The organism is Stenotrophomonas nitritireducens (genome assembly GCF_001431425.1).
Lineage (GTDB): Bacteria > Pseudomonadota > Gammaproteobacteria > Xanthomonadales > Xanthomonadaceae > Stenotrophomonas > Stenotrophomonas nitritireducens.
On the sequence record NZ_LDJG01000018.1, the window covers coordinates 1 to 197,444 of the forward strand.

The following is a 197,444-nucleotide window of genomic DNA, read 5'->3' on the forward strand; positions in this document are numbered from 1 at the left end:
CGAGGCCGGCGTGGTGATCGGCACGCTGCCGACCGGGCCGCGCAATGCCATCACCGACGTGGCCGGGGTCGGCGTCGGCCATGCGACCTTGAACGAGGGCACGCGCCTGCATACCGGCGTCACCGCGATCCTGCCGCATGCCGGCAACCTGTACCGGCAGCGGGTGCCGGCGGCGATCGTCGTCGGCAACGGCTACGGCAAGCTGGCCGGCATCACCCAGGTGCAGGAGCTGGGCGAACTGGAGACGCCGATCCTGCTGACCGGGACGTTGAGCACCTGGAAGGTCGCCGACGCGACGGTGGACTGGCTGCTGCGCCAGCCGGGCATGGAACAGGTGCGTTCGATCAATCCCGTTGTCGGTGAGACCAACGACGGCTACCTCAGCGACATCCGCGCCCGGCCGGTGACGCCGGCGCTGGTGGAGCGCGCCCTGGCCTCGCCGTCCTATGCCGACGTGGAGGAAGGCGATGTCGGTGCCGGCGCCGGCACGGTCGCCTTCGGCTGGAAGGGCGGCATCGGCACCAGTTCGCGGCACCTGTCCGCAGCCGATGGCGGCTACACGGTCGGGGTGCTGGTGCAGAGCAATTTCGGCGGCGAACTCACCATCGCCGGCGTGCCGGTCTGGAAGGCGCTGCCGGACCCGGCGGCGTACGCGCGCAGCCTGGCAGTGCCGCCGCCGAGCACCGGCGACGGCAGCATCATGATGGTGGTCGCCACCGATGCGCCGCTGGACGCGGCGCAGCTGCAGCGGCTGGCGAAGCGGGCGCTGGTCGGGTTGGCGCGTACCGGCTCGGTGATGTCCAACGGTTCGGGCGACTACGTCATCGCCTTCTCCACGGCGAAGGAGAACCGGCGCGATCCGGAGGTGGCGGTGCAGCCGGCGCGCAGTGTCGCCGGCGAGGCCATGTCGCCGCTGTTCCAGGCCGCCGCCGAGGCGACCGAGGAAGCCATCGTCAATTCGCTGTTCCGCGCCCATACCGTGCAGGGTCATCGCGGCACCGCGGCCGCGCTGCCGCTGGAGCCGGTGCTGGAAGCGGTACGGCGGGCGAAGGCGGCGGTGCCGGCTTCGCACTGACGGCACGCTTTCCAGCGCGCAGCGGCACCCCATGCCGCATGGCCGCGACGGTGCCGCTGTCGTCGCGCTCACCCCGAACGATGGAGAACCCATGCACGCACTGATCGCCGCCTTGCCGCACTGGCGCCGGCTCCCGTTTGCGGCCGCGCTGGTGGCCTTCGTCCTCGCCTTGCCCTGCGTGGCGCCGGCCGTCGCCGCGCCCGCGCCGCCGTCGGCCGATGGCCTGCAACGGGAGCTCGACCGGCTCATCGCCCCATTCGACGGCAAGGTCGGCGCCTATGTGCTGGACCTGCGCAGCGGCCGCAGCGCGCAGGTGAACGGTGGAAGCGGTTTTCCGATGGCCAGCACGGTCAAGGTGCCGGTCGCCGTACACATCCTCGCCCTGGTCGACGAGGGCCGGCTCGACCTGCGGCAGCAGGTCCTGCTGCAGGCGGCGGACATCTACCCGGCGATGGGCGGGCCGATGGACATCCATCTGAGCGCGGGTTCGGCCATCACCGTGCGCGACCTGCTGCACATGATGTTGACCGTCAGCGACAACAATGCAACCGACATCCTGATCCGCCTCGGCGGCGGTCCGGCCGCGGTGGACGCGCGCATGCGCGCGCTGGGCATCGGCGGCATCCGCGTGGACCGCTACATCTGGGAGATGCTCGCGCACTACATGGGCGAGCTCGAGGTGTCGGCCGACCGGCCGATCAGCCATGAGGCCTATGCGGTTCTCGACGCGACCGTGCGGAGCGTCGAGGAACAACGGCGCTTCACCCGCCTGTACAACCAGGACCCGCGCGATACCAGCACGCCGGCGGGCATGGCCGAACTGTTGCGGCGCATCTGGGAGGGCAGGGCATTGCGCCCCGATACCACCGCCGTGCTCAAGGCGATCCTGCTGGACTGCCGCACCGGGCAGGGGCGGCTGAAGGGCATGCTGCCCGAGGCCACGCCGGTCGCGCACAAGACCGGCACGGTGGACGAGGTGATCAACGACGTGGGCGTGATCACGCTGCCGGGCGGCAGGGGCGAGATGGTGGTGGCGGTGTATCTCGTCTCCGGCGCCGGCGACCAGACCAGGGACCGGATGATCGCGCAGGTCGCGCGCGCCGCCCACGATTACTTCGTGTTCGTTCCGTAAGGGCCGGAGCGCGGCCGCGACGGTTCAGTTCAGCAGCCGCGCCAGCTGCGTGCGGTTGGCGACGTTCAACTTGCGGAAGATGGAGCTGATCTGGGACTCGATGGTCTTGCGCGAGCGGCACAGGCGCTCGGCGATGGCTTCGTTGCGCAGTCCCGAGGCGACCAGGCCGGCAACCTTGCGCTCGCTGGGCGAGAGGCACTGCAGCACGGGCAGGGCGCGTGCGGAGGGCGCTTCGGCCGCTTCATCGGCGTCGCCGTCGGGCGCGAGGATCAGCAGGTGCTGCGCATGGCGGAAGGAATTGCCGGGCGCCGAACTGATCTCCACCCGCAGGGCCTCCCCCGCGCGCTGCGGGTGCGCGATGGCGAAGCTGGTCCGTTGCCCGGGCGCGGTGGCCACGCCGGTGGCGTCTTCCATCCAGCGGCGCAGCGGCGCTTCGATCGCGCGCGGCAGGCGCCCGCTGCGTTCCGTATCGGTACTCCAGCGCCGGCAGATGCGCTTGGCTTCGCGCGACATGTAGGACGGCGCCAGCGCCTGGTCCACCAGCACCGCGGCCAGCGGCAGTTCGTACAGCAGGTCCTCCACCGCCTTGTGCCGCAGGCGGTCGGATTCGAGCATGCGCACGCGCTGCAGGCTGGCGTCCAGCAAGGGATACAGTTCGGCCAGGAAGGCCAGTTCGGCGTCGGCCAGTTCGGTGTGCGCGGTGAGGATGCGGATGCTCAGCACCGCTTCCAGCCGCGTGCCGTCCCAGAATGCCAGGTGGATGAACTCGCGCCAGGCCGGCGCGGGGTTCTGCGCCCGGAGCCGTTCCGGCGCAAGCGCATCCTGCGAGGCGATCTGCGAGAACGTGTACCAGCGGATCCGCGGGTTCGCGTCCAGATAGGGCGCGGCCACTTCCAGGCTGGTGACCAGGCGGGTCCCGTCGTCGCCGGTGCCGGCCAGGTGATGGCGGCCCTGCAGCGGCTGGTAGCCGTCGATGTCGAACAGCAGGCTGCAGGAATGGCAGGGCAGCGCCTTGTTGATCAGCGCCGCACAGGCCTGCCACAGCGAGGCCATGTCGAGCGCTTTCACCAACGCCGCGCGTTCGACGGCCAGTCCGTCCGCATGGGCGGATGCGCGGGTGGCATCGAACATCAACATGGCATCTCCCGGGAACTGCGGACATCGCGGCGGCGGCATCGCGCGCAGGCATGCGGCGAACGGCGTTCATGGCTATGTAACAGCGGCCCACCGCGCTGGCAAGTGGCGGAGGAGGTGGACGCCGGCGCGATGGATGGCGGTCGGACGCGGCGGGGAATATCCGGGTTTTTCCCGATTCGCGGCGGCGCGCGATATGGTCGAATGGCAAGGGTCATATCGAGCTCGGGCAAAGGTGGCAGCCATGCGATACACGAATGAACGGCGGCACGCAGGAAGGGAGGCGAAGCCATGAGCGCAGCGCCCGGCAGGGTGGTCCTGCACATGCCTTACCTGTTGTTCCTGGGCGAGGAGACCAATCCGCTGAAGGCCAAGACCGCCTTCGGCCTGCGCGACTGGAGCGCGCCGGACTGCATCGGCCAGACACGATTGCCCGGCGGTGGCATCGACCTCGGCCTGCCGGAGATGGACCCCGCCGCCGCGGCTGCGGCCGGCGCGCGTTCGCTGGTGATCGGCGTCACCCCGGTCGGCGGACGCATTCCCGCACATTGGGGGCCATTGCTGATCGCCGCGGTCGAAGCGGGCCTGGACATCGTCAGCGGGCTGCACACGCCGCTGGAATTGGTGCCTGGCCTCGCGTCGGCGGCTGCGCATTCGGGCGCGCGGCTGGTGGACGTGCGCCGTCCGCCGGACAACCTGCCGCGCGCCACCGGCAAGCGGCGCAGCGGCAAGCGCGTGGCCATGGTCGGCACCGACTGCGCGCTGGGCAAGAAATACACCGCGCTGGCGCTGGCGCGGGCGATGCGCGGGCAGGGCGTGGACGCCGATTTCCGCGCCACCGGCCAGACCGGGATCATGATCGCCGGCGCCGGCATCGCGGTGGATGCGGTGATCGCCGATTTCATCGCCGGCGCCGCCGAATGCATCTCGCCGGAAGCCGCTCCCGAGCACTGGGATCTCATCGAAGGGCAGGGGTCGTTGTTCCATCCGGCCTATGCCGGCGTCACCCTCGGCCTGCTGCACGGCTCGCAGGCCGATGGCCTGATCCTGTGCCACGACCCGCTGCGCACGCATCTGGTCAGCTGGCCGGATTACCCGGTGCCGGGCCTGGCGGTGGCGCGCGACCTGTACCTGCAGGCGGCGCGGCTGACCAATCCCGGCGCGCGCCTGGTCGGAGTGAGCCTGAACACCTCGGCGATGGACGATGCCGCCGCGCAGGAAGCGCTGGAACGCGCCGGGCGCGAGCTCGGCGTGCCTGCCTTCGACCCGATGCGCAGCCGCCTGGACCAGGTGGTCGCCTCGATCATGGGATGAGGCGACGACGATGCGTACGCTGCACGCCAGGCCGCATGCCTGGAAACTGAGGGAACCGTTCGCCATCGCCCGCGGCGTGCGGAGCGAGGCGCGCGTGGTCATCGTCGAACTGCACGAGGATGGCCTGGTCGGCCGCGGCGAGGCCGGCGGCATCGCCTACCAGGGCGAGACACCGGAAAGCATGCTCGCGCAGATCGAGCAGGTGCGCGCGGAAATGGAGCGGGGCTGCGACCGCCACGACCTGCTGCGGCTGCTGCCTGCCGGCGGCGCGCGACATGCGCTGGACGCGGCGCTGTGGGATCTGGAAGCCCGGCGCAGCGGCGTGCCGGCGTGGACACGCGCGGGCATCGGCCAATGGCAGCCGGTCGACAGCGCGGTGACCATCGGCATCCGCGACGTCGCCGCCTACGAAGCCACCGCGCGCGCGCATGCCGACTACCCGTGGCTCAAGGTGAAGGTTGGCAAGGGCTCGCCGCTGGACGCGGTGGCCGCGGTGCGCCGCGGCGCGCCGCGGGCGCGGTTGATCGTCGATGCCAACCAGTCGTGGAGCGTGGACGAACTGCGGGCTTACGTACCTGCCCTGCAGCCGTTCGGCGTGGACCTGCTCGAGCAGCCGGTAGCGGTGGCGCACAGCGACGGACTGCGCGGCTACGACGGCGCGATTCCGGTCTGCGCCGACGAAGCGCTGTCCACGCTGGACGATCTCCCGGGACTGGTCGGCCGCTACCAGTTCGTCAACATCAAGCTGGACAAGACCGGCGGCCTGACCGCCGCGCTGGAGCTGGCCGCGGCGGCACGCGCGGCGGGTTTCCGGCTCATGGTGGGCTGCATGCTGGGCGGTTCGGTGTCGGTCGCACCGGGCATGGTGCTGGCGCAGCTGTGCGAAGTCTGCGACCTGGACGGCCCCTGGCTGCAGGCCGAGGACTGGCCGGGCGGAATCGTCTACCAGCGCGGGCGCATGTCGATGCCGGAACCGGCGCTCTGGGGTTGAGCGCGCGTTGAGCGCAACCACCAGGCCGGTCGCGGCATGACCGCGGCCGGCCTTCCGCATGCGGCTTCAGTCCTGCGCGCTTGACCAGTCGACGGCCGGGTAGTCGCCCGGCCCCATGAACGCGCGCAGTACCTGCTTGTAGGCGGCCGGCCCGTTCTCGCTGTTGGTGAACAGCACCAGGCTCTCGCCGCTGGCCGGGTCGAGCATGAACAGCGCCTTGAAGCCGGGGTTGTCGCCCCAGTGCCAGACCAGTTGCCTGCCGTCGGCGTCCTGCAGGCCGACGCCGAGTCCCCAGGCGATGAACGGGTCGGCCGGGCTGGGCGAGGCCGGATCGTCGGCATCGCTGGAGGGCGCGAACATCAGCGCGTGCGTGGCCGGCTTCAGTCCTTCGCCGCGATACAACGCCTTCTGGATGAAATTGTCGTAGTCGTGGGCATTGGTGACCAGCGTCCACGCCGTGTTCTCCCAGGCGAACACACGGTCCGGTTCGGGCGTGCCGTCCTTGTCGTGGCCGGACGCGTTGCGCGCGTCGAAGGCGTGGTCGGTGAGGTAACTGCTGCTGGGCATGTCGAACCGCGAGAACACCTCGCGCGCGGCAAGCGCGTTCCAGCTCGACCCGGTGATGTGTTCGAGGGTGCGCTGCAGCAGGTAGAAGCCCTCGCCGGAATAGGCGTAGTGCTCGCCGGGCGCGAATCTGCTTTCCAGCGGCGTGCGGTCGATCGCCGGATCCGACGGCGATATCTGCCAGTTGCGCAGTCCGCTGGTGTGGTTGAGCACCATGCGCGCGGTGATCCTGCGCGCCAGCGGGTTGTCCCGGGTTCTTGCCGAATGCCAGTAATCCCACAGCGGTGTGTCCAGGTCGAGTTTCCCTTCATCGACCAGGTGCAGCGCGATGTAGGCGCCGACGACCTTGGACAGCGAGGCTGCCTGGAAAACCGTATCGCCGCCTACCTTCGCCGCCGCGCCGCTTTTCAGTACGCCATGGCAATACGCCTCGGAGATTCCCCCGCGCGTATGGATCAACTGCGCGCCGGGAATGGCGTGGGCGCGCATCGCCGCATCGAATGCTTCGCGCCTGGCCAGCGCATCGCCGGTTCCGGCCGATGCGGCCATGCCGCAGCCGCGACTGGCGGCGGGCGCCGGAGCAGAGGGCTGCGCGTGTGCGTCTGCGATGGAGAACAGCGCGAGCGCCAGAACGGTCGCGCGAGGTACCTGGATCTTCATCTTTTCCCCGGTCTGTTCGAAAAGGTGGTGACTGCCGTGCATCGCGGCGCCTGCGGGCGCGGAGCGATCGGAAAGCGCGGTACGCAGGGCGCCATGGACGGATTCCGCAATGCTGTCATGCATGCCGGCCGCGGCAACCATACCGCATCCGCGAGCGCATCAAGGCGGTTTGAAGATGCTTTTTTCAAGCTGTTTTTCATTGTTTCCGATGCGACCGGCCGATGCCTGCGAAAGTCGCTTCCGCGTGCGAAGAATCGGGGTTTCTCCCGATGCGCGGCCGGCCGGGCAGCGCCTAGGATCGATGGCACGTTCCGGGAAAACGCGGCCCGCAGGCTCGCCGCGACGGCTGCCGCCGTGCGACCGGAACCTTCCGGGTCGGGCATGGCATCCGGCGTTGCCAGGTGCAGCGCCGACAACCGCGTCCGTGCCCGGAAGCAGGACAGGAGCGTCCTGCGCCACATATCGCCATCGCCGCAACGCCACCCAGCCGATCCACGCCGAGCAACCGGGGAGACGAACCATGATGTCCAGCCGCCACCAACAACCGCAGCGCCGTCGCCTGGGAGTGGCGATCCTCATGGTCCTGGCGATGCCCGCCGCGGCATTGGCCGCCGGCACCGCGCATGCCCAGGAGGCGACGCCGGCCGCGACCCGCGAGGGCGGCGAAAGCACCGATGCCGCCCGCACTCTGGACAAGGTCGAGGTCACCGGCTCGCGCATCAAGCGCGCCGAAGTCGAAGGCCCGTCGCCGGTGGTGGTGATCACCGGCGAGGACATCAAGAAGCAGGGCTACAGCACGGTGGCCGAAGCGTTGCAGACCCTGACCCAGTTCAACGGCGATGTCGTCGGCGGCGAGTTCAACGCCAGCTCTACCCAACCCGATGCCTCGTTCCTCAACCTGCGCGGACTGGGCGTCGGCTACCAGCTGATCCTGCTCAACGGCAAGCGCATGACCGAGTACGCGGCCAGTTCGGGCGCCGCATCCACCGGCGTGAGCGTGGGCAGCATTCCGGCGGTGGTGGTCGAGCGCATCGAGGTGCTCAACGGCGGCGCGTCGGCCATCTATGGTTCCGACGCCGTCGCCGGCGTGGTCAACATCGTCACCCGCGACAACTGGGAGGGGAACCACCTGCGCGTGCGCGGCGGGACCACGACGCGCGGCGGCGGCGATACCGGCCAGTTCCAGTTCAGCGGCGGCAAGGCGTGGGACCGCGGCAGCGTCACCTATGCGTTCGAACAGCTCAACCGCGAGCCGATCTTCTCCTGGCAGCGCGGCAACATCATCCGCACCGGCATGAACGCGCCGGGCAATGCCGGTACCGATCGCCCCACCTTCGGGCTGGACACCGCGTTGATGGATGCCGGCTACAACGACTATTACTGGCTGGGCAAGGACGGCCGCCTGCTCTACGCCGGCGACGTCGATCCGGCGACCGCCGCGACGGCGCTGGAACATACCTGCCGCAACATGGGGCGCAACTATTTCCCGATGTACGGCTCATCCAGCGCCGCGCTGCCCAATGCCTGCGGCAACGCCAACTATTACGACGGCGATACGCTGGCCAACAAGCACGACAAGACGTCGGCCTACGTGTCGGGCCACTTCCGTTTCAGCGACGACGTGGAGGGGTACGGGCAACTGCTGGTGCAGCGCTCCCGCAGCGAGGCCGCGCACCGCACCAGCATGTACCTGTACAACGCCGGCAGCGCCTACGACGTGGAGATCGGCCAGTTCGAGTACTGGCGCGCGCTCGATCCCAACGACATCGGCGGCGCGCCGATGCGGGTATGGGAGGAGACCACGATCAGCGCCAACGCCGGCGTGCGCGGCACGATCGGCGACCGCTTCGACTGGGATGCCAGCGTGAGCCTGTCGCGCGACGAGATGAAGAGCAGCTGGAAGCAGCTGATCACCGACCGCGTCCATCGCTACCTGTTCGGCGAGGCGTTGGGCGAGGTCGACGGCGCACCGCTGTACCGGATCGATCCGGCGGTGCTGTTCGGGCGGGTAAGTCCCGAGCAGTACGCATCGATGGTGGACACCATCCACAACCGCAACCTGTCGCAGACCGCGCAGGCGCAGTTCGTCCTGAGTGGTTCGCTGTTCGCGCTGCCGGCCGGCGACGTGGAGATGGCCTCGGTGTTCGAAGCCTCCCATTCCAAATACGAGCTGCGGCCGGACCGGCGCAGCCTGAGCACGTACGCGGGCGCCGACAAGACCTTCAACCACACCGGCGTATCCGGCGGCGGGCCGCGCGACCGCTATGGCGCCGGTGTCGAGTTCCGCATCCCGCTGCTGCAGCGCCTGGTCGCGAACGTGGCCGGGCGCTGGGACAAATACGACGACATCTCCGACGTGGGCGACGCGACCACCTGGCAGGCCAGCCTGGAATGGCGGCCGTTCGACAGCCTGCTGCTGCGCGCCAGCCGCCAGACCAGCTTCATGGCGCCGAACATCATGTGGCTGTACGGCGAACCGGTGACCAACTATGACGACTACATCACCAACTACTACCTGTGCCGCCTCGACGGCCTGGACCTGACCACGACGGCGGGGCTGGCCCAGTGCGCCACCGATCACCACGAAAGCGCCTGGTACGTGGAAGGCGGCAACAACAGCCGCCTGCATGAAGAGACCGCGACCTCCAACGGCCTGGGCATCGTCTGGGACGTCACCGACAAACTGTCGCTCAGCGCCGATTACTGGGAAATCAAGCTCAAGGGCAAGAGCCAGTACCTGGATACCGCGACCCTGATGAGCGAGAACGCCAGCTGCCTGCTGGGGCGGCGCGTGGACGGCACCGCGGTCGATCCGAATTCGGGCGCGTGCGCGATCTACCTGGCTTATGTGCAGCGCGACGCGGCCGGTGGCGTCACCGAGTACTTCCTCGATGCGATCAACCAGGCCGGCGTGCGCACCAAGGGCGTGGATGCGAGCCTGAGGTATGCCTGGAGCTGGGGCGCGTACGGCGATTTCAGCCTCAACGCCGGCTACAGCCGGACCCTGGCCTACGACGTGCAGGTCGCGGCCGGCGACCCCTGGCAGGACTACATGGGGTGCTCCTATTCGGCGACCTACAGCTGCGGCGACCAGCCGCTGGCCTTCCGTTCCCGCACCAACTGGACCGTGGGCTGGAACCGGGACGACTGGACGGCCAGTGTCTATGGCTACCGCAACGGGGCGCGGGTGAACTACCAGGCCAGCGCCAAGCTGCCATCCTATGTGCAGTGGAATGCGGGCCTGTCGAAGAAGATCACCGACAACGTGCGCCTGGGCGTGGACGTGACCAACCTGTTCGACCGCTATGGACCGAAGGACGCGAGCATGACCTGGTACCCGTTCTACCAGAACATCTACGGCATCCAGGGCCGCGCGGTCTACGTGAATCTGGACATCGATTTCTGATCCGGCGGCGCCGGCCCCGATAGTGCGTTGGCGGGCGGCATCCATGACGCCCGCCGGGGCCGGGTCCGGCATGCCTGCCGGTGCCGCGCTGGATCGTTCCGGCAGCCGCCACTGCACCGAGCAAGAGGCGGCGTTCCCTGTGACGCCACTGCGCCGCGTGGCTAGAATCGGGCCCACGAAGGGCCGGATGCCCGGGCGGAGAGCGAGATGAAAGCAGGCAGGTGGGGAGTTCTGCTGGTCCTGGCGATGTGGGCGGCGCACGCCGGGGCTGCGGTGGATATCGGGCAGTTCATCCGCAAGGACGAATTCAACGAAATCAAGATATCGCCGACCGGCGAGTACTACGCGGCGACCGTGCCGCTGGAGGACAGGACCGCGCTGGTGATCTTCACGCGCGATGGTCTCAAGTCGACCGGCATGTTCAAGCCGATGGCCAATGCGCACGTGAATGGTTTCGAGTGGGTGAACGACCAGCGCGTGCTCATCAGCATTGCCCAGAAATTCGGCATGCTCGACCAGCCGCAGCCGACGGGAGAGATCTATGCGATCAATGCCGACGGCGGCCAGGTCGATCTGCTGGTCGGTTTCCGCGTGCAGGGCAATGGTGCCGGTACCCGCATCCAGCCGAAGAAGGTCGAGGATGTTGCGGCCTTCCTGATCGATGTACTGCCCGGCGATGACCGCAACGCGGTGATCGCGGTGTGGCCGCTGATGGGGGACGATCCCTTCACCAGGGCCGAAAGGCTGGATGTGCGCAGTGGCCGTCGGATCACGCTGGCGCGCGCGCCGGTGCGGCGCGCGAGTTTCGTCACCGATGCCGATGGCGAGGTCAGGCTGGCGTATGGCGCCAATGTGGACAACGTCGAAAAGCTCTATTACCGGGATGCGACGGGTGCCGACTGGCGCCTGGTGAATGATCCGGCCAGCAGCGGCAGGGTCGAGATTCCCCTGGGGTTCTCGCAGGACAACCGGCTCGCCTACCTGCGGGTCCGGGGCGAGGACTCGGGCACCGACCGCATCGTCGCCTGGGACCCGGCAAGCAACGCGCGTACGACCATGCTGCACCACGCCGGTGCCGATCCATTGACGATCATCCATCGCAACGGCACGTCGATTCCGGTGGGCGCGCAGGTAATGGATGGCCGGCATCGCAACCTGTTCTTCGATGACGATTCGCCGGAAGCCCGCCAATACCGCAGTCTGGAGGCGGCCTTCCCCGACCAGTCCGTCCGCATCACGTCCAGCACCCGTGACGGGAAACTGCTGCTGATCCGGGTGTGGTCGGGCAACAGCCCGGGAGATTTCTACCTGTTCGACACGGAACAGAAGAAAGTGGCCCATGTGGTGAGCAGCGGCAGCTGGATAGACCCGGACAAGGCGGCCAATGTCGAACCGTTCACCTTCAAGGCCCGTGACGGACTGGCCGTCCATGGCTATCTGACCCGGCCGCGTGGCGTGGCCGGAGCGCTGCCGATGGTGGTGATGCCGCACGGCGGGCCTTTCGGCATCTTCGATGCGTGGCAATACGACAGCGATGCGCAGATGCTGGCGGCCGCCGGCTATGCCGTCATGCAGGTCAACTACCGCGGGTCGGGCAACTACGGCCTGGCATTCCAGAAGGCGGGCGCCCGGCAGTGGGGCGGCACCATGCAGGACGACCTGACCGATGCCACGCGATGGGCGATCGAGCAGGGTCACGCGGACCGGGCGAAGATCTGCATCTATGGCGCCAGTTATGGGGCTTATGCGGCGCTGATGGGGGTGGCGAAGGAGCCGTCGCTGTATCGCTGCGCGGCCGGCTATGTCGGTGTCTACGACCTGCCGATGATGCAGCGCGAGACGGGCCGCAAGCGCCGCAGCCTCGGGAACTGGTCCAGGGACTGGGTGGGCGATGACATGGCGGCCCTGGCGGCCGTTTCACCCAACCGCATGGCGGAACGGATCAAGGTCCCGGTGTTCCTCGCGGCGGGCGGGGAGGACGAGGTCGCGCCTGTCGAACATACCCGGATGATGGAGGCGGCCTTGAAAAAGGCCGGCGTCCCGGTCGAGTCGCTTTACTACGACACCGAGGGCCACGGCTTCTATACCGAGCCACACCAGCGCGAGTACTACGGCAAGTTGTTGACGTTCCTTTCCCGGCACCTGGGCGGCGACACCGCGAAGTAGGCCCGATACACCGGCTGCAGGAAAAACAACGGCGCCTCGCGGCGCCGTTGTCGTCTCCGCCATGGCGCGCGCTCAACGCACCCCGTGCATCATCCGCTTGAGCAGTGGCGAGGCGAGCAGGGCGAGCACGGCGCAGCCCAGGCCGATCCACATCAGCAGCCAGAACAGGTGCTCGTAGCGGGCCGCGGCCTGGGCGATGTCCATCACCTCGCCTTCGGGCACGTCGATGGCGGCGAGCTTGCCGAACAGGGCGGCCAGGGTCTCGGAGAAGGCGGTGGCCAGGAACCAGGTGCCCATCATCAGGCTGACCACGCGCGGCGCGGCGAGCTGGGTGACCGCCGACAGGCCCACCGGCGACAGGCACATCTCGCCGATCTCCAGGACCAGGTAGGCCAGTACCAGCCACCACACGCTGGCCATCTGCCCGGTGGCGCCGACGTGCTGCGCGGCCAGCGCCAGCGGTACGAACGACAGCGCGCCGAACACCAGCCCGAACGAGGACTTCAGCGGCTTGGACGGATCCAGCCCGCGCTTGTCCAGCCATGCCCACAGCGCGGCGAACAACGGCGCCAGCAGTACCAGGAACAACGCGCCGAGGTAGGTCAGCGAACCGGCGGTCTGCGGCAGCACCAGGCAGTCGCGCACCAGCATCGCCAGCATCGCCGCGACGATGACGGCGAACAGCACGCGCGGCGCATTGGAGGCAGGGTCGCGTTCGGACAGGCGCGCGGCGACCACGAAACCCAGCGGCGCCAGCAGCAGCGAGGCGATCGACCACGGCAGCGGCGTGCCGTCGCGGATCACCAGCGACGGCACCAGGTCCTTGGTCAGCAGGCGGTCGGTGAAGGTGACCCACGAACCATAGGTCTGCTCGTACAGGGTGAAGAACACCAGCGCCATGAAGATCAGCGCCATCAGCGCGATCATCTGCTGGCGCTGCACCGGCGTGCAGCGGGTGCCGGTGAACCAGGCGAACCACAGCAGCACCCCGCCCAGCACCACGACCATCAGCATCAGCGCCAGGCTGATTTCGCCGCCCAGGGCGAAGGCGCCGTTGGCCGCGGCCCACATCAGCGCCGCCACCGGCAGCACGCAGGCGATGGCGATGGCATAGATCAGCCATTCGCGCGGCAGCCCGGCCACGCGCTCGCGCAGCGTCGCCGGCTGCGGCGGTTCGGCGTGGCCCTGCAGGTATTTCTGGCCCCACAGGAACATCGCCAGCCCGACCAGCATGCCGATGCCGGCGGCGCCGAAGCCGTACTTCCAGCCATAGGCTTCGCCGAGGAAACCGCAGACCAGCGAGGCGAACAGCGCGCCGAGGTTGATGCCGGCGTAAAACAGCGAGAAGCCCGAGTCGCGGCGTGGGTCGTTCTCCGGATAGAGCTTGCCGACGATGGTGGAGATGTTGGGCTTGAGGAAGCCCACGCCCATGATGATCAGCGCCAGCGACAGGTAGGTCGCGCCCAGCGCGGTGTCGTCGCGCACCACCTCGCCGCCGGCATGGTGCGCGGCGTGGCCCTCGAAAGCCATGCCCAGATGGCCCAGCACCAGCAGGATGCCGCCGAACACCACGGCCTTGCGCATGCCCAGCCAGCGGTCGGCGAGCAGGCCGCCGAACACCGGTACGCAATACACCAGCCCGCCATAGGCACCCAGCAGGTCCAGACCGGCCTTGTCGCCGAACAGGTGGTACTTGGTCAGGTACAACAGCAGCAGCGCCTTCATCCCGTAGAAGGAAAAACGCTCCCACATCTCGGTGAAGAAGCAGACATAGACGCCCTTGGGGTGGCCGAGGAAGTCGCTGGACGGGGAGGCGGGAGTGGCGTGCATCGGGGAGCCGGCGGCGGAATCGGTGGGAAGTATAGGAGCCGGGTGCGGCGCGGGGCGCCGATCCGCGGCCATCCACCCGCCGAAGCGCATTCCAGTGCGCGAACCGGCATTACCGGCAAAGCCCCACTGCGCATCGCGGTGCGCTCCTGCGGTTTGGCGCGCTGCCCGCCGCCGGCCGCATGCTGCGGCACGACTGGACTTGCCGTTAAGCGGACGTTAGCGTGACAGCGTTTTTTGCCAGCGGGAAACCTTCCATGAACAATGCTGCACCTCCGCAGCTCACCTTCCGCGCGGTGGTCCTCGCCATCGTGCTGGCGGTCGTGCTGTCCGCCGCCAACGCCTATCTGGGCCTGTTCGCCGGCCTGACGGTGGCCACGGCCATTCCCGCCGCCGTCGTCTCGATGGGCGTGCTGCGCCTGCTCGGCGGCGGCACCATCCTGGAGAACAACATCGTCCAGACCGGCGCCTCGGCCGGCTCGTCGATCGCCGCGGGCGTGATCTTCACCATCCCGGCGCTGATCCTGATGGGCTACTGGCCGGACTTCAAATACTGGTGGGTGCTGGGCATCGCCGGCCTCGGCGGCCTGCTGGGCGTGCTGTTCTCGGTGCCGCTGCGGCGCTCGATGATCGTCGAGGACCCGCTGCCGTTCCCCGAGGGCAAGGCCGCGGCCGAAGTGCTCAAGGCCGGCGAGAACCCCGGTCCGGGGCTGAAGATCCTCGGCGTTTCCGCCGCCATCGGCGGCATGGTCAAGCTGGCGGCCGCCAACGGCCTCAAGGTCATTCCCGACAGCTGGGCGATCGCCGGCTATTTCGCCAACAACAAGGTGATCGGCTACCTCGGTACCGGCCTGTCGCCGGCGCTGCTGGGCGTGGGCTACATCGTCGGCCTGAACGTCGGCATCGTGGTGCTGTCCGGTGCGATCCTGTCCTGGCACATCGCCATCCCGCTTTACAACGCCCTGTTCCTGGGCAGCGACCCGCAGCTGGCCGCCGGCATCGCCGGCGCGCCGGCAGCCGACGCGGCCTTCGCCATCTGGTCGTCCAAGATCCGCTTCCTCGGCGTCGGCGCGATGCTGGTGGGCGGGGTATGGACCCTGTTTTCGCTGCGCAAGTCGCTGCTGGCCGGCATCAAGAGCGGCTTCGCGGCCGCGCGCAAGAGCGCCGGCGCCACGCAGCTGGCCGAGACCGAGCGCGACCTGCCGATGAAGTGGATGCTGGTGGCGCTGGTGCTGTTCGTGCTGCCGCTGCTGGCCCTGTACCAGGCCATCGTCGGCCAGTGGCACGTCAGCGTGCCGATGACGATCATCATGATCGTGGCCGGCTTCCTGTTCGTTTCGGTGTCCGGCTACCTGGCCGGCCTGGTCGGCTCGTCCAACAACCCGGTCTCGGGCATCACCATCGCCACCATCCTGTTCGCCTCGGTGGTGCTGCTGATGCTGCTGGGCGAGGGCGGCAAGGTGCAGGTCGGCGGCGCGCCGCTGGGCGCGGTGGCGGCGATCATGATCGGCGCGGTGGTGTGCTGCGCGGCCGCGGTCGGCGGCGACAACCTGCAGGATCTCAAGACCGGCTACCTGGTCGGCGCCACGCCGTGGAAGCAGCAGCTGATGCTGGGCATCGGCGCGTTCTCCTGCGCCCTGATCATGGCGCCGGTGCTGAACCTGCTGCAGGAGGCCTATGGCATCGGTTCCAAGACCCTGCCGGCGCCGCAGGCCAACCTGATGGCCTCGGTGGCCAAGGGCCTGTTCGGCGGCGAACTGCCCTGGACCATGATCATCATCGGCGGCGTCATCGGCGCGGTGGTGATCGCCATCGACGGCTGGCTGAAGAAGACCGGCAAGCGCTTCCGCGTGCCGGTGCTGGCCGCGGCCATCGGCATCTACCTGCCGCTGGAGCTGATGGTGCCGATCTTCCTCGGCGGCCTGCTGGCGCATCTGGTCGCGCGCTTCCACAAGGTGCGCGCCGACGACGAGGCCGCGCTGGACCGCGTGCATCGCCCCGGCGTACTGTTCTCGGCCGGCCTGATCACCGGCGAGGCGCTGATGGGCATCGCCATCGCCCTGCCCATCGTCATCACCCAGAACCCGGACGCGCTGGCGCTGCCGCTCAGCCTGGGCGCCTCGGCGCAGTGGGTGGGCCTGGCGGTGCTGTTCCTGGTCGGCTGGCTGCTGTACCGGGTCGGCAAGAAGGGCGAACAGGCCGCTCCGGCCCAGGGCTGATCCCGGCCCGGCCCGCGTTTCCACGCGCAAAGCCCCGCTCCGGCGGGGCTTTGCTTTTGCAGGCGGCAGGCGCGGGCATGACTTCAAGCCTTTGCACGACGGCGCCGGCCCCGCCTACCATCCATGGTTTGCCTTGTTCCGGGAGAATCCCATGAAGCTCCGTCACGCCCTGCTGCCGTTGTGCCTGCTCGCCGCGCTGCCCTCGCTGGCCAGCGCCCGCGGCTTCGAAGTCCGCGACATGGTGAAGCTGGACCGCGTGTCCGCGCCGCTGCTCACCGCCGATGGCGCGCAGGTGATCTTCGCCAAGCGCGTGGTCGATGCCGACCTGAAGGCCAGCAGCAGCCTGTGGATCCGCGACCTGCGCACCCGCGACATTGCCCCGCCGAAGCAGCTGTCGCCGGAAGGCTGGAACGTCAACTCGGCCGCGATCGAAGGCCAGAACGTCTACTTCCTCAGCGCCCGGAACGGCAGCCAGCAGCTGTACGTGATGCCGCTGGCCGGCGGCCAGCCGCGCCAGCTCACCGATTTCGCCCTGGACGTGGACAGCTACCGCATCTCGCCGCAGGGCGACCGCGTGCTGTTCAGCGCAGACGTGTTCCAGGACTGCGGCTCGGACCTGGAATGCACCAGCAAGCGGTTGGATACGGGCAAGGCGCTGAAGAGCAGCGGCAAGGTGTTCGACGGCATGTTCGTGCGCCATTGGGACACCTGGGCGGACGGCCGCCGCAACACGCTGTTCGTGGCGCCGCTGCCGGCAGCCGGCGCAGCCGCGGTGAAGGGGGCTTCGGCGATCAGCGCGACGCTGGCTGGCGATGCGCCGTCCAAGCCGTTCGGCGGCAATGACGACTTCGTCTGGTCGCCCGACGGCAAATCGGTGGTGGCCAGCATCCGCGTGCAGGGCAGCCAGGAGCCGTGGTCGACCAACTTCGACCTGTACCAGCTCGACGCCGCCGGCAAGAAGGCGCCGGTCAACCTGACCGCCGCCAACCCGGCCTGGGACGCCGGTCCGGTGTTCAGCGCCGACGGCAAGACCCTGTACTACCGCGCGATGAAGCGCCCGGGCTTCGAGGCCGACCGCTTCGGCCTGATGGCACTGGACCTGGCCAGCGGCAAGGTGCGCGAGATCGCGCCGCAGTGGGACCGGTCTGCCGATGGCATCACGCTGGCCTACGATGGCACCACCATCCTTACAACCGCGCAGGACATGGGCGAACACCCGCTGTTCGGCATCAATATTGAGCGTGGCACGGTGGTGAAGGCTGTCGGCGATGGTTCGATCAGCGGCTTCGACGTTGCTGGCCGCACCTTGGCGTTTACCCGCAATACCCTGCAGAGCGGCGACCAGGTGTATGCCGTCACCAGCAGCGCACCGGGTTCGCCGGTGCGCGCGATTACCCCGAGCGCCGGCGAGATGCTGCCGGACGTGAAATTCGGCGAGTTCGAGCAGTTCTCGTTCAAGGGTTGGAACGACGAGACCGTGCACGGTTACGTGGTCAAGCCGCACGACTACCAGGAAGGCAAGAAGTACCCGGTCGCGTTCCTGATCCACGGTGGCCCGCAGGGCAGCTTCGGCAACGGCTGGAGCTACCGCTGGAACCCGCAGACCTATGCCGGCCAGGGCTATGCGGTGGTGATGATCGATTTCCACGGCTCCACCGGCTACGGCCAGGCCTTCACCGACGCGATCAGCCAGCACTGGGGCGACCGTCCGCTGGAAGACCTGCAGAAGGGCTGGGCCGCGGCGCAGCAGAAGTACGGCTTCCTCAATGGCGACAAGGCCTGCGCGCTGGGCGCAAGCTACGGCGGCTTCATGGTCAACTGGATCGCCGGCAACTGGAACGAGCCGTGGAAGTGCCTGGTCAACCACGACGGTGTGTTCGACCAGCGCGCCATGGGCTATGCCACCGAAGAACTGTGGTTCACCGAGTGGGAGCAGGGCGGCACGCCGTACGACGTCCCGCAGAACTACGAGAAGTTCAACCCGGTCAACCACGTCGCCAACTGGAGCAAGCCGATGCTGGTGGTGCAGGGCCAGCAGGACTTCCGCATCCCGGTCGAGCAGGGCCTGGCCACGTTCACCGCGCTGCAGCGCAAGGGCATCGAATCCAAGCTGCTGTACTTCCCGGACGAAAACCACTGGGTGCTCAAGCCGAACAACAGCATCCAGTGGCACGACACCGTGAATGCGTGGCTGATGCAGCATATCGGCCAGTGAGCGGTTTCCGGTTTTAAGCCGTAATCAAGGGCACGCCGGTTGCGGCGTGCCCTTTCCATTGGCGCTGTCCGCAACAGGTCGGCGCTTCCACGGATTTGAAGGGGAGAAGAGCGGATGGCGATCGCAGCGGCCGGCGCAATCATCAACAACGACATCATCGTCTTCGGGCTGATCGCAGCCACGCTGGGTGCCATTTTCTGGACCTCCAGCAGCAACCTGCCATGGCTGAAGAAGTTCTACAGCTTCGTGCCGGCGCTGCTGCTGTGCTATTTCATCCCCGGGGTCTACAACACCTTCGGCCTGATCGACGGCGAGAACACCCGCCTGTACAACCCGATCGCGCGCGACGTGTTCCTGCCGGCGGCGCTGGTGCTGCTGACCCTGTCCATCGACCTGAAGGGCATTCTCGGCCTGGGCTGGAAGATGCTGGCCATGTACGTGGCGGCGGTGGTGAGCATCATGTTCGGCGCGGTGGTGGCGTTCTGGCTGATGGGTTTCATCCATCCGGAGACGGTGGCCGGCGGCACCTGGGGCGGCATGGCCGCGCTGGCCGGCAGCTGGATCGGCGGCGGCGCCAACATGCTGGCGATGAAGGAGATCTTCGAGGTCGATGCGACCACTTTCGGCCAGTTCGCGGTGGTGGACGTCGGCGTCGGCTACGTGTGGATGGCGGTGCTGATCTTCTTCGCCTCGCGCGCCCCGGCGATGGACAAGCGCAGCGGTGCGGATACGACCGCCCTGGACGACCTGCGCGACCGCGTCGCCAGCTACCAGGCGCAGCATGCGCGCATCCCGGCGCTGGGCGACCTGATGGTGATGATCGGCGTGGCGTTCGGCGCGGTGGCGATCTCGCACGCGGTGGCCGCACCGCTGGCCGACTGGTTCGCCGCCCATGTCGGCTGGTCCTCGTCGGTGAGCCTGGACAAGCCGTTCGTGTGGGTGGTGCTGCTGGCGACCTTCATCGGCCTGGGGCTGAGCTTCACCCGCGCGCGCGAACTGGAGGGCGTGGGCGCCTCGAAGTGGGGCTCGATGTTCCTGTACTTCCTGATCGCCTGCATCGGCATGCAGATGGACCTGCTGGCGCTGCTGGAGAAGCCGTGGCTGTTCGGGCTGGGCGTGCTGTGGATCGGCGTGCACATCGTGCTGCTGTGGCTGGCCGGCAAGCTGCTGCGGGTGCCGTTCTTCTATTTCGCCATCGCCTCGCAGAGCAACATCGGCGGCCCGGCCTCGGCACCGGTGCTGGCCTCGGCCTTCCATCCGGCGCTGGCGCCGGTGGGCGTGCTGCTGGGCACGCTGGGCTACGCGGTGGGTACCGGCGCGGCCTATGTGGTCGGCATCACCCTGCGGGCGATGGCCGGCGGTTGAGGCGGCGGGTGTAGAGCTGGGCACCGCCCCGCTGGGGCCTTCCCGGGTAAGCCACGCCGGGCGTTGCCCGGCGCTACAGAACCCGGCGGCCTTGCAGAGCGGGGCACCGCCCCGCTGGTGCCTTCCCGGGCAAGCCATGCCGGGCGTTGCCCGGCGCCACAGAACCCAGCGGCCTTGTAGAGCGGGGCAACGCCCCGCTGGCGCCTTCCCGGAAACGTTCCCGCCGGGCGTTACCCGGCATTACAGGGACCATCGGCATCGCCTGCTGGAAACGAAGAAGGCCACCTCCCGGTGGCCTTCTTCGTTCCTGCATCGCGCCGGCGCTCAACAGCAGCGGAATCCCTTGCCGCCACCGAAGCGCGCCTCCTGGCGTTCGCGGAAGAAGGTCTTGTAGTCCATGACCTCGCGCTCGGGGTGCTTCTCGCGCATGTGCCGCACGTAGTTGTCGTAGTCCGGCACGCCGCAGCACAGGCGCGCGGTCTGCACCAGGCGCCGCCAGGTGCGGCGGAACGCCTGGTGCTGCCCGGCCGGGACCAGGGCGGTGCCCATTACAGGTCCACCTCGTGCGGCTTGAGCGCCACGTACGGCGTTTCGTGGTCGGTGCGCACCGGCGAGCGGCGGGCAGCGACTATCGTCTTGACCGAATACACCAGCACCGCGAACACCACGAACAGGAACAGCGCGGTGAGCCCGGCGTTGATGTAGTTGTTGACCATCACCTGCTGCATCTGCCCGAAGTCCTTGGACGGCGGCAGCAGGTTGCCGGCGGCGATGGCGTCGCGGTACTTGTGCGCCTGGGCGATGAAGCCCACCGCCGGTTCGCTGGAGAAGATCTTGATGAAGCCGGCGGCGGTGGTGCACACCAGCAGCCAGATCGCCGGGATGATCGGCACCCAGACGTACTTCTCCTTCTTGGCCTTGAACAGCACCACCGTGCACAGCAGCAGGGCGACGCCGGCCAGCATCTGGTTGGCGATGCCGAACAGCGGCCACAGCATGTTGATGCCGCCCAGCGGATCGGTGACGCCCTGGTACAGGAAATAGCCCCACAGCGCGACGCAGCCGCCGGTGGCGATGAAACTGGCCACCCACGAATCGGTGCGGCGCAGCGCCGGTACGAAGTTTCCGAGCAGGTCCTGCAGCATGAAGCGGCCGGAGCGGGTGCCGGCATCCACCGCGGTGAGGATGAACAGCGCCTCGAACAGGATGGCGAAGTGGTACCAGAACGCCATCATGTTCTCGCCCGGCAGCACCGCGTGCAGGATCTGCGCGATGCCCACCGCCAGCGTCGGCGCGCCGCCGGCGCGCGAGAGGATGGAGTGCTCGCCGATCTCGGCGGCGGTGGCGGTCAACTGCTCGGGCGAGATGGTGAAGCCCCAGTTGCTGACCACCTGCGCGGCGTTGGCCACGTCGGTGCCGATCACTGCCGCCGGGCTGTTCATGGCGAAGTAGATGCCCGGCTCGATGATCGAGGCCGCGACCATCGCCATGATCGCCACGAACGATTCCATCAGCATGCCGCCATAGCCGATGTAGGCGGCATGGCCTTCATTGGCCAGCAGCTTGGGCGTAGTGCCGGAGGAAATCAGCGCATGGAAGCCGGACACCGCGCCGCAGGCGATGGTGATGAACAGGAACGGGAACATGCCGCCCTTCCACACCGGGCCGCTGCCGTCGGTGAACTGGGTCAGCGCCGGCATCTTCAGTTCCGGCATCACGATCAGGATGCCGATCGCCAGGCCGACGATCGTGCCGATCTTGAGGAAGGTGGACAGGTAGTCGCGCGGCGCCAGCAGCAGCCACACCGGCAGCACCGCGGCGACGAAACCGTAGCCGATCAGCATCCAGGTGATCTGCACGCCGGTGAAGGTGAACATCGGTCCCAGCACCGGGTCGGCGGCAACCTTGCCGCCGTACCAGATCGCCGCCAGCAGCAGGACCAGGCCGACGATGGAGATCTCGCCGATCTTCCCGGGGCGGATGTAGCGCATGTACAGGCCCATCAGAATGGCGATGGGCATCGTCGCGATCACGGTGAACATGCCCCAGGGGCTGCCTTCCAGTGCCTTCACCACGATCATCGCCAGCACCGCGAGGATGATGATCATGATCATGAACACGCCGAACAGGGCGATGGTGCCGGGCACCGGGCCCATTTCCTCGCGCACCAGGTCGCCGAGCGAGCGGCCGTTGCGGCGGCTGGAGATGAACAGGATCATGAAATCCTGCACCGCGCCGGCCAGCACCACGCCGGCGATCAGCCACAGCGTGCCGGGCAGGTAGCCCATCTGCGCGGCCAGCACCGGGCCCACCAGCGGGCCGGCGCCGGCGATCGCCGCGAAGTGGTGGCCGAACAGCACGTGCTTGTTGGTCGGCACGTAGTCCAGGCCGTCGTTGTGGATCACCGCCGGGGTGGCGCGGGTCGGGTCCACGCCCAGCACCTTGTTGGCGATGAACAGCCCGTAGTAGCGGAACGCGACCAGGTACAGCGAGACCGCCGCGGCCACGATCCACAATGCGTTGATGTGTTCGCCGCGGCGCAGCGCCACGACACCCAGGCAGAGCGCGCCGATCAGGGACAGCAGCGCCCATCCGGCCTTGGAGAAACCTTTCATCGAGTCACCTCGCGGGAAGACCGTTGCAAGAGTCCTCCCGCGGCGGCCGGGGGTCAACGCTCCGGCGGCCTGGAAGCGTGCGACTTTGGTCTTAGGCCGGTGCCGCGACGGCGCATGGCCGGGCGCGACGACGCGCCGCTGACGCCGGAGCTGGAACGATCGGTTGCGGCGGTGGCGATTGGCGCGGCGGCGCGCGGCGCCCATTGTCCGGACATTGCAAGGGAGGCTTGACCATGAGCGACCAGAACCTCGCGCGCGTGCTGCGTACCATCCGCGGCATGCCCACTTCCGATGGCGCCGGCGTGCGCCTGACCCGGGTGATCGGCACGCCGGCGCTGCCGGACCTCGACCCGTTCCTTATGCTCGACGAATTCGGCACCGACCGCGCCGAGGACTATATCGCCGGTTTTCCGGAGCATCCGCATCGCGGTTTCGAGACCGTCACCTACATGCTCGACGGGCGCATGCGCCACCGCGACAACCATGGCAACGAAGGCCTGCTCACGCCGGGCAGCGTGCAATGGATGACCGCCGGCCGCGGTCTGGTGCATTCGGAGATGCCCGAGCAGGAATCCGGGCGCATGCGCGGTTTCCAGTTGTGGGTGAACCTGCCGGCGCGCGACAAGATGACCGAGCCGAAGTACCAGGAATTCGCCCCGGACCACATCCCGCAGGTGGCACCGGCCGAAGGCGTCACCGTCAAGGTGATCGCAGGTCAGGTGGGCGAGGTCCACGGCCCGATCGTGCAGCCGGCCACCGACCCGCTGTACCTGGACGTGGCGCTGGCGCCGGGGCGCGTGTGGTCGTACGAGCTGCCGGATGGGCACAACGCCTTCGCCTACGTGTTCGAGGGCGGGCTGACGCTGGGCGACGGCGAGTCCGCGCGCGCAGTGGCGCGGCATGAACTGGCGGTGCTGGGCGGCGGCCGCGGGCTGCGCCTGCAGGCCGGCGCGGAAGGCGCGCGCCTGATCGTGGTGGCGGGGCGTCCGCTGCGCGAGCCGGTGGCGCGCCACGGGCCGTTCGTGATGAATACCCGCGAGCAATTGATGCAGGCCTTCGTCGACTACCAGGAAGGGCGCTTCTGATTCGCTCGGCGCAGGTCGCGGCGCGGGCTCCATGGAGCGGGACAATGCCACGCCGGGCATGGCCCGGCGCTGCAGGGCGGCGCGCCGGCCATCCTGGCCTGCGCCTTGGCGGAAGCGACGGCAGGTCTTACTTGCCGGCGAAGTTGGCCGTGGCGTCGTCCAGGTTGCCGGTCAACTGCTGCAGCGCGGCCAGTTCGTTGACGTCGTCGGCGTCGATCCAGATCTGCGCGTAGCGGTTCCTGGCCAGCTTGACGGTGGTGATGCGCCGCGCGTCCAGCCCGGGCAGTTCGCGTCCGCCCATGTCCGGCTTGTACCAGTACAGGCTCTCGCCGGCGAAGCTGCCTTTCTCGGCGCGCAGGGCGCGGCTCAGGGTCAGGGCCGGGTCGCGCGCGGTCAGCATCACGTTCAGGACGGTACGGCCGTCGCCGGTGGTGGCCTTGCAGACGATGAAGTCGCTCTGCGCCTGCTCCTGCCACTGCAGGCCGCTGCTGGACGGCAGCAGCGGGCATTGCGTGGCCTGCTGCGCGGATGCGCCGGCACTGCCGGCCAGCAGCAGCGCGCAGGCGATGATACGGATGTGTTTCAGCATGCATTCCCCCGGAACGCCGGCCACGTTGGGCGCGACGGCTGTCGTGATGTCTGTCTGTAACCAACCCACCTGCGGGCGTTGTTGCCCCTGCCCGATGCACGCGTCCCCGTTGCGCGCCAGCTGTGTTTCCACGGTATTACAAAAACGCCGGTGGCGGCAAACCGCCGGCGGCGCAGACGCGACGGCCCCCGGGTGGGGGCCGTCGCGGGTGCATGCTGCGGGGGAGCGTCAGCGCTGGTCGCTGCCGATCCACTTGTAGGCCAGGCCGCCGATCAGCGCGCCCAGGAACGGCGCCACCCAGAACAGCCACAGCTGGCCCATCGCACCGGGGCCGGCGAACAGCGCCACCGCGGTGGAGCGCGCCGGGTTCACCGAGGTGTTGGTGACCGGGATGCTGATCAGGTGGATCAGGGTCAGCGCCAGGCCGATCGCGATCGGAGCGAAGCCGGCCGGTGCCTTGCCGTGGGTGGAGCCCATGATCACCACCAGGAACATCGCGGTCATCACCACTTCGCACAGGAAGGCGGCGGCCACGCTGTAGCCGCCCGGCGACAGCGCGCCGTAGCCGTTGCTGGCGAAGGCGCCGGCCTGGCTGCCGTCGATGGCGAAACCGGGCTGGCCCTGCGCGATATGCAGCAGGATGAAGGCGGCGAGGGTGCCGCCCAGCACCTGGGCGACGATGTAAGGCACCAGGTCCTTGCCGGCGAAGCGGCCGCCGGCCCACAGGCCGAGGCTGACCGCCGGGTTGAAGTGCGCACCGGAGACGTGCCCGAACGCATAGGCGCCGGTCAGCACGGTCAGGCCGAACGCCAGCGCGACACCGACGAAGCCGATGCCCAGTGGATTGCCGTCACCGCCGAACTTGGCCGCCAGCACGGCGCTGCCGCAGCCGCCCAACACCAGCCAGAAGGTGCCGAGGAACTCGGCCGCCAGTCGCTTCCCCATGCTCATCGTCTATTCCCCGCAGTGGCCCGGAGTGGGCGCAGGAAAAATAACCAAGAACCGTGATGGCGGCGTATCGAAAACGTTAACCGGCGCCTCAGCCCGGCAGCGGGATGAATTCCTTGTCGTCGCCGGGGATGGTGCCGAAGCGGCCGTCGCGCCAGTCGTCCTTGGCCTGCTCGATGCGCTCCTTCGAACTGGAGACGAAGTTCCACCACAGGTGGCGCGGGCCGTCGAGCGGCTCGCCGCCCATCAGCATCGCCTTGAGCGGGGTCTTGGCGCGCAGGCGCCCGCGCGCGCCCGGCTCCGGAATCACCAGGTGCTGCACCGGGATGTCCACGCCGTCGAGCTGCGCATCGCCTTCCAGCACGTAGAGCGCGCGCTCTACGTGCGAGGTATCCAGGTCGATCTCGGCGCCTGGCTCCAGGTCGATGGCGACGTTGAGCGTGTCGGCGAATACCCGTACCGGCGATTCCTCGCCATAGGCGCGGCCGGCGATCACCCGCAGCCAGGCGCCGTCGCGACGCTGCTGCGGCAGCTGGGCCGCGCCGAAGTGATGGAATTCCGGCGCGGTTTCCTCGTATTCCTTCGGCAGCGCCACCCAGGTCTGCATGCCGTGCAGCGGATGATCGTGCTCGCGCTCGGGCGGCGGCGTGCGTTCGGAATGGGCGATGCCGCGGCCGGCGGTCATCCAGTTGACGTCGCCGGGGCGGATGACCTGTTCCGAGCCGAGCGTGTCGCGGTGGCCGATGGCGCCGGACCACAGGAAGGTGACCGTCGCCAGGCCGATATGCGGATGCGGGCGCACGTCGATGCCCTGGCCGGGCGCGAACACCGCCGGGCCCATGTGGTCGACGAACACGAACGGCCCGACGCTGCGCGCCTGCAGCGTCGGCACGGCGCGGCGCACCTGGAAACCACCGAGGTCGTGGACGCGGGGGCTGATGATCGTGGTCATGGCGCGGGCTCCTTTGCGGGGATGGGCAGGATGGCATGCGCCGCACGCCCGTGCCGGCGGTCCGGCCGTAACGGACTGTTGCCGCGATGGATCAGGCGCCGCCGTCGCGGCGCGAGGCGATGCGGTCGGCCAGGCGCGTGGGTTCGGGCAGGCGGTAGTGGGTGAGGCAGGCCAGCACCAGCGGCAGGCAGGCCTGCACCGAGACGTGGTTGCCCGGCGAGATGAACAGTGGATTGCAGCGCGGCTTGCTGCGCAGCACCCAGCCGACCTGGCGGCCCTTGTGGAACAGCGGCGCGTGGTCGCCGCGCTCCGGTCCCGGTTCGGCGTAGTCGCCGACCAGGCGGCTCTTGCCCACGCCGATGCTGGGCAGCCCGGTCAGCACGCCCAGGTGTGCGGCGATGCCCAGCCCGCGCGGATGGGCGATGCCGTGGCCGTCGACCAGCACCAGCTGCGGCTCCTCCCGCAGTTGCCGCAGCGCCTGCAGCACCGCCGGCAGTTCGCGGAAACTGAGCAGGCCGGGGATGTAGGGCAGGGCGGTGGGCAGGCGCGCCAGGGTCGATTCGACCGGCTGCAGGCTGAAGCCATCCACGCGCACCGCCACCGAGCGGGTGATGCGGCCCTCGTCCTCGAAGCCGCTGTCCACGCCGGCCACGCGTGCCGGCAGGGCGGCCAGGCGGTCGTCCAGTTCCACGCGCGCGGCCAGTTCGACCTGTTGGCGGCGCAGCCCGGCCAGGGTGGCGGGGGCGATGTCGGCGGGAGGCAGGAAGCGCATGCGTCCAAGCCTGCCACTTCCGCGGTGGCCGCGCAGTGCAGGCGGAGGCGCGAAGGGAAGCGGCTACAATCGACCGGTTCCCTTTCCCCCGACCCGGAGACTTTCGCAGTGACCCGCAAACTCGTGCTGTTGCGCCATGGCCAGAGCCAGTGGAACCTCGACAACCGCTTCACCGGCTGGGTGGACGTGGAGCTGACCGAGCAGGGCCGCCGCGAAGCCGCCGCCGCCGGCCGGCTGATGAAGGAAGAAGGGCTGCAGTTCGATGTCGCCCACACCTCGGTGCTCAAGCGCGCCATCCACACCCTGCAGGGCGCGCTGGCCGAACTGGGCCAGGACTGGCTGCCGGTGAACAAGTCCTGGCGGCTCAACGAGCGCCATTACGGCGGCCTGCAGGGCCTGGACAAGGCCGAGACCGCCGCCAAACACGGCGAGGAGCAGGTCAAGGTATGGCGCCGTTCCTACGACATCCCGCCGCCGCCGATGGACCTGGAAGACCCGGGCCACCCGATCCACGACCGCCGCTACGCCGGCCTGGACCGCAACGCGCTGCCGGGCACCGAGTCGCTGGCCACCACCCTGGACCGCGTGCTGCCGTACTGGCACGACGCGATCGCCCCGCAGCTGAAGGATGGCAGGACCGTGCTGGTCACCGCCCACGGCAACTCGCTGCGCGCGCTGTACAAGTACCTCAACCATGTCTCGCGCGAGGAAATCCTCGAGCTCAACATCCCCACCGGCATCCCGCTGCTGTTCGAATTGAACGATGACCTGAGCGTGCAGTCGTTCCGCTACCTCGGCGATCCGGAAGCGGCGAAGAAGGCGGCCGAGGCCGTGGCCAACCAGGGCAAGGCGAAGTAACGCCGGCCTGCCCGACGCATCGAAACACCCGGCTTGGGCCGGGTGTTTTCGTTTGTGGATCGACTGACAGGGCGGGGTCAGCGGCGGCAGCTGGCCGGTTCGGCCTTGCAGGCTTCGTTGATCCGGTTGTCGCGCAGGCCCGCGTTCTTGCCGAGGACGTAGCCTGCGACCAGCTGGAACATGATCACCGCCAGCACGATGCTCACGATCCACAGGGTGATCTTGATGCGGTCGGCCGCTCCGATGCCGGAAGCGGGCCGCGCCGGCGCGGCTTCGCGACCGGCCAGTTGCCCCGGTTCGATACCCAGCGCGGCGGCCACCGCCATCCGCGACTCATGCGAGGCCTTGCCTTCGGCCTCCAGCCGCTGCACGGTGCGCGGGCTGAGCCCGGCCACGTCCGCCAGGTGTTCCTGCGACCAGCCGCGCGCCTCGCGCAATGTCCTGATCCGGTTGGCGTCGATCTTCATCGTTTTCTCGTCCACTGTGACCGCTCCGCGATGGTAAGGGAGCCGGCACGCTGCCGCGACGGCCCGCCCCGGACCACGACAGCGACACGCCAGATTCACGACAGGCCTTGCCGATCAAGGTCTTGCCGGACGCTCGGCCGGCCGCCGCGCCGGTGCCCGCCGGCCGGGCTATGCTTCGGCCACGGCGGCGGCGCGGCCGGTTTTTCCATCCAACGCACAGGGAAACCGCATGAACACGTCCACGGAGCGACGCCATTTCTGGCGTGCCCCCTTCCATTCACCGGCCCGCCTGGTCCGCGCCGACGGCCGCGTCCATGCGGGGCAGGTACACGATGTGTCGCTGAAGGGCGCGCTGTTCGAGGTGGGCGCCGGCGACGACTGCCGGCTGGACGAGTGCTGCCAGCTGCAGGTCGATCTGTCCGAAGACCTGCCGATCCGCATGCAGGCCACCGTGGTGCATGTGGAAGGATGCAACGTCGGCCTGCGCTGCGATGAGATCGACCTGGACAGCATCACCGCGCTGCGCCGCGTGATCGAACTCAATGCCGCCGATCCGGCCCTGCTGGAACGCGAGCTCGGTGCGCTGGTGCGGCACGGCTGACCGGCCGGGCGCTCAGCGGAAGAAGCGGCTCGGCGTCAGTCCGAAGCGGCGCTTGAACATGGTGGCGAACGCGCTGGGGCTTTCGTAGCCCAGCGCCAGCGCCACGTCGATGACCTTCTCGCCGACCGCCAGCCGTTCCAGCGCGCGCAGCAGCCGCGCCTGCTGCCGCCACTGGCCGAAGGTCATGCCCAGTTCGCGCGCACACAGGCGCTGGATCGTCTTCACGTCCACCTGCAGGCGCGCGGCCCAGTCCTGCAGGGTGGAGGCGTCGTCCGGCTGCCGTTCCAGCCGCCGGCCGATCGCGCGCAGGCGCGGGTCGGCCGGTTCGGGCAGGTGCAGCGGCAGCGCCGGCAGGGTCTGCATTTCGTCCAGGACCAGGCGCATCAGGCGGCCGTCGCGCGAGTCCTCGACGTACGGTTGCGCGACGCCGGCGGCGGCGCGGATCAGCGCGGCCAGCAGCGGCGTGACCGATACCGCCGAGGCGCCGGCCGGCGCCTGCGGCATGGCGGCCGGCGCGACATAGAGGCTGCGCATGCGCACCAGGCCGATGCAGTGCACCACATGGCCGGTGCCGGCGGGAATCCAGATCGCGCGCGTGCTGGGCACCACCCAGCGGCCCATGCCGGCGCGCACGACCAGCGCGCCGCTCTCGGCATACACCAGCTGGTGGCGGTCGGGATGGTGGTGCAGCGGAATGAGCGTGCCGGGGGCGTAGTCGCGGGCCTTGCAGTACACCGCCGTCTCCGGGCCGACGGGCAACGGCAGGCGCTGCCCCCGGCGGTCGCCAATGTCCTTTTCGAGAGGGTACATGACCATATCGCGCAGGAAGGGCGTGGCTGGCGACTCTACCATGCGCGCCGCTCCCCACTGCCTGGTGCCGCCATGTCCGCAGCCGCCCCCGTTGCCGCCTCCCCCACGACCACGCGCCGCCCGGTAGCGGTGGGCGTGCTGGCTGCGATCAGCGGTTCGCACCTGGTCAACGACATGATGCAGTCGCTGATCCTGGCGCTGTATCCGATCTTCAAGGGCCAGTTCCACCTGAGCTTCGCCCAGGTCGGCCTGATCACCCTGACCTACCAGCTCACCGCCTCGCTGTTCCAGCCGCTGATCGGCCTGCGCACCGACCGCCGCCCGGCGCCGTATTCGCTGCCGATGGGCATGGCCTCGACCCTGTGCGGCCTGCTGCTGCTGGCCTACGCGCCGAACTTCGCCACGGTGCTGGCGGCGGCGATGCTGGTCGGCATCGGTTCGGCCATTTTCCATCCCGAATCCTCGCGCATCGCGCGCCTGGCCTCGGGCGGGCGCCACGGCCTGTCGCAGTCCATTTTCCAGCTGGGCGGCAACGCCGGCACCGCCATCGGCCCGCTGCTGGCGGCGGCGGTGATCGTGCCCAACGGCCAGCGCAGCGTGGCCTGGTTCGGCTGCGCGGCGCTGCTGGGCATCGGCCTGCTGTGTTACGTGGGGCGCTGGTACCAGCAGCATCTGCTGGCCGTCGCCGCCAGCCCGAAGCCGCGCGCGGCCGCCGGCGAGGCGCGGCTGCCGTCGCGCACCGTGGCCTGGGTGATCGCGGTGCTGCTGGTGCTGATCTTCAGCAAGTACTTCTACATCGCCGGCCTGAGCAGCTACTACACGTTCTACCTGATGCAGAAGTTCGGAGTGTCGGTGCAGAGCGCGCAGCTGCACCTGTTCGGCTTCCTGCTGGCCTCGGCGGCCGGCACCCTGATCGGCGGGCCGGTGGGCGACCGCATCGGCCGCAAGCCGGTGATCTGGGCCTCGATCCTGGGCGTGGCGCCGTTCGCGCTGGTCCTGCCCTACGCCAACCTGGAATGGACCACGGTGCTGACCCTGGTCATCGGCTTCGTCCTGTCCTCGGCGTTCTCGGCCATCCTGGTTTACGCGCAGGAACTGATGCCGCACCGCATCGGCACCGTGTCGGGCCTGTTCTTCGGCTTCGCCTTCGGCATGGGCGGGCTGGGCGCGGCGGTGCTGGGCGTGCTGGCCGACCACACCAGCATCGTGTGGGTCTACAAGGCGATCTCGTTCCTGCCCTTGCTGGGCATGGTGGCGGCACTGCTGCCGGGCCCGCGCGCGCTGCAACGCTGACTGCGCCACGCGGCCTTCCGTGGGCCGCGGCATGCACGCGGAGTGACGGTGGCGCGCGGACGCTGCGCTACGATCCCGCGTTCCGGCGCCATGGTGTGTCCGTCCGCGCCGGTTTTTCTTCCGTGAGCGAGGAAACCGCGATGATCCCCAAGAACACGATCTGCCTGTGGTACGACGGTGCCGCGCTGGAAGCGGCCACCTTCTATGCCGAGACGTTTTCCGACAGCAGGGTGGTGGCCGTCCACCGCGCGCCCGGCGACTATCCCGCGGGCAAGCAGGGCGATGTGCTGACAGTCGAATTCACGGTGCTCGGCATTCCGTGCCTGGGCCTGAATGGCGGCCCGGCGTTCAGGCACAGCGAGGCGTTCTCGTTCCAGGTCGCGACCGACGACCAGGCCGAGACCGACCGGCTGTGGGACGCGATCGTCGGCAACGGCGGCGAGGAAAGCGCCTGCGGCTGGTGCCGCGACAAGTGGGGATTGTCGTGGCAGATCACGCCGCGCGCGCTGACCGCGGCCATCGCCGACCCCGATCCGGCCGCGGCCAAGCGCGCGTTCGAGGCGATGATGGGAATGCGCAGGATCGACATCGCCGCGATCGAGGCGGCGCGCCGCGGCTGAAGCCGCGCGTCGCGCGGCGGCTTTCGCCGCGGGCATGACCTTCGGCCTATCCGCAGCGGAGCGCCATCGCCTACGCTCGGAGATTGGCCGCGCGCAGGCGCGGCATTCCCTGCAAGGCCGGAGATCCGCATGACCCTTTCCAAGCTCGTCCCGTTGTCCCTGACCGTCGCCATCGCCGCCTCGCTGGCCGCCTGCGGCAAGACCGAAGCCCCGGCCGCCGAAGCGGCGAAGCCGGCCTTCGACCTGTCGCGGATCAAGACGCCGTCGGTGACATTCAGTGCAGCCGACCTGGACCCGGCCGTGTCGGCCTGTACCGACCTCAACGGCTTCGTCAACGGCAAGTGGCTCAAGGCCAACCCGGTGCCGGGCGACCAGGTGACCTGGGGCAGCTTCGAGATCCTGCGCGAGCGCTCGCTGGAAGTGCAGCACGCGCTGGTCGAGCAGGCCGCCACAGCCAACGCCAAGGCCGGCTCGGTGGAAGCGCAGATCGGCGATATCTGGAAGACCGGCTCGGACGAGGCTGCGATCGAAGCGGCCGGCATCAAGCCGCTGCAGCCGGAACTGGACAGGATCGCCGCACTCAACGACGGCGCCGCCATCGCCGGCTACCTGCGCCAGGCCTATGCGCAGGGCCAGGGCTTCCTGTTCTCGCTGTATGCCAGCCCGGACTTCAAGGATTCGGCCAACGTCATCGCCTACGTCGGCCAGGGCGGCCTGGGCCTGCCGGAGAAGGGCTACTACTTCGACGAATCGCAGGCCAAGATCCGCGAGGCCTACGTGGCCTACATCGAGCAGATGCTGGCCCTGTCCGGGGTGGACGCCGCACAGGCCAAGGAGCAGGCCAAGGCGGTGATGGAATTCGAAACCCGCCTGGCCAAGGCCTCGCTGTCGCGCATCGAGCTGCGCGACCCCGCCAAGCGCTACAACCCGGTCAGCGCCGCCGATGCCGACAGGCAGACCCCGAATTTCAGCTGGACCGCGCTGTTCGACACGCTGCAGATCCCGGCCAAGGACAAGTTCTCGCTGGCGCAGCCGGGCTTCTTCGGCGAGCTGGACAAGATGCTGGCCGACGTGCCGGCCGCGACCTGGCAGGCCTACCTGCGCTTCCACACCGTGGACAACGCCGCGCCGTACCTGAGCATGGCCTTCGAACAGGCCAGCTTCGACTTCTTCAGCAAGACCCTGCGCGGCCAGCAGGAAATGCAGCCGCGCTGGAAGCGCGTGCTCGAGTCGGTGAACGGCGCGATGGGCGAAGCGCTGGGCCAGCTGTACGTGGACGCGGTGTTCCCGGCCGAGTCCAAGGTGGCCATGCAGCACCTGGTGGAAAACCTGTCGGTGGCGCTGAAGGCGCGCCTGGAAACCCTGCCGTGGATGGGCGAGGAAACCAAGAAGAAGGCGCTGGAGAAGTGGGCCAGCTTCACCCCGAAGATCGGCTACCCGGACAAGTGGCGCGACTGGTCGGGCCTGGCCACCAAGGGCGACAGCTACCTGGGCAACATGCAGGCCGCGCGCGCGTTCAATTACCGCTACATGCTCGACAAGATCGGCAAGCCGGTGGACAAGACCGAGTGGGGCATGACCCCGCAGACGGTCAACGCCTACTACAACGCGACCAAGAACGAGATCGTGTTCCCGGCGGCGATCCTGCAGCCGCCGTTCTTCGATGCCAAGGCCGACCCGGCGCTGAACTACGGCGGCATCGGCGCGGTGATCGGCCACGAGATGATGCACGGCTACGACGACTCGGGCAGCCAGTTCGCCGCCAACGGCAACTTCGACAACTGGTGGACCGACGCCGACCGCGGCGCCTTCAACAGCCGCACCGACCAGCTGGTCGCGCAGTTCGACGGCTATGAGGCGCTGCCGGGCGTGAACGTGAAGGGCAAGCTGACCCTGGGCGAGAACATCGGCGACCTCGGCGGCCTGACCGTGGCCTACGACGCGCTGCAGATGGCGCTCAAGGAAGACCCGTCGAAGAACGTGGCGGTGGATGGCTACAGCGAGGACCAGCGCTTCTTCATGAACTGGGCCACGGTGTGGCGCCGCAACTTCACCGAGGGCGAACTGCGCGTGCGCCTGAACACCGATCCGCACGCGCCGGCCAACTTCCGCGCCAACGGCACGCCGTCGAACATGCCGGCCTATGCCGCCGCGTTCCAGTGCAAGGCCGGCGACCCGATGGTGCGTGGCGACGACAAGCGCGTGGTCATCTGGTGACCGCCTCAACGTGATGCGGTAATGAAAGGCCCGGCATTGCCTAATGCCAGTCAGTTAAGCCTTGGGTAAGACCATTCGGTTCGCCAAGAACGCAAAAAGGAGCGCAAAATGCGCTCCTTTTTGCATGGTTTGCAAGGTTGCAAATCCTTCGATAAACGGGATATCCCCGCTCAATAGGTTAATCAGCAGTGTCAAGTGAGCCGGGTGTGATGGGGATTTCCAAGCTTTCACCCCGCGCTTTTTACCGGCCACCATTGCCCATCTTGCTGAGGTTCTACACACTCAAAAAGCTCGGTGTATCGGTCGGGTCGGAAGCTGTGAATCGGGACGACTTTGCCGGGATTGATTGCAGCAACGAAGCGTTTCAGGTCAACCGGACTTGCATGACCGGAGGTATGAATCGAAACCTTGGGGATGTCATGTCGCGCGAGGAATGCTGCAACTTGCGCATAACTGCCGCCATCCCAGTATCCCTCCCATTGCGAATATATGTAACGCGCACCACTCAGGCACTTGGCGCGCTCAAGATCCGGCTGATGCAGGGGGCGAAAGAGCAGAGTCGATTTCATGGGTATCTCGGCTAGATCCTCGATGAAAATCCGATGCTTCGAGTGCCGTTTGAGTAGCTCGAACAGGCTGCCTTGCTTGATCTGGAGTCTCTGTCGATGGGGTACATACAGCTTCACGTCCGACCAGTCTGATTGCGGGATGTTGAGGTTTCCCGTCGCTTCCAGAATTGTGGCAGCGTAGAGATCCATGACCACTTGCCGGCCGCAACGCCTCGACGCGCGGAAGATGGACACGATGCGATCAATGTTTTGTGCTGAAGTGTGTACGAGCGCCAGACCCTTGGTCTGCGCGATTTCGTCGGCCAGTTGTGCTTCGATTTCGGCTTCGGTAGGGAAAGTGGCATCAAGTGCCAGTCGTGTCAGTGAGCTGCCTTCGACCAACAGGGCGTTGATGTTGCTTGGAGGCGCCGCGATCAGCCGTTCGAACAAGGCCGCCTTGCGGCCATGTCCACGGAAGTCCCCGCTATAGAACAGCCGATCACCACCTCCTTCGATCAGCAGGGCATATGCATCGAATGCCGAGTGGTCAACAAGATACGGAGTCACGGTGAACGGCCCGATCTCGATGGGCTGCCCCGATTGGTATTCCCAACCGGCTGATGGCACGGGCCAAGTGCCCGGTAGAAACGGGATGGCGGCTGCCAGTATCCTTCGCGCAGCAGCTCCAAGGCCGACTGGGATGGAGCCATCAACGTGAGCGAGAAGCCCGTAATGGTCCAAGTGTGGATGCGATATCAGAATGCCAAGAAGGGACTGGTCGCTGCCGTCTAATTTCAAACCTGCAGGGATCAGTTCCGCCACGTTCTCTGTCGCGTCCAGTGGAAGGCCCAGGTCGATAAGCAGGCGAAGGCCATTCTGTTCCACTTCTATGCAACTACCACCAATCTGCTTGCTGCCGCGGCGGATGCAGGCTTTCATGCGTTAGGAATTTCCTTTGGAAAATAGAGAGTCTCGGGAATTCACCCGAGATTTATAGAGCAAGGGTTGCTCAATTGCTGATCAGCTTTTCCATGTATCCAACAGAAGACGTACCTGTTCTGTCGTCAACATGGTGCATTCATGCATCGCATAGCCGCACAGGCTTGCACTGGCAAAGCGCAGGTCAACTTGCAGGCCGGGAGTGTTGAACTCGGCGATGCGCTTGTCGCATTCATCCAGAATGGGCATTAGCTTTTCCGAATGTGGTACGTATTCGGCGAGAACGAGCACGATTTGTATGTGGTCAACCACGGTATGAAATTCTTCGGTCGATTTGCCGCGTTCATATTTGATAAGATCCAGCTGGCTGAGTTGAGAAAACTGTGCTTCGATATTTTTACGAAGCCCGGTCAGGAAAGCGGCATTGGTCAGGTGGTCCAGTGTTTTTTTCAGGTGGCCGATTACACCTGAAGTGCCGGCCAATGCATCAAGTCCATACTTCATTTCAAACAACACGGGAACTAGGCATTTGCGATCACGGTGCTCGAGATTGCGGCGCCAGCGAACGCCAAGCATGTCGTAGCGTGCATCATCGTATTTGTGCTCAATATCGGTAATGAAGTAATGCGACGAGTTGGATGACTTGCTGCGGCTGTTGATGCGGGCCGTTACCTGCTGGAACTCGCGTTCCAGGCCGGACTTCACCTGTGGGTGGCGATCCATCAGACGCTTGAGTTCACTCAAAATGCTCACCACTTGGGCCGTATCGTCAATAGAGCGAATGCGGCGCTTCAAAATGTCCTGACAGCCGTGGCGGGCAAGACGGCCATCCAGAACGCTGTTGGTGTCGTATTTTGAATCGAATGTCAGCGAATAGCCGTCGCTGTCGCGCGTGACCTTGAGGAGTTGGCCGCCCCGGTAGTAAACCGTGATGTAGGTGCCGCGCAGCCCCATCAGCAATGTATCGTCGTCACGTACTTCCTGCAGAAGGGGGCTGAGTATCCCGTTTTTCAGATCGTGCATGAACTCAGATGACAACTGATGCGTAGCTGGCATGACACTTCCTTCGAAAATGATGAGGATGCCTGCTTCTATCACATCACATGCTTTTCTCAGAAGCTGAGACTATCCCTCGGTACGTCCGGCGTTTGGTGAAGTGGTGTTTGCGCTACCACGGGAGATTGCACGTGTTTGGGTTGAGTGAGTTGTCTGCGCAACTGCAATGGGGCGCTACCGGGTTCTTTTTCGCGGCGCACCTGTTGGTCGCTGCGCGCGCGCTGACCCGCGCCAACCGCGCGCCGGCCTCGCGCGCGGCGTGGGTGGCGGTGGTGATGCTGGCGCCGGTGGTGGGCATGGTCGCCTACCTGCTGCTGGGCGAGACCAGCATCGGCCGCGCGCGCTTCCGCCGCGTGGAACAGGCCCTGGGACGGATGGGCATGGCGGCGGCCGCGATCACCCGGCTGCCGGCGGCCGCGCCGGTGGCCGGTACCGCCGCACCGCTGCTGGAGCTGGCGCGTTCGATCAACGGCCTGCCGGCGGTCGGCGGGAACCGCGTGACGCTGCTGGGCGACGCCGACAGTCCCGCGGGCGCGCCGGAAAGCGACTGCCGCCGCGCGCTGGACACGCTGGTGGCCGACATCGAACAGGCCCGCGAGAGCGTGCACATCGCCTTCTACATCTGGCTGGACGATGGCGCCGGCGGCCGCGTGGCCGATGCGGTGGCCGCCGCGGCGCGGCGCGGCGTGGCCTGCCGGGTGATGGTCGATGCGCTGGGCTCGCGCGCCTTCATCGACGGCCCGCGCTGGAAGCAGCTGGGCGAGGCCGGAGTGAAACGGCTGAAAACGCTGGACGACATCAAGCGCCTGCAGCACATGGCGTTCAGCCGCATGGACCTGCGCGACCACCGCAAGATCGTGGTGATCGACAACCGCATCGCCTATTGCGGCAGCCAGAACTGCGCCGATCCGGAGTTCCGGGTGAAGCCGTCCTGCGCGCCGTGGATCGACCTGCTGCTGCGCTGCGAGGGTCCGGTGGTGGCGCAGGTCCAGTTCCTGTTCCTCAGCGGCTGGATTCCGGAAGCGGGCGAGAGCGGGCTGGACGGCTATGCGGTCGCGACCGTGCCGCAGTGGCATGAAGGCGGCTGCATCGCCACCGCCTTCGAGACCGGGCCGATCACGCGGCCCAACGCCATGGCCGACATGTTCGTGGCCTGCATCCATGCCGCGCGGCGCGAACTGGTGATCACCACGCCATATTTCGTGCCGGACGAATCCATCCTGCGCGCGCTCTGCTCTGCGCCGCGGCGCGGCGTGTGCACGAAGCTGGTGCTCCCGCGCCGCAACGATTCGTGGCTGGTCGGGCAGGCCAGCCGCAGCGCCTATGCCGACCTGCTGCGCAGCGGCGTGGAAGTCCACGAGTACCCGCTGGGCCTGCTGCACGCCAAGTCGCTGACCGTCGATGGCGAGATCAGCCTGGTGGGCTCGGCCAACATCGACCGGCGCAGCCTGGAACTCAATTTCGAGAACAGCCTGCTGATCGCCGACGCGCAGGTGACCGCCGCGATCCGCCGGCGCCAGGAAAAATACCTGTCCGTGTCCATTGCGGTGACGCAGGAACAGGTCGATGGCTGGTCGTTCGCCACGCGGCTGGTGCAGAACGCGGTGGCGATGATGTCGCCGGTGCTGTAAGCGCGCCGGGCGTGCCGGGACTCAGGCGCCGATGGCGGCGCGTCCGCGCAGCAGGCCGCGGAATTCCCCGAACAGGCGCGGATCGACCAGCCGGTTCTTCTCGCGGTTGAGGATGGCCAGCGCATCGTCCGCGCACAGCGGGCCGCGGTAGGGGCGATGCGAGGTCAACGCGTCGTAGCCGTCGGCGATGGTCAGGATGCGCGCTTCCAGCGGGATGTCCTCGCCCTGCAGGCCGTGCGGGTAACCGCTGCCGTCCCAGGCTTCGTGGTGATGCAGGATCAGCCGCGCCACGGCGGCGGCATCGTCGCGGCCGGTGGCCGCGAACAGGCGCGCGCCGCGTTCGGGGTGGGTGCGCATCTTCTCCATCCGCGGCTCGTCCAGGCGGCCGGGATGCAGCAGCACGTCGTCGCGGATGCCGATCTTGCCGACATCGTGGAAGCGCGCGGCCAGCGCCAGCTGTTCCAGCTGCGCGCCGGACAGCCCGCAGCGCTCGCCCAGCCCATGCGCCAACAGCGAAACCCGGTCGCAGTGCTGGTCGGTGTAGCTGTCGCGCTCGTCCAGCGCGGCGGCGAGCACGGCGATGCCGCAGCTGTCGTTTTCAGGCGGGAGGGACAGGCCAGGGGGCGAGGGAATCGGGAACATGGAGCGCCGCACCGCGGGGAAGGCGGCCTGGCCGGGAGGAGGGCGGTTATTGTCCCCGCCGCCTCCGTTCCTGGCAAACCCTTCATCCACTCACGCCGGCCGCAGGGTGGTCAGCAGCGCGCGCGCGGCGTTGAAGCGGTCCGCGCTTTCCGGCAGCGGATGCCGGATGCGCAGCTTGTCGGGGCCGTCCATCTGGTACAGCTTGGGCTGCTTCTGGATCAGCTGGATCACTGCCATCGGGTCGATGTCGGGCTTGGCCTCGAACACGATGCGGCCGCCGTTCTCGCCCAGCTCCAGCTTGCGGATGCCCAGCGCGTTGGCCTGCAGCTTGAGTTCGGCGATGGCGAACAGGTGCTTGGCCGCATCCGGCAGCAGGCCGAAGCGGTCGATCATCTCCACCTGCAGCTCGCGCAATGCGACGCTGTCGCGCGCGCTGGAAATGCGCTTGTACAGGGTCAGGCGCGTATGCACGTCGGGCAGGTAGTCTTCCGGGATCAGCGCCGGTACGTGCAGTTCGACCTCGGCGCCGCGCACTTCCTCGCCGCTGTCCAGGTCGGGCAGCTTGCCGGCCTTGATCGAGCGCACCGCGCGTTCGAGCAGCTCGGTGTACAGGCTGAAGCCGACCTCGGCCATCTGCCCGCTCTGGTCCTCGCCGAGCAGTTCGCCGGCGCCGCGGATTTCCAGGTCGTGGGTGGCCAGGGTGAAGCCGGCGCCGAGTTCGTCCATCGAGGCGATGGCATCCAGCCGCTTCTGCGCGTCGGGCGTGATCGAGCGCTTGTCCGGCACCACCAGGTACGCATAGGCGCGATGGTGCGAGCGGCCGACGCGGCCGCGCAGCTGGTGCAGCTGGGCCAGGCCGAAGCGGTCGGCGCGGTTGATGATGATGGTGTTGGCGTTGGGGATGTCGATGCCCGATTCGATGATGGTGCTGGCCAGCAGCACGTTGAAGCGCTGCTTCTGGAAATCCAGCATCACCTTTTCCAGCTCGCGCTCGGGCATCTGCCCATGGGCCATGCCGATGCGCGCCTCGGGCACCAGCTCGGACAGCTCGCGCTGCATGCGGCCCATGCTCTCCACGTCGTTGTGCAGGAAATACAGCTGGCCGCCGCGCGAGAGCTCGCGCTGGAACGCCTCGCGCAGCTGCGCGTTGTCCCACTGGGTGACGAAGGTCTGCACCGCCAGCCGGTTCGGCGGCGGCGTGGCGATGATCGACAGGTCGCGCAGCCCGGCCATGGCCATGTTGAGCGTGCGCGGGATCGGCGTGGCGGTGAGCGTGAGCAGGTGCACGTTGGCGCGCATCGCCTTGAGCGCTTCCTTCTGGCGCACGCCGAAGCGCTGTTCCTCGTCGACGATGACCAGGCCCAGGTCCTTGAACTTCACGTCCGGCTGCAGCAGGCGGTGGGTGCCGACGATCACGTCGATGCCGCCCTCGGCGACCTTGTCCAGTTCGGCCTTGATTTCCTTGGTGGACTTGAAGCGTGACAGCACTTCGACCTTGAGCGGGTAATCGGCGAAGCGGTCGCGGAAGTTGCGGTAGTGCTGCTCGGCCAGCAGCGTGGTCGGCACCAGCACGGCGACCTGCTTGCCGCCGCTGGCGGCGGCGAAGGCGGCGCGCACGGCCACTTCGGTCTTGCCGAAGCCGACGTCGCCGCAGACCACGCGGTCCATCGGCTGGCTGGACTGCAGGTCGCGCAGGGTGGCTTCGATCGCGGCCAGCTGGTCCGGGGTTTCCTCGAACGGGAAGCCGGCGGCGAACGGTTCGTACATGGCGCGGTCGATGTCCAGCGCCAGGCCGGCGCGGGCCTGGCGCCGCGCCTGGATCTCCAGCAGCTCGGCGGCGACGTCGCGGACCTTCTCGGCGGCCTTGCGCTTGGCCTTGGCCCACTGCTCGCCGCCCAGCGAATGCAGCGGCGCGGTTTCCGGCGAGGCGCCGGAGTAGCGGCTGATCAGGTGCAGCTGCGCGACCGGCACGTACAGGCGGTCGCCCTTGGCGTATTCGATCTCGAGGAATTCGCCGGGCATGCCGCCGACGTCCATCGCGATCAACCCGCGGTAGCGGCCGACGCCATGGTCCTCGTGGACGATGGGCGCGCCCTCGGTCAGCTCGCCGAGGTCGCGGATGATCGCTTCCGGTTCGCGCCCGGCACGGCGGGTGCGGCGCGCCTGGCCGGCGCGCTCGGGGAACAGCTGGCGCTCGGTGAGCACCGCCAGCGCCGGTTCAGACAGGGCGAAGCCATCGTCCAGCGGCGCGACCGTGATGGCGAAGCGCGGCGCATCGTCGGCCAGGAAGGCCGGCAGGCCCGGCACCACCGGCGGCCGCAGGTCGGCGGCCTGCAGCACTTCCAGCAGCGCCTCGCGGCGGCCCGGCGAATCGGCGGCGACCAGCACCCGGCCGGGGTAGTGCTCGAGGAAGGATTTCAGCGCCTGCCCGGCGGGTGCGTCCTTGGCGGCCACCGGCAACGGTGGCAGCGGCTGGTCGCCCAGCGCCTGCGCCTCGGCGATGCGCGGGTGGTCGGCGGGCCACACCTCCACGCGTGGCTGCCGGTTGAACTGCTCGCGCAGCCCGTCCGGCGACTGGTAGATCTCCTCCGGCGGCAGCAGCGGCCGTTCGATGTCGTGGCGGCGCTGCTCGTAGCGGCTGCGGGTCTGCGTCCAGAACGCGTCGGCCGCTTCGCCCACGCCGGGCGCGAGCACGGTCAGGAAACCCTCGGGCAGGTAGTCGAACAGCGTCGCCGTTGTGTTGAAGAACAGCGGCAGGAAGTATTCGATGCCCGAGGGCGGGACGCCGGCCTTCAGGTCCTGGTAGAGCGGGCTGCGGCGGGTGTCCACGTCGAAGCGCTCGCGCAGCGTGGCCAGCACTTTGGCGAGGCTGGCCTCGTCCATCGGCACTTCGCGGCCTGGCAGCATCTTCACCGCGCCGACCTTGTCCAGCGAGCGCTGCGATTCGGGGTCAAATTCGCGGATCGAGTCGATGTCCTCGTCCAGCAGTTCGATGCGCAGCGGTGCGCCGGCACCCATCGGGTAGACGTCGAGCAGGCCGCCGCGCACGGCGAAGTCGCCCGGGTCCATCACCTGCGGCACGTTGCGGTAGCCGGCGCTTTCCAGGCGGCGCTTCTCCGCATCCATGTCCAGGCGCTGGCCGACCTCCAGGTCGAAGCTTCCGCCGACGATGTAGCTCAGCGGCGCCAGCCGCTGCAGCAGGGTCTGCACCGGCACCACCACGATGCCGCGCGCGAGCGCGGGCAGGCGGTGCAGCGCGGCCAGGCGCTGGGAAATGATGTCCGGGTGCGGGCTGAACTGGTCGTAGGGCAGGGTTTCCCAGTCGGGAAACGGCACCACCGGCAAGGCCGCATCGTCGCCCAGCAGGGTCTGCAGGTCGGCGACGGCCTGGTGCGCGCCGTGGTTGTCGCGGGTGACTAGCAGCAGCGGCCCGGCGTGTGCCTGCGCGGCACGGGCCACGTGCCAGGCCAGCGCGCTGGTCGATGCGGGGGCGCGCCACCAGGCGCGGAGCTGGCCCGCACGGGGCAGCGGCGGAACGGGGTAGGGGGGGGCTAGCATGGACCGTCAATCTTAACAGACCGCCGTCTACTGCTCGGACATTGGCGCCGATTAGGTCAGCCTATTGGGCTCACTGAAAAATTGGGAGTGCAATCGGGGAGCGAAATAGGTTGCAGCAGTCTTTTGTATATCGTTGGGTTGCATGACGATAAGGTACGCCTGCGTTATGCGTCCAGCCAACGCGTCCTAAACTAGGTGTCGCTGGATGATGCAGAAGTGAGCGGAATTTCTCCAATCTCTCCATGCTATCGCCCTTGGCTCTCAGTCAGCGAGTTCTAGTAATGACGAAATGGCAAGGAGTCTCTGATAGATTGGTCATCAGGGCTGACGATAAATTTATTCATTCGTGAGTTTTTCGTCCAGCCAAGTTTTATGTTTTTTATTCAAAACACTGAGTAAGAAGTGTTGAACGTTTACATGCAGGCCTTGGAAAATTGCGCGTTCCGAATAGATCGTCAAGGCCAGACAGGCTTTCAGGACGGCATGCATATCCTTTGAAACGGCATCAGACTGCGCATTGGCGAGTTTGATATCCTCGAGCGCATCACGCAGTACCAACGTCTTTGAAGACGTGCTGTGCACGGATGTTGAAAGATCTGCGTAGAGCTTTGACAAGCTCCCAAGCCAAGCTTCATTGCCTTGCTTAAAACAGTCAAGCCATAAGCAGTGCTCCCGGAGCGATTTCATCTCCACGTAGTATTTTTGCCGACTCGTCAGCCAGCCGTACTCGATAGGATGATCGCGGAAATAATGGTGGCGCCAGAAATTCTCAACGACACTTCGAAGATAGAAGCGGGCCCCCCTTGCGTCGCCATTAATGAGGGCGTGAACCAGGTGAAGCGTGTCTGATGAGAGCTCCTGGAAGAATATCCGCTGATGTTCCCCCAGTTGCGTCATGGCGCGACTTAATGAGCCGAAGCAGACGGCGTATTTGTAGGCGGAAACGAGTAGTGTGCGCTGTTTCGGCAAATCTTCAAGGCGTCCCTTCTCCGCTGTTCCCCAGTATGCAGAAAAATCCTTCTTTACTTGCGCGACTAAAGGGTTGGCGCCTTGTGTCGACATTACAGGTCCTTGATTAAGCTTTTCCAGTTGGATATGAACGACTTGTCATGGCCATAAGAATCTAACTTACGCATTACGCGATCGATAATTTCAGCTCGCTCTTTAGGGCTGAGAGTGGAGAGGTATTTGATCACTCGTTTGATGTACCTGCCTCTCGCCTCCTTATTGGCTGGGGGTAAATTCAAGCCAAGTGCCATGACTATATCTCCCAAGGTGGGGAATAGCTCTTTGTTAGAAAGCACCTCTTCGATGGAGGCCGCCGAGCGGTAAGACATGGCAACATTGTGAATAAGTGGTGCCTGTCTGTATTTTTCCGGCGTAGGGCGTGAATTGGCCTGCTCCGGTAATGTGGAGTACATGCTCGGAGATTCCGGGTGTAAATGGGTGAGTGCCTTGACTGCATCGCGCAATCCGCTTCTGTCATTTTTTGCCCAGGTGGCAATCATTTCATTGAGCTCGTCGACGTCGAACTCAGACGCAAGATCGTATAGGCGAGAAACTAGAGAGAGATAGCGCTGGCGCGTGGCGCCATTCTTCTTAAATGATGACTTATTCATAGGTCTGAGGCTCTCCGTACGAACTCCGCGCAAATGCCTTCCAACGCGGATTTTACCTCTGCCAACTTTCCTGCCTTTGGAGACAGCTGTAGAGGTAAGTTGCCGTCTACAGCCTCAGCCACACCAGTTGTCTGAGCGATCAAATGTTTGAATACTTCACCTGGGTACTCGATGCGTACTTGCTCCATTGTCGCGAGCATTGCTTCAGTTTGTCGTACCTGCGTGAAAACAAGTCCCAATCTTGGCAACTCTTGGCCTGAACGCTCTTCGTAGTCCTGCATTGCTCGTTCAAGAAGCGGGAGGCCAAGAACCGAAAGCGGGTCTGGCTTGACCGGAACGAGGTATGCATCCGAAGCAAGAAAGGCGCTGTAGCTAAAAAGAGAGGCCGTGGGTGGGCAATCAATCAATACGTAATCGTAGTCGCCGCGGACTTTTTCCAGAAATACCCGCAGGCGATTTTCTGTCCCTCGTGGCGCCGCATCGAGCTTCATCAGGTCAAGGATTGACGGCAAAATATCCAGCTGCCATCCCCCTTTCTTAACTTTGATGACGGCGCTTGAGGGGGTTGGTTTAATGGGCGCAAATGCAGGCGCCCCTCCGACATTAGAGATAGCACCGGTTGGCGGTTGAAATACGCTTAAAACAGTGTGCTTCGTTCGTACCCAGTTCAAGTACTCGTCAGGGGACACAACCCATTGAGTTGCATTGAATTGAGGGTCAATGTCAACCAACAGAACACGGTACTTCTTCGCAAGTTCCCAGGCTAATCCCACAGCCAGCGTCGTTTTTCCTACGCCACCTTTCATATTGATTAGCGACACAACTTTCGCGCGGCTCATAGCACCTCCAGGGGACTGAAGCAATCTTAGCTCATGAAGTGCCGCACGTCCCGAATCGCAGGCGTCTCGTGTCTCATGCCCCTGGTTGCCGGGCTTGTTCGAACAGATAGCTACCGCCGGATTCAACCTCAGGGTAGGAGTCTAGAAGACCGATCACGCATGCACCTTCCATATCAAGCTGTCTGACTGAATGATGCTCGTCAACCTGACTTCCTCTGCGTGGCGAGCGAGCCACTACGCATAAGTTCAAGTGACCTTCATGCCATCAGGCCTCAGCCCTGCTCACTTAAGACATGAACTTTGTGCCGCTCATGTACCTTCGGTAGAGAACATGCGGGAGAACATGCTGTGCTTTGAGGCTGGATCAAGCGGAAGGGCAGGTGCTGGCTGCCGCCACATACTCCTGTTCGAATGCGCCAGACGGCACAGACGGCGACGGCACCGCCACCGTGCTGCGAACCTTACCTGGGGTCAGTTGCCCAGTTCCAGCACCATGCGCACCAGGCCCGGCGTGCCGGACGGGTGCGGCACCTGCTTGAAGCCCAGCGAGGCGGCCAGCTGCAGCATCGGTTCGTTGTCCTGGGCGATGTCGCCGTACATGCGGTCCAGGTACTTGCCGCGCGCCCACTTGACCAGCTTGCGCATCAGCTGCCGGCCAAGGCCCTGGCCGGCGAGGAAGCGGCTGACCAGGATGGCGTACTCGGCGTCGCGGGTGCCGGGGATGATCGAGGCGCGCGCAACGGCGCCGACCACGGCTTCGCCCGGCGGCAGCGGTTCGGCCGCGACCAGCGAGATCTCGGTCTTCGGGTTCGGGTGGGTCAGGCGCTGCGCGGTTTCGTCCGACAGCACGTCCACGGCCTGCAGGAAGCGGTCGCGGACTTCCTCCGGCCCGAACAGCGCGAATGCGCCCTGCAGCGGCGCGCCGTCTTCGGGGCGGATGGGACGGATGAGCAGTTCCCGGCCGCTGGGAGCCTTGAAGTTTTCATGCCACGGGGGCATGCGGTTGCGTGTAGCCATGACTGCGGTTCCTCCAGAGTCCGCCGATTCTTGCACCTGCAGCGTGAGGTTCTGTGAACGCGATTCAACCATGGCGACCGGGCAGGTGGCAGCGGATTTTCGTTGCCGGACTGTTGTCGAGCGCGATTACCCCAGACCGGCATGGCCGCAGGCGCGGGCCGTGCCGTCTCCTGCCGCAGAACGCGGCCGCCAGGTTCAATCGCCGTTCTTGATCCACTCCAGCCGCGTCGATGCGCCGGCTTCGCCCAGTTCGCGCTGCAGCACCGGCAATGCCGGGGCCAAGGCCTGGTCGAACTGCCAGGGCGGATTGAGCAGCAGCATGCCACTGCCGTTCAGGCGCAGCGGCGAGTCGTCCGGGCGCACCATCAGCTCGGCCACCAGCGCCGACTTGACCGGCAGCGCGGCCGCCTTGCGGAAGAACGGCAGCAGGCTGCGGCGCTGCTTGACCGGGTACCACACCGCGCACTGGGCCTGCGGCATGCGCGCCAGGATCTCGCGCAGCGTGGCGATGATCTGCGGGTACTCGGCGTCCTGCGCCTCGTAGGGCGGGTCGATCAGCACCAGGGCGCGGCCGATCTTCGTCTCGCCGGCCCTGGGCGGCAGCAGGGCGCGGATGCTGTCGTAGCCATTGGCGGCCAGCACCTGCACGCGGCGGTCGTGGGCGAACAGTTCCTTCAGCGCCGCCGCTTCCTCGGGCTGCAGCTCGCAGGCGGCCATGCGGTCCTGCCCGCGCATGGCCTGGGCGGCCAGCAGCGGCGAGCCGGGGTAGGCGATCAGACCGCCGACGGGGTTGTTGGCCTGGATCGCGCGCAGGTAGCGCTCCACCACTTCCGGCAGGGTCGGCGAGGCCATCAGCTGCCCGATGCCCGCTTCGGCCTCGGCGGTCTTGCGGCTTTCCTCCGCCGCGAGCAGGTAGCGGCCGCGGCCGGCGTGGGTGTCGAGCACGAAGAACGGCGTGTCCTTGCGCTTGAGCGCATCGATCAGGGCGAGCAGGACGATGTGCTTGAGCACGTCGGCGTGGTTGCCGGCGTGGAAGGCGTGGCGGTAGTTCATCGGTGCAGTGTACGGGCGCCGCCCGGGGGCGGCTATGCTGGCGCAATGTCCGAACAGCCCGCCCGCGTGCTCGTCGTCGAAGACGAGGCCGCCATCGCCGATACCGTCCTGTACGCGCTGCGCAGCGAGGGCCACGCGGCAGAACACTGCGCGCTGGGGCGGCAGGCGCTGGAACGGCTGCGCGGGGGCGGCATCGACGTGGTGGTGCTGGACGTGGGCCTGCCCGACCTGGGCGGTTTCGAGGTCTGCCGCCAGCTGCGGACGTTCAGCCAGGTGCCGGTGATCTTCCTGACCGCGCGCAATGACGAGTTCGACCGGGTGCTGGGCCTGGAGCTGGGCGCGGACGATTACGTGGGCAAGCCGTTCTCGCCGCGCGAGCTGGTGGCGCGGGTGCGCGCGCGGCTGCGGCGGCCGGCGCAGCCGGCACCGGCCGAGGCGGGCTGGATGCGGCAGGGGGCGTTCGCGATCGACCGCGAGGGGCGGCGGGTGCGCTACCGCGACGTGCTGCTGGACCTGACCCGCTACGAGTACGCGCTGCTGGCGGCGCTGCTGCAGCGGCCGGGGGCGATCCTCAGCCGCGCGCAGCTGATGGAGCGTGGCTGGGACCACGCCAGCGACAGCGCCGACCGCACCGTGGATACGCATGTGAAGACCCTGCGCGCGAAGCTGCGCGCGGCGGGGGCGGAGGACGATCCGATCCGCACGCACCGGGGCGTGGGGTATGCACTGGATGTCTGAAGTTCCTGGAAATCCGGCGCGTGCGATGGGGCGACTTTTGAAGCCCCTTCTCCTTTGCGGGGAGAAGGCGTGCTCCATGCGCTACCGGCGTGCATGCGTTGGAGCGCGGGGCGGAGGCAAAGCCAAAGCCAAAGCTTCGCGGCTCCTGATCGAACGAAGTGAGGCTCTTTCCAGTTCGTGGTTGAAGGCAACTGCAAAGGCTTTCGCTCCCGCTTCGCGTGAGCGAGTTACTTTTCTTTGCTCGTGCAAAGAAAAGGTAACCAAAAGAAAGCACGCCCTGCCTCCGCGCCCGACGCGCTGTGCGCGCCGGGTCCACTCCGCCGCCGGGATTTTTCGACACGACATCCCTGTCGTGTCGAAAAACGACGTGCATCCATGCACATCGCCCTTCGGGTCTTGTCCGTCGGCTCCGTCGCTACGGAAGGGAACCCGGAAGATCAAAAGCCGAAGCAACAGCAAAGCCATGAGCGACGGCAGCGGCTTCGACCCTGTGAGGTGGGCGTGCGCCTCGGCCTGAAACTCTTCCTCGGCTTCTTCCTGATCGTCGGCATCGCCGCGTTCTTCGTGATGCGCGTGTTCGTCGACGAGGTCAAGCCGGGCGTGCGCCAGGCGATGGAATCCACCCTGGTCGACGCGGCCAACGTGCTGGCGGTGGTGGCCGGGCCGGACCTGGCGGCCGGGCATATCGCCGATGGCCGCTTCGCCGCGCAGGTGGCGACCGCGCAGCGGCGCGATCCGCGCGCGATGGTGTGGCGCTTCCCCAAGCGCAGCATCGACTACCGGGTCACCGTGACCGACGTGCGCGGCATCGTCGTCTACGACTCGCGCGGGCAGGACGTGGGCCGCGACAACTCGCGCTGGAACGATGTCTACCGCACCCTGCGCGGCCAGTACGGCGCGCGCTCCAGCCCGGGAACGCCCGGCGACGTGGACAGCACGGTCATGCACGTGGCCGCGCCGGTCTACGATCCGGCCGACGGGCGCACCCTGATCGGCGTGCTGACCCTGGCCCAGCCCAACGACAGCATCGAGCCGTTCATCGCCGCCAGCCAGCGCGCCATCGTCGCGCGCGGTGCGTGGCTGATCGGCTCGGCGGCGCTGATCGGGCTGCTGATGACCTGGTGGCTGGCACGCGGCATCGGCAGCCTGAGCCGCTATGCGAAGGCGGTCAGCGCCGGCGAGCCGGTGCCGCCGCCCAGGCCGCGCGGCGACGAGATCGGCGATCTCGGCCAGGCCCTGGAGACCATGCGCCGCAAGCTCGAGGGCAAGGCCTACGTCGAGCAGTACGTGCAGTCGCTCACGCACGAGATGAAGAGCCCGCTGGCGGCGATCCGCGGTGCCGCCGAACTGCTGCAGGAACCCCTGCCCGAGATCGACCGGCAGCGTTTCGCCGCGAACATCGCCCAGCAGGAGCGGCGCCTGACCGAGACCATCGACCAGCTGCTGCGGCTGGCCGAGGTGGAGCAGCATGGCTGGCTGCAGCGGCGCACGACGGTGGACCTGGCGGCGCTGTGCCGGCAGCTCGCCGAGGATGCGGGGCCGCGCCTGCAGGCCGCGCGCCTGTCGCTGCACTGCGGACTGCCGGATCACGCGCCGGTGCAGGGCGATGCGTTCCTGCTGCGGCAGGCCCTGGGCAACCTGCTGGACAACGCGATCGCGTTCTCGCCCGAAGGCGGCCGGATCGGGTTGCAGCTGGGCGCGCAGGACGGGGGCTGGGAAATGGTGTTGACCGACCAGGGGCCGGGTGTGCCGGACTACGCGCTGGAGCGGGTGTTCGAGCGCTTCTATTCGCTGGCCCGCCCCGGCAGCGGGCAGCGCAGCTCCGGGCTGGGCCTGCCGTTCGTGGCCGAGGTCGCGCGCCTGCATGGCGGATATGCGCGCCTGCGCAACCGCGTGGAGGGCGGTGCGGAGGCGAGCCTGTGGTTGCCAATGGCGTAGGTGCCGGGCCTGCCCGGCACGGGGCCGCACCGGGAAAGCTCCCTGCGGGGCGCACCGCGCCTCTACGCCGGCGCTGATGCGTCGTCGCGCGGTGGGGCAGGTTACGGCGCCGGGCCGTCGGCGAAGGCCGGATGGTCGGCGCGCGGCCTGTCCAGGTGGTAGCCCTGCACCATGTCCACCCCCATGCCGCGCAGCATCTGCAGGGTGGCTTCGTCCTCGACGAATTCGGCCACGGTCAGCTTGCCCATGCCATGCGCCACTTCGATGATGGCGCGCACGAACACCTGGTTGTCGTGCTCGCTGGGCAGGTCGCGGATGAACATGCCATCGATCTTGAGCACGTCGGCCCTCAGGTTCTTGAGGTAGGCGAACGACGAGAAGCCGGTGCCGAAGTCGTCCAGGCAGATCGGGCAGCCGGTGTCGCGCAGCGCAGCGATGAAGCGCGCCGCATCGCCCATGTCCGAGACGGCCGAGGTCTCGGTCAGTTCCACCAGCAGGCGCCGGGGCGCGACATGCTGGCGGCGCAGCTGGCCGCCGATCCAGGCCGGCAGCTCGGGATCGTCGAAGGAGCGCCCGGAGATGTTGACCGCGATGGCCGGCAGGCACGGGTGCGCGGCCAGCAGGCGGATGCTCTCGGCGATGACCCAGCGGTCGATCTCCAGGATCTTGCCGCTCTTCTCCGCCGGCTCGATGAACTGCGCGGGCATGATGAGCTGGCCGGGATTGGCCTCGTCCTCCATGCGGATCAGCGCTTCCAGGTGCGCCAGGCGGCCATCTCCAGCGTGGTGGACCCCCTGGAAATGCAGGCGCAGCAGGTCGTGTTCCAGGGCCCGCGCGATGCGGTCGTTCCAGGCCAGCCGGCTTGCCATTTCCCGCGAGCTGTCGCGGTCCGGACGGTACACGTTCCAGCGGTTCTTGCCGGTGTGCTTGGCCTGGTACATCGCCGCGTCGGCGTGGGCGACCAGGTCCTCGGCGTTGTCGGCGTGGGCGGGGAAGTGGGCGATGCCCAGGCTGGTGGTCAGGCGCACGGTCTGTTCGTGCAGGCACAGCGGCGTCTGCGAGATGCGCAGCACGATGCGTTCGGCCAGGTGCTGGGCGTCGTCCAGGCTGGCATGCGGCATGAGCACGGCGAATTCGTCGCCGCCCAGGCGGAACAGGGTCTCGCCGCTGCGCACCAGGGTGCGGATCTCGACCGCCATGCGGTTGAGGACCGAGTCGCCGGCGCGATGGCCGAAGGTGTCGTTGATGTACTTGAACTCGTCCAGGTCGAAGAACAGCAGCGCGGCCTGGCTCGGCGTGCGTTCGGCGGCATGGAAGAAATGCGCCAGGTCGTCCTCGAAACGGCGCCGGTTGTACAGGCTGGTCAGCGGATCGTGCTGGGCCAGCCGCACCAGCTGCTCGGCGGTCTGGCGTTCGTGGGTGATGTCTTCCTGCACCCACAGCCGGCCTATGAGGTGGTCCTGCGCGTCGCGTACCGGGTAGGCGTCGTGCATGACGATGCGCCCGTCGTGCAGGCGGATTTCCAGCCGCTTGTGCAGGTTGGGGGCGATGGCCGCCTCGTCCAGGTGCCGGCGGAACGCCGGCGGGTCGAGCATCAGCCGCTGCGAGCTTTCCAGCCACTGGTCGGTGGAGCTGCCGACGACGGTGTTGCCCTCCGGGAAATCCCACATGGCGAGGAAGGCGGCATTGCAGTAGGTCGCGCGGTTCTCGTCGCTGACGAACAGGATGCCCAGGTTCATCGCGCCGAGCAGGGCCAGCAGGCGCGCGCGCTCCTCCTCCAGCCGGGTCATGAACTGGCGGCGCTCGTCGATCTCGGTCTGCAGCGCCTGCGCATGCGCGAACTGCAGGGCGCGCTGCTGCACCAGTTCCTCGACCATGTCGTCGAACGCGCCGGCCAGGTGCCCGAGCTCGTCGTCGCCCTGCATCGCGATCGGCTTGGGCTCGCCGCCCTGGCTGAGTTCGTCCACCGCCTGGGTCAGGCGCTTCAGCGGTACCGCGAACAGCGAACCCACCCGGCGGCGCAGCAGCCACATCGCCGGCAGCAGGCCGAGGATGCCGAAGCTGGAGACGGCCAGCAGGCCCCACATCAGCACCTGGTCCACCCGCGCCTGCGGCAGCAGGAACACCTGGTACCAGCCCGGACCGTGGATCTTCGACCACGCCACCCAGTGGCTGCCGTCCGGCGAGCGGCCGATCCCGTTGTCGGCATGGCCGTAGGCGATCATGCCGTGCACCTGCGCCAGCAGCGGGTCGTCCAGGGCCGACAGTTCCAGCTGGCCATCGGCGGCGGCGATGCGCCGGCTGAGTTGCGGATGCGCGATCAGCGCACCGTCCGCGCCCATGACCAGCTGCACGCCGGCGCCATCGTTATCGGCGGTACGGTCGATCAGGCTCTGGACCGAGACGTCGTGGCCGAGCGTGCCGGCCCAGCGACCCCGCCAGTCCAGCGGCTTGATCACCGACACCATCCAGGTATTGGCCTGCCGGTCCAGATAGACCGGTGTCCAGAACACCTTGCGCTGCGGGTTGCGGCGCGGGTCCGAGCCCTGCATCGTCGGATAGCCGGCATTGGTGGCGCTGGCGTCGGCGTTGCTGCCCCAGTCCATGCCATGGGCATAGACCATCAGGCCGTCCTCGACGAAGTCCATGTAGACCGAGAAGAACGGCGGCACCAGCGCCGGGCCCTGTTCGCGCAGCAGGTCGTAGGCGACCACCGCTCGCAGGCGCGCCGACTCGTCCAGGCCCTGCGGCGGCTGGTGCAGGTACAGGGTGGGTGCGCGTACGGGATCCACCAGCCCGGGCTGCAGCCGCCACAGGCCGTCGGCACTGCGCGCGAACAGCGTGTCGAAGCGCGCCAGGGTGGTGTCGCGGTCGGCATGGTCCAGCCGCCACAGCAGCTCGTGCTGCAGGCGTAGCACGCTCTGTTCGGCCTGCAGGAACTGGCCCTCGTTGGCCCTAGCGCGCAGGTCGACGGTGCGCTGCGCCACCATCGGCACGACCCGGTCGGTCACCACGCGCATGGCCAGGTAGCCGAACGCGGAAAGCAGCAGGAGGAGGGCGAGGAAAAGACCCCATATGCTCAGGGACAGCCGGTGGATCAGCGAAGTACGCGACCTGGCATGCAGCACGTGGGGTTCCTTGGGGACAGTGGCGACGCTGCCGGTGAGTGCCGGGCGGTGGGGCAACGCGGATTCATACTATGCCGCGACGGGTATCCGCAACCCGCCGCAGGCCCCGTCCGGCAACCGCCGCCGCCGGCCGCTTCACCCCCGCTTCAAATCCACCACAAACCGCGCACATCCGGCGCCATCACCCTGTGCCCGTTTCCACACGAGGATGGGCCATGACTTCCCTGAAACTGCTGTTGCGCTTCGCCGTGGTCGGCGGGCTGGTGTTGCTGCTGCTGGTTCCCCTGCTGCTGATCCGCGGCACGATCGGCGAGCGCGAGCGTTACCGCGACCAGGCCATCGAGCGGGTGGCGCAGAGCCGTGCCGGCGCGCAGTCGCTGATCGGCCCGGTTCGGGTGCTGCCGTGGACGCAGCAGCGCGAGGTCGAGGTGGTCGAGTCGGGCGCGCGCAAGACCGAACTGCAGACCGAGCACGGCTACGACCTGCAGATGCCCCGGCAGTTGCGCGTGCAGGGCGAAATGCGCCCGGACGAGCGCCGCGTCGGCCTGTTCCGGGTGCCGGTGTACAGCTGGCATGCGCGCCTGCAGGCCGAGTTCGCCGACGCCGCTTATTCCGCCACGCCGGGCCGCGTCTACGGCCAGCCCTACCTGGCGCTGGGCATCGCCGACGTGCGCGGCCTGGTCGGTACGCCGAACCTGCGCGTGGACGGGCGCGCGCTGCCGCTGCAGGCCGGTTCGCGGGCGCTGGAACCGACCTCCAAGGGGCTGCATGCCACGCTGCCGCCGTTGCCCGATCCGCGCCAGGGCACCCTGGCCGACGGGCGCAAGGTCGAGCTGGAGTTCGTGCTGGACGGCACCCGTTCGCTGGCGGTGGTGCCGGTGGGCGACGACACCCGCGTGGCGCTGTCCTCGCCGTGGCCGCACCCGCTGTTCGGCGGCAGTTTCCTGCCCAACGAGCGCAGCATCGACGATGCCGGCTTCAAGGCCGACTGGGCGGTGTCCTCGCTGGCGTCCGCCGCGCAGGAACAGCTGCGCCGCAGCCTGCGCAGCGAGGGCGGCAGCGTCGAGGCGCTGGAGGTGGCGCTGGTCGATCCGGTGGACGTGTATACGCAGGCCGATCGCGCCAGCAAGTACGGCATCCTTTTCGTACTGCTGACCTTCGTCGGTTTCGTGCTGTTCGAACTGATCAAGCGGCTGAAGATCCATCCGCTGCAATACCTGCTGGTCGGCCTGGCGCTGGCGATCTTCTTCCTGCTGCTGCTGAGCCTGTCCGAGCACATCGCCTTCTGGCAGGCCTACCTGGTGTCGGCGGCGGCCTGCATCGGCCTGCAGGGTTTCTACCTGTCCGGCGCGCTGCACAGCTGGAAGCGCGGACTGGGATTTTCCACCCTGCTGACCCTACTGTACGGTGTCCTCTACGTGCTGCTGGCCTCGGAGAACAACGCGCTGCTGATGGGGTCGCTGCTGCTGTTCGGGATCCTGGTGGCGATCATGTGGATCACCCGCAAGGTGGACTGGTACGACGTCGGCACCGGCCTGCGGTGAACACGATGCGACTGCGCGCACGCTTGTTGCGGCGGCTGCGGCAACTGCTGCCGCCGGGATTGGCCGGGGCGGTGCTGCGGCTGGAGCAGGCGGATGGCTGGTCCGCTTCTCCGCTGGCCGCACTGGCATTGGGAACGGCCGCATGCCGTGGCTGCCTGCGCCTGGAACTGGATGCCGCACTGGCGGAGCGTATCCGCCGGCGCGGCGCCGCGGGCCTGCCCGCGCTGGACGGCGCAGGCCGCTGGCGGGCGCTGGGCCGCCGCGGCCTGCGCTTCAGGGCAGTGCTGGAAGACCGGCGGCAGGTGGTGGTGTGCGATGCCCTGCACGAACGCCTGTGGCTGCTGTGGCGCGAGCCGGGAGCGGCGCGATGCGCACGCCGATATTGAAGCTCCGGCAGGCAGGGGTGCGATGCGCTTTCATCATGCTCCGGCGATGCTCGCGTTGCTGCCGGCCGCTGGGCAGCAGCAACGCGCGGGTGGCTGCACGGTTCCGGCCATCGGCGTGGCGGTATCGGCGCCGGCGCTGGCTTTCGCCGTCGTCTTACCGGTCATGCAGTGGTGCCCGGCATCGTGGGATGCCGCCATGGCGATGCCGCGGCTGCTCGTTTCGGAAGAACGCGGAATTCCGCGGCGCACGATGCAGTCCACCGTTTCGAGCGCGACGACTGCCTCGTCGCGGACGGGTACGGCGGCGTCTTTGGTGGCTGCGGTTGCAGTGCAATGCAGGGCTAGAATTCCGCCATGGACGCTTCTCCCGCCGTTGCCGCCCTGCGCGGCCCCGAACTGCTGCCGGTACTGGACGACGTGGCGCGCCTGCGCATCCGCGTGTTCAACGACTGGCCCTATTTGTACCAGGGCAGCCTGGACTACGAGCGCGACTATCTTGCCGCCTATGCGGCCACGCCTGATGCGGTGTGCGTGGTTGCGCGCGCCGGCGGCGGGGTCGTCGGCGCTTCGACCGGCCTGCCGTTGCTGGACGACGGGCCTGCGTTCCGGCAGCCGTTCGTGGCGGCCGGCATCGATCCGGCGCAGGTGTTCTATTTCGGCGAGTCGGTACTGTTGCCGGAATGGCGCGGACGCGGCATCGGCCATGCCTTCTTCGATGCGCGCGAGGCGCATGCGCGTTCGCTCGGACGCTTCGCGATGACCGCCTTCTGCGCGGTGGACCGTGACAGCGACGACCCGCGCCGGCCCGCCGGCCATCGCGACAACGACGTGTTCTGGCGCAGGCGCGGCTATGCGCGGCGGCCGGGCATGACCATGCACCTGCGCTGGGAGGAAACCGGCCGCGGCGAGGTGTCGCATCCGCTCACGTTCTGGACCCGCGCCCTGGAGCCTGCCGCATGAAGATCGCCGTCGCCCGCTATGAGATAGGCGCTCCTGTCGATTTCGCCGCATTCGCCCGCCGTCAGCGCCAGGAACTGGCCGAGGCCGCGGCGGCCGGCGCGCGCATCGCGGTGCTGCCCGAATACCTGTCGCTGGAACTGGCGGCCACCTTCGCGCCGGACATCCAGCGCGAGCTGCCGGCCTCGCTGGCCGCCATCCAGCGTTACCGGCAGCCGTGGCTGGAACTGTTCTCCGGCCTGGCCCGCGAACTGGACATGCACGTGGTCGCCGGCAGCTTCCTGCTCGACACCGGCCGGGGCCGTTACCGCAACCGCAGCGACTGGCTGACGCCGCAGGGCGCGCATCTGTGGCAGGACAAGCTGCAGCTCACCGGCTTCGAGAAGGCCACCGGGCTGATCGACGGCGGCGATGCGCTGAAGGTGTTCGAGGTCGACGGCATCCGCGCCGGCGTGGCGGTCTGCTACGACAGCGAATTCCCGTTGCCGGTGCGCGCGCAGCAAGAGGCCGGCGCGCGCCTGCTGGTGGTGCCCAGCTGCACCGACACCGAGGCCGGCGCCACCCGCGTGCGCGTGGGCTGCCTGGCGCGGGCGCTGGAGAACCGCATGTTCGTGGCGCAGTCGGTGACGGCGGGGCGGGCCGACTGGAGCCCGGCGCTGGACGTCAATACCGGTGAGGCGGCGGTGTACGCGCCGATGGACCGCGGCTTTCCGGCCGATGGCGTGCTGGCGCGGACCGGCGACGCCCGGCGCTGGGCGGTCGCCGAGCTGGATTTCGCCGCGTTCGAAGCCAGCCGCGCGCAGGCGCAGGTGGCCAACGACCGCGACTGGCCGGGGCAGTGGCAGCCGGCGCTGCAACGCGCGGTGGTGGACCCGGCCGGCAGCGACCCCGCACCGTAGGAGCGGCTTCAGCCGCGAAGGGGACTTCGCAGGCAAAGCCCCATCGCGGCTGAAGCCGCTCCTGCCGGAAGCGGGGCGGGGTTCACCGCATCCATGACCATTGGCCGGCTCGGAGGCACCCCATGCTGGCTAGACTCGGGCCTTTGTCGTGAGTGGCCACGGGCCGGGGAAAGAGATGATCAAGCGGTGCTTGCTGGTGTTGGGCATGGGGCTGGCGTTCGCCGGCAATGCGGCCGCGGCCGAGCAGGTGGACCTGGACATGGTGGGCAGGATCCGCCAGGAAGCCTTCCACCGCTCGCAGGTGATGGATACGTTCTCCTACCTCACCGAAAGCATCGGCCCGCGCCTGACCAACTCGCCGGCCATGGCCCGGGCCAACGACTGGACCCGGCAGAAGTTCGGCGAATGGGGCCTGGTCGACGCGCATGACGAGGCCTTCGACGGCTTCGGCCGCGGCTGGGAATTCGATTCGGCCAGCGTGGAGATGCTGGAGCCGCGCGTGACCCAGCTGTACGCGCTGCCCAAGGCGTGGACGCCCGGCACCAAGGGCACCGTGGAAGGCGAGGTGATCAAGGTCGAGATCAAGAAGCTGGCCGACCTGGAGAAGTACAAGGGCAAGCTGCGCGGCAAGATCCTGCTGCTGGGCGATGCGCGCGAGTACAAGCGCGGCACCGAGCCGGATTCGCACCGCCACGACGCCACCTCGCTGGAAGGGCTGCAGGAATTCACCATTCCCAAGTCCATGGACAAGGACCGCGCCAAGCGGCTCAAGGAGTACGCCGAGCGCCAGGAACTGACCCGCGCCATCAACGCGTTCCTCGCCGAAGAGGGCGCGCTGGCGGCCATCAGCATCAGCGGCTGGGACAACGGCATCATCCGCGTCGGCGGCGGCGGTTCGCGCAAGGCCGGCGAGCCGGTGGGTATTCCCGAGCTGGCGATGATCGCCGAGCACTACAACCAGCTGGCGCGCGCGCTGGAGCGCAAGCAGCCGGTGAAGCTGCGGGTCAATGTCGATGCGCGCTTCACCGACGAGACCGACCAGCCGGGCCACAACACGGTCGCCGAGATCCGCGGCAGCAGCAAGGCCGACGAGATCGTGATGCTGGGCGCGCACATGGATTCCTGGCACACCGGCACCGGCGCGGCCGACAACGCCGCCGGCGTGGCGGTGATGATGGAGGCCATGCGCATCCTCAAGGCGGTGGGCGCCAAGCCCAGGCGGACCATCCGCGTGGCGCTGTGGAGCGGCGAGGAGCAGGGCCTGATCGGCTCGCAGGCGTACGTGGCAAAGCACTTCGCGCACTATCCCGAACCCACCGACCCGGCGCAGAAGGCGTTGCCGGCCTCGCTGCGCGAGCCGACCGGCCCGCTGCGGAAGCTGCGCGACTACGAGAAGTTCTCCGTGTACTTCAACATGGACAACGGCTCGGGCCGCTTCCGTGGCATCTACGCGCAGGAGAACATCGCCGCGATGCCGATCTTCGAGGCGTGGCTGAAGCCGTTCAACGACGTCGGCGCCACCAGCGTGGTCACCCGCAACACCGGCAGCACCGACCACATCAGCTTCGACCGCGTCGGCCTGCCGGGCTTCCAGTTCATCCAGGACCGGCTGGACTATTTCAGCAACGTCCACCACAGCAACCTGGACACCTGGGACCATGCCGAGGCGGAAGACCTGAAGCAGGCCGCGGCGATCGTCGCCTCGTTCGTCTACAACGCCGCGATGCGCGAGGAGAAGATGCCGCGCAAGCCGCTGCTGGAAGACTGAGCGCGCTGCAACAGGGAAACGACGAAGGGCCGCATTGCGGCCCTTCGTCGTTCTGTTCCGGAGTGGCGACCGGCTGCTGGCCGGACAGGGGTTTTACTGCGGTATGGAAGACGCTGCCGACCAGCGACCAGCGACATCCGTCACGGCCCGCATCTGCGCGCAGGAGCGGGTCGCGCCGGTGATCGTTGTTCTGTGCAGGGCATCCGTTGGCGGTGCCGGCTCTCCCGCTCGTACCGCAACCCGGTAGTACCGGCCGCTGGCCGGCAACCGCGATGGCAATGATCCCGAGGCTGCCGGCCAGCAGCCGGCACTACCCGGCTGTATTCCGCGCCGCGCGGTGGACGCCGGCCAGCTTGAACGCGAGCACGGTGCCGAGGTAGCCGCTGCCGGTCAGCAGCAGGTTCCACAGGACGCGGCCGAGCGGCCGGGTCGTGCCGTGGGCGAAGGCATCGACCACGGCGATGGCGGCGGGGTGCAGCACGCGCCGGGTGAAGAGCGCCGCGCATGGCGCGATCCGTTCCCGGTAGACGTCGAGCAGCTGCAGGCCCGCCAGGCCCAGCAGCAGTTCAAGGCCGAGCGCGTCGAGCAGCGGGACCAGCAGGCGCAGTTCCCGGTGGCTGACGAAGGCAAGGATCAGCACCCAGGTGAGGATCTGGAAGGCCCGCTTCCAGAGTTTCCGGTTCCTGAAGATCGCGCGCATGGCGGGCCCGGTGCGGTCGAATCAGGTGGACGCGGCGCGCACCGCATCCGGCAGCGGCGCGCTCCTGCCGGTCTGCGTATCCATCCACACCACCACCACGTTGCCGTCGGAGTACAGCTTGGCGGGGTCCTTCTGATCGACGATGCGGTGGCCGATGGTCACGCTGCTGTTGCCCAGGCGCTCGACGAACAGTTCGACGACGATGTCGTGGGGCCACTCGATCGGCAGGCGGTAGTTGATGTTGGTGTTGGCCACCACCGGCGCGATGCGGTCGGTCATCGATATGCCTTCCACGCCCAGCATCCAGCGCACGCGCGCCTCTTCCAGGTAGGAAACGTACTTGGCGTTGTTGACGTGGCCCATCGCGTCCATGTCGCGCCAGCGCACGCTGATCGGCACGCGGGCCAGGTGCTTGTGTTCGGTGCTCATCACGAAACCTTCTTCTTGCCGGCGGGAGCCTTCCTGGCGGCCGTCTTCTTCGCCGGTTTTTCCTTGCGCGGCGGGCGGGCGTCGGGTTTGTTGGCAGTGGCAGCCGGCCGTTCCGGGCGCGCACTGGTGGAGGGCAGCATCTTGGCCAGGAACTGGCCGGTGTACGACGCCGGATGCGACGCCACATCCTCCGGCGTGCCGGTGACCAGGACGGTGCCGCCGCGATGGCCGCCTTCCGGGCCGAGATCGACGATCCAGTCGGCGGTCTTGATCACGTCCAGGTTGTGCTCGATCACCACCACCGTGTTGCCCTCGTCGCGCAGCTTGTGCAGCACGCCGAGCAGCGCCTCGATGTCATGGAAGTGCAGGCCGGTGGTCGGTTCGTCGAGGATGTAGAGCGTGCGCCCGGTGTCGCGGCGCGACAGCTCCTTGGACAGCTTCACGCGCTGCGCCTCGCCGCCGGACAGGGTGGTCGCGCTCTGGCCCAGCTTGATGTAGCTCAGGCCCACGTCGACCAGGGTTTCCAGCTTGCGGGCGATGGCCGGCACCGGCTCGAACAGCTTCAGCGCATCCTCGACGGTCATCTCCAGCACGTCGTTGATGCTGTAGCCCTTGTACAGGATCTCCAGCGTCTCGCGGTTGTAGCGCTTGCCGTGGCAGACGTCGCAGGGCACGTACACGTCCGGCAGGAAGTGCATCTCGACCTTGATCAGGCCGTCGCCCTGGCAGGCCTCGCAGCGGCCGCCGCGCACGTTGAAGCTGAAACGGCCCGGGGCATAGCCGCGCGCGCGCGCTTCCGGCACCTGCGCGTACAGCTCGCGCAGCGGCGTGAACAGGCCGGTATAGGTGGCCGGGTTCGAGCGCGGGGTGCGGCCGATCGGCGACTGGTCGATGTCCACCACCTTGTCGAACAGGTCCAGGCCATCGACTTCCCGGTACGGCGCGATCGGGTGCGAGGCGCCGTTGATCTCGTTGGCGGCCAGGGTGAACAGGGTGTCGTTGATCAGCGTGGACTTGCCCGAGCCGGACACGCCGGTGATGCAGGTCAGCAGGCCGGCCGGGATGTCCAGGTCCACGTTCTTGAGGTTGTTGCCGCTGGCGCCGCGCAGGTGCAGCGTCATCTTCGGGTTCGGCTTGTGCCGGCGCGCCGGGATCTCGATGGCGCGCTTGCCCGACAGGTACTGGCCGGTCAGCGAACGCGGCGCGTCCAGGATGTCCTGCAGGGTGCCCTGGCCGACGATCTCGCCGCCATGCACGCCCGCGCCGGGGCCGATGTCCAGCACGTAGTCGGCAAGGCGGATCGCGTCCTCGTCGTGCTCGACCACGATCACCGTGTTGCCGAGATCGCGCAGGCGGGTGAGGGTGCCGAGCAGGCGCTCGTTGTCGCGCTGGTGCAGGCCGATGGACGGCTCGTCGAGCACGTACATCACCCCGACCAGGCCGGCGCCGATCTGCGAGGCCAGGCGGATGCGCTGCGCCTCGCCGCCGGACAGGGTGTCGGCCTTGCGCTCCAGGGTGAGGTAATCCAGGCCGACATCGACCAGGAAGCCGAGCCGCTCGCTGATCTCCTTGACGATCTTGGTGGCGATCTCGCCGCGCCAGCCCGGCAGGCTCAGTTCGCCGAAGAAGCGCTTGGCCTCGTCGATCGGCAGCACCGCCAGATCCGGCAGCGGCCGGTCGGCGACGAACACGTTGCGCGCGGCCTTGTTCAGGCGCGCGCCGTTGCACTGGGGGCAGGGCCGTTCGCTGATGAACTTGGCCAGTTCCTCGCGCACCGCCGGCGATTCGGTCTCGCGGTAGCGGCGTTCAAGGTTGGGGATGATGCCCTCGAAGCGGTGCTTGCGCTGGCTGCGCCCGCCGTTCTCGGTGAAATAGGTGAAGGTGATCTGTTCCTCGCCGCTGCCGTACAGCACGGCCTGGCGCACGTCCTCCGGCAGCGACTGCCAGGGGGCGTCCACGTCGAACTTGTAGTGCTTGGCCAGCGAGGCGATCAACTGGAAGTAATAGGCGTTGCGGCGGTCCCAGCCGCGCACCGCGCCGGCGGCCAGCGACAGCTCGGGGTGCACGACCACGCGGCCGGGATCGAAGAACTCGGCCATGCCCAGGCCGTCGCAGCCCGGGCAGGCGCCGACCGGCGAGTTGAACGAGAACAGGCGCGGCTCCAGTTCCGGCAGCGCGTAGTCGCAGACCGGGCAGGAGTACTTGGACGAGAACAGCTGCGGGGCGGCCTGGGCGTCGTCCAGCGACTGCACGGTGGCCATGCCGTCGCCCAGCTTGAGCGCGGTCTCGAAGCTCTCGGTAAGCCGCTGCTTGATGTCCTCGCGCGGGCGGAAGCGGTCGATCACCGCCTCGATGGTGTGCTTCTGGCGCAGCGCCAGCGGCGGCACCGCGTCGATCTCGTGCAGTTCGCCATCCACCCGCACGCGCACGAAGCCCTGCGCGCGCAGCTGGTCGAATACCTGCACGTGCTCGCCCTTGCGCTCGCGGATCACCGGCGCGAGCAGCATCCAGCGCTGCTCGCCATCCAGTGCCAGTACCTGGTCGACCATCTGGCTGACGGTCTGCGCCTCCAGCGGGTAGCCATGGTCGGGGCAGCGCGGGCTGCCGACGCGGGCGTAGAGCAGGCGCAGGTAGTCGTAGATCTCGGTGATGGTGCCCACGGTCGAGCGCGGGTTGTGGCTGGTGGACTTCTGCTCGATCGAGATCGCCGGCGACAGACCCTCGATGTGGTCCAGGTCCGGCTTCTCCATCACGCTCAGGAACTGCCGCGCGTAGGCCGACAGCGACTCGACGTAGCGGCGCTGGCCTTCGGCATAGATGGTGTCGAACGCCAGCGAGGACTTGCCCGAGCCGGACAGGCCGGTGATCACGATCAGCTTGTCGCGCGGCAGGTCGAGGTCGATGTTCTTGAGGTTGTGCGTCCGCGCGCCGCGGATGCGGATGAAATCCATCGCCATGGGAAGTCCGGTCTTGGCCGCGGCCGGCGGTGCCGGACGCGGAGGGGGCAGGGGAGTGCAGCTGACGGCAGTCGATCAGCCTAGCGAGCTTGCGATTTGGGGGCAATTGCCGGAATTGCCAGTGCGCATGCCGGTCCGCGGCCGCGGTGCGGGCCATTGTTCATGATGCACATCCGCATGCGCCCCGTCCGGGCGGCTTCGCCGTGGAAAACGGCCGTCCTGCCGCTCTCCAGGCCCGGTTTCCCGGTCCTGGGGCGACTTGACCCGGGGGATGGCCTGCCAGTAAAATCCCGCTTCTGTCCGCCCTCGATGGTGGGTAGATCCCAAGAATAACTACAGAAGAGACATCCCATGTATGCAGTCCTGGTAACTGGCGGCAAGCAGTACCGCGTCGCGCAGGGTGAAACCCTCCGCGTCGAGAAACTCGAAGCCGAAGCCGGCAGCGAAATCAAGTTCGACACCGTCCTGATGCTCGGCGACGCCGACGGCATCAAGATCGGCGATGCCCTGAAGGGCGCTTCGGTGACCGCCAAGGTCGTGGCCCACGGCCGCGCCGAGAAGGTGAAGATCATCAAGTTCCGCCGGCGCAAGCACCACATGAAGCGCCAGGGCCATCGCCAGTACTACACCGAAATCGAAATCACCGGCATCGCCGGCTAATCCCAAGGAGAATCCGTCATGGCACATAAAAAGGGCGTAGGCTCCTCGCGCAACGGCCGCGATTCCAACCCGAAATACCTGGGCGTCAAGATCTTCGGTGGCCAGGCCATCGAAGCCGGCAACATCATCGTGCGCCAGCGCGGCACCCAGTTCCATCCGGGCGCCGGCGTCGGCCTGGGTCGTGACCACACGCTGTTCGCGCTGGTCGACGGCAAGGTCGAGTTCTCGGTGAAGGGCGCCAACAAGCGCCGCACCGTCAGCGTCGTCGCGGAAGTCTGATCTCCCGCACGCGCAGGCGCCCATGCCGCGGTGTGGGCGCCGCCGACGAGAGCCCCGCTTCGGCGGGGCTTGTCGTTTCCAGGTGATCCGCGCGCCCGTTATGGGGCGCGGCTGGGCAGGAGTCAGGGATGGTGAAGCGTTGTTGGGGCGTGGCCCTGCTGTCCGGCCTGCTGGCCTGCACGGGATGCGCCGCCGATATTCCCAGCGACCGCGCCACCCTGACGGTGGCCGGGCCGTTGGCATCGTTGCAGGCCGATACCCTGACGCTTCCGCCGGGTTCGCCGCAGTTGCCTGCCCTGCTGGCAGATCCGGCGGGCTGGCAGCCGGAGCCTGCCGCCGAAGGCGTCGAGCGCAGCAGTGTCCGCGGCGATTTCGATGCCGATGGCTGGTTGCGCACCTCGGTTTTCAGCTGGGACGACAGCCGCGGCTGGGAAGTCCACATGGCATACGGTGAGGGCGGGCGCACGCCGCCGGCCACGGTGCGGATCTGGATGCAGGCGCCGCGAGGCAGCGGGCAGCCGGACTGGCCGATGGGCGAGGGCACGGTCCGCTATGCTGGCGCCACGCGCATCCTGAGCTATAAAGGCCGGCGTCCCGGCGCCGAAGGCCGCGAGGACTTTGAAAGAAGCTTGACCCTGGGTCCATCCCACTGGGTCGAGCTGGAAGAATCGACCAGCGTCGCGCCCGATGGCGCCGCCGTCCGCAAGCGCCGCCAGGTCATGGCGCGCGACGCGCAGGGGCGTCCAGTGGACGACGCGGAGTTGCTGGATGGCGCGGAATACCGCGTCTCCAACCAGTATTTCCTGCCCGACGGGCAGGGCAACCCCCGCCGCATCGTGCGCCTGTACCGCGCCGCCGGCGCGGCGCAGGATGCGCCGGTGCTGCGGGCCGAAGTGATTTTGAGAACCTTGCGATACCAAGATGAAACTCGTTGATGAAGCCGAAATCTCTGTAATCGCCGGCAATGGCGGCAATGGCTGCGTCGGCTTCCGCCGCGAGAAGTTCATTCCGCTCGGCGGTCCCGACGGCGGCGATGGCGGCGACGGTGGCAGCGTCTGGCTGCGCGCCGACGAAAACCTGAACACCCTGGTCGACTTCCGCCACGAGCGCATCTTCAAGGCGCAGCGCGGCGAGAACGGCATGGGCCGGCAGGCCTACGGCAAGGGCGGCGAGGACCTGACCATCACCGTGCCGGTCGGCACCGTGGTCATCAACGTCGACACCGACGAGGTGATCGGCGACCTGACCCGCCATGGCGACCGCCTGCTGGTAGCCAAGGGCGGCAAGGGCGGCCTGGGCAACATGCACTTCAAGAGCTCCACCAACCGCGCGCCGCGCCAGGCACTGCCGGGCGAGGAGGGCGAGGAGCGTCTGCTCAAGCTGGAGCTGAAGCTGCTGGCCGACGTCGGCCTGCTTGGCTTCCCCAATGCCGGCAAGAGCACCCTGATCCGCGCCGTCTCGGCGGCGACGCCGAAGGTGGCCGATTACCCGTTCACTACCCTGTACCCGAACCTGGGCGTGGTGAAGGTGGAGAACTACCGCAGCTTTGTGATCGCCGACATTCCCGGCCTGATCGAGGGTGCGGCCGACGGCGCCGGCCTGGGGGCGCAGTTCCTGCGTCACCTGCAGCGCACCCGCCTGCTGCTGCACCTGGTGGACATCTCGCCGATGGAGGGGGGCGTGGAAGGCGTTTCCCCGATCGAGCAGGTGCGCGCCATCGAGCGCGAGCTGGGCAAGCACGATCCGGAGCTGCTGGAAAAGCCGCGCTGGCTGGTGCTGAACAAGGCCGACCTGATGTTCGAGGACGAGGCGCGGGCCGCGGCCGAGCAGGTGGTCAAGGAGCTGGGCTGGACCGGCCCCTGGTACCTGGTCTCGGCGCTGGGTCGCGAGGGCACCTGGCCGATCATGAAGGACATCATGGCCTTCTTCGACCAGCAGAAGCTGCTCGAGGCCGAGGAGCGCGAGGCGCAGGGCTGAGGTCGCCTGCGGATCGGCCTGCATGAAAAACCCGGCCGAGGCCGGGTTTTTCGTTTCTGCCGGGGCTGGCGGCGTTCCCGGGTGCGGCTTTGGGCCGCGGCGAGGGGTTGGGTCTCTGTAGCGCCGGGCATCGTCCGGCGGGGCTTTGCCGGGAAGGCTTCAGCGGGGCGTTGCCCCGCTCTACAGGGTGCGGATTGCTGGGGTTCCGTGGCGCCGGGCATCGCCCGGCGGGGTTTTGCCGGCAAGGCTCCAGTGGGGCATTGCGCCGCCTTGCGGGTGAGTGGGCTGGTGCCGGAGGAGGCAACAAAAAAACCGCCGGGAGCGGTGCTTGACGTCGCTTGTCGATGGTCTGCGGGGGTGCTGCCGCCAGGGAGGCTGGCAACAAAAAACCCGGCGCGGGGCCGGGTTTTTCGGGTCGGCAGCCTGTGGCTGCCGATGATCGCCCGGATCAGGCGGCCTTGAGGGCCTTGATGCGGTCGTTCAGGCGGCTCTTGTGACGGGCAGCCTTGTTCTTGTGGATCAGGCCACGCGCGCTGAAGCGATCCAGAATCGGCTGAGCAACGGCGAAGGCGGCTTCTGCGCCAGCGGCATCGTTGGCGTCCAGCGCCTTGATCACTTTCTTGACAGCGGTGCGCAGCATCGAGCGCTGAGCCACGTTGCGCGCGTTGCGCACGACGGTCTGCTTGGCGCGCTTCTTGGCGGACTTGATATTGGCCACGGTGGTGGTTTCCTGAAAATCGGTATGGTGGGAACAGCAAGCACGCAAGTATGATGGTCGGACGAATGAACGTCAAGTCAAGTTGTCAAGGGGGCCGTGGGTGAGTTCACCGCGCATGTTGCGGGGGCTGCTGTCGTTCAGCAGCATGACGATGGTCTCGCGGGTGCTTGGACTGGTGCGGGACCAGGCGATCTCCATCACGTTCGGCGCCAACGCCACGACCGATGCGTTCTGGGTGGCGTTCCGCGTCCCCAATTTCCTGCGCCGCCTGTTCGCCGAGGGCTCGTTCGCCACCGCTTTCGTTCCGGTGTTCACCGAGGTGAAGGAGACCCGGCCGCATGCCGACCTGCGCGAACTGATGGCGCGGGTGTCCGGCACACTGGGCGGTGTCCTGCTGGTGCTGACTGCGCTGGGCCTGATCTTCACGCCGCAGATCGCCTGGCTGTTCGCCGATGCCGACGCGGCCGACCCGGCCAAGTACGGCCTGCTGGTGGACCTGCTGCGGCTGACCTTCCCGTTCCTGCTGTTCGTTTCGCTGACCGCGCTGGCGGGCGGGGCGCTGAACAGCTTCCAGCGTTTCGCGATGCCGGCGCTGACGCCGGTGATCCTCAACCTGTGCATGATCGCCGGCGCACTGTGGCTGGCGCCGCGGCTGGAGGTGCCGATCCTGGCGCTGGGCTGGGCGGTGTTGGCCGCCGGCGTGCTGCAGCTGCTGTTCCAGCTGCCATCGCTGAAGGGCATCGACCTGCTGACCCTGCCGCGCTGGGGCTGGAACCATCCCGACGTGCGCAGGGTGCTGACCCTGATGGTGCCGACCCTGTTCGGCTCGTCGGTGGCGCAGATCAACCTGATGCTGGATACGGTGATCGCGGCCCGGCTCAGCGACGGCTCGCAGTCCTGGCTGTCGCTGGCCGACCGCTTCCTGGAGCTGCCGTTGGGGGTGTTCGGCGTGGCGCTGGGCACGGTGATCCTGCCCGCGCTGGCCCGCCATCACGTCAAGACCGACGGCGAGGGCTTCTCCAACGCGCTGGACTGGGGGTTGCGCATGACCCTGCTGATCGCGGTGCCGGCCATGCTCGGCCTGCTGCTGCTGGCCCAGCCGCTGATCGCGACCCTGTTCCAGTACCGGGAATTCACGTCCTTCGACACCCGGATGACCGCCCTGTCGGTTTACGGCCTGAGCTTCGGCCTGCCGGCGTTCGCCCTGCTGAAAGTGGTGCTGCCGGCCTTCTATTCGCGCCAGGACACGAAGACGCCGGTGCGCGCGGGCCTGGTCGCGCTGGTCGCCAACATGGTGTTCAACTTCGCCCTGCTTGCGGTGCTGTACCAGGTGATGGTGCCCGAGGCGCTGAAGGCCGAGGGGGTGATGGCCGCCCTGTCCCGGCAGCCGGGCCTGCACCTGGCGCTGGGCATCGCCAGCGCGCTGTCCAGTTACCTGAACCTCGGACTGCTCTGGTACTGGCTGGGCAAGACCGGGGTCTACCGGCGTCGTCCCGGCTGGGGCGGCTATGTCCTGCGGCTGGTGGTGGCCTGCGTGGCCATGAGCGCGGTACTGCTGGCGCTGCTGCACTGGCTGCCGGGCTTCACCGGCCTGGACAAATGGCAGCGCATCGGCTGCCTGACCCTGCTGGTCGGCGGCGGCGGGCTGACTTACCTGCTGGCGATGGTGGCCATGGGCTTCCGCCCGCGCGACCTGCGCGGGCAGTGAGGCGGGCATGCCTGCGCCGCCGCTATACTTCCCGGCTACACATGACGAAGCACCGGCCTGCGAGGGCCGGATCCGGGTTGAATGAGCAGGCTGTTTAGAAACGTCGAAGGCGGGGTGCTGTTCCCGCAGGGAAGCGTGGTCTGCATCGGTGCTTTCGACGGCCTGCACAGGGGCCATCGGGCGCTGGTGCAGCACGCGGTCGAGCGCGCGCGCGCGCTCGGCGTGCCCGCGGTGGCGCTGGCGTTCGAGCCGCTGCCGCGCGAGTTCTTCGCCCGCGACACCCCGCCGCCGCGACTGATGCTGGCCCGCGACAAGGTGGCCGCGCTGCGCGGGCTTGGCGTCGACAGCGTCGGCCTGCTGCGCTTCGACGCGAAGATGGCGGCCATCACCGCCGAGGATTTCGTGCGCGACATGCTGGTGCGCCGGCTGGGCGCGCGCGAGGTGTGGATCGGCCCGAAGTTCCACTTCGGCAACCGCCGCGGCGGCGACCTGGCCCTGCTGCAGGCGATGGGCGCCGAACTGGGCTTCGCCGCCGGCGAGATCGCGCCGGTGCACCTGAACGGCGAGCGCATTTCCAGCACCCGCATCCGCGAGCTGCTGGTGGCCGGCGAATTCGGCCATGCCGCCGACCTGCTGGGCCGGCCATATGCGATCGGTGGGCGCGTGGTGCGCGGGCAGCAGCTCGGGCGCACGCTGGGCTTCCCCACCGCCAACTTGCGTTTCCCGCGGACGCCCGCACTTTCAGGTATCTATGCCACCTGGGTACATGGTGTCTTCGAGCGACCGTGGCCGTCGGTGTCGAGCTTCGGCACGCGTCCGACCGTACAGGGCGTGGAGCCGCTGCTGGAAGCGCACCTGTTCGATTTCCACGGCGACCTGTACGGGCGCCACATCGAAGTCGAATTCGTCGCCAAGCTGCGCGACGAAGAGAAGTTCAACGACCTGCCGGCGCTGACCGAGCAGATGCACCACGACGCGCGGCAAGCCCGTCATATCCTCAACGAACAACGACTGCGAGCCACCGCGTGAGCCAGGACTACAAAGCCACCCTTCATCTGCCGGCGACGGAATTCCCGATGCGCGGCGACCTGCCCAAGCGCGAGCCGGGCATCCTGGCGCGTTGGGAAGAGCAGGGCATCTACGCGCAGCTGCGCGAGAACGCGAAGGGCCGCCCGTTGTTCGTGCTGCACGACGGCCCGCCGTATGCCAACGGCCAGATCCACCTGGGCCATGCGGTCAACAAGATCCTCAAGGACATCATCGTCAAGTCGCGTTACCTCGACGGCTTCGATGCGCCCTACGTGCCGGGCTGGGATTGCCATGGCCTGCCGATCGAGATCGCGGTCGAGAAGAAGTGGGGCAAGGTCGGGGTCAAGCTCGATGCCGAGCAGTTCCGCCAGAAGTGCCGCGAGTACGCCGAGGAGCAGATCAACCTGCAGCGCGCCGACTTCAAGCGCCTGGGCGTGATCGGCGACTGGGAGAACCCGTACAAGACGCTGAGCTTCGACTTCGAGGCCAACGAAATCCGCGCGCTGGCCAAGATCGTCGCCAACGGCCACCTGGTGCGCGGCGCCAAGCCGGTGCACTGGTGCTTCGACTGTGGCTCGGCACTGGCCGAGGCCGAGATCGAATACCAGGACAAGACGTCGCCGGCCATCGACGTGGCCTACGCCGCGCGCGATTCCAGGGCGCTGGCCGCCAGCTTCGGCGTCGATCTGCCGGCTGGCGTGGAAGTGGCGGTGCCGATCTGGACCACCACGCCGTGGACGTTGCCGGCCTCGCTGGCGGTGTCGCTGGGCGCGGACATCGACTACGCGCTGGTCGAAGGCCCGGCCCACGACGGCCAGCCGCGTTGGCTGGTGCTGGCCTCGGCGCTGGCCGAGCGTTCGCTGGCCCGCTACGGCGTGGCCGAAATGATCGTGCACGGCCACGCCAAGGGTTCGGCGCTGGAGAACCAGCTGCTGGCGCATCCGTTCTACGCCAACCGCGACCTGCCGCTGCTCAATGGCGAGCACGTGTCCGATGCCGACGGTACCGGTGCGGTGCATACCGCGCCCGGTCACGGCCAGGAAGACTTCGCGGTCAGCCAGCAGTACGGGGTGATGGACAAGTACAACGCCGGCCAGATCAACCCGGTCGATGGCCGCGGCGTGTATCTGCCTTCGACGCCGCCGGCCGGCGATGTCGAGCTGGCAGGCCTGCACCTGTGGAAGGCGCAGCCGCTGATCGTCGAGGTGCTGCGCGGCAACGGCTCGCTGCTGGCCTTCGCCGAAATCCAGCACAGCTACCCGCATTGCTGGCGCCACAAGACGCCGGTGGTGTTCCGCGCCACCCCGCAGTGGTTCATTTCGATGGACAAGGCCGGCCTGCGCGCCGACGCAATGAGTGCCATCGACAACGTCGGCTGGTTCCCGGCGTGGGGCAAGGCGCGGATCGCCAGCATGGTCGATGGCCGCCCGGACTGGTGCATCAGCCGCCAGCGCACCTGGGGCGTGCCGATTGCCTTGTTCACCCATCGCGAAACCGGCGAGCCGCACCCGCGCAGCGTCGAACTGATGCAGCAGGTGGCCGACCGCGTGGAGCAGGGCGGTATCGATGTCTGGTATTCGCTGGACGCCAGCGAACTGCTCGGCGATGAAGCCGCGCAGTACGAAAAGGTCACCGACATCCTCGACGTCTGGTTCGACTCCGGCGTCACCCACGAGGGCGTGCTGCTGGCGCGCGGCTTCGGCAAGCCGGCCGACCTGTACCTGGAAGGCTCCGACCAGCACCGCGGCTGGTTCCAGTCCTCGCTGCTGACCGGCGTGGCGATCGACAAGGCCGCCCCGTACAAGCAGTGCCTGACCCACGGCTTCACCGTGGACGAGCACGGCCGCAAGATGTCCAAGTCGCTGGGCAACGGCATCGAGCCGCAGGAAATCATGCGCACGCTGGGCGCGGACATCCTGCGCCTGTGGATCGCCTCGGCCGACTACAGCAACGAGATGTCGCTGTCGCAGGAGATCCTCAAGCGCAACGCCGACGCCTACCGGCGCCTGCGCAACACCGCGCGCTTCCTGCTCGGCAACCTGGACGGTTTCGATCCCGACCGGCACCTGCGCCCGCTGGACGACATGGTCGCGCTGGATCGCTGGGTCGTGCACCGCGCCTTCGAGCTGCAGGAGAAGATCAAGGCCGCGTACGCCAGCTACAACATGGCCGAGATCGTGCAGCTGCTGCTGAATTTCTGCAGCGTCGACCTGGGCTCGCTGTACCTGGATGTGACCAAGGACCGCCTGTACACGATGCCGGAAGACTCGCGCGGCCGCCGCTCGGCGCAGAGCGCGATGTACCGCATCGCCGAGGCGTTCGTGCGCTGGGTCGCGCCGATCCTGACCTTCACCGCCGACGAACTGTGGGGCTACCTGCCGGGCGCGCGTGCCGACAACGTGCTGTTCGCCACCTGGTACGACGGCCTGGCGCCGCTGCCGGCGGATGCGCAGCTCGGCGCCGCCGATTTCGAGCAGCTGCTGGCCCTGCGCGAGCAGGTGGCGAAAGTGCTGGAACCGATGCGCGCCAACGGTGCCATCGGCGCCGCGCTGGAGGCGGAGATCACCGTGGCCGCGAACGAGGAGCAGGCGGCGCACTGGCAGCCGCTGGCCGATGAGCTGCGTTTCCTGTTCATCAGCGGCGACGTGAGCGTGCGCCCGGCGACCACCGACGAGGTGTTCGTCAGTGCGCAGCCCACCGGCAAGGCCAAATGCGTGCGCTGCTGGCACTACCGCGCCGACGTCGGCAGCGATGCCGGCCATCCGGAGCTGTGCGGCCGCTGCGTCAGCAACATCGAAGGTGTCGGCGAGGACCGTCGCTGGTTCTGAACCGGCGGCGGTTGGCTTTCCATACACGGGACCGGCGGCAACATGCCGCGTCCCATCGTCCGCAACCCACAAGCCCCGAGACATGCAGACAAACACGGTCAAACCCAATGCCCTGATCTGGCTGCTGCTCTCGGCCGCGGTGATCGGCCTGGACCAGTGGAGCAAGGCCTGGGTGCTGGCCAGCCTGCCCGAGTTCACGCCGGTGCCGGTGATCGACGGCTTCTGGAACTGGTACCGCACCTACAACACCGGCGCGGCGTTCAGCTTCCTCAGCGATGCCGGCGGCTGGCAGCTCTGGTTCTTCACCGCGCTGGCGGTGGCCATCAGCGGCTTGATGGCGTTCTGGCTGTCGCGCACCGCGCGCGGCAACTGGCGCAGCGCGCTGCCGTATGCGCTGGTGATCGGCGGCGCCATCGGCAACGTCATCGACCGGCAGCTCCATGGCCATGTCGTGGATTTCATCCAGTGGTACGTCGGCGACCATTACTGGCCGTCGTTCAACGTGGCCGATTCGGCGATCGTGGCCGGCGCCATCGGCATCGCCCTGTCGGGCCTGTTCGATGGAAACAAGCACGCGCCGGGAGCGGGGAAGGGGAAATGACGCAGCGCGGTTCCGCTTTCGTTCCGCTCTTTTCCCGTTTCCGCCTTTAGAATCCCCCGCATGGACGTACTGCTCGCCAATCCCCGTGGTTTCTGCGCCGGCGTCGATCGCGCCATCGAGATCGTCAAGCGCGCGATCGAGACGCTGGGCGCGCCGATCTACGTGCGCCACGAAGTCGTGCACAACCGTTTCGTGGTCGACGACCTGAAGCAGCGCGGCGCGATCTTCGTCGAGGAACTGGACGAAGTGCCCGATGGCAACACGGTGATCTTCAGCGCCCATGGCGTCTCGCAGGCGGTACGCGACGAGGCGGGGCGGCGCGGGCTCAAGGTGTTCGACGCGACCTGCCCGCTGGTGACCAAGGTGCATTTCGAGGTCGCGCGGCACTGCCGCGCGGGCCGCGACGTGGTGCTGATCGGCCATGAGGGCCATCCCGAGGTCGAGGGCACGATGGGGCAGTGGCGCAGCGAAGCCGGCGCCGGTGCGATCTATCTGGTCGAGGACGAGGACGATGTCGCCGCGCTGGTGGTCGGCCAGCCGGAAAACCTCGCCTACACCACCCAGACCACGCTGTCGGTGGACGACACCCGCAGCGTGATCGCCGCATTGAGGACGAAATTCCCCGCCATCCAGGGGCCGAAGAACGACGACATCTGCTATGCCACGCAGAACCGCCAGGATGCGGTGCGCGAACTGGCGCAGCAGTGCGACCTGGTGCTGGTGGTCGGTTCGCCTAACAGCTCCAACTCCAACCGCCTGGCCGAACTGGCCCGCCGCGAGGGCGTGGAGTCCTACCTGATCGACGGCGCGCACGAGATCGACCCGCAGTGGGTGGCGGGCAAGCGCCGCGTGGGTCTGACCGCGGGCGCTTCCGCGCCGCAGGTGCTGGTCGACGGCGTGATTGAGCGCCTGCGCGACCTCGGTGCCGGCAGCATCGCCGAACTGGCCGGCGAACCGGAGTCGATGGTGTTCGCGCTGCCCAAGGAATTGCGCCTGCGCCTGGTCGATTGACCACGGGGGCGGCGAACCTCTAGAATCCGCGGCTCCGCCGGAATAGCTCAGTTGGTAGAGCGGCGCATTCGTAATGCGTAGGTCGTAGGTTCGATTCCTATTTCCGGCACCAGCTTCGAAGAAAGGCCAGACGCCCGCGTCTGGCCTTTTCTTTTGCCGCATGCGCGCGTTTTCAGTGGAACTGCAGGGTGAGCTGGAAATAGCGTCCCAGCGGGTCGTCCTGCCCCGTGGAGAGGCCGCCGTTGCCCGGCAGGTAATTCACCGGTTTCGTATCCAGCAGGTTGAGGATGTCCAGCGCCGCGGTCATCCGCGCGCCGATCCGGCGATCCAGGTGCAGGTTCCAGCGCAGCTGCGTCGGATTGCCGCACTTGCCGTCGCCGCGTTGCGTGGAAGGGCAGGCGGCGCCCGGCTGCCAGGCGCGGGTACTGCCGGCGTAGCGCGCATGCAGCGCGCTTCCCCAGTGCGTTCCCTGCCATTGCAGCGCCGCGGTGCCTGCCATGCCGGGCGTGGCATGGCCGAGCAGGTCGATCCAGCGGCCGCTGGCGCGCTCCCGGCGGCGCAGCGCCTGCTGGTGGATGGCGTCGAGCGAGAATCGCCATTGGCCGGCGGGCACGGCGCGCACGTAGTCGCCGTGCAGTACCCAGTTGCGTGAGACCGTCTGGCCGATGTTGTCGAAGTACAGGCGCAGCGACTGCAGCCGGCCGTGTTCGTCCAGCAGCCAGGTATCCGCGTTCCAGCCGGCATCGGCCGGGCGCAGGGCCAGGATCTCGTTGCGCAGCTCGACGCGGTTATGGGTGAGCGAGAGGGTCAGGTCGGGGCGCGGATTCCAGATGGCGCCCAGGGATTGGTTGCGCGAAGTCTCGGCTTTCACCCCGGTGTTCTCGATGACCTGCACGTCCACCAGGCAGACATTGTCCGCCGTGTGCGCGCAGGCCGGGAGGCCGGGCGACCAGGGCAGGGCCTCGGTGGCAAAATAACCCGGCGGGCGCCGGCGTTCGAACAGGCTGGGCGCGCGGTAGCCGCGGCCGCCGGACAGCAGCAGCGACCAGGCGGGCGAAGGGTTCCAGCGCAGGCCGGCGCGGGGCGAAAACGACAGTTCGCCGGCGTCGTGGTCCAGGCGGGCGGCCAGGTCCAGGCGCAGCGGCGCGGCCAGTGGCAGGCCCAGTTCGGCGTAGGCGGCGCTGCTCTGGCGGGAAAGGCGGCGGCGCCCGGTGGGCAGGCCCAGCGCCAGTTCGCCGTCCTCCAGCAGGCGGTCGGGACGCGAAGTCCAGGTTTCGTGCCGCAGGTCGATGCCACCGGCCAGCTGCGCCGCGCCGCCGGGCAGCTGGCCGAGGTCGCGGCGCAGGCCCCACCATGCCAGCCACTGGTCGGTGCGGCCGCGGTTGCGGGTGCGGGGGAACAACTGCGCGCGCAGCGCCGGGTCCAGCGGCGTGAATCCCGGGAAATAGCCGTCGGCCACGGCGTCGAGCAGCCGCGAGGTACGCACGGCGCCTTCGGTCGACAGCGTGGTTTCGCTGCGTTGCCGGCTCAGCCCGGCGTCCCAGCCGCCGTCGCGGCTGAGGCCGGCCGCCAGGTCCAGTTCGAGGCTGCGGACCGTGGGGCGCACGATGCCGCCTTCCTGGAATACATGGTTGATCAGGTCGCCGCCCGCCAGGCGCAGGGCCGCCGCCGTCGGCCCCAGTTCGTAGCGCTGGCGGGCGTGGCTGGCGCGCAGTTCGGCATAGGCATGCAGGCCGTTGCCCGCATCGTGCCGCCAGTGCGTGTACATCGCGGCGGTGGCGGAGGCCGGTTGCAGCGAGCGCGGGCGCGAGCTGTCGTACCAGCAGCCGCTGTCCTCGCGCATGCCGGAGGGACACAGGTAGGCGGGCAGGTAATAACCATCGCGGGTCAGCAGTCCGATCGGATAGCGCTGCCGCTCCCGGTGCCAGTCGCGGCGATCGCCGGCGACATGGTCGGCCTGCTGCAGGTCGATGCCGAGGAACCAGTCGTCGCCTTCTCCGCTGTGGCCGGTAGCGGCCTGCATCCGGTACTGGGCGCCGTCGCCCTGGTTGCTGATGCCGGTCTGCAGCATGGCTTCGGGGCCGTCGGCCTGGTCGCGCAGCACGATGTTGACCACGCCGGCCATGGCATCGGCGCCGTAGATGGCCGAGGCGCCACCGCGCACCAGTTCGATGCGTTCGACGAAGCTCAGCGGGATGCCGCCCAGGTCGGTGAGGGCGCCCTGCTGCAGCGACACCATGGGATAGCGCGGCAGGCGCCGGCCATTGACCAGGAACAGGGTGGCGCGCGGGCCCATCCCGTCCAGGCTGGTGGCCGCGGCGGCGCCGCCGGGAAGATAGGGCGAATCGCCGTCGCGCGAGGCATCCACCGGTGGCCGCCCGTTCATGCCGGGCAGGTGGCGCAGCAGATCGAACAGCGAGCCGTAGCCGCTGCGCCGGATGTCCTCGCGTTCGATGACATCCACCACCATGGTGGTCTGCAGCGAGGTGCGGGGCAGGCGGCTGCCGGTGACATGCACCGGGGCCAGCTCGACCTCCGGCGCCGTCGCCGGTTGCGGCACGCGCGCAGGCGGGACGGCGGCAGGGGGCGCTGGAGGCCTGGGCGCTTCGATACGCCGCACCGTGAATATCCCGGCTGGCGAGCTTGCGAGTTTCACCGGCAGCCCGCGCAGCAGCTTTTCCAGCGCGGCCTGGGGCGGCAGCGTGCCGCGGAGCCCGGCGCTGTCCAGTCCGGCCAGTTCGCGCGCGTCGAACAGCAGCGGGGTGTCGCCTTGCCGCGACCACTCGCGCAGGGCCTGCACCAGCGGTCCGCGCGCGACCTGGTAGTCCACCGGGCCGCCCGCATCGGCGGCGGCCATCGCCGGCATCGCGGCCATCAACGCCAGGCACAGCGCGCTGCGGCGCAGGCGGCGGATCAACGCCTCCATCCCGGCGTTCAGCGCGTGCCGCGCAGTTCGAGCGTGCCGTCGGCCCGCGCATGGGCGGTGACCGACCAGCCCAGCTCCAGCGCGGACAGCAGCGCGGCCTGGTCGCCAGCGGCGAACGTGCCGCTCACGGCCAGCGGCGCCAGCGCGGGATCGCCGATGACCAGCGGCGTGGCGGTGTAACGGTTCATCCGTGCGATCGCGACCGGCAGCGGCGTGGCGTCGAACAGCAGCCGGCCCTGCAGCCAGGCCTCGGCCTGCGGCGGCGACAGCGGTTGTGCAGGCTCGATCCGGCCCGATGGCAGTACCCGCAGTCGTTGCCCGGGCTGCAGGGCGCGCCGCATGCCCTGCGTACCGCGGCTGTCGATTTCCAGCGCGCCGTCGAGCAGCGCGATGTCGACCTGCCCGTCTTCCAGCCGTTCGACCTGGAAGGTGGTGCCGATATCGCGCAGCGTGCTGTTGCCGGCCTCCACCCGCATCGCGCGCCGCGACGGCGCCACCTGCAGCTGCATGCGGCCATGCTGCAGTTCGATGCCGCGCCGGCGCCAGCCGAACCGCGCGGTCAGGGTGGTGCGGGCGTCGAGCACCGCGACGCTGCCGTCGTCGAGAACCTGGCGTTGCGGGGCGAAGCCACTGTTCACGTAGGTATGCGCAGCGGGATTGCCATCGGTGACCAGCGCCCATCCGGTTCCCACCGCCAGGCAGAGCGCCGCCGCCGCGGCCAGGCCGAACAACGGCCGCCGGTACAGCGGGCGCCGCACCACGCGGCGCGCGCCGGCGCGCAGCCATGGGTCGTCGCGCAGCGCCGCCGCGCGCGCGTGCAGTCGCTCGGCGTCGGCCCAGGCGCGCACGCGCGCCGGGTCGGCGGCGAGCCAGTCCTCGAAGGCCTCGCGCTCGGCGCGGGTGCAGTCGGCGGCGTCCAGCCGTGCCACCCAGGCCGAAGCCCGGGCGAACAGTGCGTCGCGGGTCGGCGCATCGCGCTCCATCACTCCTCCCCGCCCATGTTGAAGGCGTCCACGCCCAGTTCCTGGCGCAACCCCTGCAGGGCGCGCGCGACATGCTTTTCCACGGTCTTGGCGGTGATGCCGCGATGCCGGGCGATCTGGCTGTAACTCATGCCGGTGATGCGGTTGAGCAGATAGACCTCGCGGCAGCGCTCGGGCAGTTTCAGCAGCGCCTGGCGCAGGGCGTTGAGCATCTGTCCCGATTCGGCCTGGCGCAGCGGCCCGGGCGTGGAGAAGGGCGCCTCGCTCGGCAGGTCGTGCTCGGCCAGGGGCAGGTGCGGCGCGGCGTGCGCGGAACGGCCGCGATCGGCCAGGCGGTTGCGCGCGATCCGGTACAGCAGCAGCTTCAATTCCCCGTGCGGATGCTCCCGGTAGCGGATCAGCCGTTCCATGCAGTCCTGCACGATGTCCTCGGCGTCCTCCTCGCTGGCGCCGCGCGCGCGCAGGAAGGCGCGCAGCGGACCGCGCTGTTCGCGCAGGAACAGGACGAAGGCATCGTCGATGGTGGCGGGTGTCGCGCCATCGACCGGGGCAGGAAAGGCGGACAGTCGGGGAATCCGTGGCGAGGGGAGGGGTGCAGGAGAGTGTACGCAGCACGGCGTCGACGGGAAGCACCCTCCGGGCAGGTGGATGCGCGGATGAATCCATTCATTTCCAGAGGGCGGGTGGACTGGGGGGGATGGGCGCCCCGGGGCGTTCTGCCTTGGTCCCGCAGGCGCGGGATGGGCGGGATTCCCCGCTGCCACCATGGAGAGAGAAGTGCGAATGAAACGATCGGTATTGAGTATGGCGCTGTCCGGACTGCTGGCCACCGCCGCTTTCGGCATGGCCGGGGACGCGAGCGCGATGACGGTCCACGTCAACGGCGACCGCATCTTCCTGAGCGGCGACGTCACCCTGGCGGACATCGTGGCGTTGCCGGCGATGCTGGCCAAGGCCGAGGCTGAGGGCAGGCCGTTCCGCGAAGTGGTGCTGCGCACCTCCAACGGCGGCGCGCTGATCAGCGGCGAATGGCTGCAGGCGGTGATCCGCACGGCCGGCCTGAACACGATCGTTTCCGGCCACTGCATTTCCTCCTGCTCGATCATGCAGTCCGGCGGCGTCGAGCGTTACATGGCCGGCGACCTGCCGACCGAAGCCGACTCCGTGCAGATCCACGCCGCCAGCTCCGGCGGCCGCGTGACCTACGGGCCGTCGCCGCGCATGTTCGGCATCTACACCGGCAACTACGGCGGCGGGATGGACGAGGAACTTCTGTACAAGGCGCTGTTCCAGGTCACCCAGCCCAATGGCCTGCTGGTCTTCACCGACCCGTCGCGCACCAGCGGCGATTCGGTCAGCTTCGATCCGGACGGTACCGGCCGCAAGAGCCAGACCTTCCCGGGCCAGGACATGTTCAACAACAACATCATGACCTCGGCCGACTACAACAACCCGGGCGATACCCTGCGGGTGACGTCCAACGTGACCGGCGACATCAACCCCGGCTACCTGCGTACCGGCAGGCTGCTGCAGGCGCTGGTGGACGACGACTTCGCGCGCTGGAACGACGACGACTATGGCACCACCTACATCAACCTCGCCGTCACCATCTACAACCTGGCGCAGAACGGCCCCAACGGCATCGGCCAGTTCTCGATCCAGGACTACCTGAGCGACCCGGGCATCCAGGCGATGCTTCGGTCCAAGCTGCGCCTGGACGAGCTGGACGTCTCGGCCCTGGCCAACTCCGCCGGCGTCATCAGCATCGGCAACGGTGCGATCTGGCGGACCGCGGCGACCACCGGCGCCGACCTGATGCGCGTGGACAGCGGCGCCATCGCCCTGGAAGGCGGCGCCCTGCGCACCACCGAGCTGCGCGTCCAGCGCGACGGCGCGCTGATCGGCCATGGCGACATCGGCTCGGCGACGATGGATTCCGACGCGCTGCTCGACGCCACCGGCCCCTCGTGGCGCGAGGACGGCTTCAGCCGCGTGGTCATCAACGGCCTGCTGATGCCGCGCGGCGGCGATCTCACCACCCATGGCTACGTCAACATCCAGCCCGGCTCGCTGGTCGCCTTCGACGTGACCGAGGCCGGCGGCGCGGCGGCCGGCCGCCTGCGCATCGGCGATTTCTACGATGGCGGCATGAACGAGGGTGCGCTGGTCGTGGCCCCGGGCGCGCAGCTGGCGCTGAACGTCGCCGAAGGCTTCTACGGCGCCGACTACGTGCGCGAACTGATCGACGGGCCGATCTACATGGCCGGCGCCTACCAGGGCTTCCAGCAGGTCGCCCGCCTGGGCGATGCCGGCTACAGCGCCAGCATCGCCGACGGCGAGGTGTTCCGTCCGCGCAACAACTCCCTGCTCAGTTTCAACGTGCACCAGACCGCCGACGGCCTGTGGCTGACCGCCAACACCGGCTTCGAGCAGACCGGGCTGTTCGCCAACGCGCAGTCCGGCGATGGCCTGGGCCGCGCGCTGGCCGCTGCCGCCAATGGCGGGCGTGCCGGCATGAAACCGCTGCTGGGCGCGCTGCAGTTCGCCGATCGCGACGTGATCCGGCAGCAGGCCGGCGCGCTGCGCGGCGACGCGCACGCCACGCTGCAGCTGGCCGACGCCGCGCTGGTCGGCGGCATCGGCAGCGTCATCCAGCACCACCAGTTCGACCTGCGCAGCAACGGCGGCGACGCCGATGGCCTGGCCGCACAGGCGGCGCAGGCGGCCTCGGCGCAGCCGGGCATGGGCAATGGCAGCCTGTTCAGCCAGCTGGCCATGCACCTGGTCGAGCCGGCCGCCAATGGCGAAGGCGAGGGCGGCATGCAGGGCGGCGACAGCCGCCGCGGCGTCGGCATCTGGGGGCGCGGTTTCGGCAGCCAGGGACGGATCGATGCACAGGGCAGCGTCGCCGGGATGAGCCAGAACATCGGCGGCATCGTGGTCGGCGCCGACACCCGCGTGGCCGACGACAAGGTGGCGCTGGGCGTGAGCGTGGCCGCGGCCGACATGTCGGCCAGAGCGCGCGACGGCGTTGATTTCCACGGCGATGTCCGTGCGCTGGACATCGGTGGCTATCTGGAGGCGGCCCATGCGAAGGGCTACGTGGCCGCTTCGGTGCGCTACACCGACCTGCGCCACGACACCCGCCGCAGCATTGCCGGCATCGAAGGCCTGCAGGCCCCGCTGCGCGCCAAGTACGACAGCAACGCGGTGTCGGCACGGCTGGAGCACGGCTTCTCGTTCACCACTGCCGGTGGCGCGGTGCTGCAGCCGTTGTTGCCGGTGGTCGACTACGCCCGCCTGTCCAATGCCCGCTTCGACGAGGGCAAGGGCGCCGGCGCGCTGGCCGGCCGCAGCGGCAGCCTGGAGAGCCTGCGCGTGGGCGCCGGCCTGCAGCTGTTCAAGACCTTCGACGGCCGCAATGGCGAGCGCATCACCCCGCACGCGCGGGTGCTGTGGCAGAAGGAACTGCGCGACACCCAGGCGCGCTTCACCACGGCCTTCGCCGCGGCGCCGGACCTGACCTTCGGCACGGCCAGCCAGGAACTCGGCGAGCAGCTGCTGTCGTGGAACCTGGGCGTCAGCAGCCGCGCCAGCGAGCGCCTGTCGGTGATGCTCGACTACGTCGGCGAACGTCGCGACGGCCAGACCGTGAACGGCGTGATGCTGGGTCTGGGCTACCGTTTCTGATCCATGGAAAGCCCTCCCGGTGGCCGGCGCCGGTCACCGGGAGGCAGTGGAAACGCGGCGCTGCGCGCGGGTGCGACAACATGTCGCATGCTGAACCGGGCTCCAGCTGCGCTGGATCATTGTCAATGCCTTTCTAAAGTGATGGGCGAAGCCTAGAATTGCCGGGCTGAATCCGGCAGTCCCGTATACGTTTTCCCCCTTGGGCAATCCATCGGGTGGTCGTTTCGCGCAAGCGTGCAAGGGAGTGCCGGACAAGGCCCCCCCTCGCAATTGGATCGACCGATGATTCCGTTGAAATCACTTGGACGCAGCCTGCGTCCGGGCCTGCTGCTTGCCTTGTCCGCGCTGTTGGCGGGCTGCGACGCGGCCATCCTGAACCCCAAGGGCCAGATCGGCCACGACGAGAAGACCCTGCTGATCACCGCCACGGTGCTGATGCTGCTGGTCGTCGTCCCCGTGATCGTGATGACCCTGGTGTTCGCGTGGAAGTACCGCGCTTCCAACACCAAGGCCCGCTACGAGCCGAAGTGGTCGCACTCCACCGCCATCGAAGTGGTGGTGTGGTCGATCCCGTGCATGATCGTGCTGGTGCTGGCGGTGCTGACCTGGCGCTCGTCGCATGCGCTGGATCCCTATCGGCCGATCGAATCGGAGCACGCGCCGGTCGTGGTCGAGGCGATCTCGATGGACTGGAAGTGGCTGTTCGTCTATCCGGAAGAGAACGTGGCCGTGGTCAACGAGCTGACCTTCCCGGTCGATGCGCCGCTGAACCTGAAGATCACCTCCGACACGGTGATGAGCGCGTTCTTCATCCCGCGCCTGGGCAGCATGGTCTATTCGATGGCGGGCATGGAGACCAAGCTGCACCTGGTCGCCAACGAGGCCGGCGAGTTCGAGGGCATGGCTTCGCACTACAGCGGCGCCGGCTTCAACAAGATGCATTTCACCGCGCACGCGGTGAGCGATGAACAGTACCGCGCCTGGCTGGACAAGGTCCGCGCCGGCGACAAGGTGCTGGACAAGGCCGCGTTCACCGACCTGGGCGCCGAGAAGAACCACGACTGGTATCCGGTGACCTATTACGGGCGCACCGAAGCCGGGCTGTTCGACTGGATCCTTGCCCGCCACATGGGTGAGAACCACCACTTCGGCATGAAGAAGCACGACCATGCGGCCGCGCCGCAGGATGCCGCCGCGCACGAGGGCCATGAAGGCCACGATGCCGGCGACAGCCAGCCGGACGCTGCCGGCGATGCCGGACACAACGCTGACGAGCACGCCGCCCATGCCGGGCACGGCGCCTCGGGAGAATGACAATGCTGGGCAAACTGACTATCGAAGCGGTCCCGTACCACGAGCCGATCATCATGATCACGCTCGGCGCGGCCGGGCTGATCGGCCTGCTGGTCCTGGGCCTGATCACCCGGGCCAGGCTGTGGGGCTACCTGTGGAATGAATGGTTCACGTCGGTGGACCACAAGAAGATCGGCGCGATGTACCTGATCGTCGCCTTCGTGATGATGCTGCGCGGTTTCGCCGACGCGGTCATGATGCGTCTGCAGCAGGCCGTCGCCGCTGGCGGCGCCGAAGGCTACCTGCCACCCCATCACTACGACCAGATCTTCACCGCCCACGGCGTGATCATGATCTTCTTCGTGGCGATGCCGCTGATCACCGGCCTGATGAACCTGGTCGTGCCGCTGCAGATCGGCGCGCGCGACGTCGCCTTCCCGTTCCTGAACTCGCTCAGCTTCTGGCTGTTCGTGTCCGGCGCGGGTCTGGTGATGATCTCGCTGGGCGTGGGTGAATTCGCGCAGACCGGCTGGCTGGCGTTCCCGCCCCTGTCGGGCAAGGAATACAGTCCCGGCGTCGGCGTGGATTACTACATCTGGGGCCTGCAGGTCTCCGGCCTGGGCACCACGCTGAGCGGCATCAACTTCTTCATCACCATCCTCAAGATGCGCACCCCGGGCATGAAGCTGATGCACATGCCGGTGTTCAGCTGGACCGCGCTGGTGACCAACGTGCTGATCATCGCCGCCTTCCCGGTGCTGACCATCACCCTGGTGCTGCTGACCCTGGACCGCTACCTGGGCATGCACTTCTTCACCAACGACGCCGGCGGCAACGCCATGCTGTACATCAACCTGATCTGGATCTGGGGCCACCCGGAGGTCTACATCCTGGTGCTGCCGGCGTTCGGCGTGTTCTCCGAGGTCATCGCCACCTTCTCGCGCAAGACCCTGTTCGGCTACAAGGGCATGGTGTACGCGACGGCCTGCATCGGCGTGCTGTCCTTCCTGGTGTGGCTGCACCACTTCTTCACCATGGGCTCGGGCGCCAACGTCAATGCCTTCTTCGGCATCACGACGATGATCATCTCGATCCCGACCGGCGTGAAGATCTTCAACTGGCTGTTCACGATGTACCGCGGCCGCGTGCACTTCACCTCGCCGGTGCTGTGGACGATCGGCTTCATGATCACCTTCGTCATCGGCGGCATGACCGGCGTGATGCTGGCGATCCCGGCCATCGACTTCGTGCTGCACAACTCGCTGTTCCTGATCGCGCATTTCCACAACGTCATCATCGGCGGCGTGGTGTTCGGCATGTTCGCCGGCATCACCTACTGGTTCCCGAAGATGTTCGGCTTCAAGCTGGACGAGACCTGGGGCAAGCGTGCGTTCTGGTGCTGGTTCATCGGCTTCTACGTGGCCTTCATGCCGCTGTACGTGCTGGGCTTCATGGGCGTCACCCGCCGCCTGCAGAGCTACCCGAACGCTGACTACCAGCCGTACTTCGTCGTGGCCATGATCGGCGCCTTCATCATCGGCGCGGGCATCCTGTGCCAGATCGTCCAGATCATCGTGTCCATCCGCGACCGCAAGAAGAACGTGGACCTGACCGGCGACCCGTGGGATGCGCGCACGCTGGAGTGGGAAACCGCTTCGCCGGTGCAGTTCTACAACTTCGCCACCCTGCCCAAGGGCGAGGAGCTGGACGATTTCTGGGAGCGCAAGCAGCGCGGTGAGGCCTGGCCGAAGCCGGCCAGGTACAGCGACATCCACATGCCGCGCAACACCGGCACCGGCGTGGTGATCGGCGCCTTCAGCCTGGTGTTCGGCTTCGCGATGATCTGGCACATCTGGTGGCTGGCGATCATCGGCCTGGTCGGCATGATCGGCACCTTCATCTACCGCACCTTCGACACTGACGTGGACTACTGGGTGCCGGCCGCTGAAGTGGAACGCATCGAAAACGAACACCGCCGCCACCTGGAAGCCCAGGGGCTGGTGAAGACCGAGGTGAAGGCATGAGCACGACCGCCCACGCGTTGAACCATGGCCACGCCGCGCAGGCGGCGGACCATGACCACGAGCACCACCACGACGCCGGCGAGAGCACCGTCTTCGGCTTCTGGGTGTACCTGATGAGCGATCTGCTCATCTTCGCCACGCTGTTCGTCACCTACGTGGTGCTGTCCGGCGGCACCAACGGCGGTCCGGGGGCGAAGGAACTGTTCGACCTGAAGTTCGTGGCCGGCGAAACCGCGCTGCTGCTGGTGTCCTCGCTGACCTTCGGCCTGGGCATGATCGCCATGCACCAGAAGAAGGTCGGCCTGATGTTCGGCTGGCTGGCCGTCACCTGGCTGCTGGGCGCCGGCTTCATGGTCATGGAGATCTGGGAGTTCAACCACCTCGTGCACGAGGGCTTCGGCCCCGACCACAGCGCCTTCCTGTCGGCGTTCTTCGCCCTGGTCGGCACCCACGGCCTGCACGTGAGCGCCGGCCTGCTGTGGCTGCTGGTGATGTTCATCCAGCTCAAGCGCAACGGCCTGACCCAGACCAACAAGACCCGCATGGCGTGCCTGAGCCTGTTCTGGCACTTCCTGGATCTGGTCTGGATCGGCGTGTTCTCTGTCGTCTACCTGTCGGGAGCCCTCTGATGTCCGCCCATGACAACCACGCCCACGGTGCCGGCGGCGAGAGCCACGGCAGCGTCAAGTCCTACCTGATCGGCTTCGTGCTGGCGGCCATCCTGACCATCATCCCGTTCTGGGTGGTGATGAGCGGCGGCCTGTCCTCGACCTTCGCCACCGCGATGGTGATCCTGGTCGCCGGCCTGCTGCAGCTGCTGGTCCACCTGGTGTTCTTCCTGCACCTGGACCGTTCCTCGGCGGCACGCTGGAACGTCAATGCCGGCCTGTTCACCGTGGTGGTGATCGGCATCATCGTCGCCGGCACGCTGTGGGTCATGTGGAACATGAACTACCACATGATGCACTGACGTCGGACGACGCCGTTATCGAAAAAGCCGCCCTTCGGGGCGGTTTTTTTGTGGTGGCGATCCGTGGTTGGCCGGTGATGCCCCAGCGGGGCGCTGCCCCGCTCTACAGGTCGGCGGGGTTCTGTAGCGCCGGGCAGCGCCCGGCGGGGCTTTCCCGGGGGCGATGGGCTTCGGGGAAATCGCGCTGGTGAGCCGGGCCCGTGATGCCCCAGCGGGGCGTTGCCCCGCTCTACAGGTCGGCGGGTTTCTGTAGCGCCGGGCAACGCCCGGCGGGGCTTTCCCAGGGGCGATGGGTTTCGGGGAAATCGCGCTGATGAGCCGGACCCGTGATGCCCCAGCGGGGCGTTGCCCCGCTCTACAGGTCGGCGGGTTTCTGTAGCGCCGGGCAGCGCCCGGCGGGGCTTTCCGGGGGCGATGGGCTTCGGGGAAATCGCGCTGATGAGCCGGACCCGTGATGCCCCGGCGGGGCGTTGCGCCGCTCTACAGGTCGGCGGGGTTCTGTAGCGCCGGGCAACGCCCGGCGGAGCTCTCCCGGGGGGCGAAGAGCTGCGGGGAAATCGCGCTGGTGAGCCGGGCCGGTGATGCCCCGGCGGGGCGTTGCGCCGCTCTACGGGAGATGCGGCCGTGCGGCCGATTTTCCTGGCAGTGTGTGGAGAGGCTTCCTGCCGCGTCGATGGAACGGGGCAGGGCGCTTGAGGCGTGCGCCGGCGTCGATCACGTCGCCTGGCGCAGGAAGGCTTCCGGATCCATCGGCTTGCCGAGGTGGTAGCCCTGCAGGAGATCGCAGCCCAACTGGTCGAGGAAGTCGCGCTGGGCCTCGGTTTCCACGCCTTCGGCTACGACCTGCAACTGCAGCGAGCGGCCGAGCGCGACGATCGAGGAGACGATGGCCGCGTCCTCGGCGTTGTTCTCCAGGTCGCGGACGAAGGCGCGGTCGATCTTCAGTTCCGAGGCCGGCATGCGCTTGAGATAGAGCAGGCTGGAGTAGCCGGTGCCGAAATCGTCGATGGCGATCTTCACCCCCATTGCGGTCAGCGTGTTGAGCAGCTGCAGGCTGGCCTCGACGTTCTTCATCGCGGTGGTCTCGGTGACCTCGAGGGTCAGGTGACCCGGATCGAGCGCGTGGCGCTGGAGCGCGTCGCGCACCGTGTCCACCAGCGACGGCGAGGTGAACTGCAGCGGCGACAGGTTCACCGCCATCGACCAGCTGGTATGGCCGGCGTCGTGCCAGGCGCGCAGCTGGGCGCAGGCGCGGTCGAGCACCCAGTCGCCGATGGGCAGGATCAGGCCGCTGCGCTCGGCGATGGGGATGAAGGTATCCGGGCCGAGCAGTCCGAGTTCGGGGTGCTGCCAGCGCAGCAGCGCCTCGGCGCCGATCACCGGCTGGCCGCTGCCCGGGAACTTGGGCTGGTAGTGCAGGATCAGCTCGTCGCGGGCGAGCGCGCGGCGCAGGTCCTGCAGCAGGCGCAGGCGCCGGGCGGCGCTGGCCTGCATGGCCGGGGTGAAGAAGGTGTAGCCGTTCCGGCCCGATTGCTTGGTGTGGTACATCGCCGCGTCGGCGTGCGCCATCAGCTCGCGTTCGCTGGTGGCGTCGTCCGGGTACAGCGCGATGCCGAGGCTGGCGCTGAGCTGCAGCTCGGCGGCGTCGATCACGAACGGTTCCGCCACCGCCGCGGTGATGCGCTCGGCGACGACCACCGCATCGTCGGTCGATTCCACGCCCAGCACCACGACGAACTCGTCGCCGCCGAGGCGGGCGAGGGTGTCCTGCGGCCGCAGCAGCTCGCGCACCCGTTCGGCCATGCGCACCAGCAGGCGGTCGCCGAACTGGTGGCCGTAGGCGTCGTTGACCAGTTTGAAGCCGTCCAGGTCGCAGAACATCACCGCCACCGAGGCGCCGTGGCGCTTGGCCTTCTCGATGGCCTGTTCGATCCGGTCCTGCAGCAGCATGCGGTTGGGCAGGCGGGTGAGCGGATCGTGCAGCGCCGCTTCCACCAGTTCCTGGTTGGCGCGCGCCAGCGAGTCGGCCAGGCGCCCGGTACGGCTGTGCAGGCGCTTGTCGAACAGCGAGGCGATCAGGGTGATGCCGATGATGCCCAGCGTGGTGACGATCACCAGCACCGCCAGCCAGTGGCTCTGCAGGCCGCCGTCGACCGCGGCGCCGCAGATGCTGCCGGCGGGAAAACGCGCGGCGGCCATGCCGGTGTAATGCATGCCGACGATGGCCAGGCCCATCACCAGCGAGGCGGCCAGGCGCAGCAGCCGGATGTGCCGGCCCTCGCGGCGCAGGCGCAGGGCGATCCACAGCGCCGCGCCGGACGCGCCGATGGCGACCAGGATCGAGGCGCTGAACCAGAACGGGTCGTAGTCGATGCCCGGCTGCATGCGCATCGCGGCCATGCCCAGGTAGTGCATGGCCGCGATGCCGCCGCCCATCAGCACGGCGCCGGCCAGCAGCCGCGGCCACGGCAGCCGCTGCCGCGAGACCAGCCACAACGCATAGGCCGAGGCGCCTACCGAGGCGGCCAGCGAATACAGGGTGATGGCCAGGTCGTAACCGACCGGGATCGGCAGGTGGAAGGCCAGCATGGCGATGAAGTGCATCGACCATATGCCCAGGCCCATCGCCAGGGCGCCGCCGATCATCCAGCCGTACAGGCCGCGCCCCGTGGCTGTCGCCAGGCGTCCGGCCATGTCCAGGGCCGTGTACGAAGCGAGGATGGCGACCAGCAGGGAGAAAACGACCAGGGTCGGGTTGTAGGTGCCAACCATTTGGGGGGAATCCGACGTTTCGTGGATGAAATAGTGCATCAACTAGCGGCGTGCGGGCGTGCTTCTTTAGTCGGGACGGTCGCATCGGCTGCGACGGCCGGCGGGTATCCTGTGCGCGCCCCCACCGAAGGAATCCCGATGGCGAAGAACCGCACCGCCTATGTCTGCAGCGAATGCGGCGCCGAATACAGCAAATGGCAGGGCCAGTGCACCGAGTGCGGCGTCTGGAACGTGCTCGGCGAGGTCGTGCTGGAGAGCGCGGCGGCGGTGAAGGCGCCGGCCGCGCGGCGCGGCGGCTGGGCCGGCAAGGTCGAGGCGCCGAGGATCACCGCGCTCAAGGACGTGCGCCAGAGCGAGCATGCGCGCGTGTCCACCGGCATCGGCGAGTTCGACCGGGTACTGGGCGGCGGCCTGGTCGAGGGCGCGGTGGTGCTGGTCGGCGGCGATCCGGGCATCGGCAAATCGACCCTGCTGCTGCAGGCGCTGGCGCGGATGGCCGGCACGCTGCCGGTGCTCTACGTCACCGGCGAGGAATCGCTGGCGCAGGTGGCCGGGCGCGCGGTGCGCCTGGACCTGCCGCTGGACGGCCTGGACGCGCTGGCCGAGACCGGCATCGAACTGATCCTGCAGCATGCCGCCGCGGCGCGGCCGAAGCTGATCGTCGCCGACTCGGTGCAGACGCTGTGGACCGAGACCCTCACCGCCGCGCCCGGCTCGGTCAGCCAGGTGCGCGAGAGCGCGGCGCGGCTGGTGCGCTTCGCCAAGGAGACCGGCACCGCCGTGTTCCTGGTCGGCCACGTGACCAAGGAGGGCGGCATCGCCGGTCCGCGCGTGCTCGAGCACATGGTCGATGCGGTGCTGTATTTCGAGGGCGAGAGCGGCAGCCGCTTCCGCGTGCTGCGCGCGTTCAAGAACCGTTTCGGCGCGGTCAACGAACTGGGCGTGTTCGCGATGGGCGAGAAGGGCCTGAAGGAAGTGCCCAATCCCTCGGCGATCTTCCTGTCCGGCGGCAGCACGCGCCAGCCAGGCAGTTGCGTGATGGTCACCCGAGAAGGTACCCGGCCGCTGCTGGTGGAGGTGCAGGCGCTGGTCGATGCCTCGCCGCTGTCCAACCCGCGCCGGGTCGCGGTGGGGCTGGAGCAGAACCGGCTGGCGATGCTGCTGGCGGTGCTGCACCGCCACGGCGGGGTGATGGTCGGCGACCAGGACGTGTTCATCAACGTGGTCGGCGGCATCCGCGTGCAGGAAACCGCGGTCGACCTGCCGGTGCTGCTGGCGGTGCTGTCCTCGCTGCGCGACCAGCCGCTGGCGGAGAAGACCATCGCCTTCGGCGAGGTCGGCCTGTCCGGTGAGATCCGCCCGGTGCCCAATGGCGAGGAGCGCCTGCGCGAGGCGGCCACGCATGGTTTCAAGCGCGCCATCGTGCCCAAGGCCAACGCGCCCAAGGCCGGTTCGGTCAAGGGCATGGAAGTGATCGCGGTCGAGCGGCTGGCCGAAGCGATCGAGGCCGCCTGAGCCATGCGCCCGCGATTCACCGCCGAAGGGAGGCAGCCGATGCGCCGCGCATGGGCCGGAATCGGGGTGCTGGGGCTGCTGCTGGCGCCGGCGTCGCAGGCCGCGTCCCTCTGCGTGGACCCGCTGGCCGTGGCGCGCGCGTTGTTCGAGGCGGGGATTGCCGCGCGCTTTCTGGATGCGCCCGATGCCCTGCTGAGCGCGGAGTTTTCGCGGGCGATGGCGGGCGAACGCGACTGCCAGGAGCGCGAGCAGGGCGTCTGCCGGCTGGACTACGACCCCTGGCTGGATGGCCAGGACGGCGACATCGACGGCGATGCCAGCTACCAGTGGCATGCCGCGTCGCCGGACAGCGGCGTGGTGGAGGTGCGTTTCCCGGTATGGGGTCAGGGCCACCGGACGCGCCTGGCGATGCGCCGGCAGGGGGATCGCTGCTGGCGGGTCGACGACCTGGTCACCAATCGCGGGGAATCGGTCCGCGAAGTGCTGGCACGACCGGTTCCCTGAGAGCGCCGGCCGCGACCGGGGGCCGGGTTACCGGGAGTGCCCGAGTACCAGTTCGATCACGAACTGGCTGCCGAAGAAGGCCAGCAGCAGCAGCACCATCGCCGCCAGCGTCCAGTGCACCGCCTTCACCCCGCGCCAGCCGTTGCGGCGCCGGCCGATCATCAAGGTGCCGAACACCAGCCACGACAGCACGCTGAGCACGGTCTTGTGCACCAGCTTCTGCGCCAGCAGGTCGTCCACGAACAGCACGCCGGTGACCAGGGTCAGGGTCAGCAGGCAGAAGCCGACGGTGATGGTGCGGAACAGCAGGCTTTCCAGGTCGGTCAGTGGCGGCAGGGCGCGCAGCCAGGGGCGGAAATCGCGCCGGCGCAGGGCGCGCTCCTGCAGCCACAGCATGATCGCCAGCAGTGCGGCGATGCTCAGCGTGGCGTAGGCCAGCAGCGCCAGCCAGGCGTGGGTGGCCAGTTGCCAGCCCAGCACCCGGCTCGGTTCGTGCCCGTAGCCGTGGTAGGCCAGCAGCAGCAGCGCCGCCATCGGGAACACCAGCACGCCCAGCGCCGCCATGCGTCCGCGCGCGCCCACCACAGTGGTGAGCAGGGCCATGCCCAGCGCCACCAGCGACAGCGCGGCGAAGAAATGCATGTCCGGCCCGCCGCTGGTATGCATCGCCACCATCAGGTGGTAGCCGCCATGCAGCGCCACCGCCGCCGATGCCGGCCACAGCCAGATGCGCGACCCGGAGGCGCGCTCGGCCGCCAGGCCATGGACGAGCAGCCCGGTGGACAGCAGGTAGAGCGCGACGGCGATGAGAACGATTGTCATCGGCACAGTTTCGCATACGGGCCCGCCGCTGGCGATGCAGGCATGGCCGCGGCGCGCCCGGCCGCACCGCCGGGCATGATCCGGGCGGCGGAATTCCGTCCCGGCGATGGCAGACTCGCGGCCAGTGCGCCCAAACGCGACAGCGCGCGACCCGCTCACGCGCTTGCCGGCCCGTCCGGCGACCGATGATGAAGACAGACCATCCCGACATGAAGCCGCCTCGATGTCCACACTGCGCAAGCGCCTCCTCGCCCGTAAATCCTTCGAAGCAGTCCGCGCCGATGCCGAACGCCACGGACTGCAGCGCAAACTGGGGGCCTGGCACCTGGTCATGCTGGGCATCGGCTGCATCGTCGGTGCCGGGGTGTTCATCATGACCGGCACCGCGGCCGCGAACTATGCCGGCCCCGGTGTGGTGCTGTCGTTCGCGCTGGCTGGCCTGGCCTGTGCGTTCACCGGTCTGTGCTATGCCGAACTGGCGTCGACCCTGCCGGTCTCCGGCTCCTCCTACACCTATTCCTACGCCACGCTCGGCGAGGGATTCGCGTGGGGGCTGGGCTGGCTGCTGATGCTGGAATACGGGCTGGCCGGCGCGGCGCTGGCGGTCGGCGTCTCCGGCTACCTGTCGAGCCTGCTGGGCGATTTCGGCATCATCGTGCCGGCCGCGCTGAACACGCCGCTGGTGCAGGGCGTGATGACCGAAGTCGGGCTGGTGTTCCGCATCAGCGGCGGCGTGAATCTGCTGGCGGCACTGTGCGTGCTGGGATTCGCCTGGGTCCTGATCCGCGGGATCAGCCAATCGGCCGCCGTGAACACGGTGATGGTCGTGTTGAAACTGTCGGTGCTGCTGCTGTTCGTGATTGTCGGTGCGCAGTACGTCGACACCGCCAACTGGACGCCGCTGATACCGCCGAACGAAGGCGACTTCCGCTACGGAATGGCCGGTGTGCTGCGTGCCGCGTCGGTGCTGTTCTTCGCCTATCTCGGTTTCGAGACGGTCTCGACCGCGGCGCTGGAGGCGCGCAATCCGCAGCGCGACATGCCCATCGGCATCCTCGGCTCGCTGGTCATCTGCACCCTGCTGTACGTGGCCGTCGCACTGGTGCTGACCGGTCTGGTGCCCTACCGCATGCTCGGCGTCCCCGATCCGATCGCGCTGGCCATCGACCATATCGGCCAGCCTGCCATGGCGCTGTTGATCAAGGTCGGTGCGGTGGCGGGGCTGTCGTCGGTGTTGATGGTCAATACCTACGGCCATTCCCGGATCTGCTATGCGATGTCGCGCGACGGCCTGCTGCCGCCGCTGTTCGCCCAGGTGCATCCGCGCTTCCGCACGCCGCACAAGGGCACCCTGGTGGTGGCCGGCATGGCCGCGATCGCGGCGATGCTGCTGCCGATCTCGATCCTCGGCGATCTGGTCAGCCTGGGCGTGGCATTCGCGTTCTCGATCGTGGCCATCAGCGTGATGTGGCTGCGCACGCACCATGCGGAACTGCCGCGCCCGTTCCGGGTGCCGCTGGGCGGGGTGCGCATCCGCGGCATCTGGATCGGTACCGTGCCGGTCTGCGCGCTGCTGCTGTGCCTGTGCATGGCCGGGCCGGTGCTGTACGACATCGGCGCCAAGGCCGCCAATGGCGACGTGTTCCCGGCGACGATCCTGGTGCTGTACCTGCTGGCAGGGGTCTGGATCTATGCGCGCTACGGCTACCGCCATTCGCGCCTGGGCGCGGCTCAGCGCGAGACATAAGCGCTCGGCGGCTCGCCGAACGCACGGTGGAACATCGCGGTGAACGCGCTCGGGCTCTCATAGCCGACATCGAGCGCCACCGACGTGATCGAGCGCCCGGAGGCCAGCAGCGACACCGCCTGCATCAGCCGCACCTGCTGGCGCCACAGTGCGAAACCCATGCCCAGTTCCTGCTTGAAAGTGCGGGTGAAGGTGCGCCGGCTCATGCCGACCAGCACCGACCAGGCATCGATGTCGCGGCGGTCCGCCGGGTCGGCGATGATCGCCCGGCAGGCATGCACCAGCCGCGGATCGGAGGGCATCGGCACGTGGTAGGGCGCCCCCGGCATCCGCCGGATCTCGTCGAGCAGCAGCCATGCGATGCGGCCCTCGCGGCCGTCCAGATCATAGGCGGCCGGGAATTTCACCACTTCCAGCACCAGCGCCTTGAGGAAGTCGGAGACTTCCAGCACGCGGCAGCTGTCGGGGGCGTTGTCATGCACCGGGTCGATGTACAGCGTGCGCAGCGACACCGCGCCGCGGCACGAGACCTCGTGCATGGTGTTCGCCGGCAGCCACACCGCGCGCTGCGGAGGGATCACGAAACTGGTCTGCGGCGTGACCACCGACATCACCCCGGCGCTGGCATACAGGAACTGCGCCCGCTCGTGGCAATGCCAGGGGTCGACGAAGCCGGCCGGGTATTCGTCCTCCAGCCCGATCATCGGCCTGGCGTTGAGCGGATAGTCCTGGCTGTGTTTCATGGAACGGCGGTGCGGTTTGTGTGGCATGGGCCGATCACACCGTATTCGTTGCGGACACGCAACACCATTCATGGCGGCCGCGCGGCATCTGGCCCGACCGCGAGAATCTGCGACCTTTCCCGGTCAGTGGTGCGGGTGGTCGCGGGGCTAATGTGGACCGCCAAGGAGGAATCATGGAACGCAACGAGCAGTCATCCACCGCCGCCCGCCACGACGATGTCGATCCGGAGGTCCGCACGTTCCTGCAACGCATGAACGCCGGTTACGCGGCATTCCCGGGCCTGGCCCAGGCTTCGCTGCCGGAAGCGCGGCGCATCGCCGAAACGGTGCGCGCGCAGTGGGTGCAAGGCGGCCCGGCGATGGCCGCGACCACCGAGCTGCGCGTCGGCGCAACGCACACGCGCATCCGCATCCTGCGGCCGCAGCACGGCGACGCCAGCCTGCCCGCACTCGTATACCTGCATGGCGGCGGCTGGACGATGTTCAGCATCGATACCCACGACCGCCTGATGCGCGAGTACGCCGGCCGTGCCGGCGTGGCGGTGGTCGCGGTGGATTACAGCCTGTCGCCGGAGGTCAAGTTTCCGCGTGCGCTGGAGGAGACGACGGACGTCATCCAGTGGTTGCGCGCGCACGGCGCCGAGCATGGCATCGATGCTGCGCGGCTGGCCGTCGGCGGGGATTCGGCCGGCGCCAACCTGTCCGTGGCCAGCCAGTTGCGCCTGCGCGAATCGGGGCAGCCGGTGGTGTCGGCGATGCTGCTCAACTACGGCGCCTACAGCGACCGGCCGACGCCGTCATGTACGCGTTACGATGGCCCGGACTACATGCTCGAGGTCGAGGAGATGCACCGCTTCTGGCTCAATTACCTGCGGGACGACCGCGACCGCGGCGACCCGTTGGCGATGCCCCTGCATGCCGACCTGCAAGGCCTGCCGCCGGCATTCCTGGCGGTGGCCGAATGCGACATCCTCGCCGACGGCAACCAGGCGATGGCGCAGGCGCTGCGCGACGCGGGGTGTACCGTCCAGGCCCATACCTATGCCGGTGCCACCCACAGTTTCCTGGAGGCGATGTCGATCTCCACACTGGCCAACCGCGCGCTGGACGATGCGTCCGCGTGGCTGAAGGAGCGACTCGGCGCGTGATGAATACCCTGTTCGATCCACATTCTCCCGACGATGTCCTGGCGCTGGTGCAGGGCTTCCCGCTGGCCTGGGTCATAGCCCGCGAAGGCGAGGCGCCCGCCACGCCGTTGCCGCTGCTGGCCGAAACCGACGCCGACGGCCGCATCGTGTCGCTGTTCGGGCATTGCGCGCTGCGCAATCCCATGGTCGCCGCGCTGCGTGCCGCGCCGCGCGCGCTGCTGCTGTTCCAGGGGCCGCAGGGCTACATTCCGCCGCGGCTGGTTTCCAGGCCCGCCTGGGGGCCGACCTGGAACTACGCCGTGGCGCGCTTCGACACCCGCATCGAATTCGTGCCGGACGAGAACGACGCCGCTTTGCGCCGCCTTGCCGCGCACCTGGAGGCCGGCCGCGATGATCCATGGACGGTGGAGCGCATGGGCGAACGCTATGCCCAGCTCGGCCAGCACATCATCGCGTTCCGCGCGCATGTGCTGGCCACCCACGCCACGTTCAAGCTCGGGCAGGACGAAGGGCGCGGGACGTTCGACGAAATCGTCGCCGGCCACGACTCCGCCGGACTGTGTGCCTGGATGCGGCGCATGCGGAAAGGGGACTGACCGCATGGCACGGCGCGCCGCGATCCTGTCGGGCCTGCTGCTTGCGCTGGCCATCCCGCTCACGGCCGCCGCCGCGGACCGCGATCCCTATGCCAGCACCTATCGCGCCGCGGACGCGCCGGCCACGCTGATCGTCGGCGCGACCGTGCTCGACGGCCTGGGCGCGCGCCTGGAGGGCCACGACGTCCTGGTCGAACGGGGCAAGCTAGTCGCCATCGGCCGCGCGTTGCCACGGCCGCCGGGCGTGCGGGTCATCGATGCGCAGGGTGCCTGGCTCACGCCCGGCATCATCGACGTGCATACCCACCTGGGCACGTTCGCGCAGCCGTACGAGCACGGCGCGCATGCGTTCGCGGACGTGTCCGAAACCAGCCGGCCGGACAGCGCCGATGTCTGGATCGAACATGCGATACGCGCCAGCGACCCGGCGTTCCTGCATGCGCTTGCCGCCGGGGTCACCACCCTGCAGGTGCTGCCCGGCTCCTCGTCGGTGATCGGCGGGCGCGCCGTGGTGCTCAAGCCGATCCCGGCCACGACCGTGGCGGCGATGAAGTTCCCGGGCGCGCCGCAGGGGCTGAAGATGGCCTGCGGCAGCAATCCTTCGCTGTCCGCGGAGGGGCGCCCTGGATTCCCCGACAGCCGCATGGGCGTGGTCGCCCACCTGCGCGACCTGCTGGCGCAGGCCAGTGCGCGGATGCGCAGCGGCAAGCGCGCGGCGATGCCGGATCTTGCGCAGGACACGCTGGCGATGGCGCTGCGGGGCGAACTCCAGATCCACCTGCACTGCTACCGCGCCGACGACATCGCCACGATCCTGGCGGTCGCCGATGAGTTCGGCCTGCGCATCGCCGCGGTCCACCATGCCACCGAGGCCTACAAGATCCCCGACCGGCTGCGCGAGCACGGTGCCTGCGCGGCGGTGTGGCCGGACTGGTGGGGCTTCAAGCGCGAGGCCGAGGACGGCATCCGCGAGAACGCGGCCTTCGTCGATGCCGCCGGCGGATGCGCGATCCTGCATTCGGACATCCCGGTACTGGGCAACCTGCTGCATGTGGAGACCGCCAAGGCCGCCGCCGCGGGCCGCCGCGCCGGCCTGGACATTCCGTCCGAGCATGCGATCCGCTGGATCACCTCCAACCCGGCGCGGGCACTCGGCCTCGACGACCGCATCGGCCGCATCGCGCCCGGTTACAACGCCGACCTGGTGCTGTGGAGCGGCGACCCGCTGCTCGTACGCAGCCGGGTGCGGCTGGTGATGATGGACGGGGTCGTGCAGATCGAGGATGGGCAACGCCCGCAGGCCGATTTCGAACTGGGCCGCCGTGCAATGGAGCCGGGACCATGATCCGCGAACGCATATTCGTTCTTGCCTGCACGCTGCTGTCCGTCACCGCGCAGGCCAGCGACAGCATCGCCATCGTCCATGCGCGCGCCCATCCGGTGTCGGCGCCCGTGGTCGAGGACGCGACGGTGGTGCTGCGCGACGGCCGCATCGTGTCGGTGCAGGCCGGCGCACCGGCGCCGGCCGGCGCCCGCGTGGTGGATGCCGGTGGCCGCAATCTGACGCCGGCGCTGTTCCATCCGGCCACCCAGATCGGACTGTCCGAGGTCGGCAGTGGCCAGGAGGCCACGGCCGCCGGCAAGCCCCGTGCCGGCTACGCCCTGCACTACGGCATCGACGCCAACACCCAGAACATCGAGCAGGCGCGCGCCGACGGCGTCGCAAGGGCGCTGGTGGTGCCATCGGCCGCCGGCGACGATGTGTTTTCCGGCCGTGCGCTGCTGCTGCGGCTGCGAGCCGGCGCCGATATCGTCGAGCGCACGGGCGACGTGGTGCAGTTTGCTTCGATCGGTACCGATGGTTCGCGCGCGCATTCGCACGCGGCGGCATGGCAGCGGCTGCACGAGGAGCTCGGTCGCGCGCGCGCGGCACCCGCGGCCGATGGCGGCGACCCCGAGGCCAGCGCCGACGCCGTCGCGCTGCAGGCGGTGGCAAGCGGGGCGGCGCCACTGGCGATCGCCGCGCACCGCGAGGCGGACATCCGCCAGGCCATCGCCCTGGCGCAGCGCTGGAAGCTGCGCGTGGTGGTGGTCGGCGGTGCCGAAGCCTGGCGTGTCGCGCCGGAGTTGGCGGCCGCCGGCATCCCGGTCGTGCTCGATCCGCTGGATGCGCTGCCATCGGACTACGACCGGCTGGGCGCGCGCCACGACAACGCGGCGCGGCTGCACCGCGCGGGCGTGAGCATCGCGTTTGCGGCATCGGCGCAGGGCATCTACACCAGCTGGAACGCCGGCCCGTCGCTGCGCCAGGCCGCCGGACTGGCGGCCGCCTACGGCCTGCCGGACGACGTCGCGCTCGCCGCCATCACCCGCGCACCGGCGCGGATCTGGGGGCTGGATGAGCGCATCGGCACGCTCGCGGCCGGTGCCGATGCGGACCTCGTCCTGTGGGACGGCGACCCGCTGGAACCGGCCACGGCGCCGGCGGCGGTATTCATCGCCGGACAGGAGATTCCGCTGCGCACGCGCCAGACCCGGCTGCGCGACCGCTACCTCCCGGCGTCGCTGCGACGCGAGGCCGGCCGTTGAGCCCGCACCGGTGGTTGCTGCTGGCCGCTGCCCTGCTGCTGGTGCCGGCGGCACGGGGGCACGATGGCGAACATGGCGTGCCGCCACCGCCGTTCCTGCTGCAGGGGCCGACGTTCGAGCAGGCCGAGCTGTCGGCCGCGCCGGGACAGGTGCTGCCGATGCCGGCGACGCGCCGGCTGGCGTTCGAGACGGATTGCGGCACCTGGTTGTCGCCCGACCTTTCGCCCGACGGTCGCCGCATCGTGTTCGAACTGCTCGGCGACCTGTACCTGATGCCGGCGCAGGGCGGGCGCGCCCGTGCGCTCACCCAGGGCGCTGCATTCGATTCGCAACCAGTGTTCTCGCCGGACGGACGCCGCATCGCCTTCCTCAGCGACCGTTCCGGTGCGGAAAACCTGTGGCTGGCCGATGCCGACGGCGGTTCGCCGCGGCAACTGACCCTGCTGGACGGTGATCCGGTCTTCGCCTCGCCGGCCTGGAGTGCCGACGGCCGCGCGCTGTTCGTCTCGCGCTACCGCGCCGACCGCGAGGCCTGGGAACTCTGGCAGGTCGACGCGGCCAGCGGCCACGGCGAACTGCTGGTGCCGATCCGCGAAAACGCCGGGCAGCCGCGCAGCACCTGGCGCTCGACCCTTGGAGCGGCGCCGTCGCGCGACGGACGCTGGCTCTACTATGCGGTGCTCGTCGGCCCGCGCGACACCGGGCGGGTGCCGGAATGGACCATCCGCCGCCGCGACCTGCGCGACGGCAGCGAGGAAACCCTGGTATCCGCGCCGCGCAGCCCACGCCCCGACCTGGTGCTCGGCACCGCGATGCGGCCGGCGATCTCGCCCGACGGCCGCTGGCTGGTCTACGGTGCCCGCTACCAGGCCAACACCGGGCTGCGCGTGCTCGACCTGCACACCCGCGAGGACCGTTGGCTGGCTTTCCCGGTGCAGCAGGACGAACTCGGCGCTTCGCACTGGCGCGACCTGATGCCGCGGCATGCGTTCTCGCCCGACAGCAGCGCCCTGGTCGTGAACATCGACGGCGAACTGCGCCGCATCCTGCTCGCCGACGGAACGCAGCACGCGATCCCGTTCCAGGCGCGGGTCGAACTCGACATCGGGCCTGCAACCCGGCAGGCGGTCGCGCAGGAGACCGGGCCGGTGCGTGCGCGGCTGGTCCAGGCACCGGAACCCTCGCCCGACGGCCGCCAGCTGGCATTCTCCGCGCTCGGTACGCTGTACCTGATGCCGCTCGATGGCAGCGGCACGGTCCGCCGCATCGGTACCGGAGCGCATCCGGCTTTCCATCCATCATGGTCGCCGGACGGGCGCGAACTGGTCTACGTGGACTGGACCGCGAAGGACGCCGGTCACGTCTGGCGCATTGCCGTCGACGAGCCGGCTGCGGTGCCGGTGCGGGTCAGCGCCACGCCGGCGTTCCATACCCGGCCGGTGTTCACCCCCGATGGTGAACACATCGTCGCGGTACGTTCCAGCAATGCCGTGCGCATGCACAGCTACATGGAGTACGGCCCGCTGCGCGACGCCGAGCTGGCGGTCTTCCCGGTACGCGGCGGCGAGGGGCGCGTGCTTGCCAAGGGGAGGATGGGCGGCCGGCCGCATTTCGATGGCGACCGGTCGCGGCTGTACCTGAATTTCGACGACGGCCTCAACCGGGTCGCGCTGGACGATGGCGCACGGACCCTGCTGCTGCGCGTCACCGGTCCCGGCTGGTACTTCGCCGAGGGCCGCGCGATGGTCGACGACCTGCAGCTCAGCCCCGACGGACGCTGGGTGCTGGCACAGATCGCGCAGCAGCTGCACCTGCTGGCGATGCCCGACGATGAGGGCCGCACGCTCGACCTTGCCGCTCCCGGTGTCGTCCACCGCAGACTGACTTCCGTCGGTGCTGATTTCTTCGGCTGGAGCGAGGGCGGGCGCAGCCTGCACTGGGCGCTGGGATCGACCTGGTACCGGCGCCCGCTGGACCCGGTGCACCTGCCGCTGGACGCCGCGGCGGATGCCGACGGTCCGGGCGCGGGCGTGCAGGCGTTCCAGGCGGTTGTCGAAATGCCGCGCGACACCCCGCGCGGGGCGTTGCTGCTGCGCGGGGCGACGGTGCTGAGCATGCGCGGCGACGAGGCGATCGCCGACGCCGACCTGCTGGTGGTCGACGAGCGCATCGCCGCGCTCGGTCCGCGTGGCAGCGTTGCGCTGCCCGCCGGTACGGTGGTCCGCGACGTCTCCGGGCGCACCATCATCCCCGGGCTGATCGACACCCATACCCATATTGCCGATGTCCGCCGCGACGTACTGGACCTGCAGAGCTGGGGCCCGGTCGCCAATCTCGCCTATGGCGTGACCACGCTGTTCGATCCCTCCACGCTCAGCATCGACATGCTGGCCTACCAGGACCTGGTCGAGGCCGGGCTGATGCCGGGCGCGCGGATCTTTTCCACCGGACCGGCGGTGTTCGCGTTCAACGAGTTCCAATCCTATGAGCAGGTGCGCGCGGTGCTGTCGCGCTACCGCGACCACTACCGCCTGGGCAATATCAAGATGTACCGCAGCGGCAACCGCCGCGTGCGCCAATGGGTGGCGATGGCGGCGCGCGAGCTGGGGCTGATGCCGACCACCGAGGGCGCGCTGTCGATGAAGCTGGGCCTGACCCACGTGCTCGATGGTTACGCCGGCAACGAGCACGCCCTGGTCGCGGTGCCCCTGCAGCGCGATGTGATCCGCTTGTTCGCCGGGGCTGGCACCGCCTATTCGGCGACGCTGATGATCGGCAACGGCGGCCCGGAAGGGCAGGACGATTTCATATCGCGTGGCGGCATCGCCCACGACCGCAAGCTGCGCCGCTTCGCGCCCGGCTTCATCGTCGACATGAAGACCCGCTCGCGGACCTGGCGCGAACCGGATGAATACCTGTACCGGCGCGTGGCCGCCGGCGTCGCCGAGGTGGTACGCGCCGGCGGCATCGCCGGGATGGGTTCGCATGGCGAGATGCCCGGCATCGGCATGCACTGGGAACTGCAGGCGCATGTGGCCGGCGGGATGACGCCGGCCGAGGCGCTGCATACCGGCACCCTGGGCAGTGCGACCGCCATCGGGCGCGCCGCGGAGTTCGGCAGCATCGAGCCCGGCAAGTACGCCGATCTCGTCGTGCTCGCACAGGACCCGCGCCAGGACATCGCGCATACGCTGTCGATCGTGCAGGTGATGAAGAACGGCCGCCTGTACGACGGCGACACCCTGGACGAACTGTGGCCCACGGCACGCGCACTGCCGCGTCCGTGGTACTGGGATGACCGTCCGCCGGGCACGCCCGATCCGGGCGCGGCCACGGCCAGTCCCTGAGCAGCCAGTCTCCATGCGCGCGGACGCCGTCCGCGCGGATCCTTCCCCCGGGGCAGAACCCCCGACAGCAACGGCAAAGGTGCACCAGTGCGTACCAGCATGACGACAGCAGCAACCATCAGAGGGAATACGCGGCCGGCCGGAGCGGTACCGCGGCAACTGCGGCAGGGGGCAGCCAGCCTGCTGCTGGTCGCCGGCCTGGCCGCCAGTGCCGGGACGGTCGCCGCCACGACGGACGCCTCCGCGTTCGCCATGCCCGGCAACCGCGATTGCGCCGAATGCCCCGAGATGGTGGTGGTGCCGGCCGGCAGGTTCATGATGGGCTCGGCCAGCACCGAGCCTGGCCACGACATCAATGAGGCGCCACGGCATGAAGTGGTGTTCGCCAGGCCGTTCGCCATCGGCAAGTACGAGGTCACGTTCGATGAGTGGGACGCCTGCGTGGCCGACGGCGGCTGCACCGCGGTACCCGACGAGGGCTGGGGGCGAGGCCGCAGGCCGGTGCTGTACGTGAACTTCGAGATGGCGGTCGGCTATACCCGCTGGCTGTCGGACAAGACCGGGCAGCCGTACCGCCTGCCCAGCGAGGCCCAGTGGGAATATGCCGCGCGCGGCGGCACCACGACCCCGTGGTTCTGGGGCGAGGACGCCAACCGGGCCTGCGAGTTCGGCAACGTAGGCGACGATGCGCTGCGCGTGGAGCGCCCGGAATGGCCGCTGCACGACTGCAACGACGGCTACGCCAGGACCACCGCTCCGGTGGGCCACTTCAAGCCCAACGGATTCGGCCTGCACGACACGGCCGGCAACGCCTGGGAATGGGTGGAGGACTGCTACAACCCCGGCTACGAGGGCGCTCCCGGCGACGGCAGTGCATGGCTCAGTGGCGACTGCGTGCGCCGGGTGGTGCGCGGCGGCGGCTGGTACAACAAGCCCGAGACGGTGCGTTCGGCGCAGCGCTACGCCGGCGACGACCCCGCGCGGCAGAACAATACCCTGGGTTTCCGCGTCGTCCGTCTGTTGCCCTGATCGGGCGACACCGCGCGGGCAGGGCGCTCCGAGGCGGTCGATCTGCAGCCGCGGGGCCGCATGGCTCCGGCATCCGGTCCGCTTCGGCGTTCTCCCCGATCCCGTGATGTCTGGCCGCAATGGCCGGGAATGCCGCCTGGCCTCGACGGCGCGTGTCCGCGCCGTTGACGTCGATCCGCTGCACGGGACTGGTGGCGGATCAGGCGAGGAACCGCCGGGGACGAGGCCACCGTTCCAGGAATCCCGCGCATACCCGCTCGGCACCGGGACACGGCTGATGCTCCGGACACGGGTGGCCGACCGCAGGGCGCTGCTGATCGCCGGATCACCGCCACTGCCTGCGATCCAGACTCCGGTTGCTTGAGCGGCGCTTGGGCAAGCCGGTGGTGCAGGCACGCAAGCGGGCGCCGTGGCGGACCCTCCGGCAGCGACCGGTTCCGGCTGACGATGCCCGATGCAATGTGCGGGAATGCCCGGGCCGGTCGCTGGCGGCCCGCCGTCCACTTTGTGGAGCATGGTCCAGCGTCCGGGCGGATGGGGCGTGGCTGCTGCCTGCCGGCGTGAGCCCGGCGCCCAGGTTGATGGATCGCGAGCATCCGCGCTGAGGCGGGACGCGTGGCCTGGCGGCCGGGGCAGCGCGGAGGCTGTCCATGCGGGGCGAGCGCACTGCCGAGGCGGTGCGCGGCCCGGTGCCTGGCCACACTCGCATTCATTGCCGCTGGGGAGCAGGCGCGGGCCAGCCATCGTTCCGTAGGGCGGATCAGGCCGCTTCGACCGCGATGTGGTCGTGGCGCCCGGACGGGAGCGATGCGGCGGATGCGCCGCAGCGGGCCGGCTACGTTCAGCGCCGTGCTCGGCGGTAATCGCCACAGGCAGGGGCGGTGCCGATGCGACAGGCCGCCATCGCACTCGCCGGCATCGCGCCGGTTGCTCCCGACAAACGAGACACGGATCTTCCGGCCCGCAGGCCGCACGCGCTCCACACGTGCCGATGCCGCGCGAAACGCGGTTCCGGCCGGTTACGCATGATCGTCCGGTCGCCGGCTGATATCTGCCGGCCAGGCCCCGTGGCGACCGGCGGATGCCGGCGCCACGAGGGTCTTCCTGCCGCGCTTACTGCGGCTGGTAGGTCAGCACCACGAAGCTGTCGGGATGGTAGCGGTTGGAGGTCTCGCCGTTGCCATCCGGTGGCGTGCGGGTGAACTCGGCGGTGACCACGAACAGCCGGCCGGTGCGTTCGTCCATGGTCATCATCCGGGCATTGGGACGGGTGGAGACGGTTCCGGCCAGAGAGTAGCTGTCCGGCCCCTCCTGGTTGATCACGGTCAGCGTGCCTTCGTTGTTCGAGGTGATGATGCGCTTGCGCTGCTCGTCGATGGCGAAGCCGTCGATGCCGTTGCCGATCGGCAGGCTGGCAACGACCCGGCCGCTGTCCGGATCCAGCGCGAAGAACATCGGATTGTCGCCGCCGCATGCCGCGAGGAGGCGGTTGCTGTGCGCCTGGTAGCGGACCTTGGAGACATTGCACGGCGCCGTCCAGCGCGCCCGTTCGGCCAGCGTCTTGGAGTCCAGGAGCAGGATCAGGTTGTCGCGGCGCGCCGGTGCGAACAGGCGTCCCTTGCCGTCGGTGGCCGGGTCGTCCATTTTCCGGAACGGAAACGTCTTGCTGCCCAGCAGTTTGCCGGTGGCCGCGTCCAGCGTGTACCAGGTCGATTCGCTGGGGCGCGTGCCGACGATGGCGTGGATGCGCCGGGTCAGCGGGTCATGGATGGCGCTGTTGATGCCACCGTTGCCGTCCAGCTGCAGCCGCTGGATCGGCTTGAGCGAATCCAGCTCGAAGCTCAGGAACGAGCCGTCGGTCATCGCCAGGTAGCCGCGGTTGTACTGCGGCAGCAGCAGCGGCCCGTTGGCGCCGACGGAATCGGCGACGGTGGTGACCGCCTTGTTGGCATCCACATCGAATACCGTCAGCCCGTCGGCGTCGCGCGCGATGAACAGCCGGTTGCTGTCCGGCTCCATCTTGATGTAGTCCCAGCCGGTATCGGTGCTGGGCAGGGTGGCGGTGGCGGTGAGCCGGTACAGCAGGTCGGCGGCATGCGCCGGCGCGAAGGCCGGCGCCAGTGCCGCCATGCAGGTCATCGTGGCGGCCGCAAGCAGGAACGGACGTGGGGTCATCGATTTGCTCCTCGATATGGGCGAAACAGGAATGTCCGCGGTGTGGGGTTGGCCGGCGGGCATCCGTGCGGACGCCCACCGGCAGCCGCCAAGCGGCGGATGCGGAGACAAGGCGGTGCCTTGCCTGTCCGCCGCCGCCACCGGGGCGGCAGCGGCGACTACAGCTTCCAGGTGAAGGTGGCGATGACCTGCCGGCCCTGTCCGTAGATGCAGTTGGAGATGCCCTCGCAACGGCCCACGTATTCCTTGTCGAACAGGTTGGTCACGTTCAGCGCCAGGCGCCACTGATCGCGGTTGTAGTGGACGATCGCATCCCACAGGGTGGACGGTTTGGTATGGATCACCTGCGCGTTCCACTGCCCGAGCAGGCTGCCGGCCGACGCGCTGAGGTGGCGGCCGCCGAGGCCGAAGCCCAGGCCGGCCAGATTGCCTTCCTGGAGGGTGTAGTCGACCAGGCCGGTCAGCTTGTGGCGAGGCGTGGTCGGCAACGGATCGCCGGTGGCGAAGCCGCCGGCATCGCGCACCACCTCCGTGTCGGTATAGCTGTAGGACGCATTGACGCTCCAGCGGTCGTAGATGCGCGCCACCACTTCCAGCTCGCCACCCTGCGCCTGTACCTCGCCGAGCTGGCGCCCGAACATCGGCGTCTGCCCCGACTGCACGTTCACCAGGTTGTCCTGCTCGATGCGGAACAGTGCGGCGGTCGCGAACAGCCGCACCCCGTCCGGCAGGTTGCGGGCGTCGTACTTCATGCCGGCCTCGACCTGGGTACTGCTGCTGGGCTTGAACGACTTTCCGGTCACCGAATCGGTGCCGAGCACCGGCTCGAACGAGGTGGCATAGCTGAGGTAGGGCGCCCAGCCGCTGTCGAACATGTAGTTCACGCCGGCGCGGTAGCTGAAGTGGTCCTGCCGGGTGGTGGTCCCGCTCTGGTGGTTGCGCAGTCTGACGTCGTCATAGCGGCCACTGAGGGTGACCACCCAGCGGCCGGCCTTGAGCTGGTCCTGCAGATACACGCCGGCCTGTTTCACGCGCTGGTCGTTGAAAATGGAACTCAGCTCGGGAGTGATGATCGGCGCAGCGCCATAGACCGGGTTGAACGCATCCAGCGGCGGTGCGGCGGCGAAGCCGAAGCGGGCGTGGTTCTTCAGGTCGCGGTAGTCGAAGCCCGCCAGCAGTGCGTGCTGCACGGCCCCGCCACCGAGCTTCCAGCTGAAACGGTTGTCCACCGCGAAGCCATCCACGTCTTCGGCGTAGGGATAGCTCGCGCGGTCGACGGTGCGCATGTCCGCGCGCAGGCCGGTGGAGTAGACGACTTTCTGGAACTCCTTGTAGTCGTACCACTTGGCGTTCTGCTGGAAGCTCACGTGGTCGTTGAAGGCATGGCGCAGATCCCAGCCGACCGCCTTCTGGGTCCGGTCGTAGGTGTTGTAGTCCGGCTCGCCCAGATTGCGCCCGCGCGGGATCACGCCGTTGGGATTGCCCAGCCGGGTGCCGTGCGCCGACAGGAAGCCATTGGTGTCGCCGCTGTTGTCGTCCTTCTGGTAGTAGGCCAGGCCGGTCAGGCTGGTGTCATCGCTGATGTCCCAGGTGAACGTCGGGGCGAAGTAGGTGCGTTCGCCCTTGACGTGGTCGGTCTGCGAACCGCGGTCGCGGTAGAGCAGGGTCGCGCGTGCGCTCAGGCCATCGGCCAGCGGTCCGGTGACCGTGCCGTGGACCTCCTTGTAGCGCTCGCTGCCGACCTTGACCCCCAGCTCGCCGCCGAACACGCTCTCGGCCCGGCGGCTGGTCAGGTTGTAGATGCCGCCCGGCGGGCTGTTGCCGTAGAGCACGGCGGCCGGCCCCTTGAGCACGTCCACCTCCTGGAAGCCGTACAGATCGACACCGACGTTGAAGATGACGGTGCTGATCGGCGCCTGCAGGCCGTCGATGTACTGCTTGGGGGTGAATCCGCGCAGGGTCAGGAAGTCGTAGCGCAGGTCGGGTCCGTAGTTCTCGCCGACGATGCCCGAGGTGTAGCGGATCGCCTGCTGCACGTCGGTGAAGCCGAGCAGGTCGATCTGGTCGCGGGTGACCACCGAGATCGACTGTGGCGTTTCGATCAGCGGCGCATCGGACTTGGTCGCGGTCATGCTACCGGACGGCACGTAGTTCGGCGCGCTGACGACGATGCGATCGAGGTCGATTGGGTTGGCCGGATCCTGCTGGGCGTTGGCGGTCAGCGCGGGCAGCAGGGCCAGCGTGATCGACGCGGCCAGCATGCGGCGGCGGGCGTGTCGGCGACTCGGGTGTTCGTGATCGGTGTTCATCTGTATCCCCGGTTAAGTCTGTCGGTGCTGGAAATGCGGACGGGTTCCCCCTCGTCACATCCGAATATGGGCTGGGTAACGCGAATCAGTTGCATGGCGAGGGCCGCATGCCGTCGCGATCAGGCCACAACGCTTCCGCGCAGGCGCTTTCGCGCATCCGCGGCCGCAACGGCCGGCTCCCCGGTGCTCTGCCGATACCCGCGACAGGCCCCCGTGCAGGCGCGGGCGATTGTAGGAGTGGTGGATGTGGCTGGCGATGGCGGCTCGACCGGCTGACGGGACAGGCAGTGGGTGCCTGCCGGTCCGGTGGCGCCGCAGGGGAGCCGCGGAGCGCCGTCGATGGGCGCCCCGGTCGCCTGTGCGAACCGCCTGTTCGAACGGGCCGGCGCCGCGGCCAGCGGCCACGGCCGCTATAATTCGCCTCTTTGCCAACGCTTCCGCAGGTCCCACCGCATGTTCGAGTCCCTGACCCAGCGCCTTTCCGGCACCATCGAGCGCCTGCGCGGCCGTGGCCGCCTGACCGAGGAGAACATCCGCGAGGCCACCCGCGAGGTGCGCATCGCGCTGCTGGAGGCCGACGTCGCGCTGCCGGTGGTGCAGGCGCTGATCGAGAAGATCAAGGTGCGCGCGGTCGGCCAGGAAGTGCTCAAGTCGCTGACCCCGGGCCAGGCGCTGATCAAGGTGGTGCGCGACGAGCTCACCGCGGTGATGGGCGCGCAGGCCAGCGACCTGAATCTCAACGTGCCGGCGCCGGCCATCATCCTGATGGCGGGCCTGCAGGGCGCCGGCAAGACCACCACGGTCGGCAAGCTGGCCAAGCACCTGAAGGAAAAGCGCAAGAAGAAGGTGATGGTGGTTTCGGCGGACGTCTACCGCCCGGCCGCGATCGAGCAGCTGAAGACCCTGGCCGAGCAGGTCGGCGTGCTGTTCTTCCCGTCGGCGGCCGAGCAGAAGCCGGTGGACATCGTCCGCGCTGCCATCGACGACGCGCGCAGGTCGTTTGCCGACGTGCTGATCGTCGATACCGCCGGCCGCCTGGCCATCGACGAAGCGATGATGGCCGAGATCAAGGCCCTGCACGCGGCGGTCAACCCGGCCGAAACCCTGTTCGTGGTCGATTCGATGACCGGCCAGGACGCGGCCAACACCGCCAAGGCCTTCGGCGAGGCGCTGCCGCTGACCGGCGTGGTGCTGACCAAGACCGACGGCGACGCCCGCGGCGGCGCCGCGCTGAGCGTGCGCTACGTCACCGGCAAGCCGATCAAGTTCACCGGTACCGGCGAGAAGGTCGACGGCCTGGATGTGTTCCACCCCGAGCGCGTGGCCAGCCGCATCCTGGACATGGGTGACGTGCTGTCGCTGGTGGAGCAGGTCGAGCAGCAGGTCGACAAGGACAAGGCGCAGAAGCTGGCCGAGAAGGTCGCCAAGGGCAAGAAGTTCGACCTGAACGACATGCGCGACCAGCTGGAGCAGATGCAGAACATGGGCGGCATCGGCGGCCTGATGGACAAGCTGCCGGGCCTGGGCCAGGTGCCCGAGCACCTGAAGCAGCAGGTCAGCCAGAGCAAGGAAGTGCCGCGCATGATCGCCATCATCAACTCGATGACCAAGAAGGAGCGCCGTAACCCGGGCCTGCTCAACGGCTCGCGCCGCGCCCGCATCGCGCGCGGCTCCGGCACCCAGCCGGCCGACGTCAACAAGCTGATGAAGCAGTACATGCAGATGGAAAAGATGATGGGCAAGCTCGCCGGCGGCGGCATGAAGGGCATGCTGCGCAACATGAAGGGCATGCTCGGCGCCATGGGTGGCAAGGGCGGCCTGCCGTTCCGCTGAGGCGCGGGCCTGCGCAATCCGGCCCCGGACCGGCAACAATGGGCTCCCCCTTTCCGGGAGCGAGCCCACGATGAATCCGCTCATCCGCCAGCGTGTGGACGATTTCCGCAACCGCTTCGGCCTGCGCCTGCCGATCCTGCTGGCGCCGATGGCCGGCGCCTGCCCGGTGGCCCTGTCCGCGGCCGTGGCCAATGCCGGTGGCATGGGCGCGATGGGCGCGGTGCTGTCCACGCCGGAACAGATCGGGCAGTGGATGGACGATTTCCGCCGGCAGTCGGACGCGCCGGCCCAGGTCAATGTCTGGGTGCCCGACCCGGCGCCGGCGCGCGACGCGGCGGCCGAGGCAGCGACCCGCGCCTTCCTTGAACACTGGGGACCACCGGTGCCGGCCAGCGCCGGCGATGCCGGTCCGGCCGATTTCGATGCGCAGTTCGACGCGCTGGTCGCGGCGCGGCCCGCCGTGGCCTCGACCATCATGGGCGTGTTTTCCGGGGAACAGGCGCGGCGCCTGAAGGCTGCCGGCATCGCCTGGTTCGCCTGCGCCACCACCCTGGACGAAGCGCTGCAGGCGCAGGCGGCCGGCGCCGATGCGGTAGTCGCGCAGGGCATGGAGGCCGGCGGTCACCGCGGCGCGTTCGAGGCCGCGCGCGCCGAAGCGCAGATGAGCGGCCTGTTCGCCCTGCTGCCGCGCCTGGCCGACCGGCTGGATATACCGGTGATCGCGGCCGGCGGCATCGCCGACGGTCGCGGTGTGGTCGCCGCCCTGCTGCTGGGCGCCAGCGCGGTGCAGGTGGGCACGGCCTTCCTCGCCAGCGACGAATCCACGGTTCCCGACGCCTGGAAGCAGGCCCTGCCCGCGGCGGAACCGGAACATACCCGCGCCACCCGCGTTTTCAGCGGCCGGCTCGGCCGTGCGCTGGAGACCGCCTATGTACGCGCAGCCGAAGCGGTCGATGCGCCCCGGCCGCAGCCCTACCCGGTGCAGCGCGGGCTCACTGCCGGCATGCGCCGCCAGGCGCAGGCCGACGACCGACTGGAGGCCATGCAGGCCTGGGCCGGGCAGTCGGCCTGGATGGCGCGGCGCGGGCCGGCCGCCGCCATCGTGCAGGCGATATGGCAGCAGGCGCAGGCGCTGCTGTGAGCCATCTGTCCTGCAATGGAGAGCCTGTCGATGCGGCGCTGGTCGGCGCGGCGCTGGTCAATTACGGGCATTTCACTTCGTTGCAGGTGCGCGGCGGCGCGGTGCAGGGCTGGGCCCTGCACATGCGGCGCCTGCAGCAGGGCACGCGCGAACTGTTCGACGCGGAACTGGACGAGGCGCGGCTGCTGGGCTGGCTGCGGCAGGCGCTGGCCGGGTGCGGCATGGCCGACGCCTCGGTGCGCATCACCGTGTTCTCGCGCGCCTTCGATTTCCGCCAGCCGCTGCGCGCGGTGCCGGTGGACGTGCTGATCGGCGTCGCCGCGCCGGCGGTGATGCCGGCCGGCGCCCGCGCGGTCCTGCCGGTGCGCTACCAGCGCGAGCTGCCGCAGCTCAAGCATGTCGGCACCTTCCCGCTGTTCCAGTACCGGCGCCTGGCCATGCGCCAGGGCTTCGACGATGCGCTGTTCGTCGATGCGGCCGGGCGGGTGGGCGAGGGCAGCACCTGGAACATCGCCTTCCTTGCCGGCGACGGCGTGGTGTGGCCGCGGGCCGAAGCGCTGCGCGGCACCGCCGAACAGCTGCTGGCCGCCGGGCTGGAACGGCAGGGGCTGGCGCAGGCGTGGCGGGAGGTCCCGCTGGAAACCTTGCCGGCTTTCTCCGGCGCGGTGGCCTGCAACGCCACCGGGCTGTGGCCGCTGGCGCACATCGGCGACTGCCGGTTCACGGACTCGCAGGCGCTGCTGGAACGGTTGCGGCAGGCGCTGGCGCTGGAGCCCTGGCAGCCGCTCTGAAGCGGCCTGTTCAGGCAGGCCGGCAGCCGGGCTTGGAATGGGCCGGGGGCGCGGCTATAATCGCCGGCTTACCGCGCCATCCTGGCGACTGGGCTACAAAGGAAAAACCACCATGGTCAAGATCCGACTGACCCGCGGCGGCGCCAAGAAGCGTCCGTTCTACCACATCATCGTCACCGACGTCCGCAGCGCCCGCGACGGCCGCAACATCGAGCGCGTCGGCTATTACAACCCGGTCGCCCAGGGCGCCGAGCAGCGCGTGGTGCTGGACATCGCCGCCGTCGACAAGTGGGTCGCCAATGGCGCCCAGCTGACCGACAAGGTTCGCAACCTGTACAAGGAAGCGACCAAGGCCCAGGCCGCTGCGGCCTGATCCTGGCGGGCCGCGCGCAAGCGCGGCCCGACTGCTTTATGAAGAAAGATTCCGAGCGCCGGATCCTGCTGGGCAGGGTGACCGGCGCTTTTGGTGTGCGCGGCGAACTCAAGCTCGAGTCCTGGACCGAGCCGCGGTTGGCCATTTTCAACTATCAGCCGTGGATCCTGCGCAGCCCGTCGGGGCAGGAGTCGCAGATCAGCGGCGTGCGCGGCCGCGAAGCCGCCAAGACGCTGGTGGCGACGTTCCCCGGCGTGGACGACCGCAACGTGGTCGAAGCCATGCGCGGCACCGAAATCTACATCGCGCGCAGCGCGCTGCCGCCGCCGAAGCCGGACGAGTACTACTGGGTCGACCTGGAAGGCTTGGACGTGCAGACCGTGGACGGCGTGAAGCTCGGCCGGGCCACGCACCTGTTCAATACCGGCGCCAACGACGTGCTGGTGGTGCGCGGCGACCGCGAGCGCATGGTGCCGTTCGTGATGGGCGACTTCGTCAAGTCGGTCGATTTCGACGCCAACCTGATCGTGGTCGACTGGGATCCGGAGTTCTGATCCCGATGCGCATCGACGTCATCACCCTGTTTCCCGAGTTCATCGCGCAGTCCGCCGCGCTGGGCGTGGTCGGTCGTGCGCAGGAACGCGGCTTGCTCGACCTGCACGGCTGGAATCCGCGCGACCACGCCGAGGGCAACTACCGCCGCGTGGACGACCGCCCGTTCGGCGGCGGCCCGGGCATGGTGATGCTGATCGAACCGCTGCGCGCCGCGCTGGCCGCTGCGCGCGCCGCCGACCCGACCCCGGCGCCGCTGATCTACCTCAGTCCGCAGGGGCGGCCGCTGACCCAGGCGCGGGTGCGCGAACTGGCGGCGCTGCCGCGCATGATCCTGCTGTGCGGTCGCTACGAGGGCGTGGACGAGCGTTTCCTCGCCGCCGAGGTGGACGAGGAGATTTCCCTCGGCGATTACGTGCTGTCCGGTGGCGAACTGGGCGCGGCGGTGATCGTCGATGCGGTCACCCGCCTGCAGGAGGGTGCGCTGAACGACGCCGAATCGGCGGTGCAGGACAGTTTCGAGGGCGACGGCCTGCTCGACTGCCCGCACTACAGCCAGCCGGCCAGCCACGCGCTGGGCGAGGTGCCGGAGGTGCTGCGCTCGGGCAACCATGCCGCGATCGCGCGCTGGCGCCGGCAGCAGTCGCTGCTGCGCACCGCCCTGCGCCGGCCCGACCTGCTGGACGAGGCCGGCCTCGGCAAGGTCGACCGCAAGCTGCTGGACGAGGCCCGCAAAGAGCCGTAGGCCAAGGGCTTGCCCGCCCGGGGCCGCGCCGGCCGACGGCCGGCAACCGCGGGAGTACCGGGTGCCGAGGGATTGCCGGCCAGCGGTCTGTACCACTGGCGCCGGGCCGGAAGGTCATCTATAATGTGCGGCTTGCTGCTGCCTGGCCGGTAGCAGCGGTTCCAACTACAACAAACGTGCAGCGCAATCCGGTGACTGCATGAGACCCCGCTGTCGAATCGACACGCCCACTCCGAATACATCGGTGCACCCATGAGCAAGCTGAACAAATCCATCGTCGCGGACTTCGAATCCGCCCAGATCACCCGCGAACTGCCGAAGTTCAGCCAGGGCGACACCGTCGTCGTCAACGTCAAGGTCAAGGAAGGCAACCGCGAGCGCGTGCAGGCCTACGAAGGCGTTGTGATCGGCACCAAGAACGCCGGCCTGAACTCCTCGTTCACCGTGCGCAAGATCTCGCACGGCTACGGCGTCGAGCGCGTGTTCCAGACCCACAGCGCGCTGATCGACTCGGTCGAAGTCAAGCGCCGCGGCAAGGTCCGCGCCGGCAAGCTGTACTACCTGCGTGGCCTGGAAGGCAAGGCTGCCCGCATCAAGGAAGACTTGGCTGCCGCCGCGCAGGCCAAGGCTGCCCGCCAGGCCGCCAAGTCCGCCGAGTAATCCCGCCGCAGGCGTCGCGCCTGTTGCAGCAACGGCCGCCCTCGGGCGGCCGTTTGCGTTTATGGCGCCGTGCTACAGGGCGGCCGCGTCCTGTCTTCCTGTAGAGCGGGGCAACGCCCCGCTGGGGGCATTACCGGGCAAACCCCGCCGGGCGTTGCCCGGCGCTACAGAGCACCGTGTCCTGTCTCCCTGTAGAGCGGGGCAACGCCCCGCTGGGGGGCATTACCGGGCAAGCCCCGCCGGGCGTTGCCCGGCGCTACAGAGCGGCCGTGTCCTGTCTCCCTGTAGAGCGGGGCAACGCCCCGCTGGGGGGCATTACCGGGCAAGCCTCGCCGGGCGTTGCCCCGGCGCTACAGGGCGGCCGTGTCCTGTTTTCCTGTAGAGCGGGGCAGCGCCCCGCTGTGGCATTACCGGGCAAACCCCGCCGGGCATTGCCCGGCGCTACCGGGCGGCAACGCCACGCTGCCGTTACGGCGCCGGTTCGGCGACGAGTACGTCGATGCCGCGGCGCTGCAGCCCTTCGCGGGTCGCTTCGTCGATGCCGGCGTCGGTTATCACGGCGTGGATCTGGTCCAGGTAGGCGATGCGGTGCAGGCTGACCCGGCCGAATTTGGAGGCGTCGGTCAGCACCACGATGCGCCGCGCACGTTCGACCATGCGGTGGTTGAGGCGCGCTTCGGCCTCGTCGTGGGTGGTCAGGCCGAACTGCAGGTCCAGGCCGTCCACGCCCAGGAACAGGGTGTCGAAGCTGTACGGGTTGAGGCTGGCCTCGGCCTGGCTGCCCTGCAGCGACAGCGACTGCTTGCGCAGCTGGCCGCCGGTGAGCAGCACGTTCATGCCCGGCGCGTTGGCCAGTTCCCAGGCGATGTTCAGGCCATTGGTCATCACCGTCACGTCGCGGTGCCCGCGCAGGTGGCGCGCCAGGGTCATCGTGGTCGAGCCGGAGTCGATGATGATGTTGTCGCCGGGCTGCACCAGCTGGGCGGCGCGCGCGCCGATGGACTCCTTCAGCGGCAGGTTCAGCGCATCCTTCTCGTGGATGTCCTGTTCCTGAGGCGGTGTGCGCACCAGGGTGGCGCCGCCATGGGTGCGCGTGGCCAGGCCCTGTTCCTCGAAATGGCCCAGGTCGGTGCGGATGGTCACCGCCGACACGCCATAACGCCCGACCAGTTCGGCGACCTGCACCGAGCCGTGCTCGATCAGCTGCTGCAGGATCTGCTGCCGGCGGGAACGGGTGTTGCGCATGGCCATCTCGTGCTTTCTCCGGGAAAGGCCGAGCTTAGCCGTTCGCAAGGTTCGGGTGGGCGGAACTTTCGCTGTGCTTGCGCATGCCGGCGGTATTGGCCGAACAGGCGCGCGCGTATTCGTCCAGGCACTGGCCGATGCGGTGCCGCGCCAGCGCGCCCGGGGCATTGGCCAGCGTGCCCTCGCGCACCGCGCGGAACTGCTCGGGCAGGTACTGGCTGAGCAGCACCAGCGGCGGCGCGTGTTGTTCCAGGTTGGCGAACAGCGTGCGCACCGCGTCCAGCAGCGCCGGCTCGCCCCAGTAGTAGCGGCAGCGGTCGCTGAAGGCGAAAGCGCGCAGCAGGCGCAGCGTGGCTTCGTCGCCGTGGTAATGCGCCTGCCAGTATTTCGGCTGCGCCAGCATCACCTCTTCCAGTACCTGCGGCAGGCGCGAGCGCTGCGCGGCGGGCAGCAGTTCGGCTTCGATCGCCGCCAGCGCGAACAGCGCTTCGCGATAGGCGAAGGTCGCGGCCGGGCCGACCTTGAGGATGGCGAAGTGGTCGCGCACCAGCGCATGCAGGCCGCTCTCGCGCTGGTAGTCGGTGGAGTGCGCCTCGAACACGATGCGCGGCTGCTTTTCGAGGAAGTCGGCCAGCTCGCCGGCGGCGGCCGCGTCGTAGTCGTGCACACTGCTGTGGTCGAAATCCACGCCCGGCTGCACCACCATCGCGATCACCCGCTGCCAGGCCTCGCGCAGCTGCGGCGTGTCGAAAGCCTGGCGGTGGATTTCCAGTGTCTGCGCGGCCGCGGCCGGCGTGGTCACCGCCAGCCCGGCGTCCAGCGAGGCTTCGCCGCCCGGGACGGGAACCTCGGTGCCGATCACGTAGACCGGCGGCGGCAGGTCGTGCGCGGCGGCGGTGCGTTCGGCGATGACAGCCAGTTCGGCCGAGCGCGCCGCGACGGTGGCGTCGGGCAGCGGCACCGGGTCGTCGGCGCAGGACATGCTGCAGTCCAGGTGGATCTTGTGGAAGCCGGCGGCGACATAGGCCTCGATCAGCACGCGCGCGCGCGCCATCGCCTCGGCCGCCGGCTGCTTCTGCCAGGCATTGGGGCCGAGGTGGTCGCCGCCGAGCACCAGCCGGTCGCGCGGGAAGCCTTCCTCGTCGGCCAGCGCCCGCACGTAGTCGCGATACTGCGGCGGGGTCATGCCGGTGTAGCCGCCGAACTGGTCGACCTGGTTGGAAGTGGCTTCGATCAGCAGCACGGTGCCGTGGCGCGCGGCCACGTGCATCGCCGCGCGCAGCACCTGTTCGTTGCTGCAGCAGACGCTGTACAGGCCGACGTTGTGGCCGGCGCGATGCCGGGCGAGCAGGGACTGCAACGGGGACATGGGCGAACTCCCGGATCAGGAAAAAGTGGGTTGGCAGGCGAGCAGGGCGGCGCCGCGCGCGCCGCCGGCATCGCCGAAGCGCGGCGGCACGATCGGCGGCACCTGCACGCCGGCGAACAGATGCGCGGCGATCGCCGCCGGCAGCTGTTCGTACAGCGGCGCGTACTGCGACAGGCCGCCGCCGAGCACGATCACGTGCGGGTCCAGCGCCAGGATCAGCGCGGCGAAACTGTGGCCGAGCAGGTCGCGGTGGATGTCCAGCGCCTGCCGCGCGCGCGCGTCGCCGGCTTCGGCCAGTGCGATGACGTCGCTGGCATTGGCGGCGCTGCCGCCGAGATGGCGTTCTATCATCGCCACACCGCTGCCGGAGACATAGCGCTCCACGCAGCCGCGCAGGCCGCAGCCGCAGTCGAGCAGCGGCAGACCGTGGCGTTGCAGCAGGTTGGCCGGCACGCTCCAGTGGCCCCATTCGCCGGCCAGGCCGTTGAAGCCGCCGATCAGCCGGCCCTGCACGCAGTAGCCGCCGCCGGCACCGGTGCCGAGGATCGCGCCGAACATGCTGGCGTAGCCGTCGGCGGCGCCGCCATGCGCTTCGGACAGGGCGAAGCACTGCAGGTCGTTGCCGAAATGCAGCGGCCGTTGCAGGCGTTCCTGCAGGTCGCGGGCCACGCACTGGCCGGTGATGGCCGGCACGTTGGCGCTGAGCTGGCGGCCGCTGCGGCGGTCGCGCACGCCGGGCAGGGCGATGCCGATGGCATGGGCGGCTTGTCCCAGCGCCGCATCGGCATCGGCGGCGAGGGTTTCGACGGCCTGCAGGAAGCCGGCGTAGTCGCCCTGCGGCGTGGCGATGCGCTTGCGCCAGCTCACCTGCAGGGCCGCATCGCAGGCCACCAGTTCGATCTTGGTGCCGCCGATGTCGATGCCGTAGCAGGCGCTGGCGGAGGACTCAGCCATGGTGGATGGTGACGCCCTTGACCACGCGGTTGACGGTGCCGTCGGGGAACGGGTTGTCCGGGGTCAGCCCCAGCGCGGCCGAGCGGCGCAGTGCGTAGAGCTGCGCGAACGGCAGCCAGGCCGGCGCCAGCCAGGCGTCGGGCAGGGCCGGCACCTGCAGGGTGAAGTCGTCGCCCGGGCCGATGTCCGAATGCGGGCCGACCGACAGCACCCTGCCGGCCACGCCGTCGCCGCGCAGTTCTTCCAGCAGGTCCTGTTCGTAGCGGCGCGCCAGCGGCTGCGCGCTGCGTAGCATCACCACCAGGGTGCGCGCATCGAGCGTGGACTTCGGCCCGTGGCGGAAGCCCAGCGGCGTGTTGGCCATCGCCAGCACGCGGCCGGCGGTGAGTTCCAGCACCTTCAGCGCGGCTTCGCGCGCCAGCGCTTCCAGCGGGCCGCTGGCCAGGTAGATCACGCGGTCGAACGGCTGCGCGGCGAGCGCGCCCACCGGCGCGTCCCAGCGTTGCAGGCCTTCCCGTGCCAGTGCGGCGACCTGGCGGATGCGCTCGCCGCGCTCGTTCCATGGCGCGCGCTCGAACACCGCCAGCGCCGCCAGCAGCATGCAGCTCAGGCTGCTGGTCATGGCGAAGGCGCGGTCGCAGCTTGCCGCCGGCATCAGCAGGGTGCAGGTGTCGTCGCGGCCGGCGCCGCGGCGCGCCAGTTCGCCGTCGGCGTTGCAGGTGATGTCGAGGAAACGGGCGTCGTCCACGTCGGCGCGCACGCGCTCGACCGCGGCCACGCTTTCCGGGCTGGAACCGCTGCGGCCGAACGACACCAGCAGGGTCGGGCGCTCGCGCTGCAGGTACAGCGCCGGGTGGGTCAGCAGGCTGGTGGTATGCACCGCGCGCACTTCCGCCGGCCACTGCGCGTTGATGTGGTCGGCGACCATCTCGGCGATGAAGCCGGAGCTGCCGGCGCCGGTGAACAGCACGCGCTGCGCCGGGTCGGACAGGCGCTGGCCGAGGAAGGCCAGCAGGCGTTCCTGGTCGCGCTCCAGGCCGCTGGCCAGGGTTTCCCACAAGGCCGGCTGCTGGGCGATTTCGGCGGCGGTATCGGCTCCGCCCAGGCGCTGCCAGGCGGACGGATCGGTAAGCGGGGTGGCGTCCATTCTTGGTTCCTGTTGGGCCAGCGCACGATCAGCCTTTTCTTTCGAAATGTCAAACATCGAAAGAAAAAAGAAAGAATTCTTTCGCGATGGTGCCGCTGCCCGTCTGCCGGTGCGGATCGAAAGGTTTTCCTGACGGACCTTTCGCTGCCTGTTTCACGTCGCTGAAGGGGATAAGGAAAGTGGTGCTTTGCACAAACTTTCGATTGATATAAAAATTCTTATCTTTTGCTTTCATTTTATTGACATCTTTCGAAACGCTGCCCTAGAGTCGGCGCAACCGCCATCGAATGCCCGCCTGAAGGGCCTGGGGAGCAAGGTGCACAAGCGCGTACGTCGTCTGCCACTGCCGGTGGCACTGCTTTCCGTCCTGCTGCTGCCGGCGCTGCCGCTGCATGCCGAGCCGGTGGGCAACCTGCGGTCGGTCGGTGCCGGCGATGGCCGCGATGGCGTGCGTGGCTGGGACCTGCTCACCGACAACGGCACGCGCATCCGCATCGAACTGCCGGCCGCTGACATCATCCGCGTGCAGGCCGGCCGCAAAGGCAGGCTGACCGGCGCCGGCGACAAGGCCGCGCCCATCGTGCTGCCGCAGCCCGGGGCCAGCGTGCAGGCGCAACTGGAAGAAGACGCGCAGGAAATCCGCGTACGCACCGATGCGCTGGTGCTGCACGTGCAGCGGCAGCCGCTGCGGCTGCGCCTGGAGCGGCTGGACGACGGCCAGCCCACCGCGCTGTGGCAGGAGCTGCAGCCGCTGGACCTGGATGCCGCGCAGAGCGTGCAGGTGCTGTCCTCGCAGCCCGACGAGGCCTTCTTCGGCGGCGGCCAGCAGAACGGCCGCTACCAGTTCAAGGGTCGCGAGCTGGAGATTTCCTACTCCGGCGGCTGGGAGGAGGGCGACCGCCCGAGCCCGGCGCCGATGCTGCTCAGTTCGCGCGGCTGGGGCATGCTGCGCAATACGTGGAGCGACGGCAGCTACGACCTGCGCCAGCCCGACCAGGCCACCCTGCTGCACCGCGAGGACCGCTTCGACGCCTACTACTTCGTCGGCGCCGGCCTGCCGCGCCTGATCGAGCGCTATACCCAGCTGACCGGCCGGCCGAACATGGTCGCGCGCTGGGCGCTGTCCTACGGCGATGCCGACTGCTACAACGACGGCGACAACATCAAGAAGCCCGGCAGCGTGCCCGAAGGCTGGAGCGACGGCCCCACCGGCACTACGATCGACGTGGTCGACAGCGTCGCCGCCAGGTACCGCGAAAACGACATGCCCGGCGGCTGGATCCTGCCCAACGACGGCTACGGTTGCGGCTACAGGCAGCTGCCCGAGACCGTGCAGGGCCTGGCGAAGTACGGCTTCAAGACCGGCCTGTGGACCGAGAACGGGGTGGACAAGATCGCCTGGGAAGTCGGCAAGGCCGGCACCCGCGTGCAGAAGCTGGACGTGGCCTGGACCGGCAAGGGCTACCAGTTCGCGATGGACGCCAACCGCCAGGCGTTCAACGGCATCCTCGACAACTCCGATTCGCGCCCGTTCCTGTGGACGGTGATGGGCTGGGCCGGCATCCAGCGCTACGCGGTGGCCTGGACCGGCGACCAGAGCAGCAGCTGGGACTATATCCGCTGGCACGTGCCGACCCTGGTCGGCTCCGGCCTGTCCGGCATGGCCTATGCCGCCGGCGATGTCGATGCGATCTTCGGCGGCAGCGCCGAGACCTTCACCCGCGACCTGCAGTGGAAGGCGTTCACGCCGGTGCTGATGGGCATGAGCGGCTGGTCGTCGAGCGCGCGCAAGCAGCCGTGGTGGTTCGACGAGCCCTACCGCGGCATCAACCGCGACTACCTGAAATTGAAGATGCGCCTGACCCCGTACATGTACGGGCTGGTGCACGAAGCCGCGCAGAACGGCGCGCCGCCGGTGCGCGGGCTGATGTGGGACAACCCCCGCGACCCGCACGCGCAGGATGAAACCTACAGGTACCAGTTCCTGCTCGGCCGCGACCTGCTGGTGGCGCCGGTGTACCGCAGCCAGGCCGCCAGCCGCGGCTGGCGCCGCGACATCCACCTGCCGCAAGGCGGCTGGTTCGATTATTGGGACGGCCGCCGCGTGCAGGCCGGCGCCGAAGGCCGCCAGCTCGACCGCCAGGTGGACCTGGCGACGCTGCCGGTGTTCGTGCGCGCCGGCGCGATCCTGCCGATGTACCCGGCCATGCTGTTCGACGGCGAGAAGCCGCTGGATGAAGTGACCTTCGACCTGTATCCGCAGGGCGACTCCCGCTACACGCTGTACGAGGACGACGGCAACACCCGCCGCTACCAGCAGGGCGAATCGAGCACGCAGCAGATCCGCATGCAGGCGCCGGCGCAGGGCAGCGGCCCGGTGCAGGTGCGCGTCGACGCGGTGCAGGGCGCTTACCGCGGACAGCTGGCGCAGCGCCGCTACGGCCTGCGCGTACTCAACCGGCAGGCGCCGGCGGCGGTGCGGCTGGACGGCCGTGCGCTGCCCGCACTGGCCGATGCGGCCGCCTTCGACGCGGCCGACGAAGGCTGGTACTTCGATGCCGGCGAACGCCGCGGCACCCTGCACGTGCGCACCGCGATGGTGGACATCCGCCAGCCGCTGCAGCTGCAGCTGGATTTCCCGGTGGCCGCCGCCGCGGCCGACGACGCGTTCCCGGCCGCGCCGCAGCAGGGCCGCGCGTTGCCGCCGGACAGCCTGCTGGTGGTCAACCGCCCGGCCGAGGAAAAGGGCTATCCGCTGGAAAACGCCTTCGACGACGATCCGGCGACCTGGTTCCGCACCGTGCGCAACCAGGCCATCCGCACCGGCGCCCACGAGTGGGTGATCGGGTTCGGCGAGAGGAAGATGATCGACGGCATTGAACTGGCGCCGCGCAACGACCAGCACTGGAAGCACGGCCAGGTACGCGACTACGAAATCTACATGGGCGACAGCAATGGCGAGTGGGGCGAGCCCGTCGCCCGCGGCCGCCTGTCGTTGAAGGAAGGCCTGCAGCGCATCGATTTCCCGGCCCATGCCGGCCGCCTGCTGCGCTTCCGCGTGCTGGGCGTGCAGAACCCGGAGGGCGAGGGCGGCAACGACCCGATGGTCACCGCTGCGCAGAGCACCGCCGCGCGCGCCATCGACGCATTGCAGCCGCGCGACGTCGGCCCGATCGCGCTGTCCACCTTCCACATCCTCGAACAACAGCTACCGGAGCGGCCGGCACGGCAGCAATACCTCTCCCAGCTGCCGCTGCCGGCCGCGCTGGCCGGGCAGGCGCGCGCCGACCAGTCGTTCCGGGGCGAGGCCGGCATGCGCATGAACGGCCTGCAGTTCCGCCGCGGCCTGGGCGTGGGTGCGCACAGCCGCATCGATATCGCGCTCAAGGGCCGCTGGCACCTGCTGCGCGCCGACCTCGGCATCGACGACGCCTGCCGCGCCGCCGGCGGCATGCAGTTCCAGGTCTGGGGCGAGGACCGCCTGCTCTACGACAGCGGCCTGGTGAAGGCGCCCGGCGTGGTCAAGCCGGAGCTGGACATCCGCGGCCTTTCCCGACTGAGCCTGCGCACGCTGGGTGCGCAGGGCAGCCAGCCCGCCCAGGTCTGTGGCAACTGGGCCAATGCCGTGCTGATCGGCGAGGAGGGCGATTCCGCCGACTTCGTCGCCCCATGACCTCCAGGTAACCGCAGCTCCCCCAATACGCCGACCACGGCCCCGCGGCCGTGGAACGGGATCGCATTGCCCGCCATCCGTTGTTCCGTGCCTCATCGTCAGGAGAGAGTCCGATGTTGCCAGCCCGCCGCAATCCCAACCGCTGCCTGTTCACACCGCTGTCGCTGGCCGTTGCCAGCGCATTGATCGCCATCGCCGCGCCTGCCCTCGCGCAGGATGCCGGCAAGGACAAAGACAAGGACAAGACCACCGAACTGGCCCGCGTCGAGGTCACCGGTTCCAACATCCGCCGCACCGATGTGGAGACCGCCTCGCCGGTGCAGGTCATCAGCAGGCAGGACATCCAGAACATGGGCGCCCGCACGCTGCTGCAGGTGCTGGACAACCTGCCGGCCGCGCGCCCGGCGCAGGTGGATTCCAAATCGTTGTTCACCGGTTCCGATGGCGCTTCGCAGGCCAACCTGCGCGGCCTGGGCCCGCAGGGCACGCTGGTGCTGCTCAACGGCCGCCGCCTGTCGTATTACGGCGCGCCGTCGGGCTTCCAGACCCAGTTCGTCAACATCGACGCCATTCCCGCCGCCGCCATCGAGCGCATGGAGGTGCTGACCGATGGCGCCTCGGCCGTGTACGGCACCGATGCGGTGGCCGGCGTCATCAACGTCATCACCAAGAGCAGCTACCAGGGCCTGGAAGTCAGCGGCACCTGGGACACCGCGCCGCGCTTCGATTCCTTCGGCGAGAAGCAGGCCAGCATCACCGGCGGCTTCGGCGACATGACCACCGACCGCTACAACGTCTATGCCAGCGTCAACCTGTACGAGCGCAACGGCATCCCGGACAGCGAGTGGTACGACAAGAACCCGGCGCAGTTCTACGTCAACAATCCGGACTACATCAAGAACCTGCGCCTGGACACCGGCAGCGCGCCGGGCGTGTTCAACCCGGGCTACTACTTCGCCTTCGACCCGGTGACCAAGGCGCGCGTGGACGAGGCCGCGCCGGGCTGCAAGAACGTGCTGCAGGTGAGCAGCGGCACGCGCTGCATCTGGCAGACGTGGATGAACCGGCAGATCAACGGCGGCGCCGATTCGCGGCGCGTGACCGCCTACGTCAACGGCCACTTCCAGGTGAACGACGCCACCGAGGCGTTCGCCGAGGTGACCTATACCGACATCGACCTGCGCGCCAACGGCGGCACGCCGCGCGCCTACGGCACCACCACCGGCAATCCGCAGAGCTGGTTCTCGCGCAATACCGGCAACACGGTCAACCAGTTCCTGTACCCGTTCCTCGGCCCGAACAACGAATACAACCACGCCAGCTCGGAAATGAAGGCGCTGATGGGCGGCGTGGTCGGCCTGAGCTACCTGTTGCAGGACGTGGGCGGCAACCACTTCGGCCAGCGCAACACCGACCGCAGCTACCGTGCGGTGACCGGCCTGCGCGGCAGCCTCGGCGACAGCGACTGGAGCTGGGAAACCGCCTTCGCCACCGCCGGCTCGCATTCGGTCACCTACCAGACCACCAACGTCAACCTGAAGGGCTTCGAGAAGGCCTTCGGCCCGTACACCGTCGATCCGGGTACCGGCCGCGTCATCATCTCCGACCATCCGGCGTACAGGTTCGGCGAGATCAGCGAAGCCAACGCCGCGCTGATCCGCGAAGCATTCCCGACCTTCGACATCCAGTCGTGGACGCGCCTGCATACCCTGGACGGCAAGGTCGAAGGCCCGCTGTTCAAGCTGCCGGCAGGCGAAGTGCGCGCGGCGTTCGGTTTCAACGCCACCCGCGAGACCTTCTACACCCCGGGCAACCCGGACGCCGCTAACGGCCTGATCACCCAGCAGGGCGGCTCGTGGTTCGACGGCAAGCGCAACACCTATGCGCTGTTCTCCGAAGCGGTGGCGCCGATCACCGACAAGCTGGAACTGGATGCCGCGCTGCGCCTGGACAAGTACCCGGGCTTCAGCGCCAACCTCGCGCCGAAGATCGGCCTGAAGTACCAGGCGCTGCCGCAGCTGCTGCTGCGCGGCACCTATTCGGAAGGCTTCCGTGCGCCCAGCCTGGCCGAGTCCGGCAGCGGTGGCGTATACGCGCAGATCGGCGGCTACCGCGACGAAACCCGCTGCGCCGAAACCAATGCGATCGCCGGCCTCCTGCGCCAGTCCAGCCGCACGGTCGACAAGGACCTGGGCAACAGCCTGTGGAACAGCGACTGCAGCCGCAACGTGGCGCGCATGACCCAGCCCAACCCGGACCTGAAGCCGGAGAAGGCCAAGATCGCGACGCTGGGCTTCGTGCTCGAGCCGACCGACTGGCTGTCGGTGTCGGCCGACTACTGGTTCGTGTACCGCCGCAACGAGATCGTCGCGCCGGACTACAGCAAGTCGGAAGAAATCAGTGCGATGACCCGCTTCCCGATCACCGAGACCGACCTGGCCAACCTGGCCGCGCTGGCCCGCATGTGCGCCGATCCGGCCAGCGGCGTGGCGTGCCCGGCGACCCTGCCGGGCTACAGCACCGGCAACGTGGCCAGCGTCATCGGCCAGTACAAGAACCGCGGCCGCACCCTGGTCGACGGCCTGGACGTGGACGCCCGCGGCCGCTTCGACCTGGGCGGGTGGGGCAGGCTGAACATCGGCGTGGCCGCGACCATCGCCAACCGCAACATGTACAACTCCGACGACGCCGACGGCTGGTACTACGGCAACGTCGTCGGCTACTACGACAACCCGCGCCTGCGCGCCACGTTCAACACCAACTGGACCTACGGCAACTGGGACACCGGCTTCTACATCAACTACGTCGGCGGCACCAAGTGGGCGTACGACCGGGTCGATGGCGAGGACAACAACGCGCAAACCTGCACCGGCAGCTATGTCGAGGCCTCGCCCAGCCAGTGCGAGGGCGCGCCTTCGTGGTGGACGGCCAACCTGAGCGTGAACTGGCGGCCGATCGAGAAGCTGAGCGTGGGCGTGACGGTGAAGAACCTGTTCAACCGCCTGCCGTTCTACGACCCGAACGACTGGATGAACTTCCCCGGCTACACCAACAACTTCGGCCGCATCTACAGCGTGACGGCTACGTACAAGTTCTGAGGATGCCCGGCCATTGCGCTCTCCCCTTCATGCGTGGCATGAAGGGGAGGGGCGCCGTGCGGGCCATCATCGTCGCGATCGAGTAAAGAGGACATGCAATGAAACGTAGGGAATTCATCCTGGCCGGCGCCGCCCTCGCAGCCACCAGCCTGCTGCCGGAAACGCCGGCCTGGGCACGCGCGCGCAAGATGCGGCTGGGCATGATCGGCACCGGAATGCGCGGCCAGGTACTGCTCAAGGAACTGCTGCGCCGCGACGACGTGGAGGTGGTGGCGCTGTGCGACATCGAGCCGATCATGCTCGGGCGCGCCACCGGCATGGTGGCCAAGGCCGGCAAGCCGGCACCCAGGACCTATGGCGGCGACGGCGACGTCAATGCCTGGAAGCGCCTGCTCGAACAGCGCGGGCTCGATGGCGTGGTCATCGCCACGCCGTGGGAATGGCACGCGCCGATGGCGATCGCCGCGATGCAGGCCAAGGTCGCGGTCGGCTGCGAAGTGGTGGCCGGCATCAGCCTGCAGGACCACTGGGACGTGCTCAACACCCAGCTGCAGACCGGCACGCCGTACATGCTGCTGGAAAACGTGTGCTACCGCCGCGACGTGATGGCGGCGCTGCAGATGGTGCGGCAGGGCCTGTTCGGTGAACTGGTGCACCTGCAGGCCGGCTACCAGCACGACCTTCGCGGGGTGAAGTTCAACGACGGCAATCCCGACCATCCCTACAGCAGTGGCGTCGAGTTCGGGCCCAAGGGCTGGTCCGAAGCGCGCTGGCGCACCGAGCACTCGGTCAGGCGCAACGGCGAGCTCTACCCGAGCCACGGCATCGGCCCATGCGCGATGTACACTGGCATCAACCGCGGTAACCGCTTCACCCGCATCAATGCCTTCGCCAGCAAGGCGCGCGGCCTGCACGAGTACACCGTGGCCAAGAGCGGCGGCACCACGCACCCGAGCACCCGGGCGCAGTTCAAGCTCGGCGACATCGTCACCACCACGCTGGCCTGCGAGAACGGCGAAACCATCCTGCTGCAGCACGACACCTCGCTGCCGCGCCCGTATTCGCTGGGCTTCCGCGTACAAGGCACCAAGGGGCTGTGGATGGACCTCAACCACGGCATCCACATCGAGGGCCGCAGCCCGCCGCATGAATGGGAGGACTTCAAGGCCTACCAGGACCAGTACGAACACCCGCTGTGGAAGCAGCATGCCGACACCGCCGCCGGTGCCGGCCATGGCGGCATGGACTGGTTCGTGATCCATGCCTTCGTCGAGGCGCTGAAAGCCAATGCGCCGATGCCGATCGACATTTTCGACGCCATCACCTGGAGCGCGATCACGCCGTTGTCCGAACAGTCCATCGCCAATGGTTTCCAGACCCTGGACTTCCCGGATTTCACCGGCGGCCTGTGGCAGCAGCGCAAGCCGATCTTTGCGTTCGACGGCGCTTACTGAGGCACGTCCCACGATCCCAGGAGCGGCTTCAGTCGCGCCCCGGCTTTCCCGGCGAGGGCCCGGTCGCGGCTGAAGCCAGCCTGCAGCAGGCGGTGCCGGCCTTTCAGGCCTCGGCGTCCGCGTCGGCCACCGGCGAAGGCGGGCAGGCCGGTACTTCCGCCGGCGTGGCCAGTTCCTCGGCATGCGACGGCGCGGCCATCATCTTCGCCTGGCGCCAGCCGCCCCAGCGGTAGTACGCCAGCGACAGCAGCATCGACACCAGCGAGCTGACCGGGAAGCTCCACCAGATGGCGTCGGCGCCCCAGTAGGGCTGCAGCAGCTCGGCGAAGGGCACGCGCACGCCCCACAGCGAGGCGGCCAGGATCAGCAGCGGCGCGATCACCGCGCCGGTGGAGCGCACCACGCCGGAGATCACGAAGCTCACGCCGAAGAACAGGAACGACCACACCGCGATGTGGTTCAGGTGCCGCGCCACCGCCAGCGCCTGGCTGCCGTCGGGCAGGAACAGCGCCAGCGAGTGCCGGTCCAGCAGGATCAGCGGCAGGATCAGCACGCCGGTGAGCAGGAAGTTGAACAACACGCCCTTGCGCGCGGTGCCGCGCACGCGGTCCCAGCGGCGCGCGCCCACGTTCTGCGCGGCCATCGACGAACACGCCGCGCCGATCGCCATCGCCGGCATCTGCACGTAGGTCCACAGCTGCAGCGAGGCGCCGTAGGCCGCGGCGGTATCGGTGCCGTAGTCGTTGACCATGGTCATCAGCATGATCATCGACAGCGAGATCAGCACCATCTGCAGGCCCATCGGCACGCCCTTGACCACCAGCGCGCGGAGGATGCCCAGGTCGATGCGGAACAGCGCCATGTCCTTGCGGCCCAGCCACAGCACGTGGCCGCGGTGGCGCATGTAGGCCAGCAGGCCGAGCAGCGACAGCGACTGCGCCAGCAGCGTGGCCCACGCCGCGCCGGCGATGCCCAGCTGCGGGAACGGACCGATGCCGAAGATCAGCAGCGGGTTGAGCACGATGTCCAGCGCCACCGATACCAGCAGGAAGCGGAACGGCGTGCGCGAGTCGCCGGCGCCGCGCAGGGCCGCGCTGAGGAAGGCGAAGGCGTACAGCGTCGGGGTGGCCAGGAAGATGATGCGCAGATAGGCCTCGGCCAGCGGCAGCGAGACGGCCGGCGTGCCCATCGCCGCCAGCAGCGGATGCGCCATGAACCAGCCGGCGATGGCGATCAGCACCGAGATGCCGATGAAGAAAGTCGCGCTGGTGCCCATCACCCGCCGCGCCTGGGCCACGTCGCGCGCGCCCATCGCCTGGCCGATCAGGATGGTGGCGGCCATGCCGATGCCGAACACCGAACCGATCAGGAAAAACATGATGTTGTTGGCGTTGGCCGTGGCAGTCAGCGCCGCCTCGCCGAGGAACTTGCCGACCCAGATCGCGTTGACCGAGCCGTTCAGCGACTGGGCGATGTTGCCGGCCAGGATCGGCAGGGCGAACAGCAGCAGGTTGCGCCCGATCGGGCCTTCGGTCAGCGAGCGGGTGGGGTGGGCGGCGGTCATGGGCGCAGGTCGGTGGCTGAATGCGGACACTAGCATCGCCGGTGTGACGATGCCCGCGGGTATCGTTACGATGGCGGCTGCTTATGGCCAGCGGAGGAAAGCGAATGCTGAAACAGCTGTGTGGCGCGATGGCGGTGCTGGCCTTGTCGGCCTGCGCCAACTCCGAACGCCTGATGGACGCCAGCGTGCGCCCGTCCGACCGCGCCGACTGCCTGGTCGGCAACGAGCGTGCCGACGCCAGGGACAAGAACGCCGTGCCCTCGATGCGCAGCAGGCGCTGCAACCCCGACGACAGCCTGAACTGGACCGTCGGCCAGTCGCGCAAGGATGCGATGGAAGTGGATTTCAAGAAAAAGAATGACTGACGGAAGTACCCCGGCGCCTGCCATCCGGCTCGATGTCTGGCTGTGGGCCGCGCGCTTCTTCAAGACCCGCAGCCTGGCCAGGCAGGCGGTGGAGACCGGCAAGGTCGAGATCGGCGGGCAGCGTCCGAAATCCTCGCGCGCGGTCCGCGTCGGCGATGCGCTGCGGGTGCAGCGCGGCGAGGAGATGTTCGAGATCGGCGTGCGCGGTCTCAGCGACACGCGCGGACCGGCGCCGGTGGCGCAGGCGCTGTACGAAGAGAGCGAGGCCTCGCGCAAGGCGCGCGAGGAACAGCGCCTGCAGCGCGCCGCCGCCCGCGACGGCTACCTGCCGCCGGAGCACAAGCCAGACAAGCGCGCGCGCCGGTTGATCCGCGCGCTGGGCGACATCGACGCCCTGTAGAGCGGGGCACCGCCCCGCTGGGGCCTTATCGGTGAAGCCCGCCGGGCGCTGCCCGGCGCTACAGAACCCAAGCGCCCTGTAGAGCGGGGCACCGCCCCGCTGGGGCCTTACCTGCCAAGCCCGCCGGGCGCTGCCCGGCGCTACAGAACCCCAGCGCCTTGTAGAGCGGGGCAACGCCCCGCTGGGGTCTTACCGGCCAAGCCCGCCGGGCGTTGCCCGGCGCTACAGAACCCAGCCACCTTGTAGAGCGGGGTACCGCCCCGCTGGGGTCTTACCGGCCAAGCCCGCCGGGCGCTGCCCGGCGCTACAGAACCCAGCCACCTTGTAGAGCGGGGCACCGCCCCGCTGGGGCCTTATCGGTGAAGCCCGCCGGACGTTGCCCGGCGCTACAGGGCACGCGGCGATGGTTTCTCCACGGGCTGCGGCGCCGGGTTCAGCGCTTGCCGCTGCCCAGCAGTCCGCTGCCGAGCTTGATCAGGTCGGACACGCCGAACTGGCCGTCGCCGTCCTGGTCCAGCAGGCTGCCGAGCAGGCCGCCGCCGATGCCGCCCTGCTGCACCACATGCTGCTTTTCCTGGCCGAGCATCTGGCTCAGGCCGCTGGCATCGGCCTGGCCGCCGCTGGACATGCGCTGCGCCAGATAGGCCATCACGATCGGAGCGAGGATCTTGAGCAGTTGCCCGGCACGTTCGCCGCTCAGGCCGGTGGCCTGGGCCAGGCCGGCTTCGGCACGGCCCTGGCTGCCGCCGAAGATGTGGCCGAGGATGCCGGCGCCGTTGGCGGCCGGACTGCCGCCGCCACCCAGCACCGAGCCGAGCACGTTGCCGATGTCCAGGCCGCTGTGGTTGTTCTGCAGCGCGCCAAGCAGGGCTTCGGCCCCCTGCGGTTTGGCGGCGTTGTTGCCCAGAGCGCCCATCAGCAGCGGCAGCGCCGCACTGATCGCGCCCGAAGCCTGCTGGCTGTCGAGGCCCAACTGCTGGGAGACCTGTTGCAGCGGCGCGCCCTGCAACTGGGAAAGGAGATCGTCGGTGAGGCTCATCGGAGCGTGGTCCTTGCAGTGGTTGAACACGGGCATGGTAGCGCCGCGCGGGTCTGGAATGATCGTGCCGGGCGCTGCAGCGCCCGTGCGGCAGTCCCGTGAAGGCAATGCCGGATGCGGGCCGGCAGCTGCATGAATGGTGGAATGCGGGGTTGCCGGTCGATACCCGATGCCGCCCCGGCAATCGTGCGCCTGCGCAGGCACCTACCGGGAATGCGGTGGGGCGCAGGTGCCGCCCCACCGCCATGGCCTCAGAGCGAGATGTCCTCGGCACCCGGCGTGGCCCTGGGGAATTCCGAGCCGGGCTGCGCCGGTTTGAACGGATCGGCCGGCGGCATCTCCGCCAGCTTCTTCAACGCCGCCGCCACGCCGGCGCCGTAGGCCGGATCGGCCTTGCTGCAGTTGTCCACGTGGCGCTGCTTGATGAAGTCCGGCGCGTCGCCCATCGCCCGCGCGGTGTTGTCGAACAGGCGCTGCTTCTGCGCGGCATCGTAGCTGCGGAACAGCGCACCGGGCTGGCTGAAGTAGTCGTTGTCGTCCTCGCGGAAATTCCAGAAGTCGGCATCGCCGCGGATCTTCAGCGCCGGCTCGCGGTACTGCGGCTGCTCCTGCCACTGGCCGTAGCTGTTGGGCTCGTAGTGCGGCAGGCCGCCGTAGTTGCCGTCCACGCGCATCGCGCCGTCGCGGTGGTTGCTGTGCACCGGGCAGCGTGCCGCGTTCACCGGGATCTGGTGGTGGTTGACGCCCAGGCGGTAGCGCTGCGCGTCGGAATAGGCGAACAGCCGCGCCTGCAGCATCTTGTCCGGCGACGGGCCGATGCCCGGCACCAGGTTGCTCGGCGCGAACGCCGACTGTTCCACGTCCTGGTACCAGTTGACCGGATTGCGGTTCAGTTCGAACTCGCCCACTTCGATCAGCGGGTAGTCGCTCTTCGGCCACACCTTGGTCAGATCGAACGGATGGACGCGATAGGTCTCCGCTTCCAGTTCCGGCATGACCTGCACGAACAGCTTCCACTTCGGGAAATCGCCGCGCTCGATCGCCTGGAACAGGTCGCGGCCATGGCTCTCGCGGTCCTTGCCGGCAAGCACTTCGGCCTGCGCATCGGTCAGCGCCTCGATGCCCTGCTGGCTGTGGAAGTGGAACTTCACCCAGAAGCGCTCGCCGTCATCGTTGGTGAAGCTGTAGGTGTGCGAGCCGAAGCCGTGCATGTGGCGGAAGCTGCGCGGAATGCCGCGGTCGCTCATCACCACGGTCACCTGCATCAGCGCTTCCGGCAGCAAGGTCCAGAAATCCCAGTTGTTGCGCGCGCTGCGCAGGTTGGTGTGCGGGTCGCGCTTGACCGCCTTGTTGAGGTCGCCGAACTTGCGCGGGTCGCGCAGGAAGAACACCGGCGTGTTGTTGCCGACCAGGTCCCAGTTGCCTTCCTCGGTGTAGAACTTCAGCGCGAAGCCACGGATGTCGCGCTCGGCATCGGCCGCGCCGCGCTCGCCCGCCACGGTGGTGAAACGGGCGAACATCTCGGTCTGCTTGCCCACTGCCGAGAAGATCTTGGCGCGGGTGTACTTGCTGATGTCATGGGTGACGGTGAAGGTGCCGAACGCGCCGGAGCCCTTGGCGTGCATGCGCCGTTCGGGAATGACCTCGCGGTTGAGGTTGGCCAGCTTTTCCAGCAGCCACACGTCTTCCATCAGCAGCGGGCCACGCGGTCCGGCGGTCTTGCTGTTCTGGTTGTCCACCACCGGCGCGCCGAAGGCGGTGGTCATCGGCGTTACCGGCGCATCGCCATGCTTCTGTGCAGGGGTGGTGCTGGTATCGCGCTGCGACTGCGCGCCCTGCGCGGGCGTGGGCGCGGCATGGTACGGGCAGGTGGGTTTGCTGTCGTTGCTGCTCATGGCGGGCTCCTGGCTGGCGTGTAGGGATATCGTGCGATGACGATAGCTACGGGTTGGTGAAATGGAAAATCGAATGATCCGCTCGGAGTCATAGGGCTTGCCTATGGCCGGGTGGGCGGGTCGTGCCCGCCCGGTATTCAATCGCGGTCGGGTGCGCCGAGCGGGAACAGCGGTCGATACGGCCGGGCTTCCTCCACGGCACGCGCGAACGAGGGACGGGCGAGCAGGCGCGCGCGATAGTCGCGCAGCACCGGCCAGGTCCCGTCGATGCGATGGGTCCAGTCCGCATAGAACAGCGACGGCGCGGCGGCGCAGTCGGCCAGGGTGAACGCATCGCCCGTCGCCCATCGCCTGCCGGCCAGTTGCGTCTCGAGCCAGCCGTAGGCCAGCTCCAGCCGTTCCACCGCACTGGCCAGGGCGTCGGCGGCCTTGCCGTCGTCGCCGCTCAGCGCGCCGCCGACCGCGTGCTGCACCGGGCTCATCACGTGCAGGTCGAAGAAGCGGTCGAGGAAGCGCACATCCAACGCGGCGGCCGGATCGTCCGGCAGCAGACGCACCGACCCGGCGTGCCGCTGCTGCAGGTATTCGATGATGATGCTGGTCTCCACCACGTTGCGCCCGTCGTCCACCAGCAAGGGGAACTTGCGCAGCGGCCAGCGCTGCAGCCATTCGGCCGCGTTCTGCGGCGTGTCCGGGCCGAGTATGCGGAACTGGAAGGGCGTGGCGTTCTCGTACAGCGCGATGAGTACCTTCTGCGTGTACGACGAGAACGGATGGCCATAGAGCAGCAGCGACATGGGAGACCTCCGGTGCGGGTGCCGAGGATGGCAATGTGTTGCCAATGCCGGCCCGGCGCAAGCGCAGCGCCGATGTCCGTGGCGCTGCGCATCTGCCAGACTCCACGCGGCCACCGACCCGCCCTGGACGCCCCGCATGACCGAACGCGCCACCCGCCTGCTGCACCTGTTGGACGAGCTGCGGCGGCGCCGCACGCCGGTGCGCGGCGCGCAGCTGGCCGAGCGGCTGGGGGTGAGCCTGCGCACGCTGTACCGCGACATCGACGCGCTGCGCGGGCAGGGCGCGGACATCGCCGGCGACCCGGGCGTCGGCTACCAGCTGCGCGGCGGCTTCCTGCTGCCGCCGATGATGTTCTCGGCCGAGGAACTGGAAGCCATCGTGCTCGGCGTGCGCTGGGTGGCCTCGCATGCCGATCCGGACCTGGCGGTCGCCGCCGGCGCCGCGCTGGACCGGGTCACCGGAGTGCTGCCGGAGGACCTGCGCCTGCAGGTGGAGACCAGCGGGCTGTATGCGCCGCAATGGCGGACGACCGAGCCGGAACCGTGGCTGCCGGCGCTGCGCCGCGCCATCCGCGCCGGCAATGCGGTGCGCATCCACTACCGCGACGCCGAAGACCGCGCCAGCGAGCGGGTGATCTGGCCGTTCGCGATGGCCTTCCTGGCCGAGGTCCGCCTGCTGGCGGCCTGGTGCGAGATGCGTGGCGACTTCCGGCATTTCCGCGCCGACCGGGTGGTGGCCCTGCACGACACCGGCCAGCGCTATCCCGAACAGCGCCACCAGCTGCTCAAGCGCTGGGGCGAACAGCGGCGGCAGCGCGAAAGCATCGACTGCTGACAGCGGCTGTCAGCAGCCCCTGCGCACACTGTGGGCTCCTTCCCATGCAGGCCCCGCCATGACCACGCTGACCTTCTACACCCACCCGTTCTCCCGCGGCCGCGTCGCGCGCTGGATGCTGGAGGAGACCGGGCTGCCGTACGAGGAGGTGATCCTCGATTACGGCACCACGATGAAGGCGCCCGGATACCTGGCCATCAACCCCATGGGCAAGGTGCCGGCGCTGCGCCATGACGACACCGTGGTGACCGAGAACGCGGCCATCTGCCTGCACCTGGCCGAACTGGTGCCGGAGAAGGAACTGCTGCCGCCGCCCGGCTCGCCCGAGCGCGGCGCCTGTTATCGCTGGATGTTGTTCGCCGCCGGTCCGCTGGAATCGTTCATCACCGCGCGCCGGCACGGCGCGCTGGCGCCGCCGGTGGAGGCGGGCTACGGCAACGAGGCCGACCTGATGCGCACGCTGGAAGGCGCGCTGGCCGGCAGGAAGCATCTGGTGGGCGACAGGTTCACCGTCGCCGATCTGTACGTGGCCGCGCTGCTTGGTTACTACATGCGTATCGGCGAGCTGGCGCCGACGCCGGCGTTCGAGGCCTACGCGGCAACGCATCTGCAGCGGCCGGCGGCGCTGCGTGCGAATGTGCACGACGACGCGTTGGTGGCGGCACGGGCGGAGAGTGCCTGAGAGCAACACGCTATTGGCCGTTGCCGTTGCCGTTGCCGTTGCCGTTGCCGTTGCCGTTGCCGTTGCCGTGCTTGTGCTTGTGCAGTTGCTTCTGGCTTTTGACTTCCCTGGCCGTAGAGCGAGCCGAGCACCGCAGCGTGACGAGGGGCGTAGAGGCGCACGTGTTTGAGCGAAGCGAGTTGTGCGCCGTCCCCTCGGCATGCGAGGAGCGCAGGGGACCGATGCGGCTTAGCCGCATCGGCTCGCGGCCCGGCCCGTGTTTCTTTTGGCTATCTTTTCTTTGCACGAGCAAAGAAAAGTAGCTCGCGCCCCGAAGGGGAGCGAAAGCTCTTGATCCTGCTTCAGCCGTAGCATGGGCTTTGGCTCTGTTCTGGAAAGAAGCAACCGCCAAAGCTGAAGCTTGAAAGCAGAGCTTTCACTCCTGCTGCACAGGAGCGAATTACTTCTCTTTGCTCGTGCAAAGAGAAGTAACCAAGAGAAAGGCCTTTCCAACAGCCGAATGGCTGGTCAAGCACGCCCCTGCCTTCGCGCCCAGCCCGCTATGCGTGGTGGGTCCACTCCGCCAGCGGGTTTTTCCCACCGGCTCCGTCGCTGCGGAAGGGGGCCCCGGGAATCAAAAGCCAAGGGCAACAGCAGAATCACAAGCAGCAACAACCGCAACTACGGGGGCGTGCAGTCAGTGAGCGAGTCCGTTCACAGCAACGACTTCATCCGATACAACGCTTCCAGCGCCTGCTTCGGCGTCAGCTCATCCGGATCGATCGCCTGCAACGCATCCAGCGCCGCCGAGGACACCGGCGCGAACAGGCCGAACTGCTGCGGCGCGTCCAGCGCCTGTGGCGCCATCTGCGCGGCGTGGGTCTCGCCGCCGCGCTGCTCCAGCTCGGCCAGCCGCCGCCGCGCCTGCGCCACGGTGGCGCGCGGCAGGCCGGCCAGGGCGGCTACCTGCAGGCCGAAGCTGCGGTTGGCCGGGCCGTCCTTGACCGCGTGCATGAACACCAGCGCCTCGCCATGTTCCACCGCATCCAGGTGCACATTGGCGATGCCGCTGGGACCGCCTTCGTGGCTTTCGTCGGCCAGTGCGGTCAGTTCGAAATAGTGCGTGGCGAACAGGGTGTAGCAGCGATTGGCGTGGGCCAGGTGGCGCGCGACCGCGTCGGCGAGGGCCAGGCCGTCGTAGGTCGAGGTGCCGCGGCCGATCTCGTCCATCAGCACCAGCGAATGCGCGGTGGCGTGATGCAGGATGTAGCTGGTCTCGGCCATCTCGACCATGAAGGTCGACTGGCCCTTGGCCAGGTCGTCGCCGGCGCCGATGCGGGTCAGGATGCGGTCGATCGGGCCGATCGCCGCGCGGCTGGCCGGCACGAAGCTGCCGATGTGGGCCAGCAGCACGATCAGCGCGTTCTGCCGCATGTAGGTCGATTTACCGCCCATGTTCGGGCCGGTGATGACCAGCATGCGCCGCTGCGGGTGCAGGTCCAGGTCGTTGGGCTCGAACGGGGCTTCGCGCACGGCTTCCACCACCGGGTGACGGCCACGCTCGATGCGCAGGCAGGGCTCATCGCGCAGTTCCGGCTGCGACCAGTCCAGCGCCTGCGCGCGTTCGGCGTAGCAGGCCAGTACGTCCAGTTCGCTCAGCGCGGCAGCGCAGCGCTTGAGCGGTTCCAGGTGCTGGCCGATGGTGTCGAGCAGGCCCTCGTACAGCAGCTTCTCGCGCGACAGCGAACGCTCGCGCGCGGAAAGCACCTTGTCCTCGAAGCCCTTGAGCTCCTCGGTGATGTAGCGCTCGGCGTTGGTCAGGGTCTGGCGGCGGGTGTAGTGCACCGGCGCCTTGTCGGCCTGGCCCTTGCTGATCTCGATGTAGTAGCCATGCACGCGGTTGTAGCCGACCTTCAGGGTCGGGATGCCGCTGCTCTCGCGTTCGCGCGCTTCCAGGTCGATCAGGAACTGGTCGGCATGGGTGGACAGGCGGCGCAGTTCGTCCAGTTCGGCATCGAAGCCCTCGGCGATCACGCCGCCGTCGGACAGCTTGAGCGGCGGCTGTTCGGCGATGGCGCCGGCCAGCAGCCGCGCGCTGTCGTCGTGCGAACCCAACTCGGCGCGCAGCTGCTGCAGGCGCGGCGAATCCAGCGCCTGCAGGTGCGCGGCGATGGCCGGCAACATGCCCAGGCCGTCGCGCAGGGTGGAAAAATCGCGCGGGCGCGCCGAGCGCAGCGCCATGCGGGTGAGGATGCGTTCGATGTCGCCAAGCGCGCGGAAGGATTCGCGCAGGTCGGCATCCACGCCGCGGTCGATCAGCGTCGCCACCGCGTGGTGGCGCTGCTGCAGCACCTCGCGCAGCCGCAGCGGGCGGTGCAGCCAGCGCCGCAGCAGGCGCCCGCCCATCGGCGTGACCGTGCTGTCGAGCACGCCCAGCAGGGTGTTGCGGGTGTCGCCGTCCACGCGGGTGTCCAGTTCCAGGTGGCGGCGGGTGGCGGCGTTCATCGCGATCGCCTCGCCGGCGTTCTCCATCGCGATCGCGGTCAGGTGCGGCAGGCGCTGCTTCTGGGTTTCCTCGACATAGCCGAGCAGGGCGCCGGCGGCGGCGGTGGCGCGCGGCTTGTCGTCGATGCCGAAGCCGGAAAGGTCGTGCAGCTTGAAGAAGGCCAGCAGCTGGCGGCGGCCGCTGTCGGCATCGAACAGCCACGGCGCGCGGCGGCGCACGCCGCTGCGCTGGCGCAGGAAGTCCGGCCAGTTCTCCTCGTCCGGGACCAGCAGCTCGGCCGGTTCCAGTCGCGCCAGCTCGGCTTCGAGCGCGTCGTCGGTCTCGACCTCGTTGACCAGGAAACGACCGCCGGCCAGGTCGGCCCAGGCCAGGCCATAGCCCTGCTTGCTGCGCGAGAGCGCCATCAGCAGGGTGTCGCGGCGCTCGTCCAGCAGGGCCTCATCGGTGACCGTGCCGGGGGTGACGATGCGCACCACCTTGCGTTCGACCAGGCCCTTGGCCTGCGCCGGGTCGCCGATCTGCTCGCAGATGGCGACCGACTCGCCCAGCGCCACCAGCCGCGCCAGATAGCCCTCGTAGGCGTGCACCGGCACGCCGGCCATCGGGATCGGCGCGCCGCCGGAACTGCCGCGCTGGGTCAGGGTGATGTCGAGCAGGCGCGCGGCCTTGCGCGCATCGTCGTAGAACAACTCGTAGAAGTCGCCCATGCGGAAGAACAGCAGCAGGTCCGGATGGTCGGACTTGGCCGCGAAGTACTGCTTCATCAGCGGGGTGTGTTCGACCGCGCCGTTGTCCTGGCGGCCCTTCTTGGTGGGTTCGGCGTGTTGCAAGTGCTTGGCTTCCGGCGGATGGCCCGCGGCGCCAGCCGGTGAGGCGGCGGCACGGGCGTGGTGCATGGATGGCCCATGATACGGGGCGGGGCCGCCGGCGACGAACCGGGCCGCCGCACCGGCTGCCGCCGTGCGGGCGCGCGGGCTTACTCCGCGGCGTCCTCGAGGAAACCGGCCGGCGGCGCGAAGAACAGGTTGCCGCTGACCGCGCGGCTGAAATCCAGCAGGCGGTCATGGTTGCCCGGCGGATTGCCGACGAACATGTTGCGCAGCATCTTCTCGGTGCGCGTGGGCGTGCAGGCGTAGCCGATGAAGAAGGTGCCGTACTCGCCCTTGGCGGCGTCGCCGAAGGACATGTTGCTGCGCAGGATCTTCAGCTCTTTGCCGTCCTCGACGATGTTGGTCAGGGCGTTGTGCGCGTAGCTGGGCTTGGCCTCGTCGTCCAGCTCGATGTTGTCCAGCTTGCCGCGGCCGACGATGCGCTCCTGTTCGGCCACCGGCACCGCGTTCCAGCCCTGCAGGTCGTGCAGGTATTTCTGGGTGATGACGTAGCTGCCGCCGGCGAAGCCGGGGTCGTCGGCGCCGACGAGGGCGGCCTCGCGGGCTTCGTCATCGGCCGGGTTCTCGGTGCCATCGACGAAGCCGATCAGGTCGCGGCTGTCGAAATAACCGAAGCCGTTCACCTGATCGGCGCTGGCCACGGCGTCGCCCAGCCGCGTCATCAGCTGCGTGGCCAGTTCGAAGCACAGGTCCATGCGTTCGGCGCGGATGTGGAACAACAGGTCGCCGGGTGTGGCGACGGCATGGTGCTTGCCGGTGATCTCGATGAACGGGTGCAGTTCCCGCGGGCGCGGCGCGCCGTACAGGCGGTCCCATGCTTCCGAGCCGATGCCCACCACGCAGCAGAGTTTCCCGTCGAGCACGCGCGAGCCGATCGAACGCACCAGCGTGGCGACGTCGCCGCACACCGCGCGGGCGCAGGCGCTGGCCTGCGCATCGGGCTTGAGCGTGACGACGAGGAAGATGGCCGCGCGGGTGAGGCCGGCGGTGACGGGCTGGGGGCTGGTGGTCATGCGGAAACCTGGAAAGTGACGGTGCGCAGGCAAGGCCACCCGCGCGGGCCGTGGGATTCTAGCCGTTCAGTCGTCCGCTTCCAGCACGCCCTCGGCCAGCGGCACGCGCGTGCCGTCGAGCAGGCCGCGGCTGAGCCGGCCGTCCTCGATGAACAGCAGTTCGCCGTTCTCGCTCTTCTTGATGCTGCTGTCGATGGCGATGATGCGCCCGCCATGGAAGCTGCTCACGTGCGCCATCGAGGTATGGCCGACGACGATGCGCTTCAGGCCCAGCCGGTCGAGCACGGCCTGTACGCCGGCGCTATCCAGGCGGCCGTCGAAATAGCCGCGGTACCAGATCGGGCTGGTCTTGCCGTCGTACAGCGGCGCGGTGGCCGGATCGGCCTTGACCTCGGCCTTGGGCCGGCCCAGCGAGGCCTGGTAGGCGGCATTGGTGGCGGCCGGTTCCAGCGCCAGCGGCAGCGCCTCGGGCGAGATGCCGCCGTGCAGGAACAGGGTGTCGCCGATGCGCAGCAGCACCGGCCGGGTGCGCAGCCACTGCCCGATCACCGAGTCGGCGCCGTACAGCTGCGGGTAGCTGCGGCCGAGCAGCTGCGCGCTGCGCAGGTACTTGGGATTGACGTAGCGCAGGTCGTCGTACAGCACCATGGTCTCGTGGTTGCCGAGCACGAAATGCACCGCGCCGCCGGCCGCGGCCGCCTGCTGCTGCAGGCCGTACAGCAGCCAGAACGCCTCGGTGACCTGGGGGCCGCGGTCGAACACGTCGCCGGCGATCACCAGGGTGTCGCGGCCCAGCGCCCAGTTGTCCGCGTCGTCGATGACGCCATTGGCGCGCAGCAGCCTTGCCAGCAGGGCGTACTGGCCGTGGATGTCGGAGACGGCGACGATGCGCGATGCCTGCGGCAGAACCGCCGTGGCCACCGCTGCGGGCGGTGCGACCGTCACCGGGTGCGGATGGCCGCAGCGCGCCGGCACCGTCGCCTGCGCGGCGTCCCAGGCCTGCTCCTGCACTGCGTCGTCGCAGATCCAGCGGGCACGCAGGTGCCCGTCCTCGCGGAACACATAGGGACCGTCGGCATCGACGTGCGCTGCGGGCGCGGGCGGCCCGGCGGCGAGGACGGGAGCGGCGGCCAGCAGCGCGAGCGCCAGCAGGAACGCGCGGCGGAGACGATGGGGAAGCGGCATCGGGTTTCTTCGGTCAACGGAAAGCCCGCACGATGCTATGCCTGCGGCCTGCCGCGGGCATGTGTCATCGGTCCTGTGCGGGCAGGGACCGGCCGTCGCCCCGGCGCGGCCTCGCCGCGGATGGGGAAAACACCGCCCATCGTGGCCCGGATCAACGGCAGGTTTCCCCTGGGGACGGGCCGCGCCCGGTCGCCGGCACTGATCTTCAAGGCGGGCACGCACTAGACTCCACGCTGATCCCTCTGCGAGAACAGTCCATGCCGGTCTCCCGATTCCTGTGCGCCGCCTTCGCGGCAACCCTGTTCGCGGCCGCTGGCGCGCAGGCCGACGAACCGCGCCTGCCGCCCGCACAGGCGCAGCTGCTGGCCAGCATCTCCGCCGATGCGATGCGCGGGCACCTGTCCTTCCTGGCGTCGGACGCGCTGGAGGGCCGCGGCACGCCGTCGCGCGGGCTGGACATCGCGGCCGAGTACATCGCTTCCCAGTTCCGTGCCGCCGGGTTGGAGCCGCTGGGCGACGACGGCTACTTCCAGACCGCGGACTGGCGGGAAATCGCGCCCGAGCGCGAGCGCGCGAAATTCGCCGACGCGCCGGCGCCGCTGCTGGTGCGCAACGTGGCGGGGCTGCTGCGCGGTTCCGATCCGGCGTTGAGCGGAACCTACGTGCTGGTGACGGCGCACTACGACCACATCGGCATCCGCGAGGGCAAGGGCGACGATGCGATCTACAACGGCGCCAACGACGACGGCAGCGGCACGGTCTCGGTGATCGAACTGGCCCGCGCGTTCGCCGCGCAGAAGCAGCGCCCGAAGCGCAGCATCATGTTCATGACAGTGTTCGGCGAGGAACACGGGCTGGTCGGTTCGCGCTATTACGGCGCGCATCCGCTGGTGCCGGTGGCCGACACCGTGGCCAACATCAATCTCGAGCAGATCGGGCGTACCGACGACAGCGAGGGGCCGCAGGTGCTGGCCGCGGCGATCACCGGTGCCGACTATTCCGACGTGGGCGAGGTGCTGCGCAGGGCGGGCGAGCTGACCGGCACGCGCATCACCCGGCACCCGGTGAACAGCGACCGCTATTTCGCGGCCAGCGACAACCAGGCGCTGGCCGATCTCGGCGTGCCCGCGCATACGGTCAGCGTCGCTTACGCCTTCCCCGACTACCACGGCCCCGCCGACACGTGGGACAAGATCGATTACGCCAACATGGCCGCGATCGACCGCACCGTGGCGCTGGCGATCCTGACCATTGCCGACGACCCGCAGGCACCGCGCTGGAACGCCGACAACCCGAAGGCCGCCAAGTACCTGGAAGCGGCACGGGCGCTGCGCGCGGGGAAGTGAGAAACACAGGTTCCGGAATGAGCGGGCCCGGAACCGTTGCCCCGGCTCAGCCGCGTTGCAGCGCGATCCTGCCGGGCGCCTCCGGCAGCGATCCATCGGCCAGCACCACGCGGTTGCGGCCGCGTTTCTTGGCCTGGTACATCGCCGCGTCGGCGCGGGCCATCACCCGCTCGTAGTCCGGGTGCCCGTCGTGCAGGGCCACGCCGATGCTGGTGGTGATGTCCAGTTTCGCGCCGTTGGCCAGCGTCACCGGCGATTCGGACACGCGCCGACACAGGCTGTCGGCGATCACCAGCGCCTGCGCTTCGTCCACCGCCACCAGCACCACGACGAATTCCTCGCCGCCGTAGCGGAACACATAGTCGCTGCCGCGGGTGAACTGGCCGAGGATGCCGGCCACGTGCTGCAACGCGCGGTCGCCCGCCTCGTGGCCGTGTTCGTCGTTGATCGCCTTGAAATGGTCCAGGTCCAGCAGCAGCACCGCGAAGCTGCCCTGCGACTTCGCGGCCAGGTCGATTTCGCGGCGCAGCACGGTGGGCAGGAAACGCCGGTTGAGCAGGTTGGTCAGCGCGTCGCAGCCGGCGTCGAGTTCGCCGATGCGTTCGAACAGCATGCCGAGCAGGTTGCGGATCTGGCTGACCCGCGCGCGGATGTCCTGCAGCTGCGCGGCGCGCGCGCGCGGATCGGCTTCCTCGCGCAGGGTCTGCTGCAGGGCGAGGTCGACGTCCGCCACCAGGTCGCAGATCCGCCTGGTTTCGGCGCTTTCGCCGAAGCTGGGGATGCCCTTGTGGGTGAACCACAGCCCGAACTCGGAGCCGGCCAGCGACTGGAAGCCGACGGGGTCGCATTGGCTGGCCAGGGCATAGAGCAGGGTGTTTTCCCAGTCCAGCAGCAGCGCGCGCTGGCGCTCGCGCTCGGTGCCGACGTTCTGCACCAGCGAGAACAGGCGGTAGGCGGCATCGGTGCGCGAGGAACGCTCGCGCGCGTTGGAGTAGGCCAGGGTCATGCCCTCCAGCGCGATGTCGAACGAGGCGGTGAGGCTGGCGACGGCGGCATGCGCGGCCTGGCCATGCCCGGCCTGCGCGGCGATGGACTGGAACAGGCGCTGCTTGAGCACGCGCGTGCCGCGCGTCACCAGGTCCACCGGAATGCCGACGCGGGCGTGCACGTCGCCGATCACGCGCTGCGCGGCGATCAGGTCGTCGACATCGCCGGCGGTGGCGCGCAGCAGGTTGGCCACCCAGCGCTGCATCGCCGGTTGCAGGCGCGTGCGCACCTGCTCGTGCGAGAGCAGGCGCGAGGCGCGGGTGTCGTCCATCATCACCTGGTAGAAATGCACGGCCATCGCCGGGGCGTCCGTCGCGGCCAGCGCGGCCAGTACCCGCGCGGCTTCGGGACCGGCGTCGGCCAGGCTCCTGCGCCAGTCGGCGGCGAGGCCGTGGCTGTCGTGGTCGGCGGGCGGAGGATGAGCGTGGGGCATGGCGATGGCGGGCGGCGTGGCGGGGGCGGAGAGACATTATCGGCCGTTGACGCTACTGTTTGAGCGGCTTTCCGCGTGGATTCACCTACAGTTGCCGTTCAACGCCTCCGCCTCCGCTTCCGCCATGCCGTCCCTGCGCCCGGATCCATCGGCGCGGGCCTTTCCCGGGCCTGCGCGGCCTGATCGCGCGCCGCTATCCGGCCAGGCGCGGCAATGTCCGTGATCAGCGCCGGACCATTTCCGCTGATGGCGCTGCTGGGCCTGGTGGCGGCCTTCATCGCCTGGCTGTTCGCGCGTGGGCTGGCCACGGCCGCCGACGGCGGGCGCAGTCGCGCCGGCGCCGTGGTGATCGATGCCTTCCTGCTGGGGGTCCTGGGCGCGCGGGCGGCGCATGTGCTGCGGCATGCCGGCGACTACCTGCCCGATCCGATGTCGATCATCCGCCTGGGCGATGGCGGCTATGCGGTCTGGGCCGGGCTGGCAGTGGCGGCGGCTTACGCCTTGTGGCGGACCTGGCGCCATGCGCCGCGCAAGCCGGTGCTGCTGGGGCTGGCGGCCGGCGCCGCGTTCTGGGCCGTCGGCGGCATGGCGCTGTTCGCGCTGCAGCGTTCGAGCATCGTGCTGCCCGACATCGCGCTCACCGATATGCAGGGCGATCCGGCGCCGTTGTCCGCGCATGCGGGCCGGCCGCTGGTGGTGAACCTGTGGGCGAGCTGGTGCGGCCCGTGCCGGCGCGAAATGCCCACGCTGGTGCGCGCGCAGGCCGAGCATCCGCGGATCGGCTTCGTGTTCGCCAACCAGGGCGAGGAGCTGGCCGATGTCGCCGCCTATCTGCGGGCCGAAGCGCTGGCGCCGGGGAACATCCTGCTGGATCCGGAGTCGGAACTGATGCGCCTGACCGGCGCGCGCGCGCTGCCGACCACGCTGTTCTTCGATGCGGACGGCCGCCTGCGCGGCGCGCACATGGGCGAACTGTCGCGGGCGACGCTGGAAGCGCGCCTGCGCGAACTGCAATGACTTCCCGATTCCCCTGAAGAGATACGCGATGATCCGCTCCCGTACCGCCCTGTTCCTGCTCGCCGCCACGCTGTTGGCGCCGGCCGCCTGTGCCCGCGATGGCGGCGCCGTCGCGCCGGCCGCCGAAAAGGCCGGCGACCCCGCCACCCCTGCCGAGCCGGAGGTGGTCAAGACCCTGCGCGGGCAGGGCGTGGAGTTCATGGGCACCTTCGACACGCCGGTGGGGCTGACCGGCTATGCCGGCGTCGCCGGGCAGCGTCCGCTGGCGGTATACGTGTCCAAGGACGGACAGCATGCGATCGTCGGCACCCTGGTCAACGCCAAGGGCGAGGATGTCGGCGCGGCCAAGCTCAAGGAATTGGTGTCCGGGCCGATGGGCGCGAAGATGTGGCAGCGGGTCGAGGCCAGCCACTGGGTGGCCGACGGCAAGGCCGATGCGCCGCGCGTCGTCTATGCCTTCAGCGATCCCAACTGCCCGTACTGCAACCGCTTCTGGGAGGCGGCGCGGCCCTGGGTGGAGTCGGGCAAGGTGCAGATCCGGCAGATCCTGGTGGGCGTGATCCGCGAGGACAGCGCCAACAAGGCCGCGGCGATCCTCGGAGCGGCGTCGCCGGAGAAGGCGCTGCAGGAGAACGAGCGCAACTTCGCCCGCGGCGGCATCAGGGGGCTGGCCAAGGTGCCTGCCGAGGCCGAGGCCAGGCTGCGCGACAACGAGCTGGCGATGCTGGAGCTCGGCTTCCAGGGTACGCCGGGCATCGTCTTCAAGGACGCCGCCGGTACCGTGCAGACGCGCTCGGGCCTGCCGCAGGGCGAGGATCTGCAGGAAGTGCTGGGGCCGCATTGAGCGGACGGTCCGCGGGCTGACGGTGGCGATGTAATAGTCTCCGCCGCAGCAGGCTCACTAAGCTGGCGCCGTCCTGCAGGAGCCAGCCGATGAGCCACGACCACAACCATCTTCCCGGCGAGATCCGCCACGAGAAACCGCTGTGGTGGGCGCTCGCGCTGACCTCGTCCTACCTCGTGGTGGAAGTGATCGGCGCGTTCATGACCAACAGCCTGGCGCTGCTGTCGGATGCGGCGCACATGGCCACCGACGCGCTCGCGCTGGTGATCGCGCTGACCGCGGTGCGGCTGAGCCGGCGACCGCCGGATGCGCGCCGCACCTACGGCTACGCGCGGCTGGAAGCGCTGGGCGCGCTGGTCAATGGCGGCCTGTTGTTCGCGGTGGGCCTGTACATCCTTTGGGAGGCGGCCGCCCGCTTCCGCGAGCCGCAGGCCATCGCCTCGAGCGGCATGCTGTGGGTGGCCAGCTTCGGCCTGCTGGTGAACCTGATCGCCATGCGCCTGCTCAGCGCCGGCAGCGGCGAGAGCCTCAACGTCAAGGGCGCCTACCTGGAAGTGTGGAGCGACATGCTCGGCTCGGTGGCGGTGATCGTCGCCGCGCTGGTCATCCGCTTCACCGGCTGGACTCTGGTCGATCCGATCCTGGCCGTGCTGATCGGGCTGTGGGTATTGCCGCGCACCTGGGTGCTGCTGCGCGATGCCCTGAACGTGCTGCTGGAGGGCGTGCCCAAGGGCATGGCGCTGGCCGACGTGGAACAGGCGCTGCGCGGCCAGGCGGGCGTGGCCGACATCCACGACCTGCATGTGTGGGCGCTGGGATCGAGCACGCCGGCGTTGACCGCGCACGTGGTGATGGCCGACGGGCAGGAGCCGGATGCGCTGCGGCGCGGACTGGCCGTGCTGCTGCACGAGCGCTTCGGCATCGACCATGTGACCCTGCAGGTGGAGGCCGATCATTGCGGCGACGCCTGCGCCGTGCATGCGCGGCAGGTGCCGCGGGGCGAAGACGACCACCAGGGCCACGACCACGTCCATTGAGCGGCGCTGCTGGCGGGGGCGCCGGAATCGATGTATCTTCGCGGCAGGCAGCGGGGACGCCGGAGATCGCACATGAGAACCGAACAGGAAATCGTCGATTCGCGCATCGTGATGCGTTCGCTCTGTGGCGCGCTGGCGCTGAGCGGCGCGGCGGCGATGGTTTATCGCCTCCATCCGGTTGCCGTTGGCCGCACGCCATTCGACTACTGGCTGCTGGTGTCCATGATCGGCGCTCTCCATGCCGTCTGCCTGTTCGGCCATGTCGCGCTGAGGGGGCGGCTGCCGTCCTTCATGGCCAGGGCCGGCGATCCGGCGGGCAACTGATCACCGGGATTGCAGCGGCTGGCAGCCCAGCGCGCTGAGCACGCCATGCAGCGCAGGCACCTGCATCAACCACGGCGCGGCGATGGTCAGCAGGCCGGCGGCGAGGACGAAGCCGGCCAATGCCGCGCGCAGGCCGGGACGTTGCAGCCAGCGGCCCATGCGCGCGCCGGACCAGGTCAGCGGCAGCATCACCGGCAGCGTGGCCAGGCCGAATACCGCCATCACCAGGGCGCCTCCCAGCGCATTGGCCTGCAGCCAGGCCACGCTCAACAGGCTCAGGCTCAGGCCGCAGGGCATCCAGCCCCACAGCGCGCCCAGCGCGAGACGCCGCCAGGCGCGGTCCGCCGGCAGCAGGTGCCGGTGCAGCGGCCGCAGCCACTGCCAGAGTTGCTGGCCCGGACGCGCCAGCAGATCGAAACGGCTGCCGCGGCCAAGCAGGCGCAGCGCAAGCAGTACCAGCGCAACGCCGACCGCGACGCGCACGCCCAGCGCCAATGCATCGCTGCGCGCCAGTCGCAGAATGCCGCCGCCGAGCCCGCCGGCCAGCGCGCCGGCCAGCGTGTAGCCGCCGATGCGGCCGAGATTGGCCTGCCAGGCGACGCTCAGGGCGCGGCCCGGCGCCATCGCCGGGAAGCCGGTGGCGATGCCGCCGCACATCACCGCGCAGTGCAGGCCGCCGAGCAGGCCGGCGACGAGGGCGGCGGTCAGGACCGGGATGTCCAGCGGCAGCACGTTCAACCGCCGCGGGTCGGATCCGTGGACGCGGTGTCCGCGGCCGCTCGCTGCGGCGGGGCGGGGCGGTCGTTGTCCTCGAGGATGTCCAGCGCAGGGGTATCCAGATCGTCGAACTGGCCGCGCTTGACCGCCCAGATGAAGGCTGCCACGGCCAGCCCGAGCAGGACCAGGCTGATCGGGATCAGCATCAGCAGGATGGCCATCAGCTTGTCTCCATCGGTGGCTTGAGCCGCGCCAGGCGCAGGGCGTTGAGGGTCACGATCAGCGAGGACAGCGCCATGCCCAGCGCCGCCAGCCACGGCGTGACCCAGCCGGCCGCGGCCAGGGGCAGCGCCAGCAGGTTGTAGCCGGTGGCCCAGGCCAGATTCTGGCGGATGATGCGCTGGGTGGCACGCGCCAGCGCGATCGCGGCGGGAATGCGGCGCAGGCCGCCGCCGGTGGTGACCAGGTCGGCGGCGCGGTGCGCCAGCGAGGCGCCTTCGCCCATGGCGATGGAGACATCGGCGCCGGCCAGCACCGGCGCGTCGTTGAGGCCGTCGCCGACCATCGCCACGACCCGGCCTTCGGCCTGCAGCCGCCGCACCAGTTCCAGCTTGTCTTCCGGCGACTGCCGCGCGTGTGCGTCTTCCAGCCCGAGCATCGCGGCCATGCGCTGCACCGCGGCCTGGCCATCGCCACTGGCCAGATGCACGCGCAGGCCCTGCGCGCGCAGCGCGGCCAGTGCCTGCGCAGCGTCGTCGCGGGCGCGTTCCTCCAGCACGAAGCGGGCGGCGGCATGCTGGCCGTCGCCCAGCCACAGCGCGCCGTCGTCCTCGCGCGCGGCGGCGAAGTCAGCCCGGCCCAGGCGCCACTGGCGGCCATCCACCACGCCCTGCACGCCGCGTCCGGGCACGGCTTCGACCTGGGCGGCGGAAAGCGTGCCGGTGGCGTCGCGGAGGAAGGCGGCGGCCAGCGGATGGCCGCTGTCGCGTTCCAGCGCGGCGGCGATGTCCAGCGCGGTGGCCGCATCCAGCCGGGCATCCAGCACCTGCGTGGTGGCCAGCACCGGGCGGCCGTCGCTGAGCGTGCCGGTCTTGTCGAACACGATGTCGGTGGCGCGCGCCAGCGTGTCCATCGCGTCCGCGCGCACCGCCAGCAGGCCGATGCGGGCCAGCGCGCCATGCGCGGTGGCCAGCGCCGCCGGAACCGACAGCGACAGTGCGCAGGGGCAGCTGATGACCAGCAGGGCGAGGGTGACCTCCAGGGCGCGTTCGGGCTGGTAGTGCCACCAGCCGGCGAATACGACCAGCGCCACCGGCAGCAGCGCCAGCACGAAACGGCTGCCGATGCGGTCGGCCAGGCGCGCCAGCGCGGGCCGGTGCTCCTGTGCCTGTTCGACCAGCCGCGCCAGCTGCGACAGGCGGGTAGCGGTGCCGGTCAGGGCGACGCGCAGCCGTGCCGGGCGTTCGCGGCAGACGGTGCCGGCGTAGACCGGCTCGCCGGGCTGCTTGCGCACCGGCGCCGATTCGCCGGTCAGCAGCGCCTCCTCGAACCAGGCCTCGTCGTCGCCGTCGCCGAGCAGCACGCCGTCGGCGGGTACCGCTTCGCCGGCCGCAACGCAGGCCACGTCGCCAACGTCCAGCGCCGCCAACGGCACGGACTCGCGGCGGCCGTCGGCCAGTTCGCGGGTGGCGAAGGCCGGGCGCGCACGCGCCAGCGCGTCGACCTGGGCGCTGGCCACCGAGCGCGCGCGCTGTTCGAGCATGCGCGCGGCCAGCAGCAGGAACACGAACATCACCGCCGCGTCGTACCAGACGTGCGGACCGCCGCGGATGGTTTCCAGCAGGCTGGCCAGGTAGGCGAGCAGGGTGGAGCTGGCGATCAGCACGTCCATGCCCAGGCGGCGTTCGCGCAGTTCGCGCATCGCCCCGGACAGGAACGGCCAGCCGGAATAGAACACCACCGGCGTGCACAGCAGGAAGGTCAGCCAGCGGAAGAAATCGCGGGTGGGCACCGGCATGGTGCTGTTGAAATCCAGGTACAGCGCCTCGGCCAGCATCATCGCCTGCAGCATGCCGAGCCCGGCGATGCCCAGCCGCAGCAGCCAGCGCCGGCGCTCGCGGGTGCGCTGCCGCTCGGCGGCCTCGCTGCCGGCCAGGTAGGGGCGGTAGCCGAGCATCGCCAGCCGCCGCAGCGGCGCCGACAGCGCGGTGCGCGCCGGGTCCCAGGCGATGCGGATGCGGCCGGTGACGGCGTTGGCGCCGCAGTCGATCACGCCCGGCTCGCGCGCCAGCGCGCGATCGATCAGCCAGGCGCAGGCCGCGCAGCGCATGCCGTCGGTGAGCAGGGTGATCTCGCGGCCGCCCGCTATCTGGCGGCTGTGCTCGGCCTGCACGTCGGTGCGGTCCCAGACCGCCAGGTCGGGCAGGTCTTCGCCCACGCGCGCGGCATTGGCGCTGCGCAGGCGGTAATAGCCGTCCAGGTCGGCGCTGGCGATCCACTCGGCGGCAGCCGCGCAGCCATGGCAGCAGAAGGCCTGCGTGACGCCGCCCTGCGCCGCCAGGTGCGGCTGGGCCGGCAGTGCTTCGCCGCAGTGATGGCAGGCGCCGGTGGCCGCGGTATCGGCGGGCGACCGGGCCGGATCGGCGACCACGGCCAGGCTCAGTGTTCCCCGCCCAGCGAGGGGGAGAGGCGGGCGGCGTGCTGCTGCTTCGGCAACCGGCCATGCAGGCGCCAGCGGCCCTCGGCGTCGCGCAGCTGCACGACCCAGTCGTGCTCGGCGTCCACGGCCTTTTCGATGCGCCAGCCCGGACCCTGCGGCGCCAGTTCCAGGCGCAGGTCGTCGGACTGGCGGGTGGGGTGTTCCAGCACCAGCTGCAGCGGCGCGTGGGTGGCGAACCTGCCCGTGGCCGGGAGGACTTCGATGACACCGTCCTCCACGCGCAGCACGGCGCTCAGGCCCAGCTTCTGCGCCGCTTCGTCAGGGCCGAGGTCGGTGGTCTGGATCTGCGACACGCGCTGCACCGGATCGGACACGACGTCGGCGCCCCCCGAACGCACGGCGACGATCACCAGCCCGACGCCGGCCACGATGGACAGCAGCGGCAGGCCGACCACCAGCCAGAACACGGGGATGCGCCAGGGGGATTTCGGGTTTTCGTTCATTGCACCGGACCAAAGAAACTGCTTTCGACGACGCGCTTCTCGCCGCCATCCTCGCGCTCGACCACGAAGCGCAGGGCGCGGCGGCCGCTGACTTCGCCGTCGGCGACCACGTTCAACGCCACCGGCAGCACCTGCTCCGGACCGGCCTGGACTTCGGTCTGGCCGCCCAGGCGCAGGCCGGCGTCGGCCGGTTCCAGGGTGATGCGGTAACGGCGGGTTTCCTGGCTCTTGTTGATCAGCTTGAGCGTGTAGTCGTTGGCGATGCTGCCGTCGGCGGACTGGCGGTACAGCGCGTTGCGGTCGCGCAGCACCTCGGCGATCAGTTCGCTGCGGTGGGTCACGCCCCAGGCCCAGGCGCCGCACAGGCCCAGCAGGAGCAGGCCATACACGAAGATGCGCGGACGCAGCACGCGGGTAGGCTTGCCGTCGATGGCGTTCTGCGTGGAGTAGCGGATCAGGCCATGCGGGTAGCCCATCTTGTCCATCACTTCATCGCAGGCATCGATGCAGGCGCCGCAGGCGATGCACTCGTACTGCAGGCCGTTGCGGATGTCGATGCCGGTCGGGCAGACCTGCACGCAGATGGTGCAGTCGATGCAGTCGCCCAGTTCCTCGGGCGCGAACTTCGGCAGCGGCGCGACCTCGGCCAGCTCGCCGTCCCAGGTGATCGTGCCCTTGGCGTGCGCGGCCTGGGTGGCGGCGGAAGGATGCAGGCCGGCGCGGAACACGTAGTCGTAGGCGACCGACGGGATCAGCAGGCCCCGCGCGCGTTCCAGCACGCTGCCCAGGCCACGCTTGCGCGGGCCGCGCGGTTCGCCGCGCATCGGGTCGTAGGCGATCAGCAGGGTGTTGCGGTCGAACATCGCGCTCTGGAAGCGCGCGTAGGGGCACATGTACTTGCACACCTGCTCGCGCAGGATGCCGGCAAAGCCCCAGGTCGCCAGCGCATAGAACAGCACCCAGAAGGTTTCCCAGCCGCCCCAGTCGAACGGCAGCAGGCGCGATCCCAGGTCGCGGATGGGAGTAAAGAAGCCGACGAAGGTGAAGCCGGTCCACAGCGCGAACAGCAGCCAGAACAGGTGTTTGCCGCCCTTGCGCAGTACTTTTTCGCGGTTCCACGGGCCGGCGTCGAGCTTCATGCGCCGGGAGCGGTCGCCCTCGAACCAGCGTTCCATCCACAGGAAGGTCTCGGTCCACACCGTCTGCGGGCAGGCATAGCCGCACCACAGGCGTCCGGCCAGGGCGGTGGAGAAGAACAGGGTCATCGCCGCGATGATCAGCAGCATGGCAAGGAACAAGAAGTCCTGCGGCCAGAACACCAGCCCGAAGATGTAGAACTTGCGTGCGGGCAGGTCGAACAGCACCGCCTGGCGGCCGTCCCACGACAGCCACGGGAACAGGTAGTACATGCCCAGCAGCCACACCACCGCGGCCACGCGCAGCCGGTTGAAGCGCCCGGAGACGTCGCGGGGATAGACCTTGCGCTCGCTGACGTAGAACGAATTGCCCTGGTCGTCCACGACATCCAGCGGAATGCGCTTGCTCATGGCGTGCGTTCCAGGGTGGCCGCCGCGGGCGGCGAGGGAGGATGCGGGAACGGGCGGGTGACGGTCATGACGTAGGCGTGGCGTGTTGCTGCGCGGGGGCGATCAGTATCGGTCTGTAACGAAAGCAGGGAAGCGACGGATTGTCGCAGCCGCCGTTCAACGGTCCGGCGGCAGTGCGCGGTTGAAGCGGCTGGCGGGGCGCAACAGGATCCAGGTGAACAGGCTCGAGGACGCGGTGGCCAGCCAGAACATGGCGAAGCCCAGCGTATAGCCGAGCTCGCGCGAGATCTGCAGGTCGGGGAAGGTCATGTCGCGCAGCGTCAGCGGGTCGACGAAGGCGAAGAACACCATCGTCGCCACGCCTGCGGCGAAAAAGCTGGGCCAGGCGATGGCCCCCACGCGCTGGGCCAGCGGACGTGGGGGATGGTCGAAGCGTGGCTCGCTGAAGTCGGTCACTTTGCGCTCGTGCTGGCCCTAGTGTCCGCCTGATTATGCGACAACGACCAGACGTAGGCGGCGACCAGGCGGACGCGGGTCTCGCCGAGCAGTTCGCGGTGCGCCGGCATGGTGCCGTGGCGGCCTTCGGTGATCGTCTTGTACAGGCTTTCGCGGCTGTTGCCGTAGAGCCAGTAGTTGTCGGTCAGGTCCGGCGCGCCGATGTCCTGGTTGCCCTTGCCGTCCACGCCATGGCAGGCCACGCAGACGCCGTCGTACAGCTTCTTGCCGCGGGCGGCCATGTAGTTGTTCTGCAGGGTTTCCGGAGCCGACAGGGTGCGCACGTAGGCGATGGTGTAGTCCACCGCTTCCGGGCCGCCCATGCCGGTCAGCACCGTGCCCCATTCCGGCATGACGCCTTCGCGGCCGTCCAGCACCGTTTCCAGGATGCGATCGGGCGAACCGCCCCAATGCCAGATGTCGTCGGTCAGGTTCGGGTAGCCGATGGCGCCCTGGCCCGAGGAGCCGTGGCAGGTGGCGCAGGTATTGCCGAAGATCGAGCGGCCCAGCGCCAGCGCCTTCGGGTCCTTGGCCAGCTGGTCGATCGGCTGGCCGGCGTAGGGCTTGAAGGTCTGCTCCAGCTTGGCGTCTTCGACCGCCTTGTCCGCGGCATGCTCCTTCTGCGAGGTCCAGCCGCTGTAGCCGGGGATGTTGCCCAGGCCGCCGTACCAGAACAGATAGCCGATGGCGAAGATGATGGTCAGGTAGAACAGGTTGATCCACCAGCGCGGCAGCGGCTTGTTGTACTCGGTGATGTCGCCGTCCCAGGTATGCAGCGTGTCCTCCGGCTTCGGGTCGCCGGGGCGGCGGCGCGCGGTCCACCACAGCAGCCACACGCAGCCCAGGATGTTCAGCGCAACCAGGGCGATGACGTACCACGTCCATCCCATGCTCATCATGCGCGCTCTCCCCCGTTGCCGTATTGCACGTCGTCCTCTTCCAGCGGCAGGCGTGCCGCATCCTCGAATTCACGCTTGCGCTTCGGGCTCCAGGCCCAGATCCAGCCGCCGATGAACAGCATCAGCAGCAGCGCGGTCACGATCCCGGAGATCATTGCTGGCCTCCCCGCGGCGCATGCCGCCCCAGACCCTGCAGGTAGGCGACGACCGCATCCAGCTCGGTCTTGCCCTTGACGTCCTCGGCCGCACTGGCGAGCTGCTCGTCGGTGTAGGGATCGCCCAGCTTCCTGAGCGCGGCCATGTGCCGGGCGACAGTCGCCCCGTCCAGTTCGTTCTTTTCCAGCCATGGGAAGCTGGGCATGTTCGACTCGGGCACGACGTCGCGCGGGTTGATCAGGTGCACCCGGTGCCAGGCGTCGGAATAACGGCCGCCGACACGCGCCAGGTCCGGGCCGGTGCGCTTGCTGCCCCACTGGAAGGGACGGTCGTAGACCGATTCGCCGGCCAGCGAGTAGTGGCCGTAGCGCTCGGTTTCGAAGCGCAGGGTGCGCACCATCTGCGAATGGCAGTTGTAGCAGCCCTCGCGGACGTAGATGTCGCGCCCGGCCAGTTCCAGCGCCGGGTAGGGCTCCACGCCCTCCAGCGGCTTGATCGCCTCGGCCTGGAACATCAGCGGCACGATCTCGGCCAGGCCGCCGAACGACACGGCCACCGCGATCAGCACCGCCATCAGGCCGACGTTCTTCTCGACTTTCTCGTGGGGATTCTTGTTATCGCTCATGGGGTTCCTTCCTCCTCAGGCACGCACTTCGGAGGCGTCGACGGGCAGCAGCGGCTGCGGTTCGATCGCGGGGGCGGTACGCCAGGTACGCCAGACGTTCCAGGCCATCAGGCACATGCCGCCCAGCACCACCAGGCCACCGCCGAGACGGATCAGGTAGTACGGATAGGTGAACTTGAGCGACTCGACGAAGGTGTAGGTCAGGGTGCCGTCGTCGTTGGTCGCGCGCCACATCAGGCCCTGCATCACGCCGGCGATCCACATCGAGGCGATGTACAGCACCACGCCGATGGTGTGCAGCCAGAAGTGGGTGTCGATGGCCTTGACCGAATACATCTGCTCGCGGCCCAGCAGCTTGGGCATCAGCGCGTAGATCGAGCCGATGGAGATCATCGCCACCCAGCCCAGCGCGCCGGCATGGACGTGGCCGATGGTCCAGTCGGTGTAATGCGACAGCGAGTTGACCGTCTTGATCGACATCATCGGGCCTTCGAACGTGGCGATCATGTAGAACGACACGGCCACGATCAGGAACTTGAGGATCGGGTCGGTGCGCAGCTTGTGCCACACGCCGGACAGGGTCAGCACGCCGTTGATCGCGCCACCCCACGACGGGGCCAGCAGGATCAGCGAGAACACCATGCCCAGCGACTGCGCCCAGTCGGGCAGGGCGGTGTACTGCAGGTGGTGCGGACCGGCCCACATGTACACGGCGATCAGCGCCCAGAAGTGCACGATCGACAGGCGGTAGGAGTACACCGGGCGGCCGGCCTGCTTGGGCACGAAGTAATACATCATTCCCAGGAAGCCGGCGGTCAGGAAGAAGCCGACCGCGTTGTGGCCGTACCACCACTGCACCATCGCATCGACCGCGCCGCTGTAGACCGGGTAGGACTTGGTCAGGCCGGCGGGGATGGAGATGTTGTTGACGATGTGCAGCAGGGCGATGGCCAGGATGAAGCTGGCATAGAACCAGTTCGCCACGTAGATGTGCTTGACCCGGCGTTTTGCGATCGTGCCGATGAACAGCACCGCGTAGGCCACCCAGACCACGGCGATCAGGATGTCGATCGGCCACTCCAGCTCGGCGTACTCCTTGCCCTGGGTCCAGCCCAGCGGCAGGGAGATGGCCGCGGCCACGATCACCAGTTGCCAGCCCCAGAACACGAAGGCCGCCAGCTTGTCCGATATGAGGCGGACATGGCAGGTGCGCTGCACCACGTGCAGGCTGGTCGCGATCAGCGCGCAGCCGCCGAAGGCGAAGATCACCGCGTTGGTGTGCAGCGGCCGCAACCGGCCATAGCCCAGCCACGGAATGCCCTCGCCCAGCGTCGGCCAGTAGAGCTGGGCGGCGATGATCACGCCCACCAGCATGCCCACGATGCCCCAGACCACGGTCATCACCGCGAACTGGCGCACCACCTTGTCGTTATACGTCCCCTGCACGCTTTGCATGCGGCCTGATCCTCAGTCTGAACGGGGGAATCATCCCCGTGTGGAGCACACCGGGCATTGACTTGGATCAATGCGTGTCCGGGCGGTTGCAGTCATCCATGGACCACGATGGTCCGCTGGATGCCATCCTGAACAGTATATGACGCAGGCCCGGGCGACAGGGTCGCCCGGGCCTGCGCTGCACGGCCAGGAAAATCAGCGGGTTACGATCAGCTTGCCCTTCATCATGGCCGAGTGGCCCGGGAAGGAGCAGTAGAAGCTGTAGTCGCCGCCAGCGGTGAGCTTGTTGCCCGGGAAACGCACCTGGGTTTTCTGGCCGCCGCCGATCAGCGTGGTGTGGGCGATCACCCGGGTGTCGCCGGCCGGCACGTAGTTGTTGGCGACGCCGGCGCGGATCGCGTCGCGGTTGACGCCGGCCATGTCGGCGGTGGTGGACACCACCACGTTGTGGCCCATGGCCGTGGCCGGGAGCTTGCCGGTGTGGGTCAGTTCGATCGTGATGTTGGCGCAGCCGGCCGAAACGGTGGCTTCCTTGAGATCGAACTGCATCGCGTCGTTGCCCTTGAGCGAGACGGTGCAGTTGCCGGCAGCCTGGGCCGCACCGGCGGCACCGATCAGGGCCAGGGCGAGGAGAAGGCGGCGCGAGGTTTTCATGGGGTTGCTCCTGTGGGGTATGCGATGGACGCTGCGTGCGGCCGGGCCGTCACGGCCCGGCGCGAAGGTGTGCCGGGCGACGGCCATAGATTCGGCCGGGAGGCGCCGGATTGCCTTGATTTGGGTCAATCAGCACGCAAGTGGTCGTATTCCGCAGCATCGGTGCGCGTATTCGATGCGGCACCCGCGAAAGCAGGACCAGCAACGGCCACCAGGAAAGCAGCCCCTGTAGAGCGGGGCAAGGCCCCGCTGGGGCATTACCAGCCAGGCCCGCGGCGTCACAAAAAACCACATCACCCTGTAGAGCGGGGCAAAGCCCCGCTGGGGCTCTGCCGGCCAAACCCGCTGGGCAAAAAAAAAACGGGGCCGCATGGCAGCCCCGGTGGCATCGTCATCCGGCTTTCCGGGCGCTCAGGCGATGGGTTCGCGCAGCACCGGCATGTCCCAGCCCGGGCGCGGCGCGAAGCGGTCGCCGTGGCGCGCCTGCAGGGTCCTGAGCTTTTCCACCAGCGCGTCGGCGCCGGTGGCGCGGATGTGCTGGATCGGGCCGCCACGGAACGGGGCGAAGCCGGTGCCGAAGATCACGCCGGCATCGAGCAGGTCGGCATCGGCCACCACGCCGTCGTGCAGGCAGGCCACCGCCTCGTTGAGCAGCGGCAGGATCAGGCGGTCCTCCAGGTCCGACGGCGCCTGGTAGTCCTTGGCCACCTCCGGCTTCACCGCGCGGCCGTTCTCCCACTTGTAGATGCCCTGGCCGTCCTTCTTGCCGCGCCGGCCCTGTTCGACAGTGGCCAGCGCGGCCGGGATCTGCAGGCCCAGGAACGGCGCCAGTTCCCTGCCGACGCTTGCGGCCACGTCCAGGCCCACGGTGTCGAGCAGCTCGATCGGCCCCATCGGCATGCCGAACTTGACCGCGGCGCGGTCGATCACCGGGCCGGGGATGCCCTCGGCGTAGGCGGTGGCCGCTTCCAGCATGTAGGGGAACAGCACGCGGTTGACCAGGAAGCCCGGGGTGCCGGCCACCGGCACCGGGAACTTGCCCAGCGCCTTGCAGAACGCGGCCAGCCGCTGTTCGGTTTCCGGCGCCATGCGGTCGTGGTGGATGATCTCCACCAGCGGCATCTGCGCCACCGGGTTGAAGTAGTGCAGGCCGGCGAACCGGGCCGGGTGGGCGATGTGCTCGCGCAGCTCCACCAGCGGGATCGAGGAGGTGTTGCTGGTCAGCAGCGCATCGTCCTTCATCCGCGGCTCCAGCGACTGGTACAGCTCGCGCTTGGCGTCCGGGTTCTCGATGATCGCCTCGATCACCAGGTCGGCCCTGGCAACGCCGTCGCCGGCCAGGTCGGCCTTCAGCCGCGCCGCCACTTCCGGGCGCTTGGCCGGGTCCTTCACCTTCTTCTCGAACAGCGCCTGGGCGCGGGCCATGGCCGGGTCGATGAAGCGCTGTTCTCGGTCCTGCAGGGTGACGTCGAAACCCTTGTAGGCCGCCCATGCGGCGATGTCGCCGCCCATCACGCCGGCGCCGACCACGTGCACGTGGCGGATACGGGAGTCCTTGCCGCCCAGCGCCTTGAGCCGCTCGGTCAGGAAAAAGATGCGGATCAGGTTGCGCGCGGTCGGGCCGCCGGCCAGTTTGACCACCGCGCGGCGCTCGGCGTCCAGGCGCGCCTGGATGCCGCTGCCGCCGCTGCGCTCCCAGGTGGAGATCAGCGCATAGGGCGCCGGGTATTGGTCCTTCTTCGCCTTGCGCGCGACCTGCTTGACCATCTGCGGGGCGAGGATCCTGCGCGCCAGCCAGGTGTTGGTGGCCCAGGCGGTGGCGCGCTGCTTGAACGGCCGGGTCGTGCCGGACTGCAGCAGCGATATCGCCGCATCGACCAGCACCGCCGGCGCGGCGACCTTGTCGACCAGGCCGATGCCGCGCGCGGCCGAGGCCGACAGCGTGCGTCCGGTCAGCATCATGTCCATCGCCGCCGGTGCGCCGACCAGTCGCGGCAGGCGCGCGCTGCCGCCCCAGCCGGGGAAGATGCCCAGCTGGGTTTCGGGCAGGCCGATGCGGGTGGACGGATCGCTGGAGGCCACGCGGTAACGGCAGGCCAGCGCCAGTTCGGTGCCGCCGCCCAGGCAGTGCCCGTGGATCGCGGCCACGGTCGGGCAGGGCAGCTCGGCCAGTTTCTGGTAGGTGGACTGGCCGCGGCGGATGGCGTCGTTGACGGTGCCGCGGCGATCGAACTCCTGGAATTCCTTCAGGTCGGCGCCGGCGATGAAGCCGGCGGCCTTGGCCGAGCGGATCACCACGCCCTTGGGCGGGTCGATCGCCAGGCGCTCGATGATGTCGCCCAGTTCCAGCAGCACGTCCTGCGACATCGCGTTGACCGGACTGTCGCGGCGGTCCAGGGCCAGCACGACGATGCCGTCGTCGCGGATCTCGGCCTGCCAGTGAGTGAAGCGGAGCCCATCGAAACCTGAAAGCATGGGACGTTCCATCCGGTTGTGTATGGAGAAGGTCGCTATGATCCAGAGGTTGTTTCCCCGGCGTCAAATCCCAATGCTTGGGAAGTGCAAGGTGTTCGCGCCCGTGGTCATCGCCGACAGGCTAGCCGAACCCGAGTTAAAAGCCGGTGCGGCGGCCCCTGGACGGGGCGCTGAACTTTTTCCGCCACAGGCGGTCTCATTGCCCGACGTCGGTTGGGCTGACAGGAGTGCGGCCCCCCATGGCCGAGGTTGAAACACCGCAGGAGCTGGATCTGGAGCTGGTCCGGCGCGTGCAGCGCGGCGAGAGCGCGGCGTTCGATGTCCTGGTGCGCAAGTACCAGCACCGCATCGTCGCGCTGATCGGGCGCTACATCGCCGACTGGAGTGAATGTCAGGACGTGGCCCAGGACACTTTCGTACGCGCCTACCGCGCGATCGGGAATTTCCGTGGCGACGCCCAGTTCTATACCTGGTTGCATCGAATCGCAGTGAACACCGCCAAGAACTACCTTGCCGCGCACAACCGGCGCCCGCCGACCGACGACATCGAGATCGGCGACGCCGAACAGTTCGACGCCGGTGCGCGCCTGCGCGACACCGACACGCCCGAACGCGAGCTGATGCGCCAGGAACTGGAACAGACCGTGATGAAGGCGGTCGACGCGCTTCCCGAGGAGCTGCGTTCGGCCATCACGCTGCGAGAGGTGGAAGGCATGAGCTACGAGGAAATCGCGCAGAAGATGGGGTGCCCGATCGGTACCGTGCGTTCGCGGATCTTCCGCGCCCGCGAGGCCATCGACCTCCAGTTGCGTCCATTGCTGGATACCGCCAGCGCCACCCGTGAAAGGAGCCGCGCATGAATGTTTCCGGTCGTGTCGATGCGGCGGGCAATGCCGCCGACAAGTTCGAGCTTCATTACCGGCAGCAGTTGTCGGCGCTGGTCGACGGCGAGCTGCCCACCGACGAGGCGCGTTTCCTGCTGCGCCGGCTGCAGCACGACGGCGAGCTGGCCGGCTGCCAGGAACGCTGGCAACTGCTCGGCGACGCGCTGCGCGGCCAGGCCTGCGCGCCGGCGCCGGCCGGTTTCGACCTGAAGATCCGCGAGGCGATCGCCGCCGATGCCCGCCGGGCGCCGCCCGCCTCCGAGCGGCAGGCACGCCGTGCCGGCTGGCGGCGCTGGGGCGGCGGCGCCGCGCTGGCGGCCTCGGTCGCAGCCGTGGCCTTGTTCATGGCGCGCGGGCAGCTGCCCGGGCCGGCTGCGCCGGAACCCGTGATCGCCACCGCCGCGCAGGTTCCGGCGACCGCAGTCGTGGCCGATGCCGGCCGCGCGCCGGACGCCGGCGGCGATGCAGGACTGGCGGCTGCGGCGCCCGCCGTGGCCGTTGCCGCACTGCGGCGCGCGGATGCCCCGGCGCGCCGCGGCAGCGCGACCCGCACCCAGCAGGTGGCGCGCAGCGCCGCCGCGCGGCAGGCCGAACCGGCGCGCGCTGTCGCCACGCAGTCGCCGGTGCCGGCGTTGCGCACGGATCCTTTCGCCGATCCCGGCAACGTGCTGCGGGCGCGCCCCTGGCCGCGTTCGAGCCTGTCCCCGGCGCTGTCGAACCATGCCTTGAATGCCAGCCTTCCAGTGGCGGAGGGCGGCGCGGCCTTCTATCCGTTCGAACCGCGCATGCCGTCGCAGGACAGGTCCGGCGAGCCGGACGCGCAGCCGCCGCGGCACTGACGCCGGCGTTCCTTTCCCCGCCCCGTGGCCTGCGCCGCGGGGGCTGTTTCCCCGGAATTTCCCTGTCCTGCGCTCCACGCCGGACGGGAGGTGTTTCCTACTCTTTCAATCGGAGGCTCGATCCTGATGACCCACCGTATCCACACGCGACTGTTCGGCCTGCTGGCGATGACCCTGCCGCTGGCCGCCTGCGCCCAGAGCAACGCACCTGCCGCCCCCGCAGAGCAGGCGGTCGCCGCGCGCCCCGCCGCGCCGGCCCCGCAGCTGGTCAGCGGCCTGCCCGATTTCACCCAGCTGGTGGACCAGGTCGGGCCGGGCGTGGTGAACGTCGAGACGGTCATCGGCCCGCGCCGCAACCCGCGCATGGCCGGTGGCGGCCGCCCGGACATGGATCAGCTGCCGGACTTCTTCCGGCGCTTCTTCGGCCCCGACTTCCAGGTGCCCGGCGGCGACGATGCGCCGGACAACGGCCCGCGCGGACGCGGCATGGGGTCGGGCTTCGTCATTTCCGCCGACGGCTACGTGCTGACCAACCACCACGTGATCGACGGCGCCGAGACGGTCAAGGTCAAGCTCAGCGACCGCCGCGAGTTCGACGCCAAGGTCGTCGGCAGCGACCAGCAATACGACGTGGCGCTGCTGAAGATCGACGCCAAGGGCCTACCGACCGTGCGCGTGGGCGATTCCAATACGCTCAAGCCCGGCCAGTGGGTGGTGGCGATCGGTTCTCCGTTCGGGCTGGATCATTCGGTCACCGCCGGCATCGTCAGTGCCACCGGCCGCAGCAATCCCTACGCCGAGCAGCGCTACGTGCCGTTCATCCAGACCGACGTGGCCATCAACCAGGGCAATTCCGGCGGTCCGCTGCTCAATACCCGTGGCGAGGTGGTCGGCATCAACTCGCAGATCTTCTCCGCTTCCGGCGGCTACATGGGCATCAGCTTCGCCATCCCGATCGACCTGGCGATGAGCGCGGTGGAGCAGATCAAGAAGACCGGCAAGGTCAGCCGTGGCCAGCTGGGCGTCGTGGTCGAGCCGCTCGATTCGCTCAAGGCCCAGGGGCTGGGCATGTCGGACAGCCGTGGCGCACTGGTCAACCAGATGGTCGAGGACAGCGCGGCCCGCAAGGCGGGCCTGGAAGTCGGCGATGTGATCCGGTCGGTCAACGGCACCGAGATCGCCGCATCCAGCGACCTGCCGCCGCTGATCGGCGCCATGCCGCCCGGCAGCAAGGTACGGCTGGGCATCCTGCGTGACGGCAAGCAGCGCGAAATCACCGTGACCCTTACAGAACTGGCCGAGGATGCGGCGCGGCCCGCCAATGGCCCGGCTGCCGGCGGCGGGGACAAGCCGATGGCTGGCGCCAATGCCCTGCTGGGGCTGGAAGTGGCCGACCTGACGGCCGCCGAGCGCAGGCAGCTGGGGCTGGAGGCGGGCGAGGGCGTGCGCATCACCGGCGTGAACGGGCAGGCCGCACGCGAGGCGCGGCTGTCGCCGGGCATGGTGGTGCTGCAGGTCGGCCGCACCCCGGTCGGCAGCGTGGCCGCGCTCAACCGCGAACTGGCCGGCTACAAGAAGGGCGACGTGGTGATGCTGCTGGTGCGGGCGGGCGGCAACAGCGCCTTCGTCGCGGTCCGGGCCGGCGGCTGAGTCCCGCCTTCATCAAGCTGTACGCAGGGGCCGCCTCCGGGCGGCTCCTGCCGTTCGGGCCGGCCGCCTGTGCGGGCTGCCCGCCGGGCGTGCGATAATGCCTCGTTATCCTGACGACGCGCCGCGCCGCCGCCACCTTATGTCTGCCGATCCGATGCGGAACATCCGCAATTTCTCCATCATCGCCCACGTCGACCATGGCAAGTCCACCCTGGCCGACCGCATCATCCAGATCTGTGGCGGCCTGACCGCGCGCGAAATGGAAGCGCAGGTCCTGGACAACAACCCGATCGAGCGCGAGCGTGGCATCACCATCAAGGCGCAGTCGGTGTCGTTGCCGTACAAGGCGCGCAATGGCGAAACCTACCACCTGAACTTCATCGACACCCCCGGCCACGTCGACTTCTCCTATGAAGTCAGCCGTTCGCTGGCCGCCTGCGAGGGCGCGCTGCTGGTGGTGGACGCGGCCCAGGGCGTGGAAGCCCAGTCCGTGGCCAACTGCTACACCGCGGTCGAGATGGGCCTGGAAGTGGTGCCGGTGCTCAACAAGATCGACCTGCCCACCGCCGATACCGACCGCGCCAAGGCCGAGATCGAGGCGGTGATCGGCATCGACGCCACCGACGCGGTGCCGGTGTCGGCCAAGACCGGCCTGAACGTGGAAGAGGTGCTGGAGGCGATCGTCCACCGCATCCCGCCGCCGGTCCCGCGCGACACCGACAAGCTGCAGGCGCTGATCATCGACTCCTGGTTCGACAACTACCTGGGCGTGGTCTCGCTGGTGCGCGTGATGCAGGGCGAGGTCAAGACCGGCGACAAGCTGCTGGTCATGTCCACCGGCCGCAACCACCAGGTCGACGCGGTGGGCGTGTTCACGCCCAAGCGCAAGGTCACCGGCAGGCTGTCGGCGGGCGAGGTGGGCTGGATCACCGCGTCGATCAAGGACGTGCACGGCGCGCCGGTCGGCGACACCCTGACCCTGGCTGGCGATCCTGCCCCCAAGCCGCTGCCCGGCTTCCAGGAAATGCAGCCGCGCGTGTTCGCCGGCCTGTTCCCGGTCGATGCCGAGGACTACCCGGACCTGCGCGAGGCGCTGGACAAGCTGCGCCTGAACGACGCCGCGCTGCGCTTCGAGCCGGAAAGCTCCGAGGCCATGGGCTTCGGCTTCCGCTGCGGCTTCCTCGGCATGCTGCACATGGAGATCGTGCAGGAGCGCCTGGAGCGCGAGTACGACCTGGACCTGATCAGCACCGCGCCGACCGTGGTCTACGAGGTGCTCAAGAGCGACGGTTCCATCGTGATGATGGACAACCCGGCCAAGCTGCCGCCGGTGAACCAGGTCGAGGAGATCCGCGAGCCGATCATCCGCGCCAACGTGCTCACTCCCGAGGAGTACATCGGCAACATCATCAAGCTGTGCGAGGAGAAGCGCGGCACCCAGATCGGCATCAACTACCTGGGCAGCCAGGTGCAGATCAGCTACGAGCTGCCGATGGCCGAGGTGGTGCTGGACTTCTTCGACAAGCTCAAGTCGGTCAGCCGCGGCTATGCCTCGCTGGACTACCACTTCGTGCGCTTCGATGCCGGCCCGTTCGTGCGCGTGGACGTGCTGATCAACGGCGACAAGGTCGATGCGCTGTCGCTGATCGTGCACCGCAGCCATGCCGACCGCCGCGGCCGCGAGCTGTGCGAGAAGATGAAGGACCTGATCCCGCGGCAGATGTTCGACGTCGCCATCCAGGCCGCCGTCGGCTCGCAGATCATCGCCCGCACCACGGTCAAGGCCATGCGCAAGAACGTGCTGGCCAAGTGCTATGGTGGCGACGTTTCGCGCAAGAAGAAGCTGCTGGAGAAGCAGAAGGAAGGCAAGAAGCGCATGAAGCAGGTCGGCCGCGTGGAGATCCCGCAGGAAGCCTTCCTGGCCGTGCTGCAGATGGACAACAAGTGACCGGCGCCCGCCGCCGGGTCCCGTGCATAGCGAAGGATGACGAATGAAATGGTTTGAAATCGCCCTGGTGGTGCTGACCCTGGGGTCGGGCCTGGTCCTGCTGCTGGACAAGCTGTTCATGGCCAGGCGCCGCGCGACCAAGGGCGGCCTGCTGGACAGCGAGGAGCCGGCGCTCGTCGATTACTCGCGCGCCTTCTTCCCGGTGCTGGCGGTGGTGCTGATCCTGCGCAGCTTCATCGCCGAGCCGTACAAGATCCCGTCCAGCTCGATGATGCCCAACCTGCTGATCGGCGATTTCATCCTGGTCAACAAGTTCGCCTACGGCATCCGCCTGCCGATCACCAACACCAAGGTGATCCCGACCGGCGAGCCCAGTCGCGGCGACGTGGTGGTGTTCCAGTTCCCGGGCCATCCGGACATGCCGGGCGACCCGCAGCGCGGCGAGAATTTCATCAAGCGCGTCGTCGGCCTGCCGGGCGACCGCATCGGTTTCCATGGCGACACCCTGTCGATCAATGGCCAGCCGCTGGCGTACGAGGTCAAGGGCGAATACGTCGGCAAGGGCCGCGGCGCGGAAATGAACGGCGCCACCCTGCTCAGCGAGGCGCTGCCGGGCCGCACGCATACCGTGCTGGAATACCTGGGCCGCGCCAATCCGGCCGGGCAGGGCGACTGGGAAGTGCCGCAGGGCCAGTACCTGGTCATGGGCGACAACCGCGACAACAGCGACGACGGCCGTTTCTGGGGCTTCCTGCCCGAGCAGAACCTGCGCGGCAAGGCGTTCCTGATCTGGCTCAACTGCAGCGGCTGGTTCTGCAAGGACGGCTTCGAACCGTCGCGGATCGGCTCGGGCATCCAGTAACGTAGGCGCAACCCGGGGAGAACGCTATGAATCGCAAGCAAGGCGGCATGACGCTGACGTCGTTCCTGATGGTGTTGGCGGTGGTGGGCTTCGCCCTTTACATCGGCATGAAGCTGTTCCCGATGTACCAGGAGTTCTATGCGGTCAAGACCTCGATGAAGGCCCTGGCCAGGGAGCCTGGCAGCGCCGATCCGGTCAAGGCGCAGGAGCTGTTCTTCAAGCGCATGGACATGAATTACTCGGACAGCGTCAAGCGCGAGAACATCAAGTTCGACCGCATCGACGGCGGCGTGCGCATGAACGTCAAGTACGAAGTGCGCCGCCCGCTGGTCGGCAATCTCGACATCGTCGGGAATTTCGAGAATTCCCAGGATCTGACGACGCGCGGTGAGTAGGACGGTTGCCCGGGGTGACCGCATCGGCCACCCGTTCAAGGATCAGGGGCTGCTGCAGCAGGCCCTGACCCATCGCAGCGCCGGCGCGCCGCACAACGAGCGCCTGGAGTTCCTCGGCGACAGCATCGTCAACATGATGGTCGCCGAAGCGCTGTTCGCGCGCTGGCCCAAGGCCGACGAAGGGGCGCTGACCCGGGCGCGGGCGGCGCTGGTATGCGAAGGCGCGCTGGCGGCCATGGCCCGTACCCTGGAGCTGGGCGAGCGCCTGACCCTGGGGCCGGGCGAGATGAAATCCGGCGGCCACCGCCGCGACTCGATCCTGGCCGATGCCTTCGAGGCGGTGGTGGCGGCGATCTACCTGGATGCCGGTTTCGAGGCCTGCCGCGCGCGGGTGTTGCCCTGGTTCGAGGCGCCAATGGCCGCGGTACCGGTCGGCAAACCCGAAAAAGACCCCAAGACCCGCCTGCAGGAATGGCTGCAGGCGCGGCAGAAACCGCTGCCGGTATATGAACTGGTATCGGAAACCGGCGATGACCATGCCCGGCATTTCCGGGTACGCTGCCGCCTGACCGACCCGGACGTGACCACCGAGGGCGAAGGCAGCTCCCGGCGGCTGGCCGAACAACAGGCGGCTGCGGCCGCGATCGAGCAACTGGATTCCAAGTGAACGAGACCACCTCCCACCGCTGCGGCAGCGTCGCCGTCATCGGCCGCCCCAACGTCGGCAAATCGACCCTGACCAACGCCCTGGTGGGCGCCAAGGTCAGCATCGTCTCCAACCGGCCGCAGACCACGCGCCACCGCCTGCTGGGTATCGCCACCTTCCCCGAAGGCCAGCTGGTGCTGGTCGACACCCCCGGGCTGCACCGCCAGCAGAAGCGGGCCATGAACCGGGTGATGAACCGCGCCGCGCGCGGCTCGCTGGAAGGCGTGGACGCCGGCCTGCTGGTGATCGAGGCCGGGCGCTGGGACGAAGAGGACACGCTGGCCTTCAACGTGCTGCGCGATGCCGGTATCCCAGTGCTGCTGGTGGTCAACAAGGTCGACCGGCTGAAGGACAAGGGCGCGCTGCTGCCGTTCCTGCAGGAGATCACCGAGGGCCGCGATTTCGCCGGCGTGCACCCGATCTCGGCGCAGAAGCGCAACGGCCTGGACGCGCTGGTGCGCGACGTGCTCAAGCTGCTGCCGGAGGCCCCGCCGATGTTCGGCGAGGACGAGATCACCGACCGCAGCCAGCGTTTCCTGGCCGGCGAGCTGGTGCGCGAGCAGCTGATGCGCCAGCTGGGCGAGGAGCTGCCGTATGCCACCACGGTGGAGATCGAGCGCTTCGCCGAGGATGGCAACCTGCTGCGCATCGGCGCGGTGATCTGGGTCGAGCGCGAGGGCCAGAAGGCCATCGTGATCGGCAAGGGCGGCACGCGCCTGAAGGAAATCGGCGCCAAGGCACGCCTGCAGATGGAGCGCCTGTTCGGCGCCAAGGTCTTCCTGGAGACCTGGGTGCGGGTGCGCGAGGGCTGGTCGGACGACGAGGCCGCGCTCAAGGCCTTCGGCTACGAGTAAGGCGTCCGCCGCGCCGATTCCGCAGGAGCGACTTCAGTCGCGAAAGGGCTTTCCCGAGGGGGCGCAGACAAGGGGAAAATCCCTTGGCGACTGAAGTCGCTACTGCGGCCAACCAAGTGCGGAAAGCGAACGAGGCGAGCGGAGCATCCTTCCCATGCGCATCGATGACGAACCCGCCTACGTCCTGCATGCGCGCCCCTGGCGCGAGACCAGCCTGCTGGTCGAAGCGCTGACGCGCGAGCACGGCCGCATCGGCCTGCTGGCGCGCGGCGTGCATGGACCGAAGAAACAGTCCCTGCGCGCGGCCCTGCAGCCGCTGCAGTCGATCCGCCTGGATGCGGTGATGGCCGGCGAACTGGCGCAACTGCGCCGCGCCGAGAGCCAGGACGCCGCGCCGCGCCTGCTGGGGCAGGCGATGCTGGCCGCCTTCTATATCAATGAACTGGTACTGCGGCTGGCCCCGCGCCACGACCCCTTGCCCGAGCTGCATCGCGCCTACGGGCAGGTGCGCGGACGGCTGGCCGAGGCGGCCGGGCTGGCATGGGCGCTGCGCCGCTTCGAACGCGACCTGCTCGATGCGCTGGGGTTCGGCTTCGACTGGGCCAGTGCGGCGGACGGTCAACCGATCGACCCGGCGGCGCGCTATCGGCTGGACCCGCAGGAAGGGCCGCTGCGCCTGCTCAGCGAGCGCAACGCCGCCGAGCGTCGCGGCCTGGCCACCGGTGCGGCCCTGCTGGCGCTGGGCGAGGACCGCATGCCCGACGCGGCCGACCTGGCCAGCCTGCGGCCGCAGATGCGCGCGGTGCTGCTGCACCATCTTGGCGGGCGCGGGCTGAAGTCCTGGGAGCTGCTGGGCGATCTGAATAACAGGAACCCGTAGACAGGAACGGGAAGCCGGAGGAAGCAACAGCGGCATGCCGCCCGCGGTTGCCCGCCTGTTTCCTGCTCTCCGCTTTCACGCAGCGGAGCGCGCACGGACCATGCCTCCGGTTTTCGCCTTCCTCCAGTGTCCAGTTCCCGTCCACTGGTTCCCGGCTTCTCAATGCAGCAACGCGCTCACCGCCGCATCGAACTGGCGCCGGGCCAAGTCCGACTCCGGCGCCTGGTGCAGCTGCCGCACCGCGCGGCCGAGCCGCGAGGCGCCGACGAAGCCGCAGCTGGCCTGCAGCCGGTGCAGCTGCGAGCGCAGGGCGCCGTCGTCGTGCTGCCGCAGCGCCACCGAAACCGCATCGCGGGCGACCGGCAGCTCGGACAGGAACAGTTCGCGCAGCGCCACGACATGGGCCTGCTGGCCATTGAGCGCGCTCAGCGCCGCGTTCTCGTCCCAATCCGGCGTGGCCGGTTCCTCGTTGGCCGGCGCTCCGCTGGCGCCGGCGTGGCCGAGACAGCCGCGCACGGCATCGAGCAGGTCGGCGCGGGTCATCGGCTTGACCAGGAGCCGCTCGAAACCGGCCTCGCGCAGCGACTGCCGGATGTCCGCGCCATTGTCGGCGGTATGGGCCAGGGCGGGGACGTTGGGGTGCAGCGCGCGCAGGCGCAGCAGCAGCTCCTGTCCGCTTCCGTCGGGAAGATTGACGTCTATCAGCCACAGGTCGTGGCGTGCCGTGCCGCTGGTCTCGAGTGCCTGCGCGACCGAGCCGGCAACATCGACCGTGGCCGGCAGCGCTTCCAGTGCGGCCCGGAAAAAGCCCTGGCTGGTCGCGTCGTCCTCGACCAGCAGCAGGCGCGGCGGGTTCGCCTGTGCGTGCGTATTCATCTGCTGCCTCCATGTCAGCCGTGCCGCGCATGACTGGCGATGTGGCGCGGCCGCGCAAGCGGCGGAAGTCAGGCCGATGCGCATCTGCGACAATGACGCCCCTTTTCGCCCGCAGCCGTCCGCCACGTGGCCCGATCCAGATCCCGCATAGACAAGACCCCGTTCCAGACCGACATCCTCGACCTCAGCCACGACGGCCGTGGCGTCGCCCGCCGCGAAGGCGAGGGCGGCAAGGTGACCTTCGTGGCCGGAGCGCTGCCCGGCGAGACGGTGATGGCCGAGCAGACCGGCAAAAGCCGCCACTTCGATGAAGCGCGGACCGTGGAAGTGCTCACCGCCTCGCCGCACCGCGTGCAGCCGCGCTGCCCGCATTTCGGCGTCTGCGCCGGCTGCGTGCTGCAGCACCTGGAGGAGGGCCAGCAGATCGTGGCCAAGCAGCAGGTGCTGATGGACAACCTGACCCGCATCGGCCATGTCAGCCCGGGCACGGTGCTGCCGCCGCTGGTGGGCGACAACTGGGGTTACCGGCGCAAGGGCCGGTTCTCGGTGCGCCGCGTCGAGAAGAAGGACAAGACCCTGGTGGGTTTCCGCGAGCAGGATCCGCGCTTCGTCGCCGACCTGTCGCAGTGCCTGACCGTGATCCCCGAGATCGGCACCAGGGTGGCGGTGTTGTCGGCCTTCATCGAAGGACTGGACGGCAAGCGCGACATCCCGCAGATCGAGTTCATCGGCGGTGATGCGGCCATCGCCCTGACCGTGCGCCACCTGCAGCCGCTGTCCGATGCCGACCGGCAGGCATGGACGGCGTTCGGCCAGGAACACGGTTTCGCCATCTACCTGCAGCCCGGCGGGCTGGAGTCGGTGCATCCGCTGTGGCCGGCCGAAGGCGTGCCGCTGTCGTTCGCGCTGCCGCAGTGGGACGTTGAGCTGGCATTCCGCCCGCTGGATTTCATCCAGGTCAACGCCAAGCTCAACCAGCAGATGATCGCCCACGCACTGGCCCTGCTGGACGCGCAGCCGGACGAGCGCGTGCTCGACCTGTTCTGCGGCCTGGGCAACTTCACCCTGCCGCTGGCGCGCACCGTGCGCGAAGTGGTGGGCGTGGAGGGTGAGGCCGGGCTGGTGGCGCGGGCGAAGGAGAACGCGCAGCGCAACGGCCTGGACAACGCGCAGTTCTTCGCCGCCGACCTCACCCAGGACCAGCGCAATGCACCGTGGATGCGGCAGGGTTTCGATAAGCTGCTGCTCGACCCGCCGCGTTCGGGCGCCATCGACGTGCTGCAGCAGCTGCCGCTCAAGCAGTTCAAGCGCATCGTCTATGTCAGCTGCCATCCGGGCTCGCTGGCGCGCGATGCCGGCTACCTGGTCAACGAGCAGGGCTTCACCCTGGTGTCGGCCGGGGCGATGGACATGTTCCCGCATACCGCGCACGTGGAAAGCATCGCGGTGTTCGAAAAGAAATGAGACACGCGCACATGGATGCGCGCCGCTCTTGCGAGGGATTCGCACCGATGAGACACGCGCACATGGATGTGCGTTGCTTTTGTGAGGGACTCACATCAACGAGGTTTTGAATGGGCATCGAGATCGAGCGCAAGTTCCTGGTCACCAATGACGGCTGGCGCGCCGCCGCGCATGCCGTCATCCCGATGGCGCAGGGCTACATCAACGACATGGCGGCGATGGACAGCGGCGCGCAGAAGGCTTCGGTGCGCGTGCGCATCCAGGGCGATGCGGCGTACCTGAACATCAAGTCGCGCGAACTCGGCCATACCCGCCAGGAGTTCGATTACCCGGTGCCGGTAAGCGAGGCGCGCGAACTGCTGGCGCTGTGCGTCGGCGGCCTGATCGACAAGCGCCGCCATCTGGTCGACCACGGCGGCCTGTTGTGGGAAGTGGACGAATTCCTTGGCGACAACGCCGGCCTGGTGGTGGCCGAAGTGGAACTGGAGAGCGCCGACCAGCCGTTCGAAAAGCCGGACTGGGCCGGCGCCGAGGTGACCGACGAGCTGCGCTACTACAACCTCGCGCTGGCCTCGCATCCCTACACGCAATGGAGCGCTGCAGAGCGCGCCTGAGCTCCACCAAGACGAAGGAATCTCCATGCGCATCGACATCTGGTCCGACGTGGTCTGCCCCTGGTGCTGGATCGGCAAGCACCGCTTCCAGCGCGCGCTGGAACTGATGGGCGACAAGGCGCCGCCGCTGGAGGTGCGCTGGCATCCATTCCTGCTCGATCCCGATGCCGACGCCACGCCGGTGCCGCTGCGGCAGGCCTATGCCGCCAAGTTCGGCGGCGCCGAGCGCGTGGAGCAGATGCTGGCGCAGACCCAGGGCGCCGCGCAGGCCGAAGGGCTGCCGATGGATTTCGACCGCGGCCAGGTCAAGGTCACCACCCTGCCGGCGCATCGCCTGCTGTGGCTGGCCGGCCGCGAGGGCGTGCAGGAGCCGGTCGGCGAGGCGCTGTTCCGCGCCCATTTCGAGCATGGCCGCAACCTGGCCAATCCGCAGGTACTGGCCGACGCGGCCGCCGCCGGCGGCATTCCGGCCGGGCGCGTGCAGGCGCTGCTGGCGTCGGATGAGGGGCTGGCCGAAGTCCGTGCCGGGCTGGGCCAGGCACAGGCGCTGGGCATCCAGTCGGTGCCGACCTTCGTCATCAACAGCCGCTATGCGGTGCAGGGCGCGCAGCCGCCGGAAGTGTTCGCGCAGGTGCTGGAGAAGGTCGCCGCCGAGCTGGCGCCGGCCCCGGCGGCGGGCGCGGATGAACCGGCCTGCGGGCCGGACGGCTGCAGCCTCTGACGCCGCGGGCGCCATCTGCGACAATGCCCGGCTTGGCTGTATGGGAATCCGCACATGCTTCTGATCGGCGTCGCCGGTACCGAACTGACTGCCCAGGAACGCGACTGGCTGCAGCATGACGCCGTGGCCGGCGTGGTGCTGTTCAAGCGCAATTTCGCCTCGCGCGGGCAACTGGTCGAGCTGACCGCCGCGATCCGCGCCGCCACCGCGCGCCCGCTGCTGATCGCGGTGGACCAGGAAGGCGGGCGCGTGCAGCGCTTCCGCGAGGGCTTCACCGACCTGCCGCCGCTGGACGGTTTCGGCCGGCTGCATGCGACCGACCCGGATGCCGCGCTGGCGCTGGCCGAACAGCATGCCTGGCTGATGGCCAGCGAGATCCGCGCCACCGGCCTGGACCTGAGCTTCGCGCCGGTAGTGGACGTGGGCCATGGCAACCTGGCCATCGGCAACCGCGCCTTCGCCGAGGACCCGCAGGTCGTCGCGGCGCTTGCCCAGGCCTATGTGCGCGGCATGCACGGCGCCGGCATGGCCGCCACGCTCAAGCATTTCCCGGGCCACGGTACGGTGCGCGAGGATACGCACGTCGACGTCGCCATCGACCCGCGTCCGCTGCACGAGCTGGAAACGCAGGATCTGCTACCGTTCCGCGCCGGCATCCAGGCCGGGGCCGATGCGGTGATGATGGCCCACGTCATCTATCCGCAGGTCGCGCCGGAACCGGCCGGCTATTCGCCGCGCTGGATCAACCAGATCCTGCGTGGACAGCTGGGCTTCCGCGGCGTGGTGTTCTCCGACGACATCGGCATGGCGGCCTCGTTCGCCGCCGGTGGGGTCAAGGCCCGGGTCGATGCCCACCTGGACGCCGGCTGCGACGTGGTGCTGGTCTGCCACCCGGAACTGGTCGAAGAATCGCTGCAGGCCGTGTCCGGCCGCAGCCTGAACACCGCCGCGCTGCTGGGCCTGATCGCCCATGGCGCCATGGGCTGGGGCGGCCTGCTGGCCGATGCCCGCCACGGCGAAACCCAAAACCGTCTGCTCGAAACTCTCGGAAGAACCGCCTGATGTCCAAACTCACTCTCGAACAAGCCGTGGCCCAGGCCGACCTGCTGGTCGACCGCCCCACCATCGATGCGGCCATCGCCGGCATTGCCGACGCCATCGCGCGCGACTACAAGGGCGAAGTGCCGGTATTCCTGTCGATCATGAACGGCGCGCTGCCGTTCGCCGGCCAGCTCGCGCTGGAACTGGGCGCGCGCGGCCAGGACGCGCAGTTCGACTACATGCAGGCCTCGCGCTACCACGGCGAGAGCGGCGGCGAACTGGTCTGGAAGCATCGCCCGGTGTCCTCGCTGTTCGGCCGCCGCGTGCTGCTGGTGGACGACATCCTCGACGAGGGCTTCACCCTGCAGGGCGTGCGCGACTGGTGCCTGGAACAGGGCGCCACCGATGTGCGCATCGCGGTGCTGACAGTCAAGCAGCACGACCGCTGCCTGGACGGCGTCACGGCCGACTATGCCGGCATCGAGCTGCCGGACCGTTTCGTGTTCGGCTTCGGCATGGATGTCAGCGAATCGCTGCGGTCGCTGCCGGCCATCTACGCGATGAAGCAGTAAGCGGGGCCGGCCGTTGGCCGGTACGCGCCATCGCTTCGCGCTGTCGCCCCACGGTCTGCGCTGCAGACCGCGGGCCCCGTTTCTCGCCTGCCACACCCCGCGCCTTCGGCGCGCCCCCTGACTCAGGGGGACACGCCATCGCTTCGCGCTGTCGCCCCACGGTCTGCGCTGCAGGCCGCGGGCCCCGTTTCTCGCCTGCCACACCCCGCGCCTTCGGCGCGCCCCCTGACTCAGGGGGCTTTTCCCCGTTGCGAGCTGGCAGGGGCGGAGGCGGTCGTTGGCCGGCACGATAGCGGGGGACAGCAGGTCGCGTCACCCTTGATTGCGAAAACAGATCAGGAAACAACGATGGGCAATATCGAACTGGCCGTGATCGGCGGCACCGGCGTCTACAAGCTGGCCGCGCTGGACGACGTGCAGAGCCATGAAGTGCAGACCCGCTACGGGGCGCCTTCCGGCCCGGTCCGTGTCGGCCTGTTGAACGGCCGGCGCGTGGCCTTCCTCGCCCGCCACGGCGAAGGCCATTCGATCCCGCCGCACAAGGTCAACTACCGCGCCAACCTTGCCGCGCTCAAGCAGCTGGGCGCCGCCCGCGTGCTCGCGCTCAATACCGTCGGTGGCATCACCGACGATTTCGGGCCGCGCGTGCTGGCCTGCCCCGACCAGTTGATCGATTACACCTGGGGGCGGATCTCGACGCTGTGCGAGGAAGAGGGCAGCGAAGTGTTGCACGTGGATTTCGGCCACCCGTACACGCCGTCGCTGCGCGCGCAGGTGCTGGCCGCGGCGAGCGCCCGTGGCGTCGCCGTGCGTGACGGCGGCTGCTATGGCGCCACGCAGGGGCCGCGCCTGGAGACCATCGCCGAGATCGCGCGCATGCGCCGCGACGGCTGCGACCTGGTCGGCATGACCGGCATGCCCGAGGCCGGGCTGGCGCGCGAACTTGGCCTGGACTACGCCTGCCTGGCCATCGTCGCCAACTGGGCCGCCGGCTGCGGCGACGCGGCCGAAATCACGATGGACGAGGTGCTGGCGAACGTCGCGGCGGCCTCGGCGGGTCTGCCCGACCTGGTGGGGGAATTGGCCCGGGGGTGATTGTCATACCGGCCCAAGCTTTGCATACTCCGTCAGTACGCCTCATTCAGCGTGCATCAATCCATTCATCGAACAAGGTCTCGCATCACCATGCCGAACGGTACCGTCAAGTGGTTCAACGACGCCAAGGGATTTGGCTTCATCTCACCGGAGGACGGCAGCGCCGATGTCTTCGCGCACTTCTCCGCGATCAATTCCAAGGGCTTCCGCAGCCTGCAGGAAGGACAGCGCGTCAGCTATGACGTGACCCAGGGCCCGAAGGGTGCCCAGGCTTCCAATATCACGCCGGTCGAGTGATCCACTCGGCTGTGCCGGAAGAACCCCGCCGAGGCGGGGTTTTTTTTTGTTGCCGCCGTCTGATCGCCATGGATGGCGTGATGGCCGGTTCTGCAGCAGGAGCCGGCCTTGGCGGCACCCCTTCGGGCGATCGACAGGCGAAGTCGAAAACCGCCCCCGGCGGCTTTCTGGACCAGCTGCCGAGCCACCCGTAGGGCGGGGCAATGCCCCGCTGGAGCCTTCGCGGCAATCCCCAGGGGGGCCGCCCGCTCCATGGTCAACCTTCATCGGCGCACCGCGCTCGCAGGAAACGGAATGAGCAGACCGCTGGATATCGCCATCGTCGGTTACGGTACCGCCGGCCAGTCGCTGGCCGTGCTGCTGTCGCGCGACGGCCACCGCGTGCAGGTGTTCGAACGGGCCGCACGCCCGGGGCCGGTGGGGGCGGGCTTCCTGCTGCAGCCCAGCGGCCTGCAGGCGCTGTGGCAGATGGGCCTGCTGCCGCAGGTGCTCGCCCATGGTGCGGTGGTGCGCCGCCTGTATGGCGAAACGCCGTGCGGCCGCGCGGTGATGGACATGCGCTATGCCGGCCTGGATGCGCGCCTGCACGGCGTGGGCATGCAGCGCGGCGCGCTGTTCTCGCTGCTGGATGCGGCGTGGGAGCGCGGCGATGCCCTGCATGTGGACAGCTGCATCGATGCCATCGACGACAGCCTGCGGCGGGTGCGGGATCCGCATGGGCAATGGCATGGGCCGTTCGATCTGGTGATCGCCACCGATGGTTCCGCGTCGGGGCTGCGTGCGCAGGTGCGCGGCACGCGGCTGGACCGCGTCTATCCGTGGGGTGCGTTGTGGTGCCTGCTGCCAAGCGGCGACTGGGCGTTCGCCGACGAACTGCGCCAGCGCTATGTCGCCGCGCGCAAGATGATCGGCCTGCTGCCGGTAGGCACGCGCCCCGGCGACGATGTGCCGCGCCTGAGCTTCTTCTGGAGCCTGCCGCGCGATGGTTTCGAGGCGTGGGAACAGGCCGGGCTCGAGCCCTGGCTCGATGAGATCGCACAGCTGTGGCCGGAGGCGCGGCAACGGCTGCAGGGCATCACCGTGCAGACGCAGCTGGCGCGGGCCAGCTACCGCGACGCGGTGATGGACCGCTGGTACCGCGGCCGGCTGGTACTGGCCGGCGACGCCGCGCATTCGATGAGTCCGCAGCTCGGCCAGGGCGTGAACATGGCGCTGCTCGATGCGATGGCCCTGCGCGATGCGCTGCGCAGCGAAGCGGACGTCGATGCGGCGTTGGCGCGCTACCAGGCCGCGCGCCAGGCGCATGTGCGGCTGTACCAGTTCTGGAGCCGCTGGCTGACGCCGACCTTCCAGTCCGAACGCGACTGGGTCGCGCATGCGCGCGACCTGCTGTTCAAGCCGATGGGGCGCATGCCGGGCGGGCGCGGCCACATGCTGCGCGTGCTCAGCGGCACGCAGCAGGGCGTGTTCGGCAAGCTGCCGTTGGCGCCGGAATTCATCCAGGCGCTGGCCGGCGAGGACTGAGCCGGCCGGCGCTGGCGGCGGCCGCGTTCTCGCCGGGCCGACATCGGCGTGCGGCAGAATGCGGGCATCCTCTGTTGTGCAGGGCCGGCCATGAGCGTCGATGCAGCTCCGTTCGAAACCCATGTGGTGTTCAACCAGCCGCCGCCGTTCCCCGAACGCAACCTGTGGCGCGACGACATGGCGCTGCGCGAGGCGGTCGCGCGCGAAGGCGGCGATGCGTTCGCCACGGCGCTGGACGACTACGGCGCGCTGGCCGGCGGCGAGCTGTACCGGCTCGGTTTCGACGCCAACCGGCACCGGCCGCTGCTGCGCACCCACGATGCGCAGGGCCATCGCATCGACACCGTGGATTTCCATCCCGCCTGGCACCGCTTGATGGACGCGGCCAAGGCGCATGGCGTAGCCGGACTGTCGTGGCAGCACCCACGGCCGGGGGCGCACGTCGCGCGTGCCGCGTTGAGTTTCCTGCACCACCAGGCGGAGGCGGGCAGCAGTTGTCCGCTGACCATGACCCATGCCGCCGTGCCGGTGCTGCGCCGCGAACCGGCGCTGGCCGAATGGGCCGCCAAAGCCGCCGCGCCGCACTACGACCCGCGCGACGTGCCCATCGCGGAGAAGGCCGGCATCACCGTGGGCATGGGCATGACCGAGAAGCAGGGCGGCTCGGACGTGCGCAGCAACCGTACGCGAGCGACACCGCTGGCGGGCGAGGGCGAATATGCGCTGGTCGGGCACAAATGGTTCTTTTCCGCGCCGATGTCCGATGGCTGGCTGGTGCTGGCGCAGGCACCGGGCGGATTGAGCTGCTTCCTGCTGCCGCGGCGCCTGCCCGATGGTTCGCACAATGCCCTCAGGCTGATGCGCCTGAAGGACAAGCTCGGCGACTGGGCCAACGCTTCCAGCGAGGTCGAGTTCTGCGGCGCCTGGGCGCGGCGCATTGGCGAAGAGGGGCGCGGCGTGGCGACCATCATCGAGATGGTGATGCTGACACGCCTGGACTGCATGCTCGGCGCCGCCGCGGAAATACGCATGGCGCTCGCGCAGGCGCTGCACCACGCGCGGCATCGCAGCGCCTTCGGCCAGCGCCTGGTCGAGCAGCCGCTGATGGCCAACGTACTGGCGGACCTGGCGCTGGAATCGGAGGCGTCCACCGCGCTGGCGCTGCGCATCGCGCGGGCGGTGGACGCCGCCGCGCGCGATCCGCGAGAAGCGGCGTTCGCGCGGGTCGCCACGGCCATCGGCAAGTTCTGGATCTGCCGGCGGGCCGCGGGTTTCGTCAACGAGGCGCAGGAGTGCCTGGGCGGCGCCGGCTACATCGAAGAATCGATGCTGCCGCGCCTGTACCGGCAGGCGCCGCTCAATTCGATCTGGGAAGGCAGCGGCAACGTGCAATGCCTGGACGTGCTGCGCGCGCTGTCGCGCGAGCCGCAGTCGCGGCAGGCGCTGCTGCGCGAACTGGAACAGGCGCGTGGACTCGACGGTGCCTACGATGTGGCGTTCGCTGCCCTGCAGCGCACATTGGACGATATGGTGGCCGTGGTGGCTGAGGCCACGGCGCGGCGCGTTGCCGCTTCGCTGGCGATCCTGCTGCAGGCGGCCACGCTGCTGCGGGCCCGAAGCCCCGTGGCCCGCGCGTTCGTCGCCTCGCGGTTGGCGGACCCGGCGCCGCCGGCCTACGGCATGCTGGACGCGACGGTATCGTTCGCCGACATCCTGGAACGGGCCTGGCCCTCGGCCTGAACGGTGTCACGATGCAGGGCACCGGAGCCGTGGCGGAGGTGCTGCCCGCCGGCTTCATGCAGCCGGGAGGGCTGTGCAGCCGCCCCTGTCGGGGCGGCTGCGTGGTGAGGCTGGTGAATCAGCGCTTGGCGTCGTCGGCCTTCTGCCGGGCCTTCTCGGCGGCGTCGTGGGCGTGATCGGCGACCTTCTGCGCAGCGTCGGCGGTAGCGGCGCTGGCGTTGGCCGCCGCTTCCTTGGCCGCGACCGCGGCATCGTCGGCGGCGTTGGTGGTCGCATCGGCCGCGCGGTCCAGCGCCTGCTCGGATTTGGCGGCGGCTTCGCGGGTGGCATCGGCTGCGCGGTCGGCCGCGTTGCGGGCCGCATCGGCCGCGGATTCGCCGGCGTTGCGCGCCGCTTCGGCGGCATGGTCGGCGGCGGCCTCGGCGTCGCGCTTGGCCTGCTCGGCATTGGGGTTGTTGCAGGCCGCCAGGGCCAGCACCAGGCTGCCGGCCAGCAGCGGGACAAGAATCTTCATCAGCGCTCTCCTCAGGTTTTGGGGACGACGCGCGCAGCGTAGGAGGGGGCGGATTCAGATTGCGTCAACGCCGCCGGGCGGGACGGGGCGCGCGGATGGGCGCGTTCCACGCGGCGGCTGGCCGCGCCCGGCCTGCCGGTGGATGCTCTGGAGGCGGGAGGAAAACCGCAGTGGCTTCACCGTCGCCAGTGGCGAGGCCGGTCAGCGCAGGCCGCGAGGGCAACAAAAAAGCCGCTGGCGAACCAGCGGCTTTCAGACTTGCGTCGAAGAAGAAGTTATTACTTCTTGGCTTCTTCAGCAGCGTCCTTGGCCTTCTCGGCCACGTCTTCGGCAGCCTTGGCGGTGTCGGCAGCGGCGCCGGCAGCGGCGTCGGTGGCGGCGCCAGCAGCAGCGGCAGCAGCGTCGCCAGCAGCGTCAGCAGCGGTGGCGGCGGTGTCGGCAGCAGCCTGGGCAGCGTCGGCGGTTTCGGCGCCGGCAGCAGCGGCCTGGTCAGCAGCGGCCTGGGCGTCGGTAGCGGCGGCGTCGGCGGTGGCAGCGGCGTCCTGGGCAGCTTCCTGCTTCGAGCAGGCGGCCAGAGCCAGGCCCAGGGTCATCGCGATCAGCAGCTTGTTGATGCTCATTTGTGAATCCTCGTCGTGGAAATTGGCTAACGCGCCAATGCGCGCCGTGAACATGATGACAAGCCGATTTCGACTGTCAAGCGAACGCGCATTCATTTTTGTGGAAAAGGCATTAAGTCCAATCAAATCAATTCGATGGCGATGGCCGTCGCTTCGCCGCCGCCGATGCAGAGGGAAGCGATGCCACGCTTGAAGCCGCGGGTGCGCAAGGCGTTCACCAGCGTGACCACCAGACGTGCGCCCGATGCGCCGATCGGATGGCCCAGCGCGCAGGCGCCGCCGTTGACGTTGACCTTGGCATGCGGGATGCCCAGTTCGCGGATCGGCGCCATCGCCACCACGGCGAAGGCTTCGTTGATCTCGAACAGGTCCACGTCGGCGATGTTCCAGCCGGCTTTTTCCAGCACCTTGCCGATGGCGCCGATCGGCGCGGTGGTGAACCACTCCGGCTCCTGCGAGAAGGTGGCGTGGGCGACGATGCGGGCCAGCGGCTGCACGCCGCGGCGCGCGGCCTCGTCGGCGGCCAGCAGCACCACGGCGGCGGCGCCGTCGGAAATGCTGGAGGAGCTGGCGGCGGTGACGCTGCCGTCCTTCTTGAAGGCCGGCTTCAGGGTCGGGACCTTGGCGATGTCGGACTTGCCCGGCTGTTCGTCCTGGTCGAACTCGACTTCGCCCTTGCGGGTGGCGACCTTGACCGGGACGATCTCGTCCTTGAACGCGCCATCGGCCTGCGCGGCCTGCGCGCGCTTGACCGACTCGATCGCGTAGGCGTCCTGCTCCTCGCGGGTGAAGCCGAACTTGCTCACCGCCGCTTCGGCGAACACGCCCATCGACTGGCCGTCGTACGGGTTGGTCAGGCCGTCCCAGGCCATGTGGTCCACCGCCTGGAAGTTGCCGTAGCGGTTGCCGGTGCGCGAGTTGGGGAGCATGTGCGGCGCGTTGGACATGGATTCCATGCCGCCGGCAACCACGATGCTGGCCGAGCCGGCCTTGATCAGATCGTGGCCGAGCATGATCGCTTTCATGCCCGAGCCGCAGACCTTGTTGAGCGTGGTGCAGCCGGCGCTGGTCGGCAGGCCTGCGGCCAGCGAGGCCTGGCGCGCCGGCGCCTGGCCGAGGTTGGCCGGCAGCACGCAGCCCATGATCACTTCGGAAACGTCGTCGGCGGCGATGCCGGACTGTTCCATGGCCGCGCGGATCGCCGTGGCGCCAAGGGTCGGGGTGGGGACGCCGTTGAACTGGCCGAGGAAGGAGCCGATGGCAGTGCGCTTTGCTGCGGCGATGACGATGTCGGACATGTGCGGTCTCGGTTGTATCCTGCAACGATTATCGAAATCCACTGGCGGCGTGCCCATTGGACCAACGGCACATCCCGGCAGACAGCGGTTTGTCGTTGCAGTATAGAAGGTGAGCCACCGCATGGCCGGCAGGTGGCAATGCCTGAATGGAATTCGCTGTCCGGCGGGTCTTGGGGGGAGAAAGGGAATGCGCAGCACACCACGGGTTCGCAACGTACTGGCGGCTTCATTGGCGGTGGCCCTGGCAGCCTGCGGCGGCGGTGGCGGCACCAAGTCCACGCCGCCGCCCGCGCCGCCACCGACTTCGCCGCCGCCGCCGACCTCGACCACGCCGCAGCCGGCGATGGACGCGCACCTGGCGCTGACCAACGCCAAGGCCGCGCAGGCGGCCGGCTTCACCGGCGCCGGCATCCGCATCGGCGTGGTCGATTCGGGCGTGATGCGCAACCATCCGACCCTGGCCGGGCGCGTGGTGGCCAACTTCAACTACGTGAGCGACAAGAACAACCTGGCGGTGGACGACGTGGTCGGCCATGGCACCACGGTGGCGCAGCTGGCGGCGGGCGCGGCGGCCGGTCAATGGCCGGGCGGCATCGCGCCAGGCGCGCAGATTGTGTCGGCGCGCATCATCAACGACGAGCGGCCCAAGGACGACGGGTCGGGGCAGGGCAACGAGGTGACCGGCGGGTTGGGGATGACGGGCATCCACAACGACCTGATCCGCGCCGGCGTGCGCATCATGAACAACTCCTGGGGTGGCCTGTACTGGACGCGGCCGACGGTGACGGCGCAGATCGCCGCCGAATACCGCCCTTTCATCGCCGCCAACGACGGGCTGGTGGTATTCGCCACCGGCAACGAATCGCGCGCCAATCCCAGCGACATGGCGGCGCTGCCGAGCCAGCCGGGCGTGGGCGGCAGCTTGCCGGCTGCCGATCTCGAACGCGGCTGGCTGGCGGTGGCGGCGCTGGATACGGCCAACCCGAGCAAGCTGGCCGATTACTCCAATGCCTGCGGCGTGGCGAAGAACTACTGCCTGGTCGCGCCCGGTACCGCCGCGTTCGTCGGTCCCAATGCCACGGCATCGAACCTGTCCTATTACTACGGCAGCGGCACCTCCTATGCGGCACCGCTGGTATCCGGCGCGGCGGCCCTGGTGTGGCAGGCGTTCCCGTATTTCGACAACAACCTGGTACGGCAGACCCTGCTGGGCACCGCAACCGACCTCGGCGATCCGGGGCCGGACGCGGTGTTCGGCTATGGCCTGCTCAACGTCGGCAAGGCGGTGCAGGGGCCGGCGAAGTTCGACTGGGGCGAGGTGACGGTCAACGTCAACCAGACCGGCCTGAACTCGGTCTGGAGCAATTCGATCAGCGGCGCCGGTGGTCTGGTCAAGCAGGGCGTCGGCGCCCTGACGCTGGCCGGAAGCAATACCTACGGCGGCGCCACCCGCATCGAGCTGGGCACGCTGGCATTGCGCGATGGCGCCTCGATACGCTCCAACGTCACCCTCCTGGCGCAGGCGGCCAACCCGACGCAGGCGGCATTGCAGTTCATGGGCGGCATCACCCGGGTGACCGGCAATGTCGACAACGGCGCCAGCATCGTGATGCTGGGCGGTGGAAACAGCAGCACCATCGACGGCAACTACGTGCAGCGCAACGGCTCCCGGTTGCTGATCGCGCTGGGGGTCAATGCCCTGCAGGTGACCGGTACGGCGACGCTGGAGGGCGGTGGCGTGCTGGTCAACGGGGTGGTGAGCGGCTACGTGGCGCAGGATGGCAAGCGGCAGGATCTGATCCACGCCGACGGCGGCGTCAGCGGGCAGTTCAACGTGGCGGCCAGCGCCACCCAGAATGCCGGTGTCGTCCTGCTGCAGGCCGGGTACGGGTACGACAGCCACAACGCATGGCTGGACCTGCAGCGGGTCAGCGTGACCGCAGCCGCGCAGAGCGCGGGAATGAACGCGATGGCGATGTCGGCGGCGCAGCGGGTGGAGCGTGCGTTCGAACTGCTCGACGGCGATGCCGGCCTGCAGGCGGGTTCGTTCGCGGCCGGGGCCAGCGCGCTGCAGCAGGGGGGCGGCGGTTTCGATGGGCTGGGCACCAGCCTGCGCAGCCTGTCCGGCGAGACGCATGCGCTGGCGACGGCGATGACCTTCGACAGCATCGACATGAACCGGCGTGCGCTGTCTGCGCAGTTCGGCGATGGCAACGCTGCGCTGGCCGATGGTGCCTGGTCGCGTTCGCTGGGAGGTGGTGGGCAAGGCGGCTATGCCGGCAGCAGCTACACCCTGGGCGGCTGGATGCTGGGGCGCGAGACGGGCATGGGCGCGGCGCGGTTTGGTTTCGCCTTTGGCCAGACCCAGGCGAGCATCGCCAGTGGCGCGGCGGGGGATCGCGGCCGTGACCGCCAGACCCAGGCCCAGTTCTATGCCGGACAGCAGTGGGGCCAGGCGTACACGCTGGGGCAGCTCGGTTTCGGTCGCTATCGGCGCGAGCTGGACCGCGGGCTGCTGCTGGGCGGCGAACGCGCCGGGGTGGCAGCGCGCTATGACGGTCGCTTCCTGTCCGGCAGTGCCGAGGCGGGCTATCGCTTTGGCGGGGCCGGCGCCTCGTTCACGCCCTATCTGGGGGCCGACTATGCCCGCATCGACAGCGACGCGTTCGACGAACAGGGCGGTTACGGATTCGGGCTGAGTGCCGGCGGCTGGCATTCCAGCCAGGTGCGGGCCCTTGCCGGCCTGCGCGGCAACTACCGCTGGCACGGGCTGGAGGTGAACGGCTACGCCGAATGGCAGCAGGCGCTGTCCGCCAGCGGCATGCAGCTGGACGCACGCTTCACCGGCATCGATGCGTGGGCGCCGCTGTACGGCCTGCAGCCTTCGCGTGCGGCCGGGCTGTTCGGCGTATCGCTCGATTCGTGGCTGTCGCGCGATGCGCGGCTGTCGCTGGGCTACGACCAGCGCTTCGGCGGGCGCGGCGACAACCGGCAGCTGTCGCTGCGTTTCCTGCGCGCGTTCTGAGTTTCCGGCGTCGGGCACGAAAAAGGCGGGCGACAGGGGCGCCCGCCTTTTTCATGTCCATGGGACGCCCCACGGAATGCGGCGCTCACTCGCCGCGCAGGCGGCTCATGCGGGGCGTGGCGCGGCCCAGCGGCATCTTCAGCTTGCCGATGGATTCGATGCGCGCCTCGGCGATGCGGTCGGCCGCGCGCTGCGGCGAGATGTCGTCGCGTTCGGACAGGTCGAAGATGCGGCCGAGGTTGTGGTAGATGCTGCGGATCAGGCGCATGGCGCGCTCGCGGTTGTAGCCGTCGATCTCCAGCGAGACGTTCATCACGCCGCCGGCGTTGACCGCGTAGTCAGGCGCCCACAGCACGCCACGCTTGTACAGCTCGTCGCCCACCGCGTGGCTGGCCAGCTGGTTGTTGGCGGTGCCGCAGATGACCTTGGCCTTGAGCCGGTCCAGCGTCTCCATGCCGATGGCGCCTTCCATCGCGCAGGGCGCGAACACGTCGGCGGCCACGTCGTAGATGGCGTCGGGCTTGACCGCCTCGCAGCCGTACTCGGTGACCGCGCGCTGCACCAGCACCGGGTCCAGGTCGGTCACGTACAGCTTGGCGCCGCGCTCGCGCAGCAGCTTCACCAGCTCCATGCCGATGTGGCCCAGGCCCTGCACGGCGATGCTGACCTTGCCGATCTCCTCATGGCCGAACTTGCGGTTGACCGCGGCCATCAGCGCCTGCAGCGCGCCGTAGGCGGTGAACGGGGCCGGGTCGCCGGAGCCGCCATGGACCTGGTGCACGCCGGTGACGTAGCCGGTCTCCAGATAGATCTGCTCCATGTCGTTGACGTCGCTGCCGACGTCCTCGGCGGTGATGTAGCGTCCGCCCAGCGCCTCGACCTGGCGACCGAAGGCGCGGAACAGCACTTCGCTCTTGTCGGTGCGCGGGTCGCCGATGATCACCGCCTTGCCACCGCCGACGTTCAGCCCGGCCAGCGCGTTCTTGTAGGTCATGGTACGGCTCAGGCGCAGCACGTCGCGCAGCGCGTCGTCGCTGTTGGCGTAGGGGCGCATGCGCACGCCGCCCAGGGCCGGGCCGAGCGTGGTGTTGTGGATGGCGATGATCGCCTTCAGGCCGGCTTCGCGGTTGTGGCAGAACACGACCTGTTCGTGGCCGGAAGTGGCGAGGGTTTCGAAAAGCATGGAAGCTCCGATGGGCGTTACTGCGACAACGTCCGTGATCCTGCAGGCAACTGGCGGGCCAGAAAACAAAAATGCGACTTCGTCGTTGGGGTGACGGGGTCGCGTGGCGTCATTCTAATGCATTCGGCGGTCGGCGGATGTTCACGTAGTGGCCGGTCCGGCCCGGGGCCACGGCCCATGCCGGCCGCGGCGGTGCGTGGCCGAACCGAAGGATGGCGTGGCGGCAGGTTCACGCTGCGCTGCAACCTGACCTGCGGGGGCGGCGGCCCTATCATCGGTTTCAACAGAAACCGAGATGTCGTACGGCCCATGAGTACTCCCGCCACCCACCTGCCGCAGAGCCAGCCGGAAACCAGCCCGCTGCGCTTCGTCACCGCCGCCAGCCTGTTCGACGGCCACGACGCGGCCATCAACATCATGCGCCGGCTGATCCAGGCGCAGGGCGCGGAGGTGATCCACCTGGGCCACAACCGCAGCGTCGAGGACGTGGTGCGCGCGGCGCTGCAGGAAGACGCCGACGCCATCGCGCTGTCGTCCTACCAGGGCGGCCATGTCGAGTACTTCAAGTACATGGTCGACATGCTCAGGGAGCGCGGGGCCGGCCATATCAAGGTGTTCGGCGGCGGTGGCGGCACCATCACCCCGGAGGAGATCCGCGAGCTGCAGGACTACGGCGTCGAGCGCATCTACCACCCCAACGACGGCATGAAGATGGGCCTGGTGGAGATGATCGAGGACGTGGTGGCGCGTGCCGGCCATGCCCGCGACGCGGCGCCGGCGACGGACGACGATGGCATCCCCGGCATCGGTGACGAGATCGCCATCGGCCGCATGCTGTCGCGGCTGGAGGACGGCGCCTTCGGCGAGGCCGGACTGGCGCACCTGCGCAGGCAGTGGCAGCTGGCCGGCGCCAGGACCCCGGTGATCGGCATCACCGGCACCGGCGGCGCCGGCAAGTCCAGCGTCACCGACGAACTGCTCAACCGTTTCCTGGCCAGCTTCCCGCAGATGCGCATCGCGGTGGTTTCGGTCGACCCGACCCGGCGCCGCACCGGTGGCGCGCTGCTGGGCGACCGCATCCGCATGAACTCGCTGCGCAGCCCGCGCGTGTACATGCGTTCGATGGCCACGCGCCGCCAGCACGCTGCGATCAACACCGTGCTGCGCGACTGCATCGGCTTCCTCAAGTCGCTGGCCTACGATCTGGTGATCGTCGAGACCGCCGGCATCGGCCAGAGCGACTCGGAGATCGTCGACCTGGTCGATTTCCCGATGTACGTGATGACCAGCGATTTCGGCGCGCCGAGCCAGCTGGAAAAGATCGACATGCTCGACTACGCCGAGCTGGTGGTGCTCAACAAGTTCGACAAGCGCGGCGCCGAGGACGCGCTGCGCGACGTGCGCAAGCAGTGGAAGCGCAACCGCGTGGCCTTCGCGATGAAGGACGAGGACGTGCCGGTCTACCCGACCATCGCCTCGCAGTTCAACGACCCGGGCATCAGCTGGATGTTCGCCAACCTGTGCCGGCTGCTGCGCGCGAAGCGGGGGGCGGGGAACGGCGAGGGCGCAGGGCACTGCGACCTGGTCCCGGCCATCGACACCACGCTGAAGGAGCCGCGTGCCACCGTGCTGATTCCCGGCAGCCGCGTGCGCTACCTGGCCGAGATCGCCGAGCAGGGCCGTTCGATAAACGCCCGCATCGAGTCGCAGGCCGACGTGGCCGAGCGCGCGCAGGGCTGCTGGCAGGCGCTGAAGGAACTGGGCGACGCCGCGCTGCCGTCCGCGCTGGACCTGTACCCGGCCGACGCGTTGACCGACGCTTCCAGCGACACCAGCCTGCGCACCCTGCGCCAGCGCTACAACGATGCGGTGCAGTCGCTGGATTCCGAAGCGCTGCGCCTGCTGCGCGAATGGCCGGCGCGGCTGAAGTCGATCACCGACGAGGTCAACGAATACCAGGTGCGCGGCAAGACCATCCGCGTGGAGAACTACCGCGAGTCGCTCAGCCACCAGCAGATCCCGAAGATCGCCGCGCCCACCTACCGCAGCTGGGGCGAACTGCTGGTGTTCCTGCAGAAGGAGAACCTGCCCGGTTCCTACCCGTATACCGGCGGCGTGTATCCGTACCGGCGCAGCGGTGAGGACCCGATCCGCATGTTCGCCGGCGAGGGCACGCCGGAGCGCACCAACCGCCGCTTCCACTACCTGAGCGTCGGCCAGCCGGCCGCGCGCCTGTCCACCGCCTTCGACAGCGTCACCCTGTACGGCGAGGACCCGGCGCCGCGCCCGGACATCTACGGCAAGATCGGCAATTCCGGCGTCAACATCCCCACGCTGGACGACATGAAGAAGCTGTACTCCGGCTTCGACCTGTGCGCGCCGACCACCTCGGTGTCGATGACCATAAACGGCCCGGCGCCGATGATCCTGGCGATGTTCATGAACACCGCCATCGACCAGCAGGTGGAGAAATACCTGAAGGAAGATCCGGCGCGCTGGGCCGCGGCGGAGAAGAAGATCGCGGCGATGTTCGACGGCCGCGTCCGGCCGCAGTACCACGGCGAGCTGCCGCCGACCAACGACGGCCTCGGCCTGGGCCTGCTCGGTGTCACCGGTGACCAGCTGCTGGACGCCGATACCTATGCGCGGATCAAGGCCGCCACGCTGTCCACCGTGCGCGGCACCGTGCAGGCCGACATCCTCAAGGAGGACCAGGCGCAGAACACCTGCATCTTCTCCACCGAATTCGCGCTGCGCATGATGGGCGACATCCAGCAGTACTTCGTCGACCACGGCGTGCGTAACTTCTACTCGGTGTCGATCTCCGGCTACCACATCGCCGAGGCCGGGGCGAACCCGATCAGCCAGCTGGCCTTCACCCTGTCCAACGGCTTCACCATCGTCGAGTACTACCTCGCACGCGGCATGAAGATCGACGACTTCGCGCCCAACCTGTCGTTCTTCTTCTCCAACGGCATGGACCCGGAATACACCGTCATCGGCCGCGTCGCCCGCCGCATCTGGGCGCGCGCGATGCGCGAGCGCTACGGCGCCAACGAGCGCAGCCAGATGATGAAGTACCACATCCAGACTTCGGGCCGTTCCCTGCACGCGCAGGAGATCCAGTTCAACGACATACGCACCACGCTGCAGGCGCTGTATGCGCTGTTCGACAACTGCAACAGCCTGCACACCAATGCCTACGACGAGGCCATCACCACCCCGACCGAAGAGAGCGTGCGCCGCGCGGTGGCGATCCAGATGATCATCAACAAGGAGCTGGGGCTGAATTTCTGCGAGAACCCGTGGCAGGGCAGCTTCATCGTGGACAAACTGACCGATATCGTCGAAGAGGCCGTGTACAAGGAGTTCGAGGCGATCAGCGAGCGCGGCGGCGTGCTCGGCGCGATGGATACCATGTACCAGCGCGGCAAGATCCAGGAAGAAAGCCTGTACTACGAGCACAAGAAACACGACGGCAGCCTGCCGCTGGTCGGCGTCAACATGTTCCTGCCGAAGGAGCATGCCGGTGAGGTCGCCACCGAGATCGAGCTGATCCGTTCGACCGAGGAAGAAAAGGGCCAGCAGATCGGGAACGTGCGCAACTGGCAGCGCAACCGCAACGCGCTGGCGCCGGCGGGGGAGACCTCGCACAGTCATGAGATCGATGCCGGCGCCGCTGCCGCCGAAGTCCATGACGGCCACGGCCTGGCCTATCTGCAGAAGACCGCGCGCGAACGCCGCAATGTGTTCGAGGCGTTGATCGAGGCGGTCAAGACCCACAGCCTGGGCCAGATCAGCCACGCGCTGTACGACGTCGGCGGAGAGTACCGGCGCAACATGTGAGCCACGCGTGGCCATGACGGATCGTGCGGCATCCATGCCGCGCGGTTATGGCCCGGGCTTCCCGGCGGGCGCGGAAAGCCGCTCCCCGCCTTGGATGAAGCGGTTTTCCAGGGTATTTCCGCCAGCTCGCCTGCCGTTGGAACCGGGCTGTCCGCTCTCTGCGCCGGTTGCTACTCTCGCCCGCACATTCCTTCGGCAGGCTATGGCATGGACAGACGGCGATTCATCGGCGGCACGGCATTGGCCGGCGCCCTGTTGCCCCTGATCGGGACGGGCAGCGCGCTGGCGGCGCAGCGGAGCGGGCGATTGCTGCCGCTTCCGCTGGCAAAGGGCGACACGGTCGGGCTGGTCAGTCCGTCGGCGGCCAGCAGCGACCAGCTCGGCCTGCAGCTGGCGCGCGAAGCGATGGAAGCGCTTGGCTTCAAGGTCAAGACCGGCGCCCATTACGGTTCCCGCTACGGGCACCTGGCGGGCACCGACGCCGAGCGCGCCGGCGACCTGAACGCCATGTTCGCCGACCGCCAGGTCAAGGCCATCGTCTGCGTGCGCGGCGGTTCCGGTGCGGCGCGCCTGCTGCCGCTGCTGGATTACGCCGCCATCCGCGCCAATCCCAAGGTGCTGCTGGGCTATTCGGACATTACCGCCCTGCATTGCGCGATCCAGGCGAAGACGGGGCTGGTCACGTTCCACGGGCCGATCGGTTCGGGCAGCTGGAACCGGTTCAACGTGGACCAGTTCGAGCGCCTGTTCTTCAAGCGCGAACTGATGGAGTACCGCAACAGCGTCGACAGCGATGACGAACTGGTGCCGCGCAAGAACCGCACCAGCACGATCGCAGGCGGCAAGGCGCGCGGCGAACTGGTGGGCGGCAACCTGACGGTGCTGACGGCGCTGGCCGGCTCGCCCTACATGCCGGACTTCAGCGGCAAGATCCTGTTCCTGGAGGATGTGGAAGAGGCGCCTTACCGCGTCGATCGCATGCTCAGCACGCTGAAGCTGATGGGGGCGCTGGACCGGATCGCCGGCTTCATCTTCGGCGAATGCACCAGCTGCAAGCCCGGCGACGGCTATGGCTCGCTCACGCTGGACCAGCTGTTCGCCGACTACATCGCACCGCTGAAGATCCCGGCCTACCGCGGCGCGATGATCGGCCATATCCGCGAACAGTTCATCGTACCGGTCGGTGGGCGCGTGGAGATGGACGCCGACGCGGGTACTTTCCGCCTGCTGGAGCCGGTGTTCGCCGAGCGTTGATGCATGCGGCGCCGGCCAGGTCGATGCCTGGCCGGCGCACCGGCCACCGGCCCACCGCGCTGCCTCGATGGGCGCGGCGCCATGGCGCGCCGGCCCCGGAGCGATGGCGCGGCATGGCGGTCGCGATGGGGACCTATACTGGCTTGCCCGCTGGACCGGGCGCCGGCATACCCATGGAGAATCCGTCATGTCCTTCACCCGCCTGATGCGTCCCCTGTCCCTGCTGCTGGCGCTGTGTTCCGCGGCGCCGGCCTTCGCCCAGAGCGGCGCCGCGGACGACGAACTGCTGTTCCGCGACGTGCGCGTGCTGGATACCGTGCGCGGCAGGCTGGGAACGCCCGTCGATGTCCTGGTGCGCGGCAACCGCATCGCCGCCATCGGTGCGGCGGCGGCCTCGCCAGGGGCCCGGGTCATCGATGGCCGCGGCCGCACCCTGATGCCGGGGTTGATCGACGCGCACTGGCACAGCACGTTCACCGCGCTGTCGCAGGCGGACCTGCTGGCGTCGGCCGGCGCTCCGGAAAAGCTGGCGGCCAAGGTGGCCGCCGAATCCGAGCGGACCCTGCTGCGCGGTTTCACCAGCGTGCGCGATGTCGGCGGCCCGATCTTCGAACTGAAGGCGGCGATCGATGCCGGCCAGGTGCGCGGGCCGCGCATCTGGCCCGCGGGCGCCACCATCAGCCAGACCGCCGGGCATGGCGACATGCGCCAGCCGCAGGAGCGCTCGCGCCGGTTCTTCGGCAAGCCGGCGCTGGCCGAGGAAATGGGCGCCACCTTCATCGCCGACGGGCGCGACGAAGTCCTGGCCGCGGTGCGCGAGAACCTGCGCGGGGGCGCCAGCCAGATCAAGCTGATGGCCGGTGGCGGCACCTCCTCGGCCTACGACCCGGTGGACGTCACCCAGTACACGCTGGACGAGATGCGCGCCGCGGTGGAGGCGGCCGAGGACTGGGGAACCTACGTGACCGTGCATGCCTACACGGTGCGCGCGGTGCGCCGCGCCATCGAGGCCGGCGTGAAGTGCGTCGAGCATGGGCAGCTGCTGGACGAGGACACGCTGAAGCTGATGGCCAGCCGCGGCGTGTGGCTGTCCAGCCAGACCCTGCGCCCGAGCACGGAGAACATGGATCCGCTGCGCCGCGAGAAGCGCAAGCCGGTGATCGAAGGGCAGGCGCGGATGTGGGCCATGGCCAAGCGCGCCGGCGTGCGCCTGGCCTGGGGCACCGACTTCCTGTTCGAGCCCGAGCTCAATGCCGAGCAGAACGATTTCATCCTCGGCCTGCGCGAATGGTTCACGCCGGCGGAGATCCTGAAGATGGTCACGCACGACAACGCCGAGCTGCTGGCGCTGTCCGGCCTGCGCAGTCCCTATGCGGGGCGGCTGGGCGTGGTCGAGGAAGGCGCGCTGGCCGACCTGCTGCTGGTGCAGGGCAACCCGCTGGAAGACCTGCAGGTGATCGCCGACCCGGCGCGCAATTTCGCCGTCATCGTCAAGGACGGCAAGGTCGTCAAGAGCGCCGACTGATGGCGGCGGGAAGGGCGGCGGCCACCCGCGCGGGGTGGTGGCGCCGCGCCGGCGCCGGCAGAATGCCGATGTCCTCCCTGCCGGCCGACGCTCGAGATGAAACCGCTTTTCAAGCTTGAAGTCCTGTCGCTCTGCCTGGCCCTCGTCGTGGGGGCTGGATGCGCGCACCGGGTACCGGCCGTGGCCGCCGATGCGCCGGCGCCGGTGGCGCATGTCGTGCCCTTGCCGCGCTCGATGGAGACGCGCCCCGGCGAGCTGCGGATATCCGCGGCGGTGGCGGTGGAAGGCGGGAGCGCCGCGCCCATGGCCGGGCGTGCGCTGGCCGAACTGCTGGCGACGCTGCATATCGCCACGACGGGCGCGGCCACGCCCCTGCGGCTGCAACTGGTCGACGATGCGGCGCTGGGCGAGGAGGGCTACCGGCTGGTGGTGGACGATGCGATCCACCTGAGCGCGCGCACCGACATCGGCCTGCTGCATGCGGTGCAGAGCCTGCGCCAGCTGCTGCCGGCCAATGCCGGCCCGGAATACCGGTTGCCGCGCGTGGCGATCGTCGACGCACCGGCCTACCGCTGGCGCGGCCTGTCGCTGGACGTGGCCCGCAGTTTCCTGCCGGTCGAATACCTGGAAAAGCACATCGACCGCATGGCGCTGTTCAAACTGAACCGGCTGCACCTGCACCTGACCGACGACCAGGGCTGGCGGATCGAGATCAAGCGCCATCCGAAGCTGGTGGAAATCGGCGGCGCCAGCGCGGTGGAGGGCGGGCGTGCCGGTTACTACACGCAGGAACAGCTGAAGCATCTGGTGGCCTACGCGCAGGCGCGCGGCGTCACCCTGGTACCGGAGATCGACATGCCCGGGCACGTGCAGGCGGCGCTGGCCTCGTACAACGAACTGGCCTGCAATGACGTGGCGAACCTGTCCACCTACTCGGGCGTGGAAGTGGGCTTCAGCGTGTTCTGCCTGGAGAAGCCGGAGGTCGTATATCCCTTCGTCCGCGATGTGCTGGAAGAAGTGCTGGCGATCTTCCCGTCCCGCGAAATCCATATCGGCGGCGACGAGATCAAGCATCCGCTGTACGCCGATTTCGTGGCGCGCACCGCGGCGATGGTGGAAGCGATGGGGCGCACGCCCATCGTATGGGAGGAGGGCTCGGTGGCCGCGATGAAGCCCGATGCGCTGCTGCAGCTGTGGAACGACGGCTATGCCATCGACGCGGCGGTCGCCAAGGGACATCCGTTGATCCTGTCGCCCTGTTCGTACCTGTACATCGACCATGGCAACTACGCGGGCCAGCCCGGCGCCGACTGGTGCCGCGCCGAGGGCGTGCCGCTGGCGCGGGTCTACGGGTTCGACCCGACGCCCTACAGGACGGCGGTGGGGGTCGAGGCGGCGCTGTGGACCGAATTCGTGCATACCGATGCGGCGGCGGACGACCACCTGTGGCCGCGCCTGGCGGCGGTGGCCGAGGTGGCGTGGAGTCCGGCGGAGCGTCGCGGCTACGCCGGCTTCCTGCGGCGCATGGGCGCCCTGCGCCCGCACCTGGATGCCCTGGGCATCCACTACCACGCCGAGCCGGACCTGGGCTGGGCCGATGCGGAGGACGCGCACTGAGGCGCGCGGCGGCGTCGAGCGGGGCGATGCCGGCACCGCTACGTGCCGGATGCGCGCCATGCTCGGGTAGCATGGCGCCCTTGCCCACGATGGAGGCCCTGACCATGCATCGCCTGCTGGTGGTCGACGACGACAGCGACATCCGCGGACTGCTGGCCGAGCAGCTCGGCCGCACCGGCTATACGGTGAGCACGGCCCGTGATGGCGCCGAGATGCGCCATGCCCTGGCGCGCGAACACATCGACCTGATCGTGCTCGACCTCAACCTGCCGCGCGAGGATGGATTGGCGCTGTGCCGGGAGCTGCGCGCGCGTTCCAGCACGCCGGTGATCATGCTCACCGCCCGCTCCGAGCCGATCGACCGCGTGCTCGGCCTGGAGATGGGTGCCGACGATTACCTGGCCAAGCCGTTCGAGCCGCGCGAACTGCTGGCGCGCATCCGCAACGTGCTGCGCCGGACCGAGGCGCTGCCGGCCAACCTCGAACCGCTGGCAATGCGCAGGGCGGCGTTCTCCGGCTGGTTGTTCGACCTGGAGCGGCGCCACCTGGTCGATCCGGCCGGGCGCGTGGTGATGCTGTCCGGTGCCGAGTTCCGCCTGCTGCGGGTATTCGTCGGCCATGCCAACAAGGTGCTGTCGCGCGAGCAGCTGGTCGCGCTGAGCAGCGGCCGCAGCTACGAGGCGCAGGACCGCGCCATCGACCTGCAGGTCAGCCGGCTGCGGCAGAAACTCGGCGACGCCGGCGGCCTGATCAGGACCGTGCGCAACGAAGGCTATGTGTTCGCCGGCGTGGTGACGCTGGGATGATGGGGCGGCTGCGGCGGTTCCTGGCGTCGATGGCAGGGCGGCTGTTCGTCATCCTGCTGGTCGGCATGATGGCCGCGGCGATCGGGGCCACGCTGCTGGCCGAGGCGCGCCGCCGCCAGGAGTTCGAGCAGCAGAACCTGATGCGCATGGCCGACCGCCTGCAGGGCTTCGTCGCCCTGCTCGAGGGCAGCCCCGAGCTGCGCGCGCGCCTGCTGGAAACCGGCGGGGCGAGCGTGCGCCTGGCACCGAGCGATGCCAATGTCGGTGAGGAGGACGTGCCGCTGATGCATGTCCTGGACAACCGCGAGGGACCGGTGGCCGAGGCGCGCGTGCATGTCACCAATTTCCGCGCCTGCCTGCTGCCGTTGCCGGAGCTCCTGCCGCAGCGCACGCGGCTGTCGCAGCATCTGCGCAACCGCTATCCGGCGGTGGTGCCGCCGCGCTGCCGCCTGGTGGAACTGACTCTGAGCGACGGCACGCCGCTGCGGCTGGCGCTGCAGTATCCGGCGACGGCGCGCATCAGCGTCTTTGCCTTTGACCCGCTGTTCCTGTCGCTGCTGTCGCTGGCCATCGGTGGGCTGGCCTACGTGGTCGCGCGCATCGCCAGTTCGCCGCTGCAGCGGCTGGCGGACGCGGCCACCGAACTGGGCCAGGACCTGCAGCGCGATCCGCTGCCGGTGGATGGGCCGCAGGAGGTGCGCCGCGCGGCCGAAGCCTTCAATGCCATGCAGCAGCGCCTGCAGCGGCATATCGGCGAGCGCACGCAGATGCTGGCGGCGATCACCCACGACCTGCAGACGCCGCTCACGCGGCTGCGGCTGCGGCTGGAGAACGTGGCCGACGAATCCCTGCGCGAACGCCTGATCGCCGACCTGGCGGCGATGCAGGCGCTGATCCGCGAGGGCCTGGAGCTGGCGCGCAGCGCCGAGAGCGCCGAGCAGCGCGTGGTGCTGGACGTGGATTCGCTGCTGCAGAGCGTGGCCGAGGATGCGGCCGAAGCGGGGCATGAAGTCGAGTTCGAGCAGGGCTGCGGCGCGGTGCTGCGGCTGCGTCCGCTGGCGGTGCACCGGTTGTTCTCCAACCTGGTGGACAACGCGGTCAAGTACGGGCACTCGGCGCATATCCGTGCGCAGGCGCGGAACGGGGAGGTCGAGGTGCGCATCCGCGACCACGGACCGGGCCTGGCGCCGGATGAACTGGAGGCGGTGTTCACGCCGTTCCTGCGCCTGGAAACCTCGCGGTCGCGCGAGACCGGCGGCGCCGGCCTGGGCCTGACAATCGCCCGCACGCTGGCCGAGAAAAATGGCGCCAGCCTGGTCCTGCGCAACCACCCCGACGGCGGGCTGGAAGCGGTGGTCACCTGGCCGGGGAGCGCGCGGACGAGCTGAAGCGGCAGGCCGGATGCCCGGCCGCCGCCGACCGCGAGAAACCGGGCCTGCCGGGCCGGCTGGGCGCGCAGGCGCAGCTGCTGGAACCGCAGGCCTGCCGCGATACGCCGACCGGCCTGCGCAACCGGCGCGCCTTCGAGGAGCGCGCGGTGGTGGAGATCGCGCGGGTACGTCGTTGTCGCGGGCGATCCCCGGCATCGATCATTTCAAGCGGCTCAACGAGGAGCGCTCCCGCGCGTTTGGCGATGCGCCGCATCGCGCAGGTGGCGGGAGCGGTATGCCGGCCCGACGATTTCCTTGCCCGCCTGCGCTGGGAGGCGTTCGTGCCGTTGCTGCCGCTTTGGCGCGGCGCTGGTGCCTGCGCGAGGCGGTGGCGCGGCCGGACCCGTCCGATGTCGCGCGGGCGGCCGGTAACGCTTGGCATCGGCTAGGCGGAGGCCGCTGCCGGGCCATCCCGGGAGCCCTGATGGAGGTGGCCGCCACGGTGCACTACCGCGCCAAGAATGCCGGCCGCAACCGGGTCGAACGCGCCGCCCGCGATCGCTGAGCGGCGTCCCTGGCCGCGGTCCGGGGCTGCGCGGGGCGGGTAATCCCCCTACCATGTGCGCACTCCCCGCCTGTTCGTGCACATGACATCGCCGCAGCAGTCCGAACGCACCGACAGCCCGGCCATGCCCTCGGTTCGCCGCCGCGCATCGCGCCGCCTCAGCCCGGGACCGGGGCGCCGGAGCTGGCCGGTCCTGTTGCTGCTGTGCCTGCTGCTCCTGGCCGGCGGCGTGGCCGCGGCGGAACGCACGCCGCCGCTGCGCGACTACGCGGTCGACATGTGGACCTCGCGCGACGGCCTGCCGCACAACTCACTGCGCGGCATTGCGCAGACGCCCGAGGGCCACCTTTGGTTCGCCACCTGGGAGGGCGTGGCGCGCTACAACGGGCTGGATTTCGAACTCTACGACCGCAGCACGACGCCCGGCCTGCTCGACAACGGCATAGGCGGGCTGTATGTGGACCGCGACGGCGCGCTGTGGGTGACCGACTCGCGCGGCAACGTCCTGCGGCGCACGCTCGACGGGCGCTGGCGACAATGGCCGCAGCGGGCGCCGGCGCCGCAGGTGCTGATCCAGGGCATGCAGAAGGACAGCAAGGGCCGGCTGTGGCTGCTCTATGAAGGCCGCGGGCTGGGGTATATGTCGCCGGACGGTCGCTTCGTCTACGAAGCGCCGCCGCCGGGCGCGCCGGTGAACATGACCTTGTCCAACTGGCTCGCGGTCGATGACAGGGACCGTGTCTGGGTCGGCACGATGGATGGATTGAGGCTGCGCGGCGGCGATGGCGTGCTGCGCGACGCGCCGGCCAGCCTGGGCCTGCCGCCGGGCGCGGCGTGGCCCTATCGCGCGCCGGATGGCGCGCTCTGGATCGTGGCCGAAGGCGCGCTGTACCGCATGCACGAGGAAGGCGCACGGCTGGTGCGCTCGCTGCCGGGCATTTCCCACGCCACGGCGATGCTGCAGGATCGCCGTGGCGACCTGTGGCTGGGTACCGAGAACCAGGGGCTGTTCCGCCTCGGCAGCCGCGGCGTGGAGCATCTGCCGGAAAACCGGCAGGTGCGCAGCGGGCGCATCGCCAGCCTGTTCGAGGACGCCGAAGGCAGCATCTGGGTGGGCGGCAACGGTGGTCTGTACCGGCTGCGCGAAACCCTGTTCAGCAACCGCACCACCGCTGATGGCCTGAGCGGGGACTACGTGCGGGCGGTGATGGAGGACGACCGGCAGCGCCTGTGGGTGGGCAGCGCCGCCGGCCTGGACCGGATCGAGCGCGACGGCCGCATCGTGCCGGTGCCGCTGCGCAACAGCGTCGGCAGGGCGCCGTCGGTATTGAGCCTGGCCCAGAGCCGCGACGGCGCGGTGTGGGCCGGCACGTTCGGCGACGGCATTTACCGCATCGACCGCGATGGCCGCAGCCGCCATTACGGTAGGGCCGAAGGGCTGGCGGCGGGCAATGTGCGGGTGATGTCGGCCGACCGCGACGGCAACGGCATCTGGGCCGGCACCCAGCGCGGGCTGGTGCGCATCACCGAGGACGGCGTGCACGTGCCCACGGCGAAGGGCATGCCGGGCGGCTTGGTCACTGCCCTGCTGGCCAGCGACGACGGCTTGTGGGTCGGCACCATCGAAGGCATCCGCGTGCTGCGCGGAAACACCGTGCAGCGGCTGGACGTGGATAGCCTGGGAGGCGGGCGCAGCATTTTCGGCTTCACTCCGGTGGGCGATGCGATGTGGATCACCTCCGACCGCGGTCTCTACCGTTACCGCGACGGACAACTGGCGCGGGTCGGGCTGGAGCAGGGCATGCCCGTGGACACCGTGTTCGAGATGGTGCCCGACCGCCTGGGCAACGTCTGGATCAGCAGCAACCGCGGCGTGCTGCGCACCACCCTGGCCGCGCTGGACGACGTGGCCGATGGCCGTAGCGCGCGGATCGAGGTCGAGCGCTACAACGAGATCGACGGCATGCGCAACGCACAGGCCAATGGCAGCACCGGACCATCGGCGACCCTGCGCAGCGACGGGACCTATTGGGTTGCCACCGCCGGCGGCCTGAGCATGGTCGATCCGGCGCGATTGCAGCACTTCCGCGAGCGGCTGCCGCCACCGGTGGTGGTGGAAAGCGTGCGGCTGGACGGCGTGCCGCTGCACTGGCATGCGCAGGGCGTCACCAAGGTCCCCGGAGGGCAGCGGGTGACGGTGGGCTATGTGGGCCTGAGCTACCTGATGTCCGACCGGATCCGCTATCGCACCCGCCTGGAAGGACTGGACCGCGGCTGGATCGAGCGCGGCAACCAGCGCAGCGTCGAGTTCATCGGCCTGCCGCCGGGCGACTACACCCTGCATGTGTCGGCGATGCACCCGGGCGGGCGCTGGAGCGAGAGCGAGGCGGCCTGGAAGTTCACCGTCGAGCCGCTGCTGTGGCAGCGGCGCAGCGTGCAGGCGGCGGCCGGCATCCTGCTGCTGCTGGCGCTGGTGGCGCTGTACCGCTACCTGATCCACCGCTACAAGACCAGCAACATCCGCCTGGCGAGCCAGGTGGCCGAGCGCACCGCCGACCTGCAGCTGCAGGCCGAACGCCTGCTGGCCGCCAACCAGGAGAAGACCGAACTGGCCGAACGCCTGCGCCAGCAGGCCGAGGCGTTCGAACGCCAGGCGCACGAAGACCCGTTGACCGGCCTGCCCAACCGCCGCGCCTTCGACGAGGGCCTGGCGCGCGATTTCGCCCGCTCCCAGCGCAGCAGCCATCCGTTGAGCCTGCTGGTGCTGGACATCGACCACTTCAAGACCGTCAACGACACCTGGTCGCACAGCGTCGGCGACCAGGTGCTGTGCGAGGTGGGCCGGCTGCTGGCCGCCAGCTGCCGCGACTCGGATCTGCCGGCGCGGCTGGGCGGCGAGGAGTTCGCGCTGCTGCTCAACGACACCGCGCTGGACGAGGCGCAGCTGGTGTGCACGCGCCTGCAGGGCCTGTTCCATGCGCAGCGCAACTGGGCCGGTATCGAAGGGTTGCGGGTGACGTTCAGCGCCGGGCTGGTGCAGCTCGGCGCCGGCGACCGCACCCCGCTGCTGCTGTTCCAGCGCGCCGACCGGGCGCTCTACCAGGCCAAGAGCGACGGCCGCGACCGCATCTGCCTGGGCTAGGAAGGGGGAGGGCCGGCTGCTGGCCGGCAGCCAGCGAACCTCGAGGGCGCCGGGACCGTGCAGGCCGCGGCCGTGTTCCCGACGTTGGTATCAGCGCACGGGGGCGGCCTCGGGGCGGTAACCCCGGCCTACAGGCGTGGCCAGCCGTTGACGATCTGGCAGAACAGCCGCGCGGTCTGTTCGGTGTCGTAGACCGCGCTGTGCGCCTGGTTGGCGTCCCATTCGAACCCGGCGGCCTGTACCGCCCGCGCCAGCACGGTCTGGCCGTAGGCCACGCCGGCCAGGGTCACCGTGTCGAACACGCTGAAGGGATGGAACGGGTTGCGCTTGTGGCCGCTGCGCGCGACCGCTGCGTTGAGGAAATTCAGGTCGAAATGGGCGTTGTGGCCGACCAGGATCGCGCGCTGGCAGTTGTACTTCTTCAACGCCGCGCGCACCGGCGCGAACACGTGCTCCAGCGCCTCGCGCTCGGGCTTGGCCAGCCGGAACGGGTGGTCCAGCACGATGCCGGTGATTTCCAGCGACTTGGGGTCGATGTCGGTGCCTTCGGCCGGCACCACGTGCGCGCAGCTGGTCTGGCCGGGCAGCAGCAGGCCGTTCTCGTCCATGTCCAGGGGGATGGCGGCGATTTCCAGCAGCGCATGCCGGTTCCAGTCGAAGCCGCCGGTCTCCACGTCCACCACCACCGGCAGGAAGCCGCGGAAGCGTTGCGCCATCGGCGTGAAAACAGGAGCGGTGGCCGAACGGTCAGCGGGTTGGTTCATCGCGATAGGGTAACAGAGGCCCGCGCCGGCCCCGGCGCTCAGAATGCGGGCGCCCGGTGGCGGCGGTGCTTGACCGCGTACATGTCGGCATCGGCATGGCGCAGCAGGGTTTCGGCGTCGCTGCCGTCGGCCGGGCAGCAGGCCACGCCGATGCTGACGCCGATACGCGTAAACGGCGACGGCGCCTGGCCTGCGTCCAGCCCGGCCTGCAGCACGTCGGCCACCGCGCGCGCGTCGGCATGGCTGGCGCACTCCGGCAGCAGCACCACGAATTCGTCGCCGCCGACGCGGGCGATGAAGT

General features: G+C 68.9%; 157 protein-coding genes and 1 tRNA gene. 93 read left to right on the forward strand and 65 right to left on the reverse strand.

Annotation, left to right across the window (positions count from 1 at the left end):
• Together ABB22_RS12160 and bla are read left to right on the forward strand one after the other, a co-directional pair.
• A partial coding sequence (locus tag ABB22_RS12160) for a DmpA family aminopeptidase (protein WP_057505256.1) occupies positions 1-1,075 on the forward strand: 1,075 nt, incomplete at its 5' end.
• A 91-nt stretch (positions 1,076-1,166) separates the two neighbouring features.
• Complete coding sequence (gene bla, locus ABB22_RS12165) at positions 1,167-2,207, forward strand: class A beta-lactamase (RefSeq protein ID WP_161809366.1); 1,041 nt, start codon at positions 1,167-1,169, stop codon at positions 2,205-2,207.
• A gap of 24 nt (positions 2,208-2,231) precedes the next feature.
• On the opposite strand, the gene ABB22_RS18220 is transcribed toward bla, so the two are convergent.
• A complete protein-coding gene (locus ABB22_RS18220; RefSeq protein ID WP_057505258.1) occupies positions 2,232-3,344 on the reverse strand; it encodes a helix-turn-helix transcriptional regulator in 1,113 nt (370 codons plus the stop codon).
• A 288-nt stretch (positions 3,345-3,632) separates the two neighbouring features.
• Here ABB22_RS18220 and ABB22_RS12175 point away from each other — a divergent pair, with 288 nt between their 5' ends.
• On the forward strand, positions 3,633-4,655 hold the full coding sequence (locus tag ABB22_RS12175; protein WP_200911361.1) for an N-acetyltransferase DgcN family protein: 1,023 nt from the start codon (positions 3,633-3,635) through the stop codon (positions 4,653-4,655).
• A gap of 10 nt (positions 4,656-4,665) precedes the next feature.
• Entirely contained in the window at positions 4,666-5,646 is a 981-nt protein-coding gene (gene dgcA, locus ABB22_RS12180; RefSeq protein ID WP_055768083.1) for an N-acetyl-D-Glu racemase DgcA, read from the forward strand.
• A gap of 66 nt (positions 5,647-5,712) precedes the next feature.
• Here dgcA and ABB22_RS12185 read toward each other — a convergent pair whose 3' ends face one another.
• Positions 5,713-6,870: a serine hydrolase domain-containing protein gene (locus ABB22_RS12185; RefSeq protein WP_161809367.1), complete on the reverse strand. Its 1,158-nt coding sequence runs from the start codon at positions 6,868-6,870 to the stop codon at positions 5,713-5,715.
• Between the two features lie 520 nt (positions 6,871-7,390).
• On the opposite strand from ABB22_RS12185, the gene ABB22_RS12190 reads away from it, so the two are divergent.
• Both ABB22_RS12190 and ABB22_RS12195 read left to right on the forward strand, forming a co-directional pair.
• Positions 7,391-10,276 carry a TonB-dependent receptor plug domain-containing protein gene (locus ABB22_RS12190; RefSeq protein ID WP_161809368.1) on the forward strand — a complete coding sequence of 962 codons (2,886 nt, stop codon included), beginning with the start codon at positions 7,391-7,393 and terminating at the stop codon, positions 10,274-10,276.
• Between the two features lie 246 nt (positions 10,277-10,522).
• Positions 10,523-12,442, forward strand: coding sequence for an alpha/beta hydrolase family protein (locus tag ABB22_RS12195; protein WP_235504275.1), 1,920 nt, complete (start codon positions 10,523-10,525; stop codon positions 12,440-12,442).
• A gap of 72 nt (positions 12,443-12,514) precedes the next feature.
• Here ABB22_RS12195 and ABB22_RS12200 read toward each other — a convergent pair whose 3' ends face one another.
• Positions 12,515-14,272 carry a peptide MFS transporter gene (locus ABB22_RS12200; RefSeq protein WP_055768093.1) on the reverse strand — a complete coding sequence of 586 codons (1,758 nt, stop codon included), beginning with the start codon at positions 14,270-14,272 and terminating at the stop codon, positions 12,515-12,517.
• 254 nt (positions 14,273-14,526) lie between these two features.
• Between ABB22_RS12200 and ABB22_RS12205 the strand changes: the two genes are divergently transcribed.
• From ABB22_RS12205 to ABB22_RS12215, 3 genes are all read left to right on the forward strand, one after another.
• Positions 14,527-16,488, forward strand: coding sequence for an OPT family oligopeptide transporter (locus ABB22_RS12205; RefSeq protein ID WP_055768098.1), 1,962 nt, complete (start codon positions 14,527-14,529; stop codon positions 16,486-16,488).
• 151 nt (positions 16,489-16,639) lie between these two features.
• Positions 16,640-18,703, forward strand: coding sequence for a S9 family peptidase (locus ABB22_RS12210; protein WP_055768100.1), 2,064 nt, complete (start codon positions 16,640-16,642; stop codon positions 18,701-18,703).
• Positions 18,704-18,817: 114 nt separating this feature from the next.
• Positions 18,818-20,068, forward strand: a complete 1,251-nt coding sequence (locus ABB22_RS12215; protein ID WP_055768103.1) for a DUF819 family protein — start codon at positions 18,818-18,820, stop codon at positions 20,066-20,068.
• A gap of 324 nt (positions 20,069-20,392) precedes the next feature.
• Here ABB22_RS12215 and ABB22_RS12220 read toward each other — a convergent pair whose 3' ends face one another.
• On the reverse strand, positions 20,393-20,617 hold the full coding sequence (locus ABB22_RS12220) for a YbdD/YjiX family protein (RefSeq protein WP_054664081.1): 225 nt from the start codon (positions 20,615-20,617) through the stop codon (positions 20,393-20,395).
• A complete protein-coding gene (locus tag ABB22_RS12225; RefSeq protein ID WP_055768106.1) occupies positions 20,617-22,683 on the reverse strand; it encodes a carbon starvation CstA family protein in 2,067 nt (688 codons plus the stop codon). The genes ABB22_RS12220 and ABB22_RS12225 overlap by 1 nt, the downstream gene beginning before the upstream one ends.
• Positions 22,684-22,916: 233 nt before the next feature.
• On the opposite strand from ABB22_RS12225, the gene ABB22_RS12230 reads away from it, so the two are divergent.
• A complete protein-coding gene (locus ABB22_RS12230) occupies positions 22,917-23,768 on the forward strand; it encodes a pirin family protein (RefSeq protein WP_055768109.1) in 852 nt (283 codons plus the stop codon).
• Positions 23,769-23,895: 127 nt separating this feature from the next.
• Here the strand turns inward: ABB22_RS12230 and ABB22_RS12235 are convergent, their stop codons facing one another.
• The 4 genes from ABB22_RS12235 to nfi form a co-directional block, all read right to left on the reverse strand.
• Entirely contained in the window at positions 23,896-24,357 is a 462-nt protein-coding gene (locus ABB22_RS12235) for a hypothetical protein (protein WP_055768112.1), read from the reverse strand.
• 228 nt (positions 24,358-24,585) lie between these two features.
• Positions 24,586-25,308, reverse strand: a complete 723-nt coding sequence (gene aqpZ / locus ABB22_RS12240) for an aquaporin Z (RefSeq protein WP_082443569.1) — start codon at positions 25,306-25,308, stop codon at positions 24,586-24,588.
• A gap of 88 nt (positions 25,309-25,396) precedes the next feature.
• On the reverse strand, positions 25,397-26,257 hold the full coding sequence (locus tag ABB22_RS12245; RefSeq protein WP_055768114.1) for a pirin family protein: 861 nt from the start codon (positions 26,255-26,257) through the stop codon (positions 25,397-25,399).
• Positions 26,258-26,348: 91 nt separating this feature from the next.
• The gene (gene nfi, locus ABB22_RS12250) at positions 26,349-27,029 is read right to left on the reverse strand and encodes a deoxyribonuclease V (RefSeq protein WP_055768119.1); all 681 of its coding nucleotides are present in this window, start codon (positions 27,027-27,029) and stop codon (positions 26,349-26,351) included.
• A 108-nt stretch (positions 27,030-27,137) separates the two neighbouring features.
• On the opposite strand from nfi, the gene gpmA reads away from it, so the two are divergent.
• On the forward strand, positions 27,138-27,887 hold the full coding sequence (gene gpmA, locus ABB22_RS12255) for a 2,3-diphosphoglycerate-dependent phosphoglycerate mutase (RefSeq protein WP_055768122.1): 750 nt from the start codon (positions 27,138-27,140) through the stop codon (positions 27,885-27,887).
• A 77-nt stretch (positions 27,888-27,964) separates the two neighbouring features.
• Here gpmA and ABB22_RS12260 read toward each other — a convergent pair whose 3' ends face one another.
• A complete protein-coding gene (locus tag ABB22_RS12260; RefSeq protein ID WP_055768125.1) occupies positions 27,965-28,354 on the reverse strand; it encodes a helix-turn-helix domain-containing protein in 390 nt (129 codons plus the stop codon).
• A gap of 229 nt (positions 28,355-28,583) precedes the next feature.
• On the opposite strand from ABB22_RS12260, the gene ABB22_RS12265 reads away from it, so the two are divergent.
• Positions 28,584-28,955, forward strand: a complete 372-nt coding sequence (locus ABB22_RS12265; protein ID WP_055768129.1) for a PilZ domain-containing protein — start codon at positions 28,584-28,586, stop codon at positions 28,953-28,955.
• A 12-nt stretch (positions 28,956-28,967) separates the two neighbouring features.
• On the opposite strand, the gene ABB22_RS12270 is transcribed toward ABB22_RS12265, so the two are convergent.
• Entirely contained in the window at positions 28,968-29,765 is a 798-nt protein-coding gene (locus ABB22_RS12270; protein WP_055768534.1) for a helix-turn-helix domain-containing protein, read from the reverse strand.
• A gap of 72 nt (positions 29,766-29,837) precedes the next feature.
• Here ABB22_RS12270 and ABB22_RS12275 point away from each other — a divergent pair, with 72 nt between their 5' ends.
• The 3 genes from ABB22_RS12275 to ABB22_RS12285 all read left to right on the forward strand — a co-directional run bounded on the left by ABB22_RS12275 (position 29,838) and on the right by ABB22_RS12285 (position 33,895).
• The gene (locus tag ABB22_RS12275; protein ID WP_055768132.1) at positions 29,838-31,058 is read left to right on the forward strand and encodes an MFS transporter; all 1,221 of its coding nucleotides are present in this window, start codon (positions 29,838-29,840) and stop codon (positions 31,056-31,058) included.
• 140 nt (positions 31,059-31,198) lie between these two features.
• On the forward strand, positions 31,199-31,678 hold the full coding sequence (locus tag ABB22_RS12280; RefSeq protein WP_055768135.1) for a VOC family protein: 480 nt from the start codon (positions 31,199-31,201) through the stop codon (positions 31,676-31,678).
• Positions 31,679-31,807: 129 nt separating this feature from the next.
• Complete coding sequence (locus tag ABB22_RS12285; RefSeq protein ID WP_055768138.1) at positions 31,808-33,895, forward strand: M13 family metallopeptidase; 2,088 nt, start codon at positions 31,808-31,810, stop codon at positions 33,893-33,895.
• A gap of 227 nt (positions 33,896-34,122) precedes the next feature.
• Here the strand turns inward: ABB22_RS12285 and ABB22_RS12290 are convergent, their stop codons facing one another.
• Both ABB22_RS12290 and ABB22_RS12295 read right to left on the reverse strand, forming a co-directional pair.
• Positions 34,123-35,382 (reverse strand): MBL fold metallo-hydrolase, encoded by a 1,260-nt coding sequence (locus tag ABB22_RS12290; RefSeq protein ID WP_057505259.1) that lies wholly within the window; start codon positions 35,380-35,382, stop codon positions 34,123-34,125.
• Between the two features lie 81 nt (positions 35,383-35,463).
• Complete coding sequence (locus tag ABB22_RS12295; RefSeq protein ID WP_057505260.1) at positions 35,464-36,438, reverse strand: hypothetical protein; 975 nt, start codon at positions 36,436-36,438, stop codon at positions 35,464-35,466.
• A gap of 140 nt (positions 36,439-36,578) precedes the next feature.
• On the opposite strand from ABB22_RS12295, the gene cls reads away from it, so the two are divergent.
• Complete coding sequence (cls, locus tag ABB22_RS12300) at positions 36,579-38,069, forward strand: cardiolipin synthase (protein ID WP_055768143.1); 1,491 nt, start codon at positions 36,579-36,581, stop codon at positions 38,067-38,069.
• 21 nt (positions 38,070-38,090) lie between these two features.
• On the opposite strand, the gene ABB22_RS12305 is transcribed toward cls, so the two are convergent.
• From ABB22_RS12305 to ABB22_RS12320, 7 genes are all read right to left on the reverse strand, one after another.
• Positions 38,091-38,711: an HD-GYP domain-containing protein gene (locus ABB22_RS12305; RefSeq protein ID WP_055768146.1), complete on the reverse strand. Its 621-nt coding sequence runs from the start codon at positions 38,709-38,711 to the stop codon at positions 38,091-38,093.
• A 90-nt stretch (positions 38,712-38,801) separates the two neighbouring features.
• On the reverse strand, positions 38,802-42,269 hold the full coding sequence (gene mfd / locus ABB22_RS12310; RefSeq protein ID WP_055768149.1) for a transcription-repair coupling factor: 3,468 nt from the start codon (positions 42,267-42,269) through the stop codon (positions 38,802-38,804).
• A 336-nt stretch (positions 42,270-42,605) separates the two neighbouring features.
• Positions 42,606-43,331, reverse strand: a complete 726-nt coding sequence (locus ABB22_RS18225) for a hypothetical protein (RefSeq protein ID WP_152984158.1) — start codon at positions 43,329-43,331, stop codon at positions 42,606-42,608.
• Positions 43,331-43,888 carry a hypothetical protein gene (locus ABB22_RS18230; RefSeq protein ID WP_152984159.1) on the reverse strand — a complete coding sequence of 186 codons (558 nt, stop codon included), beginning with the start codon at positions 43,886-43,888 and terminating at the stop codon, positions 43,331-43,333. The genes ABB22_RS18225 and ABB22_RS18230 overlap by 1 nt, the downstream gene beginning before the upstream one ends.
• Positions 43,885-44,727: a ParA family protein gene (locus ABB22_RS17895; protein WP_082443571.1), complete on the reverse strand. Its 843-nt coding sequence runs from the start codon at positions 44,725-44,727 to the stop codon at positions 43,885-43,887. Before ABB22_RS17895 ends, ABB22_RS18230 begins: the two co-directional genes overlap by 4 nt.
• A 471-nt stretch (positions 44,728-45,198) precedes the next feature.
• A complete protein-coding gene (locus ABB22_RS12315) occupies positions 45,199-45,744 on the reverse strand; it encodes a GNAT family N-acetyltransferase (protein WP_055768151.1) in 546 nt (181 codons plus the stop codon).
• A 195-nt stretch (positions 45,745-45,939) separates the two neighbouring features.
• Positions 45,940-46,797: a 23S rRNA (adenine(2030)-N(6))-methyltransferase RlmJ gene (locus ABB22_RS12320; RefSeq protein WP_055768154.1), complete on the reverse strand. Its 858-nt coding sequence runs from the start codon at positions 46,795-46,797 to the stop codon at positions 45,940-45,942.
• Between the two features lie 45 nt (positions 46,798-46,842).
• On the opposite strand from ABB22_RS12320, the gene creB reads away from it, so the two are divergent.
• Both creB and creC read left to right on the forward strand, forming a co-directional pair.
• Entirely contained in the window at positions 46,843-47,535 is a 693-nt protein-coding gene (creB, locus tag ABB22_RS12325) for a two-component system response regulator CreB (protein ID WP_055768157.1), read from the forward strand.
• 501 nt (positions 47,536-48,036) lie between these two features.
• Positions 48,037-49,473: a two-component system sensor histidine kinase CreC gene (gene creC / locus ABB22_RS12330; protein ID WP_055768536.1), complete on the forward strand. Its 1,437-nt coding sequence runs from the start codon at positions 48,037-48,039 to the stop codon at positions 49,471-49,473.
• Between the two features lie 101 nt (positions 49,474-49,574).
• Here the strand turns inward: creC and ABB22_RS12335 are convergent, their stop codons facing one another.
• On the reverse strand, positions 49,575-52,658 hold the full coding sequence (locus ABB22_RS12335; RefSeq protein ID WP_152984160.1) for a bifunctional diguanylate cyclase/phosphodiesterase: 3,084 nt from the start codon (positions 52,656-52,658) through the stop codon (positions 49,575-49,577).
• Positions 52,659-52,816: 158 nt separating this feature from the next.
• Between ABB22_RS12335 and creD the strand changes: the two genes are divergently transcribed.
• The 5 genes from creD (at position 52,817) to ABB22_RS12360 (ending at position 58,155) form a co-directional block, all read left to right on the forward strand.
• Positions 52,817-54,145 carry a cell envelope integrity protein CreD gene (gene creD, locus ABB22_RS12340; RefSeq protein ID WP_055768164.1) on the forward strand — a complete coding sequence of 443 codons (1,329 nt, stop codon included), beginning with the start codon at positions 52,817-52,819 and terminating at the stop codon, positions 54,143-54,145.
• 5 nt (positions 54,146-54,150) lie between these two features.
• Positions 54,151-54,531, forward strand: coding sequence for a hypothetical protein (locus tag ABB22_RS12345; protein WP_152984161.1), 381 nt, complete (start codon positions 54,151-54,153; stop codon positions 54,529-54,531).
• A 354-nt stretch (positions 54,532-54,885) separates the two neighbouring features.
• Positions 54,886-55,491: a GNAT family N-acetyltransferase gene (locus tag ABB22_RS12350; protein WP_055768171.1), complete on the forward strand. Its 606-nt coding sequence runs from the start codon at positions 54,886-54,888 to the stop codon at positions 55,489-55,491.
• The gene (locus ABB22_RS12355; RefSeq protein WP_055768176.1) at positions 55,488-56,387 is read left to right on the forward strand and encodes a carbon-nitrogen hydrolase family protein; all 900 of its coding nucleotides are present in this window, start codon (positions 55,488-55,490) and stop codon (positions 56,385-56,387) included. Before ABB22_RS12350 ends, ABB22_RS12355 begins: the two co-directional genes overlap by 4 nt.
• Before the next feature lie 175 nt (positions 56,388-56,562).
• The gene (locus ABB22_RS12360; RefSeq protein ID WP_055768179.1) at positions 56,563-58,155 is read left to right on the forward strand and encodes a M20/M25/M40 family metallo-hydrolase; all 1,593 of its coding nucleotides are present in this window, start codon (positions 56,563-56,565) and stop codon (positions 58,153-58,155) included.
• A gap of 310 nt (positions 58,156-58,465) precedes the next feature.
• Here the strand turns inward: ABB22_RS12360 and ABB22_RS12365 are convergent, their stop codons facing one another.
• From ABB22_RS12365 to uvrA, 3 genes are read right to left on the reverse strand one after another with little or no spacing between them, the layout of a single operon-like run.
• A complete protein-coding gene (locus ABB22_RS12365; RefSeq protein WP_055768181.1) occupies positions 58,466-58,855 on the reverse strand; it encodes a hypothetical protein in 390 nt (129 codons plus the stop codon).
• Positions 58,856-58,876: 21 nt separating this feature from the next.
• The gene (locus ABB22_RS12370) at positions 58,877-59,284 is read right to left on the reverse strand and encodes an acyl-CoA thioesterase (RefSeq protein WP_055768184.1); all 408 of its coding nucleotides are present in this window, start codon (positions 59,282-59,284) and stop codon (positions 58,877-58,879) included.
• Positions 59,284-62,241: an excinuclease ABC subunit UvrA gene (uvrA, locus tag ABB22_RS12375; RefSeq protein WP_055768188.1), complete on the reverse strand. Its 2,958-nt coding sequence runs from the start codon at positions 62,239-62,241 to the stop codon at positions 59,284-59,286. The genes ABB22_RS12370 and uvrA overlap by 1 nt, the downstream gene beginning before the upstream one ends.
• A gap of 351 nt (positions 62,242-62,592) precedes the next feature.
• On the opposite strand from uvrA, the gene rplU reads away from it, so the two are divergent.
• The 4 genes from rplU (at position 62,593) to obgE (ending at position 65,157) form a co-directional block, all read left to right on the forward strand.
• Positions 62,593-62,901 carry a 50S ribosomal protein L21 gene (gene rplU, locus ABB22_RS12380; protein WP_055768192.1) on the forward strand — a complete coding sequence of 103 codons (309 nt, stop codon included), beginning with the start codon at positions 62,593-62,595 and terminating at the stop codon, positions 62,899-62,901.
• Between the two features lie 18 nt (positions 62,902-62,919).
• Positions 62,920-63,180: a 50S ribosomal protein L27 gene (rpmA, locus tag ABB22_RS12385; RefSeq protein WP_055768195.1), complete on the forward strand. Its 261-nt coding sequence runs from the start codon at positions 62,920-62,922 to the stop codon at positions 63,178-63,180.
• A gap of 128 nt (positions 63,181-63,308) precedes the next feature.
• Positions 63,309-64,115, forward strand: coding sequence for a hypothetical protein (locus ABB22_RS12390; RefSeq protein WP_152984162.1), 807 nt, complete (start codon positions 63,309-63,311; stop codon positions 64,113-64,115).
• Positions 64,102-65,157, forward strand: coding sequence for a GTPase ObgE (gene obgE / locus ABB22_RS12395; RefSeq protein WP_055768201.1), 1,056 nt, complete (start codon positions 64,102-64,104; stop codon positions 65,155-65,157). Before ABB22_RS12390 ends, obgE begins: the two co-directional genes overlap by 14 nt.
• Before the next feature lie 448 nt (positions 65,158-65,605).
• Here obgE and rpsT read toward each other — a convergent pair whose 3' ends face one another.
• A complete protein-coding gene (rpsT, locus tag ABB22_RS12400; RefSeq protein ID WP_005408560.1) occupies positions 65,606-65,875 on the reverse strand; it encodes a 30S ribosomal protein S20 in 270 nt (89 codons plus the stop codon).
• Positions 65,876-65,990: 115 nt separating this feature from the next.
• Between rpsT and murJ the strand changes: the two genes are divergently transcribed.
• From murJ to ABB22_RS12430, 6 genes are all read left to right on the forward strand, one after another.
• Complete coding sequence (murJ, locus tag ABB22_RS12405; protein WP_055768205.1) at positions 65,991-67,583, forward strand: murein biosynthesis integral membrane protein MurJ; 1,593 nt, start codon at positions 65,991-65,993, stop codon at positions 67,581-67,583.
• Between the two features lie 81 nt (positions 67,584-67,664).
• Positions 67,665-68,612, forward strand: a complete 948-nt coding sequence (locus tag ABB22_RS12410) for a bifunctional riboflavin kinase/FAD synthetase (protein WP_055768207.1) — start codon at positions 67,665-67,667, stop codon at positions 68,610-68,612.
• Positions 68,609-71,440 carry an isoleucine--tRNA ligase gene (gene ileS, locus ABB22_RS12415; protein WP_055768209.1) on the forward strand — a complete coding sequence of 944 codons (2,832 nt, stop codon included), beginning with the start codon at positions 68,609-68,611 and terminating at the stop codon, positions 71,438-71,440. Before ABB22_RS12410 ends, ileS begins: the two co-directional genes overlap by 4 nt.
• Positions 71,441-71,522: 82 nt before the next feature.
• Positions 71,523-72,041 (forward strand): signal peptidase II, encoded by a 519-nt coding sequence (lspA, locus tag ABB22_RS12420; protein WP_055768212.1) that lies wholly within the window; start codon positions 71,523-71,525, stop codon positions 72,039-72,041.
• Between the two features lie 60 nt (positions 72,042-72,101).
• The gene (gene ispH / locus ABB22_RS12425; RefSeq protein WP_055768215.1) at positions 72,102-73,052 is read left to right on the forward strand and encodes a 4-hydroxy-3-methylbut-2-enyl diphosphate reductase; all 951 of its coding nucleotides are present in this window, start codon (positions 72,102-72,104) and stop codon (positions 73,050-73,052) included.
• 36 nt (positions 73,053-73,088) lie between these two features.
• Positions 73,089-73,164 (forward strand) — tRNA-Thr (locus ABB22_RS12430).
• Positions 73,165-73,224: 60 nt separating this feature from the next.
• Here ABB22_RS12430 and ABB22_RS12435 read toward each other — a convergent pair.
• The 3 genes from ABB22_RS12435 to ABB22_RS18770 are packed head-to-tail and all read right to left on the reverse strand — an operon-like array spanning position 73,225 to position 77,482.
• Complete coding sequence (locus ABB22_RS12435) at positions 73,225-75,978, reverse strand: TonB-dependent receptor (protein WP_055768217.1); 2,754 nt, start codon at positions 75,976-75,978, stop codon at positions 73,225-73,227.
• 8 nt (positions 75,979-75,986) lie between these two features.
• Positions 75,987-76,961 (reverse strand): FecR family protein, encoded by a 975-nt coding sequence (locus ABB22_RS12440; RefSeq protein WP_055768221.1) that lies wholly within the window; start codon positions 76,959-76,961, stop codon positions 75,987-75,989.
• Positions 76,961-77,482: an RNA polymerase sigma factor gene (locus ABB22_RS18770; RefSeq protein ID WP_425477803.1), complete on the reverse strand. Its 522-nt coding sequence runs from the start codon at positions 77,480-77,482 to the stop codon at positions 76,961-76,963. Before ABB22_RS18770 ends, ABB22_RS12440 begins: the two co-directional genes overlap by 1 nt.
• A gap of 262 nt (positions 77,483-77,744) precedes the next feature.
• On the opposite strand from ABB22_RS18770, the gene ABB22_RS12450 reads away from it, so the two are divergent.
• The 5 genes from ABB22_RS12450 (at position 77,745) to cyoD (ending at position 84,938) form a co-directional block, all read left to right on the forward strand.
• The gene (locus tag ABB22_RS12450) at positions 77,745-80,651 is read left to right on the forward strand and encodes an autotransporter outer membrane beta-barrel domain-containing protein (protein ID WP_055768227.1); all 2,907 of its coding nucleotides are present in this window, start codon (positions 77,745-77,747) and stop codon (positions 80,649-80,651) included.
• Positions 80,652-80,933: 282 nt separating this feature from the next.
• Positions 80,934-81,965 carry a ubiquinol oxidase subunit II gene (gene cyoA, locus ABB22_RS12455; protein ID WP_055768229.1) on the forward strand — a complete coding sequence of 344 codons (1,032 nt, stop codon included), beginning with the start codon at positions 80,934-80,936 and terminating at the stop codon, positions 81,963-81,965.
• Positions 81,966-81,967: 2 nt separating this feature from the next.
• Positions 81,968-83,968, forward strand: a complete 2,001-nt coding sequence (gene cyoB, locus ABB22_RS12460) for a cytochrome o ubiquinol oxidase subunit I (protein ID WP_055768231.1) — start codon at positions 81,968-81,970, stop codon at positions 83,966-83,968.
• Positions 83,965-84,597, forward strand: a complete 633-nt coding sequence (gene cyoC / locus ABB22_RS12465; RefSeq protein WP_055768235.1) for a cytochrome o ubiquinol oxidase subunit III — start codon at positions 83,965-83,967, stop codon at positions 84,595-84,597. The genes cyoB and cyoC overlap by 4 nt, the downstream gene beginning before the upstream one ends.
• On the forward strand, positions 84,597-84,938 hold the full coding sequence (gene cyoD / locus ABB22_RS12470) for a cytochrome o ubiquinol oxidase subunit IV (RefSeq protein ID WP_055768240.1): 342 nt from the start codon (positions 84,597-84,599) through the stop codon (positions 84,936-84,938). Before cyoC ends, cyoD begins: the two co-directional genes overlap by 1 nt.
• A gap of 714 nt (positions 84,939-85,652) precedes the next feature.
• Here the strand turns inward: cyoD and ABB22_RS12475 are convergent.
• On the reverse strand, positions 85,653-87,710 hold the full coding sequence (locus tag ABB22_RS12475) for a putative bifunctional diguanylate cyclase/phosphodiesterase (RefSeq protein ID WP_055768243.1): 2,058 nt from the start codon (positions 87,708-87,710) through the stop codon (positions 85,653-85,655).
• Positions 87,711-87,848: 138 nt separating this feature from the next.
• On the opposite strand from ABB22_RS12475, the gene radA reads away from it, so the two are divergent.
• Both radA and ABB22_RS12485 read left to right on the forward strand, forming a co-directional pair.
• A complete protein-coding gene (gene radA / locus ABB22_RS12480) occupies positions 87,849-89,225 on the forward strand; it encodes a DNA repair protein RadA (RefSeq protein ID WP_055768246.1) in 1,377 nt (458 codons plus the stop codon).
• Between the two features lie 39 nt (positions 89,226-89,264).
• Positions 89,265-89,729, forward strand: a complete 465-nt coding sequence (locus ABB22_RS12485) for a hypothetical protein (protein WP_055768248.1) — start codon at positions 89,265-89,267, stop codon at positions 89,727-89,729.
• 27 nt (positions 89,730-89,756) lie between these two features.
• Here the strand turns inward: ABB22_RS12485 and ABB22_RS12490 are convergent, their stop codons facing one another.
• Positions 89,757-90,551 carry a cytochrome C assembly family protein gene (locus tag ABB22_RS12490; RefSeq protein ID WP_055768250.1) on the reverse strand — a complete coding sequence of 265 codons (795 nt, stop codon included), beginning with the start codon at positions 90,549-90,551 and terminating at the stop codon, positions 89,757-89,759.
• A 223-nt stretch (positions 90,552-90,774) separates the two neighbouring features.
• Here ABB22_RS12490 and ABB22_RS12495 point away from each other — a divergent pair, with 223 nt between their 5' ends.
• Positions 90,775-92,298, forward strand: a complete 1,524-nt coding sequence (locus tag ABB22_RS12495; RefSeq protein WP_055768253.1) for an amino acid permease — start codon at positions 90,775-90,777, stop codon at positions 92,296-92,298.
• Here the strand turns inward: ABB22_RS12495 and ABB22_RS12500 are convergent.
• Positions 92,283-93,041: an AraC family transcriptional regulator gene (locus tag ABB22_RS12500; protein ID WP_055768256.1), complete on the reverse strand. Its 759-nt coding sequence runs from the start codon at positions 93,039-93,041 to the stop codon at positions 92,283-92,285. The genes ABB22_RS12495 and ABB22_RS12500 overlap by 16 nt on opposite strands.
• A 173-nt stretch (positions 93,042-93,214) precedes the next feature.
• On the opposite strand from ABB22_RS12500, the gene ABB22_RS12505 reads away from it, so the two are divergent.
• The 6 genes from ABB22_RS12505 (at position 93,215) to ABB22_RS12530 (ending at position 101,750) form a co-directional block, all read left to right on the forward strand.
• A complete protein-coding gene (locus ABB22_RS12505; protein ID WP_055768259.1) occupies positions 93,215-94,189 on the forward strand; it encodes an alpha/beta hydrolase fold domain-containing protein in 975 nt (324 codons plus the stop codon).
• Positions 94,189-94,785 carry an FMN-binding negative transcriptional regulator gene (locus ABB22_RS12510; RefSeq protein WP_055768261.1) on the forward strand — a complete coding sequence of 199 codons (597 nt, stop codon included), beginning with the start codon at positions 94,189-94,191 and terminating at the stop codon, positions 94,783-94,785. The genes ABB22_RS12505 and ABB22_RS12510 overlap by 1 nt, the downstream gene beginning before the upstream one ends.
• A 4-nt stretch (positions 94,786-94,789) precedes the next feature.
• Positions 94,790-96,130 (forward strand): amidohydrolase family protein, encoded by a 1,341-nt coding sequence (locus ABB22_RS12515; RefSeq protein WP_055768265.1) that lies wholly within the window; start codon positions 94,790-94,792, stop codon positions 96,128-96,130.
• Positions 96,127-97,374: an amidohydrolase family protein gene (locus ABB22_RS12520; RefSeq protein WP_055768269.1), complete on the forward strand. Its 1,248-nt coding sequence runs from the start codon at positions 96,127-96,129 to the stop codon at positions 97,372-97,374. Before ABB22_RS12515 ends, ABB22_RS12520 begins: the two co-directional genes overlap by 4 nt.
• On the forward strand, positions 97,371-100,721 hold the full coding sequence (locus ABB22_RS12525; RefSeq protein ID WP_152984163.1) for an amidohydrolase family protein: 3,351 nt from the start codon (positions 97,371-97,373) through the stop codon (positions 100,719-100,721). Before ABB22_RS12520 ends, ABB22_RS12525 begins: the two co-directional genes overlap by 4 nt.
• A 99-nt stretch (positions 100,722-100,820) precedes the next feature.
• The gene (locus ABB22_RS12530; RefSeq protein WP_082443573.1) at positions 100,821-101,750 is read left to right on the forward strand and encodes a formylglycine-generating enzyme family protein; all 930 of its coding nucleotides are present in this window, start codon (positions 100,821-100,823) and stop codon (positions 101,748-101,750) included.
• 1,113 nt (positions 101,751-102,863) lie between these two features.
• Here ABB22_RS12530 and ABB22_RS12535 read toward each other — a convergent pair.
• Together ABB22_RS12535 and ABB22_RS12540 are read right to left on the reverse strand one after the other, a co-directional pair.
• Positions 102,864-103,925 (reverse strand): YncE family protein, encoded by a 1,062-nt coding sequence (locus tag ABB22_RS12535; RefSeq protein ID WP_055768277.1) that lies wholly within the window; start codon positions 103,923-103,925, stop codon positions 102,864-102,866.
• Between the two features lie 158 nt (positions 103,926-104,083).
• Complete coding sequence (locus ABB22_RS12540) at positions 104,084-106,234, reverse strand: TonB-dependent siderophore receptor (protein ID WP_082443574.1); 2,151 nt, start codon at positions 106,232-106,234, stop codon at positions 104,084-104,086.
• Positions 106,235-106,687: 453 nt separating this feature from the next.
• On the opposite strand from ABB22_RS12540, the gene ffh reads away from it, so the two are divergent.
• From ffh to rplS, 7 genes are all read left to right on the forward strand, one after another.
• Positions 106,688-108,067: a signal recognition particle protein gene (ffh, locus tag ABB22_RS12545; protein ID WP_055768283.1), complete on the forward strand. Its 1,380-nt coding sequence runs from the start codon at positions 106,688-106,690 to the stop codon at positions 108,065-108,067.
• A 70-nt stretch (positions 108,068-108,137) separates the two neighbouring features.
• A complete protein-coding gene (locus ABB22_RS12550; protein ID WP_055768286.1) occupies positions 108,138-109,208 on the forward strand; it encodes an NAD(P)H-dependent flavin oxidoreductase in 1,071 nt (356 codons plus the stop codon).
• The gene (locus ABB22_RS12555; RefSeq protein WP_235504276.1) at positions 109,205-109,999 is read left to right on the forward strand and encodes an aminotransferase class IV family protein; all 795 of its coding nucleotides are present in this window, start codon (positions 109,205-109,207) and stop codon (positions 109,997-109,999) included. Before ABB22_RS12550 ends, ABB22_RS12555 begins: the two co-directional genes overlap by 4 nt.
• Positions 110,000-110,111: 112 nt before the next feature.
• On the forward strand, positions 110,112-110,372 hold the full coding sequence (rpsP, locus tag ABB22_RS12560; protein WP_054664242.1) for a 30S ribosomal protein S16: 261 nt from the start codon (positions 110,112-110,114) through the stop codon (positions 110,370-110,372).
• A gap of 38 nt (positions 110,373-110,410) precedes the next feature.
• The gene (gene rimM, locus ABB22_RS12565; RefSeq protein ID WP_057505262.1) at positions 110,411-110,926 is read left to right on the forward strand and encodes a ribosome maturation factor RimM; all 516 of its coding nucleotides are present in this window, start codon (positions 110,411-110,413) and stop codon (positions 110,924-110,926) included.
• A gap of 5 nt (positions 110,927-110,931) precedes the next feature.
• Positions 110,932-111,669 carry a tRNA (guanosine(37)-N1)-methyltransferase TrmD gene (gene trmD, locus ABB22_RS12570; protein WP_055768293.1) on the forward strand — a complete coding sequence of 246 codons (738 nt, stop codon included), beginning with the start codon at positions 110,932-110,934 and terminating at the stop codon, positions 111,667-111,669.
• A 252-nt stretch (positions 111,670-111,921) separates the two neighbouring features.
• Entirely contained in the window at positions 111,922-112,329 is a 408-nt protein-coding gene (gene rplS, locus ABB22_RS12575; protein ID WP_054664251.1) for a 50S ribosomal protein L19, read from the forward strand.
• Positions 112,330-112,797: 468 nt separating this feature from the next.
• Here the strand turns inward: rplS and ABB22_RS12580 are convergent, their stop codons facing one another.
• The 5 genes from ABB22_RS12580 to ABB22_RS18240 are packed head-to-tail and all read right to left on the reverse strand — an operon-like array spanning position 112,798 to position 117,279.
• A complete protein-coding gene (locus tag ABB22_RS12580; protein ID WP_055768539.1) occupies positions 112,798-113,574 on the reverse strand; it encodes a DeoR family transcriptional regulator in 777 nt (258 codons plus the stop codon).
• A gap of 34 nt (positions 113,575-113,608) precedes the next feature.
• Complete coding sequence (locus ABB22_RS12585; RefSeq protein WP_055768296.1) at positions 113,609-114,943, reverse strand: D-tagatose-bisphosphate aldolase, class II, non-catalytic subunit; 1,335 nt, start codon at positions 114,941-114,943, stop codon at positions 113,609-113,611.
• 15 nt (positions 114,944-114,958) lie between these two features.
• Entirely contained in the window at positions 114,959-115,897 is a 939-nt protein-coding gene (locus ABB22_RS12590) for an ROK family protein (protein ID WP_055768299.1), read from the reverse strand.
• Complete coding sequence (locus tag ABB22_RS12595; RefSeq protein ID WP_055768302.1) at positions 115,890-117,044, reverse strand: SIS domain-containing protein; 1,155 nt, start codon at positions 117,042-117,044, stop codon at positions 115,890-115,892. The genes ABB22_RS12590 and ABB22_RS12595 overlap by 8 nt, the downstream gene beginning before the upstream one ends.
• Positions 117,045-117,093: 49 nt before the next feature.
• On the reverse strand, positions 117,094-117,279 hold the full coding sequence (locus tag ABB22_RS18240; protein ID WP_152984164.1) for a hypothetical protein: 186 nt from the start codon (positions 117,277-117,279) through the stop codon (positions 117,094-117,096).
• 81 nt (positions 117,280-117,360) lie between these two features.
• On the opposite strand from ABB22_RS18240, the gene ABB22_RS12600 reads away from it, so the two are divergent.
• The 3 genes from ABB22_RS12600 to ABB22_RS12610 all read left to right on the forward strand — a co-directional run bounded on the left by ABB22_RS12600 (position 117,361) and on the right by ABB22_RS12610 (position 125,269).
• Positions 117,361-120,717 carry a TIM-barrel domain-containing protein gene (locus tag ABB22_RS12600; protein WP_055768305.1) on the forward strand — a complete coding sequence of 1,119 codons (3,357 nt, stop codon included), beginning with the start codon at positions 117,361-117,363 and terminating at the stop codon, positions 120,715-120,717.
• A 113-nt stretch (positions 120,718-120,830) separates the two neighbouring features.
• Positions 120,831-123,815 carry a TonB-dependent receptor domain-containing protein gene (locus tag ABB22_RS12605; protein ID WP_055768308.1) on the forward strand — a complete coding sequence of 995 codons (2,985 nt, stop codon included), beginning with the start codon at positions 120,831-120,833 and terminating at the stop codon, positions 123,813-123,815.
• Positions 123,816-123,913: 98 nt separating this feature from the next.
• Positions 123,914-125,269: a Gfo/Idh/MocA family protein gene (locus ABB22_RS12610; protein WP_055768312.1), complete on the forward strand. Its 1,356-nt coding sequence runs from the start codon at positions 123,914-123,916 to the stop codon at positions 125,267-125,269.
• Between the two features lie 103 nt (positions 125,270-125,372).
• Here ABB22_RS12610 and ABB22_RS12615 read toward each other — a convergent pair whose 3' ends face one another.
• Positions 125,373-126,833: an MATE family efflux transporter gene (locus tag ABB22_RS12615; protein ID WP_055768315.1), complete on the reverse strand. Its 1,461-nt coding sequence runs from the start codon at positions 126,831-126,833 to the stop codon at positions 125,373-125,375.
• A gap of 104 nt (positions 126,834-126,937) precedes the next feature.
• Here ABB22_RS12615 and ABB22_RS12620 point away from each other — a divergent pair, with 104 nt between their 5' ends.
• Together ABB22_RS12620 and ABB22_RS12625 are read left to right on the forward strand one after the other, a co-directional pair.
• A complete protein-coding gene (locus ABB22_RS12620) occupies positions 126,938-127,198 on the forward strand; it encodes a hypothetical protein (protein ID WP_055768318.1) in 261 nt (86 codons plus the stop codon).
• Positions 127,191-127,598 carry an RNA-binding S4 domain-containing protein gene (locus ABB22_RS12625; RefSeq protein ID WP_055768319.1) on the forward strand — a complete coding sequence of 136 codons (408 nt, stop codon included), beginning with the start codon at positions 127,191-127,193 and terminating at the stop codon, positions 127,596-127,598. Before ABB22_RS12620 ends, ABB22_RS12625 begins: the two co-directional genes overlap by 8 nt.
• A 433-nt stretch (positions 127,599-128,031) precedes the next feature.
• Here the strand turns inward: ABB22_RS12625 and ABB22_RS12630 are convergent, their stop codons facing one another.
• From ABB22_RS12630 to ABB22_RS12640, 3 genes are all read right to left on the reverse strand, one after another.
• On the reverse strand, positions 128,032-128,637 hold the full coding sequence (locus ABB22_RS12630; RefSeq protein WP_055768542.1) for a DUF937 domain-containing protein: 606 nt from the start codon (positions 128,635-128,637) through the stop codon (positions 128,032-128,034).
• A 251-nt stretch (positions 128,638-128,888) separates the two neighbouring features.
• Positions 128,889-130,532, reverse strand: coding sequence for a catalase (locus tag ABB22_RS12635; protein WP_055768322.1), 1,644 nt, complete (start codon positions 130,530-130,532; stop codon positions 128,889-128,891).
• 137 nt (positions 130,533-130,669) lie between these two features.
• Entirely contained in the window at positions 130,670-131,329 is a 660-nt protein-coding gene (locus ABB22_RS12640; protein WP_055768325.1) for a glutathione S-transferase family protein, read from the reverse strand.
• 136 nt (positions 131,330-131,465) lie between these two features.
• On the opposite strand from ABB22_RS12640, the gene ABB22_RS12645 reads away from it, so the two are divergent.
• Positions 131,466-132,164, forward strand: coding sequence for a helix-turn-helix transcriptional regulator (locus tag ABB22_RS12645; protein ID WP_055768328.1), 699 nt, complete (start codon positions 131,466-131,468; stop codon positions 132,162-132,164).
• A 58-nt stretch (positions 132,165-132,222) separates the two neighbouring features.
• Entirely contained in the window at positions 132,223-132,846 is a 624-nt protein-coding gene (locus ABB22_RS12650) for a glutathione S-transferase family protein (RefSeq protein WP_055768331.1), read from the forward strand.
• 693 nt (positions 132,847-133,539) lie between these two features.
• On the opposite strand, the gene mutS is transcribed toward ABB22_RS12650, so the two are convergent.
• From mutS to ABB22_RS12665, 3 genes are all read right to left on the reverse strand, one after another.
• Positions 133,540-136,095, reverse strand: coding sequence for a DNA mismatch repair protein MutS (gene mutS / locus ABB22_RS12655; protein WP_055768544.1), 2,556 nt, complete (start codon positions 136,093-136,095; stop codon positions 133,540-133,542).
• 212 nt (positions 136,096-136,307) lie between these two features.
• On the reverse strand, positions 136,308-137,234 hold the full coding sequence (locus tag ABB22_RS12660; RefSeq protein WP_055768334.1) for a Dyp-type peroxidase: 927 nt from the start codon (positions 137,232-137,234) through the stop codon (positions 136,308-136,310).
• 66 nt (positions 137,235-137,300) lie between these two features.
• Positions 137,301-138,419 (reverse strand): metallophosphoesterase, encoded by a 1,119-nt coding sequence (locus ABB22_RS12665; RefSeq protein ID WP_082443577.1) that lies wholly within the window; start codon positions 138,417-138,419, stop codon positions 137,301-137,303.
• A 257-nt stretch (positions 138,420-138,676) separates the two neighbouring features.
• Between ABB22_RS12665 and ABB22_RS12670 the strand changes: the two genes are divergently transcribed.
• Positions 138,677-139,765, forward strand: a complete 1,089-nt coding sequence (locus tag ABB22_RS12670; RefSeq protein ID WP_055768337.1) for a M28 family peptidase — start codon at positions 138,677-138,679, stop codon at positions 139,763-139,765.
• A gap of 46 nt (positions 139,766-139,811) precedes the next feature.
• Here the strand turns inward: ABB22_RS12670 and ABB22_RS12675 are convergent, their stop codons facing one another.
• Positions 139,812-141,245 (reverse strand): GGDEF domain-containing protein, encoded by a 1,434-nt coding sequence (locus ABB22_RS12675; protein WP_055768340.1) that lies wholly within the window; start codon positions 141,243-141,245, stop codon positions 139,812-139,814.
• Between the two features lie 213 nt (positions 141,246-141,458).
• Here ABB22_RS12675 and ABB22_RS12680 point away from each other — a divergent pair, with 213 nt between their 5' ends.
• The 4 genes from ABB22_RS12680 to ABB22_RS12695 all read left to right on the forward strand — a co-directional run bounded on the left by ABB22_RS12680 (position 141,459) and on the right by ABB22_RS12695 (position 144,467).
• On the forward strand, positions 141,459-142,262 hold the full coding sequence (locus ABB22_RS12680; protein WP_055768345.1) for a TlpA disulfide reductase family protein: 804 nt from the start codon (positions 141,459-141,461) through the stop codon (positions 142,260-142,262).
• Positions 142,263-142,290: 28 nt separating this feature from the next.
• Entirely contained in the window at positions 142,291-143,106 is an 816-nt protein-coding gene (dsbG, locus tag ABB22_RS12685) for a thiol:disulfide interchange protein DsbG (protein WP_055768348.1), read from the forward strand.
• Positions 143,107-143,195: 89 nt separating this feature from the next.
• Positions 143,196-144,143: a cation diffusion facilitator family transporter gene (locus ABB22_RS12690; RefSeq protein WP_055768351.1), complete on the forward strand. Its 948-nt coding sequence runs from the start codon at positions 143,196-143,198 to the stop codon at positions 144,141-144,143.
• Positions 144,144-144,215: 72 nt separating this feature from the next.
• On the forward strand, positions 144,216-144,467 hold the full coding sequence (locus tag ABB22_RS12695) for a hypothetical protein (protein WP_055768354.1): 252 nt from the start codon (positions 144,216-144,218) through the stop codon (positions 144,465-144,467).
• On the opposite strand, the gene ABB22_RS12700 is transcribed toward ABB22_RS12695, so the two are convergent.
• The 12 genes from ABB22_RS12700 to ABB22_RS12750 form a co-directional block, all read right to left on the reverse strand.
• A complete protein-coding gene (locus ABB22_RS12700; RefSeq protein ID WP_235504286.1) occupies positions 144,468-145,199 on the reverse strand; it encodes a sulfite exporter TauE/SafE family protein in 732 nt (243 codons plus the stop codon).
• Between the two features lie 2 nt (positions 145,200-145,201).
• On the reverse strand, positions 145,202-145,405 hold the full coding sequence (gene ccoS, locus ABB22_RS12705) for a cbb3-type cytochrome oxidase assembly protein CcoS (protein WP_055768357.1): 204 nt from the start codon (positions 145,403-145,405) through the stop codon (positions 145,202-145,204).
• Positions 145,405-147,834, reverse strand: a complete 2,430-nt coding sequence (locus ABB22_RS12710; RefSeq protein WP_055768360.1) for a heavy metal translocating P-type ATPase — start codon at positions 147,832-147,834, stop codon at positions 145,405-145,407. Before ABB22_RS12710 ends, ccoS begins: the two co-directional genes overlap by 1 nt.
• Positions 147,835-147,842: 8 nt before the next feature.
• A complete protein-coding gene (locus ABB22_RS12715) occupies positions 147,843-148,346 on the reverse strand; it encodes a FixH family protein (RefSeq protein WP_055768362.1) in 504 nt (167 codons plus the stop codon).
• On the reverse strand, positions 148,343-149,893 hold the full coding sequence (locus tag ABB22_RS12720; RefSeq protein ID WP_055768365.1) for a 4Fe-4S dicluster domain-containing protein: 1,551 nt from the start codon (positions 149,891-149,893) through the stop codon (positions 148,343-148,345). Before ABB22_RS12720 ends, ABB22_RS12715 begins: the two co-directional genes overlap by 4 nt.
• A 156-nt stretch (positions 149,894-150,049) precedes the next feature.
• Complete coding sequence (locus ABB22_RS12725; RefSeq protein WP_054664328.1) at positions 150,050-150,349, reverse strand: hypothetical protein; 300 nt, start codon at positions 150,347-150,349, stop codon at positions 150,050-150,052.
• Positions 150,346-151,287, reverse strand: a complete 942-nt coding sequence (gene ccoP / locus ABB22_RS12730; protein WP_235504278.1) for a cytochrome-c oxidase, cbb3-type subunit III — start codon at positions 151,285-151,287, stop codon at positions 150,346-150,348. Before ccoP ends, ABB22_RS12725 begins: the two co-directional genes overlap by 4 nt.
• The gene (locus ABB22_RS17905; RefSeq protein WP_082443578.1) at positions 151,284-151,442 is read right to left on the reverse strand and encodes a cbb3-type cytochrome oxidase subunit 3; all 159 of its coding nucleotides are present in this window, start codon (positions 151,440-151,442) and stop codon (positions 151,284-151,286) included. The genes ccoP and ABB22_RS17905 overlap by 4 nt, the downstream gene beginning before the upstream one ends.
• Positions 151,439-152,068: a cytochrome-c oxidase, cbb3-type subunit II gene (gene ccoO, locus ABB22_RS12735; protein ID WP_055768372.1), complete on the reverse strand. Its 630-nt coding sequence runs from the start codon at positions 152,066-152,068 to the stop codon at positions 151,439-151,441. The genes ABB22_RS17905 and ccoO overlap by 4 nt, the downstream gene beginning before the upstream one ends.
• A gap of 15 nt (positions 152,069-152,083) precedes the next feature.
• Positions 152,084-153,523, reverse strand: a complete 1,440-nt coding sequence (gene ccoN / locus ABB22_RS12740) for a cytochrome-c oxidase, cbb3-type subunit I (RefSeq protein ID WP_055768376.1) — start codon at positions 153,521-153,523, stop codon at positions 152,084-152,086.
• A 195-nt stretch (positions 153,524-153,718) separates the two neighbouring features.
• Entirely contained in the window at positions 153,719-154,177 is a 459-nt protein-coding gene (azu, locus tag ABB22_RS12745) for an azurin (protein WP_055768379.1), read from the reverse strand.
• Between the two features lie 411 nt (positions 154,178-154,588).
• On the reverse strand, positions 154,589-156,652 hold the full coding sequence (locus ABB22_RS12750) for a 3-hydroxyacyl-CoA dehydrogenase NAD-binding domain-containing protein (RefSeq protein WP_055768552.1): 2,064 nt from the start codon (positions 156,650-156,652) through the stop codon (positions 154,589-154,591).
• A 239-nt stretch (positions 156,653-156,891) separates the two neighbouring features.
• On the opposite strand from ABB22_RS12750, the gene rpoE reads away from it, so the two are divergent.
• From rpoE to recO, 9 genes are all read left to right on the forward strand, one after another.
• The gene (gene rpoE / locus ABB22_RS12755) at positions 156,892-157,512 is read left to right on the forward strand and encodes an RNA polymerase sigma factor RpoE (RefSeq protein ID WP_055768382.1); all 621 of its coding nucleotides are present in this window, start codon (positions 156,892-156,894) and stop codon (positions 157,510-157,512) included.
• Positions 157,509-158,375, forward strand: a complete 867-nt coding sequence (locus ABB22_RS12760) for a sigma-E factor negative regulatory protein (RefSeq protein WP_055768386.1) — start codon at positions 157,509-157,511, stop codon at positions 158,373-158,375. The genes rpoE and ABB22_RS12760 overlap by 4 nt, the downstream gene beginning before the upstream one ends.
• Before the next feature lie 126 nt (positions 158,376-158,501).
• Positions 158,502-160,025 (forward strand): DegQ family serine endoprotease, encoded by a 1,524-nt coding sequence (locus tag ABB22_RS12765; RefSeq protein ID WP_055768390.1) that lies wholly within the window; start codon positions 158,502-158,504, stop codon positions 160,023-160,025.
• Positions 160,026-160,179: 154 nt separating this feature from the next.
• Positions 160,180-161,973, forward strand: a complete 1,794-nt coding sequence (gene lepA / locus ABB22_RS12770) for a translation elongation factor 4 (RefSeq protein ID WP_055768556.1) — start codon at positions 160,180-160,182, stop codon at positions 161,971-161,973.
• A gap of 43 nt (positions 161,974-162,016) precedes the next feature.
• Positions 162,017-162,835, forward strand: coding sequence for a signal peptidase I (lepB, locus tag ABB22_RS12775; protein ID WP_055768393.1), 819 nt, complete (start codon positions 162,017-162,019; stop codon positions 162,833-162,835).
• A 26-nt stretch (positions 162,836-162,861) separates the two neighbouring features.
• Positions 162,862-163,230 carry a DUF4845 domain-containing protein gene (locus ABB22_RS12780; protein ID WP_055768396.1) on the forward strand — a complete coding sequence of 123 codons (369 nt, stop codon included), beginning with the start codon at positions 162,862-162,864 and terminating at the stop codon, positions 163,228-163,230.
• A complete protein-coding gene (gene rnc, locus ABB22_RS12785; protein ID WP_055768399.1) occupies positions 163,223-163,897 on the forward strand; it encodes a ribonuclease III in 675 nt (224 codons plus the stop codon). Before ABB22_RS12780 ends, rnc begins: the two co-directional genes overlap by 8 nt.
• The gene (gene era, locus ABB22_RS12790; protein ID WP_055768403.1) at positions 163,894-164,790 is read left to right on the forward strand and encodes a GTPase Era; all 897 of its coding nucleotides are present in this window, start codon (positions 163,894-163,896) and stop codon (positions 164,788-164,790) included. Before rnc ends, era begins: the two co-directional genes overlap by 4 nt.
• A 154-nt stretch (positions 164,791-164,944) precedes the next feature.
• A complete protein-coding gene (gene recO, locus ABB22_RS12795; RefSeq protein WP_055768406.1) occupies positions 164,945-165,670 on the forward strand; it encodes a DNA repair protein RecO in 726 nt (241 codons plus the stop codon).
• A gap of 159 nt (positions 165,671-165,829) precedes the next feature.
• Here the strand turns inward: recO and ABB22_RS12800 are convergent, their stop codons facing one another.
• On the reverse strand, positions 165,830-166,546 hold the full coding sequence (locus tag ABB22_RS12800) for an Hpt domain-containing response regulator (protein ID WP_055768410.1): 717 nt from the start codon (positions 166,544-166,546) through the stop codon (positions 165,830-165,832).
• Positions 166,547-166,672: 126 nt separating this feature from the next.
• On the opposite strand from ABB22_RS12800, the gene rlmD reads away from it, so the two are divergent.
• From rlmD to ABB22_RS12845, 9 genes are all read left to right on the forward strand, one after another.
• On the forward strand, positions 166,673-168,010 hold the full coding sequence (gene rlmD / locus ABB22_RS12805; protein ID WP_055768413.1) for a 23S rRNA (uracil(1939)-C(5))-methyltransferase RlmD: 1,338 nt from the start codon (positions 166,673-166,675) through the stop codon (positions 168,008-168,010).
• Positions 168,011-168,120: 110 nt separating this feature from the next.
• Complete coding sequence (locus ABB22_RS12810; RefSeq protein WP_055768416.1) at positions 168,121-168,624, forward strand: CYTH domain-containing protein; 504 nt, start codon at positions 168,121-168,123, stop codon at positions 168,622-168,624.
• A gap of 25 nt (positions 168,625-168,649) precedes the next feature.
• Positions 168,650-169,345 (forward strand): DsbA family oxidoreductase, encoded by a 696-nt coding sequence (locus ABB22_RS12815; RefSeq protein ID WP_055768419.1) that lies wholly within the window; start codon positions 168,650-168,652, stop codon positions 169,343-169,345.
• A 54-nt stretch (positions 169,346-169,399) separates the two neighbouring features.
• Positions 169,400-170,407 carry a beta-N-acetylhexosaminidase gene (nagZ, locus tag ABB22_RS12820; protein WP_055768422.1) on the forward strand — a complete coding sequence of 336 codons (1,008 nt, stop codon included), beginning with the start codon at positions 169,400-169,402 and terminating at the stop codon, positions 170,405-170,407.
• Positions 170,407-170,958, forward strand: a complete 552-nt coding sequence (locus ABB22_RS12825) for a hypoxanthine-guanine phosphoribosyltransferase (protein ID WP_055768424.1) — start codon at positions 170,407-170,409, stop codon at positions 170,956-170,958. The genes nagZ and ABB22_RS12825 overlap by 1 nt, the downstream gene beginning before the upstream one ends.
• Positions 170,959-171,306: 348 nt before the next feature.
• The gene (locus ABB22_RS12830; RefSeq protein WP_055768427.1) at positions 171,307-172,053 is read left to right on the forward strand and encodes an S-methyl-5'-thioinosine phosphorylase; all 747 of its coding nucleotides are present in this window, start codon (positions 171,307-171,309) and stop codon (positions 172,051-172,053) included.
• Positions 172,054-172,143: 90 nt separating this feature from the next.
• Positions 172,144-172,350: a transcription antiterminator/RNA stability regulator CspE gene (cspE, locus tag ABB22_RS12835; protein WP_003488188.1), complete on the forward strand. Its 207-nt coding sequence runs from the start codon at positions 172,144-172,146 to the stop codon at positions 172,348-172,350.
• Between the two features lie 294 nt (positions 172,351-172,644).
• Entirely contained in the window at positions 172,645-173,874 is a 1,230-nt protein-coding gene (locus tag ABB22_RS12840; protein ID WP_055768430.1) for an FAD-dependent oxidoreductase, read from the forward strand.
• A 90-nt stretch (positions 173,875-173,964) separates the two neighbouring features.
• Positions 173,965-175,614, forward strand: coding sequence for an isovaleryl-CoA dehydrogenase (locus ABB22_RS12845; RefSeq protein ID WP_055768434.1), 1,650 nt, complete (start codon positions 173,965-173,967; stop codon positions 175,612-175,614).
• 118 nt (positions 175,615-175,732) lie between these two features.
• Here ABB22_RS12845 and ABB22_RS12850 read toward each other — a convergent pair whose 3' ends face one another.
• The 3 genes from ABB22_RS12850 to ABB22_RS12860 all read right to left on the reverse strand — a co-directional run bounded on the left by ABB22_RS12850 (position 175,733) and on the right by ABB22_RS12860 (position 178,046).
• Entirely contained in the window at positions 175,733-176,128 is a 396-nt protein-coding gene (locus ABB22_RS12850) for a hypothetical protein (RefSeq protein WP_055768437.1), read from the reverse strand.
• Between the two features lie 278 nt (positions 176,129-176,406).
• The gene (locus ABB22_RS12855) at positions 176,407-176,748 is read right to left on the reverse strand and encodes a hypothetical protein (protein ID WP_055768440.1); all 342 of its coding nucleotides are present in this window, start codon (positions 176,746-176,748) and stop codon (positions 176,407-176,409) included.
• 122 nt (positions 176,749-176,870) lie between these two features.
• Positions 176,871-178,046 (reverse strand): thiolase family protein, encoded by a 1,176-nt coding sequence (locus ABB22_RS12860; RefSeq protein ID WP_055768443.1) that lies wholly within the window; start codon positions 178,044-178,046, stop codon positions 176,871-176,873.
• Positions 178,047-178,233: 187 nt separating this feature from the next.
• Between ABB22_RS12860 and ABB22_RS12865 the strand changes: the two genes are divergently transcribed.
• Positions 178,234-181,071, forward strand: coding sequence for an autotransporter serine protease (locus ABB22_RS12865; RefSeq protein WP_055768446.1), 2,838 nt, complete (start codon positions 178,234-178,236; stop codon positions 181,069-181,071).
• A gap of 85 nt (positions 181,072-181,156) precedes the next feature.
• On the opposite strand, the gene ABB22_RS12870 is transcribed toward ABB22_RS12865, so the two are convergent.
• On the reverse strand, positions 181,157-182,254 hold the full coding sequence (locus ABB22_RS12870) for a Glu/Leu/Phe/Val dehydrogenase dimerization domain-containing protein (protein WP_055768450.1): 1,098 nt from the start codon (positions 182,252-182,254) through the stop codon (positions 181,157-181,159).
• Positions 182,255-182,563: 309 nt separating this feature from the next.
• On the opposite strand from ABB22_RS12870, the gene ABB22_RS12875 reads away from it, so the two are divergent.
• The 8 genes from ABB22_RS12875 to ABB22_RS12905 all read left to right on the forward strand — a co-directional run bounded on the left by ABB22_RS12875 (position 182,564) and on the right by ABB22_RS12905 (position 196,379).
• Positions 182,564-186,100, forward strand: a complete 3,537-nt coding sequence (locus tag ABB22_RS12875) for a methylmalonyl-CoA mutase family protein (protein WP_055768452.1) — start codon at positions 182,564-182,566, stop codon at positions 186,098-186,100.
• Between the two features lie 207 nt (positions 186,101-186,307).
• Positions 186,308-187,354, forward strand: coding sequence for a S66 peptidase family protein (locus ABB22_RS12880; protein ID WP_055768456.1), 1,047 nt, complete (start codon positions 186,308-186,310; stop codon positions 187,352-187,354).
• A 187-nt stretch (positions 187,355-187,541) separates the two neighbouring features.
• A complete protein-coding gene (locus ABB22_RS12885) occupies positions 187,542-188,879 on the forward strand; it encodes a metal-dependent hydrolase family protein (protein ID WP_200911362.1) in 1,338 nt (445 codons plus the stop codon).
• A 96-nt stretch (positions 188,880-188,975) separates the two neighbouring features.
• Entirely contained in the window at positions 188,976-190,496 is a 1,521-nt protein-coding gene (locus ABB22_RS12890) for a beta-N-acetylhexosaminidase (protein WP_055768458.1), read from the forward strand.
• A 104-nt stretch (positions 190,497-190,600) separates the two neighbouring features.
• Positions 190,601-191,302: a response regulator gene (locus ABB22_RS12895; protein WP_152984166.1), complete on the forward strand. Its 702-nt coding sequence runs from the start codon at positions 190,601-190,603 to the stop codon at positions 191,300-191,302.
• Positions 191,302-192,690 (forward strand): ATP-binding protein, encoded by a 1,389-nt coding sequence (locus ABB22_RS12900; RefSeq protein ID WP_055768464.1) that lies wholly within the window; start codon positions 191,302-191,304, stop codon positions 192,688-192,690. The genes ABB22_RS12895 and ABB22_RS12900 overlap by 1 nt, the downstream gene beginning before the upstream one ends.
• A gap of 175 nt (positions 192,691-192,865) precedes the next feature.
• Positions 192,866-193,237: a hypothetical protein gene (locus tag ABB22_RS18245; RefSeq protein WP_152984167.1), complete on the forward strand. Its 372-nt coding sequence runs from the start codon at positions 192,866-192,868 to the stop codon at positions 193,235-193,237.
• 124 nt (positions 193,238-193,361) lie between these two features.
• Complete coding sequence (locus ABB22_RS12905) at positions 193,362-196,379, forward strand: ligand-binding sensor domain-containing diguanylate cyclase (protein WP_055768562.1); 3,018 nt, start codon at positions 193,362-193,364, stop codon at positions 196,377-196,379.
• 128 nt (positions 196,380-196,507) lie between these two features.
• Here the strand turns inward: ABB22_RS12905 and rnt are convergent, their stop codons facing one another.
• Both rnt and ABB22_RS12915 read right to left on the reverse strand, forming a co-directional pair.
• Entirely contained in the window at positions 196,508-197,143 is a 636-nt protein-coding gene (gene rnt, locus ABB22_RS12910) for a ribonuclease T (protein ID WP_055768467.1), read from the reverse strand.
• 38 nt (positions 197,144-197,181) lie between these two features.
• Positions 197,182-197,444: diguanylate cyclase domain-containing protein (locus ABB22_RS12915; RefSeq protein WP_152984168.1), on the reverse strand; the 263-nt coding region annotated here is incomplete at its 5' end.

Excerpts from the sequence above, each read along its gene's own strand:
- ABB22_RS12365 (WP_055768181.1), bottom strand. The coding sequence starts at position 58,855 with ATGCGCGCGATCTTCAGGAACCGGAAACTCTGGAAGCGGGCCTTCCAG.
- ABB22_RS17905 (WP_082443578.1), bottom strand. The coding sequence starts at position 151,442 with ATGATCTCCGGGATCGTGACCGCGCTGCTGCTGATGCTGTTCATCGGC.
- ABB22_RS12315 (WP_055768151.1), bottom strand. The coding sequence starts at position 45,744 with ATGGCTACACGCAACCGCATGCCCCCGTGGCATGAAAACTTCAAGGCT.
- ABB22_RS12625 (WP_055768319.1), top strand. The coding sequence starts at position 127,191 with ATGACTGACGGAAGTACCCCGGCGCCTGCCATCCGGCTCGATGTCTGG.
- ABB22_RS12235 (WP_055768112.1), bottom strand. The coding sequence starts at position 24,357 with ATGCTGAAACACATCCGTATCATCGCCTGCGCGCTGCTGCTGGCCGGC.
- ABB22_RS12280 (WP_055768135.1), top strand. The coding sequence starts at position 31,199 with ATGATCCCCAAGAACACGATCTGCCTGTGGTACGACGGTGCCGCGCTG.
- bla (WP_161809366.1), top strand. The coding sequence starts at position 1,167 with ATGCACGCACTGATCGCCGCCTTGCCGCACTGGCGCCGGCTCCCGTTT.
- ABB22_RS18225 (WP_152984158.1), bottom strand. The coding sequence starts at position 43,331 with ATGTCGACACAAGGCGCCAACCCTTTAGTCGCGCAAGTAAAGAAGGAT.
- ABB22_RS12360 (WP_055768179.1), top strand. The coding sequence starts at position 56,563 with ATGATCAAGCGGTGCTTGCTGGTGTTGGGCATGGGGCTGGCGTTCGCC.
- ABB22_RS12665 (WP_082443577.1), bottom strand. The coding sequence starts at position 138,419 with ATGCCGCTTCCCCATCGTCTCCGCCGCGCGTTCCTGCTGGCGCTCGCG.
- ffh (WP_055768283.1), top strand. The coding sequence starts at position 106,688 with ATGTTCGAGTCCCTGACCCAGCGCCTTTCCGGCACCATCGAGCGCCTG.
- uvrA (WP_055768188.1), bottom strand. The coding sequence starts at position 62,241 with ATGGCGATGGATTTCATCCGCATCCGCGGCGCGCGGACGCACAACCTC.
- ABB22_RS12195 (WP_235504275.1), top strand. The coding sequence starts at position 10,523 with ATGTGGGCGGCGCACGCCGGGGCTGCGGTGGATATCGGGCAGTTCATC.
- ABB22_RS12650 (WP_055768331.1), top strand. The coding sequence starts at position 132,223 with ATGACCACGCTGACCTTCTACACCCACCCGTTCTCCCGCGGCCGCGTC.
- ABB22_RS12350 (WP_055768171.1), top strand. The coding sequence starts at position 54,886 with ATGGACGCTTCTCCCGCCGTTGCCGCCCTGCGCGGCCCCGAACTGCTG.
- ABB22_RS12800 (WP_055768410.1), bottom strand. The coding sequence starts at position 166,546 with ATGAATACGCACGCACAGGCGAACCCGCCGCGCCTGCTGCTGGTCGAG.
- ABB22_RS12855 (WP_055768440.1), bottom strand. The coding sequence starts at position 176,748 with ATGAGCATCAACAAGCTGCTGATCGCGATGACCCTGGGCCTGGCTCTG.
- ABB22_RS18230 (WP_152984159.1), bottom strand. The coding sequence starts at position 43,888 with ATGAATAAGTCATCATTTAAGAAGAATGGCGCCACGCGCCAGCGCTAT.
- murJ (WP_055768205.1), top strand. The coding sequence starts at position 65,991 with ATGTTGCGGGGGCTGCTGTCGTTCAGCAGCATGACGATGGTCTCGCGG.
- ABB22_RS12620 (WP_055768318.1), top strand. The coding sequence starts at position 126,938 with ATGCTGAAACAGCTGTGTGGCGCGATGGCGGTGCTGGCCTTGTCGGCC.
- radA (WP_055768246.1), top strand. The coding sequence starts at position 87,849 with ATGGCGAAGAACCGCACCGCCTATGTCTGCAGCGAATGCGGCGCCGAA.
- ABB22_RS12540 (WP_082443574.1), bottom strand. The coding sequence starts at position 106,234 with ATGAACACCGATCACGAACACCCGAGTCGCCGACACGCCCGCCGCCGC.
- ABB22_RS12865 (WP_055768446.1), top strand. The coding sequence starts at position 178,234 with ATGCGCAGCACACCACGGGTTCGCAACGTACTGGCGGCTTCATTGGCG.
- ABB22_RS12845 (WP_055768434.1), top strand. The coding sequence starts at position 173,965 with ATGAGCGTCGATGCAGCTCCGTTCGAAACCCATGTGGTGTTCAACCAG.
- ABB22_RS18220 (WP_057505258.1), bottom strand. The coding sequence starts at position 3,344 with ATGTTGATGTTCGATGCCACCCGCGCATCCGCCCATGCGGACGGACTG.
- ABB22_RS12200 (WP_055768093.1), bottom strand. The coding sequence starts at position 14,272 with ATGCACGCCACTCCCGCCTCCCCGTCCAGCGACTTCCTCGGCCACCCC.
- lepB (WP_055768393.1), top strand. The coding sequence starts at position 162,017 with ATGAAATGGTTTGAAATCGCCCTGGTGGTGCTGACCCTGGGGTCGGGC.
- ABB22_RS12640 (WP_055768325.1), bottom strand. The coding sequence starts at position 131,329 with ATGTCGCTGCTGCTCTATGGCCATCCGTTCTCGTCGTACACGCAGAAG.
- ABB22_RS12760 (WP_055768386.1), top strand. The coding sequence starts at position 157,509 with ATGAATGTTTCCGGTCGTGTCGATGCGGCGGGCAATGCCGCCGACAAG.
- ABB22_RS12435 (WP_055768217.1), bottom strand. The coding sequence starts at position 75,978 with ATGGAGGCGTTGATCCGCCGCCTGCGCCGCAGCGCGCTGTGCCTGGCG.
- cyoA (WP_055768229.1), top strand. The coding sequence starts at position 80,934 with ATGATTCCGTTGAAATCACTTGGACGCAGCCTGCGTCCGGGCCTGCTG.
- dsbG (WP_055768348.1), top strand. The coding sequence starts at position 142,291 with ATGATCCGCTCCCGTACCGCCCTGTTCCTGCTCGCCGCCACGCTGTTG.
- rpoE (WP_055768382.1), top strand. The coding sequence starts at position 156,892 with ATGGCCGAGGTTGAAACACCGCAGGAGCTGGATCTGGAGCTGGTCCGG.
- ABB22_RS12505 (WP_055768259.1), top strand. The coding sequence starts at position 93,215 with ATGGAACGCAACGAGCAGTCATCCACCGCCGCCCGCCACGACGATGTC.
- ABB22_RS12720 (WP_055768365.1), bottom strand. The coding sequence starts at position 149,893 with ATGAGCAAGCGCATTCCGCTGGATGTCGTGGACGACCAGGGCAATTCG.
- ABB22_RS12550 (WP_055768286.1), top strand. The coding sequence starts at position 108,138 with ATGAATCCGCTCATCCGCCAGCGTGTGGACGATTTCCGCAACCGCTTC.
- ABB22_RS12870 (WP_055768450.1), bottom strand. The coding sequence starts at position 182,254 with ATGCTTTTCGAAACCCTCGCCACTTCCGGCCACGAACAGGTCGTGTTC.
- ABB22_RS12210 (WP_055768100.1), top strand. The coding sequence starts at position 16,640 with ATGAAGCTCCGTCACGCCCTGCTGCCGTTGTGCCTGCTCGCCGCGCTG.
- creB (WP_055768157.1), top strand. The coding sequence starts at position 46,843 with ATGTCCGAACAGCCCGCCCGCGTGCTCGTCGTCGAAGACGAGGCCGCC.
- ABB22_RS12590 (WP_055768299.1), bottom strand. The coding sequence starts at position 115,897 with ATGGCTGAGTCCTCCGCCAGCGCCTGCTACGGCATCGACATCGGCGGC.
- ABB22_RS12690 (WP_055768351.1), top strand. The coding sequence starts at position 143,196 with ATGAGCCACGACCACAACCATCTTCCCGGCGAGATCCGCCACGAGAAA.
- ABB22_RS12810 (WP_055768416.1), top strand. The coding sequence starts at position 168,121 with ATGGGCATCGAGATCGAGCGCAAGTTCCTGGTCACCAATGACGGCTGG.
- mfd (WP_055768149.1), bottom strand. The coding sequence starts at position 42,269 with ATGCTAGCCCCCCCCTACCCCGTTCCGCCGCTGCCCCGTGCGGGCCAG.
- lepA (WP_055768556.1), top strand. The coding sequence starts at position 160,180 with ATGCGGAACATCCGCAATTTCTCCATCATCGCCCACGTCGACCATGGC.
- ABB22_RS12715 (WP_055768362.1), bottom strand. The coding sequence starts at position 148,346 with ATGAACGAAAACCCGAAATCCCCCTGGCGCATCCCCGTGTTCTGGCTG.
- ABB22_RS12660 (WP_055768334.1), bottom strand. The coding sequence starts at position 137,234 with ATGACCACCAGCCCCCAGCCCGTCACCGCCGGCCTCACCCGCGCGGCC.
- cyoB (WP_055768231.1), top strand. The coding sequence starts at position 81,968 with ATGCTGGGCAAACTGACTATCGAAGCGGTCCCGTACCACGAGCCGATC.
- ABB22_RS12205 (WP_055768098.1), top strand. The coding sequence starts at position 14,527 with ATGAACAATGCTGCACCTCCGCAGCTCACCTTCCGCGCGGTGGTCCTC.
- ABB22_RS12830 (WP_055768427.1), top strand. The coding sequence starts at position 171,307 with ATGGGCAATATCGAACTGGCCGTGATCGGCGGCACCGGCGTCTACAAG.
- ABB22_RS12615 (WP_055768315.1), bottom strand. The coding sequence starts at position 126,833 with ATGACCGCCGCCCACCCCACCCGCTCGCTGACCGAAGGCCCGATCGGG.
- azu (WP_055768379.1), bottom strand. The coding sequence starts at position 154,177 with ATGAAAACCTCGCGCCGCCTTCTCCTCGCCCTGGCCCTGATCGGTGCC.
- ABB22_RS12850 (WP_055768437.1), bottom strand. The coding sequence starts at position 176,128 with ATGAAGATTCTTGTCCCGCTGCTGGCCGGCAGCCTGGTGCTGGCCCTG.
- ABB22_RS12605 (WP_055768308.1), top strand. The coding sequence starts at position 120,831 with ATGTTGCCAGCCCGCCGCAATCCCAACCGCTGCCTGTTCACACCGCTG.
- ABB22_RS12645 (WP_055768328.1), top strand. The coding sequence starts at position 131,466 with ATGACCGAACGCGCCACCCGCCTGCTGCACCTGTTGGACGAGCTGCGG.
- ispH (WP_055768215.1), top strand. The coding sequence starts at position 72,102 with ATGGACGTACTGCTCGCCAATCCCCGTGGTTTCTGCGCCGGCGTCGAT.
- ABB22_RS12475 (WP_055768243.1), bottom strand. The coding sequence starts at position 87,710 with ATGGTTGGCACCTACAACCCGACCCTGGTCGTTTTCTCCCTGCTGGTC.
- creD (WP_055768164.1), top strand. The coding sequence starts at position 52,817 with ATGACTTCCCTGAAACTGCTGTTGCGCTTCGCCGTGGTCGGCGGGCTG.
- cyoD (WP_055768240.1), top strand. The coding sequence starts at position 84,597 with ATGTCCGCCCATGACAACCACGCCCACGGTGCCGGCGGCGAGAGCCAC.
- ccoP (WP_235504278.1), bottom strand. The coding sequence starts at position 151,287 with ATGATGAGCATGGGATGGACGTGGTACGTCATCGCCCTGGTTGCGCTG.
- ABB22_RS12245 (WP_055768114.1), bottom strand. The coding sequence starts at position 26,257 with ATGACCACGATCATCAGCCCCCGCGTCCACGACCTCGGTGGTTTCCAG.
- trmD (WP_055768293.1), top strand. The coding sequence starts at position 110,932 with ATGCGCATCGACGTCATCACCCTGTTTCCCGAGTTCATCGCGCAGTCC.
- rpmA (WP_055768195.1), top strand. The coding sequence starts at position 62,920 with ATGGCACATAAAAAGGGCGTAGGCTCCTCGCGCAACGGCCGCGATTCC.
- ABB22_RS12265 (WP_055768129.1), top strand. The coding sequence starts at position 28,584 with ATGAACACGTCCACGGAGCGACGCCATTTCTGGCGTGCCCCCTTCCAT.
- mutS (WP_055768544.1), bottom strand. The coding sequence starts at position 136,095 with ATGAAGCAGTACTTCGCGGCCAAGTCCGACCATCCGGACCTGCTGCTG.
- ABB22_RS12765 (WP_055768390.1), top strand. The coding sequence starts at position 158,502 with ATGACCCACCGTATCCACACGCGACTGTTCGGCCTGCTGGCGATGACC.
- dgcA (WP_055768083.1), top strand. The coding sequence starts at position 4,666 with ATGCGTACGCTGCACGCCAGGCCGCATGCCTGGAAACTGAGGGAACCG.
- ABB22_RS12895 (WP_152984166.1), top strand. The coding sequence starts at position 190,601 with ATGCATCGCCTGCTGGTGGTCGACGACGACAGCGACATCCGCGGACTG.
- ABB22_RS12230 (WP_055768109.1), top strand. The coding sequence starts at position 22,917 with ATGAGCGACCAGAACCTCGCGCGCGTGCTGCGTACCATCCGCGGCATG.
- ccoN (WP_055768376.1), bottom strand. The coding sequence starts at position 153,523 with ATGCAAAGCGTGCAGGGGACGTATAACGACAAGGTGGTGCGCCAGTTC.
- rplS (WP_054664251.1), top strand. The coding sequence starts at position 111,922 with ATGAGCAAGCTGAACAAATCCATCGTCGCGGACTTCGAATCCGCCCAG.
- ABB22_RS12840 (WP_055768430.1), top strand. The coding sequence starts at position 172,645 with ATGAGCAGACCGCTGGATATCGCCATCGTCGGTTACGGTACCGCCGGC.
- ABB22_RS18240 (WP_152984164.1), bottom strand. The coding sequence starts at position 117,279 with ATGAAAGCAAAAGATAAGAATTTTTATATCAATCGAAAGTTTGTGCAA.
- ABB22_RS12215 (WP_055768103.1), top strand. The coding sequence starts at position 18,818 with ATGGCGATCGCAGCGGCCGGCGCAATCATCAACAACGACATCATCGTC.
- nfi (WP_055768119.1), bottom strand. The coding sequence starts at position 27,029 with ATGCGCTTCCTGCCTCCCGCCGACATCGCCCCCGCCACCCTGGCCGGG.
- nagZ (WP_055768422.1), top strand. The coding sequence starts at position 169,400 with ATGCTTCTGATCGGCGTCGCCGGTACCGAACTGACTGCCCAGGAACGC.
- ABB22_RS12440 (WP_055768221.1), bottom strand. The coding sequence starts at position 76,961 with ATGGAGCGCGATGCGCCGACCCGCGACGCACTGTTCGCCCGGGCTTCG.
- ABB22_RS12580 (WP_055768539.1), bottom strand. The coding sequence starts at position 113,574 with ATGCGCAACACCCGTTCCCGCCGGCAGCAGATCCTGCAGCAGCTGATC.
- ABB22_RS12390 (WP_152984162.1), top strand. The coding sequence starts at position 63,309 with ATGGTGAAGCGTTGTTGGGGCGTGGCCCTGCTGTCCGGCCTGCTGGCC.
- ABB22_RS12905 (WP_055768562.1), top strand. The coding sequence starts at position 193,362 with ATGCCCTCGGTTCGCCGCCGCGCATCGCGCCGCCTCAGCCCGGGACCG.
- ABB22_RS12500 (WP_055768256.1), bottom strand. The coding sequence starts at position 93,041 with ATGAAACACAGCCAGGACTATCCGCTCAACGCCAGGCCGATGATCGGG.
- ABB22_RS12780 (WP_055768396.1), top strand. The coding sequence starts at position 162,862 with ATGAATCGCAAGCAAGGCGGCATGACGCTGACGTCGTTCCTGATGGTG.
- ABB22_RS12630 (WP_055768542.1), bottom strand. The coding sequence starts at position 128,637 with ATGAGCCTCACCGACGATCTCCTTTCCCAGTTGCAGGGCGCGCCGCTG.
- cspE (WP_003488188.1), top strand. The coding sequence starts at position 172,144 with ATGCCGAACGGTACCGTCAAGTGGTTCAACGACGCCAAGGGATTTGGC.
- ABB22_RS12675 (WP_055768340.1), bottom strand. The coding sequence starts at position 141,245 with ATGCCCCACGCTCATCCTCCGCCCGCCGACCACGACAGCCACGGCCTC.
- cyoC (WP_055768235.1), top strand. The coding sequence starts at position 83,965 with ATGAGCACGACCGCCCACGCGTTGAACCATGGCCACGCCGCGCAGGCG.
- rimM (WP_057505262.1), top strand. The coding sequence starts at position 110,411 with ATGAAGAAAGATTCCGAGCGCCGGATCCTGCTGGGCAGGGTGACCGGC.
- ABB22_RS17895 (WP_082443571.1), bottom strand. The coding sequence starts at position 44,727 with ATGAGCCGCGCGAAAGTTGTGTCGCTAATCAATATGAAAGGTGGCGTA.
- rplU (WP_055768192.1), top strand. The coding sequence starts at position 62,593 with ATGTATGCAGTCCTGGTAACTGGCGGCAAGCAGTACCGCGTCGCGCAG.
- ABB22_RS12225 (WP_055768106.1), bottom strand. The coding sequence starts at position 22,683 with ATGAAAGGTTTCTCCAAGGCCGGATGGGCGCTGCTGTCCCTGATCGGC.
- ABB22_RS12260 (WP_055768125.1), bottom strand. The coding sequence starts at position 28,354 with ATGAAGATCGACGCCAACCGGATCAGGACATTGCGCGAGGCGCGCGGC.
- ABB22_RS12510 (WP_055768261.1), top strand. The coding sequence starts at position 94,189 with ATGAATACCCTGTTCGATCCACATTCTCCCGACGATGTCCTGGCGCTG.
- ABB22_RS12825 (WP_055768424.1), top strand. The coding sequence starts at position 170,407 with ATGTCCAAACTCACTCTCGAACAAGCCGTGGCCCAGGCCGACCTGCTG.
- ABB22_RS12320 (WP_055768154.1), bottom strand. The coding sequence starts at position 46,797 with ATGAACTACCGCCACGCCTTCCACGCCGGCAACCACGCCGACGTGCTC.
- ABB22_RS12305 (WP_055768146.1), bottom strand. The coding sequence starts at position 38,711 with ATGTTCCCGATTCCCTCGCCCCCTGGCCTGTCCCTCCCGCCTGAAAAC.
- ABB22_RS12270 (WP_055768534.1), bottom strand. The coding sequence starts at position 29,765 with ATGTACCCTCTCGAAAAGGACATTGGCGACCGCCGGGGGCAGCGCCTG.
- ABB22_RS12515 (WP_055768265.1), top strand. The coding sequence starts at position 94,790 with ATGGCACGGCGCGCCGCGATCCTGTCGGGCCTGCTGCTTGCGCTGGCC.
- ABB22_RS12175 (WP_200911361.1), top strand. The coding sequence starts at position 3,633 with ATGAGCGCAGCGCCCGGCAGGGTGGTCCTGCACATGCCTTACCTGTTG.
- aqpZ (WP_082443569.1), bottom strand. The coding sequence starts at position 25,308 with ATGAGCATGGGGAAGCGACTGGCGGCCGAGTTCCTCGGCACCTTCTGG.
- ABB22_RS12220 (WP_054664081.1), bottom strand. The coding sequence starts at position 20,617 with ATGGGCACCGCCCTGGTCCCGGCCGGGCAGCACCAGGCGTTCCGCCGC.
- ABB22_RS12275 (WP_055768132.1), top strand. The coding sequence starts at position 29,838 with ATGTCCGCAGCCGCCCCCGTTGCCGCCTCCCCCACGACCACGCGCCGC.
- ABB22_RS12520 (WP_055768269.1), top strand. The coding sequence starts at position 96,127 with ATGATCCGCGAACGCATATTCGTTCTTGCCTGCACGCTGCTGTCCGTC.
- ABB22_RS12750 (WP_055768552.1), bottom strand. The coding sequence starts at position 156,652 with ATGCTTTCAGGTTTCGATGGGCTCCGCTTCACTCACTGGCAGGCCGAG.
- ABB22_RS12345 (WP_152984161.1), top strand. The coding sequence starts at position 54,151 with ATGCGACTGCGCGCACGCTTGTTGCGGCGGCTGCGGCAACTGCTGCCG.
- rnt (WP_055768467.1), bottom strand. The coding sequence starts at position 197,143 with ATGAACCAACCCGCTGACCGTTCGGCCACCGCTCCTGTTTTCACGCCG.
- lspA (WP_055768212.1), top strand. The coding sequence starts at position 71,523 with ATGCAGACAAACACGGTCAAACCCAATGCCCTGATCTGGCTGCTGCTC.
- ABB22_RS12880 (WP_055768456.1), top strand. The coding sequence starts at position 186,308 with ATGGACAGACGGCGATTCATCGGCGGCACGGCATTGGCCGGCGCCCTG.
- recO (WP_055768406.1), top strand. The coding sequence starts at position 164,945 with ATGCGCATCGATGACGAACCCGCCTACGTCCTGCATGCGCGCCCCTGG.
- ABB22_RS12670 (WP_055768337.1), top strand. The coding sequence starts at position 138,677 with ATGCCGGTCTCCCGATTCCTGTGCGCCGCCTTCGCGGCAACCCTGTTC.
- ABB22_RS12290 (WP_057505259.1), bottom strand. The coding sequence starts at position 35,382 with ATGAAAGCCTGCATCCGCCGCGGCAGCAAGCAGATTGGTGGTAGTTGC.
- ABB22_RS12860 (WP_055768443.1), bottom strand. The coding sequence starts at position 178,046 with ATGTCCGACATCGTCATCGCCGCAGCAAAGCGCACTGCCATCGGCTCC.
- ABB22_RS12485 (WP_055768248.1), top strand. The coding sequence starts at position 89,265 with ATGCGCCGCGCATGGGCCGGAATCGGGGTGCTGGGGCTGCTGCTGGCG.
- ABB22_RS12410 (WP_055768207.1), top strand. The coding sequence starts at position 67,665 with ATGAGCAGGCTGTTTAGAAACGTCGAAGGCGGGGTGCTGTTCCCGCAG.
- ABB22_RS12450 (WP_055768227.1), top strand. The coding sequence starts at position 77,745 with ATGAAACGATCGGTATTGAGTATGGCGCTGTCCGGACTGCTGGCCACC.
- ABB22_RS12185 (WP_161809367.1), bottom strand. The coding sequence starts at position 6,870 with ATGAAGATCCAGGTACCTCGCGCGACCGTTCTGGCGCTCGCGCTGTTC.
- ABB22_RS12610 (WP_055768312.1), top strand. The coding sequence starts at position 123,914 with ATGAAACGTAGGGAATTCATCCTGGCCGGCGCCGCCCTCGCAGCCACC.
- rpsP (WP_054664242.1), top strand. The coding sequence starts at position 110,112 with ATGGTCAAGATCCGACTGACCCGCGGCGGCGCCAAGAAGCGTCCGTTC.
- ccoO (WP_055768372.1), bottom strand. The coding sequence starts at position 152,068 with ATGAGCGATAACAAGAATCCCCACGAGAAAGTCGAGAAGAACGTCGGC.
- ABB22_RS12595 (WP_055768302.1), bottom strand. The coding sequence starts at position 117,044 with ATGGACGCCACCCCGCTTACCGATCCGTCCGCCTGGCAGCGCCTGGGC.
- ABB22_RS12295 (WP_057505260.1), bottom strand. The coding sequence starts at position 36,438 with ATGCCAGCTACGCATCAGTTGTCATCTGAGTTCATGCACGATCTGAAA.
- ABB22_RS12285 (WP_055768138.1), top strand. The coding sequence starts at position 31,808 with ATGACCCTTTCCAAGCTCGTCCCGTTGTCCCTGACCGTCGCCATCGCC.
- ccoS (WP_055768357.1), bottom strand. The coding sequence starts at position 145,405 with ATGGCCATCCTGCTGATGCTGATCCCGATCAGCCTGGTCCTGCTCGGG.
- ABB22_RS12355 (WP_055768176.1), top strand. The coding sequence starts at position 55,488 with ATGAAGATCGCCGTCGCCCGCTATGAGATAGGCGCTCCTGTCGATTTC.
- ABB22_RS12695 (WP_055768354.1), top strand. The coding sequence starts at position 144,216 with ATGAGAACCGAACAGGAAATCGTCGATTCGCGCATCGTGATGCGTTCG.
- ABB22_RS12885 (WP_200911362.1), top strand. The coding sequence starts at position 187,542 with ATGTCCTTCACCCGCCTGATGCGTCCCCTGTCCCTGCTGCTGGCGCTG.
- ABB22_RS12530 (WP_082443573.1), top strand. The coding sequence starts at position 100,821 with ATGACGACAGCAGCAACCATCAGAGGGAATACGCGGCCGGCCGGAGCG.
- ABB22_RS12190 (WP_161809368.1), top strand. The coding sequence starts at position 7,391 with ATGATGTCCAGCCGCCACCAACAACCGCAGCGCCGTCGCCTGGGAGTG.
- ABB22_RS12635 (WP_055768322.1), bottom strand. The coding sequence starts at position 130,532 with ATGAGCAGCAACGACAGCAAACCCACCTGCCCGTACCATGCCGCGCCC.
- ABB22_RS12680 (WP_055768345.1), top strand. The coding sequence starts at position 141,459 with ATGTCCGTGATCAGCGCCGGACCATTTCCGCTGATGGCGCTGCTGGGC.
- ABB22_RS12495 (WP_055768253.1), top strand. The coding sequence starts at position 90,775 with ATGTCCACACTGCGCAAGCGCCTCCTCGCCCGTAAATCCTTCGAAGCA.
- obgE (WP_055768201.1), top strand. The coding sequence starts at position 64,102 with ATGAAACTCGTTGATGAAGCCGAAATCTCTGTAATCGCCGGCAATGGC.
- ABB22_RS12535 (WP_055768277.1), bottom strand. The coding sequence starts at position 103,925 with ATGACCCCACGTCCGTTCCTGCTTGCGGCCGCCACGATGACCTGCATG.
- ABB22_RS12370 (WP_055768184.1), bottom strand. The coding sequence starts at position 59,284 with ATGAGCACCGAACACAAGCACCTGGCCCGCGTGCCGATCAGCGTGCGC.
- ABB22_RS12890 (WP_055768458.1), top strand. The coding sequence starts at position 188,976 with ATGAAACCGCTTTTCAAGCTTGAAGTCCTGTCGCTCTGCCTGGCCCTC.
- ABB22_RS12585 (WP_055768296.1), bottom strand. The coding sequence starts at position 114,943 with ATGTCCCCGTTGCAGTCCCTGCTCGCCCGGCATCGCGCCGGCCACAAC.
- ABB22_RS12875 (WP_055768452.1), top strand. The coding sequence starts at position 182,564 with ATGAGTACTCCCGCCACCCACCTGCCGCAGAGCCAGCCGGAAACCAGC.
- ABB22_RS12815 (WP_055768419.1), top strand. The coding sequence starts at position 168,650 with ATGCGCATCGACATCTGGTCCGACGTGGTCTGCCCCTGGTGCTGGATC.
- ABB22_RS12900 (WP_055768464.1), top strand. The coding sequence starts at position 191,302 with ATGGGGCGGCTGCGGCGGTTCCTGGCGTCGATGGCAGGGCGGCTGTTC.
- ABB22_RS12490 (WP_055768250.1), bottom strand. The coding sequence starts at position 90,551 with ATGACAATCGTTCTCATCGCCGTCGCGCTCTACCTGCTGTCCACCGGG.